This window comes from Sphingomonas sp. LY54, assembly GCF_035594035.1.
GTDB lineage: Bacteria > Pseudomonadota > Alphaproteobacteria > Sphingomonadales > Sphingomonadaceae > Allosphingosinicella.
The window spans coordinates 616,284-842,139 of sequence record NZ_CP141588.1; the positions used below are offsets into that span (position 1 = coordinate 616,284).

A 225,856-nucleotide genomic window follows, 5' to 3' on the forward strand; every position below is an offset into this window, starting at 1 on the left:
AAAGCGAGCAAGGTCGAAGCCGGTATTCATCTGAGGGCCGCCAACCGCTATTATGGCCTGCGCAAGGAGGCCGAGCGCAATGACGAGTGAATGCAACCGGAGCGAGACGCAGCGTTTCGGCGGCACGGTCTCGACCGTCGAGCGCGCTTACCAGCTCGCCGCCACCCCGCAATGCCGCACGCTGACCGACCTTGCCATTCTGCTGAAGCGCGAGGGCTATAGCGGCGTCGACGAGCATCTGCGCGGGGCATCGCTGCGGCGGACTCTGCGCGCTCTGATCGCCAGCCAGGGCGCGGCGGCGTCCCCGGCGCCGCCGGACGATACCGTCGCGACCTGCTGAGCCCTTCCGGAACCGGCCCGAATGACGATATGGGCCGGATCCATGAACCGCGTCCGCGTCATCATCCTCAACGCCGCCTTGGGCCCGCTCGACTATCGCGCGCCGAAGAGCGGGCCGGTCGAGCCCGGCTCGATCGTGGTCGCGCCGCTCGGGCCGCGGCAGGTGGTGGGCGTCGCCTGGGAGCCCGACCGGCTCGACACCGAGGAAGTCGGCGACAACCGGCTGCGCCCCCTTCTCCACGTCTATGACGCGCCGCCGCTTGCCCTCCCCCTGCGGCGGCTGATCGAGTGGACCGCCGATTATTATCTTGCCCCGCTCGCGGCGGTGCTGCGCATGGCCCTGCCCTCGACGAGCGCGCTCGACGGCGCCCGCACCGTCACCGAATATCGCCTGACCGGCCTCGTACCCGACCGGATGACACCGCAGCGCGAGCAGGCGCTGGAGCGGATCGGCGAGCGCCAGGGGCTGGTGCGCGAGCTCGCGCTCGCGGCCGACGTTTCCGACGGCGTCATCCGCGGCCTCGTCAAGGCGGGCGCGATCGAGGCGGTCGAGGTCTCGGTCGACGATCCCTATCCGCGCCCCGACCCCAAATATCACATGCCCAAGCTGGAGGCGGCGCAGCGCGCGGCAGCCCGGACCTTCGTCGATGCGGTCCAGGCCGCGCGCTTCGCCCCCTTCCTGCTCGACGGCGTCACCGGATCGGGCAAGACCGAAGTCTATTTCGAGGCGGTCGCCGAGAATATCCGGATGGGCCGCCAGACCCTGGTCCTGCTGCCCGAGATCGCGCTCACCCAGCCGTTCCTGAAGCGCTTCGCATCGCGCTTCGGCTGCGAGCCGGTCGCCTGGCATTCGGGCCTGCGCCAGTCGCAGCGCCGCCGTGCCTGGCGCGCGATCGCGACCGGCGACGCCAAGGTGGTGGTCGGCGCGCGGTCCGCGCTCTTCCTCCCCTATCGCGACCTCGGCCTGATCGTCGTCGACGAGGCGCATGAGGTGAGCTTCAAGCAGGAGGACGGCGTCCAGTATCACGCCCGCGACGTCGCCGTGATGCGCGCCAAGCTGGAGCAGGTGCCGGTCATCCTCGCCTCGGCCACGCCCGCGATCGAGACCCGCCAGATGGCCGAGATCGGAGTCTATCAAGAGGTCAAGCTGCCCGACCGCTACGGCGTCGCCGAGATGCCCGACATCGCGGCGATCGACATGCTCCAGGATCCGCCGCCGCGCGGCCGCTGGCTCGCGCCGACTTTGGTCAACGAGCTCGAGGAGAATCTGAAGCGCGGCGAGCAGTCGCTGCTGTTCCTCAACCGTCGCGGCTATGCGCCGCTCACCCTCTGCCGCCACTGCGGCCACCGCTTCCAGTGCCCGAACTGCACCGCGTGGATGGTCGAGCACCGGCTGGTCCGCCGCCTCGCCTGCCACCATTGCGGCCATATGATGCCGCCGCCGGCCGCCTGCCCGGAGTGCAAGGAGGAGGACAGCCTCGTCCCCGTCGGCCCCGGCGTCGAGCGCATCGCCGACGAGGTGAAGGCCCTGTTCCCGGACGCCCGCACCGCCATCGTCACCTCCGACACGATCTGGTCGCCGGCCAAGGCGGCCGAGTTCGTCGGCCGGATGGAGGCGGGCGACATCGACATCATCGTCGGCACCCAGCTCGTCACCAAGGGCTATCATTTCCCCAACCTCACTCTGGTCGGCGTGGTCGACGCCGATCTCGGGCTCCAGGGCGGCGACCTGCGCGCCGCCGAACGCAGCTTCCAGCAGATCAGCCAGGTTTCCGGCCGCGCCGGCCGCGGCGAGAAGCCGGGCCGCGTGCTCGTCCAGACCCACGATCCCTCCGCGCCGGTAATCAGCGCGCTCGTCAGCGGCGACGCCGAAGGATTCTATCAGGCTGAGACCGAGGCGCGACGCGACGCCGCCATGCCTCCGTTCGGCCGCCTCGCGGGGATCATCGTCTCGTCGGAAAGCCTGGAGGAGGCGACCGAGACGGCGCGCCTGATCGGCCGCACCGCGCCCCAGGTCGAGAATATGGCGGTGTTCGGGCCCGCCCCCGCGCCGATGGCGATGCTGCGCGGCCGCCACCGCCAGCGCCTGCTCGTCCACGCCGCCCGCTCGCTCGACGTCCAGGACGTCATTCGCGACTGGCTCGGCAAGCTCGACTGGCCGCGCGGAGTCCGCGTCGCGGTGGACGTGGACCCGTACAGCTTCCTATGATGGACCCGATGATCAAGCCGCCCTTGGTGCTGCTCGCCCGCTTTCTGCTGGTCCTGCTTTCCGTCGCCGCTCTCGCAGCTCCGGCGCGCGCCGACGACATTTCCGCCGCCGGGCGCAGCGTCGTGCGCGTCGTCGTGGTCCTGTTCGAGGACGGCGAGGTCGTCGATTTCGCCCACGGGACCGGCTTCGCGGTGGCGCCGAACCGGATCGTCACCAACGCCCATGTCGTCATGCCGGCGAGCGAGAATCCGGACAATGTCTCGGTCGGCGTCGTTCCGTCGGAAGGCGACCAGGCCTATCGCGCGAAGCTGATCTCGATCGATCCCGCCCGCGACCTCGCCCTGATCGAGATGGAGGAAGGGACGGTGCCGGCGGTGCCGCTCTACATGGGCCCGATCAGCGACGGCTCCGACGTCGTCGCCTTGGGCTATCCCGGCAATGTCGACATGGCCACGGCCCAGTCCGCCGACGATTACATCACGCCCGCCGCGCCGACCCGCTCCGAGGGCAATTACTCGAACGAGCGCCGCATTGCCGGCGTCCATGCCCTGCTCCACACCGCCGCGATCGCGCGGGGCAACAGCGGCGGTCCCCTGCTCGACAATTGCGGCCGCGTGATCGGGGTCAACAGCTTCATCACCGCGGGCCAGGACGGCGATGCCCCGTTCGGATTCGCCATCGCCAATCGCGAGCTCGCTGCTTTCCTCCGCGCCGCCGGCCAGCCCTACACCGCGATGAGCAACGAATGCGTCAGCATGTCCGAGCGCCTGCGCGACGACCAGGCGCGCGCGCTGACCGAGGCCGAGCGCCGCCGGACCGAGGGCGACGCCGCCTTCCGCGCCGAGCAGGAAAAGCGCGCCAAGGCCCGCGACGCGGCCGACGACAAGCGCGAGAACCGCGTCGCCATCGCCCTCTTCCTCGGCGTGTTCGGCACGCTCGCGCTGGCCGGCGGCGGCGCTTTGTTGTTCCGCGACCACCGCCGCCCCGCCTACATTGCCGCCGCGATCGGCCTGCTGCTGATGTCGGGCGCCGCCCTCGCCTTCTTCACCCGGCCCGCGCGCGGCGACGTGGCGGCGGAGGAAACAGCTCCGCAAGTCCCGGAGGCGCGATCGCTGGTCGGCGCCAACATCTGTCATTTCGTGCCGGAGCGCAGCCGCGTCACCGTCTCCTCGACCGAGGACGTGCCGCTCGACTGGGGCAAGACCGGCTGCGTCAACGGCCGCACCCAATATGCCCGCGACGGCGAGGCGTGGAGCCGGATCCTCGTCCCCAATGACGAGGCCACAGTCTCGGTCGCCGAGTTCCGCCCCGCGAGCGGCGCCTATGTCGTCACCCGCTACCTCCTGGGCGCGGCCGACATGCGCAAGGTCCGCGGGATGCGCGGCGATGCACCGCCCAAGGCCTGTACCGGCGACACCGCCGCGCTGGCCCGCTTCGCCGACCGCCAGGCCCAGATCCGCGCCGCTCTGCCGCGCCAGCCGCACGAGCGGCTCGTCTATCGCTGCGAGCCGGCGCCGAAGTCCTGATCCTTACTGGCTGCTGTTGGCGTCCGCCTCGGCGACGCCGGTGGCCTCGCGCCGGTCGTCGCTGAGCGTGCCCTTGGCATCGTCGGTATAGTCCGGGTCCGCCGCGCTGTAGCCGAAGCCGCGCAGCCCGACATAGAGCAGGATCGCGAGCAGGATCGCGCCCGCGATCCACAGCCATTTGCTGCCGCGCGCTGGGCGGTCAAACGCGGATTCGTCCGCGGCTCGTGCGCCGATCGCCGGCCCCGCCGTCGTCCAGCGCTCGCGCGCCAGGCCCGCCGCCAACTCGAGATGGACATGCTCGTCGACACGCGCGATCCACTCGGCCGGCACATAATGGGCGGCGCCACCCGCCGTATCGCGCACCCGCAGCCGGCTCGTTTCGACCGCGTCGACCTCGCCGATCATCCCTCCGTCCGAGCCAACGACCTGCATCCCGTTCCGGATGTCGCTGATATGCGCCATTCGCGCCTCCTTTCCCTGTCGGAAGCGCAATGACCCGCCCAATCGATGGTTCCGCGCGCGGACGCTCGGCGGTTGCGAGCCCCGCCCACGCACGATAGCCTCCTCATTGAATCGAGGGGGGAAATTCGATGCTGCGACCATTCCTATTGCTTGCGCTCGCGATGTTGCCAGGGACGGCACATGCGACCTGGAAGGAAGCCAGCTCCAAGCATTTCGTGATTTATTCGGAGGAAGGCGCCGATTCGCTGCGCGACTTCGCCACCCGCCTCGAGCGTTACGATTCGGCGATGCGCAAGCTGCGCGGGCTTGCCGATCATGACCCTGGGCCGGCCAATCGCCTTACCGTCTATGTCGTCTCGGACGTCAATCGCGTGCGACGGCTCGCCGGCGGCGACCGCTTCGTGGCGGGCTTCTACATGCCCCGCGCGTCCAACTCCATCGCGATCATCCCCCGGCGGCTGGGCGCCGGCAGCCGCTACGACCTAGACCCAGAAATTGTGCTGCTTCACGAATATGCGCACCATTTCCTGTTCGAGAATTATGCGGCCGCCTACCCGATCTGGTTCTCGGAGGGATTTGCGGAGGTCCATTCGACGACGCGCTTCGAAAAAGACGGGTCGCTCGGCATCGGCCTGCCGCCCGTCCACCGCGCCTACGAACTGGCGGACAAGACATCGTTTCCGCTGAAGGAAATGCTGGCCCACGGTACGGGCAAGCTCACTACGGATCAGCGCTCGGCGATCTACTCGAGGGGATGGCTCCTCACCCATTATCTGATCTTCGAGCCGACGCGCAAAGGCCAGCTCAACACGTTTCTGAAGGAGCTCAACGCGGGGCGCTCGCCCCTGGACGCCGCGACGCTTGCCTTTGGCGATCTCGACACCCTCGGTCGCGACATCGATCGCTACCTGCGCCGCCGCAAGATGTCATTCATGAAGGTCGCTGCCAGCGCGCTTAATCCGGGCGCCGTCACGATCCGCGAGCTCAGCGCAGGCGAGGACGCGCTGATGGACCTCAAGATTCGATCGCGACGCGGCGTCACACGCGAGCAGGCGCTGGAACTAGTGCCCGAAATCCGCCGCCTTGCGGCCGGGTACGCAAATGACCCCGCTGCCCAGGCCACCTTGGCCGAGGCCGAATATGACGCGGGCAATTTCCGGGAGGCCGAGGCGGCGGCGGACCGCGCGTTGGCGGTCGACCCGAAGGCGATCGACGCACTGATCTACAAGGGGCGGGCACGGATGGCGCTCGCCGGCGACAGTAGCGACGAAGCCGCGTGGAAGGACGTGCGCCGCTGGTTCCTCGCCGCCAATAAGATCGACGCCGACGACCCGGAGCCGCTGATGCTATTCTATCACAGCTTCGCCGCCGCTGGAGCGCGGCCGACCGCCAATGCCGTCGCCGGACTGCTGCAGGCCCATGCCTTGGCGCCGCAGGACCGCAGCCTGCGTATGGTGGTTGCCCGCCAGCATCTGCAGGACGGACGGGTCGCCGAGACCCGCAAGACCCTGGCCCCGATCGCCTACGATCCCCATGCCGGCCGCGCCGGCCAGGTTGCGGCCAACATTATCGAGATCCTCGATAAATCCGACAGTGCCGCCGCGCTCGCCGCCTGGAACAAAGCCGCGACCGAGGCCGAAGACGATAACAAGGCCGACGACAAGGAGTCCTGATTACAAATCCAGCGCCGGCTGGCGCTCGTCGTGCCAGCCTTCGCGCTCGAGCAGGCTCGCCTTGCGCTCGAGGCCGTAGGCGAAGCCGCCGGGGGTGCCGTCGCCGCGGCGGGCGCGGTGGCACGGGATCAGGATCGCGACATTGTTGGCGCCGCAGGCCGATCCCGCCGCCCGGGCCGCGCCCGGCTTGCCCGCCTTTGTGGCGAGCGCGGTGTAGCTGAGGCTCTCGCCCGGCGGGATGCGGGAAAGCTCGCGCCACACCGCCTCCTGGAAGGCGGTGCCCTGCACGTCGAGCGGCAAATCATGCGGCTTTTCGGGCGCGTTCACCGCCGCCACCGTGCGCTGCAGGAGGTCGGCCATCGCCTCCCCGCCTTGCTCGATCGTCGCATTGGGGAAGCGGCGGCGGAGCTCGCCTTCATCCTCGTCGAACGAGAGCCGGCAAATTCCCCTGGCCGTCGCCGCGACCAGCATCGTGCCGAGATAGGTGTCGGCGGTGGCCCAGCGGATCGTCTCGCCGCGGCCGCCGTCGCGCCAGGCCGAAGGGGTCATGCCCAGCCGCGCCTTGGCGTCCGCATAGAAGCGGCCAGGGCCGGAATAGCCGGCATCGTAGATGGCGTCGGTCACGCGGGCTTCGGTCTGCAGGCTGCGTGTCATGCTTCGGGCTCTCCTTCCGCGCGCATATTCGGCCGGCGTGACACCGGTGGCGCGCTTGAACAGGCGGTGGAAGTGGTGGGGCGAATAGCCGGCGGCGGCGGCCAGCACCTCGAGCGAGGGCGGCGCTTCCGCCCCGTCGAGCAGAGCGAAGGCCTTGTCGAGCGCCGCCGCTTCGCGCGACATTTCGTCGGGCTTGCAGCGCAGACAGGGTCGCAGCCCGGCCTGGGCCGCCTCCGCGCCGGTGGCGAAGAAGCGGACATTCTCGCGCTTGGGATGGCGCGCGGCGCAAGACGGCCGGCAATAGATGCCGGTGGTCAGCACGCCGGTGACGAATCGCCCGTCCATGCTGCGGTCGCGCGTCGTCACCGCCCGCCAGGCGGCGTCCGCGTCGATCGGCTGTGAGTCGCGAGTCATAGAGCGATTATCCAGACTTTCGCGCTCCAGCACATCCCCGGCGGCGGCGGATCGATCGGTCCACATGGTCAATTCCTTTCGACGCGTGCCACGAAGCAGCCATAAGCGGCATTGTGGACATGGATGGTGGCGATCTCGGGCCGCCCGAGCAGCGCCTTTATCCGCGCCTCGGCCTCGCCCGGCAGCGCCAGCACGGCCCTGCGCAGCATGCCGGAGGGATCGAAGCCGCGCAGGCTCAGCGGCCGGCCGGCGAATACGGGCGGCAGCGAGTCTTCGAACGAGGCGGGCGCGCCCGCACGCTCGCGCACGTAGATGGCGTAGGCGGTGCGATACGGGGTCGCCACGTCGTGCGACACATGGTTCAGCAGCAGCAGGCTCTCGCCGGGCTCGGCATCCTCCAGCGTCACGCGGCATGGGAAGCCGGGCTTGGCGTCGGCGGTGACGCGCATCACGCCGCGTTCGGCCAGTCGCGCGTCGGGCAGTCCGACCAGCGGTTCGAACGCGTCCGGACTTAGGCCTTCGATGCGGTACATGCGCATTTCCCTTCAAAGTGGAATCATCACTCCACTCCCTTTTGCCTCCCGGCGCCGCGCGGCGCGTCCCGCCGCTTGCGGTCAAAGTGTCGCCCGAGCGGCGGCGGGTTCTTGCATCCCGAAAGGTCCCCTGCTACGGCCCGCGCGACCCATCTAGGGGGGCTCGGGACTCGTCCCATGCAGCCCCCTTTTTGCATGGGATGAAATCCGATCTGGGAGTTTAGGTGCGCGTGGAGAATTCCGGCGGCATTCAGGCAAGTCTGGCGGGTCGTTATGCGACCGCGCTGTTCGAATTGGCCCGCGACGAGAAGCAGCTCGAGACGGTGGGCGGCAGCCTTGCCGCGCTCCGCCAGGCGCTGGCCGACTCGCCCGAGTTCAAGGCGTTGACCACCAGCCCGGTGGTGACGCGCGACGAGGGCGTCCGCACCGCGGCCGCCGTCGCGCAGTCGATGAAGCTCGATCCGCTGACCGGCAACTTCCTCGGCGTCCTCGCCCGGAATCGCCGGCTCGCGCAGCTCGGCAATATCATCCGCGCCTTCAACCAGCTGGCCGCCGCCCATCGCGGCGAGACCACGGCCGAAGTCACCTCCGCCCACCCGCTCGGCGACGATCAGGTCGCCGCGCTGAAGGCGAACTTGAAATCCCGTCTCGGCCGCGACGTCGCGGTTGATCTCAGCGTCGACCCCGCCATCTTGGGCGGGCTCGTCGTCAAGGTCGGCTCGCAGATGATCGACGGCTCCATCCGCACCAAACTGAACACCCTCGCGCAGGCGATGAAAGGCTGAACATGGATATCCGCGCCGCAGAAATCTCCAAGGTCATCAAGGACCAGATCGCCAGCTTCGGCACCGAAGCGCAGGTTAGCGAAGTCGGCACCGTGCTGTCGGTCGGCGACGGCATCGCCCGCATCCATGGCCTCGACAACGTCCAGGCCGGCGAGATGATCGAATTCGCCAACGGCATCAAGGGCATGGCCCTCAACCTCGAGGCCGATAACGTCGGCGCCGTGATCTTCGGCTCGGACAGCCAGATCAAGGAAGGCGATACCGTCAAGCGCACCGGCACGATCGTCGACGTTCCCGTCGGCAAGGGCCTGCTCGGCCGCGTCGTCGACGGCCTCGGCAACCCGATCGATGGCAAGGGCCCGATCGAATATACCGAGCGCAAGCGCGTCGAGACCAAGGCGCCCGGCATCATCCCGCGCAAGTCGGTGCACGAGCCCGTCCAGACCGGCCTCAAGGCGCTCGACGCGCTGGTCCCCGTCGGCCGCGGCCAGCGCGAGCTGATCATCGGCGACCGCCAGACCGGCAAGACCGCCGTCGCGCTCGACACCTTCATCAACCAGAAGCTCGCCAACCAGGGCGACGACGAGAACCAGAAGCTTTACTGCATCTACGTCGCCATCGGCCAGAAGCGCTCGACCGTCGCCCAGATCGTCCGCGCGCTCGAAGAGAATGGCGCGATGGAATATTCGATCGTCGTCGCCGCGACCGCGTCGGAGCCGGCTCCGCTCCAATATATCGCGCCTTATGCCGGCGTGACGATGGGCGAGTATTTCCGCGACAACGGCATGCACGCCGTCATCGTCTATGACGATCTCTCCAAGCAGGCCGTCGCCTACCGCCAGATGTCGCTGCTACTGCGCCGTCCGCCGGGCCGCGAAGCCTATCCGGGCGACGTTTTCTATCTCCACTCGCGCCTGCTCGAGCGCGCCGCCAAGATGAACGACGCCAACGGCAACGGCTCGCTGACGGCGCTGCCGATCATCGAGACGCAGGCCGGCGACGTGTCGGCCTACATTCCGACCAACGTGATCTCGATCACCGACGGCCAGATCTTCCTCGAGACCGAACTCTTCTACCAGGGCATCCGCCCGGCGATTAACGTCGGTCTCTCGGTTAGCCGCGTCGGCTCGGCCGCGCAGACCAAGGCGATGAAGAAGGTGTCGGGCTCGATCAAGCTCGAGCTCGCCCAGTATCGCGAAATGGCGGCCTTCGCGCAGTTCGGCTCGGATCTCGACGCTTCGACCCAGAAGCTGCTGAACCGCGGCGCGCGCCTCACCGAGCTGCTGAAGCAGCCGCAGTACAGCCCGATGCCGATGGAAGAGCAGGTCGTCTCGATCTTCGCAGGCGTGAACGGCTTCATCGACACCATCCCGACCAACCAGGTCGTGCGGTTCGAAAGCTCGCTGCTGGCCCACGTCCGCGCCGATCATTCGGGCGTCCTCGCCAAGATCCGCGACACCAAGACGCTCGACGACGACACGGCTGCCCAGCTCAAGTCGATCCTCGGCGATTTCGTGAAGACGTTCGCATAAGCCAATCCCTCCACCGTCACCCCGGACTTGATCCGGGGCCCAGGAACACGGACGGTGGAGGATTTCGCGGCAGGGCGTTCATGGGTGCCGGATCAAGCCCGGCATGACGAACAGGAAGTGAAGTAGGAACCAATGGCCTCTCTCAAGGCACTCAAAGGGCGGATCGCCTCGGTCAAATCGACCCAGAAGATCACCAAGGCGATGAAGATGGTCGCGGCGGCCAAGCTGCGCCGCGCCCAGTCGGCGGCCGAAGCCGGACGTCCCTATGCCGAGCGGCTGGAGGCGGTGATGGCGAGCCTGGCAGGGCGGGTCACCGTCGGCCCGCAGAGCCCGAAGCTGCTCGCCGGCACGGGGTCGGACCAGACGCATTTGCTGGTCGTCTGCACGTCTGACCGCGGTCTCGCCGGCGCGTTCAACTCGAACATCGTCCGCGCCGCCCGCAAGAAGGCCGACGAACTGATCCGCGAGGGCAAGACGGTCCATTTCTACCTCGTCGGCCGCAAGGGCCGCGCGGTGATCGCTCGCCTCTTCCCCAAGCAGATCGTCCATCAGTACGACACCAGCGCGATCAAGCAGGTGTCGTTCGCCGACGCCCAGGCAATCGCGTCCGAGCTGATCGAGCGCTACGAGAATGGCAGCTTCGACGTCGCCCACCTGTTCTACGCCCGCTTCCAGTCGGCGTTGGTCCAGGATCCGGTGGCGCAGCAGATCATCCCGGTGCCGATGCCCGAGGCCGGTGCGGCCGCCGCACCGACCGGCGGCGTCAGCGCCGCGGTCGAATATGAGCCGGAGGAGGAGGAAATCCTCGCCGCGCTGCTGCCGCGCAACGTCGGCGTCCAGATCTTCCGCGCTTTGCTGGAAAATGCCGCGTCCGAGCAGGGCAGCCGCATGACCGCGATGGACAACGCCACGCGCAACGCCGGCGACATGATCAACCGCTTGTCGATCCAGTATAACCGCACCCGCCAGGCTGCGATCACTACCGAACTCGTCGAAATCATCTCCGGCGCCGAAGCGCTCTAAGAATAGAAGGCAAGGAAGCAAATCATGGCAACCGCCCCCACCGCAAACACCGGCCGCGTCAGCCAGGTCATCGGCGCCGTCGTCGACGTCAGCTTCGAAGGCGAACTGCCGGAGATTCTGGCGGCGCTCGAAACCGACAATAACGGCAACAAGCTCGTTCTCGAGGTTGCCCAGCACCTCGGCGAGAACACCGTCCGCACGATCGCGATGGACTCGACCGACGGCCTCACCCGCGGCCAGCCGGTCAGCAACACCGGCTCGCAGATCCGCGTGCCGGTCGGCCCGAAGACGCTCGGCCGCATCATGAACGTGGTCGGCGACCCGATCGACGAGCGCGGCCCGATCGGCGCCGCCGAGACCGCCCCGATCCACGCCGACGCACCCTTGTTCGTCGATCAGTCGACCGAGACCAGCATCCTCGTCACCGGCATCAAGGTCATCGACCTTCTCGCCCCCTACGCCAAGGGCGGCAAGATCGGCCTGTTCGGCGGCGCCGGCGTCGGCAAGACCGTGCTCATCCAGGAGCTGATCAACAACATCGCCAAGGGCCACGGCGGCACCTCGGTGTTCGCCGGCGTCGGCGAGCGCACCCGCGAGGGCAACGACCTCTATCACGAGTTCCTTGATGCGGGCGTCATCGCCAAGGACGCCGACGGCAACCCGACCCCGGAAGGCTCGAAGGTCGCTCTGGTGTTCGGCCAGATGAACGAGCCGCCGGGCGCCCGCGCCCGCGTCGCCCTCTCGGGCCTGACGATCGCCGAATATTTCCGCGACCAGGAAGGCCAGGACGTGCTCTTCTTCGTCGACAACATCTTCCGCTTCACCCAGGCGGGTTCGGAAGTGTCGGCTTTGCTCGGACGTATTCCTTCGGCGGTGGGCTACCAGCCGACCCTGTCGACCGACATGGGCGCGCTGCAGGAGCGCATCACCTCGACCAACAAGGGCTCGATCACCTCGGTGCAGGCGATCTACGTGCCCGCCGACGATCTTACCGATCCGGCGCCGGCCACGTCCTTCGCCCACTTGGACGCGACCACCGTTCTGTCGCGCGCCATTTCGGAGCTTGGCATCTACCCGGCGGTCGATCCGCTCGACTCGACCTCGCGCGTGCTCACCGCCCGCACCGTCGGCCAGGAGCATTACGACACCGCCCGCCGCGTCCAGGAAATCCTGCAGAAGTACAAGTCGCTGCAGGACATCATCGCCATTCTCGGCATGGACGAGCTTTCGGAAGAGGATAAGCTGGTCGTCAGCCGCGCGCGCAAGATCCAGCGCTTCCTCAGCCAGCCGTTCCACGTCGCCGAAGTCTTCACCGGCATCCCCGGCAAGTTCGTGCAGATCGAAGACACGGTCCGCTCGTTCAAGGCGGTCGTCGACGGCGAATATGACCACCTCCCCGAAGCGGCCTTCTACATGGTCGGCGGCATCGAGGAAGCGGTCGAAAAGGCCCAGCGCCTGGCAGCCGAAGCGGCGTAACACGAACCCTCCCCTCCCGCTCGCGGGAGGGGATCGAGGGGTGGGGCGAGCGCAAGCGAGCTTCCGCTTCTTGGACAGCCCACCCCCTGCCCCTCCCGCAAGCGGGAGGGGAGTGAGACAAGAAAATGGCCGATCTCCACTTCGAACTCGTCACCCCCGAACGCCTGGTCCGCTCCGAGGATGTCCACATGGTGGTCGTGCCCGGCTCGGAAGGCGATTTCGGCGTGCTCGCCGGCCACGCCCCTTTCATGGCGACGATCCGCAACGGCGAGCTCGCCATTTACCGCGTCAGCGGCGGCGAGCCCGAGCGCATCGCGATCGAGGGCGGCTTTGCGGAAGTGAACGACCGCGGCCTCACCATTCTCGCCGAAAGAGCGGATATTCCGGCCTGACGCTTCTCCCTTTTGCCTGACAGCCGGAAGACCTGAAGCCCCTCCCTGCGGAGGGGCTTTTTCTTTGCCCGCGCCGTTCGCGCCCGGCCAGTCGTTCCCGAACTGCAGGTCGCGAAGGTGCCGGTTAGGCAATTGTCAAAGTTTCCCCTTTATTCACCACTTTGGCCGCATCTCCTGCGGCAGCGCAGCTACGGGTGAGGGTTCGCACGCAATGAGTGCTTTTGGACGACGGCCGGGAATGACGGGTCCGGGGCAACGCCCCTCTTTCGGCGTGGCGCGGCCGATGAAGGGCCCGGGCGGAGCGGCTCCGGCGACCGACGGCGGCGACCAGTTCCCGCCGCTCGACGCGCTTCCGATCGGCGACGATGCTCCGCTGGAGCCTGCGCCCGGCGACGCGATGTCGCGCCTGCACGACCGCATGGCGCAGTCCGGCGAAGCGGCCTCGTCGAAGAATGAGGGCTTCGAAGCCTCGATCCACCGCATCAAGGAGCAAGTGCTTCCGCGCCTGCTCGAGCGCGTCGATCCCGAGGCGGCGGCGACCCTGTCGAAGGACGAGCTTGCCGAAGAATTCCGCCCGATCATCGGCGAAGTGCTCGCCGAGCTGAAGATCAACCTCAATCGCCGCGAGCAGTTCGCGCTCGAGAAGGTGCTGGTCGACGAGCTGCTCGGCCTCGGCCCGCTCGAGGAATTGCTCAGCGACCCCGATGTCAGCGACATCATGGTCAACGGCCCCAATCAGACCTTCATCGAAAAGAAGGGCAAGCTCCAGATCGCGAGCATCCAGTTCCGCGACGAGGAGCATCTCTTCCAGATCGCGCAGCGGATCGTGAACAAGGTCGGCCGCCGCGTCGACCAGACCACACCGCTCGCCGACGCCCGTCTCCAGGACGGCAGCCGCGTCAACGTCATCGTCCCGCCCTTGAGCCTCAAGGGCACCGCCATCTCGATCCGTAAATTCTCGGAAAAGCCGATCACGCTCGACATGATGAAGGGCTTCGGCTCGATGTCGGACAAGATGGCGACCGCGTTGAAGATCGCCGGCGCCAGCCGCTTCAACATCATCATTTCGGGCGGCACGGGCTCGGGCAAGACGACGATGCTCAACGCTTTGTCCAAGCTTATCGACCCGGGCGAGCGCGTGATCACGATTGAGGACGCGGCCGAGCTTCGCCTGCAGCAGCCGCACTGGCTGCCGCTCGAAACGCGTCCGCCCAACCTCGAAGGCCAGGGTGCGATCACCATCCGCGACCTCGTCGTCAACGCGCTGCGTATGCGTCCCGACCGCATCATCCTCGGCGAGATCCGCGGCGCCGAGTGTTTCGACATGCTCGCCGCCATGAACACCGGCCATGACGGCTCGATGTGTACGCTCCACTCCAACAGCCCGCGCGAATGCCTGGCCCGTATGGAGAACATGGTGATGATGTCGGACATCAAGGTGCCGAAGGAAGCCATTTCCCGCCAGATTGCGGACTCGGTCGACCTGATCGTTCAGGTGAAGCGCCTGCGCGACGGCACCCGCCGCACGACCAACATCACCGAGGTGATCGGCATGGAAGGCGACGTCATCGTCACCCAGGAATTGTTCAAGTTCGAATATCTGGACGAGGCGGCCGACGGCAAGATCATCGGCGAATATCGCTCGATGGGTCTGCGCCCCTACACGCTCGAAAAAGCCAAGCAATACGGGTTCGACCAGCCCTATCTGGAAGCCTGCTTGTAAGACGTTTCCCCTGGGGGCCGCCGTGTGTGGACCGACCCCCATCACTTCCCTTTCAGTCGAGTAAGCGTACCAACATGACGGCCTCCAATTTCGCCATCCAGGTCGAGCCCGAGCGCGACCTCGTCCGCATCACCCTGTCCGGTTTCTTCGTGCCCGCCGACGTGTCCGCCTTCGTCGCGGCGCGCGACAAGGCCCATGCCGGTCTGCGCTGCGCGCCCAACGCGCATCTCACCCTGGTCGACGTGCGCGGACTCAAGATCCAGCCGCAGGAGGCGGTCACCGCCTTTCGCGCGATGCTGAGCGCGCCCGAGCACCGCTCACGCCGCCTCGCCTTCATCACCAGCTCGACGCTCGCGCGCAATCAGCTTACCCGCGCCATCGGCACCCGCACCGCCCGCTTCTTCGTTGATGCGGCGGAAGCCGAAGCTTGGCTGTTCGAAGGCGACCAGGCGCCGGACTGACACCGGAGCGCGTCGTCGCGAGACGCGGCGCGCGGCCCTGAACGCCCATCCGAAGCAAATGATCGTCCGCTTCAGCGCGCCGGCGGCGTCGCGGCCTCGCGGAACGCCTCCGATCGCGGCTGGCTCTGCGTCACCACCTCCGGGCAGCGCAGGCAGGCGGCCTTGCCCTGTTCGGCCCACCAGCGGCAGCGCGGACGGATCGCGCAGGGCGGCGGCCGCCCCACCGCCGGCTCCATCCGCGCGACGATGCGCTGCACCAGGCTGCACGCTTTCCCGTCATAATGGGAGCACGCGCATTCGGCGCAGGGCGCGGCGGTGCGCAGCACCTGGTTCGGCGCCACCGGCGCGGTGCGCGCGAGGATCTCCGGCGTGACCGGGATCGCCGCCTCCAGATAGGCGACCCGGGGCGCCTCGGCGTCGCCGAGCACGACGCCGATCACCGCGCTGCCTTCGGCGGCGGCCGACGCGCTCGGGCACAGCAGCCCGGCGCGCGGCGCGTCCACCTCAGCCCTCCGCGTCGCGGCCGAACGTCCCGCCCTGGCCGAGCGGCCCGCCTCCCCCGAACGGGCCCCCGCCCCCGCCGAACGGCCCGTCGGGGCCGATCCAGATCCCGGCCCAGATCCACGGCTTGAAGGTCTTGCCGCTGATCGGCCGCGCGAGCTGCGCATCGAGCGCGCGCAGCACCCCGCTCGACAGCGCCTCGCTGAAATCCGCCACGCCAACGCTCGATGCCCGCGATTCCATCATCGCCCTGTCGGCATTGTCCTGCTCGCCCATGACCCGTTCCTCTTCTTGGTCGAAGTCGCCCAGTCCCGCGTCGAGCCGCTCCATCTCTCTCTCCATTCACCCGCCCCGCCGGAAGCGCATGCGCCCGGCATTGCCATCAGCGGTGGACCAGAAAAACGACGGTTGCAGATACGCCTATTGCGGCGCCGCCTCAATGAAGCGGACGAGATCGCGCCATTTCGGAGGAAGATGCGAAAGCGGTCGGACCCCCGCGCCTCTACCCCTTCAGCGCCAGCGCGGCAGCGGCGACGGCGGCGATCCCCGCGAGGATCTGGATCGGCGCCCAGGGCACCCAGCCGGGGCGGTCGAGGTTGCGACGGGCGGCGCGGCGGCGCTCGGCGAAGGTGGCCGTCACGGCCAACGCCATCGCCGCCCCGGAGCCCGTCCACAGCAAAGCTTGCGTCGTCATCGTCCCTGCCCCATCAATCGCGGCGACGATCTAAGGGAGAGAAGCCGCATGCGCCAGTCCTCGTTCCGCAAACCGATCCTCGCCGCGCTCGCCGCGGGCGCAGCGCTCGCCACCGCAGGCTGCGCCGCCGCGGACGGGAGCGCCAGCGCCGCCGCGCCGCGCGCCGAGCAGCAGGCGGCGCTCGCCGCTGCCATCGCCGCTCCTACCCGCACCCCTGCCAACACGGTTCGCGACCGCTACCGCCATCCGGCCGAGACCCTCGCCTTCTTCGGCGTGAAGCCGTCGGATACCGTGGTCGAAATCTGGCCGGGCGGCGGCTGGTACACCGAGATACTCGCCCCCTATCTCGCCGCCGGCGGCGGCACGCTCTGGGCCGCCGCGCCGGAGTGGGGCCTGAACGGCATCGCCAAGCTCAAGGCGGCCAACCCGTCGGTCTACGGCGCGGTTCGCGCCGCCGCCTTCCCGGCCTTCGACGCCGCGGCGACGCGCGTGCCCGACGGCAGCGCCGACGTCGTCCTCACCTTCCGCAACGTCCACAATTGGCGGATGGGCTACCGCCGCGACGACAAGCAGGATTATGCGCCCGAGGCCTTCCGCCAGGCCTTCGCCATGCTGAAGCCGGGCGGTGTCCTCGGCGTGGTCGACCATCGCCTGCCCGAAAGCGGCGACGCGGAGCGAGAGCGGACCAGCGGCTACATCAAGGTCTCGACGATCCGCGCACTCGCCGAAGCCGCCGGCTTCCGTTTCGCCGGCGCTTCCGAGGTCAACGCCAACCCCAAGGACAGCGCCGACTGGCCCAAGGGCGTGTGGACCCTGCCGCCGACCCTCACGCTGAAGGAGCAGGACCGCGAGAAATATCTCGCGATCGGCGAGAGCGACCGCATGACGCTGAAGTTCGTGAAACCCTGATCCGTCGCCCCGGCGCAGGCCGGGCCTCGGGACCAGAAACACCGTCATGCCGGCGGAGGCCGGCATCTCGGGACCAGATCGTAAGAGGTTTCCTGAGATCCCGGCCTACGCCGGGATGACGCCTAGTCCCGGCCTGCGCCGGGACGACGTCAGCCGCCCAGCTTGTCGAGCTTCTCCTGGAGCGCGCGCAGCTGGTCCTTGAGCTCGGCCAGTTCGGCCTTGGTGTCGCCGCCCGGGGCCGGTCGCGGGGCGTCGGAGGCCTTGTTGCCGCCCGCCGCCGAGAACATTTCCATGTTGCGCTTGGCGAGCTCGGCGAACGGACCGGCGGTGAAGGCGCCGGCCATCGCGTCGCGGAACTGGGACTGGTTGCGCTGGAAGGCCTCGAGCGACGCCTCGAGATAGGGGGGAACCATCGATTGCATCGAATCGCCGTACATCGCGATCAGCTGGCGCAGGAAATTGACCGGCAGCATCTGCTGCCCGCCGGCTTCCTCTTCCATGATGATCTGGGTCAGCACGCTGTGGGTGATGTCATCGCCGGACTTGGCGTCGATCACTTTGAATTCGCGCTTCTGCCGCACCATCTCGGCGAGATGGTCGAGCGTGATGTAGGATGAGCTTTCGGTATTATAGAGCCGCCGATTGGCGTATTTCTTGATGATGACCGTGCCATCACCGGACGTCGAGGCCGCCATGCTGCATCCCCTTGATCAAGGCGATTCCGCACTAGCACCAAAGCTTTCCGCACCGCAACACAGACCCCGCCCGCTCCCGCTTTTCCTCGAAATGCTGCGCAGCGAGACTGCAGCAAATCCGCAGCGCATGGCGCGGGCCCTGGAGGGGCTTCGCCGCTACCAGGAAGCCGAGCGCGAGCCGCCCCCCGTAACGGCGCCCGCGATCGCCACCCGGCTCGGCGCGAGCCTGCGCGACTATGGCGGATCGGGCGCGCCGGTCCTGTTCGTGCCCTCCCTGATCAATCCGCCCAACATCCTCGACCTCGATGCCGAACGCTCGCTGCTGCGCTGGCTGGCGACGAAAGGGCATCATCCGTTCCTGCTCGACTGGGGCTGCGACGTCGCGGCGCGCGCCGACCTATCAGTCACCGACCATATCGAGCAGATCCTGCTGCCGTTCATCCCCGCGCTCGACGAGCGCCCGACCCTGGTCGGCTATTGCCTCGGCGGCACGATGGCGATGGCCGCTGCGGCCGCGGCCGACGTGCGCGGCATCGCCGCGATCGCCGCCCCGTGGCATTTCGACGGATTTCCTGCCCAGGACCGCGACGCCCTGGCCCGGCTGTGGCAGCACGCCGAGCCCACCGCTCGCGCCTTGGGCGTGCTGCCGATGGAAGTGCTGCAGAGCGCGTTCTGGAGCCTCGATCCGGCGCGGACGATCGCCAAGTTCGAGGCCTTCGCCGCGATGGCGCCGGACTCTGCCGAGGCCCGCACCTTCGTCCGGCTCGAGGACTGGGCGAATGACGGGCCTCCCCTTCCCGCCGCCGCGGCGCGCGAATTGTTCGAGGATTTCATCGGCGGCGACCGGCCCGCCACCGGCTGGACGATCGGCGGCACGCCCGCCCAACCGCCGGCGAGGCTGCTCAACATCGTCTCGACCACCGATCGCATCGTCCCTGCCGCGACCGCGGCCCGCGGCGGCGAGCGGGTCGAGCTGGCGCTCGGCCATGTCGGCATGGTCGTCGGCGGCCGCGCGCGCGCGGCCCTGTGGGAGCCGCTCGCCGCCTGGCTTTCGCGTGGCGCCTGCGAGTGCTAGTTGCACTGCAACATTTTTCCGCAGGAGTCGCACCATGACCGAAGTCGTCATCACCGCCGCCAAGCGCACCCCCGTCGGCGCCTTCCTCGGCTCCTTCGCCACGACGCCCGCGCATGAACTGGGCCGCGTCGCGATCGAGGCGGCGCTGGCGCAGGCCGGCGTGGCCGCCGAAGACGTGTCCGAAGTCATCCTTGGCCAGGTGCTGACCGCCGCCCAGGGCCAGAACCCGGCGCGCCAGGCCTCGATGGCAGCCGGCCTCCCCAAGGAGATCCCGGCGTGGGGCCTCAACCAGGTCTGCGGCTCCGGCCTGCGCGCGGTCGCGGTGGCCGCCCAGTCGATCATCGCCGGCGACGCCAGCATCGTCGTCGCGGGCGGCCAGGAGAGCATGAGCCTGTCTGCCCATGCCCAGAACCTGCGCGGCGGGACCAAGATGGGCAATCTCGATCTCGTCGACACGATGATCAAGGACGGGCTCACCGACGTCTTCAACGGCTATCACATGGGCATCACCGCCGAGAATTTGGCCGAGCAGTATCAGGTCACGCGCGGCGAGCAGGACGAATTCGCCACCGCGTCCCAGAACAAGGCCGAGCGCGCCCGCCGGGATGGCCGCTTCGCCGACGAAATCGCGCCGGTGACGGTCAAGACCCGCAAGGGCGAGACGATCATCGACCAGGACGAGTTCATCCGCGAGGGCGTCGAAGTGGCGAGCCTCGCCGGGCTGCGCGCCGCCTTCAAGAAGGAGGGCACCGTCACGGCCGGCAACGCCTCCGGCCTCAACGACGGCGCCGCTGCTCTCGTGCTGATGAGCCGCGAGGAAGCCGAGCGCCGCGGCGCGCCGATCCTCGCCACGATCAGGAGCTTCGCCTCGGCCGGCGTCGACCCGTCGATCATGGGCATCGGCCCGGTCCCGGCGAGCCGCCGCGCGCTCGAGAAAGCGGGCTGGACCATCGCCGACCTCGACCTCATCGAGGCCAACGAGGCGTTCGCCGCGCAGGCGCTCGCGGTCGGCAAGGAACTCGGCTGGGACGCGGACAAGGTCAACGTCAACGGCGGCGCGATCGCGATCGGCCACCCGATCGGCGCGTCGGGCGCGCGGGTGCTCACCACGTTGCTCTACGAAATGCAGCGCCGCGACGCGAAGAAGGGGCTCGCCACTTTGTGCATCGGCGGCGGCATGGGCATCGCCATGTGCGTGGAGCGGTAGACCCATATCGGCACATGTTGCAGAAGTGCTACATCTTCTGAATATTCCGTGAATTGTCAGTCTATTCCCCTTGTCGGCCCGTTGCTTTCGTACGATCAGACCCACTCTATGCCGGATGACCTACATTCGGCCTTGAGAGGGATAATTATGAGAAAGTTAGGTTTGCTCGGTTCGAGCGCATTGCGTTCGGCCGTGTTTATCGGTGCAACGATCGCGGTGGCGGCGCCGGCTATGGCCCAGGATACCGCCCAGGATCAGGATCCGGCAGCTGCGCTCCAGAGCGAAGCCGAGATCGAGTCGGGCCAGGATGCGTCCGGCCAGACGATCACCGTTACGGGTTCGCGCATTCGCCGTCCCAACCTCGAATCGAATGCGCCGATCTCCTCGCTCGGCGGTGAGGAATTCTTCGAGACCGGCCAGATCTCCGTTGGCGACGTGCTGAACGAATTGCCGCAGTTGCGGTCCACCTTCAGCCAGCAGAACTCGACCCGTTTTCTCGGCACGCGCGGCCTCAACCTGCTCGATCTGCGCGGCCTCGGCACGCAACGGACGCTGGTGCTGGTCAACGGCCGCCGTCATGTCGGCGGCGACGTGCTGGTCAACGCCGTGTCGCCGGACGTGAACACCTTTCCCACCGATCTGATCGAGCGCGTCGACGTTATCACCGGCGGCGGCTCGTCGATCTACGGGTCGGACGCGATCGCGGGCGTCGTCAACTTTATCCTCAAGGACAATTACGAAGGTCTCAGCATTCGCGGACAAGCGGGCATCAGCGATCGCGGCGACGCCGGCAATCAATATGTCTCGGTGCTGGGTGGCATGAATTTCGGCGCGGACGATCGCGGCAATATCGCGGTCAATCTCGAATACGCGCATCAGGATCGCTACTTCGGCTCGGGCGGACGCGGCCTACGGCAGAACAACAACTTTATCGTCGTCGATACCGATCCTGCAGGTTCAGTGAACGGCGCCGACGGGACGCCTGATCGCACCTTCTTCCGCGATATCCGCTCGGCGACGATTTCGCTCGGTGGTCAGGTCGGCATTTTCCAGGGCGCGGCTAATCCCGCCTGCGGCGCCGGCGGTGGGACGCGCTTCACCTGCGGCTATTTGTTCCAGCCGGACGGCACGCTGATACCGCAGACCGGCACGCGAGTGGGTCTCGGCCCGAACGGCAACTATATCGGGGGCAACGGCACGACCAGCCGCGAGGGTGAGCTTTTGACGCTCTCGCCGCAACTCGATCGCTACGCGGTCAACGTGATCGGTCATTATGAGATCACCGAGGCGCTCGTTCCGTTCGTAGAGGCAAAATATGTTCGTTCGGAAGCGTTTGGCTCGCAGAGCGGCCCCTTCTTTTCGCAAGGGACGACACTCGGTGATCCGGGCGGGCGCGAGCGCATCCGTCTCGACAACCCGTTCCTCTCCTCCCAGGCGCGTGCGCTGCTGACGCAGGAGCTGTCGGCAACCACGGTCAATCCGAACACCGGCGCCGCGTTTACAGACACGCTTAACCCCGACGGCACGGTCCTGCGAACGGCAGCTCAGAACCTGGCACTTCAGCGCGCGGCGATCGCGGCCGGCACCTTCCGCTTCGGTGTGCGCCGCAACTGGGTCGATTTCGGTATCCGCGACGAGGAGTTCGTGCGTGAAACCTACCGTATCGTTGGTGGCCTGAAGGGCAATTTCAACGACGACTGGAACTACGAGCTGTCGCTCAACTACGGCGAACATCGCGAGCGCGCCACGATCAAAGGTAACGTCAACATCCAGCGCTACCTGCTGGGTATCGATACGACGGTCGATCCGGCAACCGGGCAAATCGTTTGCCGATCGAGGCTGAACCCGGCGGGCACCGTCGACTATGGCAACGACGCCGCAATCCTGGCCGCTGATATCGCGGCTTGTGTGCCGATCAACCCGTTCGGTCAGGGCTCGGTGACCCAGGCGGCGCGCGACTATGTGCTTGTCGATTCAGTTGCGACGGGCAAGATCAAGCAGTTCGTCGTGTCAGGGTTCGTGGCCGGCGATTCGAGCCAGTTCCTCGAGCTTCCCGGCGGGCCGGTGGGCTTCTCAGTTGGCGCCGAGTATCGCCGCGAGCGGGTCGAATATGATCTGGATGACCTGACTCAGGCGGGCTACGCTTTCTACAACGCCATCCCGACCTTCCGCGCCCCGGCATTCGAGGTGAAGGAAGTCTATGGCGAAGTCCGCATCCCCATCTTGGCAGATATGCCGTTTTTTGAAGAGCTGACAGTAACCGGCTCGGGCCGTATCTCGGACTACAAGGGGTCGACGGGGACGACCTATGCCTATGGCGGCGAAGTGACGTGGCGGCCGTTGCAGGATATCCGCTTCCGCGGCTCCTACAACCGGGCAGTGCGCGCGCCGAACCTGGTGGACCTGTTCTCCGAGCAGAGCCAGAACTTCGCCCCCGCGCCCAACGATCCCTGCTCGCTGCGCAACATTGGCGCCGGATCGTCGACCCGCGAGGCCAACTGCCGGGCCGATGGCATCCCGACGAACTATGATTTCGTCTACACCTCGTCGATCGAAATCGTGTCGGGCGGCAATCCGAACCTGCAAGAGGAGACTTCCGACAACTATACCGTCGGCGCCGTCCTCACCCCGCGCTGGATCCCCGGCCTGTCGGTGTCGGTCGATTATTTCGACATCACCGTGAACGACGTGATCACCGCACCGTCGGCGCAGCAGATCATGAACGCCTGCTACGACGCCGTCGACCTGAACAATCAGTTCTGCGACCTCTTCGAGCGCAACCGCTCAGGCGGTCTCGGGCCGCAGGAAGAGGCGCCGTTCCAGATCCTTCAGGGCTCGTTGCTGCAGAACTCGCTCAACTACGCCAAGCTGACCGCGCGTGGCATCGACGTCGAGATGGGCTATCGTCATACGTTCGACTTCGGCACGCTCGGTCTCAGGACGATCTGGACGCACACGCTGGAACGCAACGAGTTCCTAAACCCCGCCGATCCAAACCGTGCGAACCGTATCCTGAGCGAGCTTGGCGATCCGAAAAACCAGGTCAACGTTAACGCGGACCTCAAGGTTGGCTCGGTGACTTTTGGGTACCAGATGCGCTGGATCGACAAGATGACCATCAGCCCCAACGCGGAGGATACCTTCTCGGTGCAGGGTCGCGCGCCCGAGAACGCGGACTATGCCGACCGTCGGTTCTACCCAGACGTGTTTTATCACGACATCCGGCTCGACGCGCAGGTGACTCCGGACTTCAACATCTACGTCGGCGTCGATAACGTCGCCGATCGCCTGCCGCCCCTGGGGCTGACTGGCGTCGGTGCGGGATCGGGCATCTACGATGTGCGGGGCCGTTACGGATATGTGGGCGTAAAGGCCCGCTTCTAAGACTGGCATCAACCTAACACTCTGGCCGGGGCTCACGCCCCGGCCTTTTTTTTGTGCCGAGGACCGGCTAGCGAGAGCCATGCCCGCCTCCCACCTCTTGCAGCAAGTCCATGCGCTGGTCGAAGCCCGCCGCCTGCCCGATGCCGCAAGCTTACTTATTGACGCTGCGACCCGCGGCGATGCTGACGCGATGATGGAACTCGCACATTGGCGGATCGCGGGCGATATCGTTCGCCGCGATCTCGCCGCCGCGCGGTCGTTGCTGGGGCGGGCCGCAAGCGCGGGCAGCAACGACGCTGCGCTGCTTCACGCCCAGTTCCTCGCCAGCGGTACCGGCGGCGCTGATGATTGGGCCGCGGCGGTGGCGATTATCGAAGCCCTTGCTCGCAGCGTGCCGGAGGCTCGCGCGCAACTCGCCCTCATCCAGAAAATGGCAGTCGATCACGCCGGGTATCCGTCACCGTTGCCGCGCGCCGAGCCGCTCAGCGAGTCCCCGTTCGTTACCACGCTGGCTGGCCTGCTGACGCCGGCCGAATGCCGCTACATCCGCGACGTCGGCGAGGCGGCGCTCCAACCCTCGGTGGTAGTCGACCCCGCAACGCGCCGCCTGATCCCGCATCCGATCCGCACCTCCGACGGCACGGCGTTCGGCGTCTATGCCGAGGATCTCGTCGTCAACGCGATCAACCGCCGCATAGCCGCCGCCAGCGGCACCACCATCGCCCAGGGCGAGCCGCTGCAATTGCTCCGCTACCGAGGTGGCCAGGAATATCGCCCCCATATGGACGCGCTTCCGGCCGAGCAGAACCAGCGCGTGCTGACGATGCTGCTCTATCTCAGCGACGATTATGTCGGTGGTGAGACCCATTTCCCGCGAACCGGGCTCTCGTTCCGCGGCAAGGCCGGCGATGCCCTGTTGTTTCGGAACATCACCGCCGAAGGACGTGCGGACCCCATGTCCCTCCACGCCGGCCTCCCCGTCACGCAAGGCACCAAGCTGATCGCGACCCGCTGGATACGGCGGGAGCGCTTCACCTATCCGCCGCCGCAGCCGCTTCTGGATCGATAGCTCACTCGCCGGCCTCGGCCGCGTCCGCCCGCTCCGCCACCACCTCCGCGGGCACGCCCTCGCCTTCCTCGCGGCCGGCGAATATCCACGTCCCGTCGCGGCACTCGAACAGGGTCGGGCGACCGGGGAGGAACGCCGCGCCGTCCCAGCGCAGGACCTGGAGATCGATCCGCTGCGGCGCCGCCTCGATCCAGTTGAAGCTCTGGAGCTCCTCGCCGCGGAGCCGGGTCGAGGTCGCCGTCCCCGCCTGCACGACCAAAGCCGGCCCCGCGGTCTCGACCATTTCGCGGGCGGAGCTGGCATAGGTGCGGTGGAAATGGCCGGCGAGGAGGATGTGGACGCCGGCTTCGGCCACGGCGGTCAGCGCGTCGGTGTGGCGCTTCACGACCTTGGTGAGCTCGCCTTCGTCGCCGATCGGCATCGCGAACAAAGGATGGTGCGTGACCAGGATGCGGGTCTTCCCTTCGGGGACGTCGCGGAAGCGCTCGCGGATGATCGCCATCTGCTCGAGGCTGATGCTGCCGTCCTTGATCGTCAGTGAGCGGGCGGTGTTGATCCCGAGCACGGCGAGATGTTCGGTCTCGAACCAAGGACAAAGATCGTCGTCGATGAAGCGCTTGTAGCGATGCAGCGGCCGGGCGAAGCGGCGCACGACGTCGTAGAGCGGAACGTCGTGATTGCCCGGCACGGCCAGCACCGGCAGCCCGCTCGCCTCAATCCGGTCGACGAAGGCGCAGGCCATCTCATATTGTTTCACCCGTGCGCGCTGGGTGAAATCGCCGCTGATCACGACCAGTTCGGGCCGCTTCTCGGCAAGGAAATCCTCGACCGCCTGGACGATGACGGGGTCGTGGCGCCCGAAATGGACATCCGACAGATGGGCTATCGTCGCCAAATCCTCTCCTCCCGCGGCCTGCGCCGGGGACGGAAGGCTAACGTATCGGCCCCTCGGCTCGCCCCTGAACGAACTGGTCCACATAAGGGTTGCCGGTCGCGTACAGGCGATCGCGCGGGCCGTGCCAGATGATGCGGCCGCCATAGAGCATGGCCACGCGGTGGGCGATCTTGCGCGCGCTCGCCATGTCGTGGGTGATGGTGAGCGCGGTGATGCCGAGATCCTCGACCAGGCTGACGATGAGGTCGTTGATGACGTCGGCGCGGATCGGGTCAAGGCCGGTGGTGGGCTCGTCGAACAGGAGGATTTCGGGGCGCGGCGCGACCGCCCGTGCAAGGCTGACCCTCTTCTGCATGCCGCCGGACAGTTCCGAGGGTCGCAGGTCGAGAATGTCGCGGCCGAGCCCGACCCGCTCCAAATTCTCCTCGGCGAGGACGCGCATCCGGGCCGGATTGATCAGTCGTCCCTGGGTGAGGCCGAACGTAACGTTGCGCCAGACCGGCAGCGAATCGAACAATGCGCCGCCCTGGAACAGCATGCCGAACTTGCTGCGCAGCCGCTCGACCGTGCGCGAGCCGGCGCCGACAATCTCCTCGCCGTCGATCAGGATCGAGCCGCGATCGGGCTGGAGCAGGCCGAGCACGCACTTGATCAGAACCGACTTACCCGTGCCGGACTGGCCGATGATCGCGATCGATTCGCCGGTCTCGATGTCGAGATCGGCGCCGTCGAGCACGACGTTGCCGTTGAAGCTCTTGGCGACGCCGCGGATGGCGATCTTCTCGCTCATCCGAACGCCGCGATCGTGATCAGCAGGTTGGAGAGCAGGATCAGCACGAAGGCGGAGACTACGGCGTTGGTCGTGGCCTTGCCGACGCCGGCGGCGCCCCCGCTCGACCGGAAGCCGTGATAGCAGCCCATCAGGGCGATGAAGAAGCCGAACACCGCGGCCTTCACCAGCGACATCTGCAGATCGTCCGGCTCGAGCACGCGGCGCGAGGTTTCGAGATAGGAGACCGCGTTGAAGCCGAGCTTGTAGACCGCGAGCAGATAGCCGCCGAGCACGCCGATGATGTTGGCGATCAGCACCAGGATCGGCAGCGCGATCACCGCTGCGAACAGCCGCGGGGCGATCAGGAAACGGAACGGATCGGTGCGCAAGGTGGCGAGCGCGTCCAGCTGCTCGGTGACGCGCATCGTGCCGATCTCGGCCGCCATCGCCGAGGAGACGCGGCCGGCGACCATCAGCCCGACCAGCACCGGCCCGAGTTCGCGGACGATCCCGATGACGACGATCGCCGGCACCGCCGACTGCGCGCTGAGCCGCGATCCGCCGACATAGATTTGCTGGGCGAGAGCGGCGCCGGTGAAGATCGCGGTGAGCCCGACCACCGGCAGCGAATACCAGCCGATGTGGAGCAATTGCTCGAACATGCGCAGCGGGTAGTAAGGCGGGATGAAGGCGCGGACGATTGCCTGCCACGCGAACAGGGTGACGCGGCCGATCGTGGCGAACACGGCAATGGCCGCAGCGCCGATCGCCGCGAAGAACCGTATCGGTGCCTCTGCCCCGCTGCTCATAGCCATGCGCGCTGATAGCGGGCGCGGGCCGTGATCAGCAACTCCTATCGCCTCAAAACAGCCGGGCGCCGTTCGGGACCTTGCGGTCGGGGCTGAACAGGACGACGGCGCCCGTGTCGTCGGGGAAGCCGACGGTCAGCACTTCGGACATGAACGGGCCGATCTGACGGGGCAAGAAGTTGACGACGGCGGCGACCTAGCGGCCGAGCAGGTCGTCGGCTCGATAATGATCGACGATCTGGGCGCTCGACTTGCGGATGCCGATGCCGGGGCCGAAATCGATCCGGAGCTTCCACGACGGCTTGCGTGCCTCGGGAAAGGGATTGACCGCGACGATCGTGCCGCAGCGTATGTCGACGGCGAGAAACTGGTCGAAGGCGATCGGCGCGGCGGCCGGGGCGGCGGGATCGGAGAGCTTGTGCGTCATCCCGCTCTTCTATCCGGCGGAAGACACGGCGCCAGCCTCCGCAAAAGGCGCAAGCCGGTGCTTCTGGATCTTGCCCGCGGCGGTGCGCGGGAAGTCGGCGACGATCTCGAAACGCCGCGGCACCTTGTAGCCGGCGAGGCTGGCGCGGCAATGCGCCTCGAGGTCGGCGGCCGTCAGGCTCGCGCCGTCGATGGGCAGCACGAAAGCCTGGCCGATTTCCCCCCAATAAGGATCGGGCGCCGCGACCACCGCCGCCTCGGCGACCTCCGGGTGGGCGGCGAGCACATTCTCGATCTCGGCCGGATAGATGTTGGCGCCGCCGGAGATGAACATCTCCTTCCGCCGGCCGACGACATAATGGAAGCCGTCGCCATCGCGGCGCACGAGATCACCCGAGCGCAGCCAGCCGTCCGACGTGAAGGCGGCCGCGTTAGCCTCCGGGTTGCGCCAATAGCCCGGAGTCACTGCGGGGCCGCCGAACAAGAGATCGCCGACCTCGCCGTCTGCCACCTCCCGCCCCTCTTCGTCGACGATGCGAACGCCGCACAGCAATTGCGGCTTGCCGACCGAGCCGATCCGGCTCCAGGCATCGGCCGGATCGAGCAGGAAGGCGGTGGGGCCGGTCTCGGTCATGCCCATGCCGTTGCAGATGCGCACGCCGATCGGCTTGTAGCGCTCGACCAGGCGGTCGGGGAGCGGCGCCCCGCCGCATCCCCAGTGGCGAACATGGTCAAGCGGCGCGCCGGCAAAGCGCGGATGCTCGACCAGCGCCTGATAGACGGTCGGCACGGCGAACAGAGCGTCGAGCCGCCGCGCCTCCAGCAATTGCACGATCTCTTCCGGCTCGAAGCTCTCCAGCACGATCACCCGCCCGCCCGCGAACAGGGTCGGCAGGCTGTGGAGGTTGATCCCGGCGGTGTGGAAATGGGGCAGGAAGCAGAGCGTCGTGTCGGTGGAGCGAAGGTCGATCGCGGTGCCGATATTGACCGCATTCGCGAGCGCCATGCGGAACGTGTAGATCACACCCTTGGGCCGGCCGGTCGTCCCCGACGTGTAGAGGAGGTACCAGGTCGCGTCTTCGGGCCACGCGCGCCGCACCGTGATCGCCGGCGCGCGGGCGAGACAGTCTTCATAGTCCGCGTCGAGATCGATCGTCGGCAGGCGATCGCGCAAGTCGCCGGCACCGCCCTCTCGAAACAGCAGGACGGGCTCGCAATCGTCGAGCAGCTGGTCGAGCTCGGGTTGCGGCATGCGCCAGTTGAGCGGGACCAGGATCGCGCCAAGCTTGGCGCAGCCGAACAATATCTCGAAGAAGGCGATCCTGTTGCGCGACAGGATCGCCACCCGGTCGCCCTCCCCCACTCCCCGCTCCGCCATCAGCGCGGCGGCGGCGGCGGCGCGGCGATCGAGTTCGGCATAGGTGATCGTGCGGTCCCCTTGCTCCAGGGCAATACGGTCCGGCCCAAGCAGCGCCCGCCTGGCGATGAGGTCGGGCAGGCTCCCGATCACGGGCGGGTCCGCAGTCCCTGGGCGACGAGGTCGATCGCGACGTCGGCGACTTCGGCGGGGCTCAGATCCTCCTCCCACACGCCGTAGCGCATGCCGAGGAACACGCTCATCCCAATGAGCGCCCAGGCGCGGGGCTCGTCCTCACCATCGACGATCTCGCCGCGGGCGGCGGCGGCGGCGAGATTGCGGCGATAGCCGTCGACGAATGTCCGGTAATGCTCGCGATAGACGTCGGCGGCGACGAACTGCGCTTCCTCGATGATGCGATAGAGCTCGCGATGCTGGCGCACGAAGGCGATGAACGCGGCAAGCCCGATCCGCTCCGCCGCAATCCGGTCGGGCGCGTCCGTGACCGCCTCGGCGACATGCTGGCGCACCGCCCGGCTCATGTCCTGCACGAGCGCGCGGAACACCTCCTCCTTGCTCTCGAAATAGGTGTAGAAAGTGCCGAGCGCGACGCCGGCCCGCTGGGTGATGCCGGTGATCGCGGCTTCGTGATAGCCGCGCTCGCCGAACTCCGCCCCCGCCGCCTCCAGCACCCGCCGCAGCGTCTTTCGTCCGCGCTCGGTGCGCGGTGTCTTGTCCGTCATGGGTGAAGCCTGCCTGCAACACTTCGCCAATGCAATGGACACACATCCAACTTGAACATTGACTCATGTTTCACGTCGTGGCACCGGCGGGAAGAGCGAACTCCCGGAAGAGGAGCCGTTCCTGGGAGGGGTATCGTTGCAGCATTTCACCGCATCCGACGGCACGCGCATCGTCTATGAGGACGAGGGCGAAGGCCGCCCGCTCGTCCTGCTGCACGGGCTAATGGCGCACCGCGGCTTCTTCGAGCAGCAGCGCGCCCTCGCCGACGATTTCCGCATTATCCGCGTCGACCTGCGCGGCCACGGCGATTCCCGCGCCGAGCACGGCCTGACCGTCGAACGGCTCGGCGAGGACATTGCCGAACTGGTCGCGGCGCTCGACCTGCGCGACGTGATCGGCGTCGGCTGGTCGCTCGGCGCCTCCGTGCTGTGGCATGTCCTGGCCGGCCCCGCCGCAGAACGCTTCGCCGGCGCGGTGATCGTCGACATGACGCCGCGCGTGCTGAACGACGGGGAATGGACGCTCGGCCTCTCGCGCGAGGCCTGCGAGGCCCGCCGCCAGGCGATCGAAACCGACTTCGCGACGTTCGCCAACAGCGCCGGCCAGGCGATCTTCGCGCAGCCGGGAAGCCCCCACAAGGCGCGCTGGGCCGGCGAGGAATTCCAGGGCAACGATGGCGCCGCGATCAGCGCGCTGTGGAGCTCCCTGGTCGAACAGGATTTCCGCGCCGGCCTCGGCCGCATCCGCCAGCCGACCCTGATCGCACACGGCGCGCACAGCCACCTCTACGGCTCCGACACTGCCGACTATCTCGGAGCCGCCATTCCGAACTCGAAGATCATCGAGTTCGATCAATCCGGCCACAGCCCGCACATCGAACAGGCCGAGCTTTTCAACCAGACCATCAGGGACTTCGCGGCCAGCCTGCCGCGCATCCGCCAACCGCACATCACAGCATAAGAGGAGAGACGTCATGGCTCGCATTTCCAGACTGACCACCACACTCCGGCTGACCACGGCGATCGCCGCCGGGCTCATCGCCGCGCCGCTCGCCGCGCAGACGACCGACGAACCCGCCGTCGACGAAACCGCCGGTGTCGAGACCGCGGACGCGCGCAATGACGGCGACATCGTCGTCACCGCCCGCCGTCGCGCGGAAAACCTGCAGGACGTCCCGCTCTCGGTCTCCGCGTTCAGCGGCGACGCCCTCGCCGAGCAGGGTGCCGTCGACATCACCAACCTGCAGCAGCAGACCCCGAACCTGACGCTGCAAATTGCGCGCGGTTCGAACTCGACCCTGATTGCCTTCATCCGCGGCATCGGCCAACAGGACCCGGTGTGGGGCTTCGAGCCCGGCGTCGGGCTCTATATCGACGACGTCTATGTCGCCCGTCCGCAGGGCGCGGTGCTCGACATCTTCGACGTCGAGCGCGTCGAGGTTCTGCGCGGCCCGCAGGGCACGCTCTACGGCCGCAACACGATCGGCGGCGCGATCAAATATGTCACCAAGCGCCTCGGCAATGATTTCAGCGGCCAGGTCCGCGCATCCTACGGCTCGTACGACCAAACCGACCTGATCGGCCAGGTCGCGGTCCCGATCGCCGACTGGGTTTCGGTCGGCGGCGCGTTCGCGATCTACAAGCGCGACGGCTTCGGCAAGAACCTCACCAGCGGCGCCGAGCATTACAACAAGGACGTGATGGCCGGCCGCCTCAGCCTCGAACTGACGCCGTCCGATGCGCTCTTCATCCGCATCGCCGCCGACAAGACCGACGATGAATCGAACCCGCGCCACGGCTACCGCCTGCTCGGCAACGGCACCGCGATCGGCGCTCCGCTCGACAGCGTGTACGACACCCGCGCCGGCATCGGCGACGAGAACAATGTCGAGACGAGCGGCATTTCCGGCACGATCGAATATGAAGCGACCGACGCCGTCACACTGAAATCGATCACCGCCTTCCGCAAGGGCCATACCGAGACCCTGATCGACTTCGACGGAATGCCCGGGCCGGTGCTCGACATCCCGTCCTTCTACAAGGACAAACAGTTCACCCAGGAATTCCAGGCGCTGTATGAGAGCGACGCGGTCCAGGGCGTGGTCGGCCTCTATTATCTCGACAATTCGGCCTCGGGCGCATTCGACACGGTGATCGGCAACGCCAACCTCACCACGCTCACCAGCGGCGACGTCGACACCAAGAGCTGGGCCGTGTTCGGCGACGTCAGCGTCCAGTTGAACGAGCAGTTCTCGGTCTCGCTCGGCGGCCGCTACAGCCGCGACAAGCGCGAGGGCACGGTGTTCCGCGCCGATTATCTCGGCATCCGCAGCCCGCTGTTCGGCAACGCAAGCGCCGTCCAGTTCCGGACCCGCACCGACTACACCAACGACCGCACCGACTCGCAGTTCACGCCACGCGTCAGCCTTCGCTACGAACCGAACGAAGACCTGATGATCTATGCGTCGTACAACAAGGGCTACAAGTCGGGCGGCTTCGATCCGCGCGGCGACGCCATCTTCACGCCGAACACGATCAACGGCTACGCGCCGGAGACGGTGGACGCCTATGAGGTGGGCCTGAAGGGCGCCTTCGCCGACCGCCGCCTGTTCCTGAACCTTGCCGGTTTCTACTCCGACTATCAGGACCAGCAGATCACGACCCAGTTCCTGTTCGGGACCACCGTCGTGAGCTCGGTCGAGAATGCCGGCTCGTCGCGCATCTACGGCCTCGAGCTCGAAGGGCGGATCATCCCGCACGACGACCTCCAGGTGACCTTCGCGATCGGCTACACCAACGCGAAGTTCAAGGAGTTCCTGTCGCTGGGCACCGACCTGGTGGTGCGCGATGTCGCCGACCAGCGCCTGTTCCAGAACACGCCGGCCTGGAACGGCAATGTCACGCTCCACTACACCAAGGATCTTGGCTCGGCCGGCCGCATCGCGTTCACGCCCGCCCTCTCCTTCCGCAGCGACTATTCGCTGTTCGAGGTGGCCAACCCGGTCCTCGACCAGGACGCTTACGAAATTGTCGACGCCAGCCTGGTCTGGACGTCGGACAACGACCGCTTCCAGCTCGGCCTCCACGGCCGCAACCTGTTCGACAAGCAGTATCGCGTGGGCGGCTACAACTTCCCGGGCGCTCTGCTTGGAAACTCGATCATCGGCTTCTATGGCCCGCCGCGCACCTTCACGCTCTCGGCCGGCGTGAAGTTCTGATCGGATGACGAAAGCGAGGAGCGGAGTGACGACACCCTTGAAGCAGGCTCAGACGCCCGGTGGACGGGTGCTGCTCATCCTGCTCCTCGCCTACATCTTCAATTTCATCGACCGTCAGATCATCGGCGTGCTCGCCGTGCCGATCAAGACGGAGTTCCAGCTCGACGATGAATCGCTGAGCTATCTCGGCATCGCCTTCGCCTTCTTCTACAGCGCGCTCGCGATCCCCATCTCCTGGCTCGCCGACCGTCGCAGCCGGGTCAACATCATCGCGATCTCGGTCGCCTTGTGGAGCGGCTTCACCGCTGTGTGCGGCCTCGCCCAGAATTTCACGTCTCTCGTCTTCGCGCGGATGGGCGTCGCGGTCGGCGAGGCGGGCGGCATCGCCCCCGCCTACGCCCTCATTTCCGATTTCTTCCCGCGCGAACGGCGGGCGCGGGCGATGGCCCTGTTCTCGCTCGGCATCCCGATCGGCTCGGCGCTCGGCATCTTCTTCGGCGGCTGGATCACGACCGCGCTCGACTGGCGCTCGGCCTTTCTGATCGTCGGCCTCGCCGGCATTCCTGCCGCCCTGCTCGTCAAATTCGGCATCAGGGAGCCGATCCGCGGCGGCTTCGACAGCGCGGACGGCCAGGCCAGCGATCCTGCCCCGCCTTTCCTCACCGTCGCCAGGCGGCTCGCTGCGACGCCGAGCTTCTGGCTGCTCTCGTTCGGCGCCGCGTCGGGATCGATCCTCGGCTACGGCCTGATCTTCTGGCTCCCTTCCTTCTTCAACCGCACGTTCGGGCTGGAGCTGTTCGACCTCAGCCTGTTCTACGGCACGATCGTATTGGTCGGCGGCGTCGCCGGCACCTGGCTCGGCGGCTGGATCGGCGACAAGACAGGGCCGACCAACCCGCGCGCCTACGCCCTCATTCCGGCGGCCTGCTTCACGATCGCGGCGCCCTGCTTCGCCTTCGGCCTGTTCGCCGAGTCCCTGGTCGTGGCCTGGATCCTGTTCGCGGTCGGCCAGATGCTGGCCTTGGCGTGGCTGGGGCCGGTCATCTCGGCCGTCCAGCACATCGTCCCGCCCAACATGCGCGCGACCTCTTCGGCCAGCTTCCTGTTCATCAACAATCTGATCGGCATCGGCTTCGGCACCTGGTTTCTGGGCTTCATGTCGGTGCGGATGACGGAAGCGCACGGCGTCAATTCGCTCCAATATTCAATCCTCTACGGATTGGGCTTCTATCTGCTAAGCTCGGCCATCTACGCGGTCGCCGCGTCGCGGCTGAACAAGGATTGGTATCGGGGGTAATATGAAGCGACGGACATTCCTCACTGCCGCGGCGATGCTGGCGGCGACCTGCCTCCTCCCCTTCGGCACGGCGCAAGCGAAAGGCTTCGAGTCCGATCGGATCAGCGTCGTCACCAAGGGCGAAGGCCCCGACGTGGTGCTGGTCCCCGGCCTCGGCTCGACGCGCGACGTCTGGGAAGGCACGGTCGCGGCGGTGCCGGGCTATCGCTACCATCTCGTCCAGGTGAACGGATTTGCCGGCCATCCGATCGGCGGCAATGGCGGCACCGGGCCGATCGTGCCCGTGCTCGCCGAGGAAATCGCGCGCTACATCAAGGAAGCCAAGGTCCGTCCGGCCGTGATCGGCCATTCTATGGGCGGCTCGCTGGCGATGATGATCGCCGCGCGCCATCCCGAGGCCGCATCCAAGGTGATGGTCGTCGACATGCTGCCTTCGATCGGCATGATGTTCGCGCCCGGCGCCGATGCGGCCGGCATCGCCGCAGCCGCCGCCAAGGTTCGCGACGGCCTGACCGCCGCCTCGCCCGAGGACCGGCGCAAGCATGTCGAGGGCACGATTGCGACAATGGTGAAGGCCGAGGATCAGCGCCCCGCCGCGATCGCCGCTTCGCTCGGCAGCGACCAGGCGATGGCCGCCCGCGCGATGCACGATCTGATCGTCACCGACCTCCGCCCCGAGCTCGCCAATCTCAAGGTGCCGGTGACGGTGCTGTTCGTCCGCGGCCCGAACATCCCGATGACCGATGCGCAGATGGAGGCGGTCTACAAGATGTCGTTCGCCAACCTGCCCCAGGCGAAGCTCAAGCACGTGCCCGACGCGTGGCACTTCATCATGTTCGACCAGCCCGAAGCCTTCGCGGCTGAAGTGAAGGCCTTCCTCGCCGAATGAGGCTCGGCTCCTCCCGCTGGGAGGGGCCGGCGCCTTAGAAGCTGAACCGGGCGGTCACGCGGATGTCGCGCCCGGCCATCGGCACATAATCCTTGGTGAAGCTGGCGTGTCGCCGCGCGTCGACGTCGAAGATGTTGTTGGCCGACAGCATCAAAGTCGTCGGATTGCGCTTGCCCCAGGGGTGCCAGGCGACCGAGGCGTTGACCAAGGTATGGCCGTCGGTCGCCGTCTCGAAGCTGGCGACGCGGTCCTGCTCGTCCGACCATTCCACCTCGACCCGCGCATCGACCGCGTCGGACTGCGCCTCCAGCCCGGCGAGGACGCGAAGCGGCGGGATGCGCGGCACCGGGCCGCCTTCCTTGATCGTCGCGCGGACATAATCGGTCACGAGGTCGCCCACGAACTTGAAGCCGGCCGTGCGGAACAGCGTGGCGGAGGCCTCGGCCTCGAAGCCGACATAGCGGGCGTCGCGCTGGAAATATTGGAATACCGGAAGCTCGTCGATCTCCGCCCCGGTCTCGGCCGAGAAGATATAATCGTCGAACCAGTTGGCGAAGGCAGTGAAGCTCAGCTTCCAGTCCTCGGTCTGGGCGCGGACATAGGCTTCGGCGCCCCAGCTCTTCTCCTTGCCGAGCGTCGGATCACCGATCTCGAACGCCTGGGTGGCGACGTGCGGGCCGTTCGAGAACAATTCCTCGGCGGAAGGCGCTCGCTCGGCGCGCGACACGTTGGCGCCGACCTTCACGGCCTTGCCGATGTCGTAGGAAGCGCCGAGCGCGCCCGACCAGGCCGTGAAGTCGCGCACGACCCCGATCACATCGGCTTCGACGTCGGTATGCTCGCGGCGCAGCGCGGCCTCGAGGCCGAGCGCACCCAGATCATATTCCTGCAAAGTGAACAGGCCGAACTGGCTGGTCACGTTGGGGGGCACGAACGCTTCGGCGCCGGTCGCCGCGAAATCGCGGCTGAAGAACTGGACGCCGCTGACGCCGCGCCAGCCGCCGCGGTCGGCCTGCACCAGCTCGGCGCGCCCTTCCATGCCCTGGGTCTTGAAGACGGTGCCGACCTCGTCGCCCTCAAATTCGGTATGCTCGTAATCGGCGGCGGCGAGGCGGACGCGCAGCGCGTCGATGAAGCTGCCGTGGATGTCGACTTCGCCGCGCAGGTCGGCGCGGATCTGCTCGAGGCCGATCGTCACCGGGACGTCGCCATGATGGCCCTCGCCTTCGGCTTCCTCGTGATGATGGTGCGCGCCGGGACGGCTGGGGACGCCGTAATCGCTGTCGTACCAACTGACCGAGAAGCCGAGGCTGCCGCCGTCGCGGATCAAGGCCAGGCCGGCGCCGAGCGTCTTGGTCTCGGTGCCGGTGTTGGCGACCTTGCCCCTGCGGTTCGCGAGGTCTCGCGCTTCGGCCGCCTCGTCGGCATGGCCTTCGGCTTCTTCCTCGGCGGCGATCGCGAGCTGCTCGGCGCGCAGCGACGGCGCGAGCACGAAGCCGCCCACTTCCAGATCGCCGCTCTTGCGGTAGCTGCCATCGAAATGGGCGACGAAGCCGCTGTCGCTGACCGGCACGTCGACCGAGGCGCCGATACTGCGCTCGTCGGCGGCCGAGCCGTAGGTGGCAAGCGCTTCGACATGGGCGATCTCGTCCGGCACCTTGCGCGGAATCCGGCGGTCGAGCACGTTGACCGCGCCGCCGATCGCCTGGCTCCCGAACAGGAGGACCGCCGGGCCGTGCAGCACCTCGATCCGCTCGGCCGTGAGCGGATCGATCGTCACGGCATGGTCGGCCGAGGTGTTCGACACGTCGATCGCGCCGATTCCGTCGGTGAGCACGCGGATGCGCTCGCCCTGGAAACCGCGCAGCACCGGCCGCGACGCCCCCGGGCTGAACGAGGTGGCCGAAACGCCCGGCAGCCGCGCCAGCGTGTCGCCGATCTGGGGCCTCAGGTCGCGCGTCAGCTCGGTCCCGCTCAGCACCGACCGGCCTGACAGCAGATCGAGCTCGCGCACGAAATCGGCAGTGATGACGATGTCTTCCGATTCCGCGGCATGATATTCGCCGCTACGCGGCTGGTGCGGGGGCGGGCTGGACGCCGTCTGCTGCGCGAGCGCGGGGACGGCCACGAGCGCGGAAGTGGCAAGGAACAGGGCAAGCTTCGGCATACAAACTCCGGAATGGCGAAGCGGCCTTAGTCGGGATGTTACACCGTATCAATACCCGCAAAACCCGGGGTTGCCGCCTTCGCCGCGCGAATGGCTCGACTGGCCGGCGGATAGCGCCTCGACAGCCGCCGCCGCCGAAGGCTAGGCGTAGCGGAAAAGGGGATCCCGAAATGAAGCCTGTGGCCGCCGCATTCCTGTCCGCACTCCTGCTCGCCGCCTCGCCCACCGCGCTCGCCGCCGCGGCGCCGGCGCCGCTCGAAGGCACCGTCGCGCAGAGCGGGCTGCTGCCGGTCCATGTCGACGCCAAGGGCGGCCGCATCCTGCTGTCGTTGCCCGCGCCGGACCGCGACGGCCTTTCGGGGCGCTATCTCTACGTGACCGCGCTGAAGACCGGGCTCGGCGCCGCGCCCGTGGGGCTGGACCGGGCGCTGAGCGGCGGATCGAAGCTCGTCGTCTTCCGCCGCATCGGCAAGAAGATCGCGATCGAAGTCGAGAATCCCCGCTTCCGCGCCACCAACGCTCCTGCCCCCGAGCAGCAGGCGGCGCGCGACAGCTTCGCTTATTCGACCCTGTGGATGGGCGACGCGATCGACGGCGCGGACGGGCGCCAGCTGGTCGACCTGTCGCCTTTCCTGGCGCTCGACACGCTCGGCATCGCCCCGGCGCTGAAGGGCGCCGGCGAAAAGGGCTTCGCTCTGTCGAAGGACCTCACCGTCGCCGACCCCGCCTCGGTCAAGGTCTTCCCGGAGAATATCGAGATGGAGGCTCGCCAGACCTTCGTTTCGGCCGAGCCGGGCGCGGAGGTGAACAATATCGCCCCGGCCAGCGGGAACCTGAGCTTCGTCGTCCGCCATTCGCTGGTGAAGCTGCCCGACGCCGGCTATCGCCCGCGCCGCTTCGACCCGCGCGGCGGCAGCTTCGCCACCCAGGTGCTCGATTATGCCGCGCCGCTCGGCCAGCCGATCGTTTACGAACTCTCCAACCGCTTCCGGCTCGAGAAGACGGACCCGGCCGCCCCGAAATCGCGCGTGAAGAAGCCGATCGTCTTCTACATCGACAGGTCGGCGCCCGAGCCGATCCGCACCGCGCTCTACGAAGGCGCGAGCTGGTGGAAGCAGGCGTTCGAGGATGCCGGCTATATCGACGCCTACCGCGTCGAGATCCTGCCCGAGGGGATCGATCCGCTCGACATACGCTACAACGTCGTCAACTGGGTCAACCGCGCCACCCGCGGCTGGTCCTACGGCCAGGTGGTAGAGGACCCGCGCACCGGCGAAATCGTCAAGGGCCAGGTCCTGCTCGGCTCGCTGCGGGTGCGCCAGGACATGCTGATCTTCGAGGGGCTGGTCGGCGCCGACAAGGTTGGGACCGGCGGTCGCAACGACCCGATCCAGGCCTCGCTCGCCCGGCTGCGCCAGCTCGCCGCCCACGAAGTCGGCCACGCGCTCGGCCTCGCCCACAATTTCGCAGCGAGCACCCAAGGCCGCTATTCGGTGATGGACTATCCCGCGCCGCGCGTCGGCCTCGTCGACGGCGCGCCCGACCTCAGCGACGCTTATGGCGTCGGCATGGGTCGCTGGGACAATTATGCGATCGACTGGCTCTACGGCGCCGCGAACGACGCCGAGGCACAGGCCAAGGCCGCCGCGGCGGTCGCCGAAGGGCTGCGCTACGCCGCCGACAACGACGCGCGACCCGTGGGCACCGCCCAGCCCTGGGGCGGGCTCTGGGACGATCACGCCGATCCTGCGGCCGAACTCGAGCGGATGACCGCCGTGCGCCGCGCCGCGGTCGACCGCTTCGGGCTCGGCGCGCTCGCCGCCAACGAGCCGGTCGCCAATCTGCGCCGCAAGTTCGTGCCGATCTGGCTGCTCCACCGTTATCAGGTCGAAGGCGCGGCCAAGCTCGTCGGCGGCGTCGACTTCAGCTACGCGCTGCGCGGCGACGGCCGCGAGGCCTCCCCGGCCGTCCCCGAAGCGTCGCAGCGGCGCGCGCTCGAGGCATTGCTCGCCACGCTGGCGCCCGAACAGCTCGAAGTGCCCGGCCACCTACTCCCTTATCTTTCGTCCGGTTGGTCGGGCAGCAACGACCGCCAGTTCGACATCGAGATATTCCGCACTGCCGGCGGCCCCGTGTTCGATCCGCTCGTCGCGAGCGAGGTCGCGGCGACGGTAACGCTCAACGCCCTGCTCGCGCCCGAGCGGCTCAACCGCCTCGCCGAGCAGAACCGCGTAGACGGCTCGCAACTCGGTGCGGCCGAGCTGATCGACCGGGTGATCGCCAACTCCTTCTCGGCCGCGGGCGACAGCGGCCGGGAGTCCGTCCGTCGCCGCGTCGCGACGACCACGGCCCTGGCGCTGGCGCGGGTGCAGCGCGATCCGGCGCTTTCGCCGACCCTGGCACTGGCGCTGGACGAGCGGCTGCGTCGCCTCGGCGCGTCGCTCGCCAAAAGATCGGGCAACGAGGCCGAGCGGGACTGGAGCCGCGGGCTCGCCCGCCTGCTTGGCGACCGCGAAGCGCTCGACAAGCTCCTCGCCGAGCCGAAGCGCGTGCCGGTCGTCCCGCCGGGCATGCCGATCGGCGCCGCCGACGAAGGCTGGTTCGGGCTTTAAGTTCCGCGTTTAGATTCGATTCGCCCCGCCGGAGTCTCGGTTCGTCCACATTTTTAGGCGATTAAGCTGACAGAAATGCGGAACCGGCTATGATGAAATCATTAGAGCATAAGATGTTAGTGAGGGGCAAAGAGTGAAATTGACGCGCAAGCCGTTTGAGCCTGGTCAGTCGACCCGCGGAGCCAAGACCGCCTTCTTCGTCGCACTCGGCGTGTCCACGGCGCTGGCCGTGACTACGCATCCCAGTGACAGCGCGACCGCCGCACCGGCGCCCGGCACGCGCACGGCCGCCCAGGTCTACACGCCGGCTCCCGCCCCGGTCTCGCCACAGGAAGCGACCGCCCAGCGGATCCTCGAGGCGCGCGTCTCCTCGATCGGCCGCGAGTTCAACGGCGATGTCGGCATCGCGGTCAAGGATATCCAGACCGGCTACGTCACCCATTATGACGGGGCGTCGCACTTCCCGCAGCAGAGCGTCAGCAAGTTCTGGGTGTCGCTGACCGCGCTCGACAAGCAGGACCGCGGCGAACTCGACCTCTCCGTCCCGGTCACCGTGCGCAAGTCCGATCTCACCTTGTTCAACCAGCCGATCGCCGGCCGGATCGGAGCCAACGGCTACGACACCACGCTGGCGAACCTGCTCCAGACGGCGATGCAGAAGAGCGACAACACCGCCAACGATTTCGTGCTGCGCCGTGCCGGCGGGCCGGACGCCGTGCGCGCCTTTCTCACCCGCAAGGGGATAGACGGCATCCGCTTCGGCCCGGGCGAGCGCCTGATGCAGAGCGCGATTGCCGGCATCAGCTGGAACCCCGCTTTCTCGACCGGCAACGGCTTCTACGCCGCGCGCTCGGCCGTGCCGCAGGACGTCCGCCGCGCCGCCTTCAACCGCTACGTATCGGACCCGGTCGACGGCGCGACCCCGGTGGGCGTCGTCAACGCGTTGGCGCGTCTCAAGAAGGGCGAGCTGCTTTCGCCGGCTTCGACCGCCCGCATCCTGTCGATCATGTCGAACACCACCACCGGTCCGCAGCGGCTGAAGGGCGGCCTCGCCCCCGGCTGGTCGCTGGCACACAAGACCGGCACCGGCCAGGTGCTCGGCCCGGTCCAGTCCGGCTACAACGACATCGGCATCGTCACCTCGCCCGACGGCAAGTCCTATTCGGTGGCCGTGATGATCCGCCAGACCTCGGCGCCGATCGTCCAGCGCATGCAGATGATGCAGAGCGTCACCCGCGCCGTCATCGACTATGACCGCAATGTCGGCGGCTACGGCGTGGCCGCCGCCGCCGGCGGATATACCGGCACCCGCAAATAAGCTTGGCCCCTGCGCCGCCGTACCCATAAGGTGCGGCGGCCATGGCCCGTCCCCAGTCCCCCGATTACGACAAGCGCCGCGACGCGATCGTCGCCGCCGCCTCCCATCTCTACGCGCGCCAGGGCTTCCAGGGCGCGTCGGTGTCCGACCTCGCCAAGGCCTGCGGCGCCTCCAAGTCGCTCGTCTATCATTATTTCCCGTCGAAGGAGGACATCCTCCACGAGGTCATGGCCTCGCACCTCGAGCTGCTCGTCGATGCCGCCGAGGACGTGCTGCGGCTAAGCGCGCTCGGGCCGCGCGACCGGCTCCATGCGCTCGCTTTGGCCTTCATGCAGCTCTATGCCGACGCGGCCGACAGCCACAAAGTGCTGCTTAACGAACTCGACAATTTGCCGCCCGAGCGGCGCGGCGACGTCGTCGCCAAGCAGCGCCGCATCATTGCCATCGTCGAGGAGCAGATCCGCGAGATCCGCCCCGACACCGCCCCCCTCGCCTTTCCGCTGACGATGCTGTTCTTCGGCATGATCAACTGGACGCACACATGGTTTCGCGCCGACGGCGCGGTCACGCCCGAAGGCCTCGCCGACATGGCGGTGGACCTGATGCTGGACGGTCTCGCCGGCGTTCAGGCGTCGTAGTCGAGCTCGACGCCCTCGCCCTTCGGCACTGACTGGCAAGTCAGCACGTAACCGGCGGCGATCTCCTCGTCGCTGAGGCCGTAGCGCGCCGCCATCTCGACCTCGCCCGAAACGACGCGGGCGCGGCACGTGGCGCAGACGCCGGCCTTGCACGCATAAGGCGCGGGCAGGCCCGAGGCACGGGCGCTGTCGAGAATGTTGCCGGCGGCGGCATCGAAGGCGACGCGGCGCTTGCGGCCGTCCAGAGTCACCAGCATCGTCAGCCCCTGCGCTTCTTGCTGCAGCGCCTGTATCTGCGCCGCCAGCGCCCCCGACGGTCGGTCGGCGGTGAAGCGTTCGATGTGGATCTTGTGCTTGTCGACGCCCTTGCCGAGCAGGGCTGCCTCGACCGCGTCCATCATCGGGCCGGGGCCGCAGATGAAGAAGGAATCCACCTCCGCCGGCTCGACCAGCTCGGTCAGGATCAGGTCGCATTTGGCGCGATCGAGCATGCCGTTGAACAGCTCGATATCCTCGGCCTCGTCGGACAGGAAATGGTGGACTTGAAGCCGGCCCATGAAGCGGTTCTTGAGCCCCGCCAGCTCCTCCAGGAAGATCACCGACGAGCTGTCGCGATTGCCGTAGAAGAGCGTGAACCGGCTGTCCGGCTCGGTCGTCAGCGCCGTCTTCAGCAGCGACAGGACCGGGGTGATGCCCGAGCCGCCGGCGAAGCCGACATAATGATTGCGCGCCCCGGGCGCGAACTCCCAGGTGAAGCTGCCGTGCGGCGCCATCACGTCGAGCGCGTCGCCGGGCTTCAGATTGTCGTTGGCCCAGTTGGAGAAGAGTCCGCCGGCGATGCGCTTCACCGTCACCTTGAGCTCGCCGTCCTGCGGGGCGACGCAGAGCGAATAGTTGCGCCGCACTTCCTCGCCGCCGATCTCGGCGCGCAGCGTCAAATGCTGCCCCGGCGCGAAATGGAAGGTCTCCTTGAGCTCCTCGGGAACGTCGAAGCGAATCGACGTGGCGTCGCTCGTCTCGGGAACCATCTCGGCGATCTTGAGCGTGTGGAAGCTGACGGACATTCAGTCTCTCAATGACATTTGAACAGGTCGAACGGCTCGAGGCAGTCGCGGCAACGCCATTGCGCCTTGCACGGGGTCGATCCGAAGCGGCTGATTTCCTCGGTCTCGGTCGAGCCGCATTGCGGACAGGCCACGTCGCGCTGGCCCGCGGGAACCGGCGGCGCGATGCCGTAGGCGAGCAGTTTCTCGCGGCCAGCCGCGCTGATCCAGTCGGTGGTCCAGGGCGGGGCCAGAACCGTGTCGATGCGGACATGGCGATAGCCGGCGGCGTCCAGCGCGTCGCGAATGTCGCGCTCGATCACCTGTGTCGCCGGACAGCCGGTATAGGTCGGCGTGATCGTCACCCGCTCGTCCGAAACCTCACGGACGATGCCGAGATCGACCACCGACACGACCGGTATCTCCGGATCGGGCACGGTTTCGAGCACGGCCCAGAGCCGCTCGGTCAGATCGTCGGCTTTGCGGACGGCTACCATGTCGCGTCCGGATAGGCCCGCGGCAGGAACTGCATCGTGCCGAGGATATGGCCGAGATGCTCGCTGTGATGGCCCTTGCGGCCGCCGAGGATCGGGCGCTGGTCGTGCGGGAGCGTGAGCGTCGCTTCCTCGACCACGGCGCGAACCTTGCGATCGAAATCGCCGCGGAACGCCGCAAGATCGGCGCCGACGCCGTTCGCGGCCATGTCGGCGGCGACCGCGTCCATCTCAAAGAGTTCAGGCACGAAGCGCCACATCCAGTCGAGCCCGTCCTGCATGCGCGTGCGGCTCTCGTCGGTGCCGTCGCCGAGACGGATCACCCACTCGGCGCTCAATTCCTCGTGATAGGCGACCTCCTTCACCGCCTTGGCGGCGATCGCGGCGATCGTCTCGTCGGTCGAGGCCACGAGGTGGTCGAACAGCATCTTCTGCCAGGTCGAGAACAGGAACTGGCGCGCCATCGTCTGCGCGAAATCGCCATTGGGCTGCTCGACCAGCAGGCAGTTGCGGAAATCGAGCACGTCGCGGTGGAAGGCGAGCTTGTCGCCGTCGCGGCCCTTCCCTTCCAGCGCCCCGGCATGGCCGAGAAACAGGGTGGCCTGGCCGATCAGGTCGAGCGCCATGTTGGCGAGGCTGAGATCGACCTCGACGCTGGGTGCGTGCCCGGTCCACTCGCCGAGCCGCTGGCCGAGGATCAGGCTGTCGTCGCCGAGGCGCAGCACATAATCGACCAAAGCATCGCGGCCGGCATCGGCGGCGGGCGCGTCGAACGCGCCTTCGCCTTGCGCGCCCGTCGGCAGGTCGATCGGAGGAAGCGAGGCCATCATATGTGCGAGATGCCCTCGGGGATGTTGTAGAAGGTCGGGTGACGGTAGATCTTGTCCTGCGCCGGCTCGAACATCGGCCCGTCCTCGGCCGGATCGGAGGCGGTGATCGAGGCCGAGGGCACGACCCACAGGCTCACGCCCTCCATCCGCCGCGTATAGGTGTCGCGCGCGTGGCGCACCGCAATCTCGGCGTCGGGCGCATGGACGCTGCCGACGTGACGATGGGAAAGCCCGCCCTTCGAACGGACGAACACTTCCCACAAGGGCCAATCTTTGCTCACGCCGCTTTCCTCTTCGCGTCCTGCTTGGCGGCGTAGGCGGCTGCGGCCTCGCGCACCCAGGCATTCGTCTCCCACGCCTCGCGGCGCGCCTTCATCCGCTCCTTCGCGACCGGGCCTTCGCCCTTCACCACCGCGTAGAATTCGGCCCAGTCGATTTCGCCGAAATCATAGCCGTCCTTCTCCGCATTCCACCTGAGGTCGGCATCGGGGATGGTGAGGCCGATCGCGTCTGCCTGCGGCACGGTGATGTCGACGAACTTCTGCCGGAGCTCGTCGTTCGTGTCGCGCTTGATCCGCCAGCGCATCGACTGCGCCGTATTGGGGCTGTCGGCGTCGGGCGGGCCGAACATCATCAGGCTCGGCCACCACCAGCGATTGAGCGCGTCCTGCGCCATGCGCTTCTGCGCGGCCGTGCCGGCGGCGAGATGCATCATGATCTCGTAGCCCTGGCGCTGGTGGAAGCTCTCCTCCTTGCAGACGCGAACCATGGCGCGTGCATAGGGGCCGTAGGAGGTGCGCTGCAGCGGCACCTGGTTCATGATCGCGGCACCGTCGACCAGCCAGCCGATCGCGCCCATGTCCGCCCAGGTGACCGTCGGATAGTTGAAGATTGTGCTGTACTTGGCCTTGCCGGAGTGGAGCGCCTCGATCATCTCTTCGCGGCTCGTGCCGAGCGTCTCGGCGGCCGAATAGAGATAGAGGCCGTGGCCCGCCTCGTCCTGCACCTTGGCGAGCAGGATCGCTTTGCGCCGCAGCGAGGGCGCGCGCGTGATCCAGTTGCCCTCGGGCAGCATGCCGACGATCTCGCTATGCGCGTGCTGCGATATCTGGCGGGTGAGCGTGCGGCGATAGGCCTCGGGCATCCAGTCCTTGGGCTCGATGAATTCGTCGGCGGCCACGCGCGCCTCGAAAGCGGCGAGCTTTTCCGGATCCTCGGTCGAGGAAATCTGGGCCGTCTTCTGCAATTCGGTCGTGTACATGGCTAACTCCCTCGCCGGCTTTTATCATTAGCCGACCGATCGGTCAATTAATTACACCCGCTCGATCACCATCGCGATGCCCTGGCCGACGCCAATGCACATCGTGCACAAAGCGTAACGCCCACCGTTGCGCTGCAGCTCCTCGGTCGCGGTCAATGCGAGGCGGGCGCCGGACATGCCGAGCGGGTGGCCCAGCGCGATCGCGCCGCCGTTCGGGTTGACGCGGGAATCGTCGTCGGCGACGCCGAGCTGGCGCAGCACGGCGAGCCCCTGCGCGGCAAAAGCCTCGTTCAGTTCGATCACGTCCATGTCGGCGAGCTTGAGGCCGAGCCGATCGAGCAGCTTGGTCGAGGCCGGGGCGGGACCGATGCCCATGATGCGCGGCGGCACGCCGGCGACGGCAGCGCCGAGAATGCGGGCGCGCGGCGTCAGGCCGTTGCGCTTGGCCGCTTCCTCGCTGGCGACGATCATCGCCGCCGCGCCGTCATTGACGCCCGAGGCATTACCGGCCGTGACGGTGCCGTCGGCGCGGACGATCGGACGCAATCTGGCCAGCGCCTCGACACTGGTCGTGCGCGGATGCTCGTCGCGATCGACCATCACCGGGTCGCCCTTGCGCTGCGGAATCGTGACGGCGACGATCTCGGCAGCGAGTCGGCCATTTTCCTGCGCCCGGCTGGCCTTCTCCTGGCTGCGCACGGCGAAGGCGTCCTGGTCCTCGCGGCCGATCTGGAAGTCCTGGGCGACATTCTCGGCCGTCGACGGCATCGTGTCGTCGCCATAAGCGTCGCGCATCTTGGGGTTGACGAAGCGCCAGCCGATCGTCGTGTCGTACATCTCGGCGTTGCGGTCGAAGGCCGAGGTCGCCTTGGCCATCACGAACGGCGCGCGGCTCATGCTCTCCGATCCCCCCGCGATCAGCAGGTCCGCCTCGCTGCCGCGGATCACCCGCGCCGCCATCGCCACGGCGTCCATGCCCGAGCCGCACAGGCGGTTGAGCGTGACGCCGCCCGAGGCGTCGGGAAGACCGGCGAGCAGACCCGCCATGCGCGCAAGGTTGCGATTGTCCTCGCCGGCCTGATTGGCGCAGCCATAGATGACGTCGTCGAGCTGCGCCCAGTCGATGCCCGGATTGCGCTCGATCAGCGCCTTGATCGGAACCGCGGCAAGATCGTCGGCGCGGACATGGGCAAGGCTGCCGCCATAGCGGCCGATCGGCGTCCGTACCGCGTCGCAGATGAAGGCTTCGGTCATTCTGGGTCTCCGGTTTCGATCACTTGGCCGCCGACGCTGCGGGAATAGCCCTGGAATTCGGCGATGGCACGGCCGTCGTCGGTTCGCACCGCTACGTTGTAAACGCCGTTGCGGCCGACAAGTGACGCCTCCTGCGCCTCGGCGACGAGCACATCGCCCTCGCGCGCGGCATCGAGGTAGATCATCGAGGCCTGCGCGCCGACGGTGCGGGTGTTGCGGCCGTTGCAGGCGTAGGCGAACGCAGTGTCGGCGAGCGCGAAGGTCATGCCGCCATGGGTGCTGCCGTGGCCGTTCAGCATGTCGCGGCGCACGCGCATCCGGATGCGCGCATAGCCGACCCGCACTTCCTCTATCTCGATGCCCCATGCGGCCTCGGCGGCGTCCTTGCCGAGCATGTCGAAAGCGATCTTTTCGGCGAGTTCGTCAGCGGTCACGGATGCTCTCTTGGGTTTCCCGACCAATCGGTCTATTAACTCCTCCATGGCTTACGAAACGATCGACTTCAAGAGCGAGGACGGCATCGCCCGCCTCACCCTCAACCGCCCGGACCGGCTGAACAGCTTCACCGTCCAGATGCACGAAGAAGTCCGGGACGCGCTCGACCGAATCGGAGATGCGCGCGTGCTTGTGCTGACCGGCGCCGGCCGCGGCTTCTGCGCGGGCCAGGATCTGAATGACCGCGCCGTGGCGCCGGGCGCGCAGGTCGATCTCGGCGAGTCGGTCGAGAAATATTATAACCCGCTGATCCGCCGCCTGACCGGCCTGCCGCTGCCGGTGGTCGCGCGGGTCAACGGAGTCGCGGCCGGCGCGGGCGCCAACATCGCCTTCGCCTGCGACATCGTGATCGCGGCGAAATCGGCCAAGTTCATCCAGTCCTTCGCCAATATCGGCCTGATCCCGGACAGCGGCGGCACCTGGGTGCTGCCGCGCCTCGTCGGCCAGGCTCGCGCCCTCGGCCTGGCGCTCACCGCCGAACCGCTGCCCGCGGACAAGGCGGCCGAATGGGGCCTGATCTGGAAGGCGGTCGACGACGACGCGCTCGACGCCGAGGTGGACGCGCTCGCGAGCCGCTTCGCTACGGCCCCGACCAAGGGCCTCGCCGCGATCAAGACAATGATCCGCGAAAGCTGGTCGCACAGCCTCGACGAGGAGCTGGACCTGCAGCGCGACGCGATGCGCGCGCTCGGCTTCAGCGACGATTATCGCGAAGGCGTCGCCGCCTTCATGGAAAAGCGCACACCGAAATTCACCGGGCAGTGAGCATCAACCCGTTCGGCCTGAGCCTGTCGAAGGCCGTTCCTTCTTTGAAGGCGGGGAAAAAGCAACTGGAGGGCTTCGACAGGCTCAGCCCGAACGGCTTTGGGACACGAACATGAAAACGATCAATCTCTTGAACTACGCCAAGGACGGCTGGGTCGCGGCCTCGGGCAATCTGGCCGAGGTGCACAGCGCCGTTAGCGGCGAGCTCGTCGCCACCACCGGCAGCGAGGGTCTCGATTTCAAGGCGATGCTCGATCACGCCCGCAATGTCGGCGGGCCCGCGCTGCGCAAGATGACCTTCCACGAGCGCGCCTGGATGCTGAAGGATCTCGCCAACGCGATCATGGCGCGCAAGGAGGAGCTCTACGAACTCAATTACGAGACGGGGGCGACCCGCACCGACGGCTGGATCGACATCGAGGGCGGCGCCGGCACGCTCTTCTCCTTCTCGTCCAAGGGCCGCCGCGAGCTGCCCAACCAGTGCATCCTGATCGACGGCCAGATGGAGCCATTGTCCAAGACCGGCAGCTTTGTCGGCCAGCACGTCTACACGTCGCTGCAGGGCGTCGCCGTCCATATCAACGCGTTCAACTTCCCGGTCTGGGGCATGCTCGAGAAGCTCGCCCCCACCCTCCTCGCCGGCGTTCCCGCGGTCGTGAAGCCCGCCTCCTCGACCGGCTATCTCGCCGAGCATGCCGTCCGCATCATGATCGAGGCCAATATCCTGCCGCCCGGCGCGCTGCAGCTGATCATGGGCGGGGTCGGCGACCTGCTCGACCATTTGACGCTGCAGGACGTCGTGAGCTTCACCGGCTCGGCTCAGACCGCGATGAAGCTGCAGGCGCACCCGGTGATGGCACGCGAGTCGGTGCGGTTCATCGCCGAGCGCGACAGCCTCAACGCCTCGATCCTCGGCCCGGACGCTGCCCCCGGCACGCCCGAATTCGACCTGTTCATCAAGGAGGTCGCGCGCGAGATGACGGTGAAGGCGGGGCAGAAATGCACCGCCATCCGCCGCGCGATGGCGCCGGCCGAGCATCTCGACGCCGTCCAGGAGGCGCTCAGCCAACGCCTGGCCAAGGTGAAGATCGGCGACCCGCGCGAGGAAGGCGTCACGATGGGGGCCCTCGCCAGCCGCGCGCAGCTCCGCGCCGTGCGCGACGCCGTCGCCGAACTCTCCAAGTCGGCCCGCATCGTCTCGGGCGATCCCGATCGCGCGCCGGTCGCCGGCGAAGGCGCCTTCATCACGCCGATCCTGCTCCGCTCCGACGATCCCTGGGGCTCGCCCGAGATCCACGACGTCGAAGCGTTCGGACCGGTCTCGACGATCATGCCCTACAAGGACCTGGACGACGCCATCGCGCTCGCCAATCGCGGCATGGGCAGCCTCGCTCTGTCGCTGTTCACCTTCGATCCCAAGGTCGCCGAGGAATTCGTGCTCGGCGCCGGCGCCTATCACGGCCGCATGCTCATTCTCGACCGCACCAGCGCCAAGGAATCGACCGGCCACGGTTCGCCCCTCCCCGTCCTCGTCCATGGCGGCCCCGGCCGCGCCGGCGGCGGCGAGGAACTGGGCGGCATCCGCGGCGTCACCCACTATATGCAGCGCACCGCGCTCCAGGGCGGCCCCGCCTTGCTCTCCGGCATCGTCAAGCAGTGGCTGCCCGGCGCGCCCAAGCCGGAAGGCGAGCTCCATCCGTTCCGCAAGCGCATTTCGGAGCTGGAGATCGGCTACACGCTCAAGACCGCAAGCCGCACGGTCACGCTCGAAGACGTCGAGCATTTCGCCCACTTCACCGGCGACATCTTCTACGCCCACATGGACGAGGAAGCGGCCAAGGCGAGCCCGATCTTCGAAGGCCGCGTCGCCCACGGCTATTTGATCCTCTCCTTCGCCGCCGGCCTGTTCGTGGACGCGGCGCCCGGACCGGTGCTTGCCAATACGGGCCTCGAGAATCTGCGCTTCCAGACGCCGCTCTACCCGGGCGACTCGATGCGCGTGGAATTGACCGTCAAGTCGAAGAGCGTGCGCGACGCGGAGAAGGGCGAGGTCCGCTGGGCGGTCTACGTCTTCAACCAGAAAGACGAGGTCGTCGCGACCTACGACCTCCTCACCATGAACACGCCGTAGAGGCCGCATGAACGCCAGCTAACTGAACCGGGCCTAACAAGCCGGTTCAGGAGCGGCTCAATGCGACTCGGCTCTAAGGGGCTCAGCCAAGGACGGCCACGGTCGTTCGCTGAAGCGTCCAAGGAGATCAGTTATGCGTAATATCATTCTCGCCGCGTCGGCCCTGACATTGGCCGTCCCCGCACTGCCGAGCGCCGCGCTGGCGCACCAGACGGGCTACAGCCATTCGCACCGCGGCCAGCATCAGTCCTCCTACCGCGGCTACCGCCAGGATGTCTGCAAGAAGGGCAGCGGCACGACCGGTCTCGTGGTCGGCGGCGCTGCCGGGGCTCTCGCCGGCCGGGCGATCGACACCCGCGGCGAGCGCGCCACCGGCACCATCCTCGGTGCGGCCGTCGGCGCTCTGCTCGGCCGCCATGTCGACCGCAACGTCGTCAGCAAGAAGTGCCGCTACTAAGTTTCGTAAGCGTAGCTTTGCGTAGAGAAACGCCCCGGCCTTGCGGCCGGGGCGTTTTTTTTTCGCCGTCAGATCGGCAGCATTCCGAAATAAGCGAGAACCGCCACTACCGCGATCAGCAGGGCGATCGCGGCGATGATTCCGCCGCCGCCGCCACGCTCGACGATCACGGTTTCCTTCTCAACGACTCCGTCACGACGCTCTTCCATGATGCACCTCTGTGTTTGTTACAGGGGTGGAACGCAGACGGGGATCGCGCTGTTCCTTAAATCTAGCCAATCTCCATCGTCGTTGCGAGCGAAGCGAAGCTGCGCTCCCCGCAATGACGGGGAGCTCAGTCGAGCGGCCAGGTTTCCAGCACCTCGACGAAGCGGCTGAGCCAGGCATTGGTCTGGTGGCCGTCGACGACGCGGTGGTCGATGGTGAGGCTCACATAGGCCAAAGGCCGGATCTGGATCGCATCGATCCCGCCGACTTCGCGCACGACCACGCGCTTCTCCAGCTTGCCCACGCCGAGGATCGCCGATTGCGGCTGGGCGATGATGATCGGCGAGGCGAACAGGGAGCCCGACACGCCGTGGTTCGAAATGGTGAAGGTGCCGCCCTTCACATCCTGGCTGCCGAGCTTTTCGGCGCGGGCCTTCTCGATCAGCGCGTCGAGCCCGGCGGCGATGCCCTGCAGCGACAGGGCCTGCACCTTGCGCAGCACCGGAACGATCAGCCCCTTCTCGCCCAGCGCCGTGCCGACGCCGATATTGACGTCGCCGAAAATCTCGAGCCGGTCGTCGTGCCAGCGGCTGTTGATCGCGGGCGCGACCTTCATCGCCTCGGCCGCCGCGGCGGCGATGTAGGCGGTATAAGTGAGCTTCGCGCCGGTCTTGGCGAAGACATCCTTGTGGCGCGCGCGATGGGCCATGATCGCGCTGAAATCCGCCTCGAACATGGCGGTGACGTGCGGCGCCACCGTGACCGAGTTCAGCATATTCTCGGCAATGCGCAGCCGCATGCGGTCGTGGGGCACGCTGTGCGAGGCTATCGACGAGTCGCTCGGCGGCGCCGAAGGCGCCCCGCGCGCAGCGGCGGCCGGCTGGACCCTGGTGGCCTGTTCCACCGCCTTGTCGACATCAGCACGGGTGATGCGGCCGTCGCGGCCGGTCCCCTCGATGAGGCTTGGATCGATATCGTGCTGAAGAAGCGCGCGCTTCACCGCCGGCGACAGGCGCAGGTCGGGATCGTGACGGGGCCGCTCGGCCGCGGATGCCGGGGTCGCGGTGCGCGGGCTATCCGGCTCATGGCCGATCACCTCGGCGAGCGGCGCGATCCGGGCGAGCACGGCGCCTGGGGCGGCCTCGTCGTCGCTGTGCAGCAATATCTCGCGCAGCACGCCGGACGCCGGCGCCGGGACCTCCACGGCGACCTTGTCAGTCTCGAGCTCGACCAACGGATCATTGACCTCGACGCGGTCGCCGACCGCCTTCAGCCACGCCCGCACCGCCGCCTTGGTGCCCTCCTGTTCGACCGGGACGATGACGTCGATCATGCTCAGAACCCCACCAACTGGTCGATCTTGGCCCGGATACGCGCGACCGAGGGGACCGCCCAGTCGAGCAGCACCGGATTATGCGGGCTCGGGATATCGGGCATGGTCAGGCGCGAGACCGGCGCGTCGAGATCCATGAACGCTTCGTCGGCGACCACGGCCGCAATCTCCGCGCCGAAGCCGCCGGTCTGGAGATCCTCGTGGACGATCAGGCAGCGGCGCGTGCGGCGGACCGACTCCAACACCATCTCGCGGTCCCACGGCATCAGAGTGCGCAGATCGATCACGTCGGCGGAGAAGTCCTTTGCCGCCTCCTCGCAGCGAGGCACCATCGCCCCCCAGGTCACGATCGTGATGTCGCTGCCCTCGCGCGTCTTCTTCGCCTTCCCGAACGGCAGGACATAATCGTCCCCCGGATAGGGGCGGCGCGCCCAGACGTCGTCGAGCATCGCGCGATGCTCGAAGAAGACGACCGGATCGTTGCCGCGCAGGCCGGTGCGGAGCAGGCCGACCGCATCCTCGGCATTGCTCGGCACCGCAACCTTCCAGCCCGGATTGTGGACGAACTGGACCTCGTTGGTCTGGCTGTGCCACGGGTCGCCGCACTTGAAGAAGCCGCCCGGGATGCGCAGCACCATCGGCGCGGCGAAACGGTTGTGGGTGCGCCAGCGCATCGTGCCGCAATCGTTGATCTGCTCGAGCGCGGGCTCGGCATATTTGCGGAATTGGATTTCGGGCACCGGCATCAGGCCGGCCATCGCCATGCCGACGGCGCGGCCGACAATGCCTTCTTCCGACAGGCTGGTGTCGAACACGCGCTCGATGCCGAACTTGTCCTGGAGGCCGAGCGTCACCGCGTGGACGCCGCCCTTGGGGCCGATATCCTCGCCGAACAGAAGGACCCGCGGGTTGATCGCGAGCTCGTGGTCGAGCGTCCGGCGGATCGCGGTCACCATGTTGATGCGCTTGCCCTCGGGGTTCGGGTGCTCGGTCGACGCCGGCGCCACGTAGCCGTGCGTCCACTGGCCGCCGATCTGCTGCATCTCGCCTTCGTAGAAGACGTTGGCGAGGACCGTCTCGGGATCGGCCACACCGCGCGCCTCGGCGATCTCGCGCGCTGTCTCAACCGCGGCCGCGGCCTCGGCGGCGATCCTGTCCCACTCGGCTTCGTCCAGCAGGGAGCCGACCAGATAGGATTTCAATTTGGGCAGAGGATCGCGCGCCCATTCGGAGGCGACGAATTCCTCGCTCTTATAGGTCTGGGTGTCCTGGAAGCTGTGGCCCTGGAGCCGCGGAACCGTCAGCCGCAGCAAGGCCGGCCCATTGCGCCCGCGGACATGGTCGGTCGCCTCGCGCAGCAGCCGCGCCGCCTCGGCCGGCTCGGTGCCGTCGCCCGAGAAGACCTGGAGACCGGTGAAGCTTTCGAGATTGCGGGCAATGTTGCCGCCCGGAGTCTGGTAGGTCGAGGGGACCGAGATGCCGTATTGATTGTCCTCGATGTAGAAGAGCATCGGCAGCTTCTGCGTCGTCGCGATCGTCAGCGCCGCCCAGAAGCCGTTGGTCGCAACCGAGGCGTCGCCGCCCAGCACGACCGCCATCGCGTCGTCATAAGACGCGTCGCCGAGCACGGTCCGGTAATATTCGATCGCCTGCGCCCAGCCGGCGGTCGGCGTATATTGCGCGCCGACGCCGCCCGACATCGGCAGCGCCGGGGCGCCGTTCGGGTTCGGATAGTTGAACACGACGCCGATGTCGCGGCCGTCCGAATAGCCGCCGGCGCGGCCCATCGCCGAGCCGAGCGCATCCTCGAGCGGCACGCCGAGCGAGAGCAGCAGGGGCCGCGAGCGATAATAGCCGCAGGCCGCGTCCTTGGGCCGATCGAGCCGCGAGCCGAGCAGGATCTGGGCCATGTCGTGCCCGCGCGCCGAGAATTGGTAGAGCACCTTCTTCTCGGGAACGAGAGTCTCTTCCTCGAGCTTGTCGAGCGCGCGGGACAGCTGGAGGAGGTAGGCGACCTTCCTCCAGTCGTAATCCGGATCGGGCGAGTTCCCCCTGGTCCTCGGTGCCATCGCCAGATCTTCGGCCATAAATTACTCCGGAAGGCGCGCCGCCACGGCGGCCGCGAAACGGTCGACATTCTCGTCGGACAGGCCGGCGACGTTGAACCGCCCCGAACCGGCCATGTAGATCGCATCCTTCTCGCGCAGGTCGGCGACCTGTTCGGGCGACAGGGGCAGCATCGAGAACATGCCGTTCTGCTGGTCGACATAAGCAAGGCGCGGATCGAAGGCGGCAATGCGGGCGCGCAGGTGGCGGATGCGGGCGAGCATCTCGTCCAGCTCGGCGCGCCAGTCGGCGGCGAGTTCGGGCGTGTCGAGCACGGTGCGGACGACAGCGGCGCCGTGATCGGGCGGCATCGACCAGCTGGTGCGCGCCATCACCGCGAGATTGCCGAGGATGACCTTGGCCTGCTCGGCATTGCTGCCCTTCACGAACAGGGATCCGGTGCGCTCGCGATAGAGGCCGAAATTCTTGTCGTTGCTGTGCGCGACCAGGGCCTGGTCGGCCGCGTCGACGACCAGGCGCATGCCGGCCGCGTCGGCCTCGAGCCCGTTGCCGAGGCCCTGGTAAGCGAGGTCGACCAAGGGAACGAGGCCGCGGCGCGACACGATGTCGGCCAGCGCCTTCCACTCGTCGAGGCTGAGATCGGCGCCGGTCGGATTGTGGCAGCAGCCGTGGACGAGGACGATGTCTCCCGCGCGCGTCTCTTCGAGCGCGGCCATCATGCGATCGAACAGGACGGCCTTCTTGGCCTTGTCGTAATAAGGATAATCGACGAACGGCACGCCGGCGCTGCCGATCAGCGGGGTGTGGTTCGGCCAGGTCGGCTGGCCGACGAAGATGCGCGCATCCGAGCCGGTCGCCTTGATGAGTTCCGCGCCGAGGCGCAGCGCGCCGCAGCCGCCGGGCGTCTGCAGGCCGACGATGCGGTCGTCGCGGGCACGCTCGGGGCCGAAGGCCATTTCCTTGATCAAGGCGACGAAGCGGACGTCGCCTTCCGAGCCGAGATAGGCCTTGGTTTCCTGCGTATCGAGCAGGATCTTCTCGGCAGCCTTCACCGCGCGCAGGATCGGCGTATTGCCGGCCGCGTCCTTATAGACGCCGACGCCGAGATCCATTTTCTCCGGCCGCGGATCGGCATTGACCAGGCCGATGATCGCCAGCAGCGCGTCCGCGGGCTGCGCCTTCAGGCTGTCGAACAGATTGGGCTTGGTATCCAGGATCAGCGTGTCGGTCATTTCGGTTCCTCTGCGCCCGCCAAACGCGGGGTTCGGCAGGCGAATACAACTATCGCACACTCGTTCCAAATGCGTATCAATCTAGTGCCACTCGGCAATGGAATTGAAACGCCTGTTTCGTTACAATGATACCTATGAAAGAAACGGATCAGCTAGACGCAATCGACCGGCGAATCGTCCGCGAGCTGCAACGCGACGCCAGCCTCAGCCACGCCGCCCTGGCCGAGAAGGTGGGCGCGTCCGCGGCCTCGGTCTGGCGACGGGTCCGGGCCCTCGAAAAGGCGGGCGTGCTCGGCAAGACCGTCCGCCTCGCCGACGCCAGCCTGCTCGACCGCTCGGTCAACGTGCTCTGCCAGATCCGCATGACCCGGCAGACGATCGAGGCGCGCGCCGAATTCGAGGAGTTCATCCGCGCCCGCGAGGAGATCGTCGAGTGCTACGCCATGTCGGGCGAATGGGACTATCTGCTGCGCATCTCGGTCCGCGACGTCGCCGACTATGACCGCTTCGTGATGCGCGGCGTCCTCGCCCACCCGTCGGTCGCCCACGCCGCATCGAACTTCGCGCTCCGCCAAGTCAAATACACGACGGAAATCCCGGTCTAGCACTATTCGAAACAAGAGTGACGGCGCGCATTCATAACGCTAGTGTTCCGATTGCAGTATGCTTGGGGGGGACCATGACGCTGAAGCTTATGAGTTTCATGTCACTCATCGCGTCGACGTCGGTCGTCCACGCTGCGGCATCCGATGGCGTCGCGCCGACCGGCAAATGGACCGTCAATTTCCGCGACGCCCAATGTGTCGCGACGCGCGCCTATGGCAGCGAGAAGAAGCCGCTATTCCTGGCTCTCAAGGCGCCTGCCGTCGGCGATGTCATGCAGATTGCGGTGATGCAGCAATCCTATGGCATGGGCGCAAGCCAGGTCGAGGCCGACATACGCTTCGACCGGCTGTCTCCGGTCCAGACGACGATGCTGACGTTCAATTCGGACGACAGGAAACTGCGCGTGCACCTGCTCAACATGCCGGCCGCCGACTTCGTGCCGGCGCGCGGTGCGCAGACGCTGACGGTCAGCGCCACCGACTTCCGCGAGCAATTCGCCCTGACGCTCATGGACCCGCTCTTGCAAGTGATGGAGCGATGCGTCGCCGACCTTCGCCAGGCCTGGAACGCCGACGAGGGCCAAGGCGGGCAGGCCCCGGGCGGCACTCGCGCCAGCGGAAATCTGAGAAACATCTTCAAATCGTCGGATTATCCGGATTTGCCGCTCCATAACGAACAAACCGGTACCGTTCGCGTGGCAGCCCTGATCGACGAAATGGGCCGCGTGGCCGATTGCACGATCCTGGAAACCAGCGGCTGGGCCATGCTCGACGGGCAGAGCTGCGCGATCATCAAGGCACGCGCCATCTTCACCCCGGCGCGCGATCCCGACGGGAAGCCCGTCAAGGACGCCGTCATTCGCAGCGTCACCTGGAGACTGCGAGAGGGTTGAGCCACGCCGACGCCGGAAGAGCCCCATATGCGGGCTGACGGAACCCTCCCCTTCGCCGCGGATTGAATCGGCCGCGAAGCGAACGGGAGACGGACGATGGCCGCGCGGCCTTATTGGAAGGGACAGATCAGGCTGGCGCTGGTCTCGATCCCGGTCGAGATCTATTCGGCGACCAAGAGCGGCGCCACCATCGCCTTCAACCAGATCCACGAGCCGACCGGCAAGCGCATCAAATATGAGAAGGTCGTGCCTGGGATAGGCCCGGTCGATGCGGACGAGATCGTCAAAGGCTACCAATATGAGAAGGGCAGCTACGTGCTCCTCGACGACGAGGAGTTGGAAGCGGTCAAGCTCGAGAGCAAGAAGACCCTCGAGCTCACCCAGTTCGTGGACCAGCACGAGATCGACCCGCTTTATTACGAGAAGCCTTATTATGTCGTGCCGGCCGACGACCTTGCCGAGGAGGCGTTCGTCGTCCTGCGCGAGGCGCTGCGCGAAACCAAGAAGGTCGGGCTGGGCCAGCTCGCCATGCGCGGCCGCGAATATATCGTCAGCCTGAAGCCGTGCGGCCGCGGCATATTGATGGAGACTCTGCGCTACGCCGACGAGGTCAACAAGGCGCAGGGCTATTTCCGCGACATCGACGACATCAAGCCCGACCCCGAGCTGCTCGATCTGGCCGAGACCCTGATCGAGAAGAAGACTTCCAAGTTCGATCCCGAAAAATTCCACGATCGCTATATCGACGCGCTCCACGAGCTCATCGAGAAGAAGCGCAAGGGCAAAACCATCACCGCCGAAGAGGAGGAAGCGCCCGCCCGCGGCTCCAACGTGATCGACCTGATGGCGGCGCTCAAGAAATCGATCGAGAAGCCCGGAGCCGGCGGCGCTGGCGACAAGCCCAAGAAAGCGGCCGCGAAGGCCGGGGCCAAGCCCGCCGTCAAGAAAGCGCCCGCCAAGGCGGCTCCGGTCAAGGCCGCTCCGGCGCGCAAGCGGGCTTGACGCATGGCGAAAAAGGCCGACGCGCTCGCCGCCTACAACAAGAAACGGGATTTCTCGAAAACGGCCGAACCCAAGGGCGGCTACGACACCCTCCCCTGGGGCGACGGCAACGGCTTCATCGTCCAGAAGCACGACGCGACCCGCCTCCATTACGATTTCCGGCTCGAAATGGAGGGCACGCTCAAGAGCTGGGCGGTGACGCGCGGCCCGAGCCTCGATCCCGACGACAAAAGGCTGTCCGTCCGCACCGAGGACCACCCCCTCTCCTACGCCACGTTCGAGGGCACGATCCCCAAAGGCCAATATGGCGGCGGCACGGTGATGCTGTGGGACCGCGGCACCTGGACCCCCGACCCGCGCAAGGACCCGCGCAAGACGATCGAGGAAGGCCATCTCCACTTCACGCTCGATGGCGAGCGAATGAAGGGCGAATGGGTGATGTTCCGCCTCAAGCCGCGCGGCAACGAGAAGAACGAGAACTGGATCCTGCGCAAGGTCGAGGACGACCAGGCGGGCAGTTCGACCGGGCTCACTGAGAAATTTCTGACCAGCATCAAGACCGGCCGGACGATGAACGAGATCGCCGAGGGCAAGAAGGCGAAAGAGCTGACGACGTTCCAGAAGAGCCTGAAGACAAAAGTGGCGCGCTCTCCGGCCAAGGGCATCCCGGCGAAGGCCGGGATCTCAGCAAAGGATCGCACCAAGCCTTCCCGAGGCCCCGGCCTCCGCCGGGGCAACGGCAAGCCCCCCGCCTTCCGCGAGCCGCAGAAGGCGACCTTGGTCGACAATGTTCCGTCCGGCTCGGCCTGGATCCACGAGATGAAATATGACGGCTATCGGTGCCTGCTCGGGATCAGCGGCGGCGAGGCCAAGGTCTACACCCGATCCGGCCTCGACTGGTCCGACAAATTCCCCGAGATCGTCGAGGCCGCGCGCACGCTCGACTGCGGCAGCGCCTTGCTCGACGGCGAGATCGTCAAGCTCGACGACCAGGGCAATACCGGCTTCTCAGCGCTGCAGCAGGCGATCAGCGAAGGCGGCCGCGGCCTCAGCCTGTTTCTGTTCGACGCGCTCGAGCTCAATGGCGAGGAACTCGCCTCGCTTCCCAATATCGAGCGCAAACAGCGCCTTGCCTCGCTGCTCGGCGACGGTCGCCCGCCCCTCATCCTTTATGCGGAGCATATCGTCGGCCAGGGCGAGAAATTGTTCGACGCGATGTGCGACGCCGGTCAGGAAGGCATCATCTCGAAGAAGGCCGACGCTCCCTATCGCGGCGCGCGCACCAAGGCTTGGCTCAAGGTCAAATGCACGCGCCGGCAGGAGTTCGTGATCGTCGGCTGGCTGCCGAGCGAGGCCAAGGCGCGCGGGATAAGATCGCTGCTGCTGGCGGTGAACGAGGGCGGCAAGCTGCGCTATGCCGGCAAGGTCGGCACCGGCTTCAACATGCAGACGCTCCAGGATCTGTCCGCGCGCTTCGCCAAGCTCGAGGCGAAAAAGGCTGCGCTCGAGGTGCCCCGCGCCGAGGCCCGCGGCGCGCGCTGGCTGAAGCCCGAACTGGTCGCCGAGATCGCGTTCGCCGAATTCACCGCCGACAAGGTGGTCCGCCACGCCAGCTTCCTCGGCCTGCGCTCGGACAAGAAGCCGGACGACGTCGTCGAGGAGAAGCCGCAGCCGCTGCCGAAAGCCGCGACCGCCCCCGCTGCGGATGCGGTGAAGATCAGCAATCCGGACCGGGTGATCTTCCCGGATTCGAGCGTCACCAAGGGCCAGCTCGCCGATTATTACCGCGCCATCGGATCGATCATGCTGCCCTGGGCCGCCGACCGGCCCATCAGCCTCGTCCGCTGCCCGCAGGGCCGGGCCAAAAAGTGCTTCTTCCAGAAGCATGACGCCGGCACGTTCGGCGAGCATGTCATGCAGGTTCCGATCCTCGAGAAGAACGGCGCCACCGAGGATTATATCTACGTCGCCGATCTGGCCGGGCTGCTGACCTGCGTGCAGATGGGCACGATCGAGTTTCACGGCTGGGGCTCGCGTGTCGCCGACGTCGAGAAGCCGGACCGGATCGTGTTCGACCTCGATCCCGACGAGGGGCTCGGCTTCGACGAAGTGCGCCGCGCCGCGCGCGACCTCAAGGGCTTCCTTGCCGACATGGGCCTGCAGACCTTCCCGATGCTGACCGGGGGCAAGGGCGTGCATGTTATCGTGCCGCTGATGCCCGAGGCGGAATGGCCCGAAGTGCGCGATTTCGCCCAGCGTTTCTGCGTCGCCTTGGCCACCGCCGAGCCCGAGCGCTTCACCGCCAATCTCGCCAAGGCGCGGCGCAAGGGCCGCATCTTCCTCGATTATCTGCGCAACCAGCGCGGCGCGACCGCGGTCATGCCTTATTCCGCGCGCGCCCGCGCCGGCGCGCCGGTCGCCGCTCCGATTACCTGGGAGGAACTGGACGATTATGAGAGCGGCGCACGCTACTCGGTGCTCGACAGCGATCTGCTGCTCGAACGCACTTCAAGCCGCGCCCTCCAGGGCTGGGGCGAGGCTGCGCAGACTCTCCCGGACGTCTAGGCGCCTTTCACCCGGGACATCCAATGCTGCGGTGGCCGGCCGAACCGGCGCCGGAATGCGTGGCTGAGCGCGGTCGCGTCCGAATAACCGGCGGCCTCAGCGACGGAGGACACCGATGCCCCCTGCTCCAGCGCCGCGACCGCCCGCTCCAGCCGGAGCGCGCGGTGATAGGCGATCGGCGACTGGCCGAAGGCGAGGCGGAAATAGCGAGCGAGGTGGAATTGGGAGAGCCCGGCCACCTGCGCCAGTTCGGCGAGCGGCACGGCGCGGCTGTCGCAGGCGTGGAGATGGTCGCGGGCGCGTTCCAGCTTCTGATAGAGCGCGCGGCGGGTCGATGCCTTGGCGGCCTTCAGCGATTCGATCGCGACGCGGCTCTCTGCAAGCGGCTCCGCCACTGCCGCTTCCACTCGCGCCACCAGCGCCGGCGCGAGGATCGGCCCGAGCTCCGGCCGTCCGGCAATCATGTGGCCATAATGGGCGAGCACGCGGCCCATCGCGCTCGTCCGGCTGGAAAGCACCAGCGCCCGAGCACCGGATCGTGTCCGTGCGCCAGCGCCCTGTCGTCGCGCCCGGCCGCGGGGGCGATCAGCAGGCACAGGCCGATTGTCTCCTCGCGATTGATCGCATGGCACTCGGTGCCGGCATCGAGATAGAGAAACTGACCCGGCTCGACCCGCACGGTGCGGCCGTCAATCTCGTAATATTCGGCCCCCTGCATCACCAGCTTGAGCGAGGGTGCAGGCGCCGCGATCCGGCACGTCGTCGGAGCAAGGCGCGAGAGCACGACCTTGCCGGCGGTCGGCGGCGTCGCTTCCGCGTCGTTGGCACGGTCCATAAGCCTGAACATCGCCGTCATGCTCGCCTCCCCACCCACGCATAACAGCCTGCGAAAGATGAACAATCCCTGACGAAAAGCACGAAATTCGCAAGTTTCAACATGGCGCGACCCGCCCAGGTGATGTATGTAAGCGGCACACCGTCTCGTGGGGAGATATGGGCAGAGCAACAAGGATCGAGTGGCTGCCGCAGCGCGAACGGCAGATTGCCGAAATCGTGCTCCAGCACGGCAGCCTCAGCGCATCGGAAATCATGGCGTCGATCGGAACCCCGCTCACCAATTCGGCGGTCCGTTCGATGCTCCGGAGGCTTGAGGCCAAGGGCGTGCTGCGCCACCAGAAGCGTGGAAAATGTTTCCTGTACGAGCTGGCCGCGCCCGACGAGGAAGCTTGCCGGCGCGCGCTGCGCGAAGTGAGCGAGGCCTATTTCGGCGCTTCGCTAGGCAACGCGGTCGAGGTGCTGCTCGCCATGGTCGAGGCCCAGGATCCGGCGGAGGCGGCGCGGCTGCGCGAACGCCTGGCCAATGGTACCGCCCGCGAACATTAGTCGGCCCTTGCCAAGCCATTCCTAGTGGCCGATTTTCGGCACGGGAGCCCCGCGATGGACGATTGCTGCGCGAACAAGGCGAAGGAACTCGAGCAATTGGCCCGGCATGCCGAGCAGGGCCGCGTGCTGGTGACCGTGCTCGCGCTCAACGCCGCGATGTTCGTGATCGAGTTCACCGCCGGCCTGATCGCCGGATCGGCCGCCTTGATGGCCGACTCGGTCGACATGCTGGGCGACGCGAGCGTCTATGCGCTCAGCCTCTACGCGCTCGGCCGCAGCGAGCGCTGGAAGGCGGGTGCGGCCATGGCCAAGGGCGGCTTCATCCTGCTGCTCGGCCTCGGCGTCGTCTGGGAGATCGGCGTGAAGCTGCGCACCGGCATGCCGCCCTCCTCCACTTTGATGCTCGCCTTTGCAGGCCTCGCTCTGGCGGTGAACCTTCTCTGCCTGCGCCTCATCTGGCGCTTCCGCTCGCTAGATCTCAACATGTCGAGCGCGGTCGAATGTTCGCGCAACGACGTCATTGCCAATAGCGGCGTGCTGGTCGCGGCCGCGGCGGTGGCGCTGACCGGCTCCTTCTGGCCGGACGTGATCGTCGCCGCGGTGATTGCCGGCCTGTTCCTGCGGAGCGCGGTGCGGATGATCGCCCAGTCCTGGCCGTTCCTCCGCCCCGCGCGCGGCTGATTCTCAGCGGCAGTTCGTCCCCTCGCCGGCGAGAATGTCGAGGCAGCGGCCGTCGATCCCTTCGGCGGGCAGCTTCAGGCCGATCGTCGAGGCCACGGTCGGCAATATGTCGACCGTCTCGACCGCCTGCTTCTGGTCGATCGGCGCCAGCCCCTTGCGCCAGAACAGGATTGGCACGCGCCGGTCATAGTCCCACGGGCTGCCGTGGGTCGCGACCGAGCCGCGGGTCGGGTCGGCGAGCGGCGACACGCCCTCCTTCAGAAGTACGACTAAATCGCCCGAGCGGCCGGGGTGGAAGGATGCCTTGGCGCGGTCGCGCAGGCTCCATTGATCGGGTGCGCCCTGCGGCTGCGGCGCCGACTGCAACTCGGCGGCGGTGAACACGGCCGCGACGTCGGAATGGCCGCGATAGGTCTTCACCGCCTCCGCCAGCGCCCGTGCCCTGTCGGCCGGGGCGAGATTGCGATCGACATAGATGTCGCCGAACGGCCCGTCGCCGAGCAGGACGGGCCCCGCGAGGCCGAGCCGCGCACCGAGCGTCTTGCCCATCGCGACCGCGTTCAGCGCCGGATCCACGCGGCGCGCGGTCGCGCCGATCCGCTCGGGCAGATCCTGGCCGCCATGATCGGAGCTCAGCACGACCGCATAGTCCACGCCGGCCGCGTCGAGGCGGCCGAAGAAATCGCCGAGGTCGCGGTCGAGCGAGAGCAATTGCAGGCACATCTCGCTGCCCTGGGTGCCGAGGCTGTGGCCGACATAATCGGTCGCGGCGGCGCCGATCACGAGCAGGTCGGTCGCCGGCCCTTCGCCGAGCCGCATTTCCTGGCGCAGCGCCGCGGCGAGCGCGAGCGTGGCGCCGTCGAGCTCGGGCGAGGCACGGAAGGCCGCAGCGTTGCCGGCGGCACGCGCGAAGCGTCCGTCGCCGACCACCTTGCCGCCGGGCAATGCGATAGCGCGGCTCTTCGTCACGCACGGCGCCGGCAGCTCCAGCGCGGGCCGCGGCTGGGCGATCGCCGCGGCGACCGCTTTGTTGACCGCCGCCACCGAGGCCGCCGCGACCGGCTTGCCCTCGCCGACGAATCCCTTGCCGCTCCACCACCAGCGTTGGTCGGGGCCGTAGCCGCCCATCATCACCGCCGAGCGGTCCTTGCCCGACGCGACCGCGACGCGGCTGCGCGGATCGGCCCGCTTCATATAGTCGCCGAGCGCCGGCACCTTCAGATGGTAGGTGGAGACGGTATAGTTGCTCGATGTGCTGCCCGCGACGCGCTCGTCCTCGGCGCAATAGACCGCTTTGTCCTCGCGTGGCGCGCTCTGGTCGAACCAATTGTTGGCGATGATCCCAGACCGCCCCGGGCGCGCGCCGGTGAGCAAGGTGGCATGGCCCGGGCAGGTCTCGGTGGCGGCATGCGACTGATAGCCGTTGGCGAACACCGCGCCCTCGCTCAGCCGCTTCAGCCCGCCGGTGAAATAGGGCCGATACTGGTCGAACAAGTCGGACGAGAGCTGGTCGACCGAGATCGCGACGACGAGCTTGGGCGGGGCTCCGGTCTGCGCCGAGGCGGCGCCGGACAGCAGGAGGGCGGAAAGAGCGGCGAGCCTGGCAAAAGTCATCATAACCCCATAAAGTTTGCGGGCATCATTAGGCAGCGAAGATGACAATCGCGCAACATATCCGCGACGGTTCGGTTGCGGTGTGTTATCCTGATAATGCGCTTTAGCCCTTGCACTACCCCGCCCCTGTCCCCCATCTTCGGCGAAAGAACGATCCGCACGGGGGATGAGATGGCTACCGAAACCAAGCTGAAGCTCGAAGCGCCGGAGGTGCTGAACCCGATCGAGGCGCAGGAAGCCGCGGGACTCGTGCCGCTGAAGGAAGAGGAGCGCTCGGCGCTCGAGGTCAAGGTCGACGCCTTCGTCGCCGACCTCGTCGCGACCGACGCCAACAGTCCCGAATTCGGCAAGAAGATCGACCAATTGACGACGATGGGCCGCAAGGAGATCGCCGAGGCGGCGAGCCACTCCAACCGCTTCCTCGACCGCCCCGTCAAGGCGATCGACAGCGACACCGGCATCGGCAGCGACCTCACCCAGCTGCGCAAGACGGTCGAGGAGCTCGATCCCGGCCGCCAGGGCAAGCTCACCGGGCGCAAGCGCTTCCTCGGCATCATCCCGTTCGGCAACAAGCTGCAGAATTATTTCCGCCAGTATCAGTCGGCGCAAAGCCACATCGCCGCCGTCCTCGCCCGCCTGGCTTCGGGCAAGGACGAGCTGCTGATGGACAATGCGGCGATCGACGTCGAGCGCGCCAACCTCTGGAAGACGATGGGCAAGCTCGAGCAGATGATCCACATCTCCAAGGTGATGGACCAGAGGCTCGAGGATAAGGCCAACGAACTCGACGCGACCGATCCCGCCAAGGCCAAGGCGATCCGCGAGACCGCCTTGTTCTACACCCGCCAGCGCACCACCGACCTGCTCACGCAAATGGCGGTGAGCGTGCAGGGCTATCTCGCGCTCGACCTGGTCAAGAAGAACAATGTCGAGCTGGTGAAGGGCGTCGACCGGGCGTCCACCACCACGGTCGCCGCGCTCCGCACCGCGGTCACGGTCGCCCAGGCGCTCACCAACCAGAAGCTCGTCCTGGGCCAGATCACCGCGCTCAACACGACGACGGCCAACATGATCGAGTCGACCGGCGACATGCTCAAGCACCAGACCGGTGAGATCCACAAGCAGGCTGCGTCCTCGACCATTCCGCTGGAGACGCTGCAGCGCGCCTTCCAGAATATCTACGACACGATGGATTCGATCGACCGCTTCAAGGTCGAGGCGCTCGGCAACATGAAGCAGACCGTCAACGTCCTCACCGGCGAGGTCGAGAAGTCGCGCGGCTATATCGCCCGGGCCGAGGGCGTCGAGCAGAACCGGCTGGCGGGGACCCAATCGCCGCTGACCGCGCTCGAGGGCTAGGATGGCGCGCCACCCCCGCAGCGTCGACGCCGCGATCGCCCGGTTCGACGAGATGGCGGCCCGCCTCGACGGGCACGTGCCTGCCGGAGGGCGTGCGGCGCTCCGCCGTTACGGCCGCAGCGCCGGTGCGTTCGGCAGGCGGCTTGTCAACATGGGCATGGCGCTGGCGGTGCTGATCGCCGCCACGATCGGCTTCGGCCTGTTCGTCGCGCCGATCGGCTGGACCGGCCTGTTCGTCGTGGCGATGCTCACCATGTGCGTGATGGTGTTCTTCTCGTCCTGGCCGTCCGAGCCCAAGCGCGTCGCCTATAGCGAGCAGATGCCGACCAAGCAGGTCGTGCAGCAGCTCGATTCCTATTTGGTGCGGCAGCGCGCCGCCCTGCCCGCCCCGGCGGCGCGGCGGGTGGACGCGATCGGTTCGCAGCTTCCGTTGCTCGAGGCGAAACTGGCGAGCGTCGATCCGCTTGATCCGCTCGCCCAGGATGCGCGGCGGCTGATGGGCAAGCATCTGCCCGACCTGATCGAGCGCTACGAGCGGGTGCCCGCCGCCTATCGCCACGAGCGCGACGGCGAGGGCCTCACGGTCGACGAGCGGTTGGTCACCAGCCTCGATGCCGCGCAGAATGCGCTGGGCGAGATCGGCGCGCGCCTCGCCAAGCAGGATCTGGATGCGTTCGAAACGCAGGGCCGCTTCATCGAAAGCCGCTACAAGAGCGACGGCGAGATCAAGGGCGAATAGGCTCAGTCGGCCTTGCGGAGCGCGGCAGCCTGCGCTTCGAGATCGGCCGCCATCAGGTTCAATGTCCGCACCGTCTTGGGGTCGTTGACCGAGGCGGCGAGGCGCCGGCACCGCTGCGCCTGGACCTGCAGCCGCCGCGCTTTCTCGACGTCCGAGACCGGCACGAGGATGTTGACCGCTCCGACCACCTCGCCGTCATCGTCGAGCAAGGGCGTCGGGAAAGGCAGGAAGGTCACGCGGCTCCCGTCCGGCCGTTCGGCGATGGCGGCGATGCCGCGGATCGGCCGCTTCTGCTGGATCGCGACTGCCATCGGGCATTTCTCGCGCGGCAGGAAGTCGCCCTCCTCCGTGTACAGCTTCCACGACACGCACCAGCTGTCCTGGCCAAGCGTCGGCTTACGGCCGGAAAAATCGACGCATGCGGGATTATAGTAGGAAATGACGCCGGCACCGTCGGTGGCATAGACCGGCATCTGCATGGCATCGAGAGCGCTCAGCGAGTCCGGATCGCCATTCCGCACCGCGGATACAGCAATGTTGAGGACTTCCAAAGGCGCAACGTTGGCCGAATTCATTTACTTAGCCCGGTTTCCGGGGGTGCCCCCACCCTCTTCTGAACGGACTTTAACGCAGATCAAGAAAAGCAGTTCCAGCCTTTTCGGCAAAAATGGCTGCGAAATGGAATATCGTATACTCTACCAGATTGGTTGACAATTAAGGCCCCTCTCCCTATGTTGCATTGCAGCAAAGGAGAAAACTCATGCTTACGCGTTTCATGAACGCCGTACCCGGCGTCACGGTCGGCCTCTTCTACGTCACCGGCATCATCGTCGGAATGTAAGGCCAGAAAGCCCGCCACCCGGCGGGCTTTTTCGCGTCCGGCGCCAGCGCCGTCAGACGCTCTCGGGCTCGCGCCGGGTGATGCGGATCGCCTCCTCGGGCGAGGTCGTGCCGTCCACAACCAGATTGCGCACCGCATCGGCCAGCCTGTCCGCGCCGCGATAGGCGTGCGCGGCGACGTCGGCCTCGTCGGCTCCGCCGTTGATCAGCTTGCGAATGGTCTCGTCGACGCGCAGCCCCTCGAACACCCCGATCCGGCCCTTATAACCGCCCCCCGTGCAATCGGCGCAGCCGCGCGGCTCATAGAGTGTCGTGCCGGGCGGCACGCCCAGCGCCTCCGCCAGCGGGGCGTCGGCCTCGGCCGGCTGGCGGCAGCTTGGGCACAGTCTTCTGACCAGTCTTTGGGCGATGACGGCTCTGAGGGAGGAAGCGAGGAGGAAGGGTTCGATTTTCATGTCGCGCAGGCGGGTGATGGCGCCGATCGCGTCGTTGGTGTGGACGGTGGAGAGGACGAGGTGGCCGGTCAAGGAGGCCTGGACGGCGATGTCGGCGGTCTCGCGGTCGCGGATCTCGCCGACCATGACGACGTCGGGGTCCTGGCGCAGGATCGCGCGCAGCCCGCTGGCGAAGGTGAAGCCGACCTTGGCGTTGACCTGGGTCTGGCCGACGCCGTCGACCGCATATTCGACCGGGTCCTCGACGGTGAGGATGTTGCGCGCGCCGTCGTTCAGTTGCTTGAGGCCCGCATAGAGCGTGGTGGTCTTGCCCGATCCGGTCGGGCCGGTGACGAGCACGATGCCGTTGGGCTCGGCGAGAGCGGCGCGGTAGAGCTGGTCGATCGCCGGCGGCATGCCGAGCAGTTCGAGCGATATGCCGGCCTTGTCCTTGTCGAGGATGCGCAGCACGACCCGCTCGCCGGCCCGGCTCGGCAGCGTCGAGACGCGCACGTCGAGAAGCTTGCCGCCGAGGCTGAGGCCGATGCGGCCGTCCTGGGGCACGCGCCGCTCGGCGATGTCGAGGCGCGCCATCACCTTGATGCGGCTGACGATCACCGGCGCGACATGGGGCGGCATGCGCAAAGTCTCGCGCAGCACGCCGTCGATCCGCATCCGCACGACGAGCCCGGTCTCATAGGGCTCGACATGGATGTCGGAGACGCCCTGGCGGGCGGCGTCGGCGATGATGCCGTTGATGAGGCGGATGGCGGGCGCGTCGTCGGCGCTGTCGAGCAAATCGTCGGCACTGGGAAGGTCGCCGGCGATGAGGCCGAGCTCGTCGCCAAGGCCGAGCGATCCCGCCGCATGCGCCGCCGCTTCGCCGTCCATCGCATAGCGCTCGGAGAGGATGCGGTCGAACGCCTCTTCCGCCACGAACGCGAGGTCGAACGACCGCGCCAGATAGCGCCGCACCTCGATCAAGGCGCGCGGATCGCCGCCTTGGCGCAGCGCCACCTGGAGCCGCCCGTCCTGCTCGCCGGTCAGAGCGACGCCGAAGCGCTTGGCAAAGCCGTAGGGAATGTTGATCGGCAGCGGGGTCGATGGGCCCGCAATTTCCTCGCTCATCGCGCGCCCTCTGCGGCCGGCGTTACGGCCGGCGCGTAGAGCGCGGGATCGAGCGGCGCCGGCACGGCCGGCGGCTGCCCGGGCGGGGTGACGCCCATATATTCGCGCAAAAGCTCGTCGAGGCTCGGCTCGGCATCCGGGTTCTGCAGATATTGGCGGCCGCGTATGTAGCCGTAGCGGCGGTCGGTCATCGCCCGCGCGTCGGCCGCCGAGCGCAGGATGGTCGGCCGGATGAACACCATCAGGTTCGTCTTGGCGCGCGCCTTGCCCTTGGATTTGAACAAATTGCCGAGCACCGGCAGGTCGCCGAGGAACGGGATCTTCTCGATCGTGCGCCGCTCATTGTCGTCGAGCAGCCCGCCAATGCCGACGATCTCGCCATCATCGACCGTGATCGTCGTCTCGATCTCGCGCTTGTTGAGGATCAGATCGGAAAAATCGCGCGACACCGGCCCGGCGATCGAGCTCACCTCTTGCCTCAGGTCGAGCTTGATCGTGCCGCCGGCATTGATCTGCGGTTTGACCTCCAGCGAGATGCCGACATTCTGGCGCTGGACGGTGCGGAAGGCGTTGTCGAAATTGTCCGACAAGGCCTCGCCGGTCGTGATCGGGATCTCCTGGCCGACCAGGATCCGCGCCTCCTGATTGTCGAGCGTCATGATCGAGGGCGTCGAGAGGATGTTCGACTGGTTGTCGGACTGGACCGCGTTGATGATCGCCCCGAATATCTCGCGGCCGCTGCGCAAGGCGAAGCCGCCGAGGCCGCCGGTCGCGCCGAGCAGCTCGGCCGCCGCCGCCTGCTGCAGCGTGTCGGCGAGCCCGCTATTCTGGGTGGTGGTGACGACCTGGCCGTTGACCGTGGTCGTCGTCCGCCGCAGCCGCTCGGCCGCCACCGCGCCCGCGATCGGCAGGATGTTGGGCGAGGCGTTGGAATAATTGGTGACCGCGAACGGGATGTTGCTCCCCTCCAGCCCCGCCATCAGCAATTGCACGCCAAGCTGCTTGGCGGCCGTGTCGGAAATCTCGACGATGATCGCCTCGACCAGCACCTGCGCGCGGCGCGTGTCCAGCTGGCGGATGACCGCGCCCAATTGCCGCTGGACGTCGGCCGGGGCGGCGATGACGATCGCATTGGCGCCCTCGAACCGCGTCACCACCGTAGTCTTGTTGCCGAACACGCTCGCCCCGCTCGCCGCGGCGGCAGCCGCCGCGGGCGGAGGCGGCGGCGGCGACGTGCCGCCGCTGCGGGAATTGTTGGCATTGCCGCTGGTCCGCGCCAGCCCCTGCGAGCGCGCCGGGGTCGGCGCCTGGCCGAGCAATTGCTGGATCACCGGCAGCAATTGCTCGGCGTCGGCATGTTCGAGGAACACCACGCGCAATTCGGTGCCGCTGGCCGCGCGCGCGTCGAGGTCGCGCGCCATCTCGACGAGCCGCGCCACGGTGGCCGCATCGCCCCTGAGCGCGATCGCATTGGCGCTGTCGACCGCCACCACCGACACCTTGGCATCGGGCCCGACCAGCGCGCCCAGCGCCTCGGCGATCTCGCGCGCGCCGGCATTGTCCAGCGCCAGCGTTCGCGTTGACGCAGTGTCGCGGTCGATCCCGGCCAATATGCCGCGGATGCGCGCGATATTGTCGGCAAAGTCGGCCACCACCAGCGAATTGCGGTTGGCCGTCACCGAGCCGTCCTTGCTGACCAGAGGCCGCACCGTCTCGGCGGCCGAGGCGGCATCGATATGGCGCAGCCGGAAAATCTCGGTGACGAAGCTGCTCGGGCTCGCCGCCCGCCGCCCGGCCGAGCCCGACGAGGCAGCGCCGGCCGCCGGCTGGACGCGCAAGCCCCCGCCCGCAATCGGCACCGCCACCAGCCCATTGGCGCGCAGCGTCGACAGGAAAAGCTCGAAATATTCCGAGCGCGACAAGGGCCGCTGCGTCACCACCGACACCTTGCCCTGCACCCCGCCGTCGATCACGATCGCCCGACCCGTCACCCGCGCCGCATCCTCGATAAACGCCCGAATGTCCGCATCGCGCAGGTTCAAAACATATTGCGACCACGCCGGAGAAACCGGCGCAGACGCCAAGGCAAGGGCGAGAGCGATGCGGATCTTCTTCACTGATCCACCCTCATGCGCAGCGGGATCACCCGCCCGTCCCGCTCGACCTGGACATTGACCTCGCGCGCGCCGCTGATCTGGCTCGCGATCGAACGGATCTGGTCGGCCGAGCGGATGCGTCGGCCATCGACCGACAGGATGACGTCGCCCGGCGCGAGCCCGGCAGCGCGGAACGCGTTGCCGCTGCCCTGCGGCTGGACGGTGACGCCGGTGATCTCGGCGCCGTTGAGGCGTGGCCGGAAGGCGATGTCGGCCGCGGCCGATCCGCCAGCAGCGGCGGGCACAAGAGCCGCCGTCGGCTGCGGCGCCACGATGCCGGGCATCGGCGCGACCGGCGGCGGCGCCGTTGGCGGGCCGCCCGGCACGATGGCGGCGGGCCCGGACTGGTCGAGGAACAATTGTTCGGGCGTCCCGCCGCGCGACAAAGTGACGTTGTCGAACCCGACCGCGGCCAGCGTCACCCCCGGCACGATTTCCTCGCCGATGCCGAAGCTGCGCTGGGAGCCGTCCGGAAGCGCGATGATCGCCGAGCCGCGGCCGCTCGCGCGGTCCTCGCGCACGCCGGTGAGTCTGAGGCTGAGCGCCGTGACCGTCACCGGCCCCGTCGTCCCCTGCAGCCGGAAAAAGGGATCGAACTCGCCCGCCGCCAGGGCGACCGGCGCGGCGGCGAGCGTGTTCGGCGCCTGCCACTCGCCGACCGGCCCGACCGGGCTGACGAGAATCCAGACCAGCCGCGCGCCCTGCACCGCGAGCAGCGACAGCAGGCCAAGCTCGAGCAAGGAATAAACGGTGGTGTGCGGCACCCGGCGCACCAGCCGGCGCGCCCGCGCGTTCAATGCCATACGCATGCACGAATCCCCACCCGCCTGAACCTCTGCGCGCAGCATGACATAGAGGCGGGCCGGTTGGCACTGGATTCTGAAAGGAGAAGGCGCGCGCCAACGCCGAACCGGCGGAGTGGGCCCGGCGTGGCGGGCAGTCGCGTTTCAGACGAGCTTAAGAAAAGGTTGGGCGACGCCTCTAGGGAAGAACGCCGCCCGGACCACCTCGTTACAGCCCCGTTGCTGCACGCAGGCTGAACACAAGGTCAGGTTGCGATCAGCAGCCAGATCGGCCACGCTGCCAGTGCCATCAGGGTCCCGAGCGGCAATTTGTCGGTCGCGACGATCGTGCGGCCGCGCAGCCGCATCATGACGATCGCGGCCAGCCCGAGCAGGCCGGCGCCGACCAGGACGAACGGCAATTGCCGCCAGCCGAGCCAGGCCCCGATCGCCGCCAGCAGCTTGGGGTCGCCGCCGCCGAGCCCCTGGCGCCCGCGCCACAGGGCATAGGTCATGGCGACGATCTCCAGCACCAGAAAGCCGGCCGCGGCGCCGGCCAGCCGGTCGGTGAAGGTGGGGCCGAACCCGATCCACCCAACCCCCAGCCCGGCCGCGATCAACGGCAGAGTCAGCCGGTCGGGCAGCCAGTGCGATTCCAGATCGAGCGCCGCCACGAGGAACAGCCACCAGCCGAACGCCGCGCTGAACAAAGCGAGCGGCATCGGATGGGCGACGATCGCGGTCAGCCCGATCAATCCCCCGCCGATCTCGATCGCGAGATGGCGCCGGTCGATCGGCGCGCCGCACCGGCGGCAGCGGCCGCGCGCGAGCAGATAGGACAGGATCGGCACAAGGTCGCGGGCGCGCAGCGGAACGCCGCAGCGATCGCATTGCGAGCGGCCGCGCAGCGCCGACCGGCCGCTCGGCCAGCGCAGCAGGACGGCGGCGAGGAAGCTGCCGATGACGAGCCCGATCAGGAAGCCCGCCGCCACCCAGGCCCAGCCCGGCAGCGCGAGCAGGCCCTCAGCGGCAGCGGATGAGGTCGACGTCGATCATCTCCGTGCCGGTGGCGCGCGACACCTTCATGCCGTCCGCGCCGTTGCGGGTCAGCGTCCAACGCTCCTGGCTGTCCATGCCCTCCGCGGTGCAGGCCAATGTCAGCACGACCTCGTCGCCCTCGCCGGCCACCCCTTTGACCGAGCAACTTGTCTCGCCGGCGGTATCGATCTCGTCTTTCCGGATGTCCCACACGCCGCCATGACAGAGTTGGGGCGTCGCGGCGAAGCGGCCGGTCCACACGAACGGCGTCGCCGCATTCTCCTGGCCCTCGGCCAAAGCCTCGCCTTCCGCCGCCGAAGTCGCCGCGCCGACCGCGGCCGGCTGCGCGGGCGCGACCGCCGCGGTTTCGTTGCCGCTCTCGCGATCGACTTCGGTCCCGCCCCCGCATCCGGCGAGCGCGATCATGGCGAAACAGGGCAGCAAGCGACGCATCGAACATCCTCTACGAAATGACATCTCCGGCGTCCAACGGCCGCCGGCGCGGGCGGTTGCCTCAGCCGAGCGCCGCCAGAATGCGCTGCGCCTGGACGAGGTGCGGCCGGTCGATCATCCTGCCGTCGAGCGACAACGCCCCCGCTCCGGGATGGGCTGCGAAGGCCGCGACCACGGCGCGGGCATGCGCCACCTCCGCCTCGGACGGCGTGAAGGCGGCGTTGATCACCGGCACCTGGTCGGGATGGATCGCCATCATGCCGGTAAAGCCGTCGCGCCGCGCGCGCGCGGCATAAGCGGCGAGCCCGTCGAGGTCGCGAAAGGCGGGGAAAACGGTCTCGATCGGCGCCACCCCGGCCGCCGCCGCGCCGAACAGGCAGAGCGAACGCGCCAGCTCGTACGGGGCCGTGTAGCGCCCATCCTCTTCGCGCGACGTCGCCGCGCCGATCGCCGCCGGCAGATCCTCGGCACCCCAGGTGAGCCCGGCGAGCCGCTTCGTGCCGCCATAGGTGCCGAGCTGGAACATTGCTGCCGGAGTCTCTGTGGCGATGGCGAGGATCTGCGCGGTCGCGTTGCCCGCCCGCGTCAGCCGCTGCGCCAGATCGGTCACCGATGCGCCGCCCTCGGCCTTGGGCAGCACGATCCCGTCCGGCCGCGCGCCGAGGATCGCCTGCAGGTCCTTTTCCGCCTCGGGGCCGTCGAGCGGGTTGATCCGCACCCACAGGCTGGCGGTCGGATGCGCCGCGACGAAGGCGGCGACCGCGCGCCGCGCCTCGGGCTTGGCCGCCGGCGCGACCGCGTCCTCGAGATCGAGGATCAGCGCGTCGGCGCCGCAGCCGAGCGCCTTTTCCATCCGGTCCGGCCGGTCGCCCGGCACGAACAAAAGCGAACGCAGCCTCATGCCGGCCGCCGCTGCATCAGGGCGGTGCGCTCGCACACGCACACCGTCTCGCCGTTTTGGTTGAGCATGCGATGCTCGAAGGTGACGATGCCGGCGTCGGGCCGCGAGCCCGAATCCTTGAGGGCGATCACCTCGGTCTCGGCGCGAAGCGTGTCGCCGATGAAGACCGGCTTGGGCATGCGAACCTTGTCGTAGCCCAGATTGGCGACGAGCGTGCCGAGCGTCGTGTCGCCGACCGACAGGCCGACCATCAAGGCGAAGGTGAAGGTGCCGTTGACGACGATTCGGCCGAACTCGGTCGCGGCCGCATATTCGGCGTCGAGATGGAGCGGCTGCGGATTGTGGGTCAGCGCCGAGATGAGGAGATTGTCGGTCTCGGTGACGGTCCGGTGCGGCTGGTGCGCCAGCCGGTCGCCGATCGTCCACTCGTCGAAATAGCGGCCGGGCACGGCGCTACCGCGTCACCCCGGCGCAGGCCGGGGTCTCGGCGGGCAGGGCCGCGCCCTCTTGTTCTGGGATCCCGGCCTTCGCCGGGATGACGGCGTCCTGCATCATTCCCCCTTCCTCTCGATCCGCACCAGCAAGGTGCCTTCGCTCACTTGCGCGCCCTCGGCGGCGTGGAGCTCGGCGACGATACCGTCGAACGGGGCGAGAAGGCTATGCTCCATCTTCATCGCCTCCAGCGTGACGAGCTTCGCGCCCTTGGCGACGAGGTCGCCCTGGCGCGCGTCGACCGCGATCACGCGCCCCGGCATCGGCGACACCAACGCCCCGTCGGACGCGGCGTCGCCGCCCGCGGCCCCGCTCGCCCCGGGCAAAGTAAAGGCGAAGGCCTGGCCGTCGGCGAAGACCAGCATCGCGTCGCCATGGGCGGTGGCGGCGCCCTCGAGTTCCTGCTCCTCGCCGAGCGCGACCGCGCGTGTCTCGCCGCCATGGCTCAAGGCCACGCGCAGGTCCGGCGCGGCATTGGCGCGGAAGCCCTGCAGCGCGCGCCACGGATCGGCCCCATCCGAAGCCCCGCCGAAATCGGACGCGAGCATCGCCTCGGCCGCCAGGTTCCAGATGCCCTCGCCCGGCCTGGAATCGGGCACGAGACGGTCGATCCGCGCCGGGATGAAGGCGGTATCGACGTCGCCGGCGCGGAAATCGGGATCGTCCGCGGCGCAGGCGAGGAAAGCTGCGTTAGTCTTGACCGGCCACACCTCGACCTGTTGCAGCGTATCCACCAGCCGGTCGATCGCCTCGCCGCGGGTGGCGCCGGTGGCGATCAGCTTGGCGACCATCGGGTCGTAATAAGGGCTGATCCGGTCGCCTTCCTCGACGCCGGTATCGATGCGGATGCGCCCGCCCAGCACGAAATGATCGAGCCGTCCGGTCGAAGGCAGGAATTCGTGGGCCGGATCCTCGGCATAGAGCCGCGCCTCCATCGCCCAGCCGGCGATCGATAGCTCGTCCTGCCGCTTCGGCAGCGTCTCGCCTGAGGCCACGCGCAATTGCCACTCGACCAAGTCCTGGCCGGTAATCTCCTCGGTCACCGGATGCTCGACCTGGAGCCGCGTGTTCATTTCCATGAACCAGATGCGGTCGGCGCGCAGGCCTTCGGACGCGTCGGCGATGAACTCGATCGTGCCCGCGCCGACATAATCCACCGCCTGCGCCGCCTTGACCGCGGCGCCGCAGACCGCCGCGCGCGTCGCTGCGTCCATGCCCGGCGCGGGTGCTTCCTCGATCACTTTCTGGTGGCGGCGCTGCAGCGAGCAGTCGCGCTCGAACAGATGGACGACATTGCCGTGCGTATCTCCGAACACCTGCACCTCGATATGGCGCGGCCGCTCGATATATTTCTCGATGAGGACGCGGTCGTCGCCGAACGACGAGGCCGCTTCGCGCTTGCAGCTTTGCAGCATGTCGGCGAACTCGCCTGCCGCATTGACCTTGCGCATCCCCTTGCCGCCGCCGCCCGCGACCGCCTTGATCAGCACCGGATAGCCGATCGCGTCGGCCTCGGTCTTGAGGCGATCGGGGCTCTGGTCGTCGCCGAGATAGCCAGGCGTGGTCGGCACTCCGGCTGCGTCCATCAGCCGCTTGGCCGCGTCCTTGAGGCCCATGGCGGTGATGCTGGCCGGATTGGGGCCGACCCAGACCAAGCCGGCGTCGATCACTGCCTGCGCGAAGGCAGCGTTTTCAGACAGGAAGCCGTAGCCCGGATGGATCGCCTCGGCGCCCGAGGCTCTGGCGGCGGCGATGACCCGCTCCCCGACCAGATAGCTCTCCCGCGCCGGGCTCGGCCCGATATGCACCGCCTCGTCCGCCTCGCGCACATGCAGCGCGTGCCGGTCCGCGTCGGAGAAGACGGCGACGGTGCGGATGCCGAGCCGCCGCGCGGTCCGGATGATCCGGCAGGCGATCTCGCCCCGGTTGGCGATGAGAAGGGAGCGGATCATAATGCGATCCTCCCCGGCACGGGGAGGGGGACCATGCGCAGCATGGTGGAGGGGCTGGCACGATGCTGACAGGTCCAGGCGCGACGATCGGCAAGGCCCGCAGGCTGCGGCGGCAGATGACCCTGCCCGAGGTTTTGCTGTGGCGCGCGCTCCGGGAGCGCCCCGGCGGTTTCAAGTTCAGAAGACAGCATCCGGCAGGTCCGTTCGTCTTGGATTTCGTGTGCCTCGAAGCGCGGCTGGCCATTGAGGTGGATGGAGCGGCGCACGATCGGGGTGCCATTCCGGCGGGCGACGAAGCGCGCGACGAATGGCTGATGGCGCAGGGTTTCAGGACCCTTCGCATCCCTGCGCGGGAAGTCCTGTCCAACCTGGACGGAGCGCTCGCCCACATCGTTGCTCAATGCCAGCCCCTCCACCGTCCTGCGGACGGTCCCCCTCCCCGTACCGGGGAGGATTGAACTGCACATCCTTCCCAGTACGGGGAGGTGGCAGCGCGGAGCGCTGACGGAGGGGTTGGCACGCTGTCCACTCACCATCACATCCTGAACAGCCCGAATTGGGCTCGCTCCGGGATCGGCGCGTTGAGCGAGGCGCTGAAGGCCAGGCCCAGCACGTCGCGCGTCTGGGCCGGGTCGATGATGCCGTCGTCCCAAAGGCGCGCGGTGGCGTGATAGGGATTGCCTTCGTCCTCGTAGCGCTGGCGGATCGGCGCCTTGAAGGCCTCGGCGTCCTCCGGACTCCAGCTGTCGGCGTCCTTGTGCACGGTCGCCAGCACGCTGGCCGCCTGCTCGCCGCCCATCACGCTGATCCGCGCATTGGGCCAGGTGAACAGGAAGCGGGGCGAGTAGGCGCGGCCGCACATGCCGTAATTGCCGGCGCCGAAGCTGCCGCCGATCAGCACCGTCACCTTGGGCACTTGCGCGGTCGCCACCGCGGTCACGAGCTTGGCGCCATTCTTGGCGATCCCTTCGGCCTCATATTTGCCGCCGACCATGAAGCCCGAGATGTTCTGCAGGAACAGCAGGGGCGTGCGCCGCTGGCAGGCGAGTTCGATGAAATGCGCGCCCTTCAAGGCGCTCTCGCTGAACAGGATGCCGTTATTGGCGACGATCGCGACAGGCATGCCCCAGATGCGCGCGAAGCCGCAGACCAGGGTGGTGCCGTAGAGCGGCTTGAATTCGTGGAAGTCCGATCCGTCGACGATCCGGCCGATCACCTCGCGCACGTCATAGGGCGTGCGCACGTCGTCCGGGATGATCCCGTAGAGATCTTCCGCGTCGAGCTTCGGCTCGACCGGCTCGGCGATGTCGAGACCGGCGCCCTTTACCGTGTTGAGACGCGAGACGATGTCGCGGACGATGCTCAGCGCATGCTCGTCATTCTCGGCAAGATGGTCGACGACGCCGGATTTGCGCGCATGGAGGTCGCCGCCGCCCAAATCCTCGGCGCTGATCACCTCCCCGGTCGCGGCCTTCACCAAAGGCGGGCCGGCGAGGAAGATCGTGCCCTGGTTGCGGACGATCACGCTCTCGTCGCTCATCGCCGGCACATAGGCGCCGCCGGCGGTGCAGCTTCCCATCACGCAGGCGATCTGGGCGATGCCCATGCTGCTCATCTGCGCCTGATTGTAGAAGATGCGGCCGAAATGGTCGCGGTCGGGGAAGACCTCGGCCTGGTGCGGCAAATTGGCGCCGCCGCTGTCGACCAGATAGACGCAGGGCAGCCGGTTCTGCATCGCGATCTCCTGCGCGCGCAGATGCTTCTTCACCGTCATCGGGAAATAGGCGCCGCCCTTCACGGTCGGATCGTTGGCCACCACCATCGCCTCGCGGCCCGAAACGCGGCCGATGCCGGCGATCACGCCCGCGCCGGGCGCCTCGCCCTTGTACATGTCGCAGGCGGCGAGCTGGCCGACCTCGAGGAAGGGCGAGCCAGGATCGAGCAGCCCCGCCACCCGGTCGCGCGGCAGCAATTTGCCGCGGCTCACATGACGCTCGCGATGCTTGTCGGGCCCGCCGAGCGCCGCCTGCGCCACACGCTCTTGCAGCTCCTGCACCAGCGCGCGATTGTGCGCGGCGTAGCGGCGGAAGGTGTCGGAGCCCTCGTCGATCTTGGAAGTGATGGTGGTCATGCCTTGGCCCCCTCGGGCGCGCCGGCCGGGCGCTTCCGGATCAGATAGCGGTACACGCCGACCGCGTTGATGCCGAGCAGGATGATGTTCTGCGTCGCCAGCGCGCCCTCCTCGTCGAGCAGCCCGTAGACGATGAAGCTGATCGACGACGTGACGAACAGCACCATCGCCCAGCCGGTGGCGCGCCGGCCGAGATCAAGCGCGACGACTAAAGCGGCGATCACCGCGCTGCCGGCGGCGTACCATTCGATGATCTCAAGCAGGGTCTTGCTCATGCGCCGATCAATTCGCGGCCGATCAGCATGCGGCGGATCTCGTTCGTGCCGGCGCCGATATCGAGCAATTTGGCGTCGCGCATGAAGCGCTCGACCGGCCAGTCCTTGGTATAGCCGGCGCCGCCCAGCGCCTGGATGGCCTCGAGCGAGGTCTTCACCGCATTCTCCGAGGCGAGCAGGATCGCGCCGGCGGCGTCGAACCGCGTCGTCCGGCCGGCGTCGCAGGCGCGGGCGACGGCATAGACGTAGGCGCGGGCGGAATTCAGCGCGACATACATGTCCGCCACCTTGGCCTGCATCAGCTGGAAGGTGCCGATCGCCTGGCCGAATTGCTTGCGCTCGCGGACATAGGGCAGCACCACGTCGAGGCACGCCTGCATGATGCCGAGCTGGATGCCGGCGAGCACGGTACGCTCGTAGTCGAGGCCGGACATCAGCACGCCGACGCCGCCGTTGACGGGGCCCATCACATTCTCTTCGGGCACGAAGCAGTCGTTGAACACCAATTCTCCGGTGGGCGAGCCGCGCATGCCCATCTTGTCGAGCTTCTGGCCGAGGCTGAAGCCCTCGAAATCCTTCTCGATGATGAAGGTGGTGATGCCGCGCGAGCCGTCGCCGGTCTTGGCATAGACCACCAGCACGTCGGCATCATGGGCGTTGGTGATCCAGAATTTGGTGCCGTTGAGCCGATAGCCGCCGTCGACCTTGTCGGCCTTGAGCTTCATCGAGACGACGTCCGACCCCGCGCCCGCTTCCGACATGGCGAGGCTGCCGACATGCTCGCCGGAAATGAGCCTGGGCAGATATTTCGTCTTCTGCTCGGGATTGGCCCAGCGCCGGATCTGGTTGACGCACAGGTTGGAATGCGCGCCGTAGCTGAGGCCGATCGAGGCCGAGGCGCGCGCCACTTCCTCCTGCGCCACGACATGTTCGAGATAGCCGAGGCCGAGGCCGCCAAACTCCTCCTCGACCGTGATGCCGTGCAGGCCGAGCGCGCCCATCTCCGGCCAAAGCTCGCGCGGGAACCAGTCCTCCTCGTCGATCTTCGCGGCCAGCGGCGCGATCCGGTCGGAGGCGAAGCGGCTGGTCGTCTCGCGGATGGCGTCGGCCATCTCGCCGAGCGCGAAGTCGAAAGCGGGTGCGGCGGCCATGTCTCTCTCCGAATTGTTTGGCGCGCTCATAGCGCAGGCACGATCATCAGAAAAATTGAAAGAGCGCGAGACTTGTCATAGGATTGCCCTATGATCAGCCGCACCCATCTGCGTCAGTTCCTGGCCGTCGTCGACACCGGCAATTTCACGCGCGCAGCCCTCCACATCAATGTCGCCCAACCGACGCTCTCGGCCGGCATCGCCGAACTCGAAAAGCGGCTCGGCGCCAAATTGTTCGCGCGCACCAACCGCCGCGTCCAGCTGACCGAGGCCGGCAACCGCCTCCTCGCCCATGCCCGCGCGGTCGAACGCGAATTCCACCTCGCCGAGCAGAGTGTCACCGGCCTCGCGCCGCCGGTCCGCGCCATCCGTCTCGGCGTGCTGGCGACGATCGCCACCCGCTTCCTGGAAGAGACGCTGGGCGCCTATTCCAGTTCCGAGCCTGTCGAGGTGACCGAAGGCAGCGAGCGGGAATTGAGCAGCGCGCTCGCCGCCGGCCGGCTGGATCTTGCCCTCACCATGCTGCGCCCCGGCGAGATGCGGACGACCGAGTCGCTGTGGCGCGAGGAGTACCGGCTCGCTTTGCCCGTCAGCCACCGCCTCGCCGGCGCGGCCGAGGTCGCAGCGGAGGAGGTGGCCGGCGACACGATGATCGCCCGCCGCGCATGCGAGGCGCTCGCCGACACCAGCCGCCATTTCACCGAGCGCGGCGTCCGACCGCCGTTCAGCTTCCGCTCGCCCAACGACGACCGCGCGCTCGCCATGGTCCGCGCCGGGCTCGGCATCACCGTCGCGCCCGAAAGCCTGCGCGCCGACGGCATCGCCATGCCACGCCTCGCGGGATTCGGCCTGAAACGCGAGATTGGCCTCCTCTTCGCGCCGCACTGGGCGGACCATTATGGATGGGATCACCCTCTCCTCCGCGCACTGCGAATGCCCGGGCCAGACCAGCGCAGCACTCCCACCGTTCGCCCTAAGCTTGTCGAAGGGCCACCCTTGGCTCTAGGAGCAGGCGCAAAGCAACGGGACTAGAGACTGAGTCCTCACGACATCCAGTTTAGCCGGAGACTCTCCATGACCGCCGACCCGATCGTCATCCTCTCCTATGCCCGCACGCCGATGGGCAGCTTCCAGGGCGCGCTCGCCGGCGCCACCGCCACCGATCTCGGCGCCACCGCGGTCAAGGCCGCGGTCGAGCGCGCCGGCGTCGATCCGCAAGCGATCGACCGCATCTACATGGGCTGCGTGCTCCCCGCCGGCCTCGGCCAGGCACCCGCGCGCCAGGCGGCGCTCTATGCCGGCCTGCCCCATGCGGTCGAGGCGGTGACGATCAACAAGATGTGCGGCTCGGGCATGAAGGCCGCGATGATGGCCGCGGACACGATCGCCGCGGGCTCGGCCGACATCATCATCGCCGGCGGCATGGAATCGATGTCGAACGCGCCTTATCTGATGAAGAAGCACCGCGCCGGCGCGCGCATCGGCCACGACACGGCCTACGATCATATGATGCTGGACGGCCTCGAGGACGCCTATGAGCCCGGCCGCGCCATGGGCACCTTCGCCGAGGTTACCGCCGGCGAATATCAGCTCACCCGCAGCGCCCAGGACGATTATGCGATCGAGTCGCTGACCCGCGCCCAAAAGGCGCAGAACGAAGGCTGGTTCGAGCGCGAGATCGTCGCGGTCGAGGTCAAGACCCGCAAGGGCACCGAGACCGTCGCCAGGGACGAGCAGCCGGCCAAGGGCGACGCCTCCAAGATCCCGAACCTCAAGCCAGCCTTCGCCAAGGACGGCACGATCACCGCCGCCAACGCCTCGTCGATCAGCGACGGCGCCGCCGCTCTGGTCTTGACCCGCGCCTCCACCGCCGAGGCCAAGGGCCTGAAGCCGGTCGCGCGCATCGTCGCCCAGAGCGCCCACGCCCGCGCGCCCGCCGCCTTCACCACCGCCCCGATCGGCGCAATCGAGCGGCTGCTGGAGAAGACCGGCTGGAGTGTCGGCGACGTCGACCTGTTCGAGATCAACGAAGCCTTCGCCTGCGTGACGATGTTCGCGATGCGCGACCTCGGCATCCCGCACGACAAGGTCAACATCCACGGCGGCGCGACCGCTCTGGGCCACCCGATCGGCGCCAGCGGCGCCCGCATCCTCGCCACCCTCATCTCCGCGCTCGAACGCACCGGCGGCAAGCGCGGCATCGCCTCGCTCTGCATCGGCGGCGGCGAAGCGACCGCGATGGCGGTGGAACTGGTCGACTGAGCAACGACGGACGCTCGCGGAGACGTCGGCGGCGCCCTTCCCTTCGGCCCCTGTGCCGGTTATGGGTGACGCTTCCTTATGGGAGTGATCGACGATGGGACCAGACGACATCGCACCGAACCAGAACCCCGCCGAAGCCCCGAAGCCCGATCTGCAGCCGTGGGATGCGCCCAAATTGCGTATCCTCGCTGCAAGCGCGGCGGAGTTCGGCGGCGCCGGGTCGATCGACGCCGAAGGTCTGTCCTGACGTAGGGTCGATGATCCGCTGGCGCCCGCCCGTCGGGGACAATGTCGCCGCGCCCGCGGTGGCCAGGTCCCTGCTCGAGCGGGCGATAGCGGCCAGCCCAGCCAATCCAATCCTGCGAATGAAGCGCGCCGACCTCAATCTCGACCGCTTCGATTTCGCTGCGGCAGCCTCAGACCTTGAGGCCGCGCTCCACGCCGACCCCGTCTTGCCGGGACTGCGGTCGCGGCTGGCCCGCTGCCGCAACGCGCTCGGCCAGCATCATGAAGCGCTGGCGGTCGGCGCCGAACCCGGCGACGCGCACGCGCTCTACCAACACGGCCTCGCCCTCGACGCTCTAGGCCGCGAGCAGGAGGCCGAGCGCGCCTATCGCGCCGTCCTCGATCAAGACCCCCACCACCGCCACGCCTGCCGCAAGCTCTGCCGATTGCTGCGCCGGGCAGACCGTAGCGCTGAAATGCTCGCCGTTTGCGAAGACCTCGCCGCCCGCGGCGCGGCCCATGCACAACTCTTTTATGATTGGGGCATTGCGTCAGCGCTGACCGGCGATATCGGCCGCGCCCGCGCCTTGCTGTTCGACCGCGCCCGCGTCGCCGAGATCGCCCTGCCGGTTCCGGACGGTTTCGCCGACATCGCCGCCTTCCATGCCGCTCTGGCCGAGGAAATCCTCGGCAACCCGCACCGGCTGAGCGAGTTCGATCCGGGGGAGGAGGCCAATCGCGGCAGCAGCCGGGTCGAAGCCCTGTTCGCCGGTCGCCGGCCCGACATGATGCGCGCTCTGCTGCAAAGCCTGCAGCGGCTGGTCGACGATTATACCCCCTCTCCCGCCGGCCCGTTCGATCCCTGGCGCGCCGCCCGTCCTAACGCTGCGCGTCTCCGGGCTTGGGGCCTGATCCAGCGCCGCTCCGAGCATGAGGAATGGCACATCCACCGCGGCGGCTGGCTGAGCGGCGTCTATTATGTGCGCGTGCCGCGCGGCATCTCGGCGAAAGGCGAAGGGCGCGGCTGCATCGAGTTTGGGCCGCCGCGGCCGGTCGCCCGCTCGCAGCCCAACCTAATCTCGCCCTGGCGCTACGCCCCGCGCGAGGGGATGCTGCTGCTCGCGCCTTCCCATTATTCGCACCGGACGATTCCGAGCGGAATCGATGAACATCGGATCAGCTTCGCCTTCGACGTGGTGCCGGACGAGCAGCCTTAACGCCTTAGCTAGCCGCCTTCTTTCTCGTCGATCGGGCGCCTTCCAGCGCGCTGACGAAGGCGTGTCGCCACGCCACCACGTCCTCGTCGCGGACGCTCTGGATCAGGCTCTGCCAGCGGCGGACGCGCTCCTCGCGCGGCATGTTGAGCGCGCGGTGGATGGCGTCGCTCAATTCCTCCTTGCTGTAGGGATTGACCAGCATGGCGTCCTTGAGCTGGAGCGCCGCGCCGGCGAAGCGCGAGAGGATGAGCACGCCCGGATCCTCCGGATCCTGCGCCGCGACATATTCCTTGGCGACGAGGTTCATGCCGTCGCGCAGCGGGGTGATGAGCGCCACCTGCGCCGCGCGGTAATAGCCGGCCAGTTCCTCCCGCGCATAACCCTGGTTGACGTAGCGGATCGGCACCCAGTCGACGTCGGCGAACTCGCCGTTGATCCGTCCCGACAATTCGTCGAGCCCCTCGCGTATCTCCTGGTAGGTCGCGACCTCGCCGCGCGAGGGCGGCGCGATCTGCAGCAAAGTGACCCGGCCGCGCCAGTCGCCATGCTCCTCCAAAAAGCGGCGATAGCCGAGGAAGCGCTCCTCCAGCCCCTTCGAATAATCGAGCCGGTCGACTCCGATGATCGTCTTCTTGTCCTCGACCGAGGTGCGCAGCCGCTCGAACTGGCTGCGCGCCGTATCGCTCGCCGCCGCGGCCATGAACTCCTTATAGTCGATGCCGATCGGGTAGGCGGCGGCGTGGACCGACCGATCGCCAACGTGGATCATGCCGTCGTCGTCGCAATGGCCGCCAAGCTCGCGCTCGATATAATGGCGAAAGCTCTCCAGCCATTCCTCGGTCTGGAAGCCGATCACGTCATAGGCGAGCATCGAGAGCACGAGCCCCTCGTGGAAGGGCAGCGACACCAACAGCCGCGACGGCGGCCAGGGGACGTGGAGGAAGAAGCCCATCCGGTTCTTGAGGCCGCGGTCGCGTAGCTGCGCGCCCAAGGGTATCAGATGGTAATCGTGGACCCAGACGAGATCGTCGGGCTCGATCAGCGGCGCCACCGTCTCGGCGAAGCGCTCGTTGACCCGCTCGTAGCCGCTGCCGAAGCTGCGGTCATACTCGGCTAGGTCGATCCGGTAGTGGAGGAGCGGCCACAAGGTGCGGTTGGCGTAGCCGTTATAATATTCGTCGACGTCCTGCTCCTCGAGGTCGATCGTCGCGGTGGTGACGCCCTCGTGCCGCTGCAGGTCGATATGGCCGGTAAACTCCTCGGTCTTCTGCCCGGACCAGCCGAACCACAGGCCGCGATATTCCCTGAGCGCCGCCGCCAGCGCAACCGACAGCCCGCCCTGCGCTCCCGCCCCGCCATTGGGGGTGGGCGCCGAAACGCGGTTGGAGATGACGATCAGGCGACTCAACGGACGGAACTCCACGGTTTGGACAGGAGGACGGCACAGTTGATCAGACCAACCAATGAATAGGTTTGCGGATAGTTGCCCCAGAGCTCGCCGGTGACGAAGTCGGTATCTTCGGAGAGCAGCCCGGCGGGGGTGAGACGTTCGAGCATCGACTCGTAGAGATCGCGCGCCTCCTCGGTACGGCCGACGAGGTGAAGCGCCTCGATCAGCCAGAAAGTGCAGAAATTGAACGCGGTCTCGGGCAGGCCGAAATCGTCCTCGTCGGCATAGCGCAGCATGTGCTCGCCCTTGCGCAGCGCGCGTTCGACGGCGGTGAACGTGGCGAGGAATCGCGGGTCTTCCGGATCAAGGAAGCGCATGTCGACGAGCTGGAGCAGGCTGGCGTCGAGCTCGTGGCCGCCGAAGGTCGCGGCGAAGCGCTCCTCGGGCTGGTACCAGGCTTCCTTCTCGATCCGCGCCCGCACCTTCTCGGCACGCTCGCGCCAGAGCGCGGCGCGGTCCTCGAGCCCGACCGCGAGTGCGGCGTGGGCGAGACGGTCGCAGCCCGCCCAGCTCATCACCGACGAATAGGTGTGGACCGAAGTGCGCGTGCGGAACTCCCAGAGACCCGCGTCGGGCTGGTCGTGCATCGCCCAGGCGCGCTCGCCGACCTTCTCGAGCGCCGCGAAATCGTCCGCGGTCGCCTGGCGGAACAGGCGCTGGTCGAAGAATGCCTGCGCATTGGAGAGGATGATCTGGCCATAGGCGTCGTGCTGGACCTGATGATAGGCGGCATTGCCGACGCGGACCGGGCCCATCCCGCGGTACCCGGCCAGCGCTTCGGCCTCGGTTTCCTCCAGCTTGGCTTCGCCCGAGACGCCGTAGAGCGGCTGGATGTGCCCGCCTTTGGCCTCGTCGACGATGTTGCGGAGATAGCCGAGATAGCCTTCGAGCACGTCGAGCGCGCCCAAGCGGTTCAGGGCCTGGACGGTGTAATAAGCGTCGCGGATCCAGCAGTAGCGATAGTCCCAGTTGCGGCCCGAGTCCGCCGCTTCCGGGATCGAGGTGGTGAGCGCGGCGACGATCGCCCCGGTCTCCTCATGCTGGCAAAGCTTGAGCGTGATCGCGGCGCGGATCACCACCTTCTGCCATTCCAGCGGGATGGCCAGCCCGCGCACCCATTCGCGCCAATGGTCGGAGGTCTGGTGGAGCATCGTCGCCAGCGTGTGGCCGACATTGCCGACGAACGGCTCGTCGGGGCCGAGGAAGAAATGCAGCGGCTTCTCCAGCCGGAAGCTTCGCCCCTCGACGATATGGCCGACCGGCGCGTCGGTCGTGAGCCGCAGCGGCTGGGGCTTCAGCAGGAAGCGAATGTGGTTGGTGCCGCTGGTTCGCTCGGCATCCCTGGCGCCCCAGCCGACGGCGGGGTTGAGCCCGATCCGGATGCGCGGCGCGCCGGCGACCGGGCGGACGATGCGCGCGAACGCTACCGGTCGGTACATCCGCCCCGATCGCTCGAAGCGCGGGCAGAAATCGAAGATCTCGACCGACCCGCCCTCGCTGTCGGTCAGGCGGCTGACGAGGATCGGGGTGTTGCGCAGGTAGCGCTGTTCGCAGCTCACTTGGTCGTCGAGCGTGATCCGCCACTCGCCGCGCGGCAGTGTTGCAGGTGCGGACAGCCCCCGGCTGTCCGCACCTGCAACACTCTCGTCCTTGGGGTCGAGCAGCGAGCAGAATAAGGGATCGCCGTCGACGCGGGGCGCGCAGCCCCACACGAAACCGGCCGTTTCATCGATGAATGCGCTGACCTGGCAATTGCCGATGGGCCACAGGGACAATGTCTTCACTACAGGGACGCCTCGCTCAACCACTCGGCGACGGCCCCGACTCCGGGCAGCTGCCAGCGCGCCGCGGTTTCCCGCTGCGGCCCCACCAGCACCCCGCCGCCGCCGAGCTCAGCGGCCGCGGCGAAGGCATGTTCGTCAGTCAGATCGTCGCCCACGAACACAGGACGCGCACCGGCGAACTCCGGTTCCCGCATGAAGGCCTTTAATGCATCGCCTTTGTCCGACCCGTGCGGCCTGAGCTCGGCAACCATCTTGCCCAGTTGCAGCGTCAGACCGGTGCTCGCCGCCACGTCGCGCATGAGCGCCTCGGCCGCGTCCGCCGCGTCCGGGGCCTGTCGGTAATGGAGCGCGACCCCGAACGGCTTTTCCTCGACCAGCAGGCCGGGCACGCCGGCAGCGAAGGCGCGGGTTGCCGCCTTGGCCTCCGCCAGCCCGGGCGGGACCGAAAGCGGCAGGCTCGTGCCGTCGCCGAGGCGCAGCTCGAGCCCGTGCGATCCGGACACGGCCAGCGCCGCGCAGTCGAGATGTTTCTCGAGGTCGGCGATGGCGCGGCCGCTTACGATCGCCAGCCGCCCTTCCAGCCGCGCGTGCAGCCGGTGCAGGAGCGGCTCGAGATGCGCGCCGACGCGGATCGCGGCGGGCGTCTCGGCCAGCTCCACCAGAGTGCCGTCGAAATCGAGGAACAGGGCCGCGCCGTCGAGCAATCCCAAGGGCGGTCGGCAATCATTATCGGCCATGGCGGAAGACTTGGCGACCGCCGCCGCGAAACTCAAGCAGCGCGATCCACCAGACCCGCATTGGCGGCACCGTGCTTTTACGGTATGTGGGTCCACTCTGGAGACAAAAGGGGGAAGCCATGAGCGACGTCGCCACGAGCCGGCCGGGCAGCAGCATTCGGAATTCCGCCCCCCCGCAGGAAACGCTCTCGCGCCGTTCGGTGGTCGCGGGCGCCGCCGGCCTCACCGTGCTGGTCGGCGCTGCGGGCGCGAGCGCGCTCACGGTCGCAACCTCCAAGCCCGCGGGCTCGGCCCCCAATCTCTGGGATCGCCAATATTGGACGCTGGAAAGCGCCGGCGTGCAGGAATGGCTGCGCAACGTCGGCTCCAACTTCACCATCGTCGCCGACAACGGCCGCAACGTTACGATGAAGCTTAGCGCGGTGCTGCCGTTTCCCAACCGCGGATCGCGGCCGGCGCAGCTCGGCCGCGCCAGCGCGTTCGACACTTTGTTCGATCCGGCCGACCGCAATGCGGTCAAGGGCAACCGCATCTACAGGGTGCGCCATGCCCGCTACGGCGACATGCACATCTTCCTGACGCGCACACCCAAAGGGCGGCTGGAAGCGGTGTTCAACTAGGGAATGCCGCCGCCGCTGCGTGCCGCCGCTGCCCTCGGCCTGTCCTACCGCACGATGTCCGACGGCGACCTTCCCTTCGCAGCTTCGCTCTACGCGTCCACGCGCAGCGAGGAGCTGGCCCAGACCGGCTGGCCGGACGAGATCCAGCACGCGTTTCTGGCGCAACAATTCGAGGCCCAGCACCGCCACTATCGCCAGCATTATCCGGCCGCCGAATGGCTGATCGTCGAGCGCGCGGGGGAGCGGATCGGGCGACTCTACATCGAGGAATGGGAGCATGAGTTCCGCATCATTGACATCGCCCTGATCCCGGCCAGTCGCGGCCAGGGCATTGGCGGAGCCATCCTGGCCGATGTCCTCGCTCAGGCCGGCGTGGCCGGAAAAGCGGTCTCGATCCACGTCGAGAAGCAGAATGCGGCAATGCGGCTCTACCACCGGCTCGGCTTTGCCAGGATCGACGAGCACGGCGTCTACGATTTGATGGAACGCCGGCCCTAGTTGAAGATCGCCTCGTAGAGAATGCCGTCCGGGTCGCGGGCGATCGGGACGACGAAGATGTCGAACGCGTCGCCGCCATAGGCAAAGGAGTAGATGGCCTGCGGCAAAGCGGATTCGGAGGGTCCCCGGAAAACCAGGCGGAACGAACCGGCCTCGCGAACCCCGGCCGGCAGCGGCTGGGCCGTCTCCAGCGTCATCTCGAGCGCGCCTGCGCCGCTTTCGACCGTGAAGCTCTCTCCGACCCTGCCGGCGAAATCCTCGATGCCCGGATCCCCCACCTTGGTCTCCTCAGTCCAGCTCTTCGCCGGGATCGGTGCCCCAGATATGCTCGGTCCGGATGTAGCCGGCGCGCCCGCGCACGTCGAGGCGGCACCAGCCGCTGCTGCAGTCGGTCAGACGGCCGACCACGCCCGGTTCGACACGATAGGTGACCTTGGCCGCGCCATTAGGCGTCTGGTGCATCGGCCGCGCCTCGTCGCCGACGACCAGTGCCGTCCGCGTGTCGCTGAGCAGGTTGACCAGCATCCAGCCGGTCGTGCCGTCCGGATCCTGGATCTTGCGCCAGCTCGGATAGACTTCGAGCACCTTGATCGGCAGATCGGCGCGCTTGTAGAGCCAGACGGCGGGATAATTCTTGCCCGGCCCCGTGCGCATCATCGCCTCGCCGGCCGAGATCGACGCCCAATAAGGCGTGGCGCGCTCCTTCTGCGCCTGGGACGCCGACGGCAAGGCCGCCAACATTATCAACGCCGCCGCAATCGCCCGCCGCATCTCACATCTTCTCCGTTGAGGTCGTGACCCTCTCCCTTAGTCCCCCCGGTGCGCCGGCTTCAACCGCCTGCCGCCGGGCGCACCAGATCGGGACGTTAGTCGCCGGTCTGGATGCGCTCGACCAATTGCTTCACCGTCGGCACGAAGCCGTTGGAATAGAAAGGATCGTTCTTGAAGCGGAAGGCCGCGTGGCCGGCGAACATGAGGTTGTTGTCGACGGGCCCGCCATGGGCGATGTCCTGCAGCGTCTTCTGGATGCAGAAGCTGCGCGGATCGGCGAGGCGGCCGGTCGAGTTCTTCTCATTGTCCGCCCAGGACGAGAAGGCGCACTGGCTGAGGCAGCCCATGCAATCGGCCTGGTCCTTGCGGATCACGACCTTGTCCTCGGGGGTCACGAACACCAGGGTCTCGTCCGGCGTCTTCAGCGCCTCGGTATAGCCCTGCGCATACCATTCGCGTGCGTGCAGCAGGTCGCCGCGCGTCACCCAGTAATTCTTCTTGCCGCCGACGCCGACGTCGAGCTGGAACGCATGGTCGCCCAGTTCTTCCTTGGTGAAGGCGATCTGCCGCTTCGAGCGCGCCTCGAGCTCGCGCAGGAACGGCGTGCGCACCGCCGAGGAGTAGAAGCCGGTCGGCGAGAATTGGTGGAGCAGGACATCGCCCTCCTCCAGCGTCATCAGCCGCTGCTTCCACTCCTCCGGGATCGGGCTTTCCTTGGTGAGCAGCGGCCGGGTGCCGAACTGGAAGGCGATCTGGCCGAGCTCGGGATTGTCGATCCAATGCTCCCATTCCTTCAGGTTCCAGACGCCGCCGGCCATGACGATCGGCACGTCGTCCGAAATGCCGCCCTGGCGCATCGTATCGCGTAGCGCCTTGACGCGCGGATAGGGATCCTGCGGCTTCAGCGGGTCCTCGGCGTTGGAGAGGCCGTTATGGCCGCCGGCCAGCCACGGATCCTCGTAGACGACCGCGCCGAGCTCGTCGGCGAACTTGGAATAAGCCCGCTTCCACAGCGCGCTGAACGCGCGGGCCGAGCTGATGATCGGCAGGTAGGAAACACCGTAGGAGGCGGCGATTTCGGACAATTTGTAGGGCATTCCCGCGCCGCAGGTGACGCCCGCGACGAGACCCTTGGTCTGCTCCAGCACGCCGTGCAGGATGCGCTGGGCGCCGCCCATCTCCCACAGGACGTTGATATTGATCGCGCCGTTGCCGCCGGCCATGTCATAGGCCTTGCGGACCTGCGCGACCGCGCCGGCGATCGCATATTGGATCAGCTCCTCGTGACGGTCGCGGCGCGTGAGGGCGTGATAGACCTGGGGGATGATCTTGCCTTCGGGATCGTAGCTGTCGGCATTGACCGCCGAAACGGTGCCGATCCCGCCGGCCGCGGCCCAGGCGCCCGAACTCGCATGGTTCGTGGCGGAGACGCCCTTGCCGCCCTCGATGAGCGGAAGCACTTCGCGCCCGGCATAGCGGATCGGGCGGATACCTTTGAACATCATTCCTCCAAAAAACTCCGGCCGTCCCGGAGGGCGGCAGCGGGCCCTATAGGGGCAATATACGCCGCATGCGCAACATTTTCACGCGCCCATCCCGGTGAACGCATGAGGATCGCCGAGCGCTTCACCATAAAGCCGCGCGTAACGGCGGATCATTTCGGACTCGTCATAATCGGCCAGCGCCTTTTCGCGATTGGCGCGGCCGATCGAACGACGCAGGTCCGGGCGTTCGGCCAGCGTGTCCAGCGCCAGCGCGAAAGCAGGCTCGTCGTCCGCGTCGACGATCAGCGGCAGATTGTCGCGCGAGACGATCGCTGCAACGTCGCCGACCGCGGTCGCGACCGCCGGCAGGCCGGCCGCCATCGCCTCGACTAGGGCGATCGGGAATTGCTCGCTGTCCGACGACAGAGCGAAGATGTCGAAGCCGCCGAGAAAGGCCGCGGGATCGGACAGAAATCCTGGAAGATGGACGCGGTCGGCGACGCCGCAGGCGCGTGCCTGGCTGACGATCCGCTCGCTCTCCGGCCCCTCCCCGACGATCACCAGCCGGGCGCGCGGGTAGCGCATCGCCGCAAAGGCGCGGACCAGCCGCGGCAGATTCTTGACCGCGCGCAACCCGGCGACCGTGCCGATCACCAGTTCGCCCTCGGCCGGGTGCAGCCCCGGTATCGCGTCCGCGAGCGGGGCAAGGCCGTAGCGCCGCGTCGCGATGCCGTTGGGAATGCGCACGATCCGCTCGGGCGGCTGCGCCCAGGCCTTGGCCGCGATCTTCTCCAGCGTGACCGACGGCACCACCAGCCGGTGCGCCGCCGACAGGCCGAGGCGGCGGTAGAGATTGCGCCGGGCCTTGAGCCCGTCGGCCTCGTCCTGGTTGAAGCCGTCCTCGTGATGGACGAGCGGCGGCAGGCCCATCCCCTTGCCGAACAGATAGCGCGCCATGACCGCGTCGAACGCGCCCCAATTATAGGTGAGGACGAGGTCGAAGCGGCGCATATACCGTGCCAGCGCGAACAGGCGCCCGAGCCCCGGCCGCCCCGCCAGCGCCGGCGCGTCGGCGGGAAAGCTGACGCGAACGTGCCGGCCGATCGCGTCGCGCGCCGAGAGGCGGCCGGGCATCGAACTCAGCACGACATGCTCGGCCGCGTCGCCGAACGCGTTCATCAGGCGCACCGCGCGCGCCTCCTTGCCGCCGAGCGAGAAGGTCGAATGGGCGTGGAGGATGCGAACCGGCATGGCCGCCCTTATGACTCGGCCTTGCCCGGTGGGGAAGCGGAGGCGCAGTGGCTAGTTTCAGGTCATCCGTCGCCAGCGCCTTCGGACGCGTCCTTGGCAACCTTCACGTTCTTGTGAGCGAAACAGAACAACCCAATCTCACCACACTGATGCGGCTCGCCTTCACGTTGGAGACCAATCATGGATGGCGATGCTAGCTCCCCGCCTCGGCCAGCTGCTTCGACACGGTGTGGATCGACACGTCAGCAGCCCTGCTAATCGATTACTTTTCAGCGTCGGCCGGTGGGTCTTCGAAAAGTCGACCCTGCCGAGGCGGGAAGGCCTGATAAAAAAGCTTTTTAAAGAAGTCGCGTTTTCCGGACGGAGTCGCTCGCAATAGCGTAGTCGTCGCGCTGATCTGGCTTTGCAGGCTGGGATGGCCCACGTCCTCCGTAAGACCTTGGTGAAGCGTCGTCCTGCGACGGCCCGTCTGAGCGTTCTTCGGAGACTTCTTTTTTAGCTCATCCAGCACGCCGGGAGGCAATTGTTCATAGATCAACTCATTTGTGAGCTTGCCAATGTAAGCGTTCCGGCTGTTGTTGCCCGGCTGGTACGGCCAGCCCCACACTCGGTGCAGCTGCTCGTAAAATGCATCGGGGAATCTCTTCGTCCACGGCAGCAATTTAGGAGAAATATATGCAGCAAGGATTCTCTGCAGCTCGTCTCGCGCGCGATATGCCTGGTAACCCGTTGCCTCATCGACCAGGGCGATGATGCCCACCTTAGCGAAGGCACGGATCAACTGCTCCGCTCGTTCGACAATTACCTTCTGACGCTCGGTAGTGTCACCGGCGGCCCTAGCTGAAAGTATGGCGTCGCAGATTTCCGGAAGGATCGTAGCCGGATAACCGAGTACGCGATGAAAGCCCGGAGCACTGAAAAGGATCGGGTTTCTCAGCGCCATTTCTAGGTCACTGGAAAGATGAGGGGAAAGCCACTTTTGCGTGGCAAACCGGGGGAGCTCGGCGCCACCATCATCCGGCCTTGTGTCATCGCGAGGACCGCCGCGCGTGACCGCCAAACCTCTGAACATGCCACGCTGCGAGATAACGCGTTGCGAGTTGTTCAGGACAAAACAGTCCAGTTCGATCTCACCGATTTTCAGGGGGCGGTTGGCCGAGCCAAACTCTGCTTTGGGGATTGCGGAAGAGTTGGCCGCCCGCGCAAGGCCCCCTAGCCGCGCGATCTCTTTCCTCCGCTCTGGACTAAGGGCGATTGCGCGAGCCTCGCCGCCCTTCTTTTGGGGGTCCGTATCCGACATGAAACGACTCCGCTCCTGCTTGCTGATCCCGCAAAGTAGCAGCTTGCTCAGTTTTACGCAAGCAGATTAGCGCAAGTCCACTTGCCTGCTTGCTATCTTCCCCTTCCGTCCAGCGCCGGTCGCAGTCTCCTACCGCCGCTCCCGTCGTCATATTTTCGGCGTGTTTCCAGTCGCCTTCTACTAAGTTGGGCAGCGCGCTAGTGAGCAGTTCGCGCTCGTCCTCGATCCCATATCGCCTCCTTGCCTTGCGCCAGCGCAAGACGCGGTTGCAGCGTACGACAGGTTCAAGCTCCCAAGCCGCAGTGGCTTGATCGCCGCCGGAAATCCTGTATAGGCGCGCACTTGGCCGGCGGCTTCGCGTCGTCGCGCCTAGGAAACGGCAACGTTTCCGTACCGTCCGAGACAGCGGGTGGAGGGTTTCCCTCCTTAATCTCCCGCCAAGACGGGGAAGAGTTTTTACCGGCCCGTTCCGCGGTCCGGGTCTGCCTGGTAATCGGGCACGGCAACCCATCCCCCTTGGACAACCGCGGTGCGAAGTTCGCGCCACGGTTTCACCCGCCCGGTGCACGTCGTGCCGGGCTTATGGAGTAGAGGCATGGATCGAGCTCAAAAGGCCGAAGCCGTCGCCACGTTGAAGCAGACTTTCGGCGAGGTCGGTGTGGTGGTCGTCACCCGCAACCTCGGCATGACGGTGGCCCAGTCCACCGCCCTGCGCGGAAAGATGCGTGACGCTGGCGCCAGCTATAAGGTGGCCAAGAACACGCTCACCCTGATTGCACTCGAGGGCACCGCCTACGCTCCGATCAGCGACATGCTGACCGGGCCGACGGCACTCGCCACCTCCGCCGACCCCGTCGCGGCCGCCAAGGTGGCCGTCGACTTCGCGAAGACGAACGACAAGTTCGAAATCGTGGGCGGCGCGATGGGCGACACGCTCCTCGACGTCAACGGTGTGAAGGCGCTCGCCGAGCTTCCGTCTCTTGATGAACTGCGTGCAACGATCATCGGCCTCGTCCAGGCGCCGGCGACCAAGATTGCGCGGACCATCAACGAGCCGGGCGCCCAGCTGGCGCGTGTCTTTGGCGCATTCGCCGCCAAAGAAAACGCCTGATTACCGCATAACGAACCGACAATTCGGGGCATTTGCCCCAGTGGAGATTTAACATGGCAGACATCAATTCCCTCGTTGACCAGCTCTCCGAGCTGACCGTTCTCGAAGCCGCGGACCTCGCCAAGGCGCTCGAAGAGAAGTGGGGCGTTTCCGCCGCCGCTGCCGTCGCCGTTGCCGGCCCGGCCGCCGCTGCCGGCCCGGCCGCTGAAGAGCAGACCGAGTTCGACGTGATCCTCACCGGCGACGGTGGCAAGAAGATCAACGTCATCAAGGAAGTCCGCGCCATCACCGGCCTGGGTCTCGGCGAAGCCAAGGCGCTCGTCGAAGGCGCTCCGAAGGCGGTCAAGGAAGGCGTCAACAAGGACGAGGCCGAGAAGATCAAGAAGCAGATCGAGGAAGCCGGCGGCACCGTCGAGCTCAAGTAATCGGCCGCGCCGCGAGGCGCGACGATTATCCCGGCTTCGGCCGGGATCTCGTGACGAAAGAAGGGCGGCTCCATCGGGGCCGCCCTTTTTTCTTGGCCGCCATGCGTTCGGCGCTTGAACGGCCGGCCGCGATGCGGCCTATTGGCCTGCGAAGGAGCGCTTCTTGACTGCAATCGACGACGTCCCGGCCATCGTCGACAGCCTGTGCGACGGTTACGACCGCGCCGTCGCGGCGCTGCGCGGCGCCCTCGCCGCCTATCTCTCCGACGACGAACGGCCCGATCCCGCCGCGCGCGCCCAGGGCCTGTTCGCTTATCCCGAGCTGCGCGTCGATTATCGCCACGACCGCCCCATCGAATTTCCAGCCCGCGCCTTCGGCCGGCTGAACCGCTCCGGGCGCTACGCCGCCAGCATCGCCCGGCCGCGCCTCTTCCGCGACTATCTGTCCGAACAGATCGGCCTCCTGGTGCGCGATTACGGTGTCACCGTCTCGGTCGGCCGATCGACGAGCGAAATACCCTATCCCTATGTGCTCGACGGCAGCGACGACCTCCGGCTCGACAATGTCGAGGCGGCCGAGCTGGCGCGCTGGTTCCCGACCACCGAACTTGCCCATATCGGCGACGAGATCGCCGACGGGGCGTGGATCCAGGCCCCCGGCGCGGCCCGCCCGCTGTCCCTGTTCGACGGCCCGCGCGTCGATTTCAGCCTCGCTCGCCTCCGCCATTATACCGGCACGCCGCCCGAGCATGTGCAGCGCTATCTGCTGTTCACCAATTATGTCCGCTACGTCGACGAGTTTACCCGCTTCGCCTTGGCCGAGCTGGAACGCGAGGACGGCCGCTTCACCGCTCTATCGGCGCCGGGCGTGCTGATCCCGCGCGGCGACCCGGACGGCGCGGCCCGGCTCGCCGAGAGCGCGTGGCGCAAGCACCAGATGCCGGCCTATCACCTGATCGACGAGGATGGCGACGGCATCACCCTGGTCAATATCGGCGTCGGCCCGGCCAACGCGAAGACGATCTGCGACCACCTCGCCGTGCTCCGGCCCGAAGCGTGGCTGATGATCGGCCATTGCGGCGGCCTCAGGCCCAGCCAGACCATCGGCGACTATGTCCTCGCCCACGCTTATCTGCGCGACGATCATGTGCTGGACGACGTGCTGCCGGTCGAAATTCCGATCCCGGCCATCGCCGAGGTCCAGCAGGCCTTGTTCAACGCCGCCGTGGCGGTCACCGGCGAGGAGCCGCAGTCGCTGAAGCGGCGGCTGCGCACCGGCACCGTCGTCACCACCGACGACCGCAATTGGGAGCTGCGCTACACGGCCTCGGCGATGCGCTTCAACCAGAGCCGCGCGGTCGCGATCGACATGGAATCGGCGACCGTCGCCGCCCAGGGCTACCGCTTCCGCGTCCCCTACGGCACCCTGCTCTGCGTCTCCGACAAGCCGCTCCACGGCGAGATCAAGCTCGCCGGCCAGGCCAACGCCTTTTACGAGCGCGCGATCAGCCAGCATCTGCGCATCGGCATCGAGACGCTGGACCGGCTGAAGCGCGAAGGCGCCGCCCTCCATTCGCGCAAGCTCAGAAGCTTCGACGAGCCGCCCTTCCGCTAAGCGACGGCCACCGCCTGCACCATTTCTGCACCGGGACCGCGCCGCTTTCGCGCCGGCACCGCCACCGCGCCTTCACCGCCTTCCCCGATCAGGCTCCCGTCCAAGGGAGATTTTCATGATCCGGCCTGCTCTGTCCCGTGCACGCTTCTCGTTCCTTTTGAAGGCCGGGGCAGCCGCCTTGCTCGTCGCCCTCGCCGATTTGCTGTTCTTCGATCGCGGCGGCGCGGCGACGGTCGGCGGCTTCGCCTTCGCCTGGACCTTGCTGCTCGCCGCCGTCGTCCCGGCCATCCTGCGCCACCGGGCCGCGCTCGCGGCCGGCGGCGCGGCGTTGCTGTTCGCTCTGGCGCTGGTCGACAATCCCAGCCTGCTCGCGCTCGCCTTGTTCTGGACCTCGCTGACGCTCGCCGCCTTGCTCTGGCGCTTCGCGTCCTTCGACACCGCCAGCCGCTGGTTTGCCCGCCTGTTCCTCCAGGGCGTCACCGCTTTGGGTACGCCGCTGGCCGATCTGGGCCGGCTGCGGCGGCTGCGCACGGCGGGAATCAGGCGGCCAACCCGCGCGCTCCTGCCGATCGTGGTCGTCCCTTTGATCGGCAGCGGCCTGTTCGTCGGGCTATTCGCGATCGCCAACCCGCTCATCGCCAACAGCCTGTCGGCGATCACCCTGCCCCCGCCGACCGCGCGGACCCTGCTCCGTGTCGGCTTCTGGATGCTGGTGCTGATGGCGGTGTGGCCGACCTTCCGCCCCGCCTGGACCGTCACCGCCTGGACCTTCTCGGACCGGCAGCGCGAGATCGCCCTGCCCGGGGTCTCGGTCGCGTCGGTCACTTTGTCGCTGATCCTGTTCAACGCCATCTTCGGCGTCCAGAACGGGCTCGACATCGCCTTCCTCTGGAGCGGGGCGACGCTCCCCGCGGGCGTCACTTTGGCCGAATATGCCCATCGCGGCGCCTACGCCCTGATCGCGACGGCGCTGCTGGCCGGCCTGTTCGTGCTCGTCACGTTGCGACCCGGATCGGACACGGCCGCCGACCCCCTCATCCGCGGGCTCGTCACCTTGTGGATCGGGCAGAATCTGCTGCTGGTCGCGTCGAGCATCCTGCGCACGCTCGATTATGTGGACGTCTACTCGCTGACGGAGCTGCGGATCGCCGCCCTGGCCTGGATGGTGCTGGTCGCGATCGGGCTGCTGCTGATCTGCTGGCGGATGCTGAAGGGCAAGAGCGCCGCCTGGCTGATCAACCGCAACGCCGCCGCCGCGCTCGCCTTCCTCGCTATGGCTTCGGTCGTCGATCTCGGCGCGGTCGCGGCCGGCTGGAACGTGCGCCATGCGCGCGAGGTCGGCGGCCGCGGCGCCGCGCTCGACCTTTGCTACCTGCGCCATGTCGGGCCGCCGGCCTTGCTGCCGCTGATCGCGCTGGAACGCCGGACGCTCGATCCGCTGTTCCGCGATCGGGTCGCCTTCGTGCGCGCCGAGGTGCTGGCCCGGCTCGAGGATCGACAGGCGCAGTGGCCCCGCTGGACCTGGCGCAACGCCCGCCGCCTCGCCGCCGCGCACGCAGCGCTGGCCGCGCATCCGCCGGTCGCGGCACGGCCGGGACATGTCCGGGTCTGCGACGGCCGGATCGTTCCTCCGCCGCCGAGCGCGATTGTCGCGCCGCCGCGGTTGACAGCGGAGCCGCGGCGATGATTCTGTGCCCGATGCCCCGCACGATCCTGGTCGTCGACGACGATCCCCACATCCGGCAGCTGATCGTCTTCGCCCTCGGCAAGGCGGGCCTCGACGCAATCGAGGCCGAGGACGGCGAGCAGGCGCTGGCGGCGACGCGGGAGCACAAGGTCGATCTGGTCGTGCTCGACATCAACATGCCGCGGATGGACGGGCTTGAAGTGTGCCGCCGCCTGCGCGCCGAGGGCGACCTGCCGATCCTGTTCCTCTCCTCGCGCGACGACGAGATCGACCGGGTGATCGGCATCGAGCTCGGCGGCGACGATTATGTGGTGAAGCCGTTCAGCCCGCGCGAGCTCACCGCCCGCGTGATGGCGATCCTGCGCCGCACGGCCGCGCACCCCCCGACCGTCGATCACCTCCCGACCACGATCCGCCACGGCAAGCTCGCGCTCGACCTCGACGGCTGGCGCGCGACTTGGGACGGGACCGAGGTGCCGCTCACTGTCACCGAGTTCACCTTGCTGCGCACGCTGGCGGCGATGCCGTCCAAGGTGTTCAGCCGCGATGCGATCATCGACAGGATGCACGGCCCCGGCTTCGCGCTCACCGACCGCACCGTCGACAGCCACGTCCGCAACATGCGCGCCAAGTTCGGCGACGTCGGCGGCTCGGACATCGTCGAGACGCGGCCGGGCATCGGCTACCGTCTCGGCGCCTGCAGCGGCGAATGATCGGCCGCCTCAAGGCTTTCGCCAAGCGGCACTGGCCACGCCTCCGGCTCCGCACGATCCTGCTGATGACCTTCCTGTTCGTTGCCGCTTTGCCCGGCTTCGGCGCGGTGTTCCTGCGCGTCTACGAGAATACGCTCGTCCGCCAGACCGAGGCCGAGCTGGTTGCGCAGGGCGCGGCGTTGGCAGCGACCGCACAGGCGACGTGGTCCGGCGCGCCCGCGGCTCTGCCGGCGCGCTTGCGTCCAGAGGATTTTCGGCCCGAACGCACGAAGATCGACCTCAATTCGGATCCGATCCTCCCGGAACGGCCGCCGCCAACGCGCGGCCAAGGCCGCGCCAGCCCCGCCGCACGCGACGTCGCCGAGCGGCTGCAGCCTGTGATCGTCGAGACCGCGCGGACCACGCTCGCCTCGATCCAGCTGCTCGACGCCGACGGCCGCATCCTCACCGGCGGTTTGGCCGGCGGCAGCTACGCCAATGTCGCCGAAGTGCGGACCGCCCTCGGGGGTCGCCCGGCCACGGTGCTGCGCCACAATGGCGCCTATCGCCCGCGCTACGCGCTCGAATGGCTGAGCCGCGCGTCGGACATCCGCATCCACCATGCCCGCCCGGTGACTCGCGACGGCGCCGTCGTCGGCGCACTGCTTCTGTCGCGTTCGCCCCGTTCGCTGTTTCGCGGCATCTACGAGGACCTCGGCAAGATCCTGATCGGGGTGGGCGGCATCTTCGCCATCCTGGTCGGGCTGAGCGGACTGCTGTCGCGCGGCATCGCCCGGCCCATCGAGCAGCTCAGCGCAGCAACCCGCGACCTCGCCAGCGGCAAGGGCGGCGTGCCGGAGCCTCCAACGACGGCGGCGGTCGAGATCCAGGCGCTCTACCGCGACTTCGGCCAGATGGCGGCGACGATCGAGAGTAGGTCCCGCTACCTGCGCGACTTCGCCCATGCGGTCAGCCACGAATTCAAGACGCCGCTGGCCGGAATCCGCGGCGGCATCGAATTGCTCCAGGACCATCATGCCGGGATGTCGGACGACGAGCGGCGCCGGTTCCTCGCCAATATCGAAGGCGATGCCGACCGGCTCGCCCAGCTCGTCTCGCGCCTGCTCGATCTCGCCCGCGCCGACATGGCCCGGCCCGCGGCCGAGTCCGTCGCCACCGAGCCCGTCATCCGCCGCGCCGCCGACGCGCTCGCCCGCCCCGGGCTCGCGATCCGGCTCGATCTGCCGTCGACGCTGCCCGAGGTCGCCGTCCCGGCCCGGACGATCGAAGCGAGCCTGGTCACCCTCGTCGACAACAGCGCCCAGGCCGGCGCGACGGAGGTGCGGATCGCAGCCCATGCGGGTGGCGATGCCCTTATCATCGACATCGCCGACGACGGCCCGGGCGTGCCGGCGGCGGACCGCGACCGGATCTTCGAGCCCTTCTTCACCAGCCGGCGGCGCGAGGGCGGCAGCGGGCTCGGCCTGCCGATCGTCCGTTCGCTGCTGCAGGCGAGCCGCGGCGCGATCGAGCTCCTGCCGTCCGAGCGCGGCGCCTGCTTCCGGCTGCGCCTGCCGATCGCTCGATAATCGGGCCGGCGGGTTTGACATCGCCGCTGGCCTTCCCTAGATACGCACCCTCACCCCAGCCTTTCGGAACAGGTCGCGCCGTCGCGCAGCGCGCTCAACGCATTGAAAGACTGAGGTTTCACAGGACGCCAAAGCTGCAGTTTCCGGGTTGGAGACTCGCGGCTTTTTGCGTTTCTGCGCGCCTGAATTTGAACGACGAGGCGAAATTTCCATGGCGACCAAGGCAGCTCCGGGCACCGAAACGCGGTCCACGGCATCCAAGCGCATCCGCAAGATCTTCGGCAACATCCACGAAGTTTCCGAAATGCCGAACCTGATCGAGGTTCAGCGCGACAGCTACGAGCAGTTCCTCCGCTCGCGGCCGCAGGACGGCTATGTGTCGGGCCTGGAAAAGACTCTGCGCTCGGTCTTCCCGATCCGCGATTTCGCCGGCACCGCCGAGCTGGATTTCGTCCATTACGAGTTGGAAGAGCCCAAGTACGACACCGACGAGTGCCGCCAGCGGGGCATGACCTATGCCGCGCCGATGCGCGTGACGCTTCGCCTGATCGTGTTCGAGGTCGATCCCGATACCGAGACCCGTTCGGTGCTCGATATCAAGGAGCAGGATGTCTACATGGGCGACATGCCGCTGATGACGAAGAACGGCACGTTCATCGTCAACGGCACGGAGCGCGTCATCGTCTCGCAGATGCACCGTTCGCCGGGTGTGCTGTTCGACCATGACCGCGGCAAGACCCACGCCTCGGGCAAATACCTCTTCGCCGCCCGCGTCATCCCCTATCGCGGCTCGTGGCTCGACTTCGAGTTCGACGCCAAGGACATCGTCAACGTCCGCATCGACCGCAAGCGCAAGCTGCCGGTGACGGCGCTGCTGCACGCGCTCGACATGAACTCGGAAGAGATCCTGACGACCTTCTACAACACCGCGACCTGGACCCGCGGCAAGGACGGCTGGCAGATCCCCTACGTGGCCGAGCAATGGCGCGGCCAGAAGCCGACCTTCGACATCATCAACGCCGAGACCGGCGAAGTGGTGTTCCCGGCCAGCCAGAAGATCAGCCCGCGCGCGGCCAACAAGGCCGGCAAGGACGGCCTTGCGACGCTCGTCATCCCGACCGAGGAAATCTTCGGCCGCTTCTCGGCCTATGACCTGGTCAACGACGCGACCGGCGAGATCTATGTCGAAGCCGGCGACGAAGTGACCGCCGAGAACCTCGAGAAGCTCGACAAGGCCGGCATCGACCGCCTCGAGCTGCTCGACATCGACCACGTCAACACCGGCGCCTGGATCCGCAACACGCTGAAGGCCGACAAGGCCGAGGACCGCGACCAGGCCCTGTCCGACATCTACCGCGTCATGCGCCCCGGCGAGCCGCCGACGCGCGAGACCGCCGACGCCCTGTTCGCCGGCCTGTTCTTCGATCCCGAGCGCTACGACCTCTCGGCCGTTGGCCGCGTGAAGCTCAACATGCGCCTCGACCTCGACGCCGAGGACACGGTGACGACGCTCCGCAAGGAGGACATCATCGCTGTCGTGAAGACGCTGGTCGGCCTCAAGGACGGCAAGGGCGAGATCGACGACATCGACAATCTCGGCAACCGTCGCGTCCGTTCGGTCGGCGAGCTGCTCGAGAACCAGTATCGCGTCGGCCTGCTTCGCATGGAGCGCGCCGTGAAGGAGCGTATGAGCTCGGTCGACGTCTCGACCGTGATGCCGAACGACCTGATCAACGCGAAGCCCGCGGTTGCCGCGGTCCGCGAATTCTTCGGCTCCTCGCAGCTCTCGCAGTTCATGGACCAGACCAACCCGCTCTCCGAAGTGACGCACAAGCGTCGCGTCTCGGCGCTCGGGCCCGGCGGTCTCACCCGCGAGCGCGCGGGTTTCGAGGTCCGCGACGTTCACCCGACCCATTATGGCCGCATCTGCCCGATCGAGACTCCGGAAGGCCCGAACATCGGCCTGATCAACTCGCTCGCCAGCTTCAGCCGCGTGAACAAATACGGCTTCATCGAGACGCCGTACCGCAAGGTCATCGACGGCAAGGTGACCGACGAGGTCATCTATCTCTCCGCCATGGAAGAGGCCAAGCACACGATCGCGCAGGCAAATGCCGAATTGAGCGAAGCCGGTGGGTTCGTCGAGGAAATCGTCTCCAGCCGTCAGGCCGGCGAATTCCTGATGGCGCCGCGCGACATCATCACTTTGATGGACGTCAGCCCCAAGCAGCTCGTCTCGGTCGCCGCATCGCTCATTCCGTTCCTGGAAAACGATGACGCCAACCGCGCGCTGATGGGCTCGAACATGCAGCGCCAGGCGGTTCCGCTGGTCCGCGCCGAGGCGCCGTTCGTCGGCACCGGCATGGAAGAAACGGTTGCGCGCGATTCTGGCGCGGCCATCGCGGCCCGCCGCTCGGGCATCGTCGATCAGGTCGACGCGACCCGCATCGTCGTCCGCGCCACCGGCGACGTCGAGGCCGGCAAGTCGGGCGTCGACATCTACACCCTGATGAAGTTCCAGCGTTCGAACCAGAACACCTGCATCAACCAGCGTCCGCTGGTCAAAGTGGGCGATGTGGTCAATGCCGGCGACGTCATCGCCGACGGCCCGTCGACCGAGTTCGGCGAACTGGCCCTGGGCCGCAACGTGCTCGTCGCGTTCATGCCCTGGAACGGCTACAATTATGAGGATTCCATCCTCATCTCCGAACGCATCGTGAAGGACGACGTCTTCACCTCGATCCACATCGAGGAGTTCGAGGTGATGGCCCGCGACACCAAGCTCGGGCCGGAAGACATCACCCGCGACATCCCGAACGTCGGCGAGGAAGCGCTCCGCAACCTCGACGAGGCCGGCATCGTCTATATCGGCGCCGAAGTGGAGCCGGGCGACATCCTGGTCGGCAAGATCACGCCGAAGGGCGAAAGCCCGATGACTCCGGAGGAAAAGCTCCTCCGCGCCATCTTCGGCGAGAAGGCCTCCGACGTCCGCGACACCTCGCTGCGCCTGCCCCCGGGCGTGGCCGGCACGATCGTCGAGGTGCGCGTGTTCAACCGCCACGGCATCGACATCGACGACCGTACCCGCGCCATCCAGACCGAGGAGAAGGATCGCCTCCGCAAGGACGCCGACGACGAGCGCACCATCCTGAAGCGCGCGACCTATTCGCGCCTTCGCGAGATGCTGGTCGGCCAGACCGCGACCGCGGCGCCAAAGGGCGTCAAGAAGGGCAGCGCCATCGACGAGGCCCTTCTGGAGGGCGTCGAGCGTCACGAATGGTGGAAGTTCGCCGTCCAGGACGACAAGGTCCAGGCCGATCTCGAAGCCGTGAAGACGCAGTATGACGATGCCGAGGCGGTGATCCGCCGCAAGCTCGAAGACCGCATCGAGAAGCTCGAGCGCGGCGACGAGCTGCCGCCGGGCGTGCTGAAGATGGTCAAGGTGTTCGTCGCGGTGAAGCGCAAGCTGCAGCCGGGCGACAAGATGGCCGGCCGTCACGGCAACAAGGGCGTCATCTCGCGCATCCTGCCGATCGAGGACATGCCGTTCCTTGAGGACGGGACGCACGCGGATATCGTGCTCAACCCGCTCGGTGTGCCTTCGCGCATGAACGTCGGTCAGATCTTCGAGACCCATCTCGGCTGGGCCGCGCGCGGCCTCGGCAAGCAGATCGGCGCGATGCTCGAGGAGATCCACCACAAGGGCAAGGACATCGCGTCCGACGACGTCGGCGCCGTCCGCGCCAAGCTCAAGGACATCTATGGCGAGCATTATTATGCCGACGTTGATGCCCGCGACGACGCCCAGGTGATGGAATTGGCCTCGAACCTCGTGAACGGCGTTCCGATGGGCACCCCGGTGTTCGACGGCGCCCGCGAAGCCGACGTGTCGGCGATGCTGGCCATGGCCGGGCTCGACGAGAGCGGCCAGGTTACGCTGTACGACGGCCGCACCGGCGAGGCGTTCGACCGCAAGGTCACGGTGGGCTACATCTACATGCTGAAGCTCCACCACCTCGTGGACGACAAGATCCACGCGCGTTCGATCGGGCCGTACAGCCTCGTCACCCAGCAGCCGCTGGGCGGTAAGGCGCAGTTCGGCGGCCAGCGTTTCGGCGAGATGGAGGTCTGGGCGCTCCAGGCCTACGGCGCCGCCTACACGCTGCAGGAGATGCTGACCGTGAAGTCGGACGACGTCATCGGCCGCACCAAGGTCTACGAGGCGATCGTCAAGGGCGACGACACGTTCGAGGCCGGCATCCCCGAGAGCTTCAACGTGCTCGTGAAGGAAATGCGCTCGCTGGGCCTCAACGTCGAACTGAACACGGTGGCCGACACCGACGACGACACCCAGGCGATCGCGGCGGAATGATGAGCGCGGGCGCCGCTTCGCGCGGCGCCCCCTCCTCTTCGCCACGCACTAGAATTCTCCCCGGGAAGGGAAAAACTGATGAATGAACTGAGCAACTTCGCCAATCCGGTCGCCAAACCCGAGACGTTCGACCAGATCCAGATCGGCATCGCCTCGCCCGAGCGCATCCGCAGCTGGTCGTTCGGCGAGATCAAGAAGCCCGAGACCATCAACTATCGCACGTTCAAGCCCGAGCGTGACGGCCTGTTCTGCGCGCGCATCTTCGGCCCGATCAAGGATTACGAGTGCCTGTGCGGCAAGTACAAGCGCATGAAGTACAAGGGCATCGTCTGCGAAAAGTGCGGCGTGGAAGTGACCGTTTCGAAGGTCCGCCGCGAGCGCATGGGCCATATCGAGCTGGCCGCCCCGGTCGCCCACATCTGGTTCCTGAAGTCGCTGCCGAGCCGCATCGGCCTGCTGCTCGACATGCAGCTGAAGCAGCTCGAGCGCGTCCTTTACTTCGAGGCCTATATCGTGATCGAGCCGGGCCTCACCCCGCTCGAAAAGTATCAGCTCCTCACCGAGGATGAGCTGATCGAGGCCCAGGACGAATATGGCGAGGACGCCTTTTCCGCCGGCATCGGCGCCGAGGCCGTGCGCGTCATGCTCGAGAATCTCGACCTCGAGGGCGAGAAGCAGGATCTCCTCAAGGAGCTCGCCGAGACCAAGTCGGAGCTGAAGCCCAAGAAGATCATCAAGCGCCTCAAGGTCGTCGAGAGCTTCCTCGAATCGGGCAATCGCCCGGAATGGATGATCCTCGAGGTGATCCCGGTGATCCCGCCCGAGCTGCGCCCGCTGGTGCCGCTCGACGGCGGCCGCTTCGCGACGTCGGACCTGAACGATCTCTATCGCCGCGTGATCAACCGCAACAACCGCCTGAAGCGCCTGATGGAGCTGCGTGCGCCGGACATCATCGTCCGCAACGAAAAGCGCATGCTGCAGGAATCGGTCGACGCCCTGTTCGATAACGGCCGCCGCGGCCGCACGATCACGGGCGCCAACAAGCGTCCGCTGAAGTCGCTGTCCGACATGCTCAAGGGCAAGCAGGGCCGCTTCCGTCAGAACCTTCTCGGCAAACGCGTCGACTATTCGGGCCGTTCGGTCATCGTCACCGGTCCGGAATTGAAGCTCCACCAGTGCGGCCTGCCGAAGAAGATGGCGCTCGAGCTCTTCAAGCCGTTCATCTACTCGCGCCTCGATGCCAAGGGTCTCTCGATGACCCTCAAGCAGGCCAAGAAGTGGGTCGAGAAGGAGCGCAAGGAAGTCTGGGACATCCTCGACGAAGTCATTCGCGAGCACCCGGTCCTCCTCAACCGCGCGCCGACGCTCCACCGTCTCGGCATCCAGGCGTTCGAGCCGGTGCTGATCGAGGGCAAGGCGATCCAGCTTCACCCGCTGGTCTGCGCCGCGTTCAACGCCGACTTCGACGGCGACCAGATGGCCGTCCACGTCCCGCTGAGCCTCGAAGCGCAGCTGGAAGCGCGCGTGCTGATGATGTCGACCAACAACATCCTCTCGCCCGCCAACGGCAAGCCGATCATCGTGCCCTCGCAGGACATGGTGCTGGGTCTCTATTATCTGTCGATGGAGCGTGAAGGCGAGCCTGGCGAAGGCTCGATGATCAGCGACATGTCGGAGGTGCACCAGGCGCTCAACGCCAAGGCGGTGACGCTCCACACCAAGATCACCAGCCGCGTCCCGCAGACGGACGAGCAGGGCACCACCTACATGAAGCGCTTCGAGACGACGCCGGGCCGCATGCTGCTCGGCGAGACGCTCCCGAAGACGCACAAGGTGCCCTTCGAGACCGTCAACCGCCTCCTCACCAAGAAGGAGATCGCGGACGTCATCGACACCGTCTACCGCCACACCGGCCAGAAAGAGACGGTCCTGTTCGCCGACGCGATCATGGGCCTCGGGTTCAAGCACGCCTTCCAGGCTGGCATCTCGTTCGGCAAGGACGACATGATCATCCCGCACGAGAAGGTGCAGCTCGTCGACGACACCCGCAGCCTCGTGAAGGATTACGAGCAGCAGTATCAGGACGGCCTGATCACCCAGCAGGAAAAGTACAACAAGGTGATCGACGCCTGGAGCCGTTGCGGCGACCAGGTGGCGAACGCCATGATGGAAAAGATCAAGGCCCAGCCCAAGGACGAGAATGGCCGCATGGCCCCGATCAACTCCATCTACATGATGGCGCATTCGGGTGCCCGTGGTTCGCAGGCGCAGATGAAGCAGCTCGCCGGCATGCGCGGCCTGATGGCCAAGCCGTCGGGCGAGATCATCGAGACTCCGATCATCTCGAACTTCAAGGAAGGCCTCACCGTCCTTGAATATTTCAACTCGACCCACGGCGCCCGCAAGGGTCTCGCCGACACCGCGCTCAAGACGGCCAACTCGGGTTACCTGACCCGCCGCCTCGTCGACGTGTCGCAGGACTGCGTGATCGTCGAGGAGGACTGCAAGACGTCCAACTCGCTCGACATGCGGGCGATCGTCCAGGGCGGCGCGACCATCGCCTCGCTCGGCGAGCGCATCCTGGGCCGCACTCCGGCCGAGGACATCGTCGACACCAAGACGAACACCGTGCTGGCCAAGGAAGGCGAGCTCATCGACGAGCCCGCCGCCGCGCGCATCGACGAGATGGGCATCCAGTCGGTCAACATCCGTTCGCCGCTGGTCTGCGAAAGCGAGCATGGCGTCTGCGGCAAGTGCTACGGCCGCGATCTCGCCCGCGGTACGCCGGTCAACATCGGCGAAGCGGTCGGCGTCATCGCCGCCCAGTCGATCGGTGAGCCCGGCACGCAGCTGACTATGCGTACCTTCCACATCGGCGGCGCCGCCCAGCTTAACGAAACGTCGAGCCTGGAAGCGGTTGCCGACGGCACGATCGAGTTCCGCGATCTGCCGACGATCGTCGACGCCCGCGGCCGCCGCGTGGCGATGGCCCGCAACGGCGAGCTGGCGATCGTGGACATGGACGGCCGCGAGCGTGCCAGCCACCGCATCCCCTACGGCGCGCACCTGATGGTCGACCACGGCCACATCGCGACCAAGGGCGAGCGCCTGGCCGAGTGGGATCCGTTCATGATGCCGGTCATCACCGAAAAGGGCGGCATCGTGAAGTTCCAGGATCTGGTCGAGAGCAAGACGCTCACCGAGCAGACCGACGAAGCGACCGGCATCGCCCAGCGCGTCGTCACCGAGTTCCGCGGCTCGGCTCGTACGAAGGAGGATCTGCGTCCGCGCATCACCCTGCTCGACGAGAATAGCGGCGAAGCGGCCCGCTACATGCTGGCGTCGGGCGCGATGCTCTCGGTCGAGGACGGCCAGACGGTGGCCGCGGGCGAGGTTCTCGCCCGTGTCTCCCGCGAGGCAGCCAAGACCCGCGACATCACCGGCGGTCTGCCGCGCGTCGCCGAGCTGTTCGAGGCCCGCAAGCCGAAGGAAAATGCAATCATCGCCAAGGTCTCGGGCCGTGTCGAATTCGGCAAGGACTACAAGGCCAAACGCAAGATCGGCATTCGTCCGGAGGACGGCGGCGAACTCGTCGAATATCTGGTGCCGAAGTCGAAGGTCATCGACGTGCAGGAAGGCGACTTCGTCAAGCGCGGCGACAATCTGATCGGCGGCAGCCCGGATCCGCACGACATCCTCGAGGTGCTCGGCGTCAAGGCGCTGGCCGAGTATCTCGTCGCGGAAATCCAGGAGGTCTATCGACTGCAGGGCGTGAAGATCAACGACAAGCACATCGAGGTGATCGTTCGCCAGATGCTGCAGAAGGTCGAGATCATCGAGTCCGGCGACACCACCTTGCTGGTGGGCGAGCAGATCGACCACCAGGAGATGCGCGAGATCAATGCCAAGCTCACCAAGAACCAGCAGCCCGCCCAGGGCAAGCCGGTCCTGCTCGGCATCACCAAGGCGTCGCTGCAGACCCGCAGCTTCATCTCGGCGGCCTCGTTCCAGGAGACGACCCGCGTCCTCACCGAGGCTTCGGTGCAGGGCAAGATCGACACCCTCGATGGCCTCAAGGAGAATGTCATCGTCGGCCGCCTGATCCCGGCGGGTACCGGCGCGGGCATGAACCGTATGCGCATCGCGGCCACCAGCCGCGACGCCGCGCTGCGGGCCCAGCACAAGAAGCTGCAGGAATCGCTCATCGCAGCCAATTCGGCTGAGGAAGAGCATGCGGCGGAGCTGGCTCAGGGTCCGGAAGCGGCGATCGGCGACGATCCGCTCGGCGCGGTGGCCCCGGAAGGCCACGGCACCGACGCCGATGCCGGCGAGTATCTGCAGGACTAAGGCGCACAGCCTCTGACCAACAAAACGCCCCGTCGGATCGGATCCGGCGGGGCGTTTTGCTTTGGGCGGCGGGGCGCTATGGCGAGCCCATGAAGAATCTCATCGCGATGCTGGCCCTGGCTTTGCTGGTGCTGCCGATGCTGGCGGGCATCGCCCGGATGCGGCGGATGCCGCGCAAGCGCGACGAGGACGCGCCGAACGACTGAAGGTCTCGCTCGCCGCACGCCGCACCCTGTCGGGAGAACCCGGAGTTGGACTTTGCGATTCCAGCCGCTATCGGGGCCGACGATGGATGTTACCGATCTCCGCATCGCCCTCTTCAGCGGCAATTACAATTATGTCCGCGACGGCGCCAACCAGGCGCTCAACCGCCTCGTCGGTTATTTGCTGAAGCAGGGCGCGCAGGTCCGTATCTATTCGCCGACCGTGGACGAGCCGGCCCTGCCGCCGCTAGGCGACATCGTCAGCATCCCGTCGGTCGCCTTTCCCGGGCGCGGCGAATATCGGCTCGCGACCCGCATCCCTGCGGCGGTGAAGCGCGACATCAAGGCGTTCGCGCCCAATATCCTCCACGTGGCGAGCCCCGACCTTCTCGGCCATCGCGCGATCACGCTGGCGCACCGGATGGACCGGCCGGTCATCGCCTCGGTCCACACCCGCTTCGAGACCTATCCGCGCTATTACGGCCTCGCCTTCCTAGAGCCGGTAGCGCTGGCGATCCTGCGCCGCTTCTACCGCCGCTGCGACGCCATCTTCGCACCCTCGGAATCGATGGCGCAATTGCTGCGCGACCAGCGCATGAATTACGATGTCGGCATCTGGACGCGCGGCATCGACCGCACGATCTTCCACACCGACGCCCGCGACCTCGCCTGGCGACGCGGCCTCGGCATCGCCGACGACGTTCCGGTGATCGGCTTCGTCGGCCGGCTGGTGATGGAGAAGGGCCTCGACGTCTTTTCCGACACGATCGACCATCTCGAGAAGCGCCAGGTGCGGCACAAGGTGCTGATCGTCGGCGACGGCCCCGCCCGCGACTGGTTCGAGAAGAGGCTGCCCAACGCCGTCTTCGCCGGCTTCCAGGCCGGGCCCGACCTCGGCCGCGCCGTCGCATCGATGGACATGCTGTTCAATCCGTCGGTGACCGAGACGTTCGGCAATGTCACGCTCGAGGCGATGGCGTCCGGGCTGCCGGTGGTCGCGGCGATCGCGACCGGAAGCGAAAGCCTCGTCACCGACCGCGTCACCGGGCGGCTGATCCGCCCCGGCGCGATCGACGCCTTTGCCGAGGCGCTCACTTTCTATTGCCGCAACGAGGAAGCGCGCGCCGCCGCGGGCAAGGCCGGGCAGGAGTTCAGCGCCCATTATGGCTGGGACGAGGTCAACCAGGCCCTGGTCGATTCCTACCTGCGCATCGTCCGCCAGCGCGCCGCCGGCGGCCACCTGCCGCCGCGCAGCCCGGTCCCCTGATCCGGCTCAGGCCGGCTGCCAGTCGAACGGCAACGGCGCCTCGCGAAAGGCGAAGCGGTCGAGATGGCGGGCGACGACCTCCTTCAGCCCGTCCATATGGTCCGGCGACGACGCGTCGATCCGCACCTCGAGGCTGTCCGCCGATGCGGTGAAGGTGGCGCGGCCGTCGCCCGGATGGTCGGCGCCGCGCAGATCGCGCGGGAAGACCACGGTGCCGCGCTCGGCCGTATAGTCGACCGCCAGGTTGTGCGACCAATGTTTGCACAATTGCTGAAGATATCGGCTGCCGTTCGGCGTCGGCACGCGGGCGACGGCGGACGTCATTTCAGCCGCTCGATCTTCTGCGCGGCCTCGTCAAGGATCGCCGCGATCTCGTGGAGCTTGGATTCCTCCATCTCGTCCTGGGCGACCCGGTGCCACAAGGCTGAGAGCAAATTCGCGACGGCCCGCTTGATCGGCGGCGCGCCGTGGCGCTGCCGGTCCGGCGCCATCTCGCCCAGCCGCTCGAACAGGGCCTCGACCTCGTCGGCCTTGGCTTCGAGCTCGGCTTTCCCCTCCGCGGTGGCGGCGAAGGCCTTGCGCGCGCCCTCCGCGCTCGCTTCCTCGATCAGCCCCATATCCTGGAGCATGGTGAGGGTCGGATAGACGACGCCGGGGCTCGGCGCATAGGCGCCGCCGGTCATTTCCTCGATCGCGCGGATAAGGTCGTAGCCGTGGCGCGGCTGGTCGGCGATCAGCTTCAGAAGGACCAGCCGCAACTCGCCGGATTCGAACATCCGCCGCCGCTGCCCGCGCCGCCCGCCGCGGCCGCCGCCGAATTCGAAGTTGAAACCGCCCGGCCCCCACGAGCCGCCCCAGCCGCGGCCGGCGCCCGCAGCGAGGATCGCCTCCGGGATCTTGTCGAACCCGCGCGGACCGCAATCGCCCCAATTGAACCGGATGGACATAGACCGACTCCTTCTTCCAAGACTCGTCTAAGATATATCTTAGACACCTCGAAATCAATCGCACCCGATGCGAGACGATTGCTGGAAAACAAGGCGATTTTGGCTAGGGTGGCGCCGTGGCCGATCTATTTGCAGACCAGGAACCGTCCCGCCCCGAAGCCCCGCCGTCGGACAATGCGCCGCTGGCCGACCGACTGCGCCCGCAGCGGCTGGACGAGGTCGTGGGCCAGGACCATCTGACCGGACCCGAGGGCGCGATCGGGCGGATGGTCGCCGCCGGCAAGCTCGCTTCGATCATCCTGTGGGGGCCGCCCGGCACCGGCAAGACCACGATCGCGCGGCTGCTCGCCGACGCGGTCGGCATGCGCTTCGTCGCCATTTCCGCGGTCTTCTCGGGCGTGGCGGATTTGAAGAAGGTGTTCGCCGAAGCCAAAGACCATGCCCGCCTCGGCCGGACGACCTTGCTGTTCGTGGACGAGATCCACCGATTCAACCGCGCCCAGCAGGACGGCTTCCTCCCCTTCGTCGAGGACGGCACTGTCGTGCTGGTCGGCGCGACCACCGAGAACCCGTCGTTCGAGCTCAACTCGGCCTTGCTGTCGCGCACCCAGGTGCTGATCCTCAACCGCCTCGACGCGACGGCGCTCGGCCAGCTGCTCGACCGCGCCGAGGCGCTGGTGGAGCGGCCGCTGCCGCTGACCGCCGAGGCGCGCGACGCGTTGGTCGCCACCGCCGACGGCGACGGCCGCTTCCTGCTCAACCAGGTCGAGACCTTGTTCTCGATCGAGCTCGACGAGCCGCTCGATCCCTCCGCCTTGTCGGCATTGCTGCACCGGCGGATGGCGGTCTACGACAAGGACCGCGAGGGTCATTACAACCTGATCTCCGCGCTACACAAAGCGGTGCGCGGGTCTGATCCGCAGGCGGCGCTTTATTATCTGGCGCGCATGCTCGTCGCCGGCGAGGAACCGCTCTACCTGCTGCGGCGGCTGGTGCGGATGGCGGTCGAGGATATCGGCCTCGCCGACCCGCAGGCGCTGGTCCAGTGCCTCGCCGCCAAGGACGCCTATGATTTCCTAGGCTCGCCCGAAGGCGAACTGGCGATCGTTCAGGCGCTGCTCTACCTCGCCACCGCGCCCAAATCGAACGCCGCCTATATCGCGCAGAAAGCCGCCTGGCGCTCGGCCAAGGATACCGGCTCGCTGATGCCGCCCAAGAACATCCTCAACGCGCCGACCAAGCTGATGAAGCAGGTCGGCTACGGCAAGGGCTATCAATATGACCATGACGCGCCCGAAGGCTTTTCCGGCGACAATTATTGGCCCGAGGAGATGGAGCCGCAGGCCTTCTACCAGCCCGTCGACCGCGGCTTCGAAAAGCGCATCGCCGAGCGCATCGCCTGGTGGGAAGAACGCCGCGCCGAGCTTCGCAAGTAGGTTGTTCTCCGGCCCAAGCCGGAGCCTAGTCCGGTGGGCCCCGGCTTTCGGCGGGGCACTTATTCTCGCCAGCCCCGCCGCCGCGCAGGACCAGGGCCGCTACACGCGCGCGCTGGCAGCCGGGTACAAAGCGAGCTTCCTGTGCAGCGACATCTTCAACGCCCGGCAGAGCGAGACGGTGATCGCGAAGGACGATCTCAAGCGCGTCTATCCCGAGCTGGAGCCGATCATTCCCGGCCTTGCCACCACGATCGACCGCGAGGCCAAAACGGTCAGCGTCGCCTTCGACGAGGCCCTGCCGCCCCGCATTGCTGCGTGGCGCCCGAACCTCGGCTGTGCGCAGCTGCCGATCGGGGCGGCGGCCGAGGCGGTCGCGCAACTGCCACGCTTCGATCAAGCGGCGCCCAGGCTCGACGCCCAGCCCTGGCCGATGGGCGACCGCAATGCCGCCGGCCGCGCGTCCGGCGACGCCAAGGCGCTGGCGCGGACGGTCGCCGCCGCCTTCGATCGCCGCACCTATGCGCAGGGCAGCGAGACGACCGCCGTGCTGGTGGTCCAGAACGGCAGGATCGTCGCCGAACGCTATCGCGACGATTTCAATATGCACATGCCGCAGCGCACCTGGTCGGTCGGCAAGAGCATCGCCGGGACGATCCTTGGCGCGGCGCAGCAGCAAGGCCTGATCGACGTCCAGGCCCCTGCCCCCGTGCCCGAATGGCAGAGCCCGGGCGACCCGCGTCGCGCGATCACCACCGATCATCTGCTGCGCATGGCGAGCGGCCTCCACAGCGACCATGCTGGCAACCGCACCGACGCGATCTATTTCGGCGGCACCGCAGTGACCGAGCAGGCGACCGGATGGCCGCTCGAGGCCGCGCCCAACAGCCGCTTCCGCTACGCCAATAACGACACTTTGCTGGCCGTGCGGGGGCTGCAGGCGAAGCTTGGCGACAAGGCGCTGAGCTTCCCGTTCACCGATCTCCTGTGGAAGATCGGCATGACCCGCACCATGCCCGAGACCGACTGGAAGGGCGGCTTCATCCTTTCGAGCCAGGTCTGGACCACGGCGCGCGACCTCGCCCGGCTCGGCCTTCTCTACATGTACGACGGCGTCTGGCAGGGCGAACGCCTGCTCCCGACGGGCTGGCGCGATTATGTCCGCAGCCATGGGCCCGCTCAGCCGCCGAGCGGCTACGGCTATGGCGCCACCTTCTGGACTTTTCCCAGGAACAGCGGTCTTCCGCAGGACGCCTTGGTAATGCGCGGCAATCGCGGCCAATATGTCGCGGTCATCCCATCTCGCAGCCTCGTCATCGTCCGCCGTGGCTATGACGGCGCCGGCGCCAATTTCGATCTCGACGCGTTCACCCGCGACATTCTGGCGGCGCTTGGCGAGCGGGGGAACTAGCCAAAAGCTGATACATTTCTTACGGCGGCGACACGAAACAGCGAAAATACGGGGAGCGACAATGTACGGAGCCGATCCAGACACGGTTTACTGGCAGCAGCAGGCCTATGAATGGGTGCCTCGCATCCTCGGCGCGATCGCCATCCTGGTCATCGCCTACATTCTCGCCCGCGCCGCCAAATGGGCGGTCGCCAAGATGGTCGACCGCATTCCGGCCCTGCAGCGCCATAACGAAGCCGAGCCCGGCAAGACGCTCGGCAGCCTGATCGGCGACGTCGCCTTCTGGCTGATCCTGCTGGTCGGCATCCTGCTCGCCTTGCAGCCTCTGGGTCTCAGCCAGGTGCTGGAGCCGGTGCGCGAGCTCACCACCAACACCTTCGCCTTCATTCCGAACGTGGTCGCGGCTGGCCTCATCTTCTTTATCGGCCTCGTCATCGCCAAGATCGCGCGCCGCATCGTCGAGGGCTCTTTGCTAGCCGCCAATGCCGACGGCTGGCTGCGCCGCACCGGCTTGGTCGAGACGGCCGGCACCGCCCCCGCCGCCCCGGCGGGCGCGCCTACCGCGGTCACCACCGGCCGTGCGTCGATCAGCCGTTCGGTCGGCATGGTCGTCTTCTTCCTGATCATGATCCCGGTCACGATCGCCGCTCTCGAGGCGCTGAAGATCGCGGCCATCTCCGAGCCGGCGACCGAGATGCTGCGCACGATCCTCGACGCCATCCCCAACGTGCTCGGCGCCGCGATCCTGATCGCGATCGGCTTCTTCCTCGGCAAGCTGGCCAAGCAGGCGGTCGAGCAATTGCTGCCCTCGCTGGGCTTCGACCGCGCGATCAGCGCGCTCGGCTTCTCGGCCGAAAGCACGACTCCGTCGCGCACGGTCGGCACCATCGTGCTGTTCGCAATCCTGATCTTCTTCGCGATCAAGGCGGCCGAACTGCTCGATTCCGCGATCATCGCAATGATGCTCGCCCAGGTGCTGGAGCTTGGCAGCCGCATCCTGTTCGGCACCGGCATCATCCTCGGCGGCGTGATCATCGCCCGCATCGTATCCAACCTCGTCAGCGGCGCGGGCACGGAAGGCTGGCTGCCGGCGATCCTCAAATGGTCGATCATCGCGCTCGCCGTCGCCATGGGCCTCCGCTTCATGGGCCTCGCCAACGAGATCGTGATCATCGCCTTCGGCTCGATCATCGGCTCGGCCGCGGTGGCCTGCGCCCTCGCCTTCGGCCTCGGCGGGCGCCCGACCGCGCACAAATTGCTCGAGCGCTGGACCGAGCAGAACCACGCCCCGGCCGCACCGCGGAGGCCGCGCACGCCCACGGCGCCTGCGCCGGACGACCTGCAGCCGCCTTTGGTCTGAGCAGCAGGAAAGAGGGCGTGCTCCACCCAGGGCACGCCCTTTTCTTATGAGCCGCTTCCAACGCTTCGCCGCGATCGACTGGTCGGGCGCCAAGGGCAAGAGGCACAAGGGCATCGCCGTGGCGATCTGCGAGGCCGGCGACGCCCCGCCGATCCTAGTGGTGCGCGACAAGCCCTGGTCGCGAACCGAAGTGCTCGAATGGCTGCTGGAGACGGCGGCCGAGGCCTCCACCCTCTTCGGCTTCGATTTCAGCTACGCCCCGCCGATCGTCGAGCGCGGCGCCTACCTCCCCGGCGCCGTCACAGCCGAGGACGCGAAGAGCTTCTGGGCTTACGTTGACGCTTTGTGCGACGACGAGGATATCGGCGCCGCGAGCTTCCTCGAGCAGCACCACCGCCCCCATTTCTATTTCGGCGCGGCCGACGGCGTGAAGGCGGACTTCCTCCATCACCGCGTCTGCGAACATGCGTTCAACGCGATGGGCGGCGGCAAGGCCTCGACCCTCTACGACGCGATCGGCGCGAGCCAGGTCGCCAAGGCGAGCTATGCCGGCATGCGGCTGCTCCACCGGCTGGAGGGCAAGGTCCCGGTCTGGCCGATGGACGAAAGACCTGAAACAGGGAGCCTGGTGGTCGAGATCTACACGCGCGTCTTCATCCGCCTCGCCGGCCTCAGCGGCCGCAAGGTGCGCAGCAGCGCGCAGCTCGACGAGGCCCTGGCCGGGCTCGGCAGCCGCCCGGCGCGTCTCGCCCACGATCCCAACGACCACGAAACCGACGTCCTGATCGCCGCCGCCGGCCTGCGCGCGATTGCCGGCGACGAGCGCTACTGGAACCCGCCTGCCCTCACCCCCGCCATCGCCCGCTCGGAGGGCTGGACGTTCGGCGTCCCTTGAAGCATGGAGGCGGCAAGCCGGGTTAGCTCAGCTGGTAGAGCAACCGCCTTGTAAGCGGTAGGTCGTCGGTTCGAGTCCGACACCCGGCACCATCCTGAAGCCGTCGCGGCCGGCCCGTTCCTCGAAGGCCTGGATCGCGGCTTCGCTCTGGAGCGTGAGCGCGATCTCGTCCTGGCCGTGCATCAGGCAGTCGCGCCGGAACGGGTCAAGCGCGAAGGGGAACGCATCGCCGAGCGGCGTGCTCACGATCATGCTTTCCAGGTCAACGCGGATCGGATGGGCTCGCGCCACCTTCAGCAGGCGATCCACCTGTGCTTGGGCGAGGGCGACCGCGACGATGCCGTTCTTGAAGGCGTTGCCGGCGAAAATGTCCGAGAAGCTCGGCGCGATCACCGCCGCGATGCCGAGATCGGCCAGCGCCCAGGCGGCATGCTCGCGGCTCGATCCGCAGCCGAAATTGTCGCCGGCGATCAGGATCGGCGCGCCGGCATAAGCGGGCGCGTCGAACACGTTGCCGGGCTCGCGACGGATCGTCTCGAACGCATGGCGGCCGAGGCCGGCGCGGGTGATCGTCTTGAGATGTTCGGCGCCGATGATGACGTCGGTGTCGATATTGGCGCGGCCGAGCGGGTAGGCGCGGCCGTGGACGCAGCGGACCGCCTTCATGCCATCAACTCCCTGACGTCGGCGAGGCGGCCGGTCACCGCCGCCGCTGCCGCCATGGCCGGCGAGAGCAGGTGGGTGCGTGCGCCCGGCCCCTGCCGGCCGACGAAATTACGGTTGGACGTCGAGGCGCAGCGGCCCTGCGGCGGCACCTTGTCCGGGTTCATTGCCAGGCACATCGAGCAGCCCGGCTCGCGCCATTCGAAGCCGGCTTCGGCGAAGATGCGGTCGAGCCCCTCCGCCTCGGCCTGGCGCTTGACCAGCCCCGAGCCCGGCACGACCAGGGCCTGCCGGATCCCGCTGCTGACCTTCCGCCCCTGCACGACGGCGGCCGCCTGGCGCAGATCCTCGATGCGGCTGTTGGTGCAGCTGCCGATGAAGACATGCTCGATCGCCACGTCCTGCAGCCGCGTGCCGGCGGCGAGGCCCATATAATCGAGCGCGCTGCGGGCGGCGGCGCGCTTGCCCGCATCGGCGAAGCTGTCGGGATCGGGCACCGAGCCGGTGATCGGCAGAACGTCCTCGGGGCTGGTGCCCCAGGTGACGCTCGGCGCGATGTCCTGCGCTTCCATGCGCACGCTTCGGTCGAAGCTCGCCCCCTCGTCGGTGGCAAGGTCCTTCGAGCGCGCAACGAGCTTTTCCCAATCCTCGCCGGCCGGCGCCATCGGCCGGCCCTTGAGATAAGCGAGCGTCGCCGCGTCGGGCGCGAACAGGCCCGAGCGCGCACCCGCCTCGATCGACATGTTGGCGACGGTGAGGCGGCTCTCGACGCTCATGGCGCGGAAGGTGTCGCCGCGATATTCGATGATATGGCCGGTGCCGCCGGCGACGCCGATCCGGCCGATGATCGCCAGGATCACGTCCTTGGCCGACACCCCGAAGCCGAGGCTGCCCTCGACCCGCACTTCGAGCGTCCGCGACGGCTTCAGCAGCAAGGTCTGGGTCGCCAGCACATGCTCCACCTCGCTGGTGCCGATGCCGAAGGCGAGCGCGCCCAAAGCGCCATGGGCGGCGGTATGGCTGTCGCCGCAGACGACGGTGGTACCGGGAAGCGTGAAGCCCTGTTCGGGGCCGACGACGTGGACGATCCCCTGCGCCGCGTCGGTCGCCTCGATATAGGGAATGCCGAATTCGGCGACGTTGCGTTCGAGCGCCGCCAATTGTCCGGCGCTGGCCGCGTCTGCGATCGGCAGCCGCGCGCCATCCGCACCGACACGCGCGGTGGTGGGCAGATTATGGTCGGCGACGGCGAGCGTCAGGTCCGGCCGCCGCACTGCCCGTCCCGCCACGCGCAACCCCTCGAAGGCCTGCGGCGAGGTCACTTCGTGGACCAGATGGCGGTCGATATAGATCAGGCACGTTCCGTCTTCGCGCCGCTCGACGACATGGGCGTCCCAAATCTTCTCGTACAAAGTCCGCGGTCGCTCGCTCATGCGCAGCAGCCCCGGTTCATCTGGATGAGCTGCAGCAATGCGACATGCTTCATCAGCCGCTGCTGCAAGATCTCGCGCACGCGCTCCCCGAACGCCGCGCATCCGAGCGCGCCGTCGAGGTCGACCGTGCGGCAGCCCTCCAGAAGGGCCTGTTCGAGCGCGTTGCTCAGCATCTGCGCCTGGGCGGGAAGGCCGAGGCCCTGGTCGAGCAGCATGACGGCGCTGGCGATCGCGCCCGCCGGGTTGGCGATGTCGCGGCCGGCGATGTCGGGCGCGGAGCCGTGGATCGGCTCGAACATCGAGGGGCCGTCGGCGCCGGTGCTGGCCGAGGCCATCAGGCCGATCGACCCGCCGATCACCGACAATTCGTCGGACAGGATGTCGCCGAATAGATTCTCGGTCAGGATGACGTCGAAGCGCGTCGGCGACGTGACCAGCGCCATCGCCGCGGCGTCGACATAGAGATGGTCGAGGCGGACGTCGGGATAGAAAGCCGAGACAGCCTCGACCGTGCTGCGCCACAGCTTGGAGGTCGCCAGCACATTGGCCTTGTCGACCGAGGTCACCTTGCCGCTGCGCTCGCGCGCGGCGCGGAAGGCGACATGGGCGATGCGCTCCACTTCCTCGCGCGAATAGCTGCAGAGGTCCGACGCTGCGTCCGCGCTGTGGGTCCGCTCGCCGAAATAGAGGCCGCCGGTGAGCTCGCGCACGACCAGCACGTCGGCGCCCGCGGCAACGTCGGCCTTGAGCGGCGAGAAGGCCTCGAGGCCCGCGATCACCCGCGCCGGACGCAGATTGGCGAACAGGCCGAGCGTCATGCGCAGCTTGAGCAGGCCGGCTTCGGGCCGCTCCGCGCTCGTGTCCCAGCGCGGCCCGCCGACCGCGCCGAGCAGGATCGCGTCGGCGCCCTGGCAGGCCGCCAGCGTTGCGTCGGGCAGTGGCACGCCGTGCGCGTCGATCGCGGCGCCGCCGAAATCATGCTCCTCGAAGGTGAAATCGAGGCCGCAATGATCGGACAGCATGGCGAGGCATTTCACCGCTTCCGAAGAGACTTCCGGGCCGATCCCGTCGCCGGGCAACACTACGATCTTGGTCATGGATTCGTCCTCGATTTTCAGGCAGCGCGGGCGGCGGCTTCGCGCGTCCCGCGCAGGCGGCGGACCGCCTCGGCGTTGCTGGCGGCGTCGATATAGGCGGAGACGCAGCAGGGCAGGATGTCGCGGGCGCGGGCGCGGCCGGCGAAGATTTCCCCTTCCACGTCGATCGCAATCTCTACGAGCACGTTGGCGCCCTGTCCGTCCTCGGCGGGCTCGTCCGGGTCGGCCGCGATATATTGCATCTCGAGCGTATCGACCCGTCCCGGCACGCCCATGATCTGGCCGACGGCGGTGAAGGCGGCATCGAGCCCCCCTGACGCCGAAGCGATGTCGGTGACTCGGCCGCGCTCGCCATGCTGCAGCTCGACCCGCGCCACCGGCCAGGCATTGGCCGAGACGGGCGCGCGAATGTCGACCTTGCCCAGCGACCACAGCCGTTCGGCACGGCCGCTTTCCTGGCCCGACAGGAGCGCGACGAGGCGCGCCGTATCGACGATGCCGATCTCGTCGGCGACCTCCTTGAACGCGGCGAAGGCGCGATCGAGCTTCTCGCCTTCGAGGACGTAGCCGAGCGCCAGCGCACGCGCGACAAGCGCGTGCCGGCCCGAATGCTTGCCGAGGACGATGCCGTCGGTGGCAAGCCCGATATCTTCGGGTTTCATGATCTCGTACGTTTCCCGGTTCTGGAGAATGCCGTGCTGGTGGATGCCGGCCTCGTGGGCGAAGGCGTTGGCGCCGACGATCGCCTTGTTGCGCGGCGGCGGCGAGTTGGTGACCTGCGCCAGCGTGCGGCTCGCGGCCATGATGCGGGTCGTGTCGATCCCGGTCGCCACGCCGAACGCGTCGGCGCGGGTCTTCAATGCCATCACCACGTCCTCGAGCGCGCAATTGCCGGCGCGCTCGCCGATGCCGTTGACGGCGCACTCAACCTGCCGCGCACCGCCGCGCACAGCCGCCAGCGAATTGGCGACGGCCATGCCGAGATCGTCATGGCAATGGGCCGAAAAGATCGTGCCCTGCGGGCGGTCGACCTGCGCCGTCAGGAAGCGGAACAGGTCGTAGATCTCGTCCGGCGTCGTATAGCCTACCGTGTCGGGTACGTTGAGCGTCGTCGCGCCTTCGGCGGCGGCGACCGACAGGCATTCGACGAGGAAATCGCGCTCGGTGCGGATCGCGTCCTCGGCCGAGAATTCGACGTCATCGAACAGGCTGCGCGCCTCGGCGACCGAAATGCGGATCGACTCCACCACCTGCTCCCGGCTCATGTGGAGCTTGGCATCGCGGTGGATCGGGCTGGTGCCGAGGAAGACGTGGATGCGGCGGCGCGGGGCCTCCCGGAGCGCGGCGGCCGCGGCTGCGATATCGCCGCGCGTCGCCCGCGCCAGCGAGCAGATGACCGGGCCCTCGATCCGCGCGGCGATGGCGGCAATGGCGCGCGCGTCACCGGGCGAGGCGGCGGCGAAGCCGGCCTCGATCACGTCGACCTTCAGCGCGGCGAGCGCCCGTGCCATGCGGAGCTTGCCGTCCTCGGTCATCGAGAAGCCGGGCGCCTGCTCACCGTCGCGCAGGGTGGTGTCGAAAATGCGGACTTGGTCGATACTCATCACAAGGAACCCATCGAAGCAGGAAACAAAAAGACTTTGCGGACTTCGGCGAGCCGCCGGAGCTGGAGGTCGAGCACGTCGAGTCGGCGCGCGGGATCGCGCGCCTCGACATCGAGCGTGACGCAGCCGGATGCACCCTCCTGGCGCATTTCGAGGCCGCACACGCGGAAGCCGCGGCGCTCGACCAGGCCGAGCATGCGGATCATGGCCCCCTCCACGATCGAGAAATCGACGATGACGCGGCCGTTCATTCGGGTTTCTCCATCATTTGCACGTTCGAGCTGTTGGGCGGGACGAGCGGCCAGACATTGGCGCGCGGATCGATGCGGACGTGGCACAGGATCGGGCCGACGGTGCCGAGCAGCCGCTCGATCGCGCCCTCGACTTCGGACCGGTGGTCGATCGTGAAGGCCTCGATGCCGAAGGCGCGTGCGACCTCGGCGAAATCGGGATTGTCGCTGAGGTCGATCTCCGAGAAGTTCTCGTCGAAGAACAATTCCTGCCACTGGCGAACCATGCCGAGCTGGCTGTTGTCGATCAGCACGATCTTGAGCGGCAGTCGATAGCGCCGCACCGTCGCGAGCTCCTGGATGTTCATCATGATCGATCCGTCGCCGGAAACGGTGATGACGGTCGCGTCGGGCTCGGCCAGCAGCGCGCCGACCCCGGCCGGGACGCCGTAGCCCATCGTGCCCAGACCGGCGCTGGTGAGGTGCGCCTGCGGCCGGACGAAGCGGCAGTGCTGCGCCACCCACATCTGGTGCTGGCCGACGTCGCAGGTGAAGATGGCCTTGTCGCCCGCGGCCTCGGACAGGCGCTTGAGCAAAGCGGGCGCATAGATGCCGCTGCCCGGCGCGTCGTAGGACATCGCCCACAGCTCCTTCTGCGCCGCGCATTGCTCCCGCCACGGCGCGGCATTATCCGGCGCGGCCGTCAGCAGGCCGAGTATCTCGTTGAGGTCGCCGGCGATCGCAACTTCGGCGCGCCGCAGCTTGCCGATCTCGGCCGGGTCGCCGTCGATATGGATCACCTTCGCGCGCGGCGCGAACGTGTCGAGCTTGCCGGTCGCGCGGTCGTCGAAGCGTGCGCCGACGCAGATCAGCAGGTCGCAACTGTCGATCGCCACGTTCGCCGCGCGCATGCCGTGCATGCCGAGCATGCCGAGGAAGTTCGGAGCGTCGGTCGGGATCGCGCCCAGCCCCTTCAGCGTGGCGACCGACGGCATTGCGGTCCGCTCCGCGAAATCGCGCAGTGCCTGCTCCGCCCGGGCGATGGCAATGCCGCCGCCGAAATAGAGGATCGGCGCACGCGCCGCCGCGATCAGGGCGTTGGCGCGCGCGATCGCGTCGGCGTCGATCGCCACATTTTCGCTCGTCGGCTGTTCAAACGGCTCGGGCACCGCCGTCATCGTCGCCACGTCCTTGGGCAGGTCGATCAGCACCGGGCCGGGCCGGCCCGACCGCGCGATCGCGAAGGCTTCGGCGAAGATGCGCGGAATGTCGGCCGTCCGGCGAACGATATAGCTGTGCTTCACGATCGGCAGCGTGATGCCGAAGATGTCGACTTCTTGGAACGCGTCGGTGCCGATCAGCGGCGAGCCGACTTGGCCGGTGATCGCGACCATCGGCACGCTGTCGAGGAAGGCGTTGGCGATCCCGGTGACGAGATTGGTCGCCCCCGGCCCGGAGGTGGCGATGCACACTCCGGGCTCGCCGGTGACGCGACCATAAGCGTCGGCGGCCAAAGCCGCCGCCTGCTCATGGCGGACCAGGATATGTTGAAGCTTCGATCCCGGCAGAGCGTCGTAGAGCGGCATGATCGCGCCGCCCGGATAGCCGAAGACATGGCGGACGCCCTCGCGCTCGAGCGCTTCGACGACCAGCCGTGCCCCGGTGGCGGGGGCTTGCCCCGGCTCCGGGGCGGCTTTCTGGGCGGCGCTGGCCATGTCAGGCCGCCTCGGTTTGGGGTTGGTCGTGCAGCCACGCCATGTGCCGGCGCAGGCGCTCGCCGACCTTCTCGATCGGCCGGTCGATATCGGCGGCGAACATCGCGTCGTAATTCTGCTTGCCGTTTTCGTTCTCGCGGATCCAGTCGTTGGCGAACTTGCCGGTCTGGATGTCGCGCAGCACCTCGCGCATGCGGTCCTTGGTCTCGGCGTTGATGACGCGCGGACCGGAGACGAAGTCGCCATATTTGGCTGTTTCGGACACGAAGTGGAGCATCTTGGCGAGCCCGCCCTCGTAGAGCAGGTCGACGATCAGCTTGAGCTCGTGGAGACATTCGAAATAGGCGACCTCGGGCTTGTAGCCCGCCTCGACCAGCGTCTCGAAGCCTGCCGTGATCAGTTCGCTGACGCCGCCGCAGAGCACGGCCTGCTCGCCGAACAGGTCGGTTTCGGTCTCTTCGGGGAAGGTCGTCTCGATCGCGCCGGCGGCGGTGCCGCCGATCCCCGAGGCGTAGGCCAGTGCCTTGTCGCGCGCGCCGCCGCTGGCGTCCTGCTGGACCGCGAACAGGCACGGCACGCCGCGGCCGATCTCATATTCGCGGCGGACGAGATCGCCCGGGCCCTTGGGCGCGACCAGGACGACGTCGATGTCCTTGCGCGGGATGATCTCGCCATAATGGACCGAGAAGCCGTGTGCGACGAGCAAAGCGTCGCCGGGCTTCAGGTTGGGGGCGATGTCGTGCGCATAGACCGAGCGGTGGCTCATGTCGGGCGTCAGCAAGGCGATCAGCGAAGCTTCACGCGCCGCCTCGGCCGGGGTGGCCGTGCGGAAGCCGTCGCCCTTGGCCTTGCGCTCCGCCGCGCCGCCGGGGCGGGCGCCGACGATCACGTCGAAGCCGCTGTCCCTGAGGTTGCGGGCATGCGAGCGGCCCTGGCTGCCATAGCCGACGATCGCGATCGTCTCCCGCTTCAGCTGGGCCGTGTTGACGTCCTGGTCGGTGTAGATTTTTTCCATTGGGATTCTCCTTCGTCGCGCAAAAGAAAACCCCCGCTCCAGGGGGAGCGGGGGTTCTGAGTTCCAGTCCTTATCGGACCATCATCCAGAGCCGGTCGCTCCCCGATGTGAGGTGATAAGTACGAGGCCAATAATAAGGGTCGCGGCGACGCCGAGCGCCCCCGTGTTCGTTTCGTCGATCAGCTTGATGTGCAGCTGCACGAAGTCTTCCCAACCCAAGGGATCCCGTGGTTGGGATCCTGTCGAACCAGACATATGCTGCATTGCAACGGGCACGCAAGCGGAAAAGCGACTTGTTCCCCCGAATTAGGCGATTATGCTGATATGAAGCCAGACCGGTCGGTCGGCTAATGTATCCCAAAACAGGAATTAAGATGCCCGCTCCCCATCTGCCGTCGCGCGATCTCGTCGAGGGGCCGGCGCGCGCCCCCGCCCGCGCCATGCTCCGCGCCGCGGGCTATGACGACGCGGCCATGGCCAAGCCGATGATCGCGATCGTCAACAGCTGGTCGACGGTGACGCCGTGTAACATGCATCTGCGCGATCTCGCCGATCATGTCCGCCGCGGCATCGAGGAAGCGGGCGGCACCGCCGTCGATTTCAACACGATCGTCGTCACCGACGGCATTTCGATGGGCACGCCCGGCATGCGCGCCTCGCTGATGAGCCGCGAGGTGATCGCCGATTCGGCCGAGCTCGCGGTGCGCGGCCATTCGCTCGACGGCGTGCTCTTCCTGGTCGGTTGCGACAAGACCATCCCCGCCGCCGCAATGGCCGCGGCGCGGCTCGATCTGCCCAGCGTCATCCTCTACGGCGGGTCCATCCTGCCCGGCCGGCTCGGCGACAAAGCGATCACCATCCAGGACGTGTTCGAGGCGGTCGGCGCCCACAGCGCCGGCACGATCGACGATGGCGAGCTGGCGCGCGTCGAGAAGGCCGCCTGCCCCGGCGCCGGCGCCTGCGGCGGCCAGTTTACCGCCAACACGATGGCGCTGGCGCTGACCTTTCTCGGCCTGTCCCCGATCGGTCTCAACGACGTGCCGGCGGTTGATCCCGGCAAACCCGAGGCGGCACGCGCCGCCGGAGCCGCCGTGGTCGAGGCGGTGCGCGAGGGCCGCAACGCGCGCAGCCTGATCACGCCGCAGAGTCTGCGCAACGCCGCCGTCGCCGGCACCGCCACCGCCGGCTCGACCAACCTCGTCCTCCACTTGCTCGCCATCGCCCGCGAGGCGGGCATTCCGGAGAGCGCGTTCAACATCGACCTGTTCGACGAGGTCTCGCGCGCCACGCCGGTGATCGCCGACCTGAAGCCCGGCGGCCGCTTCATGGCGCCGGACATGACCGCCGCCGGCGGCTCGGCCCTGCTCGGGCGGCGGCTGATGGAGGCCGGCCTGATCGCCGACACGCCGACCGTCACCGGCCGCAATCTCTTCTCCTATTTCGTCGACGCGGGCGAGGCCGCGGGCCAGCAAGTGATCGTCCCCGCCGACGCGCCGCTCAAGGCGCGCGGCGGCTTCGGCATCCTTTACGGCAACCTCGCGCCGGAAGGCTGCGTGGTGAAGCTCGCCGGCCATGACCGGCTCCGCTTCGAGGGCCCGGCCAAGGTCTTTGACGGCGAGGAAGCCTGCTTCGAGGCGCTCACCCATGGCGGCATCGTGGCTGGCGACATCGTCGTCATCCGCGGCGAAGGCCCGGCCGGCGGCCCGGGCATGCGCGAGATGCTGGCGATCACCGCGGCGATCCAGGGCCGCGGCCTCGGCAACGATGTCGCGCTCGTCACCGACGGCCGCTTCTCGGGCGCGACCTACGGCTTCATGGTCGGCCACGTCACGCCCGAGGCGGCGCGCGGCGGCCCGATCGCCCTGCTCCGCAGCGGCGACCGCGTCGTCATCGACGTCGAGGGACGCGTGATCGAGACCGACGCCGACCTCGCCGCGCGCGGCCCGGCGCCGGTGCTTCCCTTGAAGGCGGGCGTGACCGGGGCCTATGCCAAATATGCGCGGCTGGTCGGCTCGGCCTCGCACGGCGCGGTGACCAGCGGCGCCGACCTCTAGGGCTCAATCGGGGCGCAGCTGCCCGCGGCCGCGCACCTGATATTTGAAGCTGGTCAGCTGCTCGGGTCCGACCGGCCCGCGCGCGTGCAGCTTGCCGGTGGCGATGCCGATCTCGGCGCCGAAGCCGAACTCGCCGCCGTCGGCGAACTGGGTCGAGGCGTTCCAGATGACGATCGCCGAGTCGACGCGGGCGAGGAAATCCTCGGCCACTTTTTCGTCCTCGCAGACGATCGCCTCGGTGTGGCCAGTGCCGTAGCGCGCGATATGCGCGATCGCCGCGTCCGGCCCGTCGACCGTCCGCACCGACAGCACCGGCGCGAGATATTCGGTCGACCAGTCCGCTTCGTCGGCCGCTAGCATCGGCACGTAGCACCTGCTCTCCGCGTCGCCGCGCAACTCGCAGCCGTCCAGCGCGGCGGCGATCGCCGGCAGCAAATCGGCGGCGGCGGCGCGGTCGATCAGCAGCGTCTCGGTGGCGCCGCAGATCGACACGCGGCGCATCTTGGCATTGCGCACGATCGCCACCGCTTTGTCGGGATCGGCCGAACGATGGACATAGGTATGGCAGATTCCCTCGAGATGGCCGAGCGTCGCCACCCGCGCCTCGGCCGAGACCCGCTCCACCAAAGCCTTGCCGCCGCGCGGAATGATGAGGTCGATCGTGCCTCCCAGTCCCTCCAGCATCAGGCCGACGGCCTCCCGATCGGCGGTGTCGACCATCTGCACGCAGGCGCGCGGCAGCCCCACATCTTCGAGCCCGGATGCCAGCGCCTCGTGGATCGCGACGGCGCTGCGCAACGCTTCGGAGCCCGAGCGCAGGATCACCGCATTGCCCGAGCGCAGGCAGATTGCGGCGGCGTCGGCGGTGACGTTGGGCCGGCTTTCGTAGATCATGCCGATCACGCCGATCGGAGTGCGCACGCGGGCGATGTCGAGGCCGTTGGGGCGGGTCCAGCGGGCGATCTCCGCGCCGACCGGATCGGGCAGGGAAGCGACCTCCTCGAGCGACCGGGCGATGGCCTCGACCCGCGCTTCGTCCAGCCGCAGCCGGTCGACCATCCCGCTCGCTTGCGCGACATCGGCGGCATTGGCGGCGAGCACGTGCGCTTTGTTTTCGCGCAGGCGCCTGGCCATCGCCACGATCGCCGCGCTACGCGTGTCCGCCGCGCCGGTGCGCAGCTGCGCGGCCGCGTCGCGCGCTTCCCGGCCCATCGCCTCCATCCTTGCGCGCAGGCTCACAGCATCACCATGTCGTCGCGGTGGATGAGTTCGTCGGGCCCACTATAGCCGAGCCGCTCGGCTATGCGGTCGCTGCCGCAGCCGGTAATGGCGCCCGCCTCGGCCGAGGAATAAGCGGTGATGCCGCGCGCCACCTCCCGCCCCGCTCCGTCCACCACGCGCAGGCAGACGCCGCGCTCGAACCGGCCGGTCACCTCGGTCACCCCGGCCGGGAGCAGGCTCTTGCCGGCCGCCAGCGCTTTCGCGGCGCCATCGTCGATCGCCACCACCCCGGCCGGTGCGAGCGCGCCCGCAATCCATTGCTTGTAGGCGCTGGCCGGCGACATGCCGGCGGCGATGACGGTCGCTTTGGCGCCTTCGAGCAGGCGCCGGATGGGGTGCGGATCGCGGCCGCAGGCGATCAGTGTCGAGCAGCCGGCGGCGCGCGCGATCCGCGCGGCGGCGAGTTTGGTACGCATGCCGCCCGTGCCCGGTCCGGCCGCGACGGGGCCGGAGGCCCATCCCTCGATCTCGGGAGTCAATTCGTCAACGAACGGGATGTGGCGGGCGGCCGGATTGCTCGCCGGATCGGCCGTGTAAAGCCCGTCGACGTCGGAGAGAAGGATCAGCATGTCGCTGCGGATCATCTGCGCCGCCCGCGCCGACAGCCGGTCGTTGTCACCGTAGCGCAGCTCGTCGGTCGCGACGCTGTCATTCTCGTTGATCACCGGCAGCGCGCCTTGAGCGAGCAGCACCTCCATCGTCGCGCGCGCATTCAGCCAGCGCCGCCTTTGCTCGGTATCGTCGAGGGTCAGCAGCAATTGCGCGGTGGCAATCCCGTGCGGCGCCAGCGCCGTCTCCCAGGCCTGCATCAGCAGGGACTGGCCGGCGGCGGCGGCCGCCTGCTTGTTGGCAAGCCGCGGCGAGCGGCCGAGGCCGATCTTGCGTCGCCCGAGCGCGACAGCGCCCGACGACACCACGATCACCTGCCGCCCCTCGGCCCGAAGCGCAGCGATATCCTCGCCCAAGCTGGCCAGCCAGTCGCGGCGCACGCCGCTGCCTTCGCCGTCGACGAGCAGCGACGATCCGATCTTGATCGTGACCCGCCGCGCAGCGCCGATCAGGCTCGCCGCCGACTGCGCATATTGTCCATGCTTCTGTGCCATCGGCCGACGCTAGGACAGCCTGCTGCGCTGCACAATCGCGGATCGGAGCCTACCCTATGCCCAGATCGGTTATATTTGCCTGTGGTCGGGTCGGCCGTCGTAACGTAGGTTCGTGGACTGGCCGGGAGCGCCGGCCGCCTCCAGCTGGGGCCTGCCATGGCGGACAAGATCGGGGACGGGGACGACACGGCCGGATCGCGCGGCGCCGCCCAGCAGGCCGCGATGGAGTCCGCTCCCGGCGGCGCGCCGACGCTGCACCACGCCGTACTCGATCAGGATTTCCTCCACGGCGATGTGCTGTTCCGCGGCTCGCAATGCCGGCGCTACCGCCGCATGGACGGCGACCCGCTCTATCGACCCTTACGCATCTACAGCTCGGATCCGATGCGCTCGCGCTACGAGGGCGCGGAGATGGTCGTCTCGGTCCCCTATGAGGCGCTCGAAAAGCGCCCCGACGTACCCGACAAGGCGCTGCCGGCGGGTTCGATGGTCGAAGTGGTCGAAGATGTCGATCCGCTGGAGGGAACGCCGCTCTTCCCGCTCGTCGACCTCGATGACCGCGCCCTGCTGCTGACCCAGGGTCTGCCGCCCTCGGCGAGCGACCCGCGCTTCCACCAGCAGATGGTCTATGCGGTGGCGATGGACGTGGTCGCCCAGTTCGAGGTCGCGCTCGGGCGCGAGCCCTGCTGGGGCTTCAATCCTTCCGCAGAGGGGCGCCGGCTGCGCCTGCGGCCGCACGGCGGCGAGGAACAGAATGCTTATTATTCGAAGGCCAAGGGCGAGATCGCGTTCGGCCAATTCGCAGCGACCCACGATGCCGACGGCCAGGTGTTGCCCGGCGGCACGATCTACACCTGCCTCTCGCAGGACATCATCGCCCACGAAATGGCGCATGCCCTGCTCGACGGGATGCGCGCCCGCTTTGACGAGGACACCAATCCCGACGTGCTCGCCTTCCACGAGGCCTTCGCAGACCTCGTCGCCGTGCTCCACCATTTCTCCCATGCCGAGAGCGTCCGCCGCGAGATCGCCCGGGGCGCGGGCACGCTCACCGGCGGCAAGGGCATCTTCACGATCGCCCGCCAGTTCGGCGCGGCGACCGGCCGGCCCGGCCCGCTCCGGGTGCTGCTGACGGAGGGCGGCGGCACGCGCTTCTACGGCACCACCGAGGAACCGCACGAGCTAGGCGCGGTGCTGGTCGAGGCGGTGCTCGACGCGTTCAATACCATCTTCGAACGGCGCGTGGCCCAACTCCGCACGATCTACGGCCTCTCGGTCCTCGAAGGCCGGCCTCTGCACCCGGCTTTCATCGACATGCTGGCCAAGGATGCGGCGCGGATCGGCGGCCAGTTCCTGTTCCTGTGCATCCGCGCGATCGATTATTGCCCGCCGATCGATATCACCTTCGGCGAATATCTGCGTGCTCTGGTCACGGCCGACCGCGATCTCGTCGAGAACGACCCCTGGGGCTATCGCGAGAGCCTGATCGCCGCGTTCGGACGCAAGCGCATCTTCCCGCCCAACGTCACCGACCTCAGCGAGGATGCCCTCCTGTGGCGCACGCCCCGCATCGAGATGCCCAAGATCGTGGACCTGTCGCTGCGCAAGCTGCAGCTGGGCGACGATCCCGCCTTGGCGCCGGAGACGTCTGAGGTCCGGCGGCAGGCGCAGGCACTGGCCGATCTGATTTGCGTCCACGAATTCGCCCGAGAGTTCGGAATCGCGCCGGTCGGAACCGGGGCGGACGAGGCCCGCAATCCGCCGATCATCGAATCGATCCGCACGATCCGCCGCGTCGGCCCCGACCGCCAAGTCCGGTTCGGGCTCGTCGCCGAGATCCTCCAGAATTACGACGAGCGGCGCCATCCCGGACGCTGGGGCGGCAGCACCGTCATCCTCGGCGGCTCGGGCGAGGTCCGCTACGTGATCGGCCGCAGCCCGCCCAAGCCGGGCGAGAAAAGATGGAAACGCGCGGGGTCCGCCGCGCGCAACCTCACCGCCGACCGGAAGGAACCGTGGAAGGCGCTCCACTCACTCGATGCGGCCTCGTCGGCTACGCCGAATAAGGGCTAGGCGACGGCGAACGGCTTCTGGTTCACGAATGCGGCATCGACGGTGCCGACCTTCGAGACTTGCGGCGACTGGCTCATCGGCATCTGCGCGGCGATCTGCTGATGGAACTTGCCGTAGCCGCCCTTGAAGGCGCCGTTCTTCCAGACCTTCTTGAGCTTCTCGGTGAACAGCCCGTTCTTCGTTCCGTCGAGCGAGACCTGCGTGTCCTTGCAGCCGGACAGCAGGATCACGCCCGCCGGGATCGGCGCCGCGCTCGCCCCCGCCGAAGCGATCTGCAGCGGCAGATAGGTGGAGGCATGCTTCTCGAACACCGAGCGCGTGAGGTCGATGTCGGCGAGGCGGGAGACGAACTCGCCAATATCCTCGGTCGTCCCCTCCTGCTCGCGCAGCTTGTTGACGGAGCCGCTGTGGCAGCTGTCGGAGATGATGCTGATCCGCACGCCCGGCTTGAACAGGCCGTACATCCGGTAAAGCTCGTCATCGATCACCATGCGATCGTAGAGCAGCCAGGTCTCGTCCAACTTGTCTTCCTCGTCGCCGGTATCATCGTCGACCTGGCCGCCATGGCCGGCATAAGTGAGCAGCAAGATGTCGCCCGCGACCAGCTTCTTCGAATAATCGAGCAAGGCGCCGAGCAAGGCCTGCGAGGTCGCCTGCTTGGTGAGCAGCACCTGCGATTCCTGATAGCCGAGCGACTTGGCGATCGCGTGCATGTCGTTGGCGTCGAACTCGCACGCCCGGAGCTGCCCGCTCCAGGCGTCATAATGGGCGGGATCGACCGAATTCAGGCCTAGGTGCAACGAATAGCCTTTTGCCATGCCAACCTCCCTGCCCCATCTCGCAATTGCGGCCACGCGTAGGCTCGGGCGCGGCACGACCGGGCGCACGAATGGCAAGACGGCAGGCTATCACCTCCCGACGAGAGGAGCACGATTATTTCGGCGGATTTATATCCACTTTGACCGGTCTTTCCGCATTACTTCACGGCCGCGTTGCGCTTGCCAACGGCAAGTGCGAGCATGGACCGCCCGACTGACACGGAACTTCGGGCTCAGCCTCGGGAGGGTCGCACATGAAAGCGCCGTTCGTCCCCGCCGCCGCCCTTGCGGCCAGCGCCTCGTTGGTTCTCCTCGTCGCCTGCACCGGCAACGGCCCGGACACGCCCCCGCAATCGGCCAGCTACCAGAATTGGGACAGCCAGGAGCAGGCGTGGTGGTATGAATCGACGCAAGGGTCGCGGCTGATGCCCTATGCCTGGTTCCAGGCGCTCGAGCAGCCCGGCAGCGACCAGCCTTTCCTTGCCGACGACCATATGAAGGGCTTCCGCTTCGTGCCGCGGACGACCTCGTTCAACGTGCGCCTCCCGGTCGGCTTCGCGATCGACCGCACCCGCGACGAAATCCTGCACGAGACCAGCCCGACCCGGCTGCGCTGGTTCGCCGACCAGCCCAGCAACGAGCCGTGGATCGGCCTCAATTGCTCGGCCTGCCACACCGCCGTCCTCAACCATCAGGGCCGCTCGCTGGTGGTCGACGGCGGGCCCAGCCTGGTCGATTTCCAGAGCTTCACCGAGGCCGTCGACGCGGCCCTGGTCGCGACCCGCGACGACCCGGCCAAATGGGAGCGCTTCGCCGGGCGCGTGCTGACCGGCAAGGACACGCCCGCCAATCGCGACATGCTGCGCGCCGCCTTGGGCCGCCTGATCGCGTGGGAGGAAGCGGCCGAGCGCCTCAACGAGACGCCGCTGCGCTACGGCTTCGCCCGCGTCGACGCGTTCGGGCACATCTACAACAAGGTCGCTCTGTTCACCGGCGCCGAGAATCCCGAGATCAATCCCGCCGACGCACCGGTCAGCTATCCCTTCCTGTGGGACATCTACCGCCACGACCGGCTGCAGTGGAACGGCATCGCCGGCAGCGCCCGCATCAAGCTCGGCGATTCCTATCTCGATTACGGCGCGATGGGCCGCAACACCGGCGAGGTGCTCGGCGTGTTCGGCGACATCGTCGTCAAGGACCAGCTCAACCTGTCCGGCTATCCCTCGACCGTACGCACCGACAATCTCAATCGGCTCGAGATGCTGCTGGCGAAGCTGCGCCGCCCGGCCTGGCCGACCGACCTGCTCGGCGCGACCGACCCGGCCAAGGTCCAGGCGGGCCAGCAACTCTACGAGGCCAAATGCCAGGGCTGCCACGCAATCCAGCCCGGCACCGAGCCTTATAAGGTGAAGATGGTTCCGCTGACGGGGGCGGAGGAGAACCGGACCGATCCGTGGATGGCGTGCAACGCCTTCAGCTACCAGACCGCCAGCGGTCGGCTCGAGAACCAGCGCAGCAACATCGTCGCCGGCGCGCGCATTTCCGATCCGGCGCCGCTCTCCACCCTGCTGGCGACCACGGTCAAAGGCGCGCTGGCCGCCCAGAAGGGCCGCATCCTGGCCGAGGCCGCCAACACCTGGCTCGGCGTCGATCGCCCCCCGCGGGTCGTCACCCGCGCTCGGCAAACCGCGGCGGAGCGGCGCGCCGAACGGCTGCAGCATTGCCTCGACCAAGGCGGGGAATTGATGGCCTACAAGTCGCGCCCGCTTGACGGCATCTGGGCCACCGCCCCCTATCTGCACAATGGCTCGGTGCCGACGCTCTACGATCTGCTGCTGCCCGCCGCCCAGCGCCCGGCCCGGTTCCGCGTCGGCACCCGCGACTATGATCCGGTGCGGGTCGGCTATGTCACGGGCGACGCGACCGGCAACAGCTTCGTCTTCGACACCAGCCTCACCGGCAACTCCAATGCCGGTCACGATTACCGTGTCGGCGAACTCACCGACGCGCAGCGCTGGGCCTTGGTCGAATATCTGAAGACGCTTTAGGCACTTGGCAGGTGCATTGCGGACGCCGAGTCGCTAGCCAGAAGGCGTGAGGATCGCGACCTTCAACGTCAACGGCATCAACGGCCGGCTCGAGCGCCTGCTCGAATGGCTGGAGGAAACGCAGCCCGACGTCGCCTGCCTGCAGGAGCTAAAAGCCCCGCAGGACAATTTCCCCGAAGCCGCGATCGCCAAGGCCGGATACGGCGCGATCTGGCACGGCCAGAGCCGCTGGAACGGTGTCGCCATCCTGGCGCGCGGCTGCGATCCGGTCGAGACGCGGCGCGGCCTGCCCGGCGACCCGGAGGATCTGCACTCGCGCTATATCGAGGCGGCGGTGAACGGCGTCCTCATCGGCTGCCTCTATCTGCCGAACGGCAACCCCCGGCCCGGCCCCAAGTTCGACTATAAGCTCAAATGGTTCGAGCGATTGAACGCTCACGCCGCCGAACTGGTCGCGACCGGCCTGCCCGTCATCCTCGCCGGCGACTACAATGTCGTGCCCACCGATTTCGACATCTACAACACGCGCAGCTGGAAGGACGACGCTTTGCTCCAGCCCGAGCCGCGCGCCGCTTATGTTGAGCTGCTCGCGCAGGGCTGGACCGACGCGATCCGCGCGCTCCACCCCGACGAACCGATCTACACATTCTGGGATTATTTCCGGAACGCCTGGAGCCGCAACGCCGGCCTCCGCATCGACCATCTCCTGCTCAGCCCGGTCGCGGCCGGGCGGCTCCGCGCTGCCGGGGTCGACCGCGAGGTGCGCGGCCGCGAGAAAGCGAGTGACCACGCCCCCGCCTGGGTCGAGCTTGCCGACGCATGAGGAAAAGCTCGTTCGCGCCGTTCACGGACGCGCGCACCCGCCTCCTCGTCCTCGGCAGCCTGCCCGGCGAGATGTCGCTGGCGGCGCAGCGTTACTACGCCAATCCGCGCAACCAGTTCTGGCGGCTGATCGGCGCCGTGATCGACGTGGACCTCGTCCCGCTCTCCTATGAGGAACGCTTGGCCACCCTGCTCCGCCACCGGGTCGGCCTGTGGGATGTGGTCGGCTCGGCGCTGCGTCCCGGCAGCCTCGACGGCGCGATCCGCGAGCACGAGGCGAACCCGCTTGCCGAACTCGCCGCCGGCCTGCCGGACCTGCGCGCCGTCGCCTTCAACGGCGGCACCTCGGCGCGGCTCGGCATGAAGGAGCTGGGCGCCGACACGCCCTTCGCGCTCGTGCCACTGCCGTCGAGCAGTCCCGCCTTCACTCTGGCGTTCGAAATCAAGCTGGAGCGCTGGCTGACGCTGCGCGCGTTCCTGGCCTAAGGCTGACTCAGGAACAGGCCGATCGCGAGGCCGATCCCGAGCAAGACGATGCCGACTTTGAGCACGGTTTCGTTGACGCGGCGCAGTAGCCATACGCCCCACAGCCCGCCGGCAACCGCGCCTGATCCGAGCACCGCGACCTGGAGCAAAGGCACCCGCGTCGCATAGAGGAAGATCAGCACCGCCGAGGCATTGATGAGGCCGGCCAGCACGTTCTTAGCAGCACCGGCGCCGCGCACCTTCATGCCCGCCATCGTCATCACCGCCATCATCAGGAAGCCGATGCCGCCGCTATAATAGCCGCCATAGACCGCCACCGCGCCCTGCATCGCCGCCGCCGTCTGCGGCCCGAGATGCGCCGCCGCCGGCTTGCGCCCGAAATTGCCCCACGCGAACACCGCCGTCGCGAACAGGACCAACCACGGCACCAGCCGCGCGAACGACGCCGCCGAGGTAGCGAGCAGCAGAAAGGCGCCGAACGCCCCGCCGACCAGGCTGATCCAGGCCAAAGTGCGGAAGCGCAGCCCGGGCATGTCCTCGATCATCGAGCGTCCGGCGATCCCGCTCACCACCTGGCCGGGAAACATCGCGATGGTCGAGGCGATATTGGCGAGCCGCGCGTCGAGCCCCGCCAGCATCAGGGCCGGCAACGTCACGAACGAACCGCCGCCGGCGAGCGCATTCTGGGCGCCGGCCCAGATCCCGGCGGCGAACAGCAGCAACAAGGTCAGCAACGAATATCCTCCCGCACGGACGTCCGCGCGGGACCTCGATAGAAAGGCTTCTGCGGCCCGCCAAGCTCCTCTATGCCGGGCACGAGGGAGGACGCCTGCTCATGGATATATTGGTCAGCACCGACGGCCCGGTCATGGAGATCCGGCTCAACCGTCCGGACAAGAAGAATGCGATCACCGTGGCGATGTACGCCGCGCTCGCCGATGCGCTCGCCCGGGCGGCCGAGGATCCGGCCGTGCGCGTCGTCACCATCTCGGGCAATGGCGGCCTGTTTACCTCCGGCAACGACATCAAGGACTTCATGGCCGAGCGCCCGTCGGGCACCGACATGCCGGTCTTCCGCTTCCTGCGCACGATCGCCGCCTTCCCCAAGGTCGTCGTCGCCGGGGTCGAAGGCTCGGCGATCGGCATCGGCACCACGATGCTGCTCCATTGCGACCTCGTGGTCGCCACCACCAGCGCCAGCTTCGTGATGCCGTTCGTCGATCTCGCTCTGGTCCCCGAGGCAGCAAGCTCGCTGATCCTGCCGCGCCAGATCGGCCGCCAGCGCGCCGCCAAGCACCTCATCCTCGCCGAGCCGTTCGATGCCGAGACCGCCTTCGAATATGGCATCGTCACGCATCTCGTCGGAAACGACGAGCTGGAGGCGCAGCTGCGCGCGCTCGCTCTGCGCGTCGCCGCCAAGCCGCCCGAGGCGGTGCAGCTTACCAAGCAATTGCTCAACGCCCCGCCCTGCTCGATCGAAGAGAGGATTGCAGCCGAAGGCGCCCTGTTCGGCGATCGGCTGCGCTCGGCCGAGGCGATCGAGGCCTTCACCGCCTTCTTCGAAAAACGCCCCCCGCGCTTCGGCCCTCGGCCCGAATAGGGGGCGCCGCGTCATTAAACTGTCACCCCCGGCTGCTGAATGGTGCGCTGGGGGAAGAGCGGATGACGAAAGGTGCGCGCGAGCTCGAGCTCAAGCTGGAAACCGATGCCGACGCGGCGGAAGCGCTCGGATCGCACCCGCTGCTCAAAGACGTCCCGTCCCGCGCCCGGCGTGCAGTCTCCATCTATTACGACACCGGGAATGCTGCGCTGCGCGCGGCGGGGCTGACATTGCGGGTGCGGCAGGCGGACGGCCGCCACGTCCAGACGCTCAAGGGCAGCCGGAAGGGAGCGGCCGGACTCCACGACCGCACGGAATGGGAATGGCCCGTCGACGGGCCCGAGCCCGACGTCGGCCTTGCCGCCGACACGCCGCTCGCCGGCCTGCTCGCAGGTCCGGCCGATGCGCTGCGCGCCGCCTTCCGCACGATCATGATCCGCCGCTCTTGGGAAGTGGATCACCACGGCGGGCGGATCGAGGTCATTCACGACCGCGCCCGCGTCATTGCCGACGGGCGGCGCCAGTCGTTCGCCGAGGTCGAGCTGGAACTGCTCGGCGGCCAGCAGGACGCGCTGTTCGCAATGGCCCGCGCGCTCCACGCCAGCGTGCCCCTGCGTCTCGGCGTGCTCACCAAGAGCGACCGCGGCCGCCTCATGCTCGGCGGGCGGGTCGACGCCGTCGTCCGCGGGCAACGGGCCGGCGACCTGGCTTGCGCTCCGGGCGACCCGTCATGGCCCGCCGTCGCGCTCGCCTGCCTGCGCCACTTCCGCTGTAACGAGCCCTTGCTCGCCCAGCGCTCGCCCCCTGCCCTGCGCGAATGCCGGATCGCCTTGCGCCGCCTCGGCCTGGCGCTGCGCAGCGCGGCCGGACCGGACGCCGCGCGCTTCCAGCGCGCGATAGGCGACGCCGAACGGTTGCTCGCAAGCGGCCACTGGGAGCGCGTCGGCCATCTCCTCGACCAGCGCGCCTTCCAGGCGACGATGATCGACATCCTGCACTGGATCGTCTGCGAGCAAAGTTCCGAGCCTGTCGCAGCCTAATCGGACCCGCGTCATCGAACGGTCACCATCCTGTCACGCGGGGCTGCTGAAACGGACCCAGATAAGAACTACAGGGAAGAGAGCTGCGGGTGTCCAAAACGCGATTGCTCCTGGTCGAGGACGACCCCGCCATCGTCGAGCTGCTCGCCTACCGGTTTGAGAGCGAGGACTTCCACGTCCAGCATACCGGCAATGGGGAGGAAGCGCTCAGCCTGGCGGCTGCGACGACGCCCGACGTAATCCTGCTCGACTGGATGCTCGAGGAGCTTTCCGGGATCGAGGTGTGCCGCCGGCTGCGGGCCGTGCAGGAGACCCGCAACGTGCCGATCATCATGCTCACCGCGCGCGGCGAGGAATCCGATCGAGTGCGCGGCCTCGAGACCGGCGCCGACGATTATGTGACCAAGCCGTTCAGCCCGCGCGAGTTGGTCGCGCGCGTGCGCGCCGTGATGCGCCGGGCGCGCCCCGCCTTGGTCGGCGAGATGCTCCATTTCGCCGACGTCGAGATGGACGTGACCAGCCACAAGGTGAAAAGGCGCGGCACGACGGTAAGCCTCGGCCCGACCGAATTCCGGCTGCTGCGCTATTTCATGGAAAATCCGCGCCGCGTCTTCTCCCGCCAGCGGCTGCTGAGCGCGGTCTGGGGCCACGATCCCGACATCGATTCGCGCACCGTCGACGTCCATATCCGGCGTCTGCGCCGCGCCCTTAACGCGGACGGCCGGCCGGATCTGCTGCGCACCGTCCGCTCGGCCGGCTACGCACTCGACCAGTTCGACTAGGCTCAGAGCGCGCCCGCGGCCTCCAGCACATAGCCGGTGGCGGTCAGCCGGAAGCCCGCGGCGAGCAACGCGTCGCGCATGCCGTCGTCGGCCGGTCGGATCGCCAGCGCGACCTCGTAGCGGCCGTCGTCGAACAGGCGCAGGTTGAGCGATTCCATCCCGCTCTGGCTGGCCAGCGGCAGCAGCAATGCGCCTTGGTCGCAGCGGGCATTGCCGCTGAGCGCGGAGGGCAAGGGCAGGCCGCCCGCCTCGCCCGCGACGTCGGCCTTCACCCGGCCCTCGGCGCTGCTGCACATGCCGTCGGTGAAGTGGGCGCTGACGTCCTCGAAGGCGAGCTTGCCGATCGGCAGGGGCGCCAGCGCGCCGCCGATCGCGAGCGGCCCGGTCATGTCGTCGATCAAGAACCGATTGCGCGACAGCGTGACCGACGCCTGGAACGGCTCCGTGTCGTCGTCGCGGACCAGATCGACGCGCGCGCGTCCGACGAACAAGGGCAAGGTCCGCAGGCTCGCGCGCAGGTCGCCCAATGCCACCGAGCCGAACTGCGCTTCGCTGAGCGCGCCTAGCCACAAACTCCCCTTCGCCTCGCGCGCGGCGAAACCGCGTTCGTCGAGCGCCAGCCAGTCGAGCGCCAACCGCAGCGGCAACAGCGCCACGATCGCGAACAGGAAAGCCGACACAAGAAAGAGCGTGCGGCCCAGCGGCAATCGGATACGCATTACAGGGCCCTCGCTCGGAACGTGGCCTCGATGGCGAGGGTCTGGTCGCTGTTCGCGGTCGCCTTCAGCCGCTCCACCAGCAGCCCTTCCTGATTCTCCATCCGGTCCACCCACTGGAAGAAGGCCTGCGGTCGCGCCGCCTCGATCGCGATCGTCGCCCGGGCCGAGCCCGCACTGTCCACGCGCGCAACCTTGAACCCGGTCTCGTTCGCGGTCCGCATCAGCAGCGCATCGACCGGACCCGATGCGCGGGGTGCCACCTCACCCTGCAATTGGGTCACCAGCTTGGCCTGCGCGCGCGCCTGGGCCAGCGCCACCACCGCCTCGCCGTGCCGCTCCCGGGCCGACGAGAGCGCATCCGACAAGGGCCGCACGATCAGCAGCCAGGAGAGAAGGATCGCGGCGAGCGCCGCCATCACGAGCAGCAGCCTCTGCTCGCGCAAGGTGCGGCTGCGCCACCAGGCTTTGAGGCTCGCATTCATCGCGCGCGCACCGTCATTTCCATCATCGGCCTCCCGCCGGCGCTCTGTGTCTGTCCGGCCTGGGTCGCGAAGCCGGCCGCCTCGATCCGCTGCTGCAGCAAGGCGACGTTCGCCGGCGTGTCGGCGAGCACTGCGACGCGCAGGCTGCCGTCCCGCTCGAAGGTGAATGCGCCGAGCTCGACTCCGGCGGTGGCGCGCACCGCGGCGAACAAGGCCGAGGTGATCGCAGTATAGCCCGCGCCGCTGCCGCGCAGGTCGGCGACACGTTCGGCGAGGCGCCGGGCCGGATCGCTGGCATTCGTACCGGGCGGAAGCACGCTTGCCGCGACCGCCTGCGTCTCGGCTTCGAGCGCATCGGCGGCATGGGTGTAGCGCAGGATGGAGGCGAGCTGGATCGCCAGCGTCACCGCCAGCAGGGCGATGGCGAGCGCCGCGATCCGCCGTACCCAAGGCCATTCGATCTTCCAGCGCCGCCTTTTGGCGAACGCGCCCTGGCGCAGGTCGACCGGCATCGCGGCAAGCGCGGCGGCGAGCCCCTCCTCGAACGCAGCCCGGTCCAGATCCGTCACCGGCGCGTCGCCGACGATCACGCCGGCCAATTCAGGTTCGATGCTAAACGCTTCGGTGGCGCCGCGGTAGAGCGGCGCGTCGCCGCGCGCGAAGCGGGCAAAGCCCTGCTCGGGCGGCACCAGCAGCAGCGGCTTGGGCACGATCGCGTCGGGGTCTAGCCCGTGCGCCTGGAGCTGCTCGATCCAGCGCGTCATGCGCAGCACCGGCGTGAGCGCGACCGCGCGAAGGCCGCCGCCTTCCGCCTCGCCGCCGACCGCGACATGGAGATCGGCCAGCCCTTCCGCGCTGACGTCCGCCGCGGCCATCCGCCCGGCGACGAGCGCCTGCGCGGGGGCGAGGCCGGCGGGCAGCTCGAGCCAGTGCACGGTCACTTCCTCGCCGGGCACCACCGTGACGATGCGCAGCGGGTCGCCGCTCCCCGGGTCCGCGAGCAGCGGCAGCCCGTCAAGCCCGTCGCCGCGCCGCGCGACGCGGTCGCCTTCGACCAGCAGCCAGCCTTCGGCCTCGCCCAGCGGACCTACGAAGACCAGGAGACTATCCACGCCGCTCAATCCACTTCCCCCCATGTGCGGGCGACGATGCGGGCGCCCCCCTGGCGCGCATCGACGAGCGCCGATTCCTGCAGTTCCGCTTCCCGCAACGCAATGCGCAGATCGATGCGGAACCAGCTAGTCTTCACTTGCGGCTGGCCGAGGATGTCGCCGGGAATCTGCACCTCGGCGAGCCCCGGCGTCCGGTAGAATTCGCCCAGGTCGCTCCATCCGGCCACCGGCCGCGAGGCGATCACCTGCCGCGCCGCATCGAGGCTGATCTGGTCGGGCGCAAGCATCGCGATCAGCGGCGCCTGCTCGGGCGTCAGCGTATTGACGTTGATCGGCGAAAGCTCGGCCGCCGGAAGCGCGCACAGAAACGGCCGCACCCGTTCGTAAATCTCCGCGGTCATGCCGCTCAGCGCGCGCAGTTCGCTGACGTCGGCGAACAAGGTGTTGCCGGTGCGGTAGGGCTGCTCGCGCTCGGCATAAGCCGAATCCTCGGCGCCCTGCTGGCTGGGAACGTCGTCGCCGTCGATCCAGTCGCCCGCCGCTTCGGCGACGCGCCGCGCCGACCCTTCCGGGATCTCGAGCGCCCGCATCAGGCCGACGAACTGGGCGATGCCGGACGGACGCGGCGCGAGCGCGGTCGGGATGTCGCCCTCGCCGAGGCTGTTGATATTGAAGCAATTGCCGCCGTCGCGCACAGTGGCGCGGGCGATCCCGCCGCCGGGCAAGGGAATTTGCCGCTCGGCGCCGTTCCAGCCGCCCATGAGCGTCGTCTTCTCCGGGCTGGCGGCGAGGATGTCGTCGACCCGCAAAGTAAGCAGCGATTCGATCCCGGTCGCGAAAGCACGCGCCTGTTCGAGCGCCGCGGAATTGGCGGCGAGCGCGGTCGACAGGCGTAATTTCTCGAAGGCGGCAGCCGCGAGCGCGCCCATCACCGCGACCAGCAACAGCACCGTCAGCAGGGCAGCGCCCTGCTCGCCGGGAGGCACCTGGCGCTTCACGAGGGCGCGCCCACGGCGAAAAGCTGGCGGACCGTGCCTTCGTTCTCGCTGTCGACGACCAGTTCGACCGCGCTGGGCAGATCGGTGATCCGGGTCGGGTCCCAGCGGTCGCGCCAGGCGCCTTCCGCGTCGCGATAGCGCAGGCCCATCCGCCGCACGCCGGTCAGCAAAGTCACGCTCTCCAGCGGCTGCGCGCCGTCGACATGGAAATAGCCGCGCCGCTCGAGCCGGTCGCCGAGCAGCCGATATTCGACCTTCTGCAGCGAGGGCCGCGGCGCGCCGTCGAAATTCTCCCAGCCACGCCGGACCAGCATCAGCGAATCAGCCGCCCCGTCGAAGGCGGGGCGGACCGCACCCGCCTCGTCGCGGCTGATCCGCGGCGTCGCCTGGGCCAGATCGGCGCCGATCAGCGCGTTCGCTCGCCGCAGCGCCGACAGCGCGTCGAGCCGGGTGTCGGCCGCGTCCTGCGCGCGCACGCTGAACGAGAGCAAGGCGACGCCGGCCGCCGACAGCAGCCCGAAGATGAACAGGGCGACGAGCAACTCGACCAATGTGAAACCGGCTTCCTGCGGGCGAGTCATTGTTCGGCCCGCCGGAACAGAGTGAGCGTCGCGCCGCCGGCCGCGCCTTCGACCGAGACGGTGATCATCTGGATGCGCGGTTCGGGCGACAGCGCGGTCACCCGCTTCCACGCCCAGCGGCGGCCGCCGTTCACCGTCTCGCCGCGTTCCTCGCCCAGGGCCGGCGCGCGCGGGTCGGTCATCGTCTCGACGGCGATGTTGCGCGCGACGATCTGGGCGATCGCCTGCTCGTCGAGCCGCGTTGTGTTGGCGAGCGTCGCGCCTTCGAGCCGCAGCAAGGCGAGCGCGGCGAGGCTGAAGATCGCGAGCGCGACCAGCATCTCGACGAGCGTGAAGCCCTGTTCGCTGGGGTCAGCCGCCGACACGGACATTCCCGTCGGCGCCGATCTCGACCGCCACCTGTTCGCCAGCGCGCTGCAGCACGATCCGCGCCGGCACGGCGATGCCGGTCGGGTCGAGCGTGATCCGCACGATCCCCTCGCCGCCGACGCCGGCCGTCACGCCTTCGCTCCACGCCTGGTCGACGAACGGCTTGCGGTCGAGCGGACGCCATGCGCCGGCCTCGCGCACGTCGAAGCCGTAGCCGGCGGCGCCGACCCGGACCGCCATCGCGCGGGCGTCGGTGATCGCTTTCTCCTGGGCCGCGGCGGTGCGGGCGGCGAAGCGCTCGGCCTCGGCCACCAGCGCGCCGCGCGGGTCGGGCATCGCCACGATCACCGCGGCCGACATCAGGCCGAGCAGCACCAGCACGACCAGCAGCTCGATGAGCGTGAAGCCCTGCTCGCCGCGATCGCACCGGGGCCGGATGTCAGCTCTTCCAGTTGCCGATGTCCGCATCGTCGCCTTCGCCGCCCTCGCGCCCGTCCGCGCCATAGCTGTAGATGTCGAAGGCGCGCCCCTCGCCCCCGGGAGCGGCATAATGATAGGGATTGCCCCAGGGATCGTCGGGCAGTCGCTTGACGAAGCCTTCGCTGACCAACGCCTGCAGCCCCTGCCCGCCCGCCGGATAATCGAGCTTGTTCAGCCGGTACATTTCGGCGGCCTGCTCGAGCAGAGCGATATCGGCCTCGGCCTTCTTGACCCGCGCGGTATCCTGCGCCGGCATGACGTTGATCACGACCACGGTCGCGAGCAGCCCCATGATGACGATCACGACCATCAGTTCGACCAGGGTGAAGCCCTGTTCGGCGCGCCGGCGGCGCAGCCTCCGCCAGGCCTTCAGACGCGTCACGACTTTCTGCATTCTAACCCCCTGCCAGCGTATCGAGCTGGAGAATCGGGAGCAGGATCGACAGCACGATCAGCGCCACGACCACTCCCATGACAATGATGATCGCCGGCTCGAGCAGGGCCAGCGCCGTTGCGGTGAAGCCGTCGAATTCGCGTTCCAGATAATCGGCGGCGCGCTCGAGCATCGTGTCGAGCTTGCCGCTCGCCTCGCCGCTCGCCGCCAGATAGACGAGCAAGGGCGGGAACACGCCGGTTCGCTTCAGCGCCGCCGACAGGCTGCCGCCGGTGCGCACCGCCTCGGTGATGTCGGTCGAGGCCTTGCGCAGCACGCGGTTATGGACCGTTTCGGTGGTGAGCTTCAGCCCCTCCAGCAGCGGCAGCCGGCTCGCGACCATCGTCGACAGGGTCCGCGCCATGCGCGCCGCATTGAGGTCGCGGATCAGCCGGCCGATCAGCGGCAGTCGCAGCAGCCCGGCATCGAACCGCAGCCGCAGCGCCTCGTCGCGCAAGGCGCGCGCGCTGAGCAGGGCGATGCCGACAAGGGCGGCGAGCAGCAGCCACCACCAGGCGGCGAGAAATTCCGAAAGCGCAATCACGATCCGCGTCAGCAGCGGCAATTGCTGGCCGACGCCGTCAAATTGTTCGACCACTTTGGGCACAACGAACACCATCAGCGCCATCACGACGAAGCTGGCGACGAACGCGAGCACGACCGGGTAGGCGAGCGCGCTCAGCACCTTGCCCCGGACCAGCGCCTGCCGCTCGAGCAGGTCCGACAGCCGCTCCAGGATGTGCGCCAGCGTGCCCGAGGCTTCGCCGGCCGAGATCATGGCGCGGTAGAGCGGCGGGAAGCTCGCCGGCTCGCGGGCCATCGCCTGCGACAGCCGCCGCCCCTCCAGCACCGCGGCGTGGACGGCGATCAGGATGCGGCGGACATGCTCCTGCTCCGCCTGCCGCCCGATCGTGCGCAACGCCTCCTCGAGCGGGCTGACCTGAACCAGGGTGGCGAGCTGGCGCGTGAACAGGGTCAATTGCTTGGCGGAAAGCTTGCGCCGCCGGCCTAGGCCCAGCCCGGCCGAAAGCAGCGGCCGCTCGCTCCTGGCGGTGCCGGGCGCCAGGCGGACGACGAACAGGCTGCGCGCCGACAGAAGGTCGCGCGCCTCGTCGATGCCCGGCGCGCTCACGCTGCCGCGGCGCTCGCGCCCGGCCGTGTCGACTGCCAGATAGTCGAAGCTAGACATTTTCGGCCTCGCGCCGCGAGATCCGGATCGCTTCCTCGGCGGTGGTCACGCCCTGCTCCACCAAGGCCCGCGCCGCCGACCCCAGATTCTGCGCGTTGCGGAAGGCATGGCTGGAGATCACGGCCTCGTCGGCTCCGGAGTTGATCAGGCGGCGGATCGTGTCGTCGATGCGGACGGCCTCGAACACGCCGATGCGGCCCTTATACCCGCTATTTCCGCACTCGGCGCAACCCCGGGCTTCGTGAATTACGGTACCGCTGTCGAAGCCGAGCAGAGCGCAAACCGAGCCGGAGGCCGCCACCGGCACCTGGCAGCTTGGGCAGAGTCTTCTGACCAGTCTTTGGGCGATGACGGCTCTGAGGGAGGAAGCGAGGAGGAAGGGTTCGATTTTCATGTCGCGCAGGCGGGTGATGGCGCCGATCGCGTCGTTGGTGTGGACGGTGGAGAGGACGAGGTGGCCGGTCAAGGAGGCCTGGACGGCGATGTCGGCGGTCTCGCGGTCGCGGATCTCGCCGACCATGACGACGTCGGGGTCCTGGCGCAGGATCGCGCGCAGCCCGCTGGCGAAGGTGAAGCCGACCTTGGCGTTGACCTGGGTCTGGCCGACGCCGTCGACCGCATATTCGACCGGGTCCTCGACGGTGAGGATGTTGCGCGCGCCGTCGTTCAGTTGCTTGAGGCCCGCATAGAGCGTGGTGGTCTTGCCCGATCCGGTCGGGCCGGTGACGAGCACGATGCCGTTGGGCTCGGCGAGAGCGGCGCGGTAGAGCTGGTCGATCGCCGGCGGCATGCCGAGCAGTTCGAGCGATATGCCGGCCTTGTCCTTGTCGAGGATGCGCAGCACGACCCGCTCGCCGGCCCGGCTCGGCAGCGTCGAGACGCGCACGTCGAGAAGCTTGCCGCCGAGGCTGAGGCCGATGCGGCCGTCCTGGGGCACGCGCCGCTCGGCGATGTCGAGGCGCGCCATCACCTTGATGCGGCTGACGATCACCGGCGCGACATGGGGCGGCATGCGCAAAGTCTCGCGCAGCACGCCGTCGATCCGCATCCGCACGACGAGCCCGGTCTCATAGGGCTCGACATGGATGTCGGAGACGCCCTGGCGGGCGGCGTCGGCGATGATGCCGTTGATGAGGCGGATGGCGGGCGCGTCGTCGGCGCTGTCGAGCAAATCGTCGGCACTGGGAAGGTCGCCGGCGATGAGGCCGAGCTCGTCGCCAAGGCCGAGCGATCCCGCCGCATGCGCCGCCGCTTCGCCGTCCATCGCATAGCGCTCGGAGAGGATGCGGTCGAACGCCTCTTCCGCCACGAACGCGAGGTCGAACGACCGCGCCAGATAGCGCCGCACCTCGATCAAGGCGCGCGGATCGCCGCCTTGGCGCAGCGCCACCTGGAGCCGCCCGTCCTGCTCGCCGGTCAGAGCGACGCCGAAGCGCTTGGCAAAGCCGTAGGGAATGTTGATCGGCAGCGGGGTCGATGGGCCCGCAATTTCCTCGCTCATCGCGCGCCCTCTGCGGCCGGCGTTACGGCCGGCGCGTAGAGCGCGGGATCGAGCGGCGCCGGCACGGCCGGCGGCTGCCCGGGCGGGGTGACGCCCATATATTCGCGCAAAAGCTCGTCGAGGCTCGGCTCGGCATCCGGGTTCTGCAGATATTGGCGGCCGCGTATGTAGCCGTAGCGGCGGTCGGTCATCGCCCGCGCGTCGGCCGCCGAGCGCAGGATGGTCGGCCGGATGAACACCATCAGGTTCGTCTTGGCGCGCGCCTTGCCCTTGGATTTGAACAAATTGCCGAGCACCGGCAGGTCGCCGAGGAACGGGATCTTCTCGATCGTGCGCCGCTCATTGTCGTCGAGCAGCCCGCCAATGCCGACGATCTCGCCATCATCGACCGTGATCGTCGTCTCGATCTCGCGCTTGTTGAGGATCAGATCGGAAAAATCGCGCGACACCGGCCCGGCGATCGAGCTCACCTCTTGCCTCAGGTCGAGCTTGATCGTGCCGCCGGCATTGATCTGCGGTTTGACCTCCAGCGAGATGCCGACATTCTGGCGCTGGACGGTGCGGAAGGCGTTGTCGAAATTGTCCGACAAGGCCTCGCCGGTCGTGATCGGGATCTCCTGGCCGACCAGGATCCGCGCCTCCTGATTGTCGAGCGTCATGATCGAGGGCGTCGAGAGGATGTTCGACTGGTTGTCGGACTGGACCGCGTTGATGATCGCCCCGAATATCTCGCGGCCGCTGCGCAAGGCGAAGCCGCCGAGGCCGCCGGTCGCGCCGAGCAGCTCGGCCGCCGCCGCCTGCTGCAGCGTGTCGGCGAGCCCGCTATTCTGGGTGGTGGTGACGACCTGGCCGTTGACCGTGGTCGTCGTCCGCCGCAGCCGCTCGGCCGCCACCGCGCCCGCGATCGGCAGGATGTTGGGCGAGGCGTTGGAATAATTGGTGACCGCGAACGGGATGTTGCTCCCCTCCAGCCCCGCCATCAGCAATTGCACGCCAAGCTGCTTGGCGGCCGTGTCGGAAATCTCGACGATGATCGCCTCGACCAGCACCTGCGCGCGGCGCGTGTCCAGCTGGCGGATGACCGCGCCCAATTGCCGCTGGACGTCGGCCGGGGCGGCGATGACGATCGCATTGGCGCCCTCGAACCGCGTCACCACCGTAGTCTTGTTGCCGAACACGCTCGCCCCGCTCGCCGCGGCGGCAGCCGCCGCGGGCGGAGGCGGCGGCGGCGACGTGCCGCCGCTGCGGGAATTGTTGGCATTGCCGCTGGTCCGCGCCAGCCCCTGCGAGCGCGCCGGGGTCGGCGCCTGGCCGAGCAATTGCTGGATCACCGGCAGCAATTGCTCGGCGTCGGCATGTTCGAGGAACACCACGCGCAATTCGGTGCCGCTGGCCGCGCGCGCGTCGAGGTCGCGCGCCATCTCGACGAGCCGCGCCACGGTGGCCGCATCGCCCCTGAGCGCGATCGCATTGGCGCTGTCGACCGCCACCACCGACACCTTGGCATCGGGCCCGACCAGCGCGCCCAGCGCCTCGGCGATCTCGCGCGCGCCGGCATTGTCCAGCGCCAGCGTTCGCGTTGACGCAGTGTCGCGGTCGATCCCGGCCAATATGCCGCGGATGCGCGCGATATTGTCGGCAAAGTCGGCCACCACCAGCGAATTGCGGTTGGCGGTCACCGAGCCGTCCTTGCTGACCAGAGGCCGCACCGTCTCGGCCGCCGAAGCGGCATCGATATGGCGCAGCCGGAAAATCTCGGTGACGAAGCTGCTCGGGCTCGCCGCCCGCCGCCCGGCCGAGCCCGACGAGGCAGCGCCGGCCGCCGGCTGGACGCGAAGCCCGCCGCCCGCAATCGGCACCGCCACCAGCCCGTTGGCGCGCAGGGTCGACAGGAACAACTCGAAATATTCCGAGCGCGACAAGGGCCGCTGCGTCACCACCGACACCTTGCCCTGCACCCCGCCGTCGATCACGATCGCCCGACCCGTCACCCGCGCCGCATCCTCGATGAACGCCCGAATGTCCGCATCGCGCAGGTTCAAAACATATTGCGACCACGCCGGCGAAACCGGCGCCGCAACCAGCGCCAACGCCACAAACCAACCACGAAACTTCATTGCGGGGCACCATCCTTGGCAGCGGCCGGGGCCGTAACGGGCGCCGCAGGCGCGGACGCGGGCACGCCGACGACCACGGGCGCGGACGAAGATTGATCGAGGAACAGGCGCTCGGGCGTGCCGCCGCGCGAAACGACGACATGATCGAAGCCGACCGCGGTCAAAGTCGCGCCGGGAGCGATCTCGTCGCCGATCGCGAAGCTGCGCTGAGCGCCGTCCGGCGTGGCGATGATCGCCGAGCCGCCGCCCGACGCGCGATTCTCGCTGACGCCGTGGAGCTTGAGATCGAGCGCGGTGACCGCGACCGGGCCGGCTTCGGCGAGGCGGAAGAACGGATCGAACCCGGTCGTCGCACCCGCGACGGCCGGTGCGGGCTTGGCAACGCCTTCCGCCTGCCAAGCGCCGACCGGCCCGACTGGCGCCAGCGCCGTCCATACCAGGCGGGCGCATTGCAGCGCGATCAGCGCCAGGAGCAGCAGCTCGAGCGCGGAATAGGCCGTCTGGTGGGGGACCCGACGCAACAGGCGGCGGGCGACCGGATTGAGAGCGATACGCATGAAGTCTCCTGGACGGCCTGCGATTAGGCCGCGTGGATGACGGTTCGATGCTAATCTTGTGACAGGTCCGTGACAGCCCGTCCGTGCCGCCGATCGGCCCGTACCGATCCGCGCCAAACGAAAAAGCCGCGCACCCCGGATCCGGGACGCGCGGCCGCGATATGCACGGGAAATCCGGGCGGCGCACTGGGGGGCGCCGCCCGGACCTTACCCGCTAGAACCTCAAGCCGAGGCCGAGCGAGAAGCTGGTGCCGAGATCATATTCGTTGTTGGTGATCCGGATTTCGTCCTGCTGATATTCCGAGAATTTCGTGCCGAGCAGGTTGCGCGCCTCGAACTTCAGCTCGAGTTCCGCGCCGAACAGCTCGATCCCCTCGCGGGCGACGAAGTCGAGCCGCAGGCCCGGCTTCTCGACGATGTCGGCCTGACGGATCGAACCGAGCACCGGGCCGCGATTGGTGACGCGGTTGCTGGCATAGGTGACCAGTAAGGTCTGCTGCGACAGGCGGTCGGTATTCTCGAGGCCGAACTGGAGGTTGGCGATATGCTTGGACTGGCCGGTCAGCGGATCGCCGTCGCCGAACACTTCCGACGCCGGGCGGAAGCCGCGATTGTCGTTGAGCAGCGTCTGGTCGCCGTCCTTCACCTTCAGCTTGGAGTCGCTGTAGGTATAGTTGGCGATCGCCACCGCCCGCCGCGCCGCGAAGAAGTCCCCGCCGAGGCCCTCGAGCGGGAAATATTTCTGAAGCTCGACCTCGACGCCGTAGAGATCGGCCTTGGGCGCGTTGGCGAAGGTCGTCTGAAGCGTGCCGCCGCCGGCGAAGGCCGCGACCGCCTCGATCGGATTGTCGATCCGCTTGAAGAAGCCGGCGACGCTGAAGCGCTGGTCGCGGCCGAAATACCATTCGTAGCGGGCTTCGGCGTTGAGCAATTCGCTGTCGATCAGGAACGGATTGCCGACGAACTGGCGGTCCGAATCGATGTCGAGATAGATTTGCGGCGCCAGCTCGCGGAACTGCGGCCGGGCCAGCGTCTTCGACGCGTTGAAGCGCAGCTGCATGTCCTCGGCGAAGTTCCAGGTCACGGTCGCCGCGGGCAGGAAGTAGCTCTTATGCAGCGGCCGCGTCTGGACGAGACCGCCCTGGTTGAACAGGTCGATCTGGGTAACGCCCTGGACGCCGTCCTCGTAGCGCACGCCGCCGCTGAAGCGGACGCCGTCGACCGGCTCGGCGGTGAGCTGGAGGTAGGTGCCGAACACCTCGAGATCCGCTTCATAGGCGGCGGCCCCGGCGAGCGCCGAGGTCTCCACCATCAGGATGTCGTAGGTGTAGATATTGTAGTCGGACAGCAGGTAATCGGGGCGCTGCTGCGAGACCGCGAGGTTCAGCGTGTTGGCCGGGCGGAACGCGAAGTCGCGCCGCGACGAGGTGCGCTTGGTGTTGAGGTAGGCGAGGCCGAAGCCGAGGCTGGCGTCGAACGGCGTCGGCAGATCGTAGCTGAAATCGGCGCCGAGATTGTAGACGTCCTCGTTGAGGTCACTGAACGAGATGCTCGCCGACTGGCCGGTCGCGGTCAGGTTGTTGACGTAGTCGTTGGCGTCGGTGCTGTAGGCGTAGCTGAACTCGCGCTCGTACGGGGACTCCCGCTGCGAGTTCGCATAGCCCGCGCGGATGTCCATCTTGACGAGGTCGAAGTCGAACTCGCCGACGAACTGGGTGTTGATCAGCTGGCGCTCGAACCAGGCGCTGCCCTGGCGGATGAGCTGCGGCGGCAGCGCCGGATCGGGGTCGCCGACCGACAGGCTGTAGCCCGAGGAAAGCCGCGCCTGCTTCAGCGTGTCGCGGATATAGAGGTTGGTCCAGCGCAGCTTGTGCTCGCCGATCTCGGCGCCGAGGCCGATCAGGCCGTTGACGACGATGCGGTTGTCCGAGCGCACCGAGCGGAAGTCGGTGGCGACCGTGTTGAGGCCGCCGGTCTGCTGGATCGCGTCGCGGGTGCGCCAGCTGTTGTTATAGCCGAAGCTGGCGATCAGGCCGACGCGGCTGTCGCCGATGTCCCACGATTTGCCGCCGCTGATATCGCCGGAGAAATTGGCCGGGATGTTCTTGTTGCGCTGAATGAGCGAGGTCGAGGCGTTGGCAAGGCCCGCCGCCATGTCCTGGATGTCGCGGCGGCTGAAGGTGGCGCCTTCGTTGATCAAGGTACCGCTGTTCATCGCCTGCTTGAGCAACGGCGGAATGTCGCGCGAACCGTCGTCGAAGCCGGTCCAGTCGGTGTCGCTGCCATAATAAGTGTAGCCGAGCTGGCCGGTGGTCTCGGTGTCGCCGCTGATGCTGCCGCCGATCGAGAGGAACGAATCCTCGGGGATCGCCGAGGTGGTGAGATTGATGACGCCGCCGCCGAACTCGCCGGGATAATTGACCGAATAGCTCTTCTGCACGACCGCGCTGGCGAGCACGCTGGTCGGGAAGATGTCGAGCGGGACGACGCGGCGCAGCGGCTCGGGCGACGGCAGAGCGAGGCCGTTGAGCAAAGCCAGCGAATAGCGGTCGCCGAGGCCGCGGACATAGACGTAGCCGTTGCCGACGACGCTGAGGCCGGTGACGCGCTGCAGCGCGCCGGCAATGTCGCCGTCGCCGGTGCGGGCGATATCCTCGGTCGACAGGACCGAGATGACCTGGGGCGTGGCGCGGACCGGCTGGGGGATGTAGCGGCCGGTGACGACGATGTCCTCGCCGCCGTCCATGCCGGGCGCGGAGATGTCGACCGACTCGTCCACCGGCTCCTGCGCCTGGGCGAGCGCGTCGCCGGTATCGGGCAGGCCCTGCTCGGCGACGTCCTGCGCGAGCGCGGCCGGCGTCCACAAGGCGGTGGTCAGGAGCAGCAAACTCCCCAGAGTAAGCGGCTTCGGCATTTTATCCCCCAAATCTCAAAGAACAAAGGAAGGGGGCGGCGGCCGAAGCCGCCGCCCGGAGCAAGGCAGATCGATCAGCTGGCGGTGTTGGCGGGAATGGCGGTGCAGGACGCGCCGCTGCCGAAATTGGCGTAGCCCGAGTCGCAGGTCCAGCCGCGATACCAGGTGTCGGAAGCGTCGCGGACGGCGCCGACATAGTTGGTGTTGGTGAAGAAGCCGCTGATCGACGACAGGTTGGTCACCGCCGGCCGAGCGGCTTCGCCGGCGCCGTTGACGAACAGGTTGGTCAGCGTCGAGACGAAGTTGGCGGCGTTGTTGGTACCGGCGTTGAAGGTCGGCGCCTCGAAATCGTCCGAGTCCGGATCGAACGCGGTCGGGCAGGAGAAGAGGACCGAGCTGAACACCGGTGCGCCGGCTTCGTCCTTGGCCGGATCGGCAGCCTGCACCGTCTGCGCCGTGTCGATATCGAGGCAGTTGGTCGGGCCGACGACGACGCCGTTGTACAAAGCGTAATCGGTGCCGCCGCGCAGCAGGATCGCGCTGCGGCCGGTGCGGCGCTGGATGAAGGTGAAGTTGGCGAGGCGGGTGTTCTGGCGCGGAGTCGCGTCGAACAGGCCGTCGTCGGTCGAGTCGGCCTCGATCATCGTGTCGCCGCTGGCGCCGGCCGCCTGGTCGCGCTGGATGGCGATGACGTACTGGATGAAGCCCTTGTAGCCGAAATCGGTGTCGAGGCTGTCATCGTCGGCGCCGGTGATGACGATGTTCTTCATATTGTGGCGACCGCCGAAAATCTCGATGCCGTCGTCGCCGCTGTTGTGGACCTGGAGGTACTGGATGTTGGTGCCCGAGCCGACGCCGCCGGTGGTGAGGCCCTGCAGCTCGTTGCCTTCGATCAGCGAGAAGCCGGTATAGCGGATCTGGACGTAGCGCAGCGAGCCGCTGCTGTCGGTCGGCACGTCGCCGCCGTAGAAGGCGTTGGCGCCCGGGCCCTCGACCAGCTTCTGGCAGCCGGCAGTGCCGCCGGCGACGCCGCCGTCGCAATTGCTGATCGGTGCGCGGCCGAGCATGACGATGCCGCCCCACTGGTTGCTGCTGGCGTCGGTCGCCGTGCCTTCGATGTTCTGGCGCGAGGTGAAGACGATCGGCTTGGTGGCGGTGCCTTCGGCGATCAGCTGCGAGCCGCGGTTGACGACGAGGAAGTCGGCGCCCGACGAGGCGAACACGACGACGCCCGGATCGACGGTCAGCGTGGCGGACGCGCCGCCCGCTGCGTTGCCGGCGCCGCCGATGTCGACGCCGACGTTCACGCGGCCGGCGATCGAGTAGATCGTGCCGGCAAGGTTGCGGAGCGAGAGGTTGCCACTGATCTGGTTGGGCAGGCGGCAGTTGCGGCGGTCGGCGATCACGCCGGCGTCGGTGGTGCCGTTCGGGCAGCTCGCGGCCGGGCCGGTCGGGGTCGGGTTGGGATTGGGGTTCGGGTTCGGATTGGGGTTAGCGCCGGGGCCGGGAACGACGATCACGCCTTCTCCGGGTGAAGCGACATCGTCCGCGCCGCAAGCGGCAAGCGGAATGACCGAGCTGATCAGAAGGATATTGCGGAGAAGAGACATCGGTAACCCCCTTGTGGAAACAAGTGTGAGACTCGGGCCGCGAAGGCGGCGCCGTTCCAGGGCGGAGCTAGGCCGATTCGATGATAGTATTGTTACAGATTCATATTCGATTTGATGGTGTCTAAAGAAACACGGGTCAGTAACAGTGGCGACTTATTCTTGTCACGGAACTGTTACAGTCGTTAATTCTTGAAACGGACCTTGGCTTTCATCCGTTGTCCGCCGCGTTCGAACTCGATTTCCGAGGTTTCGACGCTGGCGAGTTCCTCCGACATTCCGAACAGCCGCTCCTCGCCGTCCAGCGCCTGGCCGTTGACCGCAAGCAGCACGTCGCCTGGCCGGAGGCCGGCCTGGCCGAGGATCGGGAGGCGCGCGCCGGGCTTCACCACATAGCCGGTGACGTTGCCGCCGGCCTTGCGCGCCGCCATGCCGAGCCGGAAGGCGGTGGTGGCCTGGCGATGCGCCGCCGGGTTCGCGGGGACGGCCTGGGCGGCAGGTGCCGCGACCGGCGTCGCGCCGGCGGCGGGCGCGGCCCCGGCAAAGCGGTTGAGGTCGAGCCGGAGGTCGCCGCCCGGGCTGGCGAGCACGACATGGTCGACCGCCACCGACTTGAGGGTGAGCCCGGGCTGGAATTCGCGCCCGACCGGGACGGTGCGCTGGCTGCCGTCGGGCATGGCCAGGATCGCCGATCGGGCGAGCACGCCGCGCAGGACGAACGCATTGGCCGGTGCGGGCGCGGTGGCGGGCGGCAGCGGTCCGGAGGGTGGCGACGCGACGGGCAGCGGCGGGGCGGATGAGCCTGCGGCGCGGCTAGGATCGCCAAGCTCGACCGGCGCCATGTCCTCCGCCTCGTCCGCGCCGCCCGAAAGAATCGCCGCGAAGGCAAGGACGGCAGCCGCGCCGGCGCCGACGAAGAGTCGCTCGCGCGGCTGCAGGGCGGCGAAGCGCGCGCGGAGAAGGCGGGGGCCGGCCGGTCCAGTCATGGGGCCCGGCTAGGCCGACAGCATGACAAAGATGTGACTCGCCGGTCGGGCCGGCGCGGGCCGAGCGTCAATAGCGGGCGAGCAACCGCCGGGCGAGCGCATCGGTGGAGACGACCTCGCCGCTCCCGGTCTCCACCACGAAGTGGCGCGGCGACGCCAAAGCGAGCTGCCACGCGGCCCGGGCCTCCTCCCTGCGCCCCGTCTCCATATAGACGCGGCCCAGGTTGATCAGCCGGGCGGGATCGTCGGCCCGCACCGCGGCCGTGCGCATCAGCCCCTTCTCCGCGGTCGCCCAATCGTGTCGCGCGATCGCCGCGACGCCGAGCGTGCCGCGTTCGTAACCCTGCTCGACGAGCGAGGCCGACGGACTGGTCGCGCAGGCGGAAAGAGCCAATGTGGCGGCGGAAACGAGGATCGCAGGACGCATGGCGGACCCCTCAGGCAAAACGAACCAATTCTAGCGCCCAAGGTTACAGCAATATGACGGTACCGGCAAATAACGCCCGCCCCGCAAACGAAAAGGGGCGGCGAGCCTCGCGGCCGCCGCCCCCTTCCTTCGGGCGTCCTGTTCAGCGTGTGACGGCGACGCTTACAGGCGGACAGATGCGCCGATGTAGAAGGTTCGGCCGTAGCGCTCGTTCTGGGTCACCCAGTCGCGCACCCCGCCCTGATATTGCCGGGTCGGCTCGTCGGTCAGGTTCTGGCCTTCGGCGAAGAGGCGCAGATTGGGGGTGACGTCGAAGCCGATCTTGGCGTCGAGCCGGCGCAGATCGTCATTGTAGGCGTCGGTCAGCGCCTCGTCGCCGGCCGAGATCAGCGCGCGGCCGGTATGGTGGTAGGCGACCGACGCCTCGATCGGGCCCTTCTGGTAGAAAAGCTGGGCGCCCCACAGCAGCTTCGACTGCTCGGGGAAGTCGGTCGATCCGCGGTCGGGGCTGCGCAGATTGCCGTCGAGCAAGGTCAGGTTGAGGTTGAGGCCCAGCCCCGACAGCAGGCCCGGCAGGAAGGTGAATTGCTGCTGATAGGCCGCTTCCAGGCCGACGATGTCGCCCTTGTCCGCGTTCAGCGTCTGGCTGAAGTTGATGATGTCGTACGTCTCGCCGCCGAAGCTGCCGCCGTTGATCGTATAGCTCTGGCCGAAGATCGGGTTTTTGATGAACTTGGCGAAGGCGCCGAGCGTCAGCATGCCGCCGCGCGTGAAATACCATTCGCCCGAGACGTCGAACGCGTCGGCGACATAGGGCTTCAGCGCAGGGTTGCCGGTGCTGACGTTGAGTTCGCCGTCGCCGTCCACCGACACGCGGCCGCCGGGCGACAGGTCGGAATATTGCGGACGGCCGACGCTGCGCGAATAAGCGACGCGGAAGACGGTGTCGTCGGACGGGGTCATCCGCACCACCAGGCTCGGCAGAAAGTCGGTGTAGCTGCGCTTGCCGCTGGTCGGAGTCACGACGTCGCCCTCCAGCAGATAGCCGGTGATGCCGAGCTTGCTGTGCTCGACGCGCAGGCCCGCGGTCACGGCGACTTCGCCGAAGTCGAGATTGGCCATGGCGTAGCCGGCATAGACATCCTCATCGAGGATGAAGTCGCCGAGCGTGTCGTTGGCGAGCGTGGCGCTCCGGTCGAGCACGAACTGCGGCCCGCCCAGCCGGCCGTCGGTATAGGCGCGGATCAGGTCGGCATCGATCGAGGGCGAGAGGAAATAGGTGCGGCCGTCGCCAAGGTCGACGGTCACGTCGCCGCCGGAGAGCCCGGCCATGGTGAAGCGGTTGGCGGCGCTGCCGCGGCCATAGCTCGCGCTGGCGGAATCGAAGCTCTTGTCGGTGGTGCGGACGTTGCCGCCGACCTTGACGAAGCTGTCGCGGCCGAGGCCAAGCTTGCGGGTGAGGTCGACCCGGCCCTGCCAGCTCTTCTCCAGCCCGTATTCATCCTGCACGCCATGGGTGCGGAAACCGAGACCGTCGGGTCCGAGATAGCCGTTCACCGGCGTGACCGAATAGAGCTTCTCGGTGAAATCGACCGCGAGCGGGCCCGGCGAATTGCGGAACTGCCAGCTCTGGTTGGGCTCGATGACCTCGTTGCGGGTCCGCGCGACGCCGTAATCCACCGTCCAGTCGTCGCCGATCTCGCTGGTGCCGCCGGCCATCAGCGACAGCACCGATTTCTCCTTATATTCCAGCCGCAGGTCGTTGCGCTGGTCGGTCGTCGCCGCGACGCCGGTCACGCCGGCAGCGTCCCAGGCGATGTTGGAGAAATCGAGCCGCATGCGCTGGCGATATTCGTCCTCGGCGAACTTCGAATAGACGCCGCGCAGATAGAGCTGGGTCGCGTCGCCGCGCCAGTCGAGCGAGCCCGCCGCGCCGATCCGCTCGCGGCTCAGGCGATAGTCGGTATATTTGAGATTGGCCGGCACGCCGCCGCGCGCCGCCCGGGCGTCGGGCACCCAGTCGTCGGGATAGATGCCGTGGCTGGTGAAGGTGCGGTCGGCATAGCTCGCGCCGAGCAGGATGCCGAATTGCTCGTCGGCGCCGAAGCGGCCGCCGACGGTAATGTCGCCGCGGATCGGCTGGTCGCCCTTGCGCATCTCCTGATAGCCGATCTGGCCGTTCGCCTGGAGCGTGAAGGGCTTGGCGAAATCGAAGGCGGTCTGGGTGACGAGGTTGATCGCCGCGCCGATGCCCTGGCCGGGCAGGTCAGCGGTCTTGACCTTCGACACCTCGACCCGGTTGAGCAACTGGCCCGACAGGATGTCGAGCGGCAGCGCGCGCGTATTGCCGTCCGGGTTGCCGATCTCGAAGCCGTTCAGCGTGTAGCCGTTGAGGCTCGACGGAATGCCGCGCACGGCGACGTAGCGCCCCTCGCCCTGGTCATATTGCACGCCGACGCCGGGCAGGCGCTCGATCACCTCGGCGACGTTCTTGTCGGGCAGCTGGCCGATTTCGTCGGCGGCGGCGACGTCCATCAGGCCCAGCGCCTTGCGCTTCAGGTCGATCGACCGCTCCTGCTGGGCGCGCTGGCCGCTGATGACGATGTCCTCGCCAGCATCCAATTCGACGGGCGTCTGGGCCTGGGCGGCTTGGGCGATGAACAAAGCGGTGAAACTGGCGGTGGTAAGCAACAAACGCGACATGATGGACTTCCTTTCGTACTCGAGGGAGCCGATAGGACGCGCCCATGACGGATCGGTGACGGTGCCGCGACTTTCCCCCTTGAACGAAATCTATCGCGAGGCGATAAAACCGGCCCACTCAATGGCGCGACCGCACCGCTCATGACCAAGCCTCCCGCGCTCAGCGACAGCGACTATCGGATCCTCGCATCGGTGCGGGCGGAGCTGCGCAGCTTCGCGCATTTCACGGAGGAGGCGACGAGCCGGGTCGGCCTCACGCCGCAGCAGCACCAAATCCTGCTCGCGTTGCGCGCCGCCGAAGATGGCGCGCTCACTGTCGGCGAGCTCGCCGAGACCATGTTCCTGAAGCCGCACAGCGTTTCCGGAATGGCCGATCGGCTGGAGGCGGCGGGGCTGCTCGAGCGGGTGCGCGGCGAACAGGATCGCCGCCGCATCAGCCTCCGTCCCACCGCCGCCGCGCAAGACCTGCTCGCCTCGCTCGGCCAGGCGCACCGCGCCGAGCTGAAGCGCATCCGCCCGCTGCTCATCTCGCTCCTGTCGCAGCTCGAATAAGACTGGCGCCTACGCTCTCGGGTAGGTGAGCACGTCCCCCTCGGCCTTCGCGCCCGGCGTCATCTTGGCCGGCTCGACGCGGTCCTTGCCCATCAGGTGCAGGACCTCGTGGCCGCGGAGAAGGAGATAGTCGGCGATGATGCGCCGATGGCAGCGCCACCACACCGCCTCCGAGCACATGATTGCGCACGGCGCTTCGGCGCTCAGCGCGACGAGCCGGTCCAGCCCGGCGCGATAGTCGTCGGACAGCGCGTAATCGGCGTAATTGTGGAAGCTCTGATTGTCCCAGAAGCCATTGACCGCCGGATCGACCTGCTTCTCCCGCGCGCGCCGCCCGCCAAGCTCGGGAATGATCGTGTGGCGGATCTGCCAGTCCGCCAGCGTGTCCGGCAAGGTGTCGAGATTATATTGGGGATTGGTCCGCGACCGCGGGATGCTGCGGACGTCGACCAGATGCCGGACAGGGCCGGCGCGCAGCAATTCGACGAACTCCTCGATGCTCCGCGTCGAATGGCCGATCGTGTAGATCGGATTCTCTCCATCCCTCATCGGCTCGCCCCTTCGAGCGCGCGTCGCACCAGTCGTCGCAGCTCTGGAAGCACCTCGTCCTCGAACCACGGATTGTTCGCGGCCCAGATCCGCGAGCGCCACGACGGGTGCGGCAGCGGGAAATAGTCCGGCAGATAGGTTCGGAAATCCCGTACCCGATCGGTCATCCTGCCCGGCCCCAGCACCGCTTCCTGGGCGTAGGTCCCGACGAGAAGGGAGAGGCGGAGCGCAGGCATCTGCGCCAGCAGCTCCGGCCGCCACAGCCGCGCGCATTCCGGGCGCGGCGGGGCGTCGCCGCTCTGGCCGCGGCCGGGATAGCAGAAGCCCATCGGCAGGATGGCAATCCGCGCACTGTCGTAGAAGGTCGCCTCATCGATCCCCATCCATTCGCGTAGCCGATCGCCGGACGGGTCGGAGAAGGGCAGGCCCGAAGCGTGGACCTTGGTCCCCGGCGCCTGGCTCGCCACCAGCAAGCGCGCCGTCGGCGAGACCTGGAAGACCGGGCGCGGCCCGAGCGGCAGGTCGTCCGCGCACACGCGACAGGCGCGGACCTGCGCGACCAGCTCCTCGAACCCCGTCACGCGGTAGCCTTAGACACGGAGCCGATCGTCAAACAGATGCGCCCACTGTCAATGGCCATGTCTCGCGAGGACGACAGGCGGAGCCTCGGTTTGCGGCGCCTCGGCCTGCGGAACGGCCGCCTCGCTGACCGGGAACAGCAATTCGAACAGCGCTCCCTCCCCGACTTCGCTCGTGACCCTGACATATCCACCGACCTGCCGCATGCTGGCGCTCACCTGGGGCAATCCGAGGCCGGTGCCCTTCTCGCCCTTGGTCGTGAAATAGGGATCGAAGATCCGGTTCGCCACCTCCGGAGTCATGCCGATCCCGCTGTCGCGCACGCCGACGCTGACATAGCGTCCCGTCCGGTCCGGCGCGTCGTCGACAAGCGCGGTACACACGCGGATCACTCCGCCCTCAGGCATCGCGTCGCGCGCGTTCATCACCAAGTTGAGCAGGGCGGCGTTGAACCGGGGCGGATCGACGAAGCAATTGGGCAATCGGGGCGCGAGCGAGAACTCGACCTGGATCCCCGGCCCGGCGCCATATTTGACGAAGGTTTCGAGCGAGCCGAGCAGCTCGTTCAGATCGTCGGAATGCACGTCCGACTCCTTCCGCTTGCCGAAGGCGAGCATCCGCGACGTCAGCCGCGCACCCCGCGCCACGGCGTCCCGCGCTGCCTGCAGATAGGCCAAAGATGCGGCGGGGTCGGCGATGTTGCGCTCGGCCAGGCTGAGGCCGGAATCGATGATCGCCAGGATGTTGCGGATATCGTGGGCGATGCCGCCGGCCATCTCGCCCAGCGCGGCGAGCTTGATCGAGGCGCGCTCGCTCCGCACCCGTTCGCCGTCATCCGGCGGCGGCGGCCGCTCGATCCGGTCGAACGGGGCTGTGAAGCAGATCATGGCTCGCACCTTTCATGGCTCGGCAACGCCCTCGGTCGATAGCACAACCTCCGTCGCGTGTCACATTTTATATCGCGTCACGATATAGATAAGTGCGATACTTTTAAGCCGGATCGCGGCCCAGCCACGCGCTCAGCCCCGGGCAATTCTCGACATGGACGGCAGTGAGGTCGCACAATGTGCCGCTCTCGTCCGGCCACAGGATCGTCTGGCCGGCCCGCAGGCCGATCAGGCCGGCGCCGACCGATCCGGTGATCGGCAGCGCGTAATCGGGCCGGTGTATCGAGGGGTGAAGCAGCTGGCAGAATTGCTTCTGCCCCCCGTCGAACAGATATTCGAGGAAGCTGTTCATCGCCACGGTGTCGCGCGGCAGCTTCGAGGCCGCCACGATCCGCGCGACGCGGAGCTTGCGCAGCAGGAGCGAGGAGGTCACGTCGTCGTCGATCATGAGCGCCATTGTCCGCAGATAATGGACCTGGCTTTCGGAAATGGTCAGCTCGACGTCCTTGTGGAGCGCCGACCAGATGCCTCCGAGGCTGTCCGCGAGCGAGGGCTGAAGCAAGGGCTGCATGGCACTCACCTCCCCGACAGCGGTTGATGGGAAGCCGCCTCGCCCCGCTCACTCTCGCGGCGGGCCGAAAGCCGCGTCGTCTGCGCCACTTCGCTGATGCGGCGCGCCATGGCGCGCGCGCGTGGGAAGGTCGTGGCCTCGAGCTCGCGAAAGGCGGGATCGGACGAGAAGAACTTGAAGCCGCCGGGCACCCGCACGGCCAGGCCGACCACTTTCCTGTCGGCCTCCACCACGAACCTGTCGCCAGACATAACATCTCCGAGCATCTCAAAGGGACGATCCCGAGAAGGCGCCGTGGCCCGCGCAGATGCGCTGCGACGGAGGATTGCGCTGGTTCTCGGATGAGCGGGAATGGCTTCCCCGCAGCGGACGGGGCGGCCCCGTCGCTAGCCCCAGGGCCTCACGCTCAGCCGGTGCGGCGAGCGGGCCCGGGGCCTAATATCGTGCTGTGCTGCTGCCCGGATGCAGCTCGGGATGCCCGATCTGGAGACGTTCTACCATACCACGGACGATATGGCCCGCCGATCCGGCAAGTCAAGCTGACGTCCCCCCGCCGACCGGCGCCTTCCCCTTCCCGCCGGGGGCACAGGTTGACACTGTGCTTTGGGTAGCTACATCATAGGGCATGCACGGTTTTTCACATTTCTGTCGATTCCGTGTCCACTCGGGCCAACTGCTCGCAGGCGCCTAGCCCCAGGCCCAACTCCGCTGAAGCGTTGAGCGGTCTGGGGGGAAATCGAAAGGGTCATCGAATGCCGCGCCGATGCGCGCATCGATCCTCCAAGTTCCGCAACTCCGACGGCAGAAAACATCATGCAGGATACTGCAACCAAAGCGCGCTCCAAGAAGCCACCGCTTCACATCACCGAATCCGACTACGACGTCATCGCCGAGCTGGCGCACGTCATCGAGAAGCGCTCGCCGGCGCTTTCGAAGCAGCTGGTCGATGAGATCGAGCGCGCCAAGGTCCATCCGGACGGCAAGCTGCCGGCTGATGTCGTCGCTTTGGGTTCCGAAGTGGAGTTCGTCGACGACAGCAACGGCACCCGGCGCAAGGTCCAGCTGGTGATGCCGTCCGAGGCGGATATCGAGGCCGGCCGCATCTCGATCCTGACGCCGGTCGGCGCCGGGCTGATCGGCATGAGCGCGGGTCGCGAGATCAACTGGCCCTGCCCCGACGGCCGTCCGCGCAAGCTCAAGATCCTGCAGGTCACACAGAAGCCCTGATCGCGGTCCGCCGCGCGCTTTTCCCCATTCCATGCCGCCCGCTCTCGATCCTTCGGATCGGGACCGGCGTGCGGCCACGCTTTTGAGGTTCAGTAAGATGTCCGACACTTTCGACGTTGGCCTGATCGCGGCCAACCGTATCACCGAAGATATCCAGGCCGCCTTCTCGCAGCGTCTGGGCCGCCCGTTGACCGAGGCCGAGCAGGCGTTCGTCGGCGAGATGTTCGACGAGGACAGCATTGCCGCGCAGAGCTGGGCCTGGATGGACGCGTTCGAGGATCTCGTCGTCAGCAGCGAGGGCGTCGTCGGCAATCCCGCCGACTTCATCCGCAAATGGGGCAAGGCGTTCGGCGCCGGCTACCAGGAGATGTTCGGCGCGGAGGATGCGCTGGCCGACATCGTCGCCGTCGAGGACATGCTGAAGGCCGGGCGCAAGGTCGCCATCCGCTCCTATCGCCGCTTCGACGACCTGAAGAGCCGCTTCCGCTTCAAGCTCTACCATGACGGCGATGCGGTGCCGCTCGCCGACGTGCTCCCCATCCTCCACGACATGGGATTGAAAGCGCTCGTCGAGGAAGGCTTCCCGATCCGTCCGCGCGATGCCGGCAAGATCTGGGTCCACGAATATCTGGTCGACGATCCCAAGGGCGAAAGTCTCGTCTTCCGCCACGTCGAGCGTCCGTTCGCCGCCGCCTTCCTCGCCGCCTGGACGGGCGTGACCGACAGCGACGGCTTCAACCGCCTCGTGCTGGAGCTCGGCGTGTCGTGGCGCGAGACCGCTGTGCTGCGCGCGCTCGCCCGCTATCGCCAGCAGACCGGCCTCGATCCGTCGCAGGACGTCCAGATCGCTGCTCTTGTCGAGCATCCGGCCGTGGCGCGGCTGCTGCTCGATCTCTTCCACCTCCGCTTCGATCCCGCGACCGGCGCGAGCGCGGAGGAACGGGCCGAGGGTGCCGCGGGCATCACTTCCGCGCTGCAGGATGCGCTGCAGGCCGTCCCCAGCCTCGACGCCGACCGCGCGCTGCGTCGTATCATGGCGCTGATCAACGCCATCAAGCGCACCAACTTCTACCAGGCCGACGCCAATGGCGCGCCCAAGCCGCACATCGCCTTCAAGATCGCGAGCCAGGAGCTCGAGGACCTTCCCGAGCCCAAGCCCTATCGCGAGATCTTCGTCGCCGCGCCGCACGTCGAGGGCGTCCACCTCCGCTTCGGCGCCGTCGCCCGCGGCGGCCTGCGCTGGTCGGACCGCAAGGACGATTTCCGCAGCGAAGTGCTCGGCCTCGTCAAGGCCCAGCAGGTCAAGAACGCCGTGATCGTGCCGGTCGGCGCGAAGGGCGGCTTCTACGTGAAGGGCGCGCGCCCGGCCGACCCCCAGGCGGCGCGCGCGGCCGGCGTCGCCGCCTACCGCACGTTCCTCTCCGCGATGCTCGACGTCACCGACAATATCGACGCTGCCGGCGCGATCGTGCCGCCCGCCGACGTCGTTCGCCACGACGAGGACGATCCCTATCTGGTCGTCGCCGCCGACAAGGGCACGGCCAGCTTCTCGGACATCGCCAACGAGGTCTCGGAATCCTACGGCTTCTGGCTCGGCGACGCGTTCGCCTCGGGTGGATCGGCCGGCTACGACCACAAGGCGATGGGCATCACGGCGCGCGGCGCCTGGGAAGCGGTCAAGCGCCACTTCCGCGAGGTCGGCAAGGACATCCAGTCCGAGCCGTTCACCGCGGTCGGCGTCGGCGACATGTCCGGCGACGTGTTCGGCAACGGCATGCTGCTCTCCAAGTCCACCCGGCTGGTGGCGGCGTTCGACCATCGCGACATATTCATCGATCCCAATCCCGATCCCGCCACCTCGTGGGCCGAGCGCAAGCGCCTGTTCGATCTGCCGCGCTCGTCCTGGCAGGATTACGACAAGGCGAAGCTGTCGGCCGGCGGCGGCGTCTATTCGCGCAATGCCAAGACGATCGAGCTCTCCCCGGAAGCGCGCGAAGCGCTCGGCCTCGCCGAGGCCAGCCTCTCGCCGACCGATCTCATGCAGGCGATCCTGCGCGCGCCGGTCGAATTGCTCTACATGGGCGGCATCGGCACCTATGTGAAAGGCGCCGAGGAGACGCACCAGCAGGTCTCCGACAAGGCCAATGACGCGGTCCGCGTCGACGGCCGCGAGCTCAAGGCGAAGGTCGTCGGCGAAGGCGCCAATCTCGGCTTCACCCAGGCCGGCCGCATCGAATTCGCCCGCACCGGCGGCCGCATCAACACCGATGCGATCGACAATTCCGGCGGCGTCGACAGTTCGGACCTCGAGGTCAACATCAAGATCCTGACCGCTCTGGTCGAGGCGGCGGGCGAGCTCGGCCGCGCCGACCGCGACGCCCTGCTCGCCTCGATGACCGACGACGTGGCCGAGAACGTGCTCGCCAACAACCGCGCCCAGACGCTGGCCCTGAGCCTCATCGAAACCACCGCCGCGGCGGACATCGGCAGCCATGCCGCTTTGATGGACCTGCTGGAGCGCGCCGGCCGGCTCAACCGCCGCATCGAGGGCCTGCCCGACGCCGCCGCGATCGCCGAGCTCGAGCAGGAGGCGAAGGGGCTGACCCGTCCGGAACTGGCGGTGCTGCTCGCTTACGGCAAGCTCACCTTGTTCGAGGATGCGGTGAAGACGCAGATGCCTGACGATCCCCATTTCGAAGAAGTCCTGCGCGCCTATTTCCCGAGCGGGATCGAGGCGCACGCCGCCGCCCTGGAGAAGCATCCGCTGCGCCGCGAGATCATCGCGACGGTGCTGGTCAACAATCTCGTCAACGTGACCGGCCCGGCTTTCCCCTATGAAGCGATGCAGACCGTCGGCTGCGACGCCGGCGCGATCGTCTCGGCCTTCGCCATGGCCGGCAACCTGTTCGGCCTCGACGCGATGTGGCGGGACGTGGCGGGGCTCGCCGACACGGTCGACGCCGACACGCAGCTCACCCTCTATCGCCGCCTGGCCGACGCCTACCGCCACCAGGCGCAGCGTCTCGCCCGGCTCGACGGACGGACTTCGGCGCGCTGCCTCAGCGACACCTACGGCGCTCCGATCCGAGCGCTCGTCGCGGCCGGCGAGGATGCGCTCCTCCCCGCCGATGTGCAGCCCTATCGCGAGCAGGTCGCCGCCTGGGTCGCGGCCGGCGTTGCGCAGGAGCTGGCCGGGAAGATCGCTCTCCTCCCCTATCTGGAGGGCGCGGTTCCCGCCGCATTGCTGGCGCGCGAGGGCGCGGCGCCGGTCGCCAACGTCGCCTTGCTCTATCGCGAGATGGGCGCTTTGACCGGCCTGGAGGAGCTGCGCGCGGCCGCCGCCACGATGAAGGGCGGCGACCGCTTCGAGCGGCTCGCCATCGCGCGGCTCGTCGAGCAGACCTATGCAAGGCAGGAAAGCCTCGCGCGCCAGGCGATGGCCAAGTCGGCCTGCGTGGACTCGGCGGCAAACGCCTGGGCGGACGAGAATGCGGACCGCGTATCAAGCGCCCGCGACGAGCTCGAGCAGGTCCGGCGCGCGCCGGGCCCGTGGTCGCTCGGCCGCCTGACCGTCGCCGCGGCGGCGCTCACGGCCTGAAACCGGGGCGAGGATCGGGTCGGGTTTCCCGCCTGATCCTCGTCGCCCGGCTTATTCGACGGTGACGCTCTTGGCGAGGTTGCGCGGCTGATCGACGTCGGTACCCTTCACGACCGCGACGTGATAGGCGAGCAGCTGCACCGGGATCGCATAGACCAGGGGCGCGATCAGCGGGTGGACCTTGGGCATCTCGATCGTCGCGATCGTGCCCTCGCTCGCCTGCTTCAGACCCTCGGCGTCGGAGATCAAAACGACCTTGCCGCCGCGCGCCTGGACCTCCTGCATGTTGCTGACGGTCTTCTCGAAGAGCGGTCCCGACGGCGCGATCACGATCACTGGAACATTGTCGTCTATGAGGGCGATCGGGCCGTGCTTCATCTCGCCCGCGGCATAGCCCTCGGCGTGGATGTAGCTGATCTCCTTGAGCTTGAGCGCCCCTTCCATCGCCATCGGATAGTCCGGGCCGCGGCCGAGATAGAGGACGTCGCGCGCGCCGGCGATGAGCGGCGCCATCGCTGCGATCGCATCGTCATGCGCCAGCGCCGCGTTCATCGCCGCCGGCGCCTCGGTGAGGTGGGTGACGATCGCACTCTCCTCCTCCGCGCTCATCCGGCCCTTGTCGCGCGCCACCTTGGCGGCGAGCGCGGCAAGCACGGCGAGCTGGCAAGTGAAAGCCTTGGTCGAGGCGACGCCGATCTCGGGCCCGGCATGGGTCGGAAGCAAAAGGTCAGCCTCGCGCGCCATCGAGCTGGTCGGCACGTTGACGACGACGGCGATCTTCTGGCCCTGCTCACGGGCGTGGCGGAGCGCGGCGAGCGTGTCGGCGGTCTCGCCCGATTGCGAGATGAAGAGCGCCATCCCGCCCTTCTCCAGCACCGGCTCGCGGTAACGGAACTCGGACGCGATATCGAGCTCGACCGGAACGCGTGCGAATTGCTCGAGCCAATATTTGGCGACCATGCCGGCGTAGAAGCTCGTGCCGCAGGCGACGATCGTGATCCGCGGCACGTCAGCGAAGCTGAACTCCATCTGCGGCAGCGCGACCTTCTGCTCGAGCGGGCGCAGATAGGACTGCAGCGTCTGCGCGACCACGATCGGCTGCTCGTAAATCTCCTTCTGCATGTAGTGGCGGTGATTGCCCTTCTCGATCGCCGCCGCGCTCGCGCCCGAATGGGTGACCGGCCGCTCGACCGGATTGTCGTCGCGGTCGTAGATCTGCGTTCCCTCGCGCGTGATCACGACCCAGTCGCCTTCCTCGAGATAGGAGATGTTCTGGGTGAGCGGCGCCAGCGCCAGCGCGTCCGACCCGAGATAGGTCTCGCCCTCTCCATAGCCCACCACGAGCGGCGAGCCGAGCCGGGCGCCGATCAGCATGTCGGAATGGTTGCGGCACAGGATGGCGAGCGAAAAGGCGCCGTGGAGGCGCTTCAGGGTGCGCCCCACCGCATCCTTGGGGCTGGCGCCCTGTTCCAGCTCGCGCGCGACGAGATGGGCGACGACCTCGGTGTCGGTCTGGCTCTGGAAGCTGCGCCCATCGGCGATCAGTTCCTCGCGCAGCGGCCGGAAATTCTCGATAATGCCATTGTGTACCAGGGCGACGTCGCCGGCCATGTGCGGGTGGGCGTTGTCGCGGGTCGGGGCGCCGTGGGTCGCCCAGCGCGTGTGGGCGATGCCGACCTGGCCCGGCAGCGGGTCCGCGGCCAGTTCGCGGGCAAGATTGTCGAGCTTGCCCTCGGCGCGGCGCCGCTCGAGCCTGCCGTCGACGATCGTGCACAATCCCGCGGAATCATAGCCCCGATATTCGAGCCGCCGGAGACCGTTCAACAGCCGCTCGGACACCTCTTCCCGGCCCAGAATTCCGATAATCCCACACATAGATCGTCCCGTTCATCCTTGGGTTCGTCCCGGACTCCGAGGCCCCGGCAGGGGCATCACGGCGTCCGCTCAAAAATCGTGGCGTTATAGCGTCCTAGCCCGCCTGCTTCTTCGCCGCCATCGCCGCCTTGAAGCGTGCCGCCCAGCCGGGCCGGGCCTGTTGCTCGCCGCGCGCCACAGCCAGCGCGCCGGCCTCGACATCCCTGGTCACCACCGAACCGGCGCCGACCATCGCGTGGTCGCCGATCGTCACCGGCGCCACCAGCGCGCTGTTCGAGCCGATGAAGGCGCCCGCCCCGATCCTGGTCGGATATTTGAAGAAGCCGTCATAATTGCAGGTGATCGTGCCCGCGCCGATATTGGCGCCCTCGCCCACCTCGGCATCGCCGAGATAGGTAAGGTGGTTGGCTTTGGCGCCCTTGCCGAGCCGGCTCTTCTTCACCTCGACGAAATTGCCGACCTTGGCCTTCTCGCCGATGTCGGCGCCCGGGCGCAGCCGCGCATAGGGGCCGATCTCCGCCCCGGTCGCGATGGTCGCGCCCTCGATATGGCTGAACGCGCGGATGCACACCCCGTCGGCGATCCGCACGCCGGGGCCGAACACCACATTGGGCTCGATCACGCAGTCGCGGCCGATCAGCGTGTCGTGAGCGAACCAGACCGTGTCGGGCGCGACCAGAGTGACGCCGTCGGCCATCGCCTGCAGCCGCCGCCGCCGCTGCCATTCGGCCTCGACCAAGGCGAGCTCGGCGCGGCTGTTGACGCCGGACATCTCCCACGGCTCGGCCTCGATCACCACCGACTTGCGGCCTTCGGCGGCGGCGAGCATCACCACGTCGGGCAGATAATATTCGCCGGCGGCATTGTCGTTGCCGACCTTCGCCAGCAGCCCGAACAGATCCTCCGCCCGCACCGCCATCATGCCGCTGTTGCACAGGTTGACGGCGCGCTCCTCGGGCGTCGCGTCCTTATATTCGACCATCTTGGCGATCGCGCCGTCGCCGTCGGCGATGATCCGGCCGTAAGCGAGCGGATCCTCGGGCCTGAAACCGACCACGACGATGGCGGGCCCGTCCGACGCGTTCAGCCGGTCGAGCATCCGCGCCATCGTCTCGGCCTCGATCAGCGGCGTGTCGCCGAAAAGGATGACGACGTCGCCCTCGAAGCCAGCCAGCGCCTGCTCGGCCTGGCCGACCGCGTGGGCCGTGCCCAGCTGCTCCTCCTGGACGACGACCTCCCCGCCGCGCGCGGCGACCAGCCCCTCGACCTGCTCGCGCCCGCTGCCGACGACGACGATCTTGCGCGCCGGCCCGAGCGTCTCGAGCACGCCGAGCAGATGGTCCAGCATCGCCCGCCCCGCAATCGGGTGCAGCACCTTGTGCACATCCGATTTCATCCGCGTGCCCTTGCCGGCCGCGAGTATGACGGCTGCGAATTCCCTGGTCCGTGTCATGTCGTTTCCCGTGCTTCGTCCGCCCCATCGCATGGAAATCTTGGCAATTCCAGAGACGCGCCCCTAAGCGACCCGTCATGACCCTTATTCCCTTCGACGTCGTCGCCTTCGATCTTGACGGCACCCTCGCCGACACCGCGCCCGACCTTGCCGCCGCGCTCAACCACACGCTCGGCGCGCTCGGGCGGCCCGGCATCGATCCCGGCTCGGTGCGCAACCTTGTCGGCCACGGCGCCAGAGCGCTGATCCGCAAGGGGCTGGCGGTCTCCGGGTCCACATCGGAGGAACTGGTGGAACGCGGCTACCCCATCTTCCTCGAATATTATGGCGCCAACATCTGCGAAGGCACGCGCCTCTTCCCCGAGGTCGATGCGGCGTTGGACGCGCTCCGGGCAGCCGGGATCAGGCTCGCGCTCTGCACAAACAAGCCGGAAAGCCTGACCCATCTCCTGCTCGACGCCTTGGGCTGGACCGGGCGCTTCGACAGCGTGATTGGCGGCGACACGCTCGCGGTCCGCAAGCCCGATCCCGCCCCGCTCCACGAGGCCATCGCCCGCGCCGGCGGCGGCAAGGCCGTCTTCATCGGCGATTCGATCACCGACGCCGACACCGCCAAGGCCGCCCGCCTCCCCTTCGTCGCGGTCAGCTTCGGTTTCTCGGACCGGCCGGTCGAGCAGCTCGGCGCCGATGTGATCATCCATCATTATTCGGAACTGCCCGGCGCGCTCGCGCGGCTCTAGCGCGTCGCCTTCACCCACAGATGCCGCGCCAGCATCAGCGGCGGCATGCGCAGCCAGTGCGAGCGGACGTAGAAGGCCAGCCGCAAAAAGGGCCGCGTCTCCTGCCCCCATCCGTTGCGGGCGAGCAGGCGCAGCGCGAACAGCCGATCGGCGAGGGTCAGGCCACCCACGCCCGCGACCGGCGTGCCATAGAGAAAAGCGGCCAGCCGCAGTGCCCGGGCCGTCGGGCCGCTGAGCTGGTGCCGCCGCCTACGCTCCCGCAGCCGGTCCCAGAAACCGGGTTCCCTCGCGAACGCCCGCGCCAGCCGGTCGATATCCCACAAATTGCGCAGGCCGCCGGCCAGGTCGCCGTCCGCGAACAGGTGGCAGGCGGCGTGGATCACCATGTCCTCGCGGCAAAGCACGCGCAGCCCATTGTCTAGGGCGACGCTGTCGGCGATCATCGCCGCCGCGTCCGGCGTCGGCGTGGCGGTCAAGGGCAGGATCGTGTGGTGGACGTCGATCATCCGGTCGCGCTCGCGGTGGATCAGCGGCGGCAGCTCGTGCATCCAGCGGCGATAATAGAGATCGTCATAATCGTCCGCCTTCACCCACTCCCAGCCGGCGCCGAGCAGCGCCTCCTGGACGGAATCGAGGCTGGCGCGCGGCACCAGGATATCGAGGTCGCCGATCGAGCGGCCCGCCGATGCCGGTAGCCCGGCGGCGGCATAAGCGGTGCCCTTGAGCAGGATCACCGGCACGCCCAGCGGCTCCAACGCCCGCCGCGCCATTTCCGCTTCCCACAGTGCCTGGACACGCCCTTGGTCGTGATCGCGCCGGGCATCGTCCAGCAGCCGCGCCGCGCGCTCGGGAAGCGCCTGCCCTTCAAGCCGCCAAGCCAGGCTGCCGATCAACGATTCCGCGCGGGCGGCGGCGATGAGCGAAGTCCATTGCCGCGCGTCGAGCGACGCGGCCGAGGCGGGATCGCGCAATGCCGCTACGAGGAGGCGCGCGCCCGTCACAGGCTGCTCCACAACTCATCGACGAGCGCCAAGGCAGCCTCGGTGTCGGGATAATCGATCGCGCGCGCCGGCACGTCGCGGACCAGCGCCGCCAAGGCCTCGAACCCGATCTCGCCGAGTCCGACATAATTGGTCGAGGCCTGGGTCAGCCGTACGAACACTTCGGCCGCGCCGACCGTCCGCACTTCGGCGGTGAGATCGCGCCCGAATCGCGGGAACAGGATCAAGGCCGGCCGCGCCGGCTCGGCCATGCGTGCGAGCGCCTCGGCCTTGGGCCGCAAATGGCGGATCGAGCCCTTGGGCGTGCCGACCAGCAAAGGTCCCAACCGGCTCTGGTCGGCCACTCCAGCCACCACCGAGATCGCCCCGTTCTTGAGGCTGATCGCGCGAGGAAAAGCGTGGAGCAGGCCGGTCGCCGGGTCGAGCAAGGCGAATTCGTCGCCCATCAGCCGCCAACCGCGCTCGCCGAGGATCGCGGCGAGGGTGGACTTTCCCGATCCCGAATGGCCGGTCATCAGCAGCGCCCGCCCGTCTTTCTCGACGCTGGAGGCGTGCAGCAGCAGATAGCGCTTCTGGCCGAGCGCCATCTGGAGATTCATCCCCATTTCGGCGGCGAGCAGCCCGTGCGCGAGCGGCATCGGCGCGGCGTCGGGAAGGACATAGTCGCCGCGGATCGCCACCGCCGGCTTCAGCCAGCGCCGCCACGGCTTCTCCGCCTCCAGCCGCACGGTGAAGTCGCACGGCCCCTCAGGCGCCGGATAGCCGGCATAAAGCGACGCGAGCGCCTCGACCGGCGCCTTCCACTCGGACCCGACGCGGAACGCGACCGGGCCGACCTGGATTTCATGGACGTGCCTCATGCCGCGCGCTTGCTCCCCGGCGAAAGCCGGGGTCCAGCAGCGCCCTCCGCCTGGGCCCCGGCTTGCGCCGGGGAACTGCGGTGGATGAGCCCCGCCGCCTCGAGTTCGTCGAGCCGGGGCAGAAGCGCGTCACGGTCCCCATCGACATCGAAGCCGGCCGCCATGCGGGCGAGGATTTCGTCGGCCGTCGCCGGATCGTCGGCGATCGCGGCCAGGATCTGCGGCGCGGGCGCCGCCAATATATGGGTGGTGCCCGACGGCCGGTGGTAGAGCGCCGTCAGCCCGTCCAGCTCGATCAGCCGGACGTCGTCCGCGCGATCGGCGATGTAATGAGGACCGGCCATGGCGTCCGGCCGGTGATCAGCGCGGCATCTGCAGCGAGGCGTAGCAGGTGAAGCCGCTCATCCCCGCCTGCAGACGGCGAATATAGTTGGCGTAGGCCTGGGCCGCCTGGCTGTCGACGCCGACCGGAGTGCCGCCGCGCAGCAGCACCTTGGCTTCCTCACCGGTCAGCGGCCGCGCCGCCGGCGGGAAGGAGCCGGGCGTGCCGGGCGCCACCAGCGATCCGTCCTGGGCGATATACTGGCCCGCCGCCTGGGGCGCGGGCACCGGAATCTGGCAGCTCAGCACGGAGCCGGCGGTCTGGGCGAGCGCCGGCTTGATCGTCACCACGGTCGAAGCCGCGGCTGCGCCGAGCGCGAGCACGATGCGGCGGCTGGGCTGGGCCGCGCCCTCTTCCGGCTCTGGGTTCATCTCGCTCATAGGCCGTCTCTAACGCACCCTTGCTTTCATAAGCGTAAAGCCGCTGTTTTTCGACCGGTGGCGAGAGCGGTGCGATCCCGCTATGGGACGGCGCCATGGGTTCCAATCGTTTCTTCCGGCCTGTTGCAGCCGTTGTCGCCGCCCTTGCGGGGCTCGTCGCCGCGACTTCTGCCGGTGCGCCCCTCGTCGCGGCGCTGATCGCGATCGTCGCCGGCGCGATCGCGCTCGCCGTGCTGGCGGCGCCCGGCACGGCCGAGCCGGCCAGCGAGCCGGTGGCCGAGGGCAACGGCGATTCGTTCCTGCCCGAGACCGAGGTTATGGTGGACGCCGTCGATTATCCGCTGCTGGTCGTCCGCGAGCGCCGCGTGATCCTCGCCAATCTCGCCGCCAAGGACGTGCTCGGCGCGCATATCGAGGGCGTCGACGTTCGGCTCGGCATCCGCCATCCCGCCGCCGCCGAGCAGCTTCTCGTCGAGCAGATGGACGGTCCCAGCCGCACCGAGCTGGTCGGCCTCGGCGGTGAGGACCGGCGCTGGGACATGACGATTGCCCCCCTCCCCGACGGCAGCCGCCTCGTCCGCTTGGTCGACCGCAGCGAAGCCCACGCCGCCGAGCAGATGCGGGTCGATTTCGTCGCCAATGCCAGCCACGAACTGCGCACCCCGCTCGCGACGCTGATCGGCTTTGCCGAGACGCTCCACGACGACGACAGCGCCGACCCCGCCACCCGCAAGCGCTTCCTGTCGATCATGTCGGGCGAGGCGCGGCGCATGCAGCAGCTCGTCGAGGACCTGATCTCGCTGTCGCGGATCGAAGCCGAGCGCTTCTCGGTCCCCCGCGACCCGGTGCCCTTGCTGCCGCTGGTCGAGGAAGTCCGGGCGGGCTGCGCGCAGCTGATTGCCGAGAAGAACAGCCGGATCGAGATCGAGGGCGCCGACATTGCTCCGGTCGTGCCCGGCGACCGCGCCCAGTTGCTGCAGCTGCTGCGCAACCTCGTCATCAACGCGCTGAAATATGGCCGGTCCGGCGAGCCAGTCACCGTGCGCTTCGACGAAGCCGGCCCCGACATGCTCCAGCTCAGCGTCGTCGACCGCGGCGACGGCATCCCCGCCGAGCACCTCCCCCGCCTCACCGAACGATTCTACCGCGTCGATCCCGGCCGCAGCCGCGCAATCGGCGGCACCGGGCTCGGCCTCGCCATCGTCAAGCATATCGCCCAGCGCCACCGCGGCCGGCTGGAGATCGCCAGCGTGGTGGACCAGGGGACGGCCGTGCGCGTTACGCTGCCATTGTCATCAAAGAGTCACGCAAGCGTCACAGAAACCACTTCCAGCGGCCCTAGGGACGAGCCGGAAGCCGCATAACGGCGCTAATGGAGGCAAATTTGACCAAATCGATTCTCACCGCGGCAGTGGCCGCGCTTGCGCTTACCGCATGCGGCCAGGGGGGCGGCGCCGGTGGCGAAGGTGGTGCCCGCCAGCAGATCCGCGTCGTCGGCTCCTCGACCGTCTATCCGTTCACGACCGCGGTCGCGGAGCGTTTCGCCCAGGCCAACCCGTCGTTCAAGGCGCCGATCGTCGAATCGACCGGCACCGGCGCCGGCATGAAATTGTTCTGCGCCGGCGTCGGCGCCCAGCACCCCGACGTCGCCAACGCCTCGCGCCGCATCAAGAAGTCGGAGCTCGAGGATTGCGCCAAGAACGGCGTCAACAAGGTCGTCGAAGTCCAGGTCGGCATTGACGGCCTCGCCTTCATCGAGGCCAACAGCGCCCAGCCGATGAAGCTCACCGTCGAGGACGTGTACAAGGCGATCGCCGCCAATCCGTACGGCAAGCCCAACACGGCCAAGACATGGAAGGACGTCAATCCGGCCCTTCCCGCGGTCAAGATCCAGGTTTACGGCCCGCCGCCGACCTCGGGCACCCGCGACGCGCTCGCCGAAATGATCCTCGAAAAGGGTTGCACCGCCGACGCGGCGATGAAGGAGCTCAAGAAGACCGACGAGGACAAGTATAAGGACGTCTGCACCAAGGTCCGCGAGGACGGCGTCTATGTCGAAGCCGGCGAGAACGACAACCTTCTCGTCCAGAAGGTCTCGGCCAATCCGGGTTCGGTCGGCGTCATGGGCTATTCGTTCCTCGACGAGAATGCCGACAAGGTCCGCGGCATCCCGCTCGGCGGCGTGACCCCGACCTACGAGACCATCTCGACCTTCGACTATCCGGGCGCCCGTCCGCTCTACATCTACGTCAAGGGCGAGCATGTCGGCGTCATCCCGGGCCTCAAGGAGTTCCTCGCCGAATATGCGAAGGGCTGGGGCGACAAGGGCTATCTCGTCGAGCGCGGCCTGATCGCCTCGCCGGCCGACGCCCAGGCTTCGGCGGCTGCCGCGGCCACGGCGCTGACCCCGGTCGACGCTGCCCAACTCAAGTAATGACTTTTGCGCCGGACCTGCTTAGCGGGTCCGGCGCATGCTTTTTTCAACGCCGCGGAGACAAGCGGCGACTTAGGGAACGACCACATTGTCGCTAGCAGCGATCGCCTTGCTGATCTTGGGGCTCGGGCTTGTCGCCTGGCTGACCGCACGCGCGAAGGCTGCCGCCTTCCCCCGTGCCGGTGGGGCGCGTCCCCACTCGCTCCCTTCCTACCATGGCTGGTATGTCGCCCTGTGGGCGGTCATTCCCGCTTTGCTGTTCCTCGCCGTGTGGAGCAGCGTCTCGGGCTCTCTGGTCACCGACGCGGTGCTCGCCAGCCCGGCGGCGCAGACCCTGCCGACCGAGCCGATGCAGCGCGGCGCGATCCTCGCCGAGGCGCGCGCGCTCGCCAACGGCAGCGCCCAGGCCGCCTTCGCCCCGCAGGCCACGCAGCTCGCCCCCGCTTATAAGGAAGCGTCGGACCATTATGGCCTGATCGGCGGCACGGTCGCGTTGCTGCTCGCCTTTGCCGCCGGCGCCTTCGCCTTCACCCGCCTGTCGCCGCATTTCCGCGCCCGCACCCGGGTCGAGCGGCTGGTGATGGGCGTGCTGCTGATCGCCTCGCTGATCGCGATCCTGACGACGCTCGGCATCGTCCTCTCGCTGATCTTCGAATCGTTGCGCTTCTTCGCCAAGGTCAACCCGGTCGAGTTCCTGTTCGGCCTCAACTGGAGCCCGCAGACCGCGATCCGCGCCGACCAGGCCGGCTCGTCGGGCGCGTTCGGCGCCATTCCGCTGTTCTGGGGCACGATCTTCATCGGCGCGATCATCGCCATGATCGTCGCCATTCCCTTGGGGCTGATGAGCGCCATCTACCTCACCCAATATGCCAGCCAGCGCGTCCGCGCCTGGATGAAGCCTCTGCTCGAGATCCTCGCCGGCGTCCCGACCGTGGTCTACGGCTATTTCGCCGCCCTGACGGTGGCACCGATGATCCGCGATCTCGGCACGTCGCTCGGCATCCCGTCCTCGTCCGAGTCGGCGCTCGCCGCCGGCCTCGTCATGGGCATCATGATCATCCCGTTCGTCTCCTCGATGGCCGACGATTCGATCGCCGCGGTGCCGCAGGCGATGCGTGACGGTTCGCTGGCGATGGGCGCGACCAAGTCCGAGACGATCAAGAAGGTTCTCGTGCCCGCGGCCCTTCCCGGCGTCGTCGGCGGCGTGCTGCTCGCCGTCAGCCGCGCGATCGGCGAGACGATGATCGTGGTGATGGCTGCCGGTCTCGCCGCCAATCTCACCGCCAATCCGTTCGCCAGCGTCACCACGGTGACGACCCAGATCGTCCAGCTGCTGACCGGCGACCAGGAATTCGACAGCGCCAAGACGCTCGCCGCCTTCGCGCTCGGCCTCGTCCTGTTCCTCGTCACTCTGGCCCTCAACATCGTCGCGCTCCGCGTGGTGAAGAAATATCGCGAAGCCTATGAATGACATGACCGCCGGCGCCGCTCCCAAGCGCGCCCCGACCGACTGGAAGGCCGATGCGATGCAGAAGCGCATCCGCCGCCGCTATGCGGCCGAGCGGCGCTTCCGCCTGGTCGGCCTCGGCGCAGTTTTGCTCTCGGCCGCCTTCCTCGCTTTCCTGCTGGTGACCATGGTCGCCAACGGCGCCAGCGGCTTCACCCAGACCGAGGTGAAGCTCGACATCGCCTTCCCGCAAAGCGAATTGTTCCTCGATCCAGCCGCGCTGCAGGATCCGGCGACAGCCGACGCCGCGCTGGCCGGCGCCGATATCGAAGGGACGATGCGCGCCGTCGCCGAACAGCGTTACGGCGCGATCGGGCCGGCCCTGCTGTCCGACTCCGCGTGGCCGCGGATTCGCGAACGCATCAAACAGGAGCCCGCGATCCTGAACGGAACGGCGACCTTCTGGCTGCCGGCGTCGGACGGGCTCGACGTTGCCGCCAAGGGCGAAGGCGCGCCCGAGGCCGAGGCCGCCTACCGGCGCCTGCAGGAGGCCGATGCCGTGCGGACCGGCTTCAACGCCAATTTCCTCACCGGCTCGGATGCCACCGATCCGACCGCGGTCGGCATCTGGGGCGCGTTCAAGGGCTCGCTGCTGACGATGATGGTGACGCTCGCTCTGGCCTTCCCGATCGGCGTCCTCTCGGCCATCTATCTAGAGGAATATGCCCCGCGGAACCGCTGGACCGACCTTATCGAGGTGTCGATCAACAACCTCGCGGCGGTGCCCTCGATCATCTTCGGCCTGCTCGGCCTGGCCGTGTTCCTGAATTTCATGCACCTGCCGCGTTCGGCGCCATTGGTAGGCGGCATCACGCTCGCCTTGATGACGATGCCGGTCATCGTCATCGCCGGCCGCAACGCGATCAAGTCGGTGCCGCCGTCGATCCGCGACGCCGCATTGGGCATCGGCGCCAGCCGCGTCCAGGTCGTCTTCCACCACGTATTGCCGCTGGCTCTGCCCGGAATCCTCACCGGCACGATCATCGGCATGGCCCGCGCCTTGGGCGAGACGGCGCCCTTGCTGATGATCGGCATGCGCGCGTTCATCGCCTCCCCGCCGGGCGGCTTCACCGATCCGGCGACCGTGCTGCCGGTGCAGATCTACCTCTGGTCGGACGAGGTCAGCCGCGGCTTCGTCGAGAAGACCTCGGCCGCGATCATCGTCCTCCTCGTCTTCCTTCTCGCGATGAATGGCCTCGCCATCTATCTCCGCAACAAATTCGAACGGCGCTGGTAATATGAACGACCAAACGATGAACGACCTCGCCACCCCGCAAGCGAACGGCAACGGCGGCGCGCTCAAGATGATCGCGCGCGACGTCAACGTCTTCTACGGCGACAAGCAGGCGATCGACCGGGTGTCGATCGACATCAGCCAGGAGAATGTCACCGCCTTCATCGGCCCGTCGGGCTGCGGCAAGTCGACCTTCCTGCGCACGCTCAATCGCATGAACGACACGATCCCCAACGCGCGCGTCGAGGGCAGGATCGAGCTGGACGGCGACGATATCTACGCCTCGTCGATGGACGTGGTGCAGCTCCGCGCCCGCGTCGGCATGGTGTTCCAGAAGCCGAACCCCTTCCCCAAGTCGATCTACGAGAATGTCGCCTACGGCCCCCGCATCCACGGGCTCGCCGCCGGCAAGGCCGATCTCGACCAGATCGTCGAGAAGTCGCTGAAGCGCGCCGGCCTCTGGGAAGAGGTCAAGGAGCGCCTGCAGGAAAGCGGCACCGCCCTTTCCGGCGGCCAGCAGCAGCGCCTCTGCATCGCCCGCGCGATCGCGGTCGATCCCGAAGTCATCCTGATGGACGAGCCCTGCTCGGCGCTCGATCCGATCGCCACCGCGAAGATCGAGGAGCTGATCCACGAGCTGCGCGGCCGCTACGCGATCGTGATCGTTACCCACAATATGCAGCAGGCCGCGCGCGTCTCGCAGCGCACCGCCTTCTTCCACCTCGGCCACCTCGTCGAATATGGCGACACGTCCGAGATCTTCACCAATCCGCGCGAGACGCGCACCAAGGATTACATCACCGGCCGCTACGGCTGAGAAGGATCAGGGACATGGGTACCAGCGCACATACCGTCAAAGCCTTCGACCAGGATCTTGACCAGCTCCGCGCCTCGATCGCGCAGATGGGCGGCCTCGCCGAAGCCGCGATCGCGGAAGCGATGCGGGCCCTCGTCGACCGTGACACCGAGGCGGCGAACCGCGTCGTTGAGAATGACAAGAAGATCGACGCCCTCGAGGCCGAGGTCGAGCGCAACGCCGTCCAGCTGATCGCGCTGCGCGCGCCCATGGCGGACGACCTTCGCGAGGTGGTCGCCGCATTGAAGATCGCCGGCGTGGTCGAGCGGATCGGCGACTATGCCAAGAACATCGCCAAGCGCGTCCACATCATCGAGGGTTCGAGCAAGATCGAGCCGCTGTCGCTCCTTCCGGAAATGGCGCGGATCGTCGCCGAGATGGTCCGCAACGTGCTCGACGCCTTCGCCGCGCGCGACGCGCAGAAGGCTGTCGCCGTCTGTGAACGCGACCGCGCGGTCGACGATTTTTACAACAGCATCTTCCGGACGCTCCTCACCTTCATGATGGAGAACACGCACAACATCACCGCGGCGACGCACCTGATGTTCATCGCCAAGAACCTGGAGCGGATGGGGGATCACGCCACCAACGTCGCAGAGATGGTCTATTTCGCAGCGACCGGGGAGCACATGGCCGAGCGTCCGAAGGGCGAAGATCCGACCCAGTCAGAAGTGACTCATGGTTAAGGGACACATATTGCTGGTCGAGGACGATCATGCCCTCGCCGAATTGCTGACCTACAATCTCGAGAAGGAGAACTTCAAGGTCACTCAGACTCCGGACGGCGACGAGGCCCTGCTCCTCGCCTCCGAGACTCCGCCGGACCTGATCCTGCTCGACTGGATGATCGAGGGCGTGTCCGGCATCGAGGTCTGCCGCCGCCTGCGCCGCCGCCCCGAGACCGCCAACGTCCCCATCATCATGCTCACCGCGCGCGGCGAGGAAGGCGATCGCATCCGCGGCCTCGAGACCGGCGCCGACGATTACGTCACCAAGCCGTTCAGCCCGCGCGAGCTCGTCGCCCGCGTCGCCGCCGTCCTGCGCCGGGTCCGCCCCGCTCTGGCCGGCGAGCAACTGAACTATGCCGATCTCGAAATGGACATCGTCAGCCACAAGGTGCGGCGCGGCGGCCAGCCGATCGCGCTGGGCCCGACCGAATTCCGCCTGCTGCGCCATTTCCTCGAGCATCCCGGCCGCGTCTTCTCGCGCGAGCGCCTGCTCGACAGCGTCTGGGGCCACGACAGCGACATCGAGCCGCGCACCGTCGACGTCCACATCCGCCGCCTGCGCAAGGCGATCAACGAGGGCGGCCGCGCCGACATCATCCGCACCGTCCGCTCGGCCGGCTACGCGCTCGATTCCGAGGGCCGGCTCTGATCCGGGCTCGCTCGGGATAAAAATCCGTCCGACATCGTTACACCTTCGCAACTGGGGCATTGCCGCTGGCGTGGGAGCGGGTCCGCCGGCCGAGGAGAGTCAGATGAGAAAGCTTATTTTCGCCGCGATGCTCGGCGCGAGCAGCATCGCCATGGCCCAGAACACCAGCGATCCGCAGGACACGACCACCCAGCAGACGCAGACGACCGAAGAAGAGGCCATGGACGCCACGCAGACGGACACCACGACCGACACCACAACCCAGAACCAGCCGGGCACTCAGACCACGACGCCGACCAGGACGCAGACGAGCCCGCCCGACACGGCGACGCCGACCAGCGGTACGATGTCGACCAGTGGATCGATGTCGGCCGGCAGCGGCATGGCCGTTGCCCCGGGCAACCAGGCGCCAGAGCGCGACGCCCGCGGCATTCCGGTCGTGTCGGATCCGGCGACCGCGCCTGCCGGCACCAATCAGATGACTCCGGTGCCCCCGGGCGCGCAGGTCCAGCTCGGCGGCAGTGGCGCTTTCGCGACCCAGGCCGGCAGCGACACTTATCCGGCCTGCTCGAAGACCGTGACCGACAATTGCGTCCAGAGCTACGAGCGCGGCGCACGGCCCCGCTAAGGCACTGAAGGCCGGGGCGCGACGCGTCCCGGCCCTTCCCTATCGGGCCTCACTTTGCCATCACCTTTTCCGATCTATGGAAGAGGTATTGCGTGACAATCAGTTTTGAAGGCCGCGTCGCGATCGTGACCGGCGCCGGCGGCGGCCTCGGCCGCGCATATGCACTCGAACTCGCCCGCCGCGGCGCCAGGGTCCTGGTCAACGATCTCGGCGGCGGCCGCGACGGTTCGGGCAGCTCCGACGCCGCGGCGCTCGTCGTCGAGGAGATTGCCCGCGCCGGCGGCACCGCCATGGCCAACGGCGCCAGCGTCACCGACGAGGAGCAGGTCGCGGCCATGGTAGCGGCCGCGCGCGAGGCCTGGGGCGGACCCCATATCCTCATCAACAATGCCGGCATCCTGCGCGACAAGAGCTTCGCCAAGATGACGATCGAGGATTTCCGCGCGGTCGTCGACGTGCACCTGATCGGCTCGGCAATCTGCACCAAGGCGGTGTGGGACGTCATGCGCGAGCAGAATTACGGCCGCATCCTGATGACCGCCTCGTCGACCGGGCTGTTCGGCAATTTCGGGCAGGCCAATTACGGCGCCGCCAAGCTCGGCCTCGCCGGCCTCGCCAAGACCCTCCATCTCGAGGGCGCGAAATACGATGTCCGGGTCAACACCCTCGCACCGACCGCCGCGACGCGCATGACCGAGGACATCTTCCCGGCCGAGATGCTCGCCGCCTTCAACCCGGAGAATGTGGTCCCGGCCGCGCTCTTCCTCGTCTCGGAGGACGCGCCCACCAACGTCATCCTCGGCGCCGGCGCGGGCGTCTACCAGGCGAGCTATATCACGCTGACGCCGGGCGTCGCCCTGCCCGAGGACGAGCGCACGGTCGAAGGCGTTGCCGCCCAGTGGGACCGGATCGTCGACCGCACCGGCGAGATCGTGCCGCAGTCCGGCACCGAACAGGCGATGACGATCCTGCAGACGCTGCAGAAGGGCTGAGGTCAGGCGTCGCCCCGGCGGAGGCCGGGGCCCCGGGACAGCCGGGTGCGACCTCGTCCCGAGATCCCGGCCGCCGCCCGGATGACGAGAGTGTATTGTACCAACAATACACCTGTGGTAAATCGGCCGCCTCTAGGGAGGGAACACGCCTATGTACAGTGACAGCGATCTCGAGGCGGCCGTCGCGGCCGGGGCGCTGACGCCCCAGGCGGCGGACGCCCTGCGCGCCTATGTCGCGCGCACCCGCGCCACGCCGGCGGTGGACGAGGAGCATTTCCGCCTGCTCACCGGCTTCAACGACATCTTCGTGGCGATCGCCGCGGTGATCCTGCTCGTCGCGCTCGCCTGGATAGGCAATTCTATCCGCGTCGGGCCGCCCGAAATGCCCTCGCCGCTGGGCGGCGCGTTCGTCGCGGCCGCGGCCTGGGGCCTCGCCGAATTTTTCACCCGCGAGCGGCGCATGGCGCTGCCGAGCATCATCCTGTTGCTCGCCTTCGTCGGCGGCGTCTTCGCCACCTGCGCCTTCACCGTCGCCAATATCGTCTCCGAAGCGACGCTGCAGGACAATGAGGTGCTGCAGGGCCTGATCGGCGCGGGCTGCGCCGCCGTCGCGGCAGTCGCGGCGTGGGTCCACTGGCGTCGTTTCCGGGTGCCGATCACGATCGCTGCGGGCGCGGCGGCCGTCGCCGGCATCGGTGCGGGCCTGGTCGCCTCCGCGGTCCAGGATGCGCCCCAGCTCCGCGAAGTGATGCTCGGCTTCACGCTCGTCGCCGGCCTCGCCATCTTCCTGTTCGCGATGTGGTGGGATTCGTCCGATCCCAAGCGCGAGACGCGGCGTTCGGACGTGGCCTTCTGGCTGCACCTGCTGGCCGCGCCGATGATCGTCCATCCGATCTTCTCTCTGCTCGGCCTCACCGATGGCCAGGCGAGCGCGCCGGAGGCTGTCATCGTGCTTTTGGTCTATGTCCTGCTTGGCCTGACCGCGCTGGCGATCGACCGCCGCGCTCTGCTCGTGTCCGCTCTGGCCTATGTCTTGTGGGCGCTGAGCGATCTGTTCGAGCGCTTCGGCGCGGTCGAACTCAGCTTCGCGCTGACCGCCCTGCTGATCGGCTCGGCTCTGCTGCTGCTGTCGGCCTTCTGGCACCATGCCCGGCGGGCGGTGGTGCGGCCGCTGCCGGCCCGGCTGCAGGCGCGGCTGCCGATGGTAGACCGGCCCGCGACGGTGTGAATGGAAAGGCCCGGCGGTTCGCCGCCGGGCCTTTTCGGCATCTCAGCCGCTGACCACCTTCATCAGCCGCCGCTCGAGCGGCGCAAGGACGGGGCCCAGTTCGTGGCCCCGTTTCAGCACCAGGCCATGCTCGCCGATCAGCGCCCACATTCCCTGCTTGGCGCGCAGCGACGGCCTTTTCTCGATCTTGTATTCGGGCCGCTCGGCGGTGCGCCGGAACGCCCAGAAGGCGGCGTAGTCGCGGCCGAAATCGATCGCGTAATCGCGCCACAGGCCGGCGGCGACCATCCGGCCGTAGAGATCGACAATGCGGGAGAGTTCGGCTTTGTCGAAGCCGATCTGCGGCGATGAGGCATTGGGAAAAGGGTGGACGGTGCCCATCAGGCCCGATCGCGCTTGGCGGCGCGGCCGGTGCCCTGCCGCTCCTCCAGCACTTGCGCCAACCTCTGGCGCAGCAGCTCGACCTCGGCCTGCAGCGTCTCGAATTTCTGCGCGGCGGGGTCCGCGCAGTCGGTGCACGGCGTGCCGTAGGGGAGGAAGCCGCGGCCATATTCGGCCGCGTCGACCAGCGTCGAGCGGGCGGGAATGCCGGTCATGGTCGCGCCTTCGGGCACGTCCTTGGTCACCACCGCATTGGCGCCGATCTTGGCGTTGGCGCCGACCAGGATCGGCCCCAGCACCTGCGCGCCGGACCCGATCACGACCCCGTCGGCGATGGTCGGGTGGCGCTTGCCGGCGACGCCGTTGTTCGGATTGGTGCCGCCCAGGGTGACGCACTGGTAGATGGTGACGTTGTCGCCGATCACCGCGGTCTCGCCGATCACGGTGAAGCCGTGGTCGATGAAGAAGTGGCGGCCGATCTGCGCGCCCGGATGGATGTCGATCGCCGTCACGAAGCGCGCGATGTGGTTGATCAGCCGCGCCAGGAAATAGAGTTCGCCCCGGAACAGCCAGTGGGCGACGCGATGCAGCGCCAGCGCCCACACGCCGGGATAGATCAAAATCTCCCAGCGCGATCTCGGCGCTGGGTCTCGCGCCTTGATCGAATCCAGATACGCGACAAGCCCCGACAGCATAGGCAAACCCTCAAACCCCGTAGGCGGCAAAATAGGCCTTGCCGCGCCAGAATGCCAGAAGGGCCACTAATCTTTTGCTACCGGTCCGAAACGGATGGGGGCCGGCCGCGCCGTGCCCCCAGCCGGGTCAGAGCGTGGCGTGGACCGTCGCGACGGCCTTGACGATCGCGCCGATCCGGGCCGCGGCCTGGATCGCCTCGGCGTTGACTCCGTGCTGCTTCAGCACCTTCTCGTGGCTGTCGATGCACATGCCGCAGCCGTTCATCGCGCTGACGGCAAGGCTGAACAGCTCGAAATCGGCCTTGTCGATGCCCGGATTGCCGATCGCGTTCATGCGCAGCTTGGCCGGCATCGTGCCATATTCCGGGTTCGAGGCGAGGTGGACGAAGCGGTAATAGACGTTGTTCATCGCCATTACCGCAGCCGACGCGCGCGCCGCATTGGCGGCTTCGGGCGAGAGCTTGCCCTCGACCTCGGCCTCGGCGGCCTCGACGATCGGCTTGTAGCCGGTGCCGTGCGCGCAGGCGAGCAGCAGCCCGTATTTGCGCTGGTCGCCGAGCGTCTGGTCGGACAGCAAGGAGCCCATGTTGAGCCGCAGGTCCTTGGCGTAATCGGGAAGCGTTTCGGTGAATGTCTTGAGCGACATGATTTCAATCTCCTTCGGGTAAAGAAAAGGGGCGCGGAAACGTGGTTCCCGCGCCCCTCCCAAGGTCCGAGCCCTGGCGTGCCTAGGGGGGCGTTAGGCAGCAGCCGGCTTCAGGACCTCTTGGCCCTCCGTCCAGTTGCACGGGCAGAGCTCGTCGGTCTGCAGCGCGTCGAGGACGCGCAGCGTTTCCGCCGGGTTGCGGCCGACATTGAGGCCGTTGACCGTGACATGCTGGATGATGTTGTCGGGATCGACGATGAAGGTGGCGCGGAACGCGACGCCTTCCGGAGCGACGATGCCGAGCGCGTTCGCCAGTTCCTTCTTGTGATCCGCGATCCACGGGAAGTCGCAGGCGGCGAGGCGCTCGTCGGCCTTGCGCCAGGCGTGGTGCACGAAGTCGGTGTCGGTCGAGGCGCCGATCAGCACCGCGTCACGATCCTCGAAATCGCTCTTGAGTTCGCCATAGCCGATGATCTCGGTCGGGCACACGAACGTGAAGTCCTTCGGCCAGAAGAACAGCACCTTCCACTTGCCGTTCGTCTCGGCGAGATCGATCGTCTCGTCGGCCGGCAGCGCGGCGCCCTGCTGAACGGAGAGCGTGAGTTCAGGAAGCTTATCACCAACGGTGAGCATGTACTTTTCCCTCTGTTTTGGATTGGGTGGCAGGAAGTGTTGCAGCGCTCATATGGGGGCTGGTGCCCATCGATCAAATTGATTAGATCAAATATATTGATCGAGAGGGACGATGAGCACCTATCTCCCGACGCTGAAGCAGCTGCAATATTTGGTCGCCCTCAAGGACCACGGCCATTTCGGCCGCGCCGCCGAGGCCTGCTTCGTCACACAGTCGACTTTGTCTGCCGGTTTGCGCGAGCTGGAATCGCTGATCGGCATCACCCTGGTCGAGCGCACGCGCCGCGTCGTCCGCTTCACGCCGCTCGGCAATCGCATCGCGGACAAGGCGCAGAAGATCCTGCGCGAGGCCGAGGAACTGGCCGATATGGCGCGCGCCGCCGGCAAGCCGCTCTCGGGCGAGCTGCGCATGGGCGTCATCCCCACCATCGCCCCGTTCCTGCTGCCCAAGCTGCTGCCCAAGCTGCGCAAGCAATGGCCCGATCTCAAACTCTATCTGCGCGAGGAGACCAGCCAGGCGGCCTGCGATTCCCTGCACCGCGGCCAGGTCGACTGCGTATTGCTCGCCCTTCCCTACGGCTGCGGCGAGGTGGAATCGTTCGAATTGTTCGAGGACCGCCTGTTCGTCGCCTTCCCGCCCGGCGCCTCCGAGCATCTGCCCGCCGAAATCACCCCGGCGGCGATCGACGAGGACAAATTGCTGCTGCTCGAGGACGGCCATTGCCTGAAGGACCATGCGCTCGCCGCCTGCAACCGGCCCGAGCTGCGCGCCGAGGCCACCATGCTCGGCACGTCGCTGCACACGATGGTGCAGATGGTCGATAACGGCCTCGGCGTGACGATGCTTCCCGAAATGGCGGTCACGGCCGGCATCCTGGAGGGCACCGGCGTCGTCGCGCGGCCGCTCGACGCCGATCACCCCGCCCGGCGCATCGCGCTCATCTGGCGCAAGGGCAGCCCGCGCGAGAAGGAATTCCGGCTGCTCGGCGACGCGCTGAAGGCCGCGGCCTGAGGGCGTCCCGCCGCTTCGGCGCGGCGCCGTCTTTGCAGTCGCCGCCTTGCCCCGCTAGGGCGGGATTGAACGACGGAGAGACTATGACCCGATATCTCGCGCGCGCTTTCGCGCTGGCCCTGTTCGCCGTCGCGGGCTGCGCGCCGACGGTGCAGGCGCCGCCGGCAACGCCCCCGTCCCCGACCGGCCCGATCGTCGGCGGAGCGACGATGCGTTCCGATTTCACGCTCTGGCAGAACCTCCAGGCCTCGAGCGACCACAGGATCTTCATCGGCGGCGCGACCGCGTCCGGCCACGCCTCGACGCTGGCCGCCGCCGGGTCCTACACAGTGTTCGCGCCTCCCGACGCGGCGTTCCGCAGGCTCGCCAACGGCACGATCGAGGCGCTGATGGACCCGCGCAGCCGCCAGGAGCTGAGCGGCGTGATCGGCTATCATATCGTGCCGGGGGCCAAGACCCGCGCCCAGATCGCGGCCGATGCCCGGGCCGCCGGCGGCACGGCGATTTATCGCACGCAGCAGGGCCAGACCCTGCGCGTCGCGCTGCAGGGCGAAACGATCGTTCTCACCGACATGAACGGCCGCCGGAACCAGGTCACCCAGGGCGACATCGCCCAGGCCAACGGCGTGCTCTACGTCGTCGACGGCGTGCTGCTGCCGCAGGCTTACTAGAGCCAGCGCTCCGAACCGTCCGCCATCAGCGCCTTGCGCCAGAAGGGCGCGCGGGTCCGCGCCCCGTCGAGCACGTGGTCGAGCGCCGCGGCGGCGGCCTTGCGGTCGGACGCGGCCACCCCTGCGAACAGGATCGGGTCGCCCGGCTTGAAGCGGCCGTGGCGGTGGATCAGGATCATTCCGGCCAGCGGCCAGCGCTCCGCCGCTTCCTCGGCGATCCGCGTGAGCTCGGCCTTGGCCATCGCGGCATAATGCTCGATCAGGATGCCGCTCCCGCCTTCGCCGCATTCGGCTTGAATGAGCCCGGTCACGACCGCGCCGGCGCCGACTTCCTCCAGCCGCGCCAGCTGCGCGCCGGGATCGAACGAGGTCGATTGGACGCGGACGTCGATCATGTCCCGCTCACCGGCGGGAACAGGGCCACTTCCTGCGCTCCGAAGAAGGAATCGGCCGGCCCGGCATGCTGGCGGTTGATCGCGGCGCGGACGCGCGTGGGGTCGGCGAAGGCGGCGGCAAAGGGCTGCTCGCGCGCAGCCATCCAGCCGATCAGGTCGGCGACCGTCAGGATATGGCTCGGCGGGTCGATCCGCTCGCCGTCGCGGCCCAGCGCTTCGCGCAGCGCGCCGAAATAGACCAGATCGACCTCGGTCATGTCAGTCCATGTGCTTGATGCCGACGCGGAGATAGTCCCAGCCGGTCAGCAAAGTCAGCGCCGCCGCCGCCCACAGGCTGACCAGGCCGACATCGTGCACCCAGGGGAAATGCGGCACCGCGCCCCCCAGGATCAGGGCGCCCAGCGAGACGAGCTGGAAGGTCGTCTTCCACTTGGCGAGCTGGCTGACCGGCACCGAGACCTGCAGCCCCGCCAGGAATTCGCGCAGGCCCGAGACGGTGATCTCGCGCAGCAGGATCACCAGGCCCGCAATCACGTGCACGCCATGGATCACGCCGCGCTCGCCCGGCCCGGCCGTGGCGGCGTCGCGCGTGAAGATCAGCATCACGATCACGGCGGCGATCATCACCTTGTCGGCGATCGGATCGAGGAAGACCCCGAGCCGCGACACCGTGCCCTTAGCGCGCGCCAGATAGCCGTCGAAATAATCGGTGATGCCCATCAGGCAGTAGAGCGCGAAGGCGATCGCATAGTCAAAGCGGCTCGGCTGCGGCCAGAGCAGGAAGACCAGGAGCGGCACCGCGAAGATACGCGACAGCGTCAGGATGTTCGGCAAAGTGAGCATCTGGGACCGTCCCTTAGCCCGGTTGTTCATGGCTTGGGAAGGGGCGGGGGAATCGGGCGTAAGCGGCGCGCCGCGGGGGGTGCGGGTGCCGCTCTTGTAAGGCCGGGGAAGCTACGCCAAGAAGGCGCACCTGTTTGTTGTTCCGGAGTTTCGAATGCGCCTGTTCGCCGCCGCGTCCCTGTTCCTCGCCGCCACGGCACTCACCCCGGCCCAGGCCGCGCGCCCGATCGCCTTCGCGCCCGCCGCCCAGCCCGCCGGCGCTTTGGTGCTGCCGCTGGGATCGCTGGAGGACCTGGCGAGCCGCGGCGCGAGCCTCGACGCCGCCAGCCGCGACGCCGTCGGCCGCGCCCTGCAGGCGGCATCGTTCGATTATGCCAAGGGCAGCACGCTCGGCCTGCGCGGCATCGGCCCCTATGCGCAATTGGTCGTCGTCGGCACCGGAACCGCCCCGCTCGACGCGGCTGCCCTCCAGGATCTGGGCGGCACTGCCGCCAGGGAAACCGCGAAGAATGACGGCCCGGTCGCATTCGTCGCCACCGGCCTTCCCGCCGACGCGCCGGTCCAGATCGCGCTCGGCGCCGCGCTCGGCAGCTACAGCTTCGACCGCTACAAATCCTCCGACCCGAAGAAGCCGCGCAACGCCGGGCTCGATGCGCCGCTGACCATCGTCACCGCCGATGCCGGCGCCGAGGCCCGCTACCACCGCGACGGCCGCGCGATGGCCGAGGGCGTCGCCTTCACCCGCGACCTCATCACCGAGCCGGCCAACGTGATCTATCCCGAGAGCTTCGTCGAGCGCACCCGCGAGGCCTTCAAGGGCGTGTCCGGCGTCACGATCGAGGCGCTCGACGTGGCGGCGATGGAGAAGCTCGGCATGGGCTCGATCCTCGCCGTCGGCAAAGGCTCGCAGCGGCCGCCGCGCATGCTGCTGGTTCATTACAAGGGCGCGAGCGGCGCCCCGGTCGCGCTCGCCGGCAAGGGCATCACCTTCGACAGCGGCGGCATCTCGCTGAAGCCGGGCTCCGGCATGTGGTACATGAAGGACGACATGTCGGGCGCGGCCACCGTGGTCGGCACCGTGCTCTCGCTCGCCAGGGCCGGGGCCCCGGTCAACGTCGTCGCCATCGCCGCGCTCGCCGAGAATATGCCGGGGGGCACCGCGACCCGCCCCGGCGACGTCGTGAAGGCGCATAACGGCAAGACGATCGAGATCATCAACACCGACGCCGAAGGCCGGCTCGTGCTGGCCGACGCGGTCGCTTATGCCGAGCGCCGCTTCCGCCCGGCCGCGATCGTCGATGTCGCCACTTTGACCGGTTCGGTCGTCGGCGCATTGGGTGACGAATATGCCGGCCTGTTCTCGCGCCACGATGCGCTTGCCGACCAGCTCGCCGCCGCCGGCCGCACCACCGGCGAAGCCCTGTGGCGGCTGCCGCTCCACGAGAACCATGCGAGCGACATGAAGTCCGACATCGCCGACATCAAGAATTCGGCCGAAGGCGGCGGCCCGGGCGCGAGCCTCGGCGCGCACTTCATCGGCTATTTCGTGGAGAGCACCCCTTGGGCGCATCTCGACATTGCCGGCACCGCCTGGCGCAAGGAAGCGCAGCCGACCGTGCCCAAGGGCGCGGCGGGCTGGGGCGTGCGCCTCCTCGACCGGTTCGTGCGCGACTTCCGCGCCGTGCCGGCTGCGGCGTCGGCCGCCGGGAACTAAGCGTTGGCGCGCGCCGTTGGCAGCCCCGAATCATGACACCTTCGATCCGGCTTCTGGGGAAGCGGCGCTTCCTTCCCTTGTTCGCGACCCAGTTCCTGGGCGCGTTCAACGACAATCTGTTCAAGACGGCGATGGTGATCTTCGTCACCTATTACGTCTATTCCGACCCGACCAAGGAAGCGACGTTCAACGCGATCGCGGGGGGGATCTTCATCCTCCCCTTCTTCCTCTTCTCCGCGCTCGCCGGTCAGCTCGCCGATTCGATGGACAAGGCGCGGATCATCCGCTTCGTAAAGTCCGCCGAGATCGCGATCATGGTCGTGGGCGCGATCGGCATCCTGCTCCACAACGTGCCGTTGATGCTCGCCGCTCTGTTCGCGATGGGCGTCCATTCGAGCTTCTTCGGCCCCATCAAATATGCGATCCTCCCGCAGCATCTTAAGAAGGACGAGGTGCTCGGCGGCACCGGCCTGGTCGAGGCGGGCACCTATTGCGCGATCCTGATGGGGACGATCGCCGGCGGCCTGATCCCGCCCGCGGCCGCCGCCAGCGCGGTCTTGGGCGTCGCCATTCTCGGCCGCCTGACCGCCTCCACCGTGCCGCCCGCCCCGCCCGAGCCGGATGCGCCGATCGCCAAGATGGACTGGCACATCATCCGCGCCTCGATCACGCTGGTGAACGGCACGATGCACATCCCGCGCCTGTTCCTCGCCATCGTCGCGATCAGCTTCTTCTGGGCCGAGGGCGCGATCCTCGCCGCCCAGTTCCCGCCGCTCGTCAAGAACGTGCTCCACGCCAACGAGGAGGTCGCTACCCTCTTCCTCGCCATCTTCTCGGTCGGCGTCGCGCTCGGCTCGGTGCTGATCAACCGCCTGCTCGCCGGCCGCGTGCTCGCCAAATATTCGCCCGCCGCCGCGATTGCGATGGGCTTGTTCATCCTCCACCTCTACTGGAACGTCAGCCACTGGCCCGCCACCGGCGGCGAGCTGATGGATTTGCGCACCTTCGTGCTCATCCCCCAGGCCGAATGGGTGATGTTCGATCTGTTCGGGGTGGCCGTCGCCGGCGGCATGTTCGTCGTGCCGCTCTACGCCTTCCTGACCACCACCGTGCACAAGTCGGAGACCGCGCGCACCGTGGCAGCGAACAACATCGTCAATTCGGGCGCGATGGTCGCCTCGGCGCTGATCCTGACCCTGCTCGTCCAGGCCGGCGTGTCGGTGGCGGAGACCCTGCTGATGGTCGCGGTGGCGAGCCCGGTCGCGGCGTGGATCGCGTGGAAGCTGCACCTCGCCTGCGACTGAGCGGGCGGTTTTAGCCGAACAGGGTCCCGAAGAAGACCAGCCCGCCGACCCAGCCGGCGGCGAACAGTTTCAGGTCCTCGAGCGCCTTACCGGCATCGACGGCGGGCGCGGGCTTCTCCCAGGCGATCGCCCGGGCATGCGGGCCGACGCGGCGGACGATGAGGGGCGTGAGGCGGTTCATGCCTTACGAGTTAATGATTTGTTTACCAGCGCTTCAAGGGGGCCCGACCGGGTCCGCAACGGCTGTTCCGACTTGGCACACGTTTCGTCGCACGCCGCGCAAACGGAAACGGCCGCATCCCGTGTGGAATGCGGCCGTTTCGGAAAAGATGGTGGAGCCGAGGGGGATCGAACCCCTGACCTCTACAATGCCATTGTAGCGCTCTCCCAGCTGAGCTACGGCCCCGATCTTTTGAGCCGCCGAAACTGGGCTTCGGCGGTGTCCCTGTGGGCGCTGCCTCTAGGAGAGGTTGCAGCGCCCTGGCAAGGGTCTTTTTTAAATTTCTTCGTCCTCTTTGCCGGCACCGGCCACGCCGATATCGTCGTCGCCGCCGAGATCGACCTCGTCGTCCGGATTCTCCTCGGCTTCCTCGTCGATGTCGAGATCGTCATCGGCCAGATCGGCGTCGACCTTCTCCGGCTCGACTTCCTTCTTGGGCGCGTCGTACGGCAGCGGCTGCTTCGATTTCAGCACCGGTTCCGGCTCCCAGGAGACGCCGCATTCGATGCAGGTCGCGGGATTGTCCTTGCCGAGATCGTAGAAGCGGGTGGCGCATTTCGGGCAGGTCCGCTTGGTGCCCCATTCAGCTTTCACCATGGGTGAGACAGCCTCCGATAGAAATTGAAAAAGCGGCCGCCCCCCGACGGGTGGGACCGTGATCGCCGCGCGCCTTGCCACATGGGTACGGCGCTGTCAAAAGCCAAGCGCCCGCGGGCGTCCCCACCACCAAATCAGGGTTTGGCCTTCATGATCATCGCCGTCGACGGACCGGCAGCCAGCGGCAAGGGCACGATCGCGCGTGCGCTCGCCGCCCATTTCGGCCTGCCCCACCTCGACACCGGCCTGCTCTACCGCGCCGTGGCGCTCAATCTGCTGCGCTGGGGCGGCGATCCGGAGAGCGAGTTCGCCGCCGTGCGCGCCTGCGATTTCTCGCAGATCGATTTCGCCGACGCCGAACTCAAGACCGAGACGGTCGGCGGCATCGCTTCGCGCATCTCGGTCTATCCGATGGTCCGCGAGCATCTGCTCCAGCGCCAGCGCGATTTCGCGCAGCAGCCCGGCGGCGCCGTCCTCGATGGCCGCGACATCGGCACCGTCGTCGCGCCCGAGGCGGACGCCAAATTGTTCGTCACCGCCTCGCCCGAGGTCCGCGCCCGTCGTCGCTTCGAGGAATTGCAGCGGCTCGCCATCACCGCCCATTATGACGACGTGCTGCTCGACATTCGCGCCCGCGACGCGCGCGATTCGGACCGCGAGACGGCGCCGCTGCGGATGGCGGCCGACGCCCACCGCCTCGACACCAGCACCCTCGGCGTTGAAGAGGCGGTCGCCGAGGCGATCGCCGCCGTCACCCAGAGACTGGCCGAAGCCGCGCGCTAGCTCGCGCCCCATTGGGCGATCGGCGTGCGCGCGCCCGGTATCGCGATCGATACCCGGTCGAACTTCACCGACACGAGGCAGACCGGCCGGCCGGCGCCCTCGGCAGCCGTGCAGGCGATGACGCGCCGGTCAGGGAGCGCCTCGAGCCGGCCGCTCAGCACCAGCACGAGGCCGCCGCTGCGCGGCACCTCCTCCGGCGCAAGCTTGTGCGTCGCCTCATAGGCGCGCCCGGCCCGCCGCCCGAGCCTGGAATCGGTCGGCCCGAACAGCTGGACCAGCCCCACCGTCGGCGCGACGGGGCTTGCCGCTGCGGCCGGCGCGGCCGGTGCGGCACCGCTTGGCGCCGTTTCGGGCGCGGTTGGCGCGGAGCTAGCTGCGGCCGGCGCCGCTGCCGGGCACGCATCCTGGAAGATCCAGGGCTGCGGCACCCAGAAGCCTTCGATCGCCTCGACCTCGCCGGGAAACAGTGCCATGGCCGCCGGCGCGGCGCCGGTGATGTCGGGCCGGGCGCGGACCTTGAGGACTTCGCTTTCCGCGTCATAGGACCAGCGCATCGCCGCATCCGCCGCCTTGTCCTCGTCACCCTCCGCCGGCCCCGAGCAGCCGAAGCGGATCGGCAGGCTGAACTGCCGCCCCTTGAGTTCGGCCTGGGCCTCGCTGTCGTCGACCCCGGCCGAAAAGGCGCTTGCCGCCCGCGCGACCGCCAGCATCAGCCGTTCCCGGTCGAGCGGCGGCTCGACGATCGGCAATACGGCGGCCGTATTGGCCGGCGCCGGCTCGGGCTCGGGCGGCGCGGCCTCTTTCTCCGGGCCTCCGCATCCGGCCAGCGCGAGCGCCGCGGCTGCCATCAGCCCGCTTATTCCGATCCCGGGAACATCGTCCGAACGCATCTGTTTTCCCCTCCGGCGCGAGGCCTGGTTCCGTCCCGGGCATCGAACCGCCCTTGCCCCCCCGCCGTCAAGAGGGCAGCTTGCCGGCCTTCTTACACACCTTGTGCCGGAAATGCGGGATGAGTTTCGAACAGATTGTCACCCTGCTGGTCCTGGTCGCGGTCATCGCGGCGATGATATTGGACAAAGCGCGGGCCGACGTGATCGCGCTGTGCGGCGCCGCCGTCCTGCTCATCACCGGTGCCGTCCGCCCGGTCGAGGTGCAGGCGGCGTTCGCCGGCCCGGCGATCATCGCGCTCGCCTCGCTGTTCGTGATCGCCTACGCGATGGAGCTGTCCGGCCTGCTCGACAGCGCGATCCGCCGCGGCGTCGATCTTTGCCGCAGGATCGGCGGTCTCGGCATCTGGCTGTTGATCGCCTTGTGCGGCAGCCTCTCCGCCTTTCTCAACAACACGCCGATCGTCGTGCTCAGCGCGCCGGTGGTCCGCGACGTCGCGACCGCGCTCGATCTCTCGCCCAAGCGGTTCCTGATGCCGCTTTCCTACGCGGCCGTGCTCGGCGGTTGCTGCACCCTGATCGGGACGTCGACCAACCTGCTGGTCAACGACATGGCGATGGTCGCCGGCCAGGCCCGCTTCGGCATCTTCGAGATCACGCCGGTCGGGGTCACCGTGGCGGTGGCCGGGGGCCTGTACCTCGCTCTGTTCAGCGGGCGCCTGATGGATTCGCGCGTGGCCCGGGCGCCCGTTGACCCCGACCTTACCCTCGAGCCCGGCTTGGCCGGCGCCCAGCTCGGGTCGGCCAGCGCCTTTGCCGAAGGGCGCAAGCTGCGCCCGATGCAGGCCCTGGTCTCGGCGCTCGTCTTCGTGTCGGTGGTCGCGCTTGCGGCCTTGGACGTCGCGCCGATCGCCGCCGCGGCCTTTGCCGGCGCCGTATTGCTGATCGTCCTGCGCATCATCACGGCGGACGAGGCCTATCGCGGGCTCCGGCCGGACATCCTCATGCTGATCGCCGGCATGGTCGTGCTCGGCATAGCGCTCGACGTGACCGGCCTCGCCACGGCGGTCACCGAAAAGGTGGTCGGCTCGCTCGATTCGATGCCGCCCCTGCTCGCCTTGATCCTGCTCTACGGCGCGACCCTGTTCCTGACCGAATTGCTGTCGAACGCGACCGTGGCCGTGCTGATCACGCCGGTGGCGGTTGCTCTGGCCGAGGCGCTGGCGGTGAGCCCGCGGCCCTTCCTGGTTGCTGTCATGATCGCGGGCAGCGCCGCCTTCGCCACGCCGTTCGGCTATCAGACCAACGCCATGGTCTATCAGATGGGCGGCTATTCCTACATGGATTTCGTCCGCGTCGGCTTGCCGCTCAACCTGATCACATGGGTCGCCGCGGTCGTCGCGATCCAGCTTTATTTCCCCTTCTAAGCCGCCCGGCCTTTCGCGCTTCTCCGTTGGGCGCGGCGCATTGCATTACCGATGCGGAACGTTTCGGTAGGCACCTCGTTAATTCGACGGCGGGCCGGCCTGCGGCGTGTAGATGCCGCCGGCCTCCCCTCGGCCCGCGTTACCGGGAGAAGCAAATGAACAAAATGATGATCGCCCTAGTCGCGGCGGGATCCATGTCCCTCGGCGCCTGCTCCACCACCCATGAGGACGATTCGACGCTGCGCAGCGCTGGAACCGGTGCCGCCATCGGCGCGGCCGCGGGTGCCGGTCTCGGCGCCGTCATCGGCGGCCTCAGCCCGATCGAAGGCGCCGCCATCGGCGCGGCGGTCGGCGGTATTGCCGGCGCCGTCTGGGCCGACAACGACAGGGACGGCTATGCCGACGGCTACGTCCGCGAAGGCCGCTATTATCAGGGCCGTCCGCCCGAGCCCGCGCCGGTCTACCAGGCGCCGGTCCGTAGCGGCGAGCGTGGCTGACGCTGACGCCCGTGACCAAAAAGATGGAAAAGCGCGCCGGCCGGATTGGGCCGGCGCGCGCCTCGATCCTTGCACTCTGCCTGGCAGCTTCGCTCCCCGCTTTGCTGCCGGCGGAGGCGCATGCCCAGGCTGCCCCTTGGGCTGAGAGCGACGCCGCGATCGAAGCGGCGCTGCGCTCGGCCGGCGGCAGCCGCGACATTCGCGCTTTCTACAAGGCGCGCGACTATCGTCCGCTCTGGATTCGTGGCGGCACGCTCGGCCCTGCCGCCGACTCCCTGCTCGGTCTGATCGCCTCCGCCGAAGCGGACGGGCTCGATCCCGACGATTATCGCCCGCGCGCGCTCGCCGAAGCGATCGACGATGCGCGCGGCGGATCCGCCAAGGACCTCGCCAAGGCGGAAATGCTGCTGTCGCGCAGCTTCGCTTCCTATGTCCGCGACGTGCGCCGGCCGCGCGAAAGCGGCATGGACTTCGTCGACAAGGAGCTCGTCCCGGCCACGCCGACCATTGCCGCCGTGCTTGAGGAAGCCGCTGCGGCCGCGTCGCTGGAAAGCTACGTGGCCAATTCCGGCTGGATGCATCCGATCTACGGCCAGCTCCGCAAGGCCGCCACCGCCCATGTCTCCGCGCGCGGCGACGACGATATCGTCGTCCCCGGCGGGCCCGGCCTGCGCCGCGGCGCCGCCGACGAGCGCGTCACCATGCTGCGCTATCGTCTCGGGCTCGATCCGCGTGGCCCGTTCGACGCGTCCGTCGAGCAGGCGGTCCGCGATTTCCAGGCGGCCCACGGCCTGCCCCAGGACGGCATCGTCGGCTCGCGCACCCTCGCCGCCTTGAACGGCGGCTCGCCCGACAGCGAGCGTATCCTGCGCGTCAATCTCGAGCGCGCCCGCGCCCTCCCCGCCCGCCCGCCGCGACGCTATGTCCTGGTCGACGCCGCCGCCGCGCGGCTCTGGCTCTACGAGGACGGCAAGGTGCGCGACACGATGCGTGTCGTCGTCGGCAAGCCCAGCGAGCCGACGCCGATGATGGCCGGCGTGATCCGCTACGCGATGGTCAATCCCTATTGGAACCTGCCGCCCGATCTCGCCCGCAAGCGGGTCGCCGCGGGCGTGCTGAAGGACGGTGTCGGCTTCCTCAAGACCAAGGGCTTCGAGGTGCTGTCGGACTGGAGCGACAATGCCGTCGTCGTCGATCCGTCCACGGTCGACTGGCAGGCGGCCGCCGCCGGGCGGATCGAACTGCGCGCCCGCCAGTTGCCCGGACCCGCCAATGCGATGGGGAAGATGAAGTTCATGTTCCCCAACGATTACGGCGTCTATCTGCACGACACGCCGGAGAAGGATCTGCTGCGCAAGACCGACCGCCGCTTCAGCTCCGGCTGCGTGCGGGTCGAGGATGCGCCGCGCCTCGCCCGCTGGCTGTTCGGCAAGCCGCTCAAGGTCCGCGCCGGCGACCCCGAGCAGCGCGTCGACCTGTCCGAGCCGGTGCCGGTCTACATCACCTACCTCACCGCCGCCCCCGACGGCGACCGCATCGCCTTCCGCCCCGACGTCTACAATCGCGACGGGGTCCAGCTGGCAGCCGCCAGCCGCTCGGCGGCGCGGCGCTAGCGCGCTTCCGGCAACGCCGGAGGCGCGACTTCCGGCGGCCGCAGGGTCCAGGTGAAATTGGTCGCGATCGTCGCCGGAACGGAGGCGCCGTGCGCGTCGGTCGCCGGCTGGTAGCGGAAGCGCCGCTCGATCAGCCGGCAGGTGACGGCGTCGAGCGCCTCATGGCCGCTGGAGCGCGTCACCTTGCACTCATTCACGTCGCCGTCGGTGTCGACGCGGAATTCGACGAACACGGTCCCCTCGGCCCGCGCCCGCCGCGCCGCCGCCGGATAGTCGGAGTCGCGCAGCGCGCCCGCCAGCCGGCGCGCCGAAGTGCCGCCGCCGCTGCCTGTCCCGCCGCGGCCCGTTCCGGTCCCTTCCCCGCCTGCACCCGTTCCCGCCACCGGCGACGTCCCGGGGTTCGGCGCGACGCCTGTGGCCGGCACCGGCGCGGCGGTCACCAATGGCGGAACCGGCAGGACGGTCGCGGGGGCGACGACGGGGGACGCGGCCGCCGGCGCCGGGCCGGACGCACCCTCCTCCGTCTTTGGTTCGGGCGGCGGGATCTTGCGCGGCGGCGGGGGCGGCACGGGCCGCACCGCGAGCACGACCGGCGCCGGATCCTGCGGCTCGGGCGCGGCGACGCGAAGCCCGGCGACCAGCCCGGAGAGCAGCAGAATCTCGAGCGCCGCCGCGCCCGCCCCGGCGCGCACGCGATCGCGATCCCATCGACCCCGCGCCGCCACCATCCTCCGGCTCCTTGCCCGTCCGTACGCCCATCGCCCCATCCGATGCCGGACTCGGGTCGACCCGGCGATTGCGGAACGATTTGCTGCTCGCGCGTTATAGCAACAGGTAGGAAGAACGGCCAACCGGGGAAGATGCTTTCCTGGCCCGGCGCGTCCTTTCAGAAGAAAAGAAAGAATGAGCTTATGGTCCGCACGCCTGTGTTCGTGCGCGGAAGCGCCTTTGTTTTGGCGATTTGTTTCGCGTCATCGCAACCCCTGGCCGCCAAGCCGGCCACATCCCCCGCCCCGATCGAACAACGCGTCGACAATCTCGAGCCCGGCCACTGGGTCTGGCAGCCCGAGCGCGCGCCTTCGGGCGAAGTCGAGGTGGTCGTCAGCATTCCGCTGCAAAAGGCCTACGTCTATCGCGGCGGCACCCTGATCGGCGCCAGCACCGTATCGACCGGCAAGCCCGGCCACGACACGCCGGCCGGCCGCTTCAACATCCTGCAGAAGCGCGAGAAGCATTTCTCGAACCTCTACGACAATGCGCCGATGCCGTTCATGCAGCGCCTGACCTGGGACGGCATCGCGCTCCATGCCGGCGCGATTCCGGGCGAGCCCGCGTCGCACGGCTGCATCCGCCTGCCCAAGACCTTCGCTGCCAAATTGTTCGCCGCGACCGAGCTCGGCGCGACCGTGCTGGTCGTCGACGACGCCCCCTCCCCCGAGGCGGCCTATGCGATGCTGAGCGGCCAGTCGCTGCCGGTCGCGATGGGCGGTCCCGACGAGCCGCTCGACACCGCCGAGGCGCCGTAACCGCTAGACCGCGGCCGCGACGAACGCGTCGGCGCGCTCGTGGAGGCCGGTCGCGGTCTCCACCAGCCGCCACGACAGGCTCTCGAGCGCGCCGACATCGTCGCCCAGGTCGGCCGCATCCTGGCCGATCTGGGCGGCGCGGGCGGTGATGTCGCTTCCCGCCTCGGCCGACTGCTCGACGTTCCAGGCGATCATGCGCGTCGCCTCGTTCTGCTCGCTGACCGCGGCGTCGATCGATGCCGAGCGGTCGGCGATCGCGCCGATCGCCCGCTCGATCGCGCCGTGGCCGGCGATCACTTCGCCAAGGTCGTGGTGGATGCGGGTGACGTGGCCGGCGATCGCGCCGGCCGCCACCCGCGTCTGGTCGGCGAGCATCTTCACCTCCTGCGCGACGACGCGGAAGCTGCGCCCCGCCTCGCCCGCGCGCGCCGCCTCGATCGTGGCATTGACCGCCAGGATCTTGGTCTTGCTGGCGATGCCGTTGATCAGGGCCTGCATGCCGTCGATCGCTTTGGCGGTATGGGCCAGGGCCTCGACCCGCTCGCCGGCCGAGCGCACCGTGCGGCCGGCCTGCGCGCGCAGGTCGCGGGCGTGGGTCGTCTCTAGGGCGATATTGTCCGACGCGGCGGCGAGGCCGCGGCCGCGCGCGGCGATCTCGCCCAGGGCCGCCATCGTCTGCGCCGCCGCCGCGGCCACGCTCGTCGCCGATTCCCGGGTCTGGGCCGCGCGCCCGCCGAACTGGCTGGCGAAGCGCTCGACGTCGGCGGCGAAGGCGGTGAGCTCGGCCGAGAGCGCGGCGACGTCGCCGGTAAAGGCGCGGCCGGCCTGGTTGATCCGCTCGGCGCGGGCGCTGCGGTCGCGGGCGAGCTCGACTTCGCGCTCGGCGGCGAGGTGGACGAGATCGCGGCTGTCGAGCACGGCGTGGAAGCGCCCGCTTTGCGTCAGGATCAGCCCCTCGCTGCCGCGCGCGCCGGCATAGAGGTCGAGCCATTCGCCGACCGGCCGACCGGCGTCGGCGACCGGGCACGGCCGCACCAGCCGCCGAAGCGATCCGCCGAAGCTCGGATTCTGCATCAAGGCGTGGCCGAACGGGTTGAACAGCATGGAGCGCACGTCGAGCTCGAGGATCGCGCCGACCGGCCGCCTGTCCGCGTCGACCACGGCCAGCAGGCGCAGGTCCGGATCGGCGCGGAACAGCTCGATCACCCCGGCCAGCCGGTCGCTCTCGGCGATGCAGGTGCGGCGGGTGAAGGCGTCGGCCGGCGGGCGCGGCGCCGCTGCAACGGCAGGGCTGGCGGCGGGGCTGGCGGCGGGACTGGCGAACGCAACGGACATGGCCCGCCGCTAGGCGCTTTGCGTGAACGCCAAGTTAGCCGTTGGTGACAGCAAGATGACAAGCGGCACATTTCCGCGCCCCCTAGAAACAGCGCAGCCGCGGCTCGGCCTGCGGGCGCGCGAGCTCGGTCAGCGCCCACACCATCGCGTCGGCCCGGTCCGGGCTGCGCCCCGGCCCCTCATAGCCGCCCGCCGCCATCAGCCCGGCGAGCTCGTCCTCGAGCTCGGGAAAGCGCCCGGCGAGCTTCGCCTTGCCCTGCTCGAACCGCGCCGCGATCGGCTCGGCCCGCGCCGCCTTGCCGCGGCTCGCGCTCACCGTCGTCACCGGCAGCCCGGCCTCGACCCCGCGCAGCACGCTCTCGACCATGTAGCCGCCCTGGTTCTTCTCGGCCACCACCCGGTCCGCCTCCCAGGCCGCCGCCGCCCACACCACCGCCTGCGCCCACCCTTCGGGCCTGAGCCCGCTCACCGAGCGATCGGCCAGCACATAGGACACTCCGTCCGCCCCCAGCCCGCACACCACGATCCCGCACGCGTCGCCCGCCGCGCTCGCCGGCGGATCGACGCCCACCACCACCCGCACCAAGGCCTCGGGCCGCCCCGCCCGCGCCGCCTCGATCGTTGCCCGCGTCCACAGCGCCCCCTCCGGCTCCTCGAACAAGACCCCGTCCAGCTCCTGCCGCCCGAGCCGCGTGCCGCCATAGGTCGCCTCCGCCCAGTCGCGGAACGCCGCCGCCATATGGACATTGTCCGCGGTCCGCCCATTGGTCTCGATACAGTCGGCAAGCGCCCGGAGCCGCCGCACGATCGCCACCGGCTTGGGCGTCGTCGTCACCATCGCCCGCGGCCGCGCCCCCATGCGCAGCCCCATCATCAGATTGTCCCACGCCTCCTCGCCCCGCCGCCATTTGGCGATCTCGTCGCACCAGGCGAAATGGTGCTGCGGCCCGCGCAGCTGGTCGGGCGCCGCCGCCGAATAGACGAAGGCGCGAGCGCCCGAGGCGAAGCGCAAGCTCCCCCGCGTCGGCACCCACTCCAGCGCCTCGTCGCTCCGCGCCACCGCGATCAGTCCGCTCGGTCCCTCGACCATCACCCGCCGCACCTCGTCGCGGCTCGCGCCGACCAAAGCGATCTCCGCCTCCGGCATCGCCCGCGCCCGCGCGCTCACCCATTCCGCGCCCGCCCGGGTCTTGCCGAAGCCGCGCCCGGCCATCAGCAGCCACACCCGCCAGCCGCCCCCGGAGGCCGGAGGCTCCTCCTGCCCGCCATGCGCCTGCCAGAAGAATTCCTCCGCGATCCGCCGCCGCACCGGCTCGGGCAACCCGCCCACGAACCGCTCCCAAGCGTCCGCGTCACTCCCGCACACCGCCCCCGCCCGCCGCAGCAGATCCCCGAAATCGGCTTCCTCGTAGGTCATGGAGTACCTCCAAAGCCCCTCTCCCGTTCCGGGGAGTTCGGGGTCGGGCTGCCTCCCAGGCAGCCCTGAAACATGCGGGGCATGTTTCACCCCGGACTGGACGCGCAGACTTGGCAGCTCGCTGCCTAGTCGGAGCTGGGTGAGGGGTCCCCCTTCACCCGCGCCCCGAACGCCGCCAGCCGCTGCACCAAAGCCGCCCGCACTTCCGCGTTGGTCGCCAGCCGCGGCCGCGCCCCGCTCTTGGGATAGCCCGCCAGCCGCCGCTCGTGCTCGCGCAGCAATTGGATCGCGAGCGCCGGGTCGATCGGCTCCATCTCGGGCGCGTCGAGATCGCCCTCGATCCCGATCGGCGTTTCCTTCGCCTTGGTTTCCAGCGTCTTGGCCTTGAGCCGCGCCACGCCCTGCTCCAGCGCCCGGTCCCAGCCCTGCGCGAAGCGTTCGTCGTTCATCCGGTGGCGGAACGCGGTCTTGTAGTTGAACCCGGCCTGCTCGGCCGACAGCGAGACGTTGCACGTCGCCGCGAACCATTCGAGGAAGCGGCTCTTGGCCGCCTCGTCGAACAGCTTCCGCCCCCCGGTCCGCGCCACCTGCACCGCGCGATGCTTGTTCGCCTGCACCCGCCTTGTGCCCTTGGCTCCGGCCGCAGCCCTGCTTTTTCCCGCCATCGCGCCCTCCCTTCCCGCCGCGCCCGACGCCCCGCCGCCGACGCACAACAAAAAGGCCGCAGCGGCATCCCCGCGCGGCCTCTCCCTCTCCGTCACCCGGATCCAATCTGAGGTCCCGCTACATTTCTGGATTGTGCCCGCTTAGTACCACAGCAACGTCACGCTGTTAAGGGATTTTATCCTATATGGATAGTTCGCACAGCGCGCGAGGCTCGTTCAGCGGTCTAGATGGGTGTCGTGTCGGCTATGCGCCAATTGCGGTCGTTCACGGCGCTGTTGCAGACGCCCGGAAGCGGACGTTCGTTCGGGCTTGCGAGCTATGTCCGCTTGCGACCCATTGCGGACATTCGAGTGCAGGCGCAGTGATCCTTTATGAACCCGCTTCAGCAGCTCGGAGTAATCCTACCGATCGTGCAGGCACCAATGGCTGGTGTATCCACGCCTGAGCTGGCCGCCTCCGTCTGCAACGCCGGTGCCTTGGGTTCAATCGGTGTCGGCGCGACAGACGCGACCGGTGCTCGCGCAATGATCGATGAAACACGCGCACGGACAGATGGGGCGTTCAACGTCAACGTGTTCGTGCATGCCACCGCCCGCGCCGACGCAGCACGGGAACGGCACTGGCTGGAAGCCATGCAACCGCTGTTCCTGCGTTATGGAGCCGAGCCTCCGTCCACGCTGAGGACGATCTACACCAGCTTCGGGGACGATGATGACATGCTGGCGTTGCTCGTCGAGACGGCTCCACCGGTCGTCAGCTTCCACTTTGGCCTACCCTCAGCGGATCGCATTGCGGCGCTGAAACAAGCGGGCTGCACCTTACTCGCGTCCGCGACCAGCTTGGCGGAAGCGCGCCTTGTAGAGGCGGCCGGGATCGACATGGTCGTAGCGCAGGGCTGGGAGGCAGGCGGACACCGGGGCGTGTTCGATCCAGCCGGTGACGACGATCAGCTTGGCACAATGGCTCTGACGCGATTGCTGGCAACGCAGACGAGCCTACCCGTGATCGCGGCAGGCGGCATCATGGACGGCGCGGGTATCCGCGCAGCACTGAGGCTTGGGGCAGTGGCCGCGCAGCTCGGCACGGCCTTTATCGCTTGCCCTGAGAGTAGCGCCGACGAGAGCTATCGCGCCGCGCTAGTCAGCGAGAGTTCCCATCACACAACCATGACCGGCGTCATATCAGGCCGCCCGGCCCGTTGTCTGGCCAACCACTTCACGCGATGGGGTGCGGAATGTACGCTCCCCGCGCCCGACTACCCGATCGCTTACGACGCCGGGAAAGCACTCCACGCAGCAGCAAAGGCGGCGGGCGAATACGGCTTCGGTGCACATTGGGCTGGGCAAGGTGCACCGCTGCACCGACCCATGCCAGCTGGCACTCTGGTTGAGCTGCTCTGGAGAGAGACGTCGAGCACTCATGACTGATGGGAAGCGAACGTCCGCTATCCATCCATTCCGGACATTGAAGGTCGGCGGGGAGATCGAACCGCATGAATGTCCGCTATGGGTGGAAAGCGGACATCGAGCGGACGCTCCCTTAGCCCCCGAAAACCGCTTCTACCCGTCGCTCGCACTCGGTTCCTGCAGTTTGAAACTCCTCTGCTGTTCCCGAGGCGCAAACGACGGTGATCACCTGTGTACCGGCGACACCTGCGAACTGGTACATAAACACGCGGGTTGCCACTTGGACCTTAGACTTGAGGAGCTGTTGAGCGCCCAAGTTCATGACGGCGGTGGATACGTTAATGTCACTTGCGTCCACTGTAGCACCGGCCTTCCTGAGGGTATCCACCAGCCCCTGTCGGAGACCTTTGTCGTAGTTCGCAATAAAATCCTGCGAAAAGGTGCTTGGAAACGCTGTGGCCGGGCCCGCGGCGCGCTGTAGAATCACAACGTCACCAGCACCAACCGTTCCCGCTTGGAGCGCCGCCGAACACTGCCCGAGAAGGAGCAACAAAACGAGTGCGACAGCGGAACCGAGGGGCCACCTTGCGGAACTGCCGTCCTCCCTTGCCCGTGTTAGCCGCTTTCCCGCATACACGCCGAGCGCGAGGATGCCGCCGTATATCACAATGTAGCCGACAAAGGTCCCGACGGATTGACCGACATCATATGCTGACCCACTCACTAAACCGCCCCCCTACATCTTTGAATCCTGGCAGGTGTAGCGAGAGTCCGAATGTCCGCAACGGGTCGTTAGCGGACGTAGAGCAGGCGGAAGCCGCAAACGTCCGCTTTTCCGCGATCGCAGCCAGAAGCAGACAGTCCGCCAACGGCCAAAATGCGACACGCTTCACCCCGCCCTTCCCTCCCCCCGGCCGCAAGTACCACTTGCGGACGAGTGGCTTGCCCCGCCGCGCCCTCTCCTCTATATGCCGCCCGTCCAGCGGGCCTAAGCGCCTGCGGAGGCTCAGCTTTGAGGTGCGCGTGAAGGGGCCGTGGCGATCGTCGCCCGCCTTCGACGCGCTCTTTCCGCTTCCCCCGCACCGCCGCCGCCCGCGCGGACACCGCATCCGGCATGGGGCCGCTGCGGCAGTCGGGTTCAAAAGACCAGGGGAGACAACCTCTGGCCGGCAAAAACGCAAGTAAGGAACTCTAGCACATGGCCACTACGGCAAATCCGACCCGCGACGATTTCGCGGCTCTCCTCAACGAAACGCTCGGCGGCGAGAACGAAGGCTTCGAAGGCCGCGTCGTCAAGGGCACCGTCACCGCGATCGAGAACGACATGGCCGTCATCGACGTCGGCCTGAAGTCCGAAGGCCGCGTCGCGCTGCGCGAATTCGCCGCGCCGGGCCAGAAGGCTGACCTCAAGGTCGGCGACGAAGTCGAAGTCTATGTCGACCGCGTCGAGAACCACCAGGGCGAAGCGATGCTGTCGCGCGACCGCGCACGCCGCGAAGCCGCCTGGGACAAGCTCGAAAAGGAATTCACCGAGACCGCCCGCGTCGAGGGCGTGATCTTCGGCCGCGTCAAGGGCGGCTTCACCGTCGACCTCAACGGCGCCGTCGCCTTCCTGCCCGGTTCGCAGGTCGACATCCGCCCGGTCCGCGACGTCACCCCGCTGATGGACATCCCGCAGCCCTTCCAGATCCTGAAGATGGATCGCCGCCGCGGCAACATCGTCGTGTCGCGCCGCGCCATCCTCGAGGAAACCCGCGCCGAACAGCGCACCGGCCTCATCCAGAGCCTGGCCGAGGGCCAGGTGATCGACGGCGTCGTCAAGAACATCACCGATTATGGTGCGTTCGTTGACCTCGGCGGCATCGACGGCCTGCTCCACGTCACCGATTTGAGCTACAAGCGCGTCGGCCACCCGTCGGAGATGATCAACATCGGCGACACGGTGAAGGTGCAGATCATCCGCATCAACCGCGAGACCCAGCGCATCAGCCTCGGCATGAAGCAGCTCGAGAGCGATCCGTGGGAGGGCGCGCAGGCCAAATATCCGATCGGCGGCGTCTTCTCGGGCCGTGTCACGAACATCACCGAATATGGTGCGTTCGTCGAGCTCGAGGCCGGCATCGAGGGCCTCGTCCACGTCTCCGAGATGAGCTGGACCAAGAAGAACGTCCACCCGGGCAAGATCGTCTCGACCAGCCAAGAAGTCGACGTTGCGATCCTCGAGGTCGACGAGGACAAGCGTCGCATCAGCCTTGGCCTCAAGCAGGCGCAGGCCAATCCGTGGGCGGCCTTCGCCGAGACCCACCCGGTCGGCACCGAGGTCGAGGGCGAAGTCAAGAACGCGACCGAGTTCGGCCTGTTCATCGGCCTCGACGGCGATGTCGACGGCATGGTCCACATGTCGGACATCGCCTGGGGCATTTCGGGCGAGGACGCGCTCAATCTCCACCACAAGGGCGAGATGGTGAAGGCGGTCGTGCTCGACGTCGACGTCGAGAAGGAGCGCATCAGCCTCGGCATGAAGCAGCTTGAGCGCGGCGGCGTCGCCACCGGCGGCAGCGGCTCGGGCGTCAACAAGAACGACGTCGTCACCGTCACCGTGCTCGAAGTGCGCGACGGCGGCCTCGAGGTTCAGGTCGGCGACGACGGCGCGACCGGGTTCCTGAAGCGCACCGATCTCGGCCGCGACCGCGACGAGCAGCGTCCGGAGCGTTTCCAGGTCGGCCAGAAGTTCGACGCGATGGTGATCGGCTTCGATCGCTCGAAGAAGCCCAACTTCTCGGTCAAGGCGATGCAGATCGCCGAAGAGAAGCAGGCGGTCGCGCAGTACGGCTCGTCCGATTCGGGCGCGTCGCTCGGCGACATCCTCGGCGAGGCCCTCAAGCAAAAGAACTCCTAACCCAAGCGGGCGCTTAGGCGCTTGCTTTGACAGGATGACGAAGCCCCGCTCTGCCCAAAACGGCGAAGCGGGGCTTTTTCATGAGCATTCTCCGCGCGGTATATTGCCTTGCGTCCAAAACGGTGCGATTGATCTGGATTAAGCGTCGCTCGTGGGGGCTCGACGCGGTCCGATTCTGTCCAGCCTAAATGGCTTATTGACTTGGGGGGCCTTGGCCTTGATCCGTTCCGAGCTTGTCCAGAAATTGTGCGACGACCATCCCGATCTGACCGTCAAGGAGATCGAGCGGGTGGTGTCCTCCTTCTACGATTCGATCATCGCGCAGCTGCAAAAGGGTGGCCGCGTCGAGCTGCGCGGCTTCGGCGCCTTCTCGACCCGCGAGCGCGACGCCCGCAAGGGCCGCAACCCGCGCACCGGCGATTCCGTCGACGTCGCGGCCAAGCGCGTGCCCTATTTTAAGCCGGGCAAGGAAATGCGCGAGCGCCTCAACGTCTGACATCTCGACGCCGCGGAAAAATCTCCCCATCGCTGCGCATAGCTCCTGACTTTAGTCGGGATGTCGCGCTATGAGTGCTCGCCGTGCGGACGTGGCGGAACCGGTAGACGCCGGAGACTTAAAATCTTCTGCCCCTCGGGGCGTGCGGGTTCGAGTCCCGCCGTCCGCACCAGCTTCGCGTCACGCAGCCTGAGGCGGCTCCGTGCGCACTGCGGTCCATTCGCAGCGGTTGAGACTGATCGGATCGAGGAAAAGGCCGCCCATGCGGCCGCCGATCTGCCAGCGCACCTGCGCGTGGACCGGCCCGATCCCGGGCACCTCCAGCGATACGTGGCTGCCGATCTGGACCGGCTCGTTGCACTCGGCCATGAAGCCGCATCGCGAGACGTCGCGCACCTTGACCTCGACGCTGTACCAATTGCCGTGACGCAGCTCGGCCCGCGTGGACACCGGCATCCGGGCGGAGCGCCGCTCGCGGTAATCGTCTGAACGTTCGGGGTCGTCCGGCATCGTCGCGGTTCCTGTCGAGCGCCCGAAGCTACACGGGCAGTGGTGAAAGACGGGTAAAGGCCGGCGCCGTTTCCCGAACGTAGACGGCACCGCCATTGGCGCTCCCCCGAAGCTTCCGTTATCGGTCGCACCATGAAGATTCGCGTGAGATTGGCCGGCCTTGCCGCGGCATTGGCGCTCGTCGGCGGATGCGGTCCGCAGGAAAGCGGCCCGATCGCGGTCAGCGCGATCGGGGCGGCCCCCCGCCTCGTGAACCCCAATCTAGAGCCCCTCGACGCGCCGTCCGCGTTCCTGCTCGATGCGGCGGCCCAGGGGCTGGTGCGGTTCGACGCCACTGGCCAGGTCGAGCCGGCGCTCGCGCAGAGCTGGATCGTCTCCGACGACGGCCTTCGCTACACGTTCCGCCTCGCCCGGGTGCAATGGGCCAATGGCGGCCGCGTGACAGCCGCCGAGGTCGTCGAACGGCTGCGCGCCGCCGGCAGCCGCGCCAGCAAGAACCCGCTGAAGCCGGTGCTCGGCGCGGTCGCCGAGATCGAGGCGATGACCGACGATGTGCTCGAGATCAGCTTGAAGGCGCCCCGGCCCAATTTCCTGCAATTGCTCGCCCAGCCCGAAATGGCGATCATCCGCCGCGGCGCCGGCACCGGCCCGTTCCGGGCCCAGTTCCAGGGCGATGGCAGCGTCATCCTCACCATGCACCGTGCGGACGAGGAGGAGAGCGAAAGCAATCATGCGCCCGACATTCGGCTGCGGGGCGAGCGCGCCGCTCTGGCGGTCGCGCGCTTCGTCGACGGCGGGGCGGACTTGGTGACCGGCGGTACTCTGGGCGACCTGCCGATCGCGCGCGCCGCGCAACCCGCGGCCGCGGTGCGGCGCGTCGATCCGGTCGCCGGGATCCTCGGCTTCGCCTTCACCGGCAGCGGCGGCCTCTGGGACGATCCGGCCGCCCGGACGGCGCTCACCATGGCCATCGATCGCGACGCCTTCGTCACGGATCTCGGCATACAGGACCTGCTGCCGCGCACGTCGCTCGTACCGGCCGGGATCGACGAACTGCCCGCGCCGGCCCTGCCCGCCTGGGCGTCCAATCCCCAACCGATGCGGCGCGAGGCCGCCGCCCGCGTGATAGCCGACCTAGCCGGCGGCGAGCCCGTCACACTGCGCGTCGCGCTGCCGCCCGGGCCGGGCTATCGGCTCCTGTTCGCCTATCTGCGGCGCGACTGGCGGGCGATCGGCGTGACGGCGCAGGCAGTGGGTCCGGCGGCCAAGGCCGATCTCCGGCTGATCGACGCCGTCGCCCCGACCAGCATCGCCACCTGGTACCTGCGCCACTTCACCTGCGACGCCAGCCCGATCTGCAGCCCGGAGGCCGATCAGCAGCTCGCCGCGGCGCGTGAAGCCGCCACCGTCGCGGAGCGCACCCAGCACCTCGCCGAGGCCGACCGGCTGATCGGCGAGCTTGCCGTGTTCATTCCGGTCACCGCGCCGATCCGCTGGCATCTCGTGGCGCAAAGGCTCGAGGGCTTCCGTCCCAATGCGTTCGCGCGCCGCTTTCCCGCTTCGCTGGTTGCAGCGCGGCCCTGACCACCCTAGCTCGAAGGCGAGGAGTTTTCGCTATGCCCACGCCGCAGGAACAGTTCGAGGCGCTCGCCGGCCAATTGCCGATCGGCCGGGATCCGGCGTCGGTGCGGCGCCGACTCGAAGCGGTAGAAGCTGTGCTTGAGCGCGCCTTCGTCGTGCCCGGCATCAACCGCCCGATCGGCCTCGACGCGATCCTCGGCCTGGTGCCGGTGCTCGGCGACGTCATCACCGCCGCGATGGGCGCCTGGCTCGTCTGGGAGGGGCGGAACCTCGGCATGTCCAAGTTCCACATCGCCCGGATGGCGGGCAATGTCGGGGTCGACACGGCGCTCGGCGCGATTCCGTTCGTCGGCGACCTGTTCGACTTCGTCTACCGTTCCAACACCCGCAACCTGCGCATCATCAAGCGCTGGCTCGACAAGCATCATCCTGAGACGATGCTGGTCGAGGGCGAGATCGTGCGCCGCTAAGGACCGTCAGGCCGGTTCGAAGTCGAGCCCGATGTCGGCGGCGGGCGCCGACTGGGTGAGGCGCCCGACCGAAATGTAGGTGACCCCCGTCTCCGCCTTGGCGCGGATCGTCTCCAGCGTCACGCCACCGCTCGACTCGGTCGGGACGCGCCCGCCGACGAGCGCCACCGCCTCGCGCAGCATTCCCGCGTCCATATTGTCGAGCAGTAGGTGCGTCGCCCCGGCGCCGAGCGCGGGCTCGATCTGGTCGAGCCGGTCGACCTCGACGATGATCCGCGCGATGCCCGCGCCGACGGCGCGCCGCACCGCTTCCTCGACCCCGCCGGCGACGGCGACATGGTTGTCCTTGATCATCGCCGCGTCGTCGAGCCGCATGCGGTGGTTCTGCGCGCCGCCCATGCGGGTCGCATATTTCTCGAGCACGCGCAGGCCCGGGATCGTCTTTCGGGTGTCGAGCAAGACCGCGCCGGTGCCGGCCATGGCGTCGACATAGGCGCCGGTCAGCGTTGCCACTCCGGAGAGGTGCTGAAGCGTGTTGAGCGCGGACCGCTCGGCGGTGAGCAGCGCCCGCGCCCTGCCGGTCAGGCGCATCAGATGGGTTCCGGCAGCGACCCTGTCGCCGTCCTTCGCCAGCAGTTCGATCTCCACGTCGGGATCGAGCGCGCGAAAGAACGCCTCCGCGATCGGCAGCCCTGCGACGACGATCGCGTCGCGACTGTCCATCACGCCGCGGAACAGCGCGTCAGCCGGGATCACCGCCGACGAGGTGATGTCGCCATGATCGCCGAGATCCTCGGCCAGCGTCTCGGCAACGAAGCGGTCGAGGTCGAACCGGTCGAGCGTGAAGCTCACTTGCCCTGCCCGCTCAGCTCGCGATTGAGGAAGGCGTTGAGCAAGGCCGCGCGATAGGCGTCCTCGGCATGGTCGGCGCCGACCGAATGGCCGCCCTCCAGATATTCGTGGTAATAGACCGGGTTGCCATATTCGAGCAGCCGCGCCGCCATCTTGCGGGCGTGGCCGGGATGGACGCGGTCGTCCTTGGTCGAGAGGTAGAAGAAGACCGGTGGATATTTCACGCCCGGCTTCACATTCTGGTAGGGCGAATATTTCGAAAGATAGGCCCAATCCTCCGGCTTATCGGGATCGCCATATTCGTCCATCCACGACGCGCCGGCGAGCAGGTGCGAGTAACGCTTCATGTCGTGCAGCGGCGAGCCCGAGATGACCGCGCCGTAGAGATCCGGCCGCTGCGTCAGCGCCGCGCCGACCAGGACGCCGCCGTTGGAGCGGCCCGAGATCGCGATCTTGCGCTTCGCGCTGACGCCGGTCCGGACGAGGTCCTCGGCGACCGCGTGAAGATCGTCGAAGCTCTTCTGCCGGTTCTCCTTGAGGACGGACTCATGCCAGGCCGGGCCGTACTCGCCGCCGCCGCGGATGTTGGCGAGGACATAGGCGTTGCCGCTCTCCGTCCAGAACAGGCCGAGCGGCCCGGCGCGGTAGGGCTGGCCGGTGAGGTAGGTCGGCGTCTGCGCGGCGCGGAAGCCGCCATAAGCATGGATCAGCGCCGGGACCGCGCCCTTGGTCCCCTTCTTGCGGACGAGAAAATAAGGCACGCGGGTGCCGTCCTTCGACGTCGCGAAGCGCTGCTCGACGGTAAAGGCGCTGGCATCGAAGCGCGCCGGCAGGCTTTGCACGAGCTGCGCCTTGCCGCTGCCGTCCACCGCATAGAGCGCCGGTGGGATCAGCATCCCCTCGACGGTGGCGAAGGCGATGTCGCGCTGGCCTGCGACGCCGGAGAGGTGGATCGTGCTGTTCGCGGCGAGCGGCATCGCCTGGCTCGCCCATTTGCCGTCTGCGCCGCGGCGCAATGCGAACAACTTGCCCGACACGTCGTCGAGCGCCTTCACCCACAGGACGTTGTCGCTGGCCGAGACTTCCTCGATCGCCTGGCTCTTGCTCGGCGCCATGACGAGCTCAGGCGCGACGGCGCGGCCGGCGGCGATGTCGGCGAGCGAATAAGCGACGACCGAGCCGGCCGGGATCGCGCCGAGCGGCGCCTGCAGCAAAGCGATCATGCGGCCGCCGATCACGTCCTGGAAATTGGCGGTGTCAGGGAGCGGCGTCTTCACCAGCCGGCCGTCGGCGGTGAGCAGCGACAGATCGTTGGTCCAGAAGGTCTTGCCCCGGCCGACGAAGGTCCAGCGCTTCTCGCCGTCCTGGACGGCGAAGGGCGAGGTCGAAACGTCGGTCTTCTCGCCCTCGAAGATCGTCTTGGCCTGCGCGAGCGGCGTGCCCCGCTGCCACAATTTGGCGATGCGGCCATAGCCCGAGGTGGTGAGCGAGTCGGGGCCGTAATTGGTGACGACCAGCAGCTTGTTCTCGTCGACCCAGGCCACATTGCTCTTGGCCTCGGGCAGCGCGAAGCCGCCGTCGATGAACTTGCCCGCGGTGACATCGAACTCGCGCACGACATCGGCGTCGGTGCCTCCGGGCGAGAGCGAGACCAGGCAGCGCGTGTAGGCGGGCGCGAGGCAGTCGGCGCCGTGCCAGACCCAGCTCTTGCCCTCGTGCTTGCCCAATGCGTCGACGTCGATCAGCGTGCGCCATTGCGGCTTGCCGGCGACATAGGCGCCGAGCGGCGAGATCCGCCACAGGCCGCGCGGATTGGCCGCGTCGCGCCACAAATTGGTGACGTAGCCGCCCATCACGTCCTCGGGCGCGGCGATCTGCTGTTCGTCGTCGAGGATGGCCCGGGCGCGGGCGCGGTGTTGCTCGAAATTGGGCGACTTCGCGAGCAGATCCTCGGTCGTCTTGTTCCAGGCCTTGACCTGCGTCAGCGCCCGCTCGCCCTCGATCTCCTCGAGCCAAAGATAGGGATCGTCGGCCACGGCGGGCGCAGCGGCGACCGTGAACAAGAAGGCGGCGACGGGCAGGATCTGGCGAAGCAAGGCAGGTCTCCGGAAGGGGCGATGGTGAGTTAGCCGCTTACCACGCCCGTGTCACGGGGCGGGAAGCCGTGGTGATGCGCTCAGTCCCCGGCGAAAATCGGCCGCCCGACATCGCCCTGGCCGACGGTGCGGCCGGCCATGTCGAGCATCGCATCGAGCGACTTCTTGGCGCGCAGGCGAAGCTCCTCGTCCATCTCGATGCGCGGCTCGAGGTCGCGCAACGCGACGTAGAGCTTCTCGAGCGTGTTGAGCGCCATGTACGGGCACATGTTGCAGTTGCAATTCCCGTCCGCGCCGGGCGCGCCGATGAACAGCTTGTGCGGCGCCGCTTTCTCCATCTGGTGAATGATGTGCGGCTCGGTCGCGACGATCAGGGTGTCGGCGTCGCTGCTCAGCGCGTAATCGAGGATCGCCTTTGTCGATCCGACCAGGTCGGCATGTTCGACGATATGGGCCGGGCATTCCGGGTGGGCCAGCACGGGCGCGCCGGGATGCTGCGCCTTCAGCTTCAGCAGCTCGGTTTCCGAGAAGGCCTCGTGGACGATGCACACGCCCGGCCAGAGCAGCATGTCGCGGCCGGTCTTGCGAACGAGGTAGCCGCCGAGATGCTTGTCGGGGCCGAAGATGATCTTCTGCTCGGGCGGGATCTGGCTCAAAATAATCTCGGCCGAGGACGAGGTGACGATGATGTCGCTGAGCGCTTTCACGTCCGCCGAGCAGTTGATGTAGGTGAGCGCGATATGGTCGGGATGCTTGGCCCGGAACGCGGCGAACTGATCGGGCGGACAGCTGTCCTCGAGGCTGCAGCCGGCGTCCATGTCGGGCAGGATGACGATCTTGTCGGGGCTCAGGATCTTGGCGGTCTCGGCCATGAAGCGGACGCCGCAAAAGGCGATGACGTCAGCCTCGGTCGCCGCCGCCTTGCGGCTGAGGTCGAGGCTGTCGCCGACGAAATCGGCGAGGTCCTGGATTTCCGGCGCCTGGTAATAATGGGCGAGGATGACGGCGTTGCGCTCCTTGCGCAGCCGGTCGATCTCGGCGCGAAGGTCCAGCCCCTTCAGGCTCATATTGGGTGCGTTCATCACATTCACTCCTGAGGCGGCGATCAGCGCCCGGCCTTCTGTTCGTTCAAGACATCCTCGATCCGGCGCGACCTGTCGAGGAATGACGGCTCGCCCGACGCGTCGGCGAACCGCACCTCGACATTGGCGTCGATCCCGGCCGCGCGCAGCGGCATCGCGAAGCTGCGTCCTACGGCGCGGACCGCGGCGTCGCGCGCCAGCCGCATCGGCACGGGCTCACGGGCCTGGCGGACAAGCTCCTGCTGGCCGCGGGTGCGATTGGCTGAATCTAGCACGGTTTCGGCGTCGGTCAGAGACATGAGCAGTCCCCCGCCGGAATATTCCTTGATCTGGCCCATGTCGATCTGCGGCGCGGCGATCTCGAGCGGCGGAAGCTCGATCCTGAGCGTCTTGGTCGCCTCGTCCCATGCGAGGTCGTCCTGCTGCAGCTTGGCGAGATCCAGTTCGTAGCGGACCAGGCCCGGCATGATCAGGGTCTTCTCGGCCTTCAGGCCGAAGCGCGACTGGGTGGAGGTGGTGACCGCGACGAAGCGGGCGGCGAACGGAGTCAGGCGCGCCTGCTCGCGCATCGATTGCAGGCTGGCGGCAGCGACCGTCTCCGGGTCGGGGCCATCGAAGGGGCTGGCCAGCCGCAGGCCGACCACGGCGAGCGCGCCGAGGATCAGGCCGGCGAGAAGCGCGACGAAGATAATAGCCGTCTTCCTCACGCAGCAAGGCTCCAGCCTTCGCCCTGCCGCGCGACCAGGCCCCGCGTCTCGAGATCGATCAAATGGGCCAGCACCGAGCGGCCGGCGGCGCCATGGAGCCGCGGGTCGATACCTTTGTACATGCTCGCCACCATGTCCGGGATGAAGCCGCTGCCCTCGCGCAGGCGGCGCAAAATCTGACCCTCGCGCTGCCTGCGGTGGCCGATCATGCCGCGCACCAGCCGTTTCGGACGCTCGATCGCGGGACCGTGCGCGGGATAATAGATGCGGTCGTCGCGCGCCTGCAGCTTCTCCAGGCTCTCCATATAATCGGCCATGTCGCCGTCGGGCGGCGAGACGATCGTCGTCGACCATCCCATCACATGGTCGCCGGAAAACAGCGCCCCGCTCTCGGGCAGCGCGAAGCAGAGATGGTTCGACGTGTGGCCCGGCGTCGCCACCGCCTCGAGCGTCCAGCCCTCGCCTTCGAGCCCCTCGCCGTCGGCCAGGACGCGGTCGGGCAGATATTCGGCGTCGAACGCGGCGTCGGCGCGGGGCCCTTCATCGTCCATGGTCAAAGCCGCGCAGCCGATGATCGGCGCGCCGGTCGCGGCCTGCAGCAAAGCCGCCGCCGGGCTGTGATCGCGGTGGGTGTGGGTGCACAGGATCGCGGCGATCGTCTCGTCCTTGAGCGCCGCAAGCAAAGCCTCGACATGCTCGGGAAGGTCCGGCCCGGGATCGATGACCGCGACCGCGCCGGTGCCGACGATGAAGGTCTGCGTGCCGCTATAGGTGAAGGCGGACGGGTTGGGCGCCAGCACGCGCCGCACCAGCGGTTCAACGCTTTCGATCGTGCCGGGAGACCCATCCATGGCGTGCATGTGGCATCGGACGGGGGGAAATCCAAGCGGCGAACGGCCCCTCCCCCGGGATGGGAGGGGCCGAGCGGCTTACTTCTCTACGTCGACGTCGACGTCGACCTCGATGTCCTCGAGCTCGCGTTTCAGCTCGATCTTCATCTCGCGCATGTCGCGTGCGCGCTCGGCGGCGTCGTGCTGGCGCTCGAGCGCGGCCTCGGCAAGCTCGCGGCGCATTTCCGCCAGTGAGGCCTGAAGCTCCTGCATCTGCTCAGGGCGCAGCGCCGGGAGCGTCGCGTGGACCGAGGCGAGTGTCGCGCGGCGGATCGCGTCGGTATCGACATGGACCATGCGCACGCGCGCATGGCGCACGGCCTCATGGGCCTGCGCGATCGCCCGGGCGTGGTCGGCCCGCGCGGCATGCTGCGCCTGGTCGATGATATGGGCGTGATCGACCCGTGCCGCCGCCTGCGCCTTTGCCACGGCCTCAGGGATGCGGGCTCGCTGCTCGGCCTCGATCGCGGGGGTCGCTGCCACTGCGTCGTGCGCCCGCGCGACCGCCTCGGCTGCCTTCGCTTCGATCCGCTTCAGCTCCGCTTCGCTCGGCATCGCCGCCTCGACATGGGCACGGACGCGCTTCTCGGTCCTGGCCATGATCGCCTTGACCTCCGGGTCGGCCGCTTCGGAGTCGTCGCAGACGATCGAGCCGTCGCGCCGCGCCTTGTCGCCGCCGCCGCACTTGGCGCGCAGAGTGGCGATGTCTTTCTTGTCGATGATCGGCTCGACGCCGATCCGCGCGGGAACGACACGCGGCGCTTTGGCCTCGTCCTGCGCGGCGCCGGGGCTGCTCAGCAGCAGACCGCCTGCCCCGAGGACCGAGAGCGCGGCAACACCACCCATGGTGCGGGCCCAGCCGCCGCGATGGCTCTTCATCATCTTCAGTCTCCGTTTCAGGAAGGCGGCGTGATTGAGCGGGCAGGCCGCGATCAGGCCGGGCTGGCTCGCGGACTTGACGACCGCGCAGGCATAATCGTGGCGCTGCTCGGGCGCCCGGCGCGTGACGGCCGCGTCGCAGGACAATTCCTGATCGGCGCGGAAGGCGCGGAAGGCGAAATGGGCGATCGGGTTGAACCAGTTGAGCGCCAGGATCGCCAGCGCGGCGAGGTTCCAGAACAGGTCGAAGCGGCGATGGTGGACCAGCTCATGCTCGAGCGCGAGGCGCTGCTCGGAGGCGCTGTAGCGGGTCGCGAAATCCACCGGCACGACGATGCGCCGGTTGAGGAAGCCGACCGCAACCGGGCCGTCGACCGCGTCGCTCTCGACCACGCGCAAGCCGCCGAACCGCTCGGGCTGGGCGGACCGTGCCTCGGGACCGAGATGGAGCATGAAGGCGCTGTAGGTCGATTGCTGCCAGATCGCGAAGATGGTCGCGCCGCCCGCCCAGAGAGCGAGCAACAGCCACAGCCAGTCGCCCGATCCGCCGGCGGCGGGCGCGGGCGCGGCGGCCATCGCGTCGATCGCCGGCAGCACGATGATCGCCGGCACGGCCACCGGCGCTTCGGGAAGCGGCGGCAGCACGAAGCGGAGCAAAGGCAGCAGCCACAGGGCATAGGCCCATTGCGCGCCGAAAAGTTCGGCGACCGGGCGGCGGACGGCAAGCACCAGCAGCATCAGCAGGCTGGCGCCGATGATGGTCTCGACCAGCCAGCCGATCATGATTTGAGCGCCTTCAGCAGAGCCTCGATCTCTGCGATGTCCTGGGGCGTGAGCTCATCCTGTTCGGCCAGATGCGCGACCAGCGGTGTCACCCGCCCGCCGAACATGCGGTCGAGCAATTTGCGCGATTCGCGGGCGACGAAATCGTCGCGGGCGATGGCCGGCTTGTAGAGGTAGCGGCGGCCGTCCTCCTCGTGGACCAAAGCGCCCTTGGCGAGCAGCCGCGACAGCATCGTCTTGACGGTGCGGACGCTCCAGCCGCGGGCCGGATCGATCCGCTCGGCAACGTCCGCGGCGGCCAGCGGCGCCTCGTCCCAGAGCACCTCCATCACCGCATGTTCGGCATCGGAAATACGCTCGCTCATTGCCTTACCCTCATCGATTACAGATGTAGTCTATCAGCTTTCCGGGCGCGCACCAAGGGCGTCCCGCGCAGGGTCGCTATCTCGGCGTCGACCGCGGCTAGCTCCTCGGCGCGACATTCGCGGGTTCGCGCCTCGTGGGCGGAAAGGGCCGCGCGCTCCGTCTCCAGCACGGCGAGATGGACGTCCGCGGCTTCGGTCGCCGCATCCTCGCCCGGCGCCGCATAGATGGGCGCGGTGAGGATCAGCCCGATCAACAGGACGAGGGTGACGCAGGCGGCGCCGCCCAGCGTGCGTCCCCGCCCCTTGCGATGCTCGTGCAGCATCTTGAGCCGCCGCTTCAGTTGATCGGCGGAATACATCGGGCAGGTCGCGACCTGGCCCGGCCGCGTGCCCGATTTGACCAATGCGCGCGCATATTCGTGGCGCATTCCCGGCGAGCGGCAGGAGACGGCGGCGTCACAGGCCAGTTCCTGGTCGATGCGGAAGGCGCGGAAGGCGAAATGCGCGATCGGATTGAACCAGTTCAGCGCCAGCGCCGCCAGCGCCGCGGCATTCCACCACAGGTCCAGCCGGCGGTGATGGATCAGTTCATGCTCCAATGCGAGCGCGCGCTCGGCCGGGCTGTAGCGATAGGCAAAGAGCGGCGGCACGACGATGCGGCGGTCGAGCAGTCCGATCGCGATCGGACCGTCGACGGCCTCGCTTTCGATCACGGGAATGCCCTCGCACGGCACGCCGGCCGGGCGCTGGCCGGCGCGGAGTTCGCGCAGGAACGCGCGATAGCCGACGATCTGGTAGAGAATGAAGGCGGCCGCGCCCCCACCCCACAAAGCGAGCAGCAAGGGCCCCCACAGCCCCAGCCCGCCTCCCGTCGGCAGGGGCACGACCGCTTCCGTCGCCAGCGCCGGGATGAAAAAAGCGGGAGACGGAAGCGTGATGATGCCGCCGATCGAGGGCAAAGGCGGCAGGATGAGGCGGAGGGCCGGCAGCAGCCACAGGGCATAGGCCCACTGGGCGCCGAACTGGTTGGCCACGGGGCGCCGCACCAGCAGCACGAGGAGCAGCAACAGGGTGAACGCGAACAGCGTTTCGAAACCCCAGGCGATGAAGCGTTCGCTCATCTCGACCTCCCGAACCGTGTTTCCGGCCTTATGATTACAGATGTAGTCGAACGCCTGAACGGCTGCTGAACGTCTTGTTTAGGTTGCTGTGTCGGAGGATTTTACAAAGCGGGGCTATGGTTAATCCGCCTTCACCATCGAAAGCCCCGGAAATTTGCGGCTTGCACGGACTGGCACGCGGCTTGTATCTCTATCGGTGTCCACACAGTTCCACCGACAAAGGGGCGGGCTGGCGCTTTCTGGTCGCGCCGCCCGCCCCGCTGATTTTCGGAAGGAACCGTCGTCCCGGCGCAGACCGGGACCTCAGGAAAAGCTGGTCAGATTCGATCTTAAGCGCGCTGCCGTCCTGAGATGCCGGCCTTCGCCGGCATAACGCTTACGCTTCGGCCTTCGCGACCTGCTGGTCGTCCATCAATTGCTGCAGTTCGCCGGCCTCGAACATCTCCATCATGATGTCGGAGCCGCCGACGAACTCGCCCTTGACGTAGAGCTGGGGGATGGTCGGCCAGTCGGAATATTCCTTGATGCCCTGGCGGATCTCGGCGTCCTGCAAGACGTCGACCGTCTCGAAGGCGACGCCGAGATGGTCGAGGATCGCGATCGCGCGGCTGGAGAAGCCGCATTGCGGGAAGAGCGCGGTGCCCTTCATGAACAGGACGACGTCCTTGGATTTGACGATCTCGTCGATGCGGGCGTTGGTATCGGACATTGAAGGGCTTCCTTATTCGGGGACGGCGGTGGTGAGCTGGAGCGCGTGCAGCACTCCGCCCATCCGTCCGCCCAGCGCCTCGTAGACGCGCTGGTGCTGCTTGACGCGCGGCATCCCCCTGAAACTTTCGGCCACCACCCGCGCGGAATAATGGTCGCCGTCGCCGGCAAGGTCGGTGATCTCTACAAGGGCATCGGGAATGCCCTGGCGGATCAAGGTCTCGATGTCCTCGGCGGCCATGGGCATGGGATCAGCCCTTCGCCTCGATCATCTGGCGACGAGCTTCGACGGTCTTGTGCTCGAGCGCCTCGCGGATGCGGGCCTCGTCGCATTCGACACCGGCCGAGGTGAGATCGCCCAGGATCTTGCGGATCACGTCCTCGTCGCCCGCTTCCTCGAAGTCGGCGCGCACGACGTCCTTGGCATAGGATTCCGACTCGACCTCGGTCAGGCCCATCAGATTGGCCGCCCAGGCGCCGAGCAGGCGATTGCGGCGGGCGATGATCCGGAACTGCATTTCCTGATCGCGGGCATACAGGTTCTCGAATGCTTTCTCGCGGTCGTCGAACGTGGTCATGTTTATCCTTTGCGTAGGTCTTCGGGTCTCAGATAGGCCGCGGGGGCGGCCGGTGCAACGGCGGGTCAGCCGACGGTCACCACCAGTTTTCCGATCGCCTTGCGCGCAGCCATATGGGCAATCGCCTCGCCGCCCTGCTCGAGCGGCCAGATACGGCTCACCTGCGGAGCGATCCTGCCCTCGTCCCACAGGCGGAAGAGCGTGCGGATGTGCGCCGCATTGGCCTGCGGATCGCACGCCGCGAACGCACCCCAGAACACGCCGCAGACGTCGCAGCTCTTGAGCAAAGTGAGGTTGAGCGGCAGCCTGGGGATGCCGGCGGGGAAGCCGACGACGAGGTAACGCCCCTCCCAGCCGATCGCGCGCAATGCCGACTCGGCATAATCGCCGCCGACCGGATCGTAGATCACGTCCGCGCCTTCGGGTCCGACCGCGTCCTTGAACTGCTGCGCCAGCGCCTTGGACGCGTCCTTGTCGAACGGCCCGCGCGGATAGACGATCACGACGTCGGCCCCCGCCTTCCGCACGATCCCGGCTTTCTCCTCGGACGAAACGGCGCCGACGACGCGCGCGCCGAACGCCTTGCCGAGTTCGACCGCCGCCAGCCCGACACCACCCGCCGCGCCGAGCACGAGCAGGGTCTGCCCCGGTTCGAGCCGGCCGCGGTCGAGCAAAGCATGGATCGAGGTCGCATATGTCAGGATCAGGGCCGAGCCGTCCTCGAAACTGCGGCCCTCGGGCAGCGGCAGCGCCATCCGCGCGTCGACCAGCACCTTCTCGGCCAGCCCGCCATGGCCGACCATCGCCATCACCCGGTCGCCGACCATCCAGCCCTCGACGCCGTCGCCGAGCGCCTCCACAACGCCGGCAATCTCGCCGCCCGGCGCGAACGGTCGCGGCGGTTTGAACTGATATTTGTCCTCGATGATCAGCACGTCGGGATAGTTGATCGCGCAGGCCCTTACGCCCACCAGCAGCTGGCCCTTGCCCGGCGCCGGATCGGGAACGTCGCTCAGCGCCAGCGTCTCGGGCCCGCCTGGCGCGGTCGAGAGCAGCGCCTTCACTGCGCGGCCTGCGGGAAAGCGGGCAGCTTGGCGATGTCGCCCGGCTCGTGCTGGATGATCACCTTGGCGTTGAGGTTCCGTGCCAGCTTCTCGAACCGGTCGTGCGAGGCCAAAGTGTCAGCGCGGTTGACGTTGAAGCTCGGCACGCCGCCGACCGCGCGGTTCTCGGTGAAGTGAAATTGATCGCCCGAGATCAGGACGGGTCCGCTCGCCAGCCGGACGAGAAGCGCCTGATGGCCTTCGGTGTGGCCGGGCATCTCCAGGATCGTGACCCGCCCGTCGCCGAATACGTCCTTGTCGCGCTCGAGCGGCTCGACCTTGCCGCCGCCCTTCAGCCAATGCTCGAACCGCGGCGCGGCCGGCGGCCAGACCTTGATCACCTCCCAGTCGCCCTTGCCGGCGAGCAGGGTCGCGCCCGGAAAATCGGCGACCTGGCCGGTATGGTCGTAATGATAATGGCTGAGGCCGACATAGGTCACGTCCTCCGGCCGGACGCCGATCCGCGCGAGCTGGGCGACGAGCTTCTCCTTGAGCAGGGCGCCGTCCTTATCCTTCGGCTTGCCGGCGAGCGCGCCATCGACGCCCGTGTCCCACAGCAGCAGGCGATCGCCGTTGCGGACGAGATAGCAGCTCGCCGCCAGCGTCTTCTTCTGGCCCGCATAGAGGCCGGTATCGGAGAAGACGCCGAGATCGCCGATGTCGATCGTCCCGCAATCGAGCCGGTACAGCGAAAGCGGCGCGGGCGGCGCCGGGGGCGCCTGCATTCCGGCCAGTGTCACGAACGCCGCGGCCGCCATCGTCACGCGCTCCAGCATCGAATTCTCCCCTATGTCCTGATCGCTCCCATCCGGTTTAGCACCTCGGTCGGGATCGCATAGTGGGCGATGACGCGGTCGCGGTCGCGTAGCCCGAGCAATTCGCGCTGGACGAGGAAGCCCCACACGATCCGGGCGGCCTCGTCGACCAGGCGCTCGCGCTCTTCGCCCGCGGAATCGCGCAACGCGGCCAGTGCCGCCTCGACCCGGCGCCCGCCCCGGCCCAAGGCCGCCGCCTTCTCGCCGAGTATCTCATGCTCGATCGCCTCGTGCCGCGCTTCGCCGACCTTGCGCATGCTGCCTCTCCAGGGCGGGACTCGTCCCGCCCTCGAACGCCGTTCAGCTCAGATAGTTCGCCGTCGTCTTAGCGGCGACCTCGTCGGCGGTCACACCGGGTGCCAGCTCGACCAGCTTGAACGGGCTCTGATGGTCCGGGCGCTGGAAGACGCAGAGGTCGGTGACGATCATGTCGACGACGTTCTTGCCGGTCAGCGGCAGTGTGCAGGACGGGATGAACTTGGGATCGCCGCTCTTGGAATTGTGCTCCATCACGACGATGATCTTCTTGACGCCGGCGACGAGGTCCATCGCGCCGCCCATGCCCTTGATCATCTTGCCCGGGATCATCCAGTTGGCGATGTCGCCGTCCTGGCTGACCTCCATCGCGCCGAGCACGGTCAAATCGATATGGCCGCCGCGGATCATCGCGAAGCTGTCCGACGAGGAGAAATAGCTCGACGAGGGCAGCTCGGAGATGGTCTGCTTGCCGGCGTTGATCAGGTCCGGATCCTCCTCGCCCTCATAAGGGAAAGGCCCGATGCCGAGCATGCCGTTCTCCGACTGCAAAGTCACGGTGATGCCCTGCGGGATATTGTTCGCCACAAGCGTCGGGATGCCGATGCCGAGGTTCACATAATAACCGTCGCGCAGTTCCTTCGCGGCGCGCGCGGCCATCTGGTTGCGGTCCCAGCCCATTATGCGGCCTCCCTCTGGCGGGTCGTTCGGAATTCGATCTTCTTGTCGTAGGGCGCGCCGAGGACGAGCCGCTTCACGTAGATCGACGGCAGATGAATCGAGTCCGGATCGAGGCTGCCGATAGGGACGATCTCCTCGACCTCGGCAACGCAGATCTTGCCCGAGGTCGCCGCCGGCTGATTGAAGTTGCGCGCGGTCTTGCGGAACACGAGGTTGCCCGCCTCGTCGGCCTTCCAGCCCTTCACGATGGAGAGGTCGGCGCGGATGCCGCGCTCGAGGATGTAGGTCTCCCCGTCGAACTCCTTATGCTCCTTGCCTTCGGCGACCTGCGTGCCGACGCCGGTCTTGGTGTAGAAGCCCGGAATGCCGGCGCCGCCGGCGCGCATCCGCTCGGCGAGCGTGCCCTGCGGGCAGAATTCGACTTCGAGCTCGCCGGCGAGGAATTGCCGCTCGAACTCCTTGTTCTCGCCCACATAGGACGAGATCATCTTCTTGATCTGCCGGGTGCGGAGCAGCTTGCCGAGCCCCTCATTGTCGATGCCGGCATTGTTCGATGCAACGGTCAGGTCCTTGACGCCGCTCGCCTGGATGGCGTCGATCAGCCGCTCGGGGATCCCGCACAGGCCGAAGCCGCCGGCGCAGATCGTCATGCCGTCGAATAGCAAGCCTTCGAGCGCCGCTTGGGCGCTGGGATAGATTTTCTGCATGCACCGCTCCTTGTCTGGAGCGGCGATAATCGCGACAGGCCGCCCGGGTCAAGCAAACCTGAATGAGGTTTCAACTTTGCGACGCCCTACGCAGGTCGAACCTTGGACGAGAAGAGACGCCCGCCCGTTCCCCCTGAGCCTGTCGAAGGGCCTCCCTATTCTTGTTCGAAGAAACAAAGAGGCTTCGACAGGCTCAGCCCGAACGGTGGGTGCGTGGTGCGGGCGTCAGCCCTTGAGCTTCGCGAGAATGCCCTGGAGCTGCATGGCGTTGGACATATCGCCCTCGACCTTCAGCTTGCCCATCATGAAGGCGGTCATGCCGTCGAGTTGGCCGGAAGCGAGCTGCTGCCAATCGTCCCAGGCGACCTTGATCGTGGTGTCGGCGGCGCCGTCATCCTCGGTGGCATTCTCGGCGACGCCGTCGAGCAGGATCGTGCCTTCGCTGCCGCCGAAATCGATCTTCACGCGCTTGCCGGGCAGCCAGGCTTTGTGCTCGTTCATCGCCGCGGCGAGTTCGCTCTTGGTCATCAATCGCTCCTTTGGATATGCGCCGCCATCCGTACTTTACGTGAACGTCAAGTCAAGCCGTTCAGGTCCGGGAAAGCCGCGCGCCCATTCACTCGTGACGGACCAGCAACGAAGTGGGGGATCGTGATGAAGAAAGGAATTCTGGCCTTGGCGCTGACGGCGGTCGCCGCGGGCGGCTGCGTCGGCGAAGCGCGGATGACGATGCCGAGCGACCTCGCCGCCGCCACCGACCGCATCGAGATGACCGGCATGGGCCACGGCGAAACCGGCCGCTTCCAGCTCGGGGCCTCATCCGGCACCTTCCGCCGCGGCGCCGCCGAGCATCGTTCGGACGACGGCTTCTTCGTCTGGAATCGCGGCGGCGGCGACTTCACCGTGTCGGGACCCGACGTCGGCGGCGCGCTTTCGGGCGGCTGTCTCTATCGTGAGGACCGGCACGACGCGGGCTCGGTCGAGATCTCGGCGCGCCCGTTCGCCTATCGCTGCCGCTTCGAGCGCAACGGCGAACCGCTCGAGGCCGGCCTCGTCCTTGATGCCGTCCCGCGCTCGCCCGGGCGCCTGCTGAGCGCGGCGACGCTCGCCGGCACGCTTCATTATCGCGGTCGCGCGATCGGCATCCGCGCCATCCACGACATGGAAGGCGGGCGCGTGCCGAGCGGAACGCCGCTCGGCTACATGTTCGACGTAGGCGGGCGTCCGATCGGTGCGATCGACGTCAACGGCACCGGCAAGACGATCTACGCCCCTCGCTCGGGCGAGGATCGCGAGGCGGTGCTGGCCGGGGCGGTCGCCCTCGCCATCCTCTGGTACCACGGCGGCTGAACCCGGCGCGCCGCCTTTCCGAAAAGGATAAGGGGACCCACCACAGGGTTATGGCATTTGTCGCGGCCGCGGATTAGGCGTCGTCGCATGACCAAGCGCACAGGCGGACGTATCCTCGTCGACAATCTCGTGGCCCAGGGCTGCGATCGGATCTTCACCGTTCCCGGCGAGAGCTTCCTCGCCGTGCTGGACGCCCTTCACGACACGCCGGAGATCGACCTCGTCGTCTGCCGCCAGGAAGGCGGCGTCGCTTATATGGCCGAGGCCGACGGCAAGATGACCGGCCGCCCCGGGATCGCCTTCGTTACGCGCGGGCCGGGCGCGACCAACGCCTCTGTCGGCGTCCATGTCGCGATGCAGGATTCGACGCCGATGATCCTGTTCATCGGCGACGTCGCCCGCGGCGACCGCGACCGCGAGGGCTTCCAGGAGGTCGATTTCGGCACGATGTTCGCGCCGCTGGCCAAGTGGATCGGCCGCATCGACGATGCCGCGCGCATCCCCGAATATGTCGCCCGCGCTTATGCGACCGCCATGTCCGGCCGCCCCGGGCCGGTCGTCCTGGTCCTGCCCGAGGACATGCTGAGGGATGCGGTCGAGGCGGTCGACCGGCCCAAGGTCTGCGCGCCCTGCCAGGCCGCCGATCCGGTCGCGCTCGCCACGTTGATGGATTTGCTGAAGGACGCCTGCGCCCCCGTCGCGATCGTCGGCGGCGCCGGCTGGAGCCCGGCCGCGTCGCATTATTTCACCGAATTCGCCGAGCGCGTCGGCCTGCCGGTCGCGGCCGCCTTCCGCCGCCAGGATGCGGTGCCGAACAGCTCGGCCGTCTATGCCGGCAATCTCGGCTACGGCCCCAATCCCAAGCTGGTCGAGCGCGTCAAGCAGGCCGACCTGCTGCTCGTCGTCGGAGCCCGCCTGGGCGAGGCGACCACCGACGGCTACACTCTGGTCACGCCCGACCATCCCGACCAGATTCTGGTCCACGTCCATCCCGACCCGGACCAGATCGGCAGCGTCTACCGGACCGACCTCCCGATCTGCGCCGACGTGCGCGAATTTGCCGAGCTCGCCGCCGACTGGGAGGACGAGATCATCTCCTTCTCCACCGGAGCCGAGGCGCATCGCGAGTGGCTGGACTGGACCAATGCCCAGCCGCGCGACACCGCGCTCGATCTCGGCCCGGTCGTCATGCACATGCGCGAGACGCTCCCCGCCGACAGCATCATCTGCAACGGCGCCGGCAATTTCTCGGGCTGGTGGCACCGCTTCTGGCATTATGCCGCCCTCCCCTCGCAGCTCGCGCCGACCAACGGCTCGATGGGCTACGGCCTGCCCGCC

At 67.9% G+C, this 225,856-nt stretch carries 213 protein-coding genes, 3 tRNA genes and 2 pseudogenes (2 of these 218 only partly in view); 95 read left to right on the plus strand and 123 right to left on the minus strand.

Features of this window, described 5'->3' with window-relative positions; genetic code table 11:
- The 4 genes in view from SH591_RS03150 to SH591_RS03165 are tightly spaced (at most 42 nt apart) and all read left to right on the plus strand, a layout consistent with a single transcriptional unit that may run on beyond the window.
- Positions 1-90 carry the end of a hypothetical protein gene (locus tag SH591_RS03150; protein WP_324750484.1) on the plus strand. The gene continues 207 nt to the left of window position 1, outside the view, so 90 of the gene's 297 nt are visible here — the last part of the coding sequence; its start codon lies off the left edge, out of view; the stop codon is at positions 88-90.
- A complete protein-coding gene (locus tag SH591_RS03155; RefSeq protein ID WP_324750485.1) occupies positions 80-340 on the plus strand; it encodes a hypothetical protein in 261 nt (86 codons plus the stop codon). Before SH591_RS03150 ends, SH591_RS03155 begins: the two co-directional genes overlap by 11 nt.
- Before the next feature lie 42 nt (positions 341-382).
- Positions 383-2,548 (plus strand): primosomal protein N', encoded by a 2,166-nt coding sequence (locus SH591_RS03160; protein ID WP_324750486.1) that lies wholly within the window; start codon positions 383-385, stop codon positions 2,546-2,548.
- Positions 2,549-2,556: 8 nt separating this feature from the next.
- Entirely contained in the window at positions 2,557-4,074 is a 1,518-nt protein-coding gene (locus tag SH591_RS03165) for a S1C family serine protease (RefSeq protein ID WP_324750487.1), read from the plus strand.
- A gap of 3 nt (positions 4,075-4,077) precedes the next feature.
- Here SH591_RS03165 and SH591_RS03170 read toward each other — a convergent pair whose 3' ends face one another.
- Positions 4,078-4,536: a DUF2171 domain-containing protein gene (locus tag SH591_RS03170; RefSeq protein WP_324750488.1), complete on the minus strand. Its 459-nt coding sequence runs from the start codon at positions 4,534-4,536 to the stop codon at positions 4,078-4,080.
- A 128-nt stretch (positions 4,537-4,664) separates the two neighbouring features.
- Between SH591_RS03170 and SH591_RS03175 the strand changes: the two genes are divergently transcribed.
- Positions 4,665-6,209: a tetratricopeptide repeat protein gene (locus SH591_RS03175; RefSeq protein WP_324750489.1), complete on the plus strand. Its 1,545-nt coding sequence runs from the start codon at positions 4,665-4,667 to the stop codon at positions 6,207-6,209.
- Here the strand turns inward: SH591_RS03175 and ada are convergent, their stop codons facing one another.
- Both ada and SH591_RS03185 read right to left on the minus strand, forming a co-directional pair.
- Positions 6,210-7,277, minus strand: a complete 1,068-nt coding sequence (ada, locus tag SH591_RS03180) for a bifunctional DNA-binding transcriptional regulator/O6-methylguanine-DNA methyltransferase Ada (RefSeq protein ID WP_324750490.1) — start codon at positions 7,275-7,277, stop codon at positions 6,210-6,212.
- A 68-nt stretch (positions 7,278-7,345) separates the two neighbouring features.
- Positions 7,346-7,810 (minus strand): DUF1203 domain-containing protein, encoded by a 465-nt coding sequence (locus SH591_RS03185; protein ID WP_324750491.1) that lies wholly within the window; start codon positions 7,808-7,810, stop codon positions 7,346-7,348.
- Between the two features lie 230 nt (positions 7,811-8,040).
- Between SH591_RS03185 and SH591_RS03190 the strand changes: the two genes are divergently transcribed.
- The 7 genes from SH591_RS03190 to SH591_RS03220 all read left to right on the plus strand — a co-directional run bounded on the left by SH591_RS03190 (position 8,041) and on the right by SH591_RS03220 (position 15,202).
- On the plus strand, positions 8,041-8,595 hold the full coding sequence (locus SH591_RS03190; protein ID WP_324751319.1) for a F0F1 ATP synthase subunit delta: 555 nt from the start codon (positions 8,041-8,043) through the stop codon (positions 8,593-8,595).
- A gap of 2 nt (positions 8,596-8,597) precedes the next feature.
- Positions 8,598-10,127 carry a F0F1 ATP synthase subunit alpha gene (atpA, locus tag SH591_RS03195; protein ID WP_324750492.1) on the plus strand — a complete coding sequence of 510 codons (1,530 nt, stop codon included), beginning with the start codon at positions 8,598-8,600 and terminating at the stop codon, positions 10,125-10,127.
- Positions 10,128-10,259: 132 nt separating this feature from the next.
- Positions 10,260-11,150, plus strand: a complete 891-nt coding sequence (locus SH591_RS03200; protein ID WP_324750493.1) for a F0F1 ATP synthase subunit gamma — start codon at positions 10,260-10,262, stop codon at positions 11,148-11,150.
- 24 nt (positions 11,151-11,174) lie between these two features.
- Positions 11,175-12,626, plus strand: a complete 1,452-nt coding sequence (gene atpD, locus SH591_RS03205) for a F0F1 ATP synthase subunit beta (protein WP_324750494.1) — start codon at positions 11,175-11,177, stop codon at positions 12,624-12,626.
- Positions 12,627-12,751: 125 nt separating this feature from the next.
- A complete protein-coding gene (locus tag SH591_RS03210) occupies positions 12,752-13,018 on the plus strand; it encodes an ATP synthase F1 subunit epsilon (protein ID WP_324750495.1) in 267 nt (88 codons plus the stop codon).
- Positions 13,019-13,229: 211 nt separating this feature from the next.
- Positions 13,230-14,741 (plus strand): TadA family conjugal transfer-associated ATPase, encoded by a 1,512-nt coding sequence (locus tag SH591_RS03215; protein WP_324750496.1) that lies wholly within the window; start codon positions 13,230-13,232, stop codon positions 14,739-14,741.
- 74 nt (positions 14,742-14,815) lie between these two features.
- Positions 14,816-15,202: a hypothetical protein gene (locus SH591_RS03220; RefSeq protein WP_324750497.1), complete on the plus strand. Its 387-nt coding sequence runs from the start codon at positions 14,816-14,818 to the stop codon at positions 15,200-15,202.
- Between the two features lie 71 nt (positions 15,203-15,273).
- Here the strand turns inward: SH591_RS03220 and SH591_RS03225 are convergent, their stop codons facing one another.
- The 3 genes from SH591_RS03225 to SH591_RS03235 all read right to left on the minus strand — a co-directional run bounded on the left by SH591_RS03225 (position 15,274) and on the right by SH591_RS03235 (position 16,397).
- Positions 15,274-15,705 carry a hypothetical protein gene (locus SH591_RS03225; RefSeq protein WP_324750498.1) on the minus strand — a complete coding sequence of 144 codons (432 nt, stop codon included), beginning with the start codon at positions 15,703-15,705 and terminating at the stop codon, positions 15,274-15,276.
- 1 nt (position 15,706) lies between these two features.
- On the minus strand, positions 15,707-16,045 hold the full coding sequence (locus tag SH591_RS03230; RefSeq protein ID WP_324750499.1) for a hypothetical protein: 339 nt from the start codon (positions 16,043-16,045) through the stop codon (positions 15,707-15,709).
- Positions 16,046-16,205: 160 nt separating this feature from the next.
- The gene (locus tag SH591_RS03235; RefSeq protein ID WP_322830820.1) at positions 16,206-16,397 is read right to left on the minus strand and encodes a hypothetical protein; all 192 of its coding nucleotides are present in this window, start codon (positions 16,395-16,397) and stop codon (positions 16,206-16,208) included.
- A gap of 48 nt (positions 16,398-16,445) precedes the next feature.
- On the opposite strand from SH591_RS03235, the gene SH591_RS03240 reads away from it, so the two are divergent.
- Positions 16,446-17,306: a class I SAM-dependent methyltransferase gene (locus tag SH591_RS03240; RefSeq protein ID WP_324750500.1), complete on the plus strand. Its 861-nt coding sequence runs from the start codon at positions 16,446-16,448 to the stop codon at positions 17,304-17,306.
- A gap of 149 nt (positions 17,307-17,455) precedes the next feature.
- Here the strand turns inward: SH591_RS03240 and phaR are convergent, their stop codons facing one another.
- A complete protein-coding gene (gene phaR, locus SH591_RS03245) occupies positions 17,456-18,001 on the minus strand; it encodes a polyhydroxyalkanoate synthesis repressor PhaR (protein WP_324750501.1) in 546 nt (181 codons plus the stop codon).
- A 127-nt stretch (positions 18,002-18,128) separates the two neighbouring features.
- Between phaR and SH591_RS03250 the strand changes: the two genes are divergently transcribed.
- The 4 genes from SH591_RS03250 to SH591_RS03265 all read left to right on the plus strand — a co-directional run bounded on the left by SH591_RS03250 (position 18,129) and on the right by SH591_RS03265 (position 24,736).
- The gene (locus SH591_RS03250) at positions 18,129-19,076 is read left to right on the plus strand and encodes an alpha/beta fold hydrolase (RefSeq protein ID WP_324750502.1); all 948 of its coding nucleotides are present in this window, start codon (positions 18,129-18,131) and stop codon (positions 19,074-19,076) included.
- Positions 19,077-19,110: 34 nt separating this feature from the next.
- Entirely contained in the window at positions 19,111-20,283 is a 1,173-nt protein-coding gene (locus tag SH591_RS03255; RefSeq protein ID WP_324750503.1) for an acetyl-CoA C-acetyltransferase, read from the plus strand.
- Between the two features lie 192 nt (positions 20,284-20,475).
- Positions 20,476-23,667 (plus strand): TonB-dependent receptor domain-containing protein, encoded by a 3,192-nt coding sequence (locus tag SH591_RS03260; protein WP_324750504.1) that lies wholly within the window; start codon positions 20,476-20,478, stop codon positions 23,665-23,667.
- A gap of 79 nt (positions 23,668-23,746) precedes the next feature.
- On the plus strand, positions 23,747-24,736 hold the full coding sequence (locus SH591_RS03265; RefSeq protein WP_324750505.1) for a 2OG-Fe(II) oxygenase: 990 nt from the start codon (positions 23,747-23,749) through the stop codon (positions 24,734-24,736).
- Position 24,737: 1 nt separating this feature from the next.
- On the opposite strand, the gene SH591_RS03270 is transcribed toward SH591_RS03265, so the two are convergent.
- The 6 genes and pseudogenes from SH591_RS03270 to SH591_RS03295 form a co-directional block, all read right to left on the minus strand.
- Positions 24,738-25,631 carry a metallophosphoesterase family protein gene (locus SH591_RS03270; protein WP_324750506.1) on the minus strand — a complete coding sequence of 298 codons (894 nt, stop codon included), beginning with the start codon at positions 25,629-25,631 and terminating at the stop codon, positions 24,738-24,740.
- Positions 25,632-25,668: 37 nt separating this feature from the next.
- Entirely contained in the window at positions 25,669-26,421 is a 753-nt protein-coding gene (locus SH591_RS03275; RefSeq protein WP_324750507.1) for an ABC transporter ATP-binding protein, read from the minus strand.
- On the minus strand, positions 26,418-27,218 hold the full coding sequence (locus tag SH591_RS03280; protein ID WP_416222311.1) for an MlaE family ABC transporter permease: 801 nt from the start codon (positions 27,216-27,218) through the stop codon (positions 26,418-26,420). Before SH591_RS03280 ends, SH591_RS03275 begins: the two co-directional genes overlap by 4 nt.
- A gap of 46 nt (positions 27,219-27,264) precedes the next feature.
- Positions 27,265-27,639: pseudogene (locus SH591_RS03285) on the minus strand (tRNA-binding protein).
- A gap of 9 nt (positions 27,640-27,648) precedes the next feature.
- Positions 27,649-29,148, minus strand: a complete 1,500-nt coding sequence (locus SH591_RS03290; RefSeq protein ID WP_324750508.1) for an AMP-binding protein — start codon at positions 29,146-29,148, stop codon at positions 27,649-27,651.
- Positions 29,145-29,738: a TetR/AcrR family transcriptional regulator gene (locus tag SH591_RS03295; RefSeq protein WP_322830831.1), complete on the minus strand. Its 594-nt coding sequence runs from the start codon at positions 29,736-29,738 to the stop codon at positions 29,145-29,147. Before SH591_RS03295 ends, SH591_RS03290 begins: the two co-directional genes overlap by 4 nt.
- Before the next feature lie 136 nt (positions 29,739-29,874).
- On the opposite strand from SH591_RS03295, the gene SH591_RS03300 reads away from it, so the two are divergent.
- The 4 genes from SH591_RS03300 to SH591_RS03315 are packed head-to-tail and all read left to right on the plus strand — an operon-like array spanning position 29,875 to position 35,142.
- Positions 29,875-30,699 (plus strand): alpha/beta fold hydrolase, encoded by an 825-nt coding sequence (locus SH591_RS03300; RefSeq protein ID WP_324750509.1) that lies wholly within the window; start codon positions 29,875-29,877, stop codon positions 30,697-30,699.
- 13 nt (positions 30,700-30,712) lie between these two features.
- Positions 30,713-32,956 carry a TonB-dependent receptor gene (locus tag SH591_RS03305; protein WP_324750510.1) on the plus strand — a complete coding sequence of 748 codons (2,244 nt, stop codon included), beginning with the start codon at positions 30,713-30,715 and terminating at the stop codon, positions 32,954-32,956.
- A gap of 25 nt (positions 32,957-32,981) precedes the next feature.
- A complete protein-coding gene (locus SH591_RS03310) occupies positions 32,982-34,253 on the plus strand; it encodes a spinster family MFS transporter (protein WP_322830834.1) in 1,272 nt (423 codons plus the stop codon).
- Position 34,254: 1 nt separating this feature from the next.
- Positions 34,255-35,142 (plus strand): alpha/beta fold hydrolase, encoded by an 888-nt coding sequence (locus tag SH591_RS03315; protein ID WP_324750511.1) that lies wholly within the window; start codon positions 34,255-34,257, stop codon positions 35,140-35,142.
- Between the two features lie 34 nt (positions 35,143-35,176).
- Here the strand turns inward: SH591_RS03315 and SH591_RS03320 are convergent, their stop codons facing one another.
- Positions 35,177-37,309, minus strand: coding sequence for a TonB-dependent receptor (locus SH591_RS03320; RefSeq protein WP_324750512.1), 2,133 nt, complete (start codon positions 37,307-37,309; stop codon positions 35,177-35,179).
- 170 nt (positions 37,310-37,479) lie between these two features.
- On the opposite strand from SH591_RS03320, the gene SH591_RS03325 reads away from it, so the two are divergent.
- The 3 genes from SH591_RS03325 (at position 37,480) to SH591_RS03335 (ending at position 41,877) form a co-directional block, all read left to right on the plus strand.
- Positions 37,480-39,921 (plus strand): zinc-dependent metalloprotease, encoded by a 2,442-nt coding sequence (locus SH591_RS03325; protein WP_324750513.1) that lies wholly within the window; start codon positions 37,480-37,482, stop codon positions 39,919-39,921.
- 133 nt (positions 39,922-40,054) lie between these two features.
- Positions 40,055-41,239 carry a class A beta-lactamase gene (gene bla / locus SH591_RS03330; RefSeq protein ID WP_324750514.1) on the plus strand — a complete coding sequence of 395 codons (1,185 nt, stop codon included), beginning with the start codon at positions 40,055-40,057 and terminating at the stop codon, positions 41,237-41,239.
- Between the two features lie 41 nt (positions 41,240-41,280).
- Positions 41,281-41,877, plus strand: coding sequence for a TetR/AcrR family transcriptional regulator (locus SH591_RS03335; RefSeq protein WP_322830839.1), 597 nt, complete (start codon positions 41,281-41,283; stop codon positions 41,875-41,877).
- On the opposite strand, the gene paaE is transcribed toward SH591_RS03335, so the two are convergent.
- Genes paaE through paaI form a run of 7 tightly spaced genes read right to left on the minus strand, consistent with a single transcriptional unit; the run spans position 41,865 to position 47,193 of the window.
- Complete coding sequence (gene paaE / locus SH591_RS03340; protein ID WP_324750515.1) at positions 41,865-42,941, minus strand: 1,2-phenylacetyl-CoA epoxidase subunit PaaE; 1,077 nt, start codon at positions 42,939-42,941, stop codon at positions 41,865-41,867. The two genes, SH591_RS03335 and paaE, sit on opposite strands and share 13 nt — an antisense overlap.
- An 8-nt stretch (positions 42,942-42,949) precedes the next feature.
- Complete coding sequence (paaD, locus tag SH591_RS03345) at positions 42,950-43,417, minus strand: 1,2-phenylacetyl-CoA epoxidase subunit PaaD (RefSeq protein WP_324750516.1); 468 nt, start codon at positions 43,415-43,417, stop codon at positions 42,950-42,952.
- On the minus strand, positions 43,411-44,244 hold the full coding sequence (gene paaC / locus SH591_RS03350) for a 1,2-phenylacetyl-CoA epoxidase subunit PaaC (protein WP_324750517.1): 834 nt from the start codon (positions 44,242-44,244) through the stop codon (positions 43,411-43,413). Before paaC ends, paaD begins: the two co-directional genes overlap by 7 nt.
- Positions 44,241-44,525, minus strand: coding sequence for a 1,2-phenylacetyl-CoA epoxidase subunit PaaB (paaB, locus tag SH591_RS03355; RefSeq protein ID WP_322830843.1), 285 nt, complete (start codon positions 44,523-44,525; stop codon positions 44,241-44,243). Before paaB ends, paaC begins: the two co-directional genes overlap by 4 nt.
- Positions 44,522-45,505, minus strand: coding sequence for a 1,2-phenylacetyl-CoA epoxidase subunit PaaA (paaA, locus tag SH591_RS03360; RefSeq protein ID WP_324750518.1), 984 nt, complete (start codon positions 45,503-45,505; stop codon positions 44,522-44,524). Before paaA ends, paaB begins: the two co-directional genes overlap by 4 nt.
- A gap of 51 nt (positions 45,506-45,556) precedes the next feature.
- The gene (pcaF, locus tag SH591_RS03365) at positions 45,557-46,759 is read right to left on the minus strand and encodes a 3-oxoadipyl-CoA thiolase (RefSeq protein WP_324750519.1); all 1,203 of its coding nucleotides are present in this window, start codon (positions 46,757-46,759) and stop codon (positions 45,557-45,559) included.
- Complete coding sequence (paaI, locus tag SH591_RS03370) at positions 46,756-47,193, minus strand: hydroxyphenylacetyl-CoA thioesterase PaaI (protein WP_324750521.1); 438 nt, start codon at positions 47,191-47,193, stop codon at positions 46,756-46,758. The genes pcaF and paaI overlap by 4 nt, the downstream gene beginning before the upstream one ends.
- Positions 47,194-47,239: 46 nt before the next feature.
- On the opposite strand from paaI, the gene paaG reads away from it, so the two are divergent.
- The 3 genes from paaG to SH591_RS03385 all read left to right on the plus strand — a co-directional run bounded on the left by paaG (position 47,240) and on the right by SH591_RS03385 (position 50,607).
- Positions 47,240-48,019: a 2-(1,2-epoxy-1,2-dihydrophenyl)acetyl-CoA isomerase PaaG gene (gene paaG / locus SH591_RS03375; RefSeq protein ID WP_324750522.1), complete on the plus strand. Its 780-nt coding sequence runs from the start codon at positions 47,240-47,242 to the stop codon at positions 48,017-48,019.
- Positions 48,020-48,131: 112 nt separating this feature from the next.
- Complete coding sequence (paaZ, locus tag SH591_RS03380) at positions 48,132-50,150, plus strand: phenylacetic acid degradation bifunctional protein PaaZ (RefSeq protein ID WP_324750523.1); 2,019 nt, start codon at positions 48,132-48,134, stop codon at positions 50,148-50,150.
- A gap of 133 nt (positions 50,151-50,283) precedes the next feature.
- On the plus strand, positions 50,284-50,607 hold the full coding sequence (locus tag SH591_RS03385; protein WP_322830849.1) for a glycine zipper 2TM domain-containing protein: 324 nt from the start codon (positions 50,284-50,286) through the stop codon (positions 50,605-50,607).
- 68 nt (positions 50,608-50,675) lie between these two features.
- Here SH591_RS03385 and SH591_RS03390 read toward each other — a convergent pair whose 3' ends face one another.
- From SH591_RS03390 to SH591_RS03405, 4 genes are all read right to left on the minus strand, one after another.
- Complete coding sequence (locus SH591_RS03390; RefSeq protein ID WP_322830850.1) at positions 50,676-50,816, minus strand: hypothetical protein; 141 nt, start codon at positions 50,814-50,816, stop codon at positions 50,676-50,678.
- A gap of 125 nt (positions 50,817-50,941) precedes the next feature.
- The gene (locus SH591_RS03395; protein WP_324750524.1) at positions 50,942-52,147 is read right to left on the minus strand and encodes a dihydrolipoamide acetyltransferase family protein; all 1,206 of its coding nucleotides are present in this window, start codon (positions 52,145-52,147) and stop codon (positions 50,942-50,944) included.
- Positions 52,148-52,149: 2 nt separating this feature from the next.
- A complete protein-coding gene (locus SH591_RS03400; protein ID WP_324750525.1) occupies positions 52,150-54,234 on the minus strand; it encodes an alpha-ketoacid dehydrogenase subunit alpha/beta in 2,085 nt (694 codons plus the stop codon).
- A 3-nt stretch (positions 54,235-54,237) separates the two neighbouring features.
- Positions 54,238-55,446, minus strand: coding sequence for an amino acid aminotransferase (locus SH591_RS03405; RefSeq protein ID WP_324750526.1), 1,209 nt, complete (start codon positions 55,444-55,446; stop codon positions 54,238-54,240).
- A 134-nt stretch (positions 55,447-55,580) separates the two neighbouring features.
- On the opposite strand from SH591_RS03405, the gene SH591_RS03410 reads away from it, so the two are divergent.
- The 4 genes from SH591_RS03410 to ligD all read left to right on the plus strand — a co-directional run bounded on the left by SH591_RS03410 (position 55,581) and on the right by ligD (position 60,511).
- The gene (locus SH591_RS03410; RefSeq protein ID WP_324750527.1) at positions 55,581-56,051 is read left to right on the plus strand and encodes an Lrp/AsnC family transcriptional regulator; all 471 of its coding nucleotides are present in this window, start codon (positions 55,581-55,583) and stop codon (positions 56,049-56,051) included.
- A gap of 17 nt (positions 56,052-56,068) precedes the next feature.
- Positions 56,069-56,944 carry an energy transducer TonB gene (locus tag SH591_RS03415; RefSeq protein ID WP_324750528.1) on the plus strand — a complete coding sequence of 292 codons (876 nt, stop codon included), beginning with the start codon at positions 56,069-56,071 and terminating at the stop codon, positions 56,942-56,944.
- A gap of 96 nt (positions 56,945-57,040) precedes the next feature.
- Positions 57,041-57,946, plus strand: a complete 906-nt coding sequence (gene ku / locus SH591_RS03420; RefSeq protein WP_324750529.1) for a non-homologous end joining protein Ku — start codon at positions 57,041-57,043, stop codon at positions 57,944-57,946.
- A 3-nt stretch (positions 57,947-57,949) separates the two neighbouring features.
- Entirely contained in the window at positions 57,950-60,511 is a 2,562-nt protein-coding gene (gene ligD, locus SH591_RS03425; protein ID WP_324750530.1) for a DNA ligase D, read from the plus strand.
- On the opposite strand, the gene SH591_RS03430 is transcribed toward ligD, so the two are convergent.
- A complete protein-coding gene (locus SH591_RS03430; RefSeq protein ID WP_324750531.1) occupies positions 60,508-61,005 on the minus strand; it encodes an AraC family transcriptional regulator in 498 nt (165 codons plus the stop codon). The two genes, ligD and SH591_RS03430, sit on opposite strands and share 4 nt — an antisense overlap.
- Positions 60,972-61,367, minus strand: a complete 396-nt coding sequence (locus SH591_RS03435) for a hypothetical protein (RefSeq protein ID WP_324750532.1) — start codon at positions 61,365-61,367, stop codon at positions 60,972-60,974. Before SH591_RS03435 ends, SH591_RS03430 begins: the two co-directional genes overlap by 34 nt.
- A 137-nt stretch (positions 61,368-61,504) precedes the next feature.
- On the opposite strand from SH591_RS03435, the gene SH591_RS03440 reads away from it, so the two are divergent.
- Both SH591_RS03440 and SH591_RS03445 read left to right on the plus strand, forming a co-directional pair.
- Positions 61,505-61,894, plus strand: a complete 390-nt coding sequence (locus SH591_RS03440; protein ID WP_324750533.1) for a BlaI/MecI/CopY family transcriptional regulator — start codon at positions 61,505-61,507, stop codon at positions 61,892-61,894.
- Between the two features lie 54 nt (positions 61,895-61,948).
- Positions 61,949-62,575 (plus strand): cation efflux transmembrane domain-containing protein, encoded by a 627-nt coding sequence (locus tag SH591_RS03445; protein ID WP_324750534.1) that lies wholly within the window; start codon positions 61,949-61,951, stop codon positions 62,573-62,575.
- Positions 62,576-62,578: 3 nt separating this feature from the next.
- Here the strand turns inward: SH591_RS03445 and SH591_RS03450 are convergent, their stop codons facing one another.
- The gene (locus tag SH591_RS03450) at positions 62,579-64,192 is read right to left on the minus strand and encodes an alkaline phosphatase family protein (RefSeq protein WP_324750535.1); all 1,614 of its coding nucleotides are present in this window, start codon (positions 64,190-64,192) and stop codon (positions 62,579-62,581) included.
- A gap of 168 nt (positions 64,193-64,360) precedes the next feature.
- Between SH591_RS03450 and SH591_RS03455 the strand changes: the two genes are divergently transcribed.
- Entirely contained in the window at positions 64,361-65,548 is a 1,188-nt protein-coding gene (locus tag SH591_RS03455; RefSeq protein ID WP_324750536.1) for a toxic anion resistance protein, read from the plus strand.
- A 1-nt stretch (position 65,549) separates the two neighbouring features.
- Entirely contained in the window at positions 65,550-66,287 is a 738-nt protein-coding gene (locus tag SH591_RS03460; protein WP_324750537.1) for a hypothetical protein, read from the plus strand.
- A 2-nt stretch (positions 66,288-66,289) separates the two neighbouring features.
- Here SH591_RS03460 and SH591_RS03465 read toward each other — a convergent pair whose 3' ends face one another.
- From SH591_RS03465 to SH591_RS03505, 9 genes are all read right to left on the minus strand, one after another.
- Positions 66,290-66,862: a PAS domain-containing protein gene (locus SH591_RS03465; protein ID WP_324750538.1), complete on the minus strand. Its 573-nt coding sequence runs from the start codon at positions 66,860-66,862 to the stop codon at positions 66,290-66,292.
- 318 nt (positions 66,863-67,180) lie between these two features.
- On the minus strand, positions 67,181-68,689 hold the full coding sequence (locus tag SH591_RS03470) for a GspE/PulE family protein (protein WP_324750539.1): 1,509 nt from the start codon (positions 68,687-68,689) through the stop codon (positions 67,181-67,183).
- Positions 68,686-70,806 (minus strand): type II secretion system secretin GspD, encoded by a 2,121-nt coding sequence (gene gspD, locus SH591_RS03475; RefSeq protein ID WP_324750540.1) that lies wholly within the window; start codon positions 70,804-70,806, stop codon positions 68,686-68,688. Before gspD (SH591_RS03475) ends, SH591_RS03470 begins: the two co-directional genes overlap by 4 nt.
- Positions 70,803-71,654 (minus strand): type II secretion system protein N, encoded by an 852-nt coding sequence (locus tag SH591_RS03480; RefSeq protein ID WP_324750541.1) that lies wholly within the window; start codon positions 71,652-71,654, stop codon positions 70,803-70,805. Before SH591_RS03480 ends, gspD (SH591_RS03475) begins: the two co-directional genes overlap by 4 nt.
- 239 nt (positions 71,655-71,893) lie before the next feature.
- Positions 71,894-72,619: a prepilin peptidase gene (locus SH591_RS03485; protein ID WP_324750542.1), complete on the minus strand. Its 726-nt coding sequence runs from the start codon at positions 72,617-72,619 to the stop codon at positions 71,894-71,896.
- Between the two features lie 31 nt (positions 72,620-72,650).
- Positions 72,651-73,118, minus strand: coding sequence for a hypothetical protein (locus SH591_RS03490; RefSeq protein WP_324750543.1), 468 nt, complete (start codon positions 73,116-73,118; stop codon positions 72,651-72,653).
- Positions 73,119-73,179: 61 nt separating this feature from the next.
- Complete coding sequence (locus SH591_RS03495; RefSeq protein WP_324750544.1) at positions 73,180-74,019, minus strand: HpcH/HpaI aldolase/citrate lyase family protein; 840 nt, start codon at positions 74,017-74,019, stop codon at positions 73,180-73,182.
- Entirely contained in the window at positions 74,016-74,468 is a 453-nt protein-coding gene (locus SH591_RS03500) for a MaoC family dehydratase (RefSeq protein ID WP_324750545.1), read from the minus strand. Before SH591_RS03500 ends, SH591_RS03495 begins: the two co-directional genes overlap by 4 nt.
- A gap of 102 nt (positions 74,469-74,570) precedes the next feature.
- The gene (locus SH591_RS03505; RefSeq protein WP_324750546.1) at positions 74,571-76,463 is read right to left on the minus strand and encodes an acetyl/propionyl/methylcrotonyl-CoA carboxylase subunit alpha; all 1,893 of its coding nucleotides are present in this window, start codon (positions 76,461-76,463) and stop codon (positions 74,571-74,573) included.
- A 116-nt stretch (positions 76,464-76,579) separates the two neighbouring features.
- Between SH591_RS03505 and SH591_RS03510 the strand changes: the two genes are divergently transcribed.
- On the plus strand, positions 76,580-76,921 hold the full coding sequence (locus tag SH591_RS03510) for an endonuclease domain-containing protein (RefSeq protein WP_324751320.1): 342 nt from the start codon (positions 76,580-76,582) through the stop codon (positions 76,919-76,921).
- A gap of 77 nt (positions 76,922-76,998) precedes the next feature.
- On the opposite strand, the gene SH591_RS03515 is transcribed toward SH591_RS03510, so the two are convergent.
- Genes SH591_RS03515 through SH591_RS03525 form a run of 3 tightly spaced genes read right to left on the minus strand, consistent with a single transcriptional unit; the run spans position 76,999 to position 80,020 of the window.
- Positions 76,999-78,594, minus strand: a complete 1,596-nt coding sequence (locus tag SH591_RS03515; protein WP_324750547.1) for a carboxyl transferase domain-containing protein — start codon at positions 78,592-78,594, stop codon at positions 76,999-77,001.
- Positions 78,591-78,869, minus strand: a complete 279-nt coding sequence (locus SH591_RS03520; RefSeq protein WP_324750548.1) for a hypothetical protein — start codon at positions 78,867-78,869, stop codon at positions 78,591-78,593. The genes SH591_RS03515 and SH591_RS03520 overlap by 4 nt, the downstream gene beginning before the upstream one ends.
- Complete coding sequence (locus SH591_RS03525; protein WP_324750549.1) at positions 78,866-80,020, minus strand: isovaleryl-CoA dehydrogenase; 1,155 nt, start codon at positions 80,018-80,020, stop codon at positions 78,866-78,868. Before SH591_RS03525 ends, SH591_RS03520 begins: the two co-directional genes overlap by 4 nt.
- 90 nt (positions 80,021-80,110) lie before the next feature.
- On the opposite strand from SH591_RS03525, the gene SH591_RS03530 reads away from it, so the two are divergent.
- From SH591_RS03530 to SH591_RS03545, 4 genes are all read left to right on the plus strand, one after another.
- Positions 80,111-81,052 carry a LysR family transcriptional regulator gene (locus tag SH591_RS03530; RefSeq protein ID WP_324750550.1) on the plus strand — a complete coding sequence of 314 codons (942 nt, stop codon included), beginning with the start codon at positions 80,111-80,113 and terminating at the stop codon, positions 81,050-81,052.
- Positions 81,053-81,094: 42 nt separating this feature from the next.
- On the plus strand, positions 81,095-82,282 hold the full coding sequence (locus SH591_RS03535; protein WP_324750551.1) for an acetyl-CoA C-acyltransferase: 1,188 nt from the start codon (positions 81,095-81,097) through the stop codon (positions 82,280-82,282).
- Positions 82,283-82,376: 94 nt separating this feature from the next.
- Complete coding sequence (locus tag SH591_RS03540) at positions 82,377-82,529, plus strand: hypothetical protein (RefSeq protein ID WP_324750552.1); 153 nt, start codon at positions 82,377-82,379, stop codon at positions 82,527-82,529.
- A gap of 10 nt (positions 82,530-82,539) precedes the next feature.
- Complete coding sequence (locus SH591_RS03545; protein ID WP_324750553.1) at positions 82,540-83,724, plus strand: putative 2OG-Fe(II) oxygenase; 1,185 nt, start codon at positions 82,540-82,542, stop codon at positions 83,722-83,724.
- A 4-nt stretch (positions 83,725-83,728) separates the two neighbouring features.
- Here SH591_RS03545 and otsA read toward each other — a convergent pair whose 3' ends face one another.
- The 3 genes from otsA to otsB are packed head-to-tail and all read right to left on the minus strand — an operon-like array spanning position 83,729 to position 87,731.
- On the minus strand, positions 83,729-85,132 hold the full coding sequence (gene otsA / locus SH591_RS03550) for an alpha,alpha-trehalose-phosphate synthase (UDP-forming) (RefSeq protein WP_324750554.1): 1,404 nt from the start codon (positions 85,130-85,132) through the stop codon (positions 83,729-83,731).
- A complete protein-coding gene (locus tag SH591_RS03555) occupies positions 85,129-86,958 on the minus strand; it encodes a glycoside hydrolase family 15 protein (RefSeq protein WP_324750555.1) in 1,830 nt (609 codons plus the stop codon). Before SH591_RS03555 ends, otsA begins: the two co-directional genes overlap by 4 nt.
- A complete protein-coding gene (gene otsB, locus SH591_RS03560; RefSeq protein WP_324750556.1) occupies positions 86,958-87,731 on the minus strand; it encodes a trehalose-phosphatase in 774 nt (257 codons plus the stop codon). The genes SH591_RS03555 and otsB overlap by 1 nt, the downstream gene beginning before the upstream one ends.
- An 83-nt stretch (positions 87,732-87,814) precedes the next feature.
- Here otsB and SH591_RS03565 point away from each other — a divergent pair, with 83 nt between their 5' ends.
- Positions 87,815-88,315, plus strand: coding sequence for a DUF6916 family protein (locus tag SH591_RS03565; protein WP_324750557.1), 501 nt, complete (start codon positions 87,815-87,817; stop codon positions 88,313-88,315).
- Between the two features lie 3 nt (positions 88,316-88,318).
- Complete coding sequence (locus SH591_RS03570) at positions 88,319-88,813, plus strand: GNAT family N-acetyltransferase (RefSeq protein ID WP_324750558.1); 495 nt, start codon at positions 88,319-88,321, stop codon at positions 88,811-88,813.
- On the opposite strand, the gene SH591_RS03575 is transcribed toward SH591_RS03570, so the two are convergent.
- The 5 genes from SH591_RS03575 to SH591_RS03595 form a co-directional block, all read right to left on the minus strand.
- A complete protein-coding gene (locus SH591_RS03575; RefSeq protein WP_324750559.1) occupies positions 88,810-89,091 on the minus strand; it encodes a DUF6916 family protein in 282 nt (93 codons plus the stop codon). The two genes, SH591_RS03570 and SH591_RS03575, sit on opposite strands and share 4 nt — an antisense overlap.
- Before the next feature lie 10 nt (positions 89,092-89,101).
- The gene (locus tag SH591_RS03580; RefSeq protein ID WP_322833079.1) at positions 89,102-89,554 is read right to left on the minus strand and encodes an SH3 domain-containing protein; all 453 of its coding nucleotides are present in this window, start codon (positions 89,552-89,554) and stop codon (positions 89,102-89,104) included.
- A gap of 125 nt (positions 89,555-89,679) precedes the next feature.
- On the minus strand, positions 89,680-91,086 hold the full coding sequence (locus tag SH591_RS03585; RefSeq protein ID WP_324751321.1) for an NAD(P)H-dependent flavin oxidoreductase: 1,407 nt from the start codon (positions 91,084-91,086) through the stop codon (positions 89,680-89,682).
- Between the two features lie 81 nt (positions 91,087-91,167).
- Positions 91,168-92,319, minus strand: a complete 1,152-nt coding sequence (locus SH591_RS03590) for a glycosyltransferase (protein WP_324750560.1) — start codon at positions 92,317-92,319, stop codon at positions 91,168-91,170.
- A 262-nt stretch (positions 92,320-92,581) separates the two neighbouring features.
- A complete protein-coding gene (locus SH591_RS03595) occupies positions 92,582-93,619 on the minus strand; it encodes a P63C domain-containing protein (protein ID WP_324750561.1) in 1,038 nt (345 codons plus the stop codon).
- A 595-nt stretch (positions 93,620-94,214) separates the two neighbouring features.
- Here SH591_RS03595 and rplJ point away from each other — a divergent pair.
- The 9 genes from rplJ (at position 94,215) to SH591_RS03640 (ending at position 110,927) form a co-directional block, all read left to right on the plus strand.
- Positions 94,215-94,730 (plus strand): 50S ribosomal protein L10, encoded by a 516-nt coding sequence (gene rplJ, locus SH591_RS03600; protein WP_322833076.1) that lies wholly within the window; start codon positions 94,215-94,217, stop codon positions 94,728-94,730.
- 53 nt (positions 94,731-94,783) lie between these two features.
- Complete coding sequence (rplL, locus tag SH591_RS03605; RefSeq protein ID WP_322833075.1) at positions 94,784-95,155, plus strand: 50S ribosomal protein L7/L12; 372 nt, start codon at positions 94,784-94,786, stop codon at positions 95,153-95,155.
- A 163-nt stretch (positions 95,156-95,318) separates the two neighbouring features.
- Positions 95,319-96,770, plus strand: coding sequence for an AMP nucleosidase (locus tag SH591_RS03610; RefSeq protein ID WP_416385205.1), 1,452 nt, complete (start codon positions 95,319-95,321; stop codon positions 96,768-96,770).
- A gap of 115 nt (positions 96,771-96,885) precedes the next feature.
- A complete protein-coding gene (locus SH591_RS03615) occupies positions 96,886-98,457 on the plus strand; it encodes a DUF4153 domain-containing protein (RefSeq protein ID WP_324750563.1) in 1,572 nt (523 codons plus the stop codon).
- Between the two features lie 11 nt (positions 98,458-98,468).
- The gene (locus SH591_RS03620; protein WP_324750564.1) at positions 98,469-99,170 is read left to right on the plus strand and encodes a response regulator transcription factor; all 702 of its coding nucleotides are present in this window, start codon (positions 98,469-98,471) and stop codon (positions 99,168-99,170) included.
- The gene (locus tag SH591_RS03625; RefSeq protein WP_324750565.1) at positions 99,167-100,738 is read left to right on the plus strand and encodes a sensor histidine kinase; all 1,572 of its coding nucleotides are present in this window, start codon (positions 99,167-99,169) and stop codon (positions 100,736-100,738) included. Before SH591_RS03620 ends, SH591_RS03625 begins: the two co-directional genes overlap by 4 nt.
- A 211-nt stretch (positions 100,739-100,949) precedes the next feature.
- Positions 100,950-105,110 (plus strand): DNA-directed RNA polymerase subunit beta, encoded by a 4,161-nt coding sequence (gene rpoB / locus SH591_RS03630; protein ID WP_322833071.1) that lies wholly within the window; start codon positions 100,950-100,952, stop codon positions 105,108-105,110.
- Positions 105,111-105,188: 78 nt separating this feature from the next.
- Positions 105,189-109,457, plus strand: coding sequence for a DNA-directed RNA polymerase subunit beta' (rpoC, locus tag SH591_RS03635; protein ID WP_324750566.1), 4,269 nt, complete (start codon positions 105,189-105,191; stop codon positions 109,455-109,457).
- Between the two features lie 288 nt (positions 109,458-109,745).
- Complete coding sequence (locus tag SH591_RS03640; protein ID WP_324750567.1) at positions 109,746-110,927, plus strand: glycosyltransferase family 4 protein; 1,182 nt, start codon at positions 109,746-109,748, stop codon at positions 110,925-110,927.
- A gap of 6 nt (positions 110,928-110,933) precedes the next feature.
- On the opposite strand, the gene SH591_RS03645 is transcribed toward SH591_RS03640, so the two are convergent.
- Both SH591_RS03645 and SH591_RS03650 read right to left on the minus strand, forming a co-directional pair.
- Entirely contained in the window at positions 110,934-111,251 is a 318-nt protein-coding gene (locus SH591_RS03645) for a DUF2218 domain-containing protein (protein WP_324750568.1), read from the minus strand.
- Positions 111,248-111,874: a PadR family transcriptional regulator gene (locus tag SH591_RS03650; RefSeq protein WP_324750569.1), complete on the minus strand. Its 627-nt coding sequence runs from the start codon at positions 111,872-111,874 to the stop codon at positions 111,248-111,250. Before SH591_RS03650 ends, SH591_RS03645 begins: the two co-directional genes overlap by 4 nt.
- A 116-nt stretch (positions 111,875-111,990) precedes the next feature.
- Between SH591_RS03650 and SH591_RS03655 the strand changes: the two genes are divergently transcribed.
- From SH591_RS03655 to SH591_RS03675, 5 genes are all read left to right on the plus strand, one after another.
- Positions 111,991-113,310 (plus strand): replication-associated recombination protein A, encoded by a 1,320-nt coding sequence (locus SH591_RS03655; protein WP_324750570.1) that lies wholly within the window; start codon positions 111,991-111,993, stop codon positions 113,308-113,310.
- A 1-nt stretch (position 113,311) separates the two neighbouring features.
- Complete coding sequence (locus SH591_RS03660) at positions 113,312-114,718, plus strand: serine hydrolase domain-containing protein (protein ID WP_324750571.1); 1,407 nt, start codon at positions 113,312-113,314, stop codon at positions 114,716-114,718.
- Between the two features lie 61 nt (positions 114,719-114,779).
- Positions 114,780-116,078, plus strand: coding sequence for a mechanosensitive ion channel (locus tag SH591_RS03665; protein ID WP_324750572.1), 1,299 nt, complete (start codon positions 114,780-114,782; stop codon positions 116,076-116,078).
- A gap of 46 nt (positions 116,079-116,124) precedes the next feature.
- Positions 116,125-116,973 (plus strand): hypothetical protein, encoded by an 849-nt coding sequence (locus tag SH591_RS03670; protein ID WP_324750573.1) that lies wholly within the window; start codon positions 116,125-116,127, stop codon positions 116,971-116,973.
- 16 nt (positions 116,974-116,989) lie between these two features.
- Positions 116,990-117,065: transfer RNA gene (locus SH591_RS03675), tRNA-Thr, on the plus strand.
- Positions 117,066-117,087: 22 nt separating this feature from the next.
- On the opposite strand, the pseudogene leuD reads toward SH591_RS03675, so the two are convergent.
- The 7 genes and pseudogenes from leuD to ilvC all read right to left on the minus strand — a co-directional run.
- Positions 117,088-117,639: pseudogene (gene leuD / locus SH591_RS03680) on the minus strand (3-isopropylmalate dehydratase small subunit); the annotation flags it as partial.
- Entirely contained in the window at positions 117,636-119,069 is a 1,434-nt protein-coding gene (gene leuC / locus SH591_RS03685) for a 3-isopropylmalate dehydratase large subunit (RefSeq protein WP_324750574.1), read from the minus strand. The pseudogene leuD and the gene leuC, both read right to left, overlap by 4 nt.
- Entirely contained in the window at positions 119,066-120,166 is a 1,101-nt protein-coding gene (gene leuB / locus SH591_RS03690) for a 3-isopropylmalate dehydrogenase (protein ID WP_324750575.1), read from the minus strand. The genes leuC and leuB overlap by 4 nt, the downstream gene beginning before the upstream one ends.
- A gap of 17 nt (positions 120,167-120,183) precedes the next feature.
- Positions 120,184-121,770: a 2-isopropylmalate synthase gene (locus SH591_RS03695; RefSeq protein WP_324750576.1), complete on the minus strand. Its 1,587-nt coding sequence runs from the start codon at positions 121,768-121,770 to the stop codon at positions 120,184-120,186.
- Positions 121,770-122,021 carry an ACT domain-containing protein gene (locus tag SH591_RS03700; protein WP_324750577.1) on the minus strand — a complete coding sequence of 84 codons (252 nt, stop codon included), beginning with the start codon at positions 122,019-122,021 and terminating at the stop codon, positions 121,770-121,772. Before SH591_RS03700 ends, SH591_RS03695 begins: the two co-directional genes overlap by 1 nt.
- A complete protein-coding gene (ilvG, locus tag SH591_RS03705) occupies positions 122,018-123,715 on the minus strand; it encodes an acetolactate synthase 2 catalytic subunit (protein ID WP_324750578.1) in 1,698 nt (565 codons plus the stop codon). The genes SH591_RS03700 and ilvG overlap by 4 nt, the downstream gene beginning before the upstream one ends.
- Position 123,716: 1 nt before the next feature.
- Positions 123,717-124,730, minus strand: a complete 1,014-nt coding sequence (ilvC, locus tag SH591_RS03710) for a ketol-acid reductoisomerase (protein ID WP_324750579.1) — start codon at positions 124,728-124,730, stop codon at positions 123,717-123,719.
- 374 nt (positions 124,731-125,104) lie between these two features.
- On the opposite strand from ilvC, the gene ilvD reads away from it, so the two are divergent.
- Positions 125,105-126,784 carry a dihydroxy-acid dehydratase gene (gene ilvD, locus SH591_RS03715; RefSeq protein WP_324750580.1) on the plus strand — a complete coding sequence of 560 codons (1,680 nt, stop codon included), beginning with the start codon at positions 125,105-125,107 and terminating at the stop codon, positions 126,782-126,784.
- 3 nt (positions 126,785-126,787) lie between these two features.
- On the opposite strand, the gene SH591_RS03720 is transcribed toward ilvD, so the two are convergent.
- Together SH591_RS03720 and proB are read right to left on the minus strand one after the other, a co-directional pair.
- On the minus strand, positions 126,788-128,005 hold the full coding sequence (locus SH591_RS03720) for a glutamate-5-semialdehyde dehydrogenase (protein ID WP_416385227.1): 1,218 nt from the start codon (positions 128,003-128,005) through the stop codon (positions 126,788-126,790).
- Between the two features lie 14 nt (positions 128,006-128,019).
- A complete protein-coding gene (gene proB / locus SH591_RS03725) occupies positions 128,020-129,168 on the minus strand; it encodes a glutamate 5-kinase (protein WP_324750581.1) in 1,149 nt (382 codons plus the stop codon).
- Between the two features lie 156 nt (positions 129,169-129,324).
- On the opposite strand from proB, the gene SH591_RS03730 reads away from it, so the two are divergent.
- A complete protein-coding gene (locus tag SH591_RS03730; RefSeq protein ID WP_324750582.1) occupies positions 129,325-131,241 on the plus strand; it encodes a gluzincin family metallopeptidase in 1,917 nt (638 codons plus the stop codon).
- Here SH591_RS03730 and SH591_RS03735 read toward each other — a convergent pair.
- Positions 131,238-132,059, minus strand: coding sequence for a caspase family protein (locus SH591_RS03735; RefSeq protein ID WP_324750583.1), 822 nt, complete (start codon positions 132,057-132,059; stop codon positions 131,238-131,240). The genes SH591_RS03730 and SH591_RS03735 overlap by 4 nt on opposite strands.
- A gap of 254 nt (positions 132,060-132,313) precedes the next feature.
- Here SH591_RS03735 and SH591_RS03740 point away from each other — a divergent pair, with 254 nt between their 5' ends.
- Genes SH591_RS03740 through SH591_RS03750 form a run of 3 tightly spaced genes read left to right on the plus strand, consistent with a single transcriptional unit; the run spans position 132,314 to position 135,415 of the window.
- On the plus strand, positions 132,314-134,107 hold the full coding sequence (locus SH591_RS03740; protein ID WP_324750584.1) for a di-heme-cytochrome C peroxidase: 1,794 nt from the start codon (positions 132,314-132,316) through the stop codon (positions 134,105-134,107).
- 46 nt (positions 134,108-134,153) lie between these two features.
- Positions 134,154-134,930 (plus strand): exodeoxyribonuclease III, encoded by a 777-nt coding sequence (gene xth, locus SH591_RS03745; protein ID WP_324750585.1) that lies wholly within the window; start codon positions 134,154-134,156, stop codon positions 134,928-134,930.
- Positions 134,927-135,415, plus strand: a complete 489-nt coding sequence (locus SH591_RS03750; RefSeq protein ID WP_324750586.1) for a DNA-deoxyinosine glycosylase — start codon at positions 134,927-134,929, stop codon at positions 135,413-135,415. The genes xth and SH591_RS03750 overlap by 4 nt, the downstream gene beginning before the upstream one ends.
- Here SH591_RS03750 and SH591_RS03755 read toward each other — a convergent pair.
- Entirely contained in the window at positions 135,412-136,149 is a 738-nt protein-coding gene (locus SH591_RS03755) for a sulfite exporter TauE/SafE family protein (protein ID WP_324750587.1), read from the minus strand. The two genes, SH591_RS03750 and SH591_RS03755, sit on opposite strands and share 4 nt — an antisense overlap.
- Positions 136,150-136,250: 101 nt before the next feature.
- Here SH591_RS03755 and SH591_RS03760 point away from each other — a divergent pair, with 101 nt between their 5' ends.
- The 3 genes from SH591_RS03760 (at position 136,251) to phoB (SH591_RS03770) (ending at position 138,837) form a co-directional block, all read left to right on the plus strand.
- Positions 136,251-137,015, plus strand: a complete 765-nt coding sequence (locus SH591_RS03760; RefSeq protein WP_324750588.1) for an enoyl-CoA hydratase — start codon at positions 136,251-136,253, stop codon at positions 137,013-137,015.
- A 62-nt stretch (positions 137,016-137,077) separates the two neighbouring features.
- On the plus strand, positions 137,078-138,055 hold the full coding sequence (locus SH591_RS03765; RefSeq protein WP_324750589.1) for a CYTH domain-containing protein: 978 nt from the start codon (positions 137,078-137,080) through the stop codon (positions 138,053-138,055).
- Positions 138,056-138,144: 89 nt separating this feature from the next.
- A complete protein-coding gene (phoB, locus tag SH591_RS03770) occupies positions 138,145-138,837 on the plus strand; it encodes a phosphate regulon transcriptional regulator PhoB (protein WP_322833046.1) in 693 nt (230 codons plus the stop codon).
- A 2-nt stretch (positions 138,838-138,839) separates the two neighbouring features.
- Here phoB (SH591_RS03770) and gspN read toward each other — a convergent pair whose 3' ends face one another.
- The 17 genes from gspN to SH591_RS03855 form a co-directional block, all read right to left on the minus strand.
- Entirely contained in the window at positions 138,840-139,556 is a 717-nt protein-coding gene (gene gspN, locus SH591_RS03775; protein ID WP_324750590.1) for a type II secretion system protein N, read from the minus strand.
- Positions 139,556-140,038 carry a type II secretion system protein GspM gene (gene gspM / locus SH591_RS03780; protein WP_324750591.1) on the minus strand — a complete coding sequence of 161 codons (483 nt, stop codon included), beginning with the start codon at positions 140,036-140,038 and terminating at the stop codon, positions 139,556-139,558. Before gspM ends, gspN begins: the two co-directional genes overlap by 1 nt.
- Positions 140,035-141,150, minus strand: a complete 1,116-nt coding sequence (gene gspL, locus SH591_RS03785; RefSeq protein ID WP_324750592.1) for a type II secretion system protein GspL — start codon at positions 141,148-141,150, stop codon at positions 140,035-140,037. The genes gspM and gspL overlap by 4 nt, the downstream gene beginning before the upstream one ends.
- A 5-nt stretch (positions 141,151-141,155) precedes the next feature.
- Positions 141,156-142,148: a type II secretion system minor pseudopilin GspK gene (gene gspK, locus SH591_RS03790; RefSeq protein ID WP_324750593.1), complete on the minus strand. Its 993-nt coding sequence runs from the start codon at positions 142,146-142,148 to the stop codon at positions 141,156-141,158.
- Positions 142,145-142,729, minus strand: a complete 585-nt coding sequence (gene gspJ, locus SH591_RS03795; protein WP_324750594.1) for a type II secretion system minor pseudopilin GspJ — start codon at positions 142,727-142,729, stop codon at positions 142,145-142,147. Before gspJ ends, gspK begins: the two co-directional genes overlap by 4 nt.
- Positions 142,726-143,094, minus strand: a complete 369-nt coding sequence (gene gspI / locus SH591_RS03800) for a type II secretion system minor pseudopilin GspI (protein WP_322833040.1) — start codon at positions 143,092-143,094, stop codon at positions 142,726-142,728. Before gspI ends, gspJ begins: the two co-directional genes overlap by 4 nt.
- On the minus strand, positions 143,081-143,566 hold the full coding sequence (locus tag SH591_RS03805) for a GspH/FimT family pseudopilin (protein WP_324750595.1): 486 nt from the start codon (positions 143,564-143,566) through the stop codon (positions 143,081-143,083). Before SH591_RS03805 ends, gspI begins: the two co-directional genes overlap by 14 nt.
- On the minus strand, positions 143,538-143,972 hold the full coding sequence (gene gspG, locus SH591_RS03810) for a type II secretion system major pseudopilin GspG (protein ID WP_324750596.1): 435 nt from the start codon (positions 143,970-143,972) through the stop codon (positions 143,538-143,540). The genes SH591_RS03805 and gspG overlap by 29 nt, the downstream gene beginning before the upstream one ends.
- 1 nt (position 143,973) lies before the next feature.
- The gene (gspF, locus tag SH591_RS03815) at positions 143,974-145,200 is read right to left on the minus strand and encodes a type II secretion system inner membrane protein GspF (protein ID WP_324750597.1); all 1,227 of its coding nucleotides are present in this window, start codon (positions 145,198-145,200) and stop codon (positions 143,974-143,976) included.
- The gene (locus SH591_RS03820) at positions 145,193-146,701 is read right to left on the minus strand and encodes a GspE/PulE family protein (RefSeq protein WP_324750598.1); all 1,509 of its coding nucleotides are present in this window, start codon (positions 146,699-146,701) and stop codon (positions 145,193-145,195) included. The genes gspF and SH591_RS03820 overlap by 8 nt, the downstream gene beginning before the upstream one ends.
- Positions 146,698-148,818, minus strand: a complete 2,121-nt coding sequence (gene gspD / locus SH591_RS03825; protein ID WP_324750599.1) for a type II secretion system secretin GspD — start codon at positions 148,816-148,818, stop codon at positions 146,698-146,700. The genes SH591_RS03820 and gspD (SH591_RS03825) overlap by 4 nt, the downstream gene beginning before the upstream one ends.
- Positions 148,815-149,375: a type II secretion system protein N gene (locus tag SH591_RS03830; protein WP_324750600.1), complete on the minus strand. Its 561-nt coding sequence runs from the start codon at positions 149,373-149,375 to the stop codon at positions 148,815-148,817. The genes gspD (SH591_RS03825) and SH591_RS03830 overlap by 4 nt, the downstream gene beginning before the upstream one ends.
- Positions 149,376-149,589: 214 nt before the next feature.
- Positions 149,590-152,289: a TonB-dependent receptor domain-containing protein gene (locus SH591_RS03835; RefSeq protein ID WP_324750601.1), complete on the minus strand. Its 2,700-nt coding sequence runs from the start codon at positions 152,287-152,289 to the stop codon at positions 149,590-149,592.
- A gap of 74 nt (positions 152,290-152,363) precedes the next feature.
- Positions 152,364-153,899, minus strand: a complete 1,536-nt coding sequence (locus SH591_RS03840) for a hypothetical protein (protein WP_324750602.1) — start codon at positions 153,897-153,899, stop codon at positions 152,364-152,366.
- Between the two features lie 182 nt (positions 153,900-154,081).
- Complete coding sequence (locus SH591_RS03845; protein WP_324750603.1) at positions 154,082-154,882, minus strand: type II secretion system protein N; 801 nt, start codon at positions 154,880-154,882, stop codon at positions 154,082-154,084.
- Between the two features lie 67 nt (positions 154,883-154,949).
- Positions 154,950-155,309: a hypothetical protein gene (locus SH591_RS03850; protein ID WP_324750604.1), complete on the minus strand. Its 360-nt coding sequence runs from the start codon at positions 155,307-155,309 to the stop codon at positions 154,950-154,952.
- Between the two features lie 162 nt (positions 155,310-155,471).
- Positions 155,472-158,012 carry a TonB-dependent receptor gene (locus tag SH591_RS03855; protein ID WP_324750605.1) on the minus strand — a complete coding sequence of 847 codons (2,541 nt, stop codon included), beginning with the start codon at positions 158,010-158,012 and terminating at the stop codon, positions 155,472-155,474.
- Positions 158,013-158,153: 141 nt separating this feature from the next.
- On the opposite strand from SH591_RS03855, the gene SH591_RS03860 reads away from it, so the two are divergent.
- Positions 158,154-158,564, plus strand: a complete 411-nt coding sequence (locus SH591_RS03860; protein WP_324750606.1) for a MarR family winged helix-turn-helix transcriptional regulator — start codon at positions 158,154-158,156, stop codon at positions 158,562-158,564.
- Positions 158,565-158,573: 9 nt separating this feature from the next.
- On the opposite strand, the gene SH591_RS03865 is transcribed toward SH591_RS03860, so the two are convergent.
- The 5 genes from SH591_RS03865 to SH591_RS03885 form a co-directional block, all read right to left on the minus strand.
- The gene (locus tag SH591_RS03865) at positions 158,574-159,113 is read right to left on the minus strand and encodes a DUF488 domain-containing protein (RefSeq protein ID WP_324750607.1); all 540 of its coding nucleotides are present in this window, start codon (positions 159,111-159,113) and stop codon (positions 158,574-158,576) included.
- On the minus strand, positions 159,110-159,694 hold the full coding sequence (locus SH591_RS03870) for a uracil-DNA glycosylase family protein (protein ID WP_324750608.1): 585 nt from the start codon (positions 159,692-159,694) through the stop codon (positions 159,110-159,112). The genes SH591_RS03865 and SH591_RS03870 overlap by 4 nt, the downstream gene beginning before the upstream one ends.
- 48 nt (positions 159,695-159,742) lie before the next feature.
- The gene (locus SH591_RS03875; protein WP_324750609.1) at positions 159,743-160,579 is read right to left on the minus strand and encodes a two-component system sensor histidine kinase NtrB; all 837 of its coding nucleotides are present in this window, start codon (positions 160,577-160,579) and stop codon (positions 159,743-159,745) included.
- 103 nt (positions 160,580-160,682) lie between these two features.
- A complete protein-coding gene (locus SH591_RS03880) occupies positions 160,683-161,150 on the minus strand; it encodes a GreA/GreB family elongation factor (protein WP_322831657.1) in 468 nt (155 codons plus the stop codon).
- 5 nt (positions 161,151-161,155) lie between these two features.
- Positions 161,156-161,401: a hypothetical protein gene (locus SH591_RS03885; RefSeq protein WP_324750610.1), complete on the minus strand. Its 246-nt coding sequence runs from the start codon at positions 161,399-161,401 to the stop codon at positions 161,156-161,158.
- Positions 161,402-161,963: 562 nt separating this feature from the next.
- Between SH591_RS03885 and rnk the strand changes: the two genes are divergently transcribed.
- Both rnk and SH591_RS03895 read left to right on the plus strand, forming a co-directional pair.
- Complete coding sequence (rnk, locus tag SH591_RS03890; protein ID WP_322831659.1) at positions 161,964-162,377, plus strand: nucleoside diphosphate kinase regulator; 414 nt, start codon at positions 161,964-161,966, stop codon at positions 162,375-162,377.
- Positions 162,378-162,474: 97 nt separating this feature from the next.
- Complete coding sequence (locus tag SH591_RS03895) at positions 162,475-165,975, plus strand: NAD-glutamate dehydrogenase domain-containing protein (protein WP_324750611.1); 3,501 nt, start codon at positions 162,475-162,477, stop codon at positions 165,973-165,975.
- Between the two features lie 51 nt (positions 165,976-166,026).
- On the opposite strand, the gene glmS is transcribed toward SH591_RS03895, so the two are convergent.
- Positions 166,027-167,850 carry a glutamine--fructose-6-phosphate transaminase (isomerizing) gene (gene glmS / locus SH591_RS03900; protein ID WP_324750612.1) on the minus strand — a complete coding sequence of 608 codons (1,824 nt, stop codon included), beginning with the start codon at positions 167,848-167,850 and terminating at the stop codon, positions 166,027-166,029.
- Positions 167,851-167,944: 94 nt separating this feature from the next.
- Entirely contained in the window at positions 167,945-169,303 is a 1,359-nt protein-coding gene (glmU, locus tag SH591_RS03905; RefSeq protein WP_324750613.1) for a bifunctional UDP-N-acetylglucosamine diphosphorylase/glucosamine-1-phosphate N-acetyltransferase GlmU, read from the minus strand.
- Between the two features lie 77 nt (positions 169,304-169,380).
- Between glmU and gph the strand changes: the two genes are divergently transcribed.
- Positions 169,381-170,043 (plus strand): phosphoglycolate phosphatase, encoded by a 663-nt coding sequence (gene gph, locus SH591_RS03910; RefSeq protein ID WP_324750614.1) that lies wholly within the window; start codon positions 169,381-169,383, stop codon positions 170,041-170,043.
- Here the strand turns inward: gph and SH591_RS03915 are convergent.
- Genes SH591_RS03915 through SH591_RS03930 form a run of 4 tightly spaced genes read right to left on the minus strand, consistent with a single transcriptional unit; the run spans position 170,040 to position 172,666 of the window.
- Complete coding sequence (locus SH591_RS03915; protein WP_324750615.1) at positions 170,040-171,044, minus strand: nucleotidyltransferase domain-containing protein; 1,005 nt, start codon at positions 171,042-171,044, stop codon at positions 170,040-170,042. The genes gph and SH591_RS03915 overlap by 4 nt on opposite strands.
- Complete coding sequence (locus tag SH591_RS03920; protein WP_324750616.1) at positions 171,041-171,904, minus strand: HprK-related kinase A; 864 nt, start codon at positions 171,902-171,904, stop codon at positions 171,041-171,043. The genes SH591_RS03915 and SH591_RS03920 overlap by 4 nt, the downstream gene beginning before the upstream one ends.
- A complete protein-coding gene (locus tag SH591_RS03925; RefSeq protein WP_324750617.1) occupies positions 171,901-172,248 on the minus strand; it encodes an HPr-rel-A system PqqD family peptide chaperone in 348 nt (115 codons plus the stop codon). Before SH591_RS03925 ends, SH591_RS03920 begins: the two co-directional genes overlap by 4 nt.
- Before the next feature lie 16 nt (positions 172,249-172,264).
- The gene (locus SH591_RS03930) at positions 172,265-172,666 is read right to left on the minus strand and encodes a hypothetical protein (RefSeq protein WP_416222337.1); all 402 of its coding nucleotides are present in this window, start codon (positions 172,664-172,666) and stop codon (positions 172,265-172,267) included.
- Between the two features lie 95 nt (positions 172,667-172,761).
- Here SH591_RS03930 and SH591_RS03935 point away from each other — a divergent pair, with 95 nt between their 5' ends.
- The 10 genes from SH591_RS03935 to SH591_RS03980 all read left to right on the plus strand — a co-directional run bounded on the left by SH591_RS03935 (position 172,762) and on the right by SH591_RS03980 (position 182,922).
- Complete coding sequence (locus SH591_RS03935) at positions 172,762-174,030, plus strand: ATP-binding protein (RefSeq protein WP_324750618.1); 1,269 nt, start codon at positions 172,762-172,764, stop codon at positions 174,028-174,030.
- A gap of 8 nt (positions 174,031-174,038) precedes the next feature.
- Entirely contained in the window at positions 174,039-175,100 is a 1,062-nt protein-coding gene (locus SH591_RS03940) for a substrate-binding domain-containing protein (RefSeq protein ID WP_324750619.1), read from the plus strand.
- Between the two features lie 88 nt (positions 175,101-175,188).
- Complete coding sequence (pstC, locus tag SH591_RS03945; RefSeq protein WP_324750620.1) at positions 175,189-176,571, plus strand: phosphate ABC transporter permease subunit PstC; 1,383 nt, start codon at positions 175,189-175,191, stop codon at positions 176,569-176,571.
- The gene (gene pstA / locus SH591_RS03950) at positions 176,564-177,844 is read left to right on the plus strand and encodes a phosphate ABC transporter permease PstA (RefSeq protein ID WP_416385206.1); all 1,281 of its coding nucleotides are present in this window, start codon (positions 176,564-176,566) and stop codon (positions 177,842-177,844) included. The genes pstC and pstA overlap by 8 nt, the downstream gene beginning before the upstream one ends.
- Positions 177,845-177,860: 16 nt before the next feature.
- The gene (gene pstB, locus SH591_RS03955) at positions 177,861-178,658 is read left to right on the plus strand and encodes a phosphate ABC transporter ATP-binding protein PstB (protein ID WP_322832304.1); all 798 of its coding nucleotides are present in this window, start codon (positions 177,861-177,863) and stop codon (positions 178,656-178,658) included.
- A gap of 14 nt (positions 178,659-178,672) precedes the next feature.
- Positions 178,673-179,383, plus strand: a complete 711-nt coding sequence (phoU, locus tag SH591_RS03960; protein WP_322831670.1) for a phosphate signaling complex protein PhoU — start codon at positions 178,673-178,675, stop codon at positions 179,381-179,383.
- A complete protein-coding gene (gene phoB, locus SH591_RS03965; protein WP_322831671.1) occupies positions 179,376-180,074 on the plus strand; it encodes a phosphate regulon transcriptional regulator PhoB in 699 nt (232 codons plus the stop codon). The genes phoU and phoB (SH591_RS03965) overlap by 8 nt, the downstream gene beginning before the upstream one ends.
- 103 nt (positions 180,075-180,177) lie before the next feature.
- Positions 180,178-180,702, plus strand: a complete 525-nt coding sequence (locus SH591_RS03970; protein WP_324750621.1) for a hypothetical protein — start codon at positions 180,178-180,180, stop codon at positions 180,700-180,702.
- Between the two features lie 92 nt (positions 180,703-180,794).
- Positions 180,795-181,694, plus strand: a complete 900-nt coding sequence (locus SH591_RS03975; protein WP_324750622.1) for an SDR family NAD(P)-dependent oxidoreductase — start codon at positions 180,795-180,797, stop codon at positions 181,692-181,694.
- 151 nt (positions 181,695-181,845) lie between these two features.
- Positions 181,846-182,922, plus strand: coding sequence for a hypothetical protein (locus SH591_RS03980; protein WP_324750623.1), 1,077 nt, complete (start codon positions 181,846-181,848; stop codon positions 182,920-182,922).
- A 42-nt stretch (positions 182,923-182,964) separates the two neighbouring features.
- On the opposite strand, the gene SH591_RS03985 is transcribed toward SH591_RS03980, so the two are convergent.
- The 4 genes from SH591_RS03985 to SH591_RS04000 all read right to left on the minus strand — a co-directional run bounded on the left by SH591_RS03985 (position 182,965) and on the right by SH591_RS04000 (position 185,277).
- Positions 182,965-183,303 carry a DUF2794 domain-containing protein gene (locus tag SH591_RS03985; RefSeq protein ID WP_324750624.1) on the minus strand — a complete coding sequence of 113 codons (339 nt, stop codon included), beginning with the start codon at positions 183,301-183,303 and terminating at the stop codon, positions 182,965-182,967.
- The gene (gene epsC / locus SH591_RS03990) at positions 183,303-183,998 is read right to left on the minus strand and encodes a serine O-acetyltransferase EpsC (RefSeq protein WP_324750625.1); all 696 of its coding nucleotides are present in this window, start codon (positions 183,996-183,998) and stop codon (positions 183,303-183,305) included. The genes SH591_RS03985 and epsC overlap by 1 nt, the downstream gene beginning before the upstream one ends.
- Positions 183,999-184,125: 127 nt before the next feature.
- Positions 184,126-184,644, minus strand: coding sequence for an alkylhydroperoxidase, AhpD family (ahpD, locus tag SH591_RS03995; protein WP_322831677.1), 519 nt, complete (start codon positions 184,642-184,644; stop codon positions 184,126-184,128).
- Between the two features lie 93 nt (positions 184,645-184,737).
- Positions 184,738-185,277 carry a peroxiredoxin gene (locus SH591_RS04000; protein WP_322831678.1) on the minus strand — a complete coding sequence of 180 codons (540 nt, stop codon included), beginning with the start codon at positions 185,275-185,277 and terminating at the stop codon, positions 184,738-184,740.
- A gap of 112 nt (positions 185,278-185,389) precedes the next feature.
- Here SH591_RS04000 and SH591_RS04005 point away from each other — a divergent pair, with 112 nt between their 5' ends.
- Together SH591_RS04005 and SH591_RS04010 are read left to right on the plus strand one after the other, a co-directional pair.
- Positions 185,390-186,289: a hydrogen peroxide-inducible genes activator gene (locus tag SH591_RS04005; protein ID WP_324750626.1), complete on the plus strand. Its 900-nt coding sequence runs from the start codon at positions 185,390-185,392 to the stop codon at positions 186,287-186,289.
- Positions 186,290-186,372: 83 nt separating this feature from the next.
- Positions 186,373-186,960 (plus strand): fasciclin domain-containing protein, encoded by a 588-nt coding sequence (locus SH591_RS04010; RefSeq protein ID WP_324750627.1) that lies wholly within the window; start codon positions 186,373-186,375, stop codon positions 186,958-186,960.
- Here the strand turns inward: SH591_RS04010 and SH591_RS04015 are convergent.
- From SH591_RS04015 to pgsA, 3 genes are read right to left on the minus strand one after another with little or no spacing between them, the layout of a single operon-like run.
- Positions 186,957-187,355 (minus strand): molybdenum cofactor biosynthesis protein MoaE, encoded by a 399-nt coding sequence (locus tag SH591_RS04015; RefSeq protein ID WP_324750628.1) that lies wholly within the window; start codon positions 187,353-187,355, stop codon positions 186,957-186,959. The two genes, SH591_RS04010 and SH591_RS04015, sit on opposite strands and share 4 nt — an antisense overlap.
- Positions 187,352-187,612 (minus strand): MoaD/ThiS family protein, encoded by a 261-nt coding sequence (locus SH591_RS04020; protein ID WP_324750629.1) that lies wholly within the window; start codon positions 187,610-187,612, stop codon positions 187,352-187,354. The genes SH591_RS04015 and SH591_RS04020 overlap by 4 nt, the downstream gene beginning before the upstream one ends.
- Before the next feature lies 1 nt (position 187,613).
- A complete protein-coding gene (pgsA, locus tag SH591_RS04025; RefSeq protein WP_322832305.1) occupies positions 187,614-188,198 on the minus strand; it encodes a CDP-diacylglycerol--glycerol-3-phosphate 3-phosphatidyltransferase in 585 nt (194 codons plus the stop codon).
- 154 nt (positions 188,199-188,352) lie between these two features.
- Here pgsA and SH591_RS04030 point away from each other — a divergent pair, with 154 nt between their 5' ends.
- Together SH591_RS04030 and SH591_RS04035 are read left to right on the plus strand one after the other, a co-directional pair.
- On the plus strand, positions 188,353-189,912 hold the full coding sequence (locus tag SH591_RS04030; RefSeq protein WP_324750630.1) for a leucyl aminopeptidase: 1,560 nt from the start codon (positions 188,353-188,355) through the stop codon (positions 189,910-189,912).
- Positions 189,913-189,944: 32 nt separating this feature from the next.
- Positions 189,945-191,216 (plus strand): MFS transporter, encoded by a 1,272-nt coding sequence (locus SH591_RS04035; RefSeq protein ID WP_322831684.1) that lies wholly within the window; start codon positions 189,945-189,947, stop codon positions 191,214-191,216.
- Positions 191,217-191,226: 10 nt separating this feature from the next.
- Here SH591_RS04035 and SH591_RS04040 read toward each other — a convergent pair whose 3' ends face one another.
- The 3 genes from SH591_RS04040 to SH591_RS04050 form a co-directional block, all read right to left on the minus strand.
- Positions 191,227-191,397, minus strand: a complete 171-nt coding sequence (locus SH591_RS04040) for a hypothetical protein (protein WP_324750631.1) — start codon at positions 191,395-191,397, stop codon at positions 191,227-191,229.
- 149 nt (positions 191,398-191,546) lie between these two features.
- Positions 191,547-191,622, minus strand: a tRNA-Ala gene (locus SH591_RS04045).
- Between the two features lie 90 nt (positions 191,623-191,712).
- Complete coding sequence (locus SH591_RS04050) at positions 191,713-192,033, minus strand: TIGR02300 family protein (protein WP_322831686.1); 321 nt, start codon at positions 192,031-192,033, stop codon at positions 191,713-191,715.
- A 150-nt stretch (positions 192,034-192,183) separates the two neighbouring features.
- Here SH591_RS04050 and cmk point away from each other — a divergent pair, with 150 nt between their 5' ends.
- Positions 192,184-192,816, plus strand: a complete 633-nt coding sequence (gene cmk, locus SH591_RS04055) for a (d)CMP kinase (RefSeq protein WP_324750632.1) — start codon at positions 192,184-192,186, stop codon at positions 192,814-192,816.
- On the opposite strand, the gene SH591_RS04060 is transcribed toward cmk, so the two are convergent.
- Entirely contained in the window at positions 192,813-193,706 is an 894-nt protein-coding gene (locus SH591_RS04060; protein WP_324750633.1) for a hypothetical protein, read from the minus strand. The two genes, cmk and SH591_RS04060, sit on opposite strands and share 4 nt — an antisense overlap.
- A 119-nt stretch (positions 193,707-193,825) precedes the next feature.
- Between SH591_RS04060 and SH591_RS04065 the strand changes: the two genes are divergently transcribed.
- The 3 genes from SH591_RS04065 (at position 193,826) to SH591_RS04075 (ending at position 197,240) form a co-directional block, all read left to right on the plus strand.
- Positions 193,826-195,130 carry an SLC13 family permease gene (locus SH591_RS04065; protein WP_324750634.1) on the plus strand — a complete coding sequence of 435 codons (1,305 nt, stop codon included), beginning with the start codon at positions 193,826-193,828 and terminating at the stop codon, positions 195,128-195,130.
- A gap of 155 nt (positions 195,131-195,285) precedes the next feature.
- Positions 195,286-195,627 carry a YMGG-like glycine zipper-containing protein gene (locus tag SH591_RS04070; RefSeq protein WP_322831690.1) on the plus strand — a complete coding sequence of 114 codons (342 nt, stop codon included), beginning with the start codon at positions 195,286-195,288 and terminating at the stop codon, positions 195,625-195,627.
- An 11-nt stretch (positions 195,628-195,638) separates the two neighbouring features.
- Positions 195,639-197,240: a L,D-transpeptidase family protein gene (locus SH591_RS04075; protein WP_324750635.1), complete on the plus strand. Its 1,602-nt coding sequence runs from the start codon at positions 195,639-195,641 to the stop codon at positions 197,238-197,240.
- On the opposite strand, the gene SH591_RS04080 is transcribed toward SH591_RS04075, so the two are convergent.
- Positions 197,237-197,968: an energy transducer TonB gene (locus SH591_RS04080; RefSeq protein ID WP_324750636.1), complete on the minus strand. Its 732-nt coding sequence runs from the start codon at positions 197,966-197,968 to the stop codon at positions 197,237-197,239. The two genes, SH591_RS04075 and SH591_RS04080, sit on opposite strands and share 4 nt — an antisense overlap.
- Before the next feature lie 225 nt (positions 197,969-198,193).
- Here SH591_RS04080 and SH591_RS04085 point away from each other — a divergent pair, with 225 nt between their 5' ends.
- Positions 198,194-198,766: a L,D-transpeptidase family protein gene (locus SH591_RS04085; RefSeq protein ID WP_324750637.1), complete on the plus strand. Its 573-nt coding sequence runs from the start codon at positions 198,194-198,196 to the stop codon at positions 198,764-198,766.
- 3 nt (positions 198,767-198,769) lie between these two features.
- On the opposite strand, the gene SH591_RS04090 is transcribed toward SH591_RS04085, so the two are convergent.
- The 3 genes from SH591_RS04090 to SH591_RS04100 all read right to left on the minus strand — a co-directional run bounded on the left by SH591_RS04090 (position 198,770) and on the right by SH591_RS04100 (position 202,183).
- Positions 198,770-200,101 (minus strand): methyl-accepting chemotaxis protein, encoded by a 1,332-nt coding sequence (locus SH591_RS04090; protein WP_324750638.1) that lies wholly within the window; start codon positions 200,099-200,101, stop codon positions 198,770-198,772.
- Between the two features lie 82 nt (positions 200,102-200,183).
- Positions 200,184-201,518, minus strand: a complete 1,335-nt coding sequence (locus SH591_RS04095) for a DNA-packaging protein (RefSeq protein ID WP_324750639.1) — start codon at positions 201,516-201,518, stop codon at positions 200,184-200,186.
- A 125-nt stretch (positions 201,519-201,643) separates the two neighbouring features.
- Positions 201,644-202,183, minus strand: a complete 540-nt coding sequence (locus tag SH591_RS04100; RefSeq protein WP_324750640.1) for a hypothetical protein — start codon at positions 202,181-202,183, stop codon at positions 201,644-201,646.
- A 372-nt stretch (positions 202,184-202,555) separates the two neighbouring features.
- Between SH591_RS04100 and SH591_RS04105 the strand changes: the two genes are divergently transcribed.
- Positions 202,556-203,611 carry an NAD(P)H-dependent flavin oxidoreductase gene (locus SH591_RS04105; protein WP_324750641.1) on the plus strand — a complete coding sequence of 352 codons (1,056 nt, stop codon included), beginning with the start codon at positions 202,556-202,558 and terminating at the stop codon, positions 203,609-203,611.
- 112 nt (positions 203,612-203,723) lie between these two features.
- Here SH591_RS04105 and SH591_RS04110 read toward each other — a convergent pair whose 3' ends face one another.
- Positions 203,724-204,314, minus strand: a complete 591-nt coding sequence (locus tag SH591_RS04110; protein ID WP_324750642.1) for a hypothetical protein — start codon at positions 204,312-204,314, stop codon at positions 203,724-203,726.
- A 474-nt stretch (positions 204,315-204,788) separates the two neighbouring features.
- Between SH591_RS04110 and rpsA the strand changes: the two genes are divergently transcribed.
- From rpsA to SH591_RS04125, 3 genes are all read left to right on the plus strand, one after another.
- Positions 204,789-206,489, plus strand: a complete 1,701-nt coding sequence (gene rpsA, locus SH591_RS04115; protein ID WP_322831699.1) for a 30S ribosomal protein S1 — start codon at positions 204,789-204,791, stop codon at positions 206,487-206,489.
- A 217-nt stretch (positions 206,490-206,706) separates the two neighbouring features.
- Entirely contained in the window at positions 206,707-206,985 is a 279-nt protein-coding gene (locus SH591_RS04120; protein ID WP_322831700.1) for an integration host factor subunit beta, read from the plus strand.
- Positions 206,986-207,070: 85 nt separating this feature from the next.
- Positions 207,071-207,157 (plus strand) — tRNA-Leu (locus SH591_RS04125).
- An 8-nt stretch (positions 207,158-207,165) separates the two neighbouring features.
- Here SH591_RS04125 and SH591_RS04130 read toward each other — a convergent pair.
- Entirely contained in the window at positions 207,166-207,495 is a 330-nt protein-coding gene (locus SH591_RS04130; RefSeq protein WP_324750643.1) for a PilZ domain-containing protein, read from the minus strand.
- A 132-nt stretch (positions 207,496-207,627) separates the two neighbouring features.
- On the opposite strand from SH591_RS04130, the gene SH591_RS04135 reads away from it, so the two are divergent.
- Entirely contained in the window at positions 207,628-209,079 is a 1,452-nt protein-coding gene (locus SH591_RS04135; RefSeq protein ID WP_324750644.1) for an ABC transporter substrate-binding protein, read from the plus strand.
- Between the two features lie 32 nt (positions 209,080-209,111).
- On the plus strand, positions 209,112-209,546 hold the full coding sequence (locus tag SH591_RS04140; RefSeq protein WP_322831704.1) for a DUF4112 domain-containing protein: 435 nt from the start codon (positions 209,112-209,114) through the stop codon (positions 209,544-209,546).
- Between the two features lie 6 nt (positions 209,547-209,552).
- Here SH591_RS04140 and nadC read toward each other — a convergent pair whose 3' ends face one another.
- From nadC to SH591_RS04225, 17 genes are all read right to left on the minus strand, one after another.
- Positions 209,553-210,398, minus strand: coding sequence for a carboxylating nicotinate-nucleotide diphosphorylase (gene nadC, locus SH591_RS04145; RefSeq protein WP_324750645.1), 846 nt, complete (start codon positions 210,396-210,398; stop codon positions 209,553-209,555).
- On the minus strand, positions 210,395-212,494 hold the full coding sequence (locus SH591_RS04150; RefSeq protein WP_324750646.1) for a prolyl oligopeptidase family serine peptidase: 2,100 nt from the start codon (positions 212,492-212,494) through the stop codon (positions 210,395-210,397). The genes nadC and SH591_RS04150 overlap by 4 nt, the downstream gene beginning before the upstream one ends.
- A gap of 80 nt (positions 212,495-212,574) precedes the next feature.
- Positions 212,575-213,576, minus strand: a complete 1,002-nt coding sequence (gene nadA / locus SH591_RS04155; protein ID WP_324750647.1) for a quinolinate synthase NadA — start codon at positions 213,574-213,576, stop codon at positions 212,575-212,577.
- A 23-nt stretch (positions 213,577-213,599) separates the two neighbouring features.
- Positions 213,600-214,283 carry a DUF4230 domain-containing protein gene (locus SH591_RS04160; protein WP_324750648.1) on the minus strand — a complete coding sequence of 228 codons (684 nt, stop codon included), beginning with the start codon at positions 214,281-214,283 and terminating at the stop codon, positions 213,600-213,602.
- Positions 214,280-215,134, minus strand: a complete 855-nt coding sequence (locus SH591_RS04165; protein ID WP_416385207.1) for an MBL fold metallo-hydrolase — start codon at positions 215,132-215,134, stop codon at positions 214,280-214,282. The genes SH591_RS04160 and SH591_RS04165 overlap by 4 nt, the downstream gene beginning before the upstream one ends.
- Before the next feature lie 78 nt (positions 215,135-215,212).
- The gene (locus SH591_RS04170; RefSeq protein WP_324750650.1) at positions 215,213-216,835 is read right to left on the minus strand and encodes a M56 family metallopeptidase; all 1,623 of its coding nucleotides are present in this window, start codon (positions 216,833-216,835) and stop codon (positions 215,213-215,215) included.
- Positions 216,832-217,200 (minus strand): BlaI/MecI/CopY family transcriptional regulator, encoded by a 369-nt coding sequence (locus tag SH591_RS04175; RefSeq protein ID WP_322831711.1) that lies wholly within the window; start codon positions 217,198-217,200, stop codon positions 216,832-216,834. The genes SH591_RS04170 and SH591_RS04175 overlap by 4 nt, the downstream gene beginning before the upstream one ends.
- Before the next feature lie 17 nt (positions 217,201-217,217).
- Positions 217,218-218,321 (minus strand): M56 family metallopeptidase, encoded by a 1,104-nt coding sequence (locus tag SH591_RS04180; protein ID WP_324750651.1) that lies wholly within the window; start codon positions 218,319-218,321, stop codon positions 217,218-217,220.
- Positions 218,322-218,697: 376 nt separating this feature from the next.
- Positions 218,698-219,030 carry a Grx4 family monothiol glutaredoxin gene (gene grxD / locus SH591_RS04185; protein ID WP_324750652.1) on the minus strand — a complete coding sequence of 111 codons (333 nt, stop codon included), beginning with the start codon at positions 219,028-219,030 and terminating at the stop codon, positions 218,698-218,700.
- A 12-nt stretch (positions 219,031-219,042) separates the two neighbouring features.
- The gene (locus SH591_RS04190; RefSeq protein ID WP_324750653.1) at positions 219,043-219,276 is read right to left on the minus strand and encodes a BolA family protein; all 234 of its coding nucleotides are present in this window, start codon (positions 219,274-219,276) and stop codon (positions 219,043-219,045) included.
- A 4-nt stretch (positions 219,277-219,280) separates the two neighbouring features.
- Positions 219,281-219,607, minus strand: coding sequence for a DUF1476 domain-containing protein (locus SH591_RS04195; RefSeq protein ID WP_322831715.1), 327 nt, complete (start codon positions 219,605-219,607; stop codon positions 219,281-219,283).
- A gap of 65 nt (positions 219,608-219,672) precedes the next feature.
- Entirely contained in the window at positions 219,673-220,671 is a 999-nt protein-coding gene (locus SH591_RS04200; RefSeq protein ID WP_324750654.1) for an NADPH:quinone oxidoreductase family protein, read from the minus strand.
- Positions 220,668-221,486, minus strand: a complete 819-nt coding sequence (locus SH591_RS04205) for an N-acyl homoserine lactonase family protein (RefSeq protein WP_324750655.1) — start codon at positions 221,484-221,486, stop codon at positions 220,668-220,670. The genes SH591_RS04200 and SH591_RS04205 overlap by 4 nt, the downstream gene beginning before the upstream one ends.
- An 11-nt stretch (positions 221,487-221,497) precedes the next feature.
- On the minus strand, positions 221,498-221,782 hold the full coding sequence (locus SH591_RS04210) for a DUF6665 family protein (RefSeq protein WP_324750656.1): 285 nt from the start codon (positions 221,780-221,782) through the stop codon (positions 221,498-221,500).
- Positions 221,783-221,825: 43 nt separating this feature from the next.
- Positions 221,826-222,461 (minus strand): 3-oxoacid CoA-transferase subunit B, encoded by a 636-nt coding sequence (locus SH591_RS04215; protein WP_322831719.1) that lies wholly within the window; start codon positions 222,459-222,461, stop codon positions 221,826-221,828.
- The gene (locus SH591_RS04220; RefSeq protein WP_324750657.1) at positions 222,461-223,168 is read right to left on the minus strand and encodes a CoA transferase subunit A; all 708 of its coding nucleotides are present in this window, start codon (positions 223,166-223,168) and stop codon (positions 222,461-222,463) included. Before SH591_RS04220 ends, SH591_RS04215 begins: the two co-directional genes overlap by 1 nt.
- 225 nt (positions 223,169-223,393) lie before the next feature.
- Positions 223,394-223,696 (minus strand): SCP2 sterol-binding domain-containing protein, encoded by a 303-nt coding sequence (locus SH591_RS04225; RefSeq protein WP_322831721.1) that lies wholly within the window; start codon positions 223,694-223,696, stop codon positions 223,394-223,396.
- Between the two features lie 126 nt (positions 223,697-223,822).
- Between SH591_RS04225 and SH591_RS04230 the strand changes: the two genes are divergently transcribed.
- Together SH591_RS04230 and SH591_RS04235 are read left to right on the plus strand one after the other, a co-directional pair.
- Positions 223,823-224,518: a VV20781 family protein gene (locus SH591_RS04230; protein WP_324750658.1), complete on the plus strand. Its 696-nt coding sequence runs from the start codon at positions 223,823-223,825 to the stop codon at positions 224,516-224,518.
- An 87-nt stretch (positions 224,519-224,605) separates the two neighbouring features.
- Positions 224,606-225,856: the 5' portion of a thiamine pyrophosphate-binding protein gene (locus SH591_RS04235; protein ID WP_324750659.1), read on the plus strand. It continues 402 nt past the right edge of the window; 1,251 of the gene's 1,653 nt are visible here — the first part of the coding sequence; its start codon is at positions 224,606-224,608; its stop codon lies off the right edge, out of view.

Coding starts and splice junctions, on each gene's coding strand:
- SH591_RS03155 (WP_324750485.1), top strand. CDS start 80: ATGACGAGTGAATGCAACCGGAGCGAGACGCAGCGTTTCGGCGGCACG.
- SH591_RS03160 (WP_324750486.1), top strand. CDS start 383: ATGAACCGCGTCCGCGTCATCATCCTCAACGCCGCCTTGGGCCCGCTC.
- SH591_RS03165 (WP_324750487.1), top strand. CDS start 2,557: ATGATCAAGCCGCCCTTGGTGCTGCTCGCCCGCTTTCTGCTGGTCCTG.
- SH591_RS03170 (WP_324750488.1), bottom strand. CDS start 4,536: ATGGCGCATATCAGCGACATCCGGAACGGGATGCAGGTCGTTGGCTCG.
- SH591_RS03175 (WP_324750489.1), top strand. CDS start 4,665: ATGCTGCGACCATTCCTATTGCTTGCGCTCGCGATGTTGCCAGGGACG.
- ada (WP_324750490.1), bottom strand. CDS start 7,277: ATGACTCGCGACTCACAGCCGATCGACGCGGACGCCGCCTGGCGGGCG.
- SH591_RS03185 (WP_324750491.1), bottom strand. CDS start 7,810: ATGTACCGCATCGAAGGCCTAAGTCCGGACGCGTTCGAACCGCTGGTC.
- atpA (WP_324750492.1), top strand. CDS start 8,598: ATGGATATCCGCGCCGCAGAAATCTCCAAGGTCATCAAGGACCAGATC.
- SH591_RS03200 (WP_324750493.1), top strand. CDS start 10,260: ATGGCCTCTCTCAAGGCACTCAAAGGGCGGATCGCCTCGGTCAAATCG.
- atpD (WP_324750494.1), top strand. CDS start 11,175: ATGGCAACCGCCCCCACCGCAAACACCGGCCGCGTCAGCCAGGTCATC.
- SH591_RS03210 (WP_324750495.1), top strand. CDS start 12,752: ATGGCCGATCTCCACTTCGAACTCGTCACCCCCGAACGCCTGGTCCGC.
- SH591_RS03215 (WP_324750496.1), top strand. CDS start 13,230: ATGAGTGCTTTTGGACGACGGCCGGGAATGACGGGTCCGGGGCAACGC.
- SH591_RS03220 (WP_324750497.1), top strand. CDS start 14,816: ATGACGGCCTCCAATTTCGCCATCCAGGTCGAGCCCGAGCGCGACCTC.
- SH591_RS03230 (WP_324750499.1), bottom strand. CDS start 16,045: ATGGAGAGAGAGATGGAGCGGCTCGACGCGGGACTGGGCGACTTCGAC.
- SH591_RS03235 (WP_322830820.1), bottom strand. CDS start 16,397: ATGACGACGCAAGCTTTGCTGTGGACGGGCTCCGGGGCGGCGATGGCG.
- SH591_RS03240 (WP_324750500.1), top strand. CDS start 16,446: ATGCGCCAGTCCTCGTTCCGCAAACCGATCCTCGCCGCGCTCGCCGCG.
- phaR (WP_324750501.1), bottom strand. CDS start 18,001: ATGGCGGCCTCGACGTCCGGTGATGGCACGGTCATCATCAAGAAATAC.
- SH591_RS03250 (WP_324750502.1), top strand. CDS start 18,129: ATGGCGCGGGCCCTGGAGGGGCTTCGCCGCTACCAGGAAGCCGAGCGC.
- SH591_RS03255 (WP_324750503.1), top strand. CDS start 19,111: ATGACCGAAGTCGTCATCACCGCCGCCAAGCGCACCCCCGTCGGCGCC.
- SH591_RS03265 (WP_324750505.1), top strand. CDS start 23,747: ATGCCCGCCTCCCACCTCTTGCAGCAAGTCCATGCGCTGGTCGAAGCC.
- SH591_RS03275 (WP_324750507.1), bottom strand. CDS start 26,421: ATGAGCGAGAAGATCGCCATCCGCGGCGTCGCCAAGAGCTTCAACGGC.
- SH591_RS03280 (WP_416222311.1), bottom strand. CDS start 27,218: ATGGCTATGAGCAGCGGGGCAGAGGCACCGATACGGTTCTTCGCGGCG.
- SH591_RS03295 (WP_322830831.1), bottom strand. CDS start 29,738: ATGACGGACAAGACACCGCGCACCGAGCGCGGACGAAAGACGCTGCGG.
- SH591_RS03305 (WP_324750510.1), top strand. CDS start 30,713: ATGGCTCGCATTTCCAGACTGACCACCACACTCCGGCTGACCACGGCG.
- SH591_RS03315 (WP_324750511.1), top strand. CDS start 34,255: ATGAAGCGACGGACATTCCTCACTGCCGCGGCGATGCTGGCGGCGACC.
- SH591_RS03320 (WP_324750512.1), bottom strand. CDS start 37,309: ATGCCGAAGCTTGCCCTGTTCCTTGCCACTTCCGCGCTCGTGGCCGTC.
- SH591_RS03325 (WP_324750513.1), top strand. CDS start 37,480: ATGAAGCCTGTGGCCGCCGCATTCCTGTCCGCACTCCTGCTCGCCGCC.
- SH591_RS03335 (WP_322830839.1), top strand. CDS start 41,281: ATGGCCCGTCCCCAGTCCCCCGATTACGACAAGCGCCGCGACGCGATC.
- paaE (WP_324750515.1), bottom strand. CDS start 42,941: ATGTCCGTCAGCTTCCACACGCTCAAGATCGCCGAGATGGTTCCCGAG.
- paaD (WP_324750516.1), bottom strand. CDS start 43,417: ATGGTAGCCGTCCGCAAAGCCGACGATCTGACCGAGCGGCTCTGGGCC.
- paaC (WP_324750517.1), bottom strand. CDS start 44,244: ATGATGGCCTCGCTTCCTCCGATCGACCTGCCGACGGGCGCGCAAGGC.
- paaA (WP_324750518.1), bottom strand. CDS start 45,505: ATGTACACGACCGAATTGCAGAAGACGGCCCAGATTTCCTCGACCGAG.
- pcaF (WP_324750519.1), bottom strand. CDS start 46,759: ATGACCGAAGCCTTCATCTGCGACGCGGTACGGACGCCGATCGGCCGC.
- paaG (WP_324750522.1), top strand. CDS start 47,240: ATGGCTTACGAAACGATCGACTTCAAGAGCGAGGACGGCATCGCCCGC.
- paaZ (WP_324750523.1), top strand. CDS start 48,132: ATGAAAACGATCAATCTCTTGAACTACGCCAAGGACGGCTGGGTCGCG.
- SH591_RS03385 (WP_322830849.1), top strand. CDS start 50,284: ATGCGTAATATCATTCTCGCCGCGTCGGCCCTGACATTGGCCGTCCCC.
- SH591_RS03390 (WP_322830850.1), bottom strand. CDS start 50,816: ATGGAAGAGCGTCGTGACGGAGTCGTTGAGAAGGAAACCGTGATCGTC.
- SH591_RS03395 (WP_324750524.1), bottom strand. CDS start 52,147: ATGATCGACGTCATCGTCCCGGTCGAACAGGAGGGCACCAAGGCGGCG.
- SH591_RS03400 (WP_324750525.1), bottom strand. CDS start 54,234: ATGGCCGAAGATCTGGCGATGGCACCGAGGACCAGGGGGAACTCGCCC.
- SH591_RS03405 (WP_324750526.1), bottom strand. CDS start 55,446: ATGACCGACACGCTGATCCTGGATACCAAGCCCAATCTGTTCGACAGC.
- SH591_RS03410 (WP_324750527.1), top strand. CDS start 55,581: ATGAAAGAAACGGATCAGCTAGACGCAATCGACCGGCGAATCGTCCGC.
- ku (WP_324750529.1), top strand. CDS start 57,041: ATGGCCGCGCGGCCTTATTGGAAGGGACAGATCAGGCTGGCGCTGGTC.
- ligD (WP_324750530.1), top strand. CDS start 57,950: ATGGCGAAAAAGGCCGACGCGCTCGCCGCCTACAACAAGAAACGGGAT.
- SH591_RS03430 (WP_324750531.1), bottom strand. CDS start 61,005: ATGGGCCGCGTGCTCGCCCATTATGGCCACATGATTGCCGGACGGCCG.
- SH591_RS03435 (WP_324750532.1), bottom strand. CDS start 61,367: ATGACGGCGATGTTCAGGCTTATGGACCGTGCCAACGACGCGGAAGCG.
- SH591_RS03440 (WP_324750533.1), top strand. CDS start 61,505: ATGGGCAGAGCAACAAGGATCGAGTGGCTGCCGCAGCGCGAACGGCAG.
- SH591_RS03445 (WP_324750534.1), top strand. CDS start 61,949: ATGGACGATTGCTGCGCGAACAAGGCGAAGGAACTCGAGCAATTGGCC.
- SH591_RS03450 (WP_324750535.1), bottom strand. CDS start 64,192: ATGATGACTTTTGCCAGGCTCGCCGCTCTTTCCGCCCTCCTGCTGTCC.
- SH591_RS03455 (WP_324750536.1), top strand. CDS start 64,361: ATGGCTACCGAAACCAAGCTGAAGCTCGAAGCGCCGGAGGTGCTGAAC.
- SH591_RS03460 (WP_324750537.1), top strand. CDS start 65,550: ATGGCGCGCCACCCCCGCAGCGTCGACGCCGCGATCGCCCGGTTCGAC.
- SH591_RS03465 (WP_324750538.1), bottom strand. CDS start 66,862: ATGAATTCGGCCAACGTTGCGCCTTTGGAAGTCCTCAACATTGCTGTA.
- SH591_RS03470 (WP_324750539.1), bottom strand. CDS start 68,689: ATGAGCGAGGAAATTGCGGGCCCATCGACCCCGCTGCCGATCAACATT.
- SH591_RS03480 (WP_324750541.1), bottom strand. CDS start 71,654: ATGCGTATGGCATTGAACGCGCGGGCGCGCCGGCTGGTGCGCCGGGTG.
- SH591_RS03490 (WP_324750543.1), bottom strand. CDS start 73,118: ATGCGTCGCTTGCTGCCCTGTTTCGCCATGATCGCGCTCGCCGGATGC.
- SH591_RS03495 (WP_324750544.1), bottom strand. CDS start 74,019: ATGAGGCTGCGTTCGCTTTTGTTCGTGCCGGGCGACCGGCCGGACCGG.
- SH591_RS03505 (WP_324750546.1), bottom strand. CDS start 76,463: ATGATCCGCTCCCTTCTCATCGCCAACCGGGGCGAGATCGCCTGCCGG.
- SH591_RS03510 (WP_324751320.1), top strand. CDS start 76,580: ATGACCCTGCCCGAGGTTTTGCTGTGGCGCGCGCTCCGGGAGCGCCCC.
- SH591_RS03515 (WP_324750547.1), bottom strand. CDS start 78,594: ATGACCACCATCACTTCCAAGATCGACGAGGGCTCCGACACCTTCCGC.
- SH591_RS03520 (WP_324750548.1), bottom strand. CDS start 78,869: ATGAGCAAGACCCTGCTTGAGATCATCGAATGGTACGCCGCCGGCAGC.
- SH591_RS03525 (WP_324750549.1), bottom strand. CDS start 80,020: ATGGCCGCCGCACCCGCTTTCGACTTCGCGCTCGGCGAGATGGCCGAC.
- SH591_RS03530 (WP_324750550.1), top strand. CDS start 80,111: ATGATCAGCCGCACCCATCTGCGTCAGTTCCTGGCCGTCGTCGACACC.
- SH591_RS03535 (WP_324750551.1), top strand. CDS start 81,095: ATGACCGCCGACCCGATCGTCATCCTCTCCTATGCCCGCACGCCGATG.
- SH591_RS03540 (WP_324750552.1), top strand. CDS start 82,377: ATGGGACCAGACGACATCGCACCGAACCAGAACCCCGCCGAAGCCCCG.
- SH591_RS03545 (WP_324750553.1), top strand. CDS start 82,540: ATGATCCGCTGGCGCCCGCCCGTCGGGGACAATGTCGCCGCGCCCGCG.
- SH591_RS03565 (WP_324750557.1), top strand. CDS start 87,815: ATGAGCGACGTCGCCACGAGCCGGCCGGGCAGCAGCATTCGGAATTCC.
- SH591_RS03570 (WP_324750558.1), top strand. CDS start 88,319: ATGCCGCCGCCGCTGCGTGCCGCCGCTGCCCTCGGCCTGTCCTACCGC.
- SH591_RS03580 (WP_322833079.1), bottom strand. CDS start 89,554: ATGTTGGCGGCCTTGCCGTCGGCGTCCCAGGCGCAGAAGGAGCGCGCC.
- SH591_RS03585 (WP_324751321.1), bottom strand. CDS start 91,086: ATGTTCAAAGGTATCCGCCCGATCCGCTATGCCGGGCGCGAAGTGCTT.
- SH591_RS03590 (WP_324750560.1), bottom strand. CDS start 92,319: ATGCCGGTTCGCATCCTCCACGCCCATTCGACCTTCTCGCTCGGCGGC.
- SH591_RS03595 (WP_324750561.1), bottom strand. CDS start 93,619: ATGTCGGATACGGACCCCCAAAAGAAGGGCGGCGAGGCTCGCGCAATC.
- rplJ (WP_322833076.1), top strand. CDS start 94,215: ATGGATCGAGCTCAAAAGGCCGAAGCCGTCGCCACGTTGAAGCAGACT.
- rplL (WP_322833075.1), top strand. CDS start 94,784: ATGGCAGACATCAATTCCCTCGTTGACCAGCTCTCCGAGCTGACCGTT.
- SH591_RS03615 (WP_324750563.1), top strand. CDS start 96,886: ATGATCCGGCCTGCTCTGTCCCGTGCACGCTTCTCGTTCCTTTTGAAG.
- SH591_RS03620 (WP_324750564.1), top strand. CDS start 98,469: ATGCCCCGCACGATCCTGGTCGTCGACGACGATCCCCACATCCGGCAG.
- SH591_RS03625 (WP_324750565.1), top strand. CDS start 99,167: ATGATCGGCCGCCTCAAGGCTTTCGCCAAGCGGCACTGGCCACGCCTC.
- rpoB (WP_322833071.1), top strand. CDS start 100,950: ATGGCGACCAAGGCAGCTCCGGGCACCGAAACGCGGTCCACGGCATCC.
- rpoC (WP_324750566.1), top strand. CDS start 105,189: ATGAATGAACTGAGCAACTTCGCCAATCCGGTCGCCAAACCCGAGACG.
- SH591_RS03640 (WP_324750567.1), top strand. CDS start 109,746: ATGGATGTTACCGATCTCCGCATCGCCCTCTTCAGCGGCAATTACAAT.
- SH591_RS03645 (WP_324750568.1), bottom strand. CDS start 111,251: ATGACGTCCGCCGTCGCCCGCGTGCCGACGCCGAACGGCAGCCGATAT.
- SH591_RS03650 (WP_324750569.1), bottom strand. CDS start 111,874: ATGTCCATCCGGTTCAATTGGGGCGATTGCGGTCCGCGCGGGTTCGAC.
- SH591_RS03665 (WP_324750572.1), top strand. CDS start 114,780: ATGTACGGAGCCGATCCAGACACGGTTTACTGGCAGCAGCAGGCCTAT.
- SH591_RS03670 (WP_324750573.1), top strand. CDS start 116,125: ATGAGCCGCTTCCAACGCTTCGCCGCGATCGACTGGTCGGGCGCCAAG.
- leuC (WP_324750574.1), bottom strand. CDS start 119,069: ATGAGCGAGCGACCGCGGACTTTGTACGAGAAGATTTGGGACGCCCAT.
- leuB (WP_324750575.1), bottom strand. CDS start 120,166: ATGACCAAGATCGTAGTGTTGCCCGGCGACGGGATCGGCCCGGAAGTC.
- SH591_RS03695 (WP_324750576.1), bottom strand. CDS start 121,770: ATGAGTATCGACCAAGTCCGCATTTTCGACACCACCCTGCGCGACGGT.
- SH591_RS03700 (WP_324750577.1), bottom strand. CDS start 122,021: ATGAACGGCCGCGTCATCGTCGATTTCTCGATCGTGGAGGGGGCCATG.
- ilvG (WP_324750578.1), bottom strand. CDS start 123,715: ATGGCCAGCGCCGCCCAGAAAGCCGCCCCGGAGCCGGGGCAAGCCCCC.
- ilvC (WP_324750579.1), bottom strand. CDS start 124,730: ATGGAAAAAATCTACACCGACCAGGACGTCAACACGGCCCAGCTGAAG.
- ilvD (WP_324750580.1), top strand. CDS start 125,105: ATGCCCGCTCCCCATCTGCCGTCGCGCGATCTCGTCGAGGGGCCGGCG.
- SH591_RS03720 (WP_416385227.1), bottom strand. CDS start 128,005: ATGGAGGCGATGGGCCGGGAAGCGCGCGACGCGGCCGCGCAGCTGCGC.
- proB (WP_324750581.1), bottom strand. CDS start 129,168: ATGGCACAGAAGCATGGACAATATGCGCAGTCGGCGGCGAGCCTGATC.
- SH591_RS03730 (WP_324750582.1), top strand. CDS start 129,325: ATGGCGGACAAGATCGGGGACGGGGACGACACGGCCGGATCGCGCGGC.
- SH591_RS03735 (WP_324750583.1), bottom strand. CDS start 132,059: ATGGCAAAAGGCTATTCGTTGCACCTAGGCCTGAATTCGGTCGATCCC.
- SH591_RS03740 (WP_324750584.1), top strand. CDS start 132,314: ATGAAAGCGCCGTTCGTCCCCGCCGCCGCCCTTGCGGCCAGCGCCTCG.
- SH591_RS03750 (WP_324750586.1), top strand. CDS start 134,927: ATGAGGAAAAGCTCGTTCGCGCCGTTCACGGACGCGCGCACCCGCCTC.
- SH591_RS03760 (WP_324750588.1), top strand. CDS start 136,251: ATGGATATATTGGTCAGCACCGACGGCCCGGTCATGGAGATCCGGCTC.
- SH591_RS03765 (WP_324750589.1), top strand. CDS start 137,078: ATGACGAAAGGTGCGCGCGAGCTCGAGCTCAAGCTGGAAACCGATGCC.
- gspN (WP_324750590.1), bottom strand. CDS start 139,556: ATGCGTATCCGATTGCCGCTGGGCCGCACGCTCTTTCTTGTGTCGGCT.
- gspM (WP_324750591.1), bottom strand. CDS start 140,038: ATGAATGCGAGCCTCAAAGCCTGGTGGCGCAGCCGCACCTTGCGCGAG.
- gspJ (WP_324750594.1), bottom strand. CDS start 142,729: ATGACTCGCCCGCAGGAAGCCGGTTTCACATTGGTCGAGTTGCTCGTC.
- SH591_RS03805 (WP_324750595.1), bottom strand. CDS start 143,566: ATGCGGACATCGGCAACTGGAAGAGCTGACATCCGGCCCCGGTGCGAT.
- gspG (WP_324750596.1), bottom strand. CDS start 143,972: ATGCAGAAAGTCGTGACGCGTCTGAAGGCCTGGCGGAGGCTGCGCCGC.
- gspF (WP_324750597.1), bottom strand. CDS start 145,200: ATGTCTAGCTTCGACTATCTGGCAGTCGACACGGCCGGGCGCGAGCGC.
- SH591_RS03820 (WP_324750598.1), bottom strand. CDS start 146,701: ATGAGCGAGGAAATTGCGGGCCCATCGACCCCGCTGCCGATCAACATT.
- gspD (WP_324750599.1), bottom strand. CDS start 148,818: ATGAAGTTTCGTGGTTGGTTTGTGGCGTTGGCGCTGGTTGCGGCGCCG.
- SH591_RS03830 (WP_324750600.1), bottom strand. CDS start 149,375: ATGCGTATCGCTCTCAATCCGGTCGCCCGCCGCCTGTTGCGTCGGGTC.
- SH591_RS03835 (WP_324750601.1), bottom strand. CDS start 152,289: ATGCCGAAGCCGCTTACTCTGGGGAGTTTGCTGCTCCTGACCACCGCC.
- SH591_RS03840 (WP_324750602.1), bottom strand. CDS start 153,899: ATGTCTCTTCTCCGCAATATCCTTCTGATCAGCTCGGTCATTCCGCTT.
- SH591_RS03845 (WP_324750603.1), bottom strand. CDS start 154,882: ATGACTGGACCGGCCGGCCCCCGCCTTCTCCGCGCGCGCTTCGCCGCC.
- SH591_RS03850 (WP_324750604.1), bottom strand. CDS start 155,309: ATGCGTCCTGCGATCCTCGTTTCCGCCGCCACATTGGCTCTTTCCGCC.
- SH591_RS03855 (WP_324750605.1), bottom strand. CDS start 158,012: ATGTCGCGTTTGTTGCTTACCACCGCCAGTTTCACCGCTTTGTTCATC.
- SH591_RS03860 (WP_324750606.1), top strand. CDS start 158,154: ATGACCAAGCCTCCCGCGCTCAGCGACAGCGACTATCGGATCCTCGCA.
- SH591_RS03865 (WP_324750607.1), bottom strand. CDS start 159,113: ATGAGGGATGGAGAGAATCCGATCTACACGATCGGCCATTCGACGCGG.
- SH591_RS03875 (WP_324750609.1), bottom strand. CDS start 160,579: ATGATCTGCTTCACAGCCCCGTTCGACCGGATCGAGCGGCCGCCGCCG.
- SH591_RS03880 (WP_322831657.1), bottom strand. CDS start 161,150: ATGCAGCCCTTGCTTCAGCCCTCGCTCGCGGACAGCCTCGGAGGCATC.
- SH591_RS03885 (WP_324750610.1), bottom strand. CDS start 161,401: ATGTCTGGCGACAGGTTCGTGGTGGAGGCCGACAGGAAAGTGGTCGGC.
- rnk (WP_322831659.1), top strand. CDS start 161,964: ATGCAGGATACTGCAACCAAAGCGCGCTCCAAGAAGCCACCGCTTCAC.
- SH591_RS03895 (WP_324750611.1), top strand. CDS start 162,475: ATGTCCGACACTTTCGACGTTGGCCTGATCGCGGCCAACCGTATCACC.
- glmS (WP_324750612.1), bottom strand. CDS start 167,850: ATGTGTGGGATTATCGGAATTCTGGGCCGGGAAGAGGTGTCCGAGCGG.
- glmU (WP_324750613.1), bottom strand. CDS start 169,303: ATGACACGGACCAGGGAATTCGCAGCCGTCATACTCGCGGCCGGCAAG.
- gph (WP_324750614.1), top strand. CDS start 169,381: ATGACCCTTATTCCCTTCGACGTCGTCGCCTTCGATCTTGACGGCACC.
- SH591_RS03920 (WP_324750616.1), bottom strand. CDS start 171,904: ATGAGGCACGTCCATGAAATCCAGGTCGGCCCGGTCGCGTTCCGCGTC.
- SH591_RS03925 (WP_324750617.1), bottom strand. CDS start 172,248: ATGGCCGGTCCTCATTACATCGCCGATCGCGCGGACGACGTCCGGCTG.
- SH591_RS03930 (WP_416222337.1), bottom strand. CDS start 172,666: ATGAGCGAGATGAACCCAGAGCCGGAAGAGGGCGCGGCCCAGCCCAGC.
- SH591_RS03935 (WP_324750618.1), top strand. CDS start 172,762: ATGGGTTCCAATCGTTTCTTCCGGCCTGTTGCAGCCGTTGTCGCCGCC.
- SH591_RS03940 (WP_324750619.1), top strand. CDS start 174,039: ATGGAGGCAAATTTGACCAAATCGATTCTCACCGCGGCAGTGGCCGCG.
- pstA (WP_416385206.1), top strand. CDS start 176,564: ATGAATGACATGACCGCCGGCGCCGCTCCCAAGCGCGCCCCGACCGAC.
- pstB (WP_322832304.1), top strand. CDS start 177,861: ATGAACGACCTCGCCACCCCGCAAGCGAACGGCAACGGCGGCGCGCTC.
- phoU (WP_322831670.1), top strand. CDS start 178,673: ATGGGTACCAGCGCACATACCGTCAAAGCCTTCGACCAGGATCTTGAC.
- phoB (WP_322831671.1), top strand. CDS start 179,376: ATGGTTAAGGGACACATATTGCTGGTCGAGGACGATCATGCCCTCGCC.
- SH591_RS03970 (WP_324750621.1), top strand. CDS start 180,178: ATGAGAAAGCTTATTTTCGCCGCGATGCTCGGCGCGAGCAGCATCGCC.
- SH591_RS03980 (WP_324750623.1), top strand. CDS start 181,846: ATGTACAGTGACAGCGATCTCGAGGCGGCCGTCGCGGCCGGGGCGCTG.
- SH591_RS03985 (WP_324750624.1), bottom strand. CDS start 183,303: ATGGGCACCGTCCACCCTTTTCCCAATGCCTCATCGCCGCAGATCGGC.
- epsC (WP_324750625.1), bottom strand. CDS start 183,998: ATGCTGTCGGGGCTTGTCGCGTATCTGGATTCGATCAAGGCGCGAGAC.
- ahpD (WP_322831677.1), bottom strand. CDS start 184,644: ATGTCGCTCAAGACATTCACCGAAACGCTTCCCGATTACGCCAAGGAC.
- SH591_RS04000 (WP_322831678.1), bottom strand. CDS start 185,277: ATGCTCACCGTTGGTGATAAGCTTCCTGAACTCACGCTCTCCGTTCAG.
- SH591_RS04005 (WP_324750626.1), top strand. CDS start 185,390: ATGAGCACCTATCTCCCGACGCTGAAGCAGCTGCAATATTTGGTCGCC.
- SH591_RS04010 (WP_324750627.1), top strand. CDS start 186,373: ATGACCCGATATCTCGCGCGCGCTTTCGCGCTGGCCCTGTTCGCCGTC.
- SH591_RS04015 (WP_324750628.1), bottom strand. CDS start 187,355: ATGATCGACGTCCGCGTCCAATCGACCTCGTTCGATCCCGGCGCGCAG.
- SH591_RS04020 (WP_324750629.1), bottom strand. CDS start 187,612: ATGACCGAGGTCGATCTGGTCTATTTCGGCGCGCTGCGCGAAGCGCTG.
- pgsA (WP_322832305.1), bottom strand. CDS start 188,198: ATGCTCACTTTGCCGAACATCCTGACGCTGTCGCGTATCTTCGCGGTG.
- SH591_RS04030 (WP_324750630.1), top strand. CDS start 188,353: ATGCGCCTGTTCGCCGCCGCGTCCCTGTTCCTCGCCGCCACGGCACTC.
- SH591_RS04035 (WP_322831684.1), top strand. CDS start 189,945: ATGACACCTTCGATCCGGCTTCTGGGGAAGCGGCGCTTCCTTCCCTTG.
- SH591_RS04040 (WP_324750631.1), bottom strand. CDS start 191,397: ATGAACCGCCTCACGCCCCTCATCGTCCGCCGCGTCGGCCCGCATGCC.
- SH591_RS04050 (WP_322831686.1), bottom strand. CDS start 192,033: ATGGTGAAAGCTGAATGGGGCACCAAGCGGACCTGCCCGAAATGCGCC.
- cmk (WP_324750632.1), top strand. CDS start 192,184: ATGATCATCGCCGTCGACGGACCGGCAGCCAGCGGCAAGGGCACGATC.
- SH591_RS04060 (WP_324750633.1), bottom strand. CDS start 193,706: ATGCGTTCGGACGATGTTCCCGGGATCGGAATAAGCGGGCTGATGGCA.
- SH591_RS04065 (WP_324750634.1), top strand. CDS start 193,826: ATGAGTTTCGAACAGATTGTCACCCTGCTGGTCCTGGTCGCGGTCATC.
- SH591_RS04070 (WP_322831690.1), top strand. CDS start 195,286: ATGAACAAAATGATGATCGCCCTAGTCGCGGCGGGATCCATGTCCCTC.
- SH591_RS04080 (WP_324750636.1), bottom strand. CDS start 197,968: ATGGTGGCGGCGCGGGGTCGATGGGATCGCGATCGCGTGCGCGCCGGG.
- SH591_RS04090 (WP_324750638.1), bottom strand. CDS start 200,101: ATGTCCGTTGCGTTCGCCAGTCCCGCCGCCAGCCCCGCCGCCAGCCCT.
- SH591_RS04095 (WP_324750639.1), bottom strand. CDS start 201,518: ATGACCTACGAGGAAGCCGATTTCGGGGATCTGCTGCGGCGGGCGGGG.
- SH591_RS04100 (WP_324750640.1), bottom strand. CDS start 202,183: ATGGCGGGAAAAAGCAGGGCTGCGGCCGGAGCCAAGGGCACAAGGCGG.
- SH591_RS04105 (WP_324750641.1), top strand. CDS start 202,556: ATGAACCCGCTTCAGCAGCTCGGAGTAATCCTACCGATCGTGCAGGCA.
- rpsA (WP_322831699.1), top strand. CDS start 204,789: ATGGCCACTACGGCAAATCCGACCCGCGACGATTTCGCGGCTCTCCTC.
- SH591_RS04130 (WP_324750643.1), bottom strand. CDS start 207,495: ATGCCGGACGACCCCGAACGTTCAGACGATTACCGCGAGCGGCGCTCC.
- SH591_RS04135 (WP_324750644.1), top strand. CDS start 207,628: ATGAAGATTCGCGTGAGATTGGCCGGCCTTGCCGCGGCATTGGCGCTC.
- SH591_RS04140 (WP_322831704.1), top strand. CDS start 209,112: ATGCCCACGCCGCAGGAACAGTTCGAGGCGCTCGCCGGCCAATTGCCG.
- nadA (WP_324750647.1), bottom strand. CDS start 213,576: ATGAACGCACCCAATATGAGCCTGAAGGGGCTGGACCTTCGCGCCGAG.
- SH591_RS04165 (WP_416385207.1), bottom strand. CDS start 215,134: ATGGATGGGTCTCCCGGCACGATCGAAAGCGTTGAACCGCTGGTGCGG.
- SH591_RS04170 (WP_324750650.1), bottom strand. CDS start 216,835: ATGATCGGCTGGCTGGTCGAGACCATCATCGGCGCCAGCCTGCTGATG.
- SH591_RS04175 (WP_322831711.1), bottom strand. CDS start 217,200: ATGAGCGAGCGTATTTCCGATGCCGAACATGCGGTGATGGAGGTGCTC.
- SH591_RS04180 (WP_324750651.1), bottom strand. CDS start 218,321: ATGAGCGAACGCTTCATCGCCTGGGGTTTCGAAACGCTGTTCGCGTTC.
- grxD (WP_324750652.1), bottom strand. CDS start 219,030: ATGTCCGATACCAACGCCCGCATCGACGAGATCGTCAAATCCAAGGAC.
- SH591_RS04190 (WP_324750653.1), bottom strand. CDS start 219,276: ATGCCCATGGCCGCCGAGGACATCGAGACCTTGATCCGCCAGGGCATT.
- SH591_RS04195 (WP_322831715.1), bottom strand. CDS start 219,607: ATGACCACGTTCGACGACCGCGAGAAAGCATTCGAGAACCTGTATGCC.
- SH591_RS04205 (WP_324750655.1), bottom strand. CDS start 221,486: ATGCTGGAGCGCGTGACGATGGCGGCCGCGGCGTTCGTGACACTGGCC.
- SH591_RS04210 (WP_324750656.1), bottom strand. CDS start 221,782: ATGCGCAAGGTCGGCGAAGCGCGGCACGAGGCGATCGAGCATGAGATA.
- SH591_RS04215 (WP_322831719.1), bottom strand. CDS start 222,461: ATGGGCTGGGACCGCAACCAGATGGCCGCGCGCGCCGCGAAGGAACTG.
- SH591_RS04220 (WP_324750657.1), bottom strand. CDS start 223,168: ATGCAGAAAATCTATCCCAGCGCCCAAGCGGCGCTCGAAGGCTTGCTA.
- SH591_RS04225 (WP_322831721.1), bottom strand. CDS start 223,696: ATGACCAAGAGCGAACTCGCCGCGGCGATGAACGAGCACAAAGCCTGG.
- SH591_RS04230 (WP_324750658.1), top strand. CDS start 223,823: ATGAAGAAAGGAATTCTGGCCTTGGCGCTGACGGCGGTCGCCGCGGGC.